The 227898-nt window shown below is 64.2% G+C and carries 208 protein-coding genes, 2 tRNA genes, 1 other RNA gene, 2 pseudogenes and 1 riboswitch (1 of these 214 cut by a window edge); of the genes and pseudogenes, 80 read left to right on the top strand and 133 right to left on the bottom strand.

What is annotated here, in order from left to right; genetic code table 11:
- The first annotated feature begins 13 nt into the window (after window positions 1-13).
- Window positions 14-2083 (top strand): ASKHA domain-containing protein, encoded by a 2070-nt coding sequence (locus LB520_RS01310; RefSeq protein WP_224636148.1) that lies wholly within the window; start codon window positions 14-16, stop codon window positions 2081-2083.
- 9 nt (window positions 2084-2092) lie between these two features.
- Here the strand turns inward: LB520_RS01310 and LB520_RS01305 are convergent, their stop codons facing one another.
- Window positions 2093-3115: an acyltransferase family protein gene (locus tag LB520_RS01305; RefSeq protein WP_224636147.1), complete on the bottom strand. Its 1023-nt coding sequence runs from the start codon at window positions 3113-3115 to the stop codon at window positions 2093-2095.
- Window positions 3116-3455: 340 nt separating this feature from the next.
- Between LB520_RS01305 and LB520_RS01300 the strand changes: the two genes are divergently transcribed.
- Together LB520_RS01300 and LB520_RS01295 are read left to right on the top strand one after the other, a co-directional pair.
- Complete coding sequence (locus LB520_RS01300) at window positions 3456-3641, top strand: hypothetical protein (RefSeq protein WP_181174730.1); 186 nt, start codon at window positions 3456-3458, stop codon at window positions 3639-3641.
- 309 nt (window positions 3642-3950) lie between these two features.
- Entirely contained in the window at window positions 3951-4913 is a 963-nt protein-coding gene (locus LB520_RS01295; RefSeq protein WP_224636145.1) for an alpha/beta hydrolase, read from the top strand.
- Between the two features lies 1 nt (window position 4914).
- On the opposite strand, the gene LB520_RS01290 is transcribed toward LB520_RS01295, so the two are convergent.
- Window positions 4915-5814 (bottom strand): LysR substrate-binding domain-containing protein, encoded by a 900-nt coding sequence (locus LB520_RS01290; protein ID WP_095764924.1) that lies wholly within the window; start codon window positions 5812-5814, stop codon window positions 4915-4917.
- 220 nt (window positions 5815-6034) lie between these two features.
- Here LB520_RS01290 and LB520_RS01285 point away from each other — a divergent pair, with 220 nt between their 5' ends.
- The 3 genes from LB520_RS01285 to LB520_RS01280 all read left to right on the top strand — a co-directional run bounded on the left by LB520_RS01285 (window position 6035) and on the right by LB520_RS01280 (window position 7951).
- Entirely contained in the window at window positions 6035-6220 is a 186-nt protein-coding gene (locus tag LB520_RS01285) for a hypothetical protein (RefSeq protein WP_140627083.1), read from the top strand.
- A gap of 350 nt (window positions 6221-6570) precedes the next feature.
- On the top strand, window positions 6571-6705 hold the full coding sequence (locus tag LB520_RS29090) for a hypothetical protein (RefSeq protein ID WP_140749884.1): 135 nt from the start codon (window positions 6571-6573) through the stop codon (window positions 6703-6705).
- A gap of 307 nt (window positions 6706-7012) precedes the next feature.
- Window positions 7013-7951, top strand: coding sequence for a GlxA family transcriptional regulator (locus LB520_RS01280; protein WP_254633786.1), 939 nt, complete (start codon window positions 7013-7015; stop codon window positions 7949-7951).
- Window positions 7952-7971: 20 nt separating this feature from the next.
- Here the strand turns inward: LB520_RS01280 and LB520_RS01275 are convergent, their stop codons facing one another.
- The 15 genes from LB520_RS01275 to LB520_RS01205 all read right to left on the bottom strand — a co-directional run bounded on the left by LB520_RS01275 (window position 7972) and on the right by LB520_RS01205 (window position 26456).
- Window positions 7972-8763 (bottom strand): ABC transporter ATP-binding protein, encoded by a 792-nt coding sequence (locus LB520_RS01275; protein WP_224636143.1) that lies wholly within the window; start codon window positions 8761-8763, stop codon window positions 7972-7974.
- Window positions 8760-9536, bottom strand: coding sequence for an ABC transporter permease (locus tag LB520_RS01270; protein ID WP_224636142.1), 777 nt, complete (start codon window positions 9534-9536; stop codon window positions 8760-8762). The genes LB520_RS01275 and LB520_RS01270 overlap by 4 nt, the downstream gene beginning before the upstream one ends.
- A gap of 61 nt (window positions 9537-9597) precedes the next feature.
- Window positions 9598-10548: an ABC transporter substrate-binding protein gene (locus LB520_RS01265; protein ID WP_224636141.1), complete on the bottom strand. Its 951-nt coding sequence runs from the start codon at window positions 10546-10548 to the stop codon at window positions 9598-9600.
- 133 nt (window positions 10549-10681) lie between these two features.
- Window positions 10682-11524, bottom strand: coding sequence for a DUF1194 domain-containing protein (locus LB520_RS01260; RefSeq protein WP_224601871.1), 843 nt, complete (start codon window positions 11522-11524; stop codon window positions 10682-10684).
- Between the two features lie 76 nt (window positions 11525-11600).
- Complete coding sequence (locus LB520_RS01255; protein WP_224636140.1) at window positions 11601-12542, bottom strand: phosphoribosylaminoimidazolesuccinocarboxamide synthase; 942 nt, start codon at window positions 12540-12542, stop codon at window positions 11601-11603.
- 129 nt (window positions 12543-12671) lie between these two features.
- Window positions 12672-15233 carry an FAD-dependent oxidoreductase gene (locus LB520_RS01250; protein WP_224636139.1) on the bottom strand — a complete coding sequence of 854 codons (2562 nt, stop codon included), beginning with the start codon at window positions 15231-15233 and terminating at the stop codon, window positions 12672-12674.
- A gap of 155 nt (window positions 15234-15388) precedes the next feature.
- Window positions 15389-16147 carry an FkbM family methyltransferase gene (locus LB520_RS01245; RefSeq protein ID WP_224636138.1) on the bottom strand — a complete coding sequence of 253 codons (759 nt, stop codon included), beginning with the start codon at window positions 16145-16147 and terminating at the stop codon, window positions 15389-15391.
- Window positions 16144-17376, bottom strand: coding sequence for a hypothetical protein (locus LB520_RS01240; RefSeq protein ID WP_224636137.1), 1233 nt, complete (start codon window positions 17374-17376; stop codon window positions 16144-16146). The genes LB520_RS01245 and LB520_RS01240 overlap by 4 nt, the downstream gene beginning before the upstream one ends.
- Window positions 17377-17388: 12 nt before the next feature.
- Complete coding sequence (locus tag LB520_RS01235) at window positions 17389-18864, bottom strand: aspartate aminotransferase family protein (RefSeq protein ID WP_224636136.1); 1476 nt, start codon at window positions 18862-18864, stop codon at window positions 17389-17391.
- Between the two features lie 23 nt (window positions 18865-18887).
- A complete protein-coding gene (locus LB520_RS01230) occupies window positions 18888-19895 on the bottom strand; it encodes an NAD-dependent epimerase/dehydratase family protein (protein WP_224545499.1) in 1008 nt (335 codons plus the stop codon).
- Complete coding sequence (locus LB520_RS01225) at window positions 19892-20341, bottom strand: EamA family transporter (RefSeq protein WP_224636135.1); 450 nt, start codon at window positions 20339-20341, stop codon at window positions 19892-19894. The genes LB520_RS01230 and LB520_RS01225 overlap by 4 nt, the downstream gene beginning before the upstream one ends.
- Window positions 20342-20467: 126 nt before the next feature.
- Window positions 20468-21817, bottom strand: a complete 1350-nt coding sequence (locus LB520_RS01220; protein ID WP_224636134.1) for an FAD-dependent oxidoreductase — start codon at window positions 21815-21817, stop codon at window positions 20468-20470.
- Complete coding sequence (locus tag LB520_RS01215) at window positions 21817-23250, bottom strand: UbiA family prenyltransferase (protein ID WP_224636132.1); 1434 nt, start codon at window positions 23248-23250, stop codon at window positions 21817-21819. The genes LB520_RS01220 and LB520_RS01215 overlap by 1 nt, the downstream gene beginning before the upstream one ends.
- A 261-nt stretch (window positions 23251-23511) precedes the next feature.
- The gene (locus tag LB520_RS01210; RefSeq protein ID WP_095764911.1) at window positions 23512-23775 is read right to left on the bottom strand and encodes a hypothetical protein; all 264 of its coding nucleotides are present in this window, start codon (window positions 23773-23775) and stop codon (window positions 23512-23514) included.
- 191 nt (window positions 23776-23966) lie between these two features.
- Window positions 23967-26456, bottom strand: a complete 2490-nt coding sequence (locus LB520_RS01205; RefSeq protein WP_224636130.1) for a mechanosensitive ion channel family protein — start codon at window positions 26454-26456, stop codon at window positions 23967-23969.
- 194 nt (window positions 26457-26650) lie between these two features.
- Here LB520_RS01205 and LB520_RS01200 point away from each other — a divergent pair, with 194 nt between their 5' ends.
- The 5 genes from LB520_RS01200 (at window position 26651) to LB520_RS01180 (ending at window position 33396) form a co-directional block, all read left to right on the top strand.
- A complete protein-coding gene (locus tag LB520_RS01200) occupies window positions 26651-27910 on the top strand; it encodes a sarcosine oxidase subunit beta (RefSeq protein WP_224636128.1) in 1260 nt (419 codons plus the stop codon).
- Window positions 27911-27924: 14 nt separating this feature from the next.
- Entirely contained in the window at window positions 27925-28203 is a 279-nt protein-coding gene (locus LB520_RS01195) for a sarcosine oxidase subunit delta (protein WP_095764908.1), read from the top strand.
- Window positions 28200-31193: a sarcosine oxidase subunit alpha gene (locus LB520_RS01190; protein ID WP_224636126.1), complete on the top strand. Its 2994-nt coding sequence runs from the start codon at window positions 28200-28202 to the stop codon at window positions 31191-31193. The genes LB520_RS01195 and LB520_RS01190 overlap by 4 nt, the downstream gene beginning before the upstream one ends.
- A 7-nt stretch (window positions 31194-31200) precedes the next feature.
- Window positions 31201-31788 carry a sarcosine oxidase subunit gamma family protein gene (soxG, locus tag LB520_RS01185; RefSeq protein WP_224636525.1) on the top strand — a complete coding sequence of 196 codons (588 nt, stop codon included), beginning with the start codon at window positions 31201-31203 and terminating at the stop codon, window positions 31786-31788.
- A 225-nt stretch (window positions 31789-32013) separates the two neighbouring features.
- Window positions 32014-33396: an MFS transporter gene (locus tag LB520_RS01180; protein WP_224636124.1), complete on the top strand. Its 1383-nt coding sequence runs from the start codon at window positions 32014-32016 to the stop codon at window positions 33394-33396.
- Between the two features lie 14 nt (window positions 33397-33410).
- Here the strand turns inward: LB520_RS01180 and LB520_RS01175 are convergent, their stop codons facing one another.
- Window positions 33411-34115 carry a nitroreductase gene (locus LB520_RS01175; protein WP_095764905.1) on the bottom strand — a complete coding sequence of 235 codons (705 nt, stop codon included), beginning with the start codon at window positions 34113-34115 and terminating at the stop codon, window positions 33411-33413.
- A 226-nt stretch (window positions 34116-34341) separates the two neighbouring features.
- On the opposite strand from LB520_RS01175, the gene LB520_RS01170 reads away from it, so the two are divergent.
- The 4 genes from LB520_RS01170 to LB520_RS01155 all read left to right on the top strand — a co-directional run bounded on the left by LB520_RS01170 (window position 34342) and on the right by LB520_RS01155 (window position 41112).
- A complete protein-coding gene (locus LB520_RS01170; RefSeq protein ID WP_224636123.1) occupies window positions 34342-34935 on the top strand; it encodes a helix-turn-helix domain-containing protein in 594 nt (197 codons plus the stop codon).
- 98 nt (window positions 34936-35033) lie between these two features.
- Window positions 35034-37487: an FAD-dependent oxidoreductase gene (locus tag LB520_RS01165; RefSeq protein WP_224636121.1), complete on the top strand. Its 2454-nt coding sequence runs from the start codon at window positions 35034-35036 to the stop codon at window positions 37485-37487.
- Entirely contained in the window at window positions 37487-38668 is a 1182-nt protein-coding gene (locus LB520_RS01160; RefSeq protein ID WP_224636119.1) for a pyridoxal phosphate-dependent aminotransferase, read from the top strand. The genes LB520_RS01165 and LB520_RS01160 overlap by 1 nt, the downstream gene beginning before the upstream one ends.
- Window positions 38665-41112 (top strand): FAD-dependent oxidoreductase, encoded by a 2448-nt coding sequence (locus LB520_RS01155; RefSeq protein WP_224636118.1) that lies wholly within the window; start codon window positions 38665-38667, stop codon window positions 41110-41112. The genes LB520_RS01160 and LB520_RS01155 overlap by 4 nt, the downstream gene beginning before the upstream one ends.
- 55 nt (window positions 41113-41167) lie before the next feature.
- On the opposite strand, the gene LB520_RS01150 is transcribed toward LB520_RS01155, so the two are convergent.
- The 9 genes from LB520_RS01150 to LB520_RS01110 all read right to left on the bottom strand — a co-directional run bounded on the left by LB520_RS01150 (window position 41168) and on the right by LB520_RS01110 (window position 48389).
- The gene (locus LB520_RS01150) at window positions 41168-41458 is read right to left on the bottom strand and encodes a type II toxin-antitoxin system RelE/ParE family toxin (protein ID WP_224601904.1); all 291 of its coding nucleotides are present in this window, start codon (window positions 41456-41458) and stop codon (window positions 41168-41170) included.
- Window positions 41455-41688 (bottom strand): hypothetical protein, encoded by a 234-nt coding sequence (locus LB520_RS01145; protein WP_095764901.1) that lies wholly within the window; start codon window positions 41686-41688, stop codon window positions 41455-41457. Before LB520_RS01145 ends, LB520_RS01150 begins: the two co-directional genes overlap by 4 nt.
- 73 nt (window positions 41689-41761) lie before the next feature.
- The gene (locus LB520_RS01140; RefSeq protein WP_224636116.1) at window positions 41762-42349 is read right to left on the bottom strand and encodes an NAD(P)H-dependent oxidoreductase; all 588 of its coding nucleotides are present in this window, start codon (window positions 42347-42349) and stop codon (window positions 41762-41764) included.
- Entirely contained in the window at window positions 42349-42930 is a 582-nt protein-coding gene (locus tag LB520_RS01135) for an NAD(P)H-dependent oxidoreductase (RefSeq protein WP_224636115.1), read from the bottom strand. Before LB520_RS01135 ends, LB520_RS01140 begins: the two co-directional genes overlap by 1 nt.
- Window positions 42930-44333: an FAD-binding oxidoreductase gene (locus LB520_RS01130; RefSeq protein WP_224636524.1), complete on the bottom strand. Its 1404-nt coding sequence runs from the start codon at window positions 44331-44333 to the stop codon at window positions 42930-42932. Before LB520_RS01130 ends, LB520_RS01135 begins: the two co-directional genes overlap by 1 nt.
- 2 nt (window positions 44334-44335) lie before the next feature.
- Entirely contained in the window at window positions 44336-45634 is a 1299-nt protein-coding gene (locus LB520_RS01125) for a cytosine deaminase (RefSeq protein WP_224636113.1), read from the bottom strand.
- A 75-nt stretch (window positions 45635-45709) separates the two neighbouring features.
- On the bottom strand, window positions 45710-46561 hold the full coding sequence (locus LB520_RS01120; protein ID WP_224636112.1) for an ABC transporter permease: 852 nt from the start codon (window positions 46559-46561) through the stop codon (window positions 45710-45712).
- Window positions 46548-47369, bottom strand: coding sequence for an ABC transporter ATP-binding protein (locus tag LB520_RS01115; protein WP_224636110.1), 822 nt, complete (start codon window positions 47367-47369; stop codon window positions 46548-46550). Before LB520_RS01115 ends, LB520_RS01120 begins: the two co-directional genes overlap by 14 nt.
- Window positions 47370-47384: 15 nt before the next feature.
- Complete coding sequence (locus LB520_RS01110; RefSeq protein WP_224636109.1) at window positions 47385-48389, bottom strand: ABC transporter substrate-binding protein; 1005 nt, start codon at window positions 48387-48389, stop codon at window positions 47385-47387.
- Between the two features lie 253 nt (window positions 48390-48642).
- Between LB520_RS01110 and LB520_RS01105 the strand changes: the two genes are divergently transcribed.
- A complete protein-coding gene (locus LB520_RS01105) occupies window positions 48643-49026 on the top strand; it encodes a RidA family protein (protein ID WP_224545481.1) in 384 nt (127 codons plus the stop codon).
- A gap of 62 nt (window positions 49027-49088) precedes the next feature.
- Window positions 49089-49886 (top strand): creatininase family protein, encoded by a 798-nt coding sequence (locus LB520_RS01100; RefSeq protein ID WP_224636107.1) that lies wholly within the window; start codon window positions 49089-49091, stop codon window positions 49884-49886.
- Between the two features lie 18 nt (window positions 49887-49904).
- On the opposite strand, the gene LB520_RS01095 is transcribed toward LB520_RS01100, so the two are convergent.
- Window positions 49905-50414 (bottom strand): tyrosine phosphatase family protein, encoded by a 510-nt coding sequence (locus LB520_RS01095; RefSeq protein ID WP_224636106.1) that lies wholly within the window; start codon window positions 50412-50414, stop codon window positions 49905-49907.
- Window positions 50411-51466 (bottom strand): threonine-phosphate decarboxylase CobD, encoded by a 1056-nt coding sequence (gene cobD, locus LB520_RS01090; RefSeq protein ID WP_224636105.1) that lies wholly within the window; start codon window positions 51464-51466, stop codon window positions 50411-50413. Before cobD ends, LB520_RS01095 begins: the two co-directional genes overlap by 4 nt.
- Here cobD and cbiB point away from each other — a divergent pair.
- Entirely contained in the window at window positions 51465-52454 is a 990-nt protein-coding gene (gene cbiB, locus LB520_RS01085) for an adenosylcobinamide-phosphate synthase CbiB (protein WP_224636103.1), read from the top strand. The two genes, cobD and cbiB, sit on opposite strands and share 2 nt — an antisense overlap.
- On the opposite strand, the gene cobO is transcribed toward cbiB, so the two are convergent.
- From cobO to LB520_RS01070, 3 genes are all read right to left on the bottom strand, one after another.
- Window positions 52451-53080, bottom strand: coding sequence for a cob(I)yrinic acid a,c-diamide adenosyltransferase (gene cobO / locus LB520_RS01080; RefSeq protein ID WP_095764889.1), 630 nt, complete (start codon window positions 53078-53080; stop codon window positions 52451-52453). The two genes, cbiB and cobO, sit on opposite strands and share 4 nt — an antisense overlap.
- Before the next feature lies 1 nt (window position 53081).
- Entirely contained in the window at window positions 53082-53627 is a 546-nt protein-coding gene (gene cobU / locus LB520_RS01075) for a bifunctional adenosylcobinamide kinase/adenosylcobinamide-phosphate guanylyltransferase (protein ID WP_224636102.1), read from the bottom strand.
- Between the two features lie 129 nt (window positions 53628-53756).
- Window positions 53757-54443, bottom strand: a complete 687-nt coding sequence (locus tag LB520_RS01070) for a gamma-glutamylcyclotransferase (RefSeq protein WP_224522743.1) — start codon at window positions 54441-54443, stop codon at window positions 53757-53759.
- Window positions 54444-54546: 103 nt separating this feature from the next.
- Between LB520_RS01070 and LB520_RS01065 the strand changes: the two genes are divergently transcribed.
- The gene (locus LB520_RS01065) at window positions 54547-55737 is read left to right on the top strand and encodes an aromatic ring-hydroxylating oxygenase subunit alpha (protein WP_224636101.1); all 1191 of its coding nucleotides are present in this window, start codon (window positions 54547-54549) and stop codon (window positions 55735-55737) included.
- On the opposite strand, the gene LB520_RS01060 is transcribed toward LB520_RS01065, so the two are convergent.
- A complete protein-coding gene (locus LB520_RS01060; protein ID WP_224636100.1) occupies window positions 55706-56905 on the bottom strand; it encodes an MFS transporter in 1200 nt (399 codons plus the stop codon). The two genes, LB520_RS01065 and LB520_RS01060, sit on opposite strands and share 32 nt — an antisense overlap.
- A gap of 227 nt (window positions 56906-57132) precedes the next feature.
- On the opposite strand from LB520_RS01060, the gene LB520_RS01055 reads away from it, so the two are divergent.
- On the top strand, window positions 57133-58134 hold the full coding sequence (locus LB520_RS01055) for a heparan-alpha-glucosaminide N-acetyltransferase (RefSeq protein ID WP_224636099.1): 1002 nt from the start codon (window positions 57133-57135) through the stop codon (window positions 58132-58134).
- Window positions 58131-58610 (top strand): methyltransferase family protein, encoded by a 480-nt coding sequence (locus tag LB520_RS01050; protein WP_224636098.1) that lies wholly within the window; start codon window positions 58131-58133, stop codon window positions 58608-58610. The genes LB520_RS01055 and LB520_RS01050 overlap by 4 nt, the downstream gene beginning before the upstream one ends.
- Window positions 58611-58858: 248 nt before the next feature.
- Here the strand turns inward: LB520_RS01050 and LB520_RS01045 are convergent, their stop codons facing one another.
- Entirely contained in the window at window positions 58859-59245 is a 387-nt protein-coding gene (locus tag LB520_RS01045) for a MerR family transcriptional regulator (RefSeq protein WP_027168973.1), read from the bottom strand.
- Between the two features lie 144 nt (window positions 59246-59389).
- Window positions 59390-60808, bottom strand: coding sequence for a magnesium transporter (gene mgtE, locus LB520_RS01040; protein WP_224636097.1), 1419 nt, complete (start codon window positions 60806-60808; stop codon window positions 59390-59392).
- 360 nt (window positions 60809-61168) lie between these two features.
- Here mgtE and LB520_RS01035 point away from each other — a divergent pair, with 360 nt between their 5' ends.
- The 6 genes from LB520_RS01035 (at window position 61169) to LB520_RS01010 (ending at window position 69125) form a co-directional block, all read left to right on the top strand.
- Window positions 61169-61840, top strand: coding sequence for a response regulator transcription factor (locus LB520_RS01035; protein ID WP_224636096.1), 672 nt, complete (start codon window positions 61169-61171; stop codon window positions 61838-61840).
- A gap of 121 nt (window positions 61841-61961) precedes the next feature.
- On the top strand, window positions 61962-63152 hold the full coding sequence (locus LB520_RS01030; protein ID WP_224636095.1) for an aminotransferase class V-fold PLP-dependent enzyme: 1191 nt from the start codon (window positions 61962-61964) through the stop codon (window positions 63150-63152).
- 10 nt (window positions 63153-63162) lie between these two features.
- Window positions 63163-64125 carry an HpcH/HpaI aldolase/citrate lyase family protein gene (locus LB520_RS01025; protein WP_095764881.1) on the top strand — a complete coding sequence of 321 codons (963 nt, stop codon included), beginning with the start codon at window positions 63163-63165 and terminating at the stop codon, window positions 64123-64125.
- A 20-nt stretch (window positions 64126-64145) separates the two neighbouring features.
- On the top strand, window positions 64146-65333 hold the full coding sequence (locus tag LB520_RS01020) for a malate--CoA ligase subunit beta (RefSeq protein ID WP_224636094.1): 1188 nt from the start codon (window positions 64146-64148) through the stop codon (window positions 65331-65333).
- 13 nt (window positions 65334-65346) lie between these two features.
- Entirely contained in the window at window positions 65347-66246 is a 900-nt protein-coding gene (gene sucD / locus LB520_RS01015; RefSeq protein WP_095764879.1) for a succinate--CoA ligase subunit alpha, read from the top strand.
- Between the two features lie 242 nt (window positions 66247-66488).
- A complete protein-coding gene (locus LB520_RS01010; protein ID WP_224636092.1) occupies window positions 66489-69125 on the top strand; it encodes a phosphoenolpyruvate carboxylase in 2637 nt (878 codons plus the stop codon).
- 150 nt (window positions 69126-69275) lie between these two features.
- Here the strand turns inward: LB520_RS01010 and LB520_RS01005 are convergent.
- A tRNA-Leu gene (locus LB520_RS01005) sits at window positions 69276-69360 on the bottom strand.
- Between the two features lie 239 nt (window positions 69361-69599).
- On the opposite strand from LB520_RS01005, the gene lipB reads away from it, so the two are divergent.
- On the top strand, window positions 69600-70343 hold the full coding sequence (gene lipB, locus LB520_RS01000) for a lipoyl(octanoyl) transferase LipB (protein ID WP_224601938.1): 744 nt from the start codon (window positions 69600-69602) through the stop codon (window positions 70341-70343).
- 32 nt (window positions 70344-70375) lie between these two features.
- Here the strand turns inward: lipB and LB520_RS00995 are convergent, their stop codons facing one another.
- The 23 genes from LB520_RS00995 to LB520_RS00885 form a co-directional block, all read right to left on the bottom strand.
- Complete coding sequence (locus LB520_RS00995) at window positions 70376-71749, bottom strand: site-2 protease family protein (RefSeq protein ID WP_224636091.1); 1374 nt, start codon at window positions 71747-71749, stop codon at window positions 70376-70378.
- Window positions 71750-72409: 660 nt separating this feature from the next.
- Complete coding sequence (locus tag LB520_RS00990; protein WP_181164814.1) at window positions 72410-73093, bottom strand: ABC transporter ATP-binding protein; 684 nt, start codon at window positions 73091-73093, stop codon at window positions 72410-72412.
- Window positions 73090-74376 (bottom strand): lipoprotein-releasing ABC transporter permease subunit, encoded by a 1287-nt coding sequence (locus tag LB520_RS00985; RefSeq protein WP_140839951.1) that lies wholly within the window; start codon window positions 74374-74376, stop codon window positions 73090-73092. The genes LB520_RS00990 and LB520_RS00985 overlap by 4 nt, the downstream gene beginning before the upstream one ends.
- Window positions 74373-75701: a proline--tRNA ligase gene (gene proS / locus LB520_RS00980; protein ID WP_224636090.1), complete on the bottom strand. Its 1329-nt coding sequence runs from the start codon at window positions 75699-75701 to the stop codon at window positions 74373-74375. Before proS ends, LB520_RS00985 begins: the two co-directional genes overlap by 4 nt.
- Before the next feature lie 574 nt (window positions 75702-76275).
- Window positions 76276-76560 carry a DUF1467 family protein gene (locus LB520_RS00975; RefSeq protein ID WP_224636088.1) on the bottom strand — a complete coding sequence of 95 codons (285 nt, stop codon included), beginning with the start codon at window positions 76558-76560 and terminating at the stop codon, window positions 76276-76278.
- Window positions 76557-76961, bottom strand: coding sequence for a methylmalonyl-CoA epimerase (mce, locus tag LB520_RS00970; protein WP_224545462.1), 405 nt, complete (start codon window positions 76959-76961; stop codon window positions 76557-76559). Before mce ends, LB520_RS00975 begins: the two co-directional genes overlap by 4 nt.
- Before the next feature lie 148 nt (window positions 76962-77109).
- Window positions 77110-78780 (bottom strand): ribonuclease J, encoded by a 1671-nt coding sequence (locus LB520_RS00965; protein WP_224636087.1) that lies wholly within the window; start codon window positions 78778-78780, stop codon window positions 77110-77112.
- A 95-nt stretch (window positions 78781-78875) separates the two neighbouring features.
- Window positions 78876-79697, bottom strand: a complete 822-nt coding sequence (locus LB520_RS00960; protein WP_224636085.1) for a biotin--[acetyl-CoA-carboxylase] ligase — start codon at window positions 79695-79697, stop codon at window positions 78876-78878.
- A gap of 4 nt (window positions 79698-79701) precedes the next feature.
- Window positions 79702-81138 (bottom strand): NADH-quinone oxidoreductase subunit NuoN, encoded by a 1437-nt coding sequence (gene nuoN, locus LB520_RS00955; RefSeq protein ID WP_224636084.1) that lies wholly within the window; start codon window positions 81136-81138, stop codon window positions 79702-79704.
- A gap of 14 nt (window positions 81139-81152) precedes the next feature.
- A complete protein-coding gene (locus LB520_RS00950; RefSeq protein ID WP_224626060.1) occupies window positions 81153-82658 on the bottom strand; it encodes an NADH-quinone oxidoreductase subunit M in 1506 nt (501 codons plus the stop codon).
- Window positions 82658-84631 (bottom strand): NADH-quinone oxidoreductase subunit L, encoded by a 1974-nt coding sequence (gene nuoL / locus LB520_RS00945; RefSeq protein WP_140839938.1) that lies wholly within the window; start codon window positions 84629-84631, stop codon window positions 82658-82660. Before nuoL ends, LB520_RS00950 begins: the two co-directional genes overlap by 1 nt.
- Window positions 84632-84642: 11 nt before the next feature.
- Window positions 84643-84951 (bottom strand): NADH-quinone oxidoreductase subunit NuoK, encoded by a 309-nt coding sequence (nuoK, locus tag LB520_RS00940; RefSeq protein ID WP_027168992.1) that lies wholly within the window; start codon window positions 84949-84951, stop codon window positions 84643-84645.
- A 1-nt stretch (window position 84952) separates the two neighbouring features.
- On the bottom strand, window positions 84953-85573 hold the full coding sequence (locus LB520_RS00935) for an NADH-quinone oxidoreductase subunit J (RefSeq protein ID WP_224636083.1): 621 nt from the start codon (window positions 85571-85573) through the stop codon (window positions 84953-84955).
- Between the two features lie 228 nt (window positions 85574-85801).
- A complete protein-coding gene (gene nuoI, locus LB520_RS00930; protein ID WP_095764866.1) occupies window positions 85802-86293 on the bottom strand; it encodes an NADH-quinone oxidoreductase subunit NuoI in 492 nt (163 codons plus the stop codon).
- Window positions 86293-87336 (bottom strand): NADH-quinone oxidoreductase subunit NuoH, encoded by a 1044-nt coding sequence (gene nuoH, locus LB520_RS00925; protein ID WP_224636082.1) that lies wholly within the window; start codon window positions 87334-87336, stop codon window positions 86293-86295. Before nuoH ends, nuoI begins: the two co-directional genes overlap by 1 nt.
- A gap of 2 nt (window positions 87337-87338) precedes the next feature.
- Complete coding sequence (gene nuoG / locus LB520_RS00920; protein WP_224636080.1) at window positions 87339-89420, bottom strand: NADH-quinone oxidoreductase subunit NuoG; 2082 nt, start codon at window positions 89418-89420, stop codon at window positions 87339-87341.
- A 74-nt stretch (window positions 89421-89494) separates the two neighbouring features.
- Window positions 89495-90178 (bottom strand): NADH-ubiquinone dehydrogenase, encoded by a 684-nt coding sequence (locus tag LB520_RS00915; RefSeq protein WP_095764863.1) that lies wholly within the window; start codon window positions 90176-90178, stop codon window positions 89495-89497.
- Window positions 90179-90253: 75 nt separating this feature from the next.
- Entirely contained in the window at window positions 90254-91558 is a 1305-nt protein-coding gene (nuoF, locus tag LB520_RS00910) for an NADH-quinone oxidoreductase subunit NuoF (RefSeq protein WP_095764862.1), read from the bottom strand.
- A 10-nt stretch (window positions 91559-91568) separates the two neighbouring features.
- Window positions 91569-92891: an NADH-quinone oxidoreductase subunit E gene (locus LB520_RS00905; RefSeq protein WP_224636079.1), complete on the bottom strand. Its 1323-nt coding sequence runs from the start codon at window positions 92889-92891 to the stop codon at window positions 91569-91571.
- The gene (locus LB520_RS00900) at window positions 92892-94082 is read right to left on the bottom strand and encodes an NADH-quinone oxidoreductase subunit D (protein WP_224522764.1); all 1191 of its coding nucleotides are present in this window, start codon (window positions 94080-94082) and stop codon (window positions 92892-92894) included.
- Between the two features lie 8 nt (window positions 94083-94090).
- Window positions 94091-94693 carry an NADH-quinone oxidoreductase subunit C gene (locus LB520_RS00895; RefSeq protein WP_224636078.1) on the bottom strand — a complete coding sequence of 201 codons (603 nt, stop codon included), beginning with the start codon at window positions 94691-94693 and terminating at the stop codon, window positions 94091-94093.
- A gap of 4 nt (window positions 94694-94697) precedes the next feature.
- A complete protein-coding gene (locus tag LB520_RS00890) occupies window positions 94698-95279 on the bottom strand; it encodes a NuoB/complex I 20 kDa subunit family protein (RefSeq protein ID WP_015317338.1) in 582 nt (193 codons plus the stop codon).
- Entirely contained in the window at window positions 95270-95635 is a 366-nt protein-coding gene (locus tag LB520_RS00885) for an NADH-quinone oxidoreductase subunit A (protein WP_042643187.1), read from the bottom strand. Before LB520_RS00885 ends, LB520_RS00890 begins: the two co-directional genes overlap by 10 nt.
- Window positions 95636-95966: 331 nt before the next feature.
- On the opposite strand from LB520_RS00885, the gene LB520_RS00880 reads away from it, so the two are divergent.
- From LB520_RS00880 to LB520_RS00845, 8 genes are all read left to right on the top strand, one after another.
- A complete protein-coding gene (locus LB520_RS00880; RefSeq protein WP_224636077.1) occupies window positions 95967-97166 on the top strand; it encodes a winged helix-turn-helix domain-containing protein in 1200 nt (399 codons plus the stop codon).
- A gap of 509 nt (window positions 97167-97675) precedes the next feature.
- Window positions 97676-97879, top strand: a riboswitch (cobalamin riboswitch).
- Window positions 97880-97918: 39 nt separating this feature from the next.
- Window positions 97919-98350, top strand: coding sequence for a DUF1636 family protein (locus LB520_RS00875; protein WP_224522892.1), 432 nt, complete (start codon window positions 97919-97921; stop codon window positions 98348-98350).
- Window positions 98347-99384 carry a cobalamin biosynthesis protein CobW gene (gene cobW / locus LB520_RS00870; RefSeq protein WP_224636076.1) on the top strand — a complete coding sequence of 346 codons (1038 nt, stop codon included), beginning with the start codon at window positions 98347-98349 and terminating at the stop codon, window positions 99382-99384. Before LB520_RS00875 ends, cobW begins: the two co-directional genes overlap by 4 nt.
- A gap of 16 nt (window positions 99385-99400) precedes the next feature.
- On the top strand, window positions 99401-102787 hold the full coding sequence (cobN, locus tag LB520_RS00865) for a cobaltochelatase subunit CobN (protein WP_224636075.1): 3387 nt from the start codon (window positions 99401-99403) through the stop codon (window positions 102785-102787).
- Window positions 102784-104259 carry a precorrin-3B synthase gene (cobG, locus tag LB520_RS00860; RefSeq protein WP_224636074.1) on the top strand — a complete coding sequence of 492 codons (1476 nt, stop codon included), beginning with the start codon at window positions 102784-102786 and terminating at the stop codon, window positions 104257-104259. Before cobN ends, cobG begins: the two co-directional genes overlap by 4 nt.
- Window positions 104260-104892, top strand: a complete 633-nt coding sequence (locus LB520_RS00855; protein ID WP_224601962.1) for a precorrin-8X methylmutase — start codon at window positions 104260-104262, stop codon at window positions 104890-104892. It begins immediately after the preceding gene.
- Entirely contained in the window at window positions 104889-105638 is a 750-nt protein-coding gene (locus LB520_RS00850) for a precorrin-2 C(20)-methyltransferase (RefSeq protein WP_224636073.1), read from the top strand. Before LB520_RS00855 ends, LB520_RS00850 begins: the two co-directional genes overlap by 4 nt.
- Window positions 105635-106396 carry a precorrin-3B C(17)-methyltransferase gene (locus LB520_RS00845; protein WP_224636072.1) on the top strand — a complete coding sequence of 254 codons (762 nt, stop codon included), beginning with the start codon at window positions 105635-105637 and terminating at the stop codon, window positions 106394-106396. The genes LB520_RS00850 and LB520_RS00845 overlap by 4 nt, the downstream gene beginning before the upstream one ends.
- Here the strand turns inward: LB520_RS00845 and LB520_RS00840 are convergent.
- The gene (locus tag LB520_RS00840; protein ID WP_224636071.1) at window positions 106363-107130 is read right to left on the bottom strand and encodes a cobalt-precorrin-6A reductase; all 768 of its coding nucleotides are present in this window, start codon (window positions 107128-107130) and stop codon (window positions 106363-106365) included. The two genes, LB520_RS00845 and LB520_RS00840, sit on opposite strands and share 34 nt — an antisense overlap.
- Window position 107131: 1 nt before the next feature.
- On the opposite strand from LB520_RS00840, the gene cbiE reads away from it, so the two are divergent.
- Genes cbiE through cobT form a run of 7 tightly spaced genes read left to right on the top strand, consistent with a single transcriptional unit; the run spans window position 107132 to window position 113441 of the window.
- Window positions 107132-108373, top strand: coding sequence for a precorrin-6y C5,15-methyltransferase (decarboxylating) subunit CbiE (gene cbiE, locus LB520_RS00835; protein ID WP_224636070.1), 1242 nt, complete (start codon window positions 107132-107134; stop codon window positions 108371-108373).
- Window positions 108370-108756 carry a cobalamin biosynthesis protein gene (locus LB520_RS00830; RefSeq protein ID WP_224626079.1) on the top strand — a complete coding sequence of 129 codons (387 nt, stop codon included), beginning with the start codon at window positions 108370-108372 and terminating at the stop codon, window positions 108754-108756. The genes cbiE and LB520_RS00830 overlap by 4 nt, the downstream gene beginning before the upstream one ends.
- Window positions 108753-109517 carry a precorrin-4 C(11)-methyltransferase gene (gene cobM, locus LB520_RS00825; protein ID WP_224636069.1) on the top strand — a complete coding sequence of 255 codons (765 nt, stop codon included), beginning with the start codon at window positions 108753-108755 and terminating at the stop codon, window positions 109515-109517. Before LB520_RS00830 ends, cobM begins: the two co-directional genes overlap by 4 nt.
- Window positions 109514-110329: a uroporphyrinogen-III C-methyltransferase gene (cobA, locus tag LB520_RS00820; RefSeq protein WP_224636068.1), complete on the top strand. Its 816-nt coding sequence runs from the start codon at window positions 109514-109516 to the stop codon at window positions 110327-110329. Before cobM ends, cobA begins: the two co-directional genes overlap by 4 nt.
- Entirely contained in the window at window positions 110326-111642 is a 1317-nt protein-coding gene (locus LB520_RS00815) for a cobyrinate a,c-diamide synthase (RefSeq protein ID WP_224636067.1), read from the top strand. The genes cobA and LB520_RS00815 overlap by 4 nt, the downstream gene beginning before the upstream one ends.
- Window positions 111639-112406, top strand: a complete 768-nt coding sequence (locus LB520_RS00810; RefSeq protein WP_224636066.1) for an adenosylcobinamide-GDP ribazoletransferase — start codon at window positions 111639-111641, stop codon at window positions 112404-112406. Before LB520_RS00815 ends, LB520_RS00810 begins: the two co-directional genes overlap by 4 nt.
- A 24-nt stretch (window positions 112407-112430) precedes the next feature.
- Complete coding sequence (gene cobT / locus LB520_RS00805) at window positions 112431-113441, top strand: nicotinate-nucleotide--dimethylbenzimidazole phosphoribosyltransferase (RefSeq protein WP_224636065.1); 1011 nt, start codon at window positions 112431-112433, stop codon at window positions 113439-113441.
- Window positions 113442-113568: 127 nt separating this feature from the next.
- On the opposite strand, the gene LB520_RS00800 is transcribed toward cobT, so the two are convergent.
- The 3 genes from LB520_RS00800 to LB520_RS00790 all read right to left on the bottom strand — a co-directional run bounded on the left by LB520_RS00800 (window position 113569) and on the right by LB520_RS00790 (window position 115666).
- A complete protein-coding gene (locus LB520_RS00800) occupies window positions 113569-114261 on the bottom strand; it encodes an outer membrane protein (protein WP_224636064.1) in 693 nt (230 codons plus the stop codon).
- A gap of 263 nt (window positions 114262-114524) precedes the next feature.
- Window positions 114525-114600 (bottom strand) — tRNA-Lys (locus LB520_RS00795).
- A gap of 163 nt (window positions 114601-114763) precedes the next feature.
- The gene (locus LB520_RS00790; protein WP_224636063.1) at window positions 114764-115666 is read right to left on the bottom strand and encodes a PhzF family phenazine biosynthesis protein; all 903 of its coding nucleotides are present in this window, start codon (window positions 115664-115666) and stop codon (window positions 114764-114766) included.
- 131 nt (window positions 115667-115797) lie between these two features.
- Between LB520_RS00790 and LB520_RS00785 the strand changes: the two genes are divergently transcribed.
- Genes LB520_RS00785 through LB520_RS00775 form a run of 3 tightly spaced genes read left to right on the top strand, consistent with a single transcriptional unit; the run spans window position 115798 to window position 119007 of the window.
- Window positions 115798-117084, top strand: coding sequence for an efflux RND transporter periplasmic adaptor subunit (locus LB520_RS00785; RefSeq protein ID WP_224636062.1), 1287 nt, complete (start codon window positions 115798-115800; stop codon window positions 117082-117084).
- 4 nt (window positions 117085-117088) lie between these two features.
- Window positions 117089-117793, top strand: a complete 705-nt coding sequence (locus LB520_RS00780; protein ID WP_224636061.1) for an ABC transporter ATP-binding protein — start codon at window positions 117089-117091, stop codon at window positions 117791-117793.
- Window positions 117790-119007 carry an ABC transporter permease gene (locus LB520_RS00775; protein ID WP_224636060.1) on the top strand — a complete coding sequence of 406 codons (1218 nt, stop codon included), beginning with the start codon at window positions 117790-117792 and terminating at the stop codon, window positions 119005-119007. Before LB520_RS00780 ends, LB520_RS00775 begins: the two co-directional genes overlap by 4 nt.
- Before the next feature lie 73 nt (window positions 119008-119080).
- On the opposite strand, the gene LB520_RS00770 is transcribed toward LB520_RS00775, so the two are convergent.
- Window positions 119081-119797: a hypothetical protein gene (locus LB520_RS00770; protein ID WP_224636523.1), complete on the bottom strand. Its 717-nt coding sequence runs from the start codon at window positions 119795-119797 to the stop codon at window positions 119081-119083.
- 5 nt (window positions 119798-119802) lie between these two features.
- Entirely contained in the window at window positions 119803-120915 is a 1113-nt protein-coding gene (locus LB520_RS00765; RefSeq protein ID WP_224601984.1) for an endonuclease/exonuclease/phosphatase family protein, read from the bottom strand.
- 167 nt (window positions 120916-121082) lie between these two features.
- On the opposite strand from LB520_RS00765, the gene LB520_RS00760 reads away from it, so the two are divergent.
- Together LB520_RS00760 and LB520_RS00755 are read left to right on the top strand one after the other, a co-directional pair.
- Complete coding sequence (locus LB520_RS00760; protein ID WP_224636059.1) at window positions 121083-121667, top strand: BA14K family protein; 585 nt, start codon at window positions 121083-121085, stop codon at window positions 121665-121667.
- A gap of 170 nt (window positions 121668-121837) precedes the next feature.
- The gene (locus LB520_RS00755; protein WP_095764807.1) at window positions 121838-122122 is read left to right on the top strand and encodes a PilZ domain-containing protein; all 285 of its coding nucleotides are present in this window, start codon (window positions 121838-121840) and stop codon (window positions 122120-122122) included.
- 379 nt (window positions 122123-122501) lie between these two features.
- On the opposite strand, the gene ilvC is transcribed toward LB520_RS00755, so the two are convergent.
- The 3 genes from ilvC to LB520_RS00740 all read right to left on the bottom strand — a co-directional run bounded on the left by ilvC (window position 122502) and on the right by LB520_RS00740 (window position 124785).
- Window positions 122502-123521 carry a ketol-acid reductoisomerase gene (ilvC, locus tag LB520_RS00750; protein WP_140724924.1) on the bottom strand — a complete coding sequence of 340 codons (1020 nt, stop codon included), beginning with the start codon at window positions 123519-123521 and terminating at the stop codon, window positions 122502-122504.
- A gap of 25 nt (window positions 123522-123546) precedes the next feature.
- Window positions 123547-124197 carry a TetR/AcrR family transcriptional regulator gene (locus LB520_RS00745; protein WP_263482313.1) on the bottom strand — a complete coding sequence of 217 codons (651 nt, stop codon included), beginning with the start codon at window positions 124195-124197 and terminating at the stop codon, window positions 123547-123549.
- A gap of 132 nt (window positions 124198-124329) precedes the next feature.
- On the bottom strand, window positions 124330-124785 hold the full coding sequence (locus tag LB520_RS00740; RefSeq protein ID WP_224600866.1) for a MarR family winged helix-turn-helix transcriptional regulator: 456 nt from the start codon (window positions 124783-124785) through the stop codon (window positions 124330-124332).
- A gap of 96 nt (window positions 124786-124881) precedes the next feature.
- On the opposite strand from LB520_RS00740, the gene LB520_RS00735 reads away from it, so the two are divergent.
- Together LB520_RS00735 and LB520_RS00730 are read left to right on the top strand one after the other, a co-directional pair.
- Entirely contained in the window at window positions 124882-125187 is a 306-nt protein-coding gene (locus LB520_RS00735; protein ID WP_224634264.1) for a Rieske (2Fe-2S) protein, read from the top strand.
- A gap of 1 nt (window position 125188) precedes the next feature.
- Window positions 125189-125908, top strand: coding sequence for a glutathione S-transferase family protein (locus LB520_RS00730; RefSeq protein ID WP_224636057.1), 720 nt, complete (start codon window positions 125189-125191; stop codon window positions 125906-125908).
- Here the strand turns inward: LB520_RS00730 and LB520_RS00725 are convergent.
- Both LB520_RS00725 and LB520_RS00720 read right to left on the bottom strand, forming a co-directional pair.
- The gene (locus tag LB520_RS00725) at window positions 125862-127091 is read right to left on the bottom strand and encodes an FAD-dependent oxidoreductase (RefSeq protein ID WP_224636056.1); all 1230 of its coding nucleotides are present in this window, start codon (window positions 127089-127091) and stop codon (window positions 125862-125864) included. The two genes, LB520_RS00730 and LB520_RS00725, sit on opposite strands and share 47 nt — an antisense overlap.
- An 83-nt stretch (window positions 127092-127174) precedes the next feature.
- Entirely contained in the window at window positions 127175-127585 is a 411-nt protein-coding gene (locus tag LB520_RS00720; protein ID WP_095764800.1) for a winged helix-turn-helix transcriptional regulator, read from the bottom strand.
- A 269-nt stretch (window positions 127586-127854) separates the two neighbouring features.
- Here LB520_RS00720 and LB520_RS00715 point away from each other — a divergent pair, with 269 nt between their 5' ends.
- Window positions 127855-128748: an SDR family oxidoreductase gene (locus tag LB520_RS00715; protein ID WP_140839876.1), complete on the top strand. Its 894-nt coding sequence runs from the start codon at window positions 127855-127857 to the stop codon at window positions 128746-128748.
- Between the two features lie 145 nt (window positions 128749-128893).
- Here the strand turns inward: LB520_RS00715 and LB520_RS00710 are convergent, their stop codons facing one another.
- From LB520_RS00710 to LB520_RS00700, 3 genes are all read right to left on the bottom strand, one after another.
- Window positions 128894-130810: a potassium transporter Kup gene (locus LB520_RS00710; RefSeq protein ID WP_140839874.1), complete on the bottom strand. Its 1917-nt coding sequence runs from the start codon at window positions 130808-130810 to the stop codon at window positions 128894-128896.
- A 147-nt stretch (window positions 130811-130957) separates the two neighbouring features.
- Window positions 130958-132871 carry a potassium transporter Kup gene (locus tag LB520_RS00705; protein WP_224636054.1) on the bottom strand — a complete coding sequence of 638 codons (1914 nt, stop codon included), beginning with the start codon at window positions 132869-132871 and terminating at the stop codon, window positions 130958-130960.
- A gap of 86 nt (window positions 132872-132957) precedes the next feature.
- A complete protein-coding gene (locus LB520_RS00700; protein ID WP_095764797.1) occupies window positions 132958-133698 on the bottom strand; it encodes a pyridoxine 5'-phosphate synthase in 741 nt (246 codons plus the stop codon).
- A 109-nt stretch (window positions 133699-133807) separates the two neighbouring features.
- Between LB520_RS00700 and LB520_RS00695 the strand changes: the two genes are divergently transcribed.
- On the top strand, window positions 133808-134206 hold the full coding sequence (locus LB520_RS00695) for an STAS/SEC14 domain-containing protein (protein WP_140626916.1): 399 nt from the start codon (window positions 133808-133810) through the stop codon (window positions 134204-134206).
- Between the two features lie 230 nt (window positions 134207-134436).
- Here the strand turns inward: LB520_RS00695 and LB520_RS00690 are convergent, their stop codons facing one another.
- From LB520_RS00690 to LB520_RS00645, 10 genes and pseudogenes are all read right to left on the bottom strand, one after another.
- The gene (locus tag LB520_RS00690; protein WP_095764795.1) at window positions 134437-135564 is read right to left on the bottom strand and encodes an ATP-dependent RecD-like DNA helicase; all 1128 of its coding nucleotides are present in this window, start codon (window positions 135562-135564) and stop codon (window positions 134437-134439) included.
- Window positions 135565-135734: 170 nt separating this feature from the next.
- A pseudogene (gene fusA, locus LB520_RS00685) lies at window positions 135735-136613 on the bottom strand (elongation factor G); the annotation flags it as partial.
- A 135-nt stretch (window positions 136614-136748) separates the two neighbouring features.
- Window positions 136749-137093 (bottom strand): nitrile hydratase accessory protein, encoded by a 345-nt coding sequence (locus tag LB520_RS00680; RefSeq protein ID WP_224636053.1) that lies wholly within the window; start codon window positions 137091-137093, stop codon window positions 136749-136751.
- Window positions 137080-137739 carry a nitrile hydratase subunit beta gene (nthB, locus tag LB520_RS00675; RefSeq protein ID WP_224636052.1) on the bottom strand — a complete coding sequence of 220 codons (660 nt, stop codon included), beginning with the start codon at window positions 137737-137739 and terminating at the stop codon, window positions 137080-137082. Before nthB ends, LB520_RS00680 begins: the two co-directional genes overlap by 14 nt.
- Window positions 137736-138353, bottom strand: a complete 618-nt coding sequence (gene nthA, locus LB520_RS00670; RefSeq protein WP_224636051.1) for a nitrile hydratase subunit alpha — start codon at window positions 138351-138353, stop codon at window positions 137736-137738. Before nthA ends, nthB begins: the two co-directional genes overlap by 4 nt.
- 64 nt (window positions 138354-138417) lie before the next feature.
- Window positions 138418-141570 (bottom strand): efflux RND transporter permease subunit, encoded by a 3153-nt coding sequence (locus LB520_RS00665; RefSeq protein WP_224636050.1) that lies wholly within the window; start codon window positions 141568-141570, stop codon window positions 138418-138420.
- Complete coding sequence (locus LB520_RS00660; RefSeq protein ID WP_224636048.1) at window positions 141567-142871, bottom strand: efflux RND transporter periplasmic adaptor subunit; 1305 nt, start codon at window positions 142869-142871, stop codon at window positions 141567-141569. The genes LB520_RS00665 and LB520_RS00660 overlap by 4 nt, the downstream gene beginning before the upstream one ends.
- Window positions 142872-143227: 356 nt before the next feature.
- Entirely contained in the window at window positions 143228-143824 is a 597-nt protein-coding gene (locus LB520_RS00655; protein WP_224545426.1) for a LysE family translocator, read from the bottom strand.
- A 106-nt stretch (window positions 143825-143930) separates the two neighbouring features.
- On the bottom strand, window positions 143931-144506 hold the full coding sequence (gene ilvN, locus LB520_RS00650) for an acetolactate synthase small subunit (RefSeq protein WP_027169049.1): 576 nt from the start codon (window positions 144504-144506) through the stop codon (window positions 143931-143933).
- A gap of 83 nt (window positions 144507-144589) precedes the next feature.
- Window positions 144590-146371: an acetolactate synthase 3 large subunit gene (locus LB520_RS00645; RefSeq protein WP_224636047.1), complete on the bottom strand. Its 1782-nt coding sequence runs from the start codon at window positions 146369-146371 to the stop codon at window positions 144590-144592.
- 583 nt (window positions 146372-146954) lie between these two features.
- Here LB520_RS00645 and LB520_RS00640 point away from each other — a divergent pair.
- Window positions 146955-148763, top strand: coding sequence for an NAD(P)/FAD-dependent oxidoreductase (locus LB520_RS00640; RefSeq protein ID WP_224636045.1), 1809 nt, complete (start codon window positions 146955-146957; stop codon window positions 148761-148763).
- A 52-nt stretch (window positions 148764-148815) separates the two neighbouring features.
- On the opposite strand, the gene LB520_RS00635 is transcribed toward LB520_RS00640, so the two are convergent.
- The 3 genes from LB520_RS00635 to LB520_RS00625 all read right to left on the bottom strand — a co-directional run bounded on the left by LB520_RS00635 (window position 148816) and on the right by LB520_RS00625 (window position 152433).
- The gene (locus tag LB520_RS00635) at window positions 148816-149976 is read right to left on the bottom strand and encodes a PcfJ domain-containing protein (protein WP_140839852.1); all 1161 of its coding nucleotides are present in this window, start codon (window positions 149974-149976) and stop codon (window positions 148816-148818) included.
- A gap of 718 nt (window positions 149977-150694) precedes the next feature.
- Entirely contained in the window at window positions 150695-151285 is a 591-nt protein-coding gene (locus LB520_RS00630) for an HD domain-containing protein (protein WP_140839850.1), read from the bottom strand.
- Window positions 151282-152433 carry a gamma-butyrobetaine dioxygenase gene (locus LB520_RS00625; RefSeq protein ID WP_140839848.1) on the bottom strand — a complete coding sequence of 384 codons (1152 nt, stop codon included), beginning with the start codon at window positions 152431-152433 and terminating at the stop codon, window positions 151282-151284. The genes LB520_RS00630 and LB520_RS00625 overlap by 4 nt, the downstream gene beginning before the upstream one ends.
- Before the next feature lie 110 nt (window positions 152434-152543).
- Here LB520_RS00625 and LB520_RS00620 point away from each other — a divergent pair, with 110 nt between their 5' ends.
- Window positions 152544-153428, top strand: a complete 885-nt coding sequence (locus tag LB520_RS00620; RefSeq protein WP_140839846.1) for a LysR family transcriptional regulator — start codon at window positions 152544-152546, stop codon at window positions 153426-153428.
- Here the strand turns inward: LB520_RS00620 and LB520_RS00615 are convergent.
- Genes LB520_RS00615 through LB520_RS00605 form a run of 3 tightly spaced genes read right to left on the bottom strand, consistent with a single transcriptional unit; the run spans window position 153420 to window position 154878 of the window.
- The gene (locus LB520_RS00615; RefSeq protein ID WP_224636044.1) at window positions 153420-153959 is read right to left on the bottom strand and encodes a GNAT family N-acetyltransferase; all 540 of its coding nucleotides are present in this window, start codon (window positions 153957-153959) and stop codon (window positions 153420-153422) included. The two genes, LB520_RS00620 and LB520_RS00615, sit on opposite strands and share 9 nt — an antisense overlap.
- A 38-nt stretch (window positions 153960-153997) precedes the next feature.
- The gene (locus tag LB520_RS00610; protein WP_224636043.1) at window positions 153998-154306 is read right to left on the bottom strand and encodes a hypothetical protein; all 309 of its coding nucleotides are present in this window, start codon (window positions 154304-154306) and stop codon (window positions 153998-154000) included.
- A gap of 5 nt (window positions 154307-154311) precedes the next feature.
- Window positions 154312-154878: a helix-turn-helix domain-containing protein gene (locus LB520_RS00605; protein WP_224636042.1), complete on the bottom strand. Its 567-nt coding sequence runs from the start codon at window positions 154876-154878 to the stop codon at window positions 154312-154314.
- A gap of 152 nt (window positions 154879-155030) precedes the next feature.
- On the opposite strand from LB520_RS00605, the gene LB520_RS00600 reads away from it, so the two are divergent.
- Window positions 155031-156863, top strand: coding sequence for an ATP-binding protein (locus tag LB520_RS00600; RefSeq protein WP_224636041.1), 1833 nt, complete (start codon window positions 155031-155033; stop codon window positions 156861-156863).
- A gap of 166 nt (window positions 156864-157029) precedes the next feature.
- On the opposite strand, the gene LB520_RS00595 is transcribed toward LB520_RS00600, so the two are convergent.
- Both LB520_RS00595 and miaA read right to left on the bottom strand, forming a co-directional pair.
- Window positions 157030-157821 carry a GGDEF domain-containing protein gene (locus tag LB520_RS00595; protein ID WP_224636040.1) on the bottom strand — a complete coding sequence of 264 codons (792 nt, stop codon included), beginning with the start codon at window positions 157819-157821 and terminating at the stop codon, window positions 157030-157032.
- 125 nt (window positions 157822-157946) lie between these two features.
- Entirely contained in the window at window positions 157947-158891 is a 945-nt protein-coding gene (gene miaA / locus LB520_RS00590) for a tRNA (adenosine(37)-N6)-dimethylallyltransferase MiaA (RefSeq protein ID WP_224636522.1), read from the bottom strand.
- Here miaA and serB point away from each other — a divergent pair.
- Both serB and LB520_RS00580 read left to right on the top strand, forming a co-directional pair.
- Window positions 158881-159768 carry a phosphoserine phosphatase SerB gene (gene serB / locus LB520_RS00585; protein ID WP_224636039.1) on the top strand — a complete coding sequence of 296 codons (888 nt, stop codon included), beginning with the start codon at window positions 158881-158883 and terminating at the stop codon, window positions 159766-159768. The genes miaA and serB overlap by 11 nt on opposite strands.
- Window positions 159765-160337: a GNAT family N-acetyltransferase gene (locus LB520_RS00580; RefSeq protein ID WP_224636038.1), complete on the top strand. Its 573-nt coding sequence runs from the start codon at window positions 159765-159767 to the stop codon at window positions 160335-160337. Before serB ends, LB520_RS00580 begins: the two co-directional genes overlap by 4 nt.
- Before the next feature lie 46 nt (window positions 160338-160383).
- Here the strand turns inward: LB520_RS00580 and LB520_RS00575 are convergent, their stop codons facing one another.
- The 6 genes from LB520_RS00575 to LB520_RS00550 form a co-directional block, all read right to left on the bottom strand.
- A complete protein-coding gene (locus LB520_RS00575; RefSeq protein WP_224626145.1) occupies window positions 160384-161901 on the bottom strand; it encodes a DegQ family serine endoprotease in 1518 nt (505 codons plus the stop codon).
- Window positions 161902-162048: 147 nt separating this feature from the next.
- Window positions 162049-162234, bottom strand: a complete 186-nt coding sequence (locus LB520_RS00570) for a DUF2065 domain-containing protein (protein ID WP_095764777.1) — start codon at window positions 162232-162234, stop codon at window positions 162049-162051.
- A 5-nt stretch (window positions 162235-162239) separates the two neighbouring features.
- Window positions 162240-163190 carry a protease modulator HflC gene (gene hflC / locus LB520_RS00565; protein WP_224522814.1) on the bottom strand — a complete coding sequence of 317 codons (951 nt, stop codon included), beginning with the start codon at window positions 163188-163190 and terminating at the stop codon, window positions 162240-162242.
- Window positions 163190-164305 carry an FtsH protease activity modulator HflK gene (gene hflK / locus LB520_RS00560; RefSeq protein WP_140839826.1) on the bottom strand — a complete coding sequence of 372 codons (1116 nt, stop codon included), beginning with the start codon at window positions 164303-164305 and terminating at the stop codon, window positions 163190-163192. The genes hflC and hflK overlap by 1 nt, the downstream gene beginning before the upstream one ends.
- 247 nt (window positions 164306-164552) lie before the next feature.
- Window positions 164553-165071 (bottom strand): dihydrofolate reductase, encoded by a 519-nt coding sequence (locus tag LB520_RS00555; protein ID WP_224636037.1) that lies wholly within the window; start codon window positions 165069-165071, stop codon window positions 164553-164555.
- A complete protein-coding gene (locus LB520_RS00550) occupies window positions 165071-166084 on the bottom strand; it encodes a DUF4424 domain-containing protein (RefSeq protein ID WP_224636035.1) in 1014 nt (337 codons plus the stop codon). Before LB520_RS00550 ends, LB520_RS00555 begins: the two co-directional genes overlap by 1 nt.
- Before the next feature lie 143 nt (window positions 166085-166227).
- Here LB520_RS00550 and cobF point away from each other — a divergent pair, with 143 nt between their 5' ends.
- A complete protein-coding gene (cobF, locus tag LB520_RS00545) occupies window positions 166228-166992 on the top strand; it encodes a precorrin-6A synthase (deacetylating) (RefSeq protein ID WP_224636034.1) in 765 nt (254 codons plus the stop codon).
- 100 nt (window positions 166993-167092) lie between these two features.
- Here the strand turns inward: cobF and LB520_RS00540 are convergent, their stop codons facing one another.
- The 6 genes from LB520_RS00540 to LB520_RS00515 form a co-directional block, all read right to left on the bottom strand.
- Window positions 167093-167434: a winged helix-turn-helix domain-containing protein gene (locus tag LB520_RS00540; RefSeq protein WP_140839820.1), complete on the bottom strand. Its 342-nt coding sequence runs from the start codon at window positions 167432-167434 to the stop codon at window positions 167093-167095.
- 88 nt (window positions 167435-167522) lie between these two features.
- A complete protein-coding gene (gene modC, locus LB520_RS00535) occupies window positions 167523-168635 on the bottom strand; it encodes a molybdenum ABC transporter ATP-binding protein (protein WP_224636033.1) in 1113 nt (370 codons plus the stop codon).
- The gene (gene modB, locus LB520_RS00530; protein WP_224636032.1) at window positions 168632-169336 is read right to left on the bottom strand and encodes a molybdate ABC transporter permease subunit; all 705 of its coding nucleotides are present in this window, start codon (window positions 169334-169336) and stop codon (window positions 168632-168634) included. Before modB ends, modC begins: the two co-directional genes overlap by 4 nt.
- Before the next feature lie 22 nt (window positions 169337-169358).
- Window positions 169359-170153, bottom strand: coding sequence for a molybdate ABC transporter substrate-binding protein (gene modA / locus LB520_RS00525; RefSeq protein WP_224636031.1), 795 nt, complete (start codon window positions 170151-170153; stop codon window positions 169359-169361).
- Window positions 170154-170538: 385 nt separating this feature from the next.
- The gene (locus LB520_RS00520) at window positions 170539-171333 is read right to left on the bottom strand and encodes a thymidylate synthase (RefSeq protein ID WP_224636030.1); all 795 of its coding nucleotides are present in this window, start codon (window positions 171331-171333) and stop codon (window positions 170539-170541) included.
- A gap of 231 nt (window positions 171334-171564) precedes the next feature.
- Complete coding sequence (locus LB520_RS00515; protein ID WP_042644091.1) at window positions 171565-171876, bottom strand: DUF2853 family protein; 312 nt, start codon at window positions 171874-171876, stop codon at window positions 171565-171567.
- Between the two features lie 166 nt (window positions 171877-172042).
- Between LB520_RS00515 and ssrA the strand changes: the two genes are divergently transcribed.
- Window positions 172043-172403: a transfer-messenger RNA gene (gene ssrA / locus LB520_RS00510) on the top strand.
- A gap of 100 nt (window positions 172404-172503) precedes the next feature.
- Window positions 172504-173061: an AAA family ATPase gene (locus LB520_RS00505; RefSeq protein WP_224636029.1), complete on the top strand. Its 558-nt coding sequence runs from the start codon at window positions 172504-172506 to the stop codon at window positions 173059-173061.
- Between the two features lie 47 nt (window positions 173062-173108).
- On the opposite strand, the gene LB520_RS00500 is transcribed toward LB520_RS00505, so the two are convergent.
- Window positions 173109-174314, bottom strand: a complete 1206-nt coding sequence (locus LB520_RS00500) for a multidrug effflux MFS transporter (protein ID WP_224522824.1) — start codon at window positions 174312-174314, stop codon at window positions 173109-173111.
- A gap of 186 nt (window positions 174315-174500) precedes the next feature.
- On the opposite strand from LB520_RS00500, the gene LB520_RS00495 reads away from it, so the two are divergent.
- The 4 genes from LB520_RS00495 (at window position 174501) to LB520_RS00480 (ending at window position 176274) form a co-directional block, all read left to right on the top strand.
- Window positions 174501-175184 carry a TetR/AcrR family transcriptional regulator gene (locus LB520_RS00495; protein ID WP_095764764.1) on the top strand — a complete coding sequence of 228 codons (684 nt, stop codon included), beginning with the start codon at window positions 174501-174503 and terminating at the stop codon, window positions 175182-175184.
- Between the two features lie 116 nt (window positions 175185-175300).
- Complete coding sequence (locus LB520_RS00490; protein ID WP_140839804.1) at window positions 175301-175831, top strand: SspB family protein; 531 nt, start codon at window positions 175301-175303, stop codon at window positions 175829-175831.
- A gap of 9 nt (window positions 175832-175840) precedes the next feature.
- The gene (locus LB520_RS00485; protein WP_224636028.1) at window positions 175841-176038 is read left to right on the top strand and encodes a DUF4169 family protein; all 198 of its coding nucleotides are present in this window, start codon (window positions 175841-175843) and stop codon (window positions 176036-176038) included.
- Between the two features lie 8 nt (window positions 176039-176046).
- Complete coding sequence (locus LB520_RS00480; RefSeq protein WP_112099919.1) at window positions 176047-176274, top strand: ribbon-helix-helix domain-containing protein; 228 nt, start codon at window positions 176047-176049, stop codon at window positions 176272-176274.
- Here the strand turns inward: LB520_RS00480 and LB520_RS00475 are convergent.
- Window positions 176271-178076, bottom strand: a complete 1806-nt coding sequence (locus LB520_RS00475; RefSeq protein WP_224636027.1) for a chloride channel protein — start codon at window positions 178074-178076, stop codon at window positions 176271-176273. The two genes, LB520_RS00480 and LB520_RS00475, sit on opposite strands and share 4 nt — an antisense overlap.
- 170 nt (window positions 178077-178246) lie before the next feature.
- Between LB520_RS00475 and LB520_RS00470 the strand changes: the two genes are divergently transcribed.
- Window positions 178247-178675, top strand: coding sequence for a MarR family winged helix-turn-helix transcriptional regulator (locus tag LB520_RS00470; RefSeq protein WP_224636026.1), 429 nt, complete (start codon window positions 178247-178249; stop codon window positions 178673-178675).
- Window positions 178676-179077: 402 nt separating this feature from the next.
- Here the strand turns inward: LB520_RS00470 and LB520_RS00465 are convergent, their stop codons facing one another.
- On the bottom strand, window positions 179078-183001 hold the full coding sequence (locus LB520_RS00465) for an AsmA-like C-terminal region-containing protein (protein WP_224636025.1): 3924 nt from the start codon (window positions 182999-183001) through the stop codon (window positions 179078-179080).
- A 196-nt stretch (window positions 183002-183197) separates the two neighbouring features.
- Between LB520_RS00465 and LB520_RS00460 the strand changes: the two genes are divergently transcribed.
- The gene (locus LB520_RS00460; RefSeq protein ID WP_224636024.1) at window positions 183198-184166 is read left to right on the top strand and encodes a Dyp-type peroxidase; all 969 of its coding nucleotides are present in this window, start codon (window positions 183198-183200) and stop codon (window positions 184164-184166) included.
- 15 nt (window positions 184167-184181) lie between these two features.
- On the opposite strand, the gene LB520_RS00455 is transcribed toward LB520_RS00460, so the two are convergent.
- Window positions 184182-185597: an FAD-binding oxidoreductase gene (locus LB520_RS00455; protein ID WP_224636023.1), complete on the bottom strand. Its 1416-nt coding sequence runs from the start codon at window positions 185595-185597 to the stop codon at window positions 184182-184184.
- Between the two features lie 149 nt (window positions 185598-185746).
- Between LB520_RS00455 and LB520_RS00450 the strand changes: the two genes are divergently transcribed.
- A complete protein-coding gene (locus LB520_RS00450) occupies window positions 185747-186232 on the top strand; it encodes a thioesterase family protein (RefSeq protein ID WP_224636022.1) in 486 nt (161 codons plus the stop codon).
- A gap of 145 nt (window positions 186233-186377) precedes the next feature.
- Complete coding sequence (locus LB520_RS00445; protein WP_140839787.1) at window positions 186378-186575, top strand: hypothetical protein; 198 nt, start codon at window positions 186378-186380, stop codon at window positions 186573-186575.
- A gap of 60 nt (window positions 186576-186635) precedes the next feature.
- On the opposite strand, the gene LB520_RS00440 is transcribed toward LB520_RS00445, so the two are convergent.
- Window positions 186636-187112 (bottom strand): Lrp/AsnC family transcriptional regulator, encoded by a 477-nt coding sequence (locus LB520_RS00440; RefSeq protein WP_224636021.1) that lies wholly within the window; start codon window positions 187110-187112, stop codon window positions 186636-186638.
- Between the two features lie 89 nt (window positions 187113-187201).
- Here LB520_RS00440 and LB520_RS00435 point away from each other — a divergent pair, with 89 nt between their 5' ends.
- Window positions 187202-188128 carry an EamA family transporter gene (locus tag LB520_RS00435; RefSeq protein ID WP_411969846.1) on the top strand — a complete coding sequence of 309 codons (927 nt, stop codon included), beginning with the start codon at window positions 187202-187204 and terminating at the stop codon, window positions 188126-188128.
- Between the two features lie 9 nt (window positions 188129-188137).
- Here LB520_RS00435 and LB520_RS00430 read toward each other — a convergent pair whose 3' ends face one another.
- Window positions 188138-189040 (bottom strand): dienelactone hydrolase family protein, encoded by a 903-nt coding sequence (locus LB520_RS00430; protein ID WP_224636020.1) that lies wholly within the window; start codon window positions 189038-189040, stop codon window positions 188138-188140.
- Window positions 189041-189280: 240 nt separating this feature from the next.
- Here LB520_RS00430 and LB520_RS00425 point away from each other — a divergent pair, with 240 nt between their 5' ends.
- On the top strand, window positions 189281-189718 hold the full coding sequence (locus tag LB520_RS00425; protein ID WP_140839779.1) for a hypothetical protein: 438 nt from the start codon (window positions 189281-189283) through the stop codon (window positions 189716-189718).
- Between the two features lie 1117 nt (window positions 189719-190835).
- Here the strand turns inward: LB520_RS00425 and LB520_RS00420 are convergent.
- Window positions 190836-193148: a glucose/quinate/shikimate family membrane-bound PQQ-dependent dehydrogenase gene (locus LB520_RS00420; protein ID WP_224636019.1), complete on the bottom strand. Its 2313-nt coding sequence runs from the start codon at window positions 193146-193148 to the stop codon at window positions 190836-190838.
- A gap of 182 nt (window positions 193149-193330) precedes the next feature.
- Here LB520_RS00420 and LB520_RS00415 point away from each other — a divergent pair, with 182 nt between their 5' ends.
- Window positions 193331-195970: an ATP-dependent helicase gene (locus tag LB520_RS00415; RefSeq protein ID WP_224636018.1), complete on the top strand. Its 2640-nt coding sequence runs from the start codon at window positions 193331-193333 to the stop codon at window positions 195968-195970.
- Between the two features lie 9 nt (window positions 195971-195979).
- On the opposite strand, the gene LB520_RS00410 is transcribed toward LB520_RS00415, so the two are convergent.
- From LB520_RS00410 to LB520_RS00390, 5 genes are all read right to left on the bottom strand, one after another.
- Entirely contained in the window at window positions 195980-197038 is a 1059-nt protein-coding gene (locus tag LB520_RS00410; RefSeq protein ID WP_224636017.1) for an ABC transporter permease, read from the bottom strand.
- Window positions 197035-197826: an ATP-binding cassette domain-containing protein gene (locus tag LB520_RS00405; RefSeq protein ID WP_140839769.1), complete on the bottom strand. Its 792-nt coding sequence runs from the start codon at window positions 197824-197826 to the stop codon at window positions 197035-197037. Before LB520_RS00405 ends, LB520_RS00410 begins: the two co-directional genes overlap by 4 nt.
- A gap of 86 nt (window positions 197827-197912) precedes the next feature.
- Window positions 197913-198920, bottom strand: a complete 1008-nt coding sequence (locus tag LB520_RS00400; RefSeq protein ID WP_224636016.1) for a substrate-binding domain-containing protein — start codon at window positions 198918-198920, stop codon at window positions 197913-197915.
- A gap of 106 nt (window positions 198921-199026) precedes the next feature.
- Window positions 199027-199935, bottom strand: coding sequence for a sugar phosphate isomerase/epimerase family protein (locus LB520_RS00395; protein ID WP_224636015.1), 909 nt, complete (start codon window positions 199933-199935; stop codon window positions 199027-199029).
- Window positions 199932-200963 carry a Gfo/Idh/MocA family protein gene (locus LB520_RS00390; protein WP_224636014.1) on the bottom strand — a complete coding sequence of 344 codons (1032 nt, stop codon included), beginning with the start codon at window positions 200961-200963 and terminating at the stop codon, window positions 199932-199934. The genes LB520_RS00395 and LB520_RS00390 overlap by 4 nt, the downstream gene beginning before the upstream one ends.
- 187 nt (window positions 200964-201150) lie before the next feature.
- Between LB520_RS00390 and LB520_RS00385 the strand changes: the two genes are divergently transcribed.
- The 3 genes from LB520_RS00385 to LB520_RS00375 all read left to right on the top strand — a co-directional run bounded on the left by LB520_RS00385 (window position 201151) and on the right by LB520_RS00375 (window position 205514).
- Entirely contained in the window at window positions 201151-202176 is a 1026-nt protein-coding gene (locus LB520_RS00385; RefSeq protein ID WP_224600810.1) for a LacI family DNA-binding transcriptional regulator, read from the top strand.
- 277 nt (window positions 202177-202453) lie between these two features.
- Window positions 202454-203923, top strand: coding sequence for an esterase-like activity of phytase family protein (locus tag LB520_RS00380; RefSeq protein WP_224636012.1), 1470 nt, complete (start codon window positions 202454-202456; stop codon window positions 203921-203923).
- A gap of 118 nt (window positions 203924-204041) precedes the next feature.
- Window positions 204042-205514, top strand: coding sequence for an MATE family efflux transporter (locus tag LB520_RS00375; protein WP_224636011.1), 1473 nt, complete (start codon window positions 204042-204044; stop codon window positions 205512-205514).
- A 31-nt stretch (window positions 205515-205545) separates the two neighbouring features.
- Here the strand turns inward: LB520_RS00375 and LB520_RS00370 are convergent, their stop codons facing one another.
- The gene (locus tag LB520_RS00370; protein WP_224636010.1) at window positions 205546-206754 is read right to left on the bottom strand and encodes an MFS transporter; all 1209 of its coding nucleotides are present in this window, start codon (window positions 206752-206754) and stop codon (window positions 205546-205548) included.
- A gap of 137 nt (window positions 206755-206891) precedes the next feature.
- On the opposite strand from LB520_RS00370, the gene LB520_RS00365 reads away from it, so the two are divergent.
- Complete coding sequence (locus LB520_RS00365; protein ID WP_224636009.1) at window positions 206892-207467, top strand: TMEM175 family protein; 576 nt, start codon at window positions 206892-206894, stop codon at window positions 207465-207467.
- A gap of 3 nt (window positions 207468-207470) precedes the next feature.
- Here the strand turns inward: LB520_RS00365 and LB520_RS00360 are convergent, their stop codons facing one another.
- On the bottom strand, window positions 207471-207752 hold the full coding sequence (locus tag LB520_RS00360; RefSeq protein ID WP_140626825.1) for a hypothetical protein: 282 nt from the start codon (window positions 207750-207752) through the stop codon (window positions 207471-207473).
- Window positions 207753-207900: 148 nt separating this feature from the next.
- On the opposite strand from LB520_RS00360, the gene LB520_RS00355 reads away from it, so the two are divergent.
- Window positions 207901-208767, top strand: a complete 867-nt coding sequence (locus tag LB520_RS00355) for an SDR family NAD(P)-dependent oxidoreductase (protein ID WP_224626217.1) — start codon at window positions 207901-207903, stop codon at window positions 208765-208767.
- A gap of 8 nt (window positions 208768-208775) precedes the next feature.
- On the opposite strand, the gene LB520_RS00350 is transcribed toward LB520_RS00355, so the two are convergent.
- The 3 genes from LB520_RS00350 to LB520_RS00340 form a co-directional block, all read right to left on the bottom strand.
- On the bottom strand, window positions 208776-209270 hold the full coding sequence (locus tag LB520_RS00350; RefSeq protein WP_224522895.1) for a low affinity iron permease family protein: 495 nt from the start codon (window positions 209268-209270) through the stop codon (window positions 208776-208778).
- A gap of 298 nt (window positions 209271-209568) precedes the next feature.
- On the bottom strand, window positions 209569-210237 hold the full coding sequence (locus tag LB520_RS00345; protein ID WP_224636008.1) for a DapH/DapD/GlmU-related protein: 669 nt from the start codon (window positions 210235-210237) through the stop codon (window positions 209569-209571).
- 64 nt (window positions 210238-210301) lie between these two features.
- Window positions 210302-210730, bottom strand: a complete 429-nt coding sequence (locus LB520_RS00340) for a CreA family protein (RefSeq protein ID WP_224600994.1) — start codon at window positions 210728-210730, stop codon at window positions 210302-210304.
- 229 nt (window positions 210731-210959) lie between these two features.
- Here LB520_RS00340 and LB520_RS00335 point away from each other — a divergent pair, with 229 nt between their 5' ends.
- The 3 genes from LB520_RS00335 to LB520_RS00325 all read left to right on the top strand — a co-directional run bounded on the left by LB520_RS00335 (window position 210960) and on the right by LB520_RS00325 (window position 214359).
- Entirely contained in the window at window positions 210960-211544 is a 585-nt protein-coding gene (locus LB520_RS00335) for an SCO family protein (RefSeq protein ID WP_224636006.1), read from the top strand.
- Window positions 211544-212416 carry a 50S ribosomal protein L11 methyltransferase gene (locus tag LB520_RS00330; protein WP_140839744.1) on the top strand — a complete coding sequence of 291 codons (873 nt, stop codon included), beginning with the start codon at window positions 211544-211546 and terminating at the stop codon, window positions 212414-212416. Before LB520_RS00335 ends, LB520_RS00330 begins: the two co-directional genes overlap by 1 nt.
- A gap of 98 nt (window positions 212417-212514) precedes the next feature.
- A complete protein-coding gene (locus tag LB520_RS00325) occupies window positions 212515-214359 on the top strand; it encodes an aminopeptidase P family protein (RefSeq protein ID WP_224636005.1) in 1845 nt (614 codons plus the stop codon).
- A gap of 124 nt (window positions 214360-214483) precedes the next feature.
- On the opposite strand, the gene LB520_RS00320 is transcribed toward LB520_RS00325, so the two are convergent.
- The 11 genes and pseudogenes from LB520_RS00320 to LB520_RS00270 all read right to left on the bottom strand — a co-directional run bounded on the left by LB520_RS00320 (window position 214484) and on the right by LB520_RS00270 (window position 224831).
- A complete protein-coding gene (locus LB520_RS00320) occupies window positions 214484-214780 on the bottom strand; it encodes an AzlD family protein (RefSeq protein WP_224636004.1) in 297 nt (98 codons plus the stop codon).
- Window positions 214777-215505, bottom strand: a complete 729-nt coding sequence (locus tag LB520_RS00315) for an AzlC family ABC transporter permease (protein WP_224636003.1) — start codon at window positions 215503-215505, stop codon at window positions 214777-214779. Before LB520_RS00315 ends, LB520_RS00320 begins: the two co-directional genes overlap by 4 nt.
- 223 nt (window positions 215506-215728) lie before the next feature.
- Complete coding sequence (locus LB520_RS00310) at window positions 215729-217123, bottom strand: glutamine synthetase family protein (RefSeq protein ID WP_224636002.1); 1395 nt, start codon at window positions 217121-217123, stop codon at window positions 215729-215731.
- A gap of 24 nt (window positions 217124-217147) precedes the next feature.
- Window positions 217148-218245 carry a branched-chain amino acid ABC transporter permease gene (locus LB520_RS00305; RefSeq protein ID WP_224636001.1) on the bottom strand — a complete coding sequence of 366 codons (1098 nt, stop codon included), beginning with the start codon at window positions 218243-218245 and terminating at the stop codon, window positions 217148-217150.
- Window positions 218246-218260: 15 nt separating this feature from the next.
- Window positions 218261-219160 (bottom strand): branched-chain amino acid ABC transporter permease, encoded by a 900-nt coding sequence (locus tag LB520_RS00300; RefSeq protein WP_224636000.1) that lies wholly within the window; start codon window positions 219158-219160, stop codon window positions 218261-218263.
- A 6-nt stretch (window positions 219161-219166) separates the two neighbouring features.
- Window positions 219167-219871 (bottom strand): ABC transporter ATP-binding protein, encoded by a 705-nt coding sequence (locus tag LB520_RS00295; protein WP_224635999.1) that lies wholly within the window; start codon window positions 219869-219871, stop codon window positions 219167-219169.
- Window positions 219872-219887: 16 nt separating this feature from the next.
- Window positions 219888-221042 (bottom strand): ABC transporter substrate-binding protein, encoded by a 1155-nt coding sequence (locus LB520_RS00290; RefSeq protein WP_224632929.1) that lies wholly within the window; start codon window positions 221040-221042, stop codon window positions 219888-219890.
- Between the two features lie 42 nt (window positions 221043-221084).
- Window positions 221085-221750, bottom strand: a pseudogene (locus tag LB520_RS00285) (ABC transporter ATP-binding protein); the annotation flags it as partial.
- 198 nt (window positions 221751-221948) lie between these two features.
- A complete protein-coding gene (locus tag LB520_RS00280) occupies window positions 221949-222533 on the bottom strand; it encodes a helix-turn-helix domain-containing protein (RefSeq protein WP_095769008.1) in 585 nt (194 codons plus the stop codon).
- A gap of 71 nt (window positions 222534-222604) precedes the next feature.
- Window positions 222605-223444: an N-formylglutamate amidohydrolase gene (locus LB520_RS00275; protein ID WP_224635998.1), complete on the bottom strand. Its 840-nt coding sequence runs from the start codon at window positions 223442-223444 to the stop codon at window positions 222605-222607.
- Window positions 223422-224831 (bottom strand): aldehyde dehydrogenase family protein, encoded by a 1410-nt coding sequence (locus tag LB520_RS00270; protein ID WP_224635997.1) that lies wholly within the window; start codon window positions 224829-224831, stop codon window positions 223422-223424. Before LB520_RS00270 ends, LB520_RS00275 begins: the two co-directional genes overlap by 23 nt.
- A gap of 178 nt (window positions 224832-225009) precedes the next feature.
- Between LB520_RS00270 and LB520_RS00265 the strand changes: the two genes are divergently transcribed.
- Window positions 225010-225768 (top strand): SDR family NAD(P)-dependent oxidoreductase, encoded by a 759-nt coding sequence (locus tag LB520_RS00265; RefSeq protein ID WP_095769006.1) that lies wholly within the window; start codon window positions 225010-225012, stop codon window positions 225766-225768.
- 24 nt (window positions 225769-225792) lie between these two features.
- On the opposite strand, the gene LB520_RS00260 is transcribed toward LB520_RS00265, so the two are convergent.
- Both LB520_RS00260 and ligA read right to left on the bottom strand, forming a co-directional pair.
- Window positions 225793-226485 carry a DUF2461 domain-containing protein gene (locus LB520_RS00260; RefSeq protein WP_140839724.1) on the bottom strand — a complete coding sequence of 231 codons (693 nt, stop codon included), beginning with the start codon at window positions 226483-226485 and terminating at the stop codon, window positions 225793-225795.
- Window positions 226485-227898, bottom strand: the 3' portion of a protein-coding gene (ligA, locus tag LB520_RS00255) for an NAD-dependent DNA ligase LigA (protein ID WP_224635996.1). Its footprint extends 794 nt past the window's final position; the window shows 1414 of its 2208 coding nt (coding positions 795-2208); the start codon falls outside the window, past its right edge; its stop codon occupies window positions 226485-226487. The genes LB520_RS00260 and ligA overlap by 1 nt, the downstream gene beginning before the upstream one ends.

Raw genomic sequence — 227898 nt, 5'->3', positions numbered from 1 at the left:
GACACGTGCCAGCATGAATCCTCCCCCCAACATCACCGATCCGCTCGTGCTGTTCATGCCGTCCGGCAAGCGCGGCCGCTTTCCGGTTGGCACGCCGGTGCTCGATGCCGCGCGCCAGCTCGGCGTCTATGTCGAAAGCGTTTGCGGCGGCCGCGCCACCTGCGGCCGCTGCCAGATCGAAGTGCAGGAAGGCAATTTCGCCAAGCACAAGATCGTCTCGTCCAATGACCACATCTCGCCCAAGGGCGCCAAGGAAGAGCGCTATGAGCGCGTGCGCGGCCTGCCCGAGCGGCGCCGCCTCTCCTGCTCGACGCAGATCCTCGGCGACCTCGTCATCGACGTGCCGCAGGACACGGTCATCAACGCCCAGACCATCCGCAAGGACGCCGATACCAGGGTGATCGCCCGCGAGACGGCGATCCGCATGTGCTATGTCGAGATCGAAGAACCCGACATGCACAAGCCCCTCGGCGACCTCGACCGATTGAAAATCGCCCTGATGAAGGACTGGGGTTTCAAGAACCTCGAATTCGACTTCTATCTCATGCCGCAGGTGCAAGGCATTCTGCGCAAGGGCAACTGGACCGCCACCGCCGCCATCCACAAGGACGCCGACAGCGATATCGCGCGCGTCATCGCGCTGTGGCCCGGCCTGAAGAACGAGGCATACGGCCTTGCCTGCGACATCGGCTCGACCACCATTGCCATGCATCTGGTGTCGCTGCTGTCGGGTCGCGTTGCTGCGTCCTCCGGCACGTCCAATCCGCAGATCCGCTTCGGCGAGGATCTGATGAGCCGCGTCTCCTACGTGATGATGAACCCGGACGGCCGCGAAGGCATGACGGTCGCCGTGCGCGAGGCGATCTCCGGCCTCGTCGACAAGGTCTGCGCCGAAGGCAATGTCCAGCGCAACGACATCCTGGATTCCGTCTTCGTCGGCAATCCGATCATGCATCATCTGTTCCTCGGCATCGATCCGACCGAGTTGGGCGGCGCGCCTTTCGCGCTTGCCGTCTCAGGCGCCGTACGCATCAAGGCCTCCGACATCGGTCTGAAGCTCAACCAGGGCGCGCGCCTTTATATGCTGCCCTGCATTGCCGGCCATGTCGGCGCCGACGCGGCCGCCGTCACCCTCTCGGAAGGCCCGCATCGCCAGGACGAGATGATGCTGATCGTCGATGTCGGCACCAACGCCGAGATCGTGCTCGGCAACTCCACGCGCGTCGTGGCGGCCTCCTCGCCTACCGGCCCGGCTTTCGAAGGCGCGGAAATCTCCGGCGGCCAGCGCGCGGCGCCTGGCGCCATCGAGCGCGTTCGCATCGACCCCGAAACGCTGGAACCGAAATATCGGGTCATCGGCTCGGAACTGTGGTCCGATCAGCCTGGCTTCGTCGATAGCGTGCAGGCCACCGGCGTCACCGGCATCTGCGGCTCCGGCATCATCGAAGTGGTGGCAGAGATGTATCTCGCCGGCATCATCTCGGAGGATGGCGTCGTCGACGGATCGCTCGGCCTGCGCTCGCCGCGCATCGTGCCCAACGGCCGCACCTTCTCCTACGTGCTGAAGGAGGGCGAGCCCAAGATCACCATCACCCAGAACGACGTGCGCGCCATCCAGCTTGCCAAGGCGGCGCTCTATGCCGGCACCAAGCTTCTGATGGAAAAGCAGCACACCGACCATGTCGACCGCATCCATTTCGCCGGTGCCTTCGGCTCCTTCATCGATCCGAAATACGCCATGGTGCTCGGCCTGATCCCGGATTGCGACTTGGACAAGGTCCAGGCCGTCGGTAACGCCGCCGGCGCCGGCGCGCGCATGGCTCTGCTCAATCGCGGCTACCGGCGCGAGATCGAGGAGACGGTGAGCAGGATCGAGAAGATCGAGACGGCGCTTGAGCCGAAATTCCAGGAGCACTTCGTCTACGCTATGGCGCTGCCGAACAAGGTCGACCCCTTCCCCAAGCTGGCGGCCGCGGTGAAGCTGCCGCCGCGCAAAACGATGAGCGAGGACGGCACCGCCGGTGACGCTACCCCACGCCGGCGTTCCCGCGAGGAGCGCGCTGCACGGCGCGGTCGGGACTAACGTTTCAGTTCATTCCGCTGCCCCTGCGGCCGCGGCATTGACTGCCTTGACGGCGCCCTTGGGACGTTGCGGATGCAGCAGCCTGATCAATGGCTTTTCGACGATCAGATATAGCATCGCCGAGAGCGCCAGCGTGGCGACCAGGATCGTCGCCGGCTGCATCGCTGCCGGCAGGCCGGTCCTCAGGACGACGCCAGTCGTCAGGACGCCGACCACGACATGCCACAAATAAATCGAATAGGACGCATCGCCGAGAAATGTGGGCAAGGCAGCCGGCTTGAACGGCCGCGACCGTTCGGCAAAAACCGCGCCCGCTACGATCAATGCGGCCGGAAGTCCCCAGCGCAAGGCACGCGGCAAATCGGCATCGAATAGCGGGCCAGCGGCAAGGAGAAGAAATCCCGCGCCAGCCATCGCCAGCCCCACCCCGAGCGGCAGCCTGGCGCCCTGCAACCACAAACGCCCCACGACGACGCCGGCCGCGAATTCGAGCACGACAGGATCGCTGAAGGCGCGTGCGTATCCGGCAGGAACCACGAAATGCAGCGCGACGATGGCAACAAGGGCGCCCACGAGGACGCCGAACCGCCAGCGTTGCCCGAGAAACAGAACCAGCGCGAAAACGAGATAGAACATCATTTCATAGCAGAGCGTCCAACCTTGTATGACGATTGGATGCAGCGCGTTCTCCTGCAGAAGCGGCAGGAAGAACAGCGAACCAACGAAATTCGGGACGCTGAAGAAATGGCCGTAGAAGAACTGCGGCTTGATCAGGATGCCGGCCGCGGTCAGCAGCGTGACGATCCAGTAGAGAGGCACGATGCGGGTGATCCGGCGCCCCATGAAGCGCCAAGGATCAGCCGGCCTGCCGGCCGTCGTCACCCACATGATGAAGCCGCTGATGACGAAGAAGACGTCGACGCCGGATGCTCCGACGTTGAACGGACCGCCGAACTGCTCGCTGACATGAAAGCAGACCACCGCGCAGGCGGCGAGGCCGCGCAGATATTGGACACTATGGATGCTCGTCACGATGCCTTGATCCGATCGCATCATGCTGCGATGCACACGCCCCACGCCGCATTGCACAATAACAATGCAGCCGCTTGCTGCTGTCAACCGCTCATGACAGCTATCCGGACAGGAACCGGCATAGCAGCCCTCTAAATTCGTTTGCATGCAAATGTTTCCGGATTCGCGCGATCCGGAAACCGAAACGCTGTTTTCGCGAAATCGATCCGATACATGCGTGACGCATTTAACGCGCATCGAACGGCGGCCGACCATGCATGTCGCCCAAAAGTGTTTTTGGGAAACGACATCCATGAAAGCAGATCCTCGGCTGCCGCTGGTTATTCAAAGGGAGATGAAAATGTCGATGTTCGGAAATCTCAGCCGCTTCGGTGTCACCATCAGGCAGGCTCATGCCAGGAACAAGGCGATCCGCGCGCTCAACGATCTGCCGGCGCATGTCCAGAAGGATATCGGCTGGCCGGCCTCGCCGCCGAGCGACCCGCAGGCAGCCCTTCATGCGCTGCTTCTGGGCACGCCGCGCTGATGACCTTCGCCGACAAATGCAAGCTGCTCGGCAAGCGCCGGGGCCGCGACGCGACCTCGGTTGCCGGCGACATCAAACTGCGCTCGGCGCTGCTGTCGAAGCGGCGCTAGAGCAATTCCAGAACAGTGCGCAGCGGTTAGGCTCGACAATTCGCCGTAGCCTTCCGCCCGAAATCGCGCAAACAAAGAACCGGCACCATCCGATCACGCCGATGTGCCAGCGTGATCCTTGACATTTTTAACTGAGGTACAATCTTCGCAGAGCGGGGGGAATTCTCTTAGTCGGCTCTGCCGAAGTGCGTGTATCTGCATGCCCAGTTTGAAAAGCCATCTCGTTTCGTTCGTTCTCAGGCACAGCCGCAAGAAGGCGTTTTCCAGTCCCGAGAACCTGCAGCGCTGGATCGCCTACGCCCGCAAAACCGAGGACTATCATCCGCCGGCCTTGCTCAGGGCACGGTTGGGCATCACCGAGACCGAGATCGACGGCTTTCCCGTCTATGAGATCGCGCCGAAGGCGGGCGAAAGCCGGCGCATCCTCTACATGCATGGCGGCGCCTATGTCTTTCAGATCACCTCCTACCATTGGGGGCTGATCGCCGAGATGGCCGAGCGTCTCGGTTTCGGCATCACCGTGCCGGTCTACCCCATCGCGCCGGAGCACAATTTCCATGACATGTTCGGCATGGTCGGCAACGTCTACCGGCGCATGCTCGAAGAGACTGAGGCGCAAGACATCGTCTTTATGGGCGATTCCGCCGGCGGCAACATGGCCGTTGTGCTGACCATGATGGCCGCCGAGGAGGGGCTGCCGGCACCGTCGCGCCATGTGCTGATCTCGCCCGGTCTCGACGTTTCGCTTGCAAATCCCGAAGTCTTCGAGGCCGAGCGGCAGGATCCGTGGCTGGGTATTGCGGGTGGGCTGGAAGCGGTGCGGCTCTACAGCGCCGGTTTCGACCGCACCGACTGGCACATCAGCCCGCTCTACGGCAACCTGTCCGTGCTGCCCAAGACGCTGCTGCTGACCGGTTCACGCGACATGCTGACGCCAGATAATCTCATCTTCGCCGAACGCGCGCGCGCTGCCGGGGTCGAGGTCGACCTGGTCTACGAGGAAGGCATGTTCCACGTCTGGCCGCTGATCGAGATGCCCGAGGCGCGCCGCGCTCGCGACAGCATCGTCGACTTTCTCAGCGTTCCGGCGCCAGCCCGAGCCCGCGCTCGACGCAGGACGAAAGCAGCTTTCGCAGCCCGCTCCGCGCCCGCGGCCGAATAGTTCAGAACTTGCCGGTTTCCCGGAACACTTCGAACGTCGCCCGGATATGGTCGGCCACGGCCTTCACCGGCGCGCTCGCATCAGGCGCCACCACCATGGCAAGATTGTAGGTACCGATCTCGGGCATGCCGTCCTTGGCGCCCAGCGAGACCATATCGTCGCCGAGGAAGGACTTCGGCAGCGGCGCCACCGCGAGGTCGGCCATGATCGCGGCGCGCTGGCCGGCCGTGTGTGCGCTCATATAGGCGATGCGGTAGTTGCGGCCCTCGCGCCCGAGCGCTTCGAGCGCTCCCGCCCGCCAGGCGCAGCCTTCTTCCCACAGCGACACCGGCAGCGGCTCGCGCAGATGCGCGCAGCCGCCCTTGGCGCCCGCCCACACGATCGGCTCGGTTAAAAGCACCTCCGCGCCGATCGCGCTGGTCTTGTAGGAATTGGTGAGCAGCGTGATGTCGAGCGCGCGGTCGTCCATGCGGCGCCGCAGATTGATGCTCTGGTCGATGGTGACGTCGACAGCGATCGACGGATGCGATTGGGCAAAACGCTTCAGCACATGCGGCAGCACGCGCTCGCCATAGTCGTCCGGGGAACCGAGCCGCACCACGCCGACAATGTCGGGAATGATGAACTTCGACACCACCTCGCGGTTGATTGACAAAAGCCGGCGCGCATAGCCGAGCAGCATCTCGCCATCCGTGGTCAGCGTCACCGAACGCGCGTCGCGCGCAAAGACGGAACGGCCGAGGATATCCTCCAGCTTCTTGATCTGCATGGAGACAGCCGATGGCGTGCGGAACACCGCATTGGCGGCGGTGGTGAAGCTGCCGGTCTCGGCAATCGCCACGAAGGTGCGCAGCACATCGAGGTCAAGCAGCGGCAAAGGATGATTGAGCGGGGCGTTCATGGCAGCCTGCCTTCAATTTTTCTGATGCAATCCATCATTCCATTTCGTTTGATTGAACATCACTCCAGGCGCATAGTCAACTCGATCGATACAGGATGCTGCCAAAAGTAGCCATGAAACGACCCTGACACAGTCCTGCAATCGACGTGAAATGAAGCTGAAACAGACCTGATTTAACGCAATGACGGGCGCCCTCCCTGCCCGCATAGAGGAGAAAGAAATGTCTATCCTGTCTTCCATCGGTCGGCTTGCGACCGAATTCAGCGCGGCCCGCGCCCGCTACCAGACCGAACGCGCCATCCATGCGCTGCCGATCGAACTGCAGAAGGATATCGGCTGGCCGGAAGCCGCCGACGCCAAGACCGGCATGCGCCTCGGCGTCGGAAGCTGGGCCGGAGCGAAGTAATCAAGTGTGTATGGAGTTCTGAAGGCCTGCCGCGTCAGCTCGGCAGGCCTTTTTGTTTGTTTAGAGTCTTTTTATTTGCATTCAAATGACTTTTCTAGCCATGCGGCCGCTGCATGACGCATATGAACAAGTCGCATAGCGGGTTAATTTTCGAATTAAGCCGCTGTAAATTATCGGAAATTTTGAGCACACCGCCTAAAAAAGTCGCAAATGATGTCGCTTTTCATAACAAGCGCTTCGCTTTTGCGATTTAGTTTTTGCTGAAGCGAGCCTATATCCACGCCAGCAAACGAGCTGCCCCACTCCATCAAGCGAAGGCGACCCGTCTGAGCAACCGAATGGAGATGATGATGAAGCTTTTTGCCCGCCTGTTCACCCGCCGCGAAATGAACCTGACGACCGCTCTCGAGCGTCAGCGTCTCGCCAAGACCATGCCCGGCCAGACCGGCGCCATGAATGCTGCCCGTCTCGGCTTCGTCGCCTGAGGCAATCGGCATCCAAAGCTGAATTCAACGCCGCCCGGTTGAACCGAGGCGGCGTTTTCATGTGCGTTGACGTTGCATTGTCCGGGCGATGGAGCTTTATGCCCAGCTGAATTGCCCATTTGCGACCCATGTCGCAAATTTAATCTTCACTTAGCCGCCTACCCGATTGACAGGAATGATTTTTCCTGTTGTCGCTATGCTGTTCGCGACATCCTGTTCGCGTCATGGCTGCGTGAGGTTTCCCGTGAATGCCGTAAAGCATCCGATCAAGAGATCGTTTGTATTCTTCCTCATTCCCGATTTCACCATGATCGCCTTTGCGACGGCGCTCGATCCGCTGCGCTCGGCCAACCGGATGCTCGGCTACGAAGCCTATCGTTGGCGGCTGGCCAGCATCGACGGCAAGCCGGTGCGCGCTTCGAACGGCGTCGAATGCGCCGTCAACACCTCGCTCGAGGAAGAGCGCAAGAAGATGGCCGGGCCGGATCGGCCGAACATGGCGATCGTCTGCAGCGGCATCAATGTCGAGCGCTACCATAACAAGTCGGCCTTCGCCTGGCTGCGCGAGGAGTATAATCGCGGCGTCGCCGTCGGCGGCCTGTGCACCGGCGCGCATATCCTGGCCGCCGCCGGCCTCTTGTCCAACAAGCGTTGCGCCATCCATTGGGAAAACCTGCCGGGCTTTTCCGAGGCATTCCCGAAGGCCAATGTCTTTGCCGACCTCTTCGAGGTCGACCAGAACGTCTATACCTGCGCCGGCGGCACCGCCGCGCTCGACATGATGCTGAAGCTGATCGGCGACGATTTCGACGAAAGCCTCGTCAACCGCGTTTGCGAGCAGGTGCTGACCGACCGTGTGCGCAGCCCGACCGATCGCCAGCGCTTGCCGCTGCGCGCCCGCCTCGGCGTGCAGAACTCGAAGGTGCTCACCATCATCGAGCTGATGGAGGCCAACCTTTCCGAGCCGCTGTCGCTGATCGAGATCGCCGACCATGTCGATCTGTCCCGCCGGCAGATCGAGCGCCTGTTCCGCACCGAAATGGGCCGCTCGCCTGCCCGCTACTATCTGGAGATCCGGCTCGACCGCGCCAGGCACCTGCTCATCCAGTCCTCGATGCCGGTGGTCGAAGTGGCGGTGGCCTGCGGCTTCGTCTCCGCCTCGCATTTCTCCAAATGCTACCGCGAGCTCTACGCACGCTCGCCGCAGCAGGAGCGCGTCGACCGCAAGCAGTTGCTGGCGGCTTAAGCAGGCAGAGGCGAAGTCGTCTAGGCGGACTGCGTCTGCGCGGTCCGCATCGCCTCGATGCGGATGTCTTCGGTGAGTTGCGCCTTCAGCGCGGAAAATTCCGGGCTGGTCTTCAGCGTGTAGAGGCGCGGATGCGGCAGGTCGACCGGCACGTCCGACTTGATGCGGCCGGGCCGGGCGCTCATCACGATCACCCGCGACGCCATGAAGATCGCCTCCTCGATGTCGTGGGTGACGAACAGCACCGTCTTCTTGCGCCGCTCCCAGATGCCGAGCAGCAGTTCCTGCATCAGTCCGCGCGTCTGGTTGTCCAGCGCGCCGAACGGCTCGTCGAGCAGCAGGATTTCGGGGTCGTTGGCCAAGGCGCGCGCGATCGCCGTGCGCTGCTGCATGCCGCCCGACAGCTGCTTCGGCCAATGGTTCTCGAAGCCCCTCAGCCCAACGAGATCGAGATAGGAAGCGACGATCTCGTTGCGCTCGCGCTCGGGCCTGCCTTGCTCGCGCAGGCCGAAACCGATGTTCTCGGCGACCGTCAGCCAGGGAAACAGCGTGTAGGACTGGAACACCATGCCGCGGTCCGGCCCCGGCCTTGTGACCGCCTTGCCGTCGAGCAGCACGCGGCCGGTGCTCGGCGCCTCCAGCCCGGCGACGATCCTCAGCAGCGTCGACTTCCCGCAGCCGGACGGCCCCAGGATGGTGATGAAATCATTCGCCGAGACAGACAGCTCAACCGGCTGCAGCGCCTGCACCGGCTCCCCGCCCCTGACCCCGGCGAAGGTCCGCGAAACGCCCTCGATCAGAAGCTTGCTCACGCCAGGCTCCATGGATAGAGCCAGCGGTTGAGCGCCTTGAAGGCGAAATCGGACAACAGCCCGATCAGCCCGATGACGATAATGCCGAAGATGATCTGCCCCGTCGCCAGCCGCGACTGGCTGTTGATGATCATGTAGCCGATGCCCGACGAGGAGCCGATCAGCTCGGCGACGATGACATAGGTCCAGGCCCAGCCGAGCACCAGCCGCAGCGTTTCGGCAATCTCCGGCGCGTTGGCCGGCATGATGACGCGCTTGACGATTCCATTGTCGGTCGCACCCAGCGTATAGGCTGCCTCAACCAGGTCCCGCCTCGTGCCGCCGACCTTGACCGCGACGATCAGGATGATCTGGAACACTGAGCCGACAAAGATAACCAGGAGCTTTTCGAGTTCCCCGATGCCGGCCCATAGGATGAGCAGCGGAATGAAGGCCGACGCCGGCAGGTAGCGCGCAAAGGACACGAACGGTTCGAGGAAGGCTTCGACCGGCTTCCAGGCGCCCATGGCGATGCCGATCGGCACGGCCACGATCGACGCCAGCACGAAGCCGCCGAAGACGCGCCAGATAGTGATCAGGATATCGAGCCAGAACCGGTCTTCGACGAGCAACCGCCAGCCATCCTTCAGCATCGACAGCGGATCGGCAAGAAAGATCCGGTTCACATGGCCGCCGAGCGTGATCCACGCCCAGAAAGCCACGAACAGGACAAAGAAGGCGACGCCGAGCACGGTTCGCGTGCCCGGCGCAACGGGATGCAAGGGGCGCAGCATCAGCAAAAGTCCTTGAGAGAAAGGATCGGCGGCGTGACACCGCCGATCGGGCGACAGGCGATCAGTCGGCGATCGCGCGGATGTCGGCAAGCGTCGACACATCCGGCGCTTCCTTGATCAGCCCCATCTGCAGCAGCAGCTCTGCCGCGGTCTTGGAAAAGTCCTGAAAATCCTTGGTGAAGAACTGCTTGTTCTCGGCCTTGTCTGCCCATTTCAGGTACTTGGCCGAGTCCTCGAACTCCTTGGCTGACTGCTTCACGTCGGCGCCCATGATCTCGTAGGATTTCTGCGGATCCTTCTTGATCATGTCGAGCGCGTCGAAATAGCTGTCGGCGAGCGCCTTGGCGGCATCGGGATTGGCCTTGAGGAAGTCCGGCGTGCAGCCGACCGTATCCATCACCATCGGATAATCGAGCGTTGTCGCCAGGATGTGGCCTTGGTCGGCCTTGTCGCGCACGGCTGAGATGAAGGGCTCGTAGGTGACGGCGGCATCGTTCTGGCCGGCGAGGAAGGCTTGCGCCGCCGCGTCCGGCTCCAGGTTGACGACTGTCACGTCCTTGGTCGACATGCCGTTCTTGTTGAGCACCCAGGCGAGCAGGAAATAGGGCGAGGTTCCAGGCGCGGACGAGGCGACGTTCTTGCCCTTGAGATCGGCGATGGTCTTGATGTCGTTGCGCACGACGATGCCGTCGGCGCCATAGGATTTGTCGAGCTGGAAGATCTGCTTGGTGGTGACGCCGCTGGCGTTCCACACCATCCAGGTCTCGACCGTGGTTGCCGCGCATTGCAGGTCGCCACTGGCGATGGCCAGCGGGCGGCTCGCCTGCGGCACTTTCTTGAGCGTGACGTCGAGCCCGTGCTTTTCGAAAAGCCCCGCCTGCTTGGCCAAGGTCAGGGGCGCGAAGCCGGTCCAGCCGCTGATGCCGATGGTGAGCGACGTCGCAGCCATCGCCGGCGCGCTGAGCACCGCGGCCGCCGTCAGCGCCGCCGCGAAAATGGTGGTTCTTACCATTGTGGTTCCCCTTTTTGTGGTGAGCGCGAATTGTCTCACAGACCCCAAAAGGCTTGTCAATGAAGCGGAAGCCGCACTCGACGATGGTCCAATCCGACGCCCGCCGGCGGACCTTGAGGGGCTTCTCGATTGCTCACGGCGTGCCCCAGCCGCGGTTGCGCCACATCTTCTCGCCCGCCAGGCAATCCGCGGCCGGCCCGTCGTCGGCGAGCACGACCGGCGGATGCGCGGCCTCTTGCGCCGCCCATTGCAGCGAAGCGGGACCGGCAAGCTCGAGCACCAGCTTGCGGCGGATCGCTTCGGGAAACTGCGTCCAGTCATTGACCGGGATCATGAAGGCGCCCGGTCCGCCGATGACGCAGTCGCTGTAATAGCGGTCGAGATTTTCGACGTCGAAGGCGCCGCTGAAACCGCCGCGCGTCATCAACGGCAGCCCGTTGATGGTGATGCCTTGCTTGACCACCTCGTCGCGCGTGAGGTCGACCGGGGCGCCCTGGTTGTTGGGCCCGTCGCCGGAGATGTCGATGACACGCTTGGTTCCCTGGAATCCGCTCTCGGCGAACAGGTCGCTGCCGAAGCTCAACGCGCCGGAGATCGAGGTCCGCCGAGCGCTGTCGGGCGGACGGGCATCGAGTTGCGCCACCACCTTCTCGGCATCGGCGCGGTTGGCGATCACCGTCCACGGCACGATGACGCGCTGCCAGGTCGTGCCTGCCCACTCGACATAGGTTACCGCGATCTTGCCGTAGGCGCCGTCGGCGATGGCCTTCAGCACATTGTCATGCGTCAGCGCCGCGGCATAACCATGACGCTGGATCTCAAGCTCGGCCGGTGACATCGACAGCGAAACATCGACCGCCAGCACCAGCTCGACATCGACAGGCTCGGCGGGAGAAGCTGCCGGTGTCAGCCAGAGCGCCAGCGCCAGCGCGGCACTGCCTGAAAAAATATGCCTTGCACGGGCATAAGCAGACATGGAGCAAGGTTAGGCGAAAATCGCCGCGCGCAAAAGCCGGGAATCCGGGCATCGGATTCCGCCGCCGCGGGACCGCTCAAAAATACCGCGCGAGATTCGAACGGACGCGTTCCAGCACGCTGTCACCGGAAAGGTCGGGCACGAATTTCGCGCCCGTGATCGCTTCATAGGCCTGGATATAGACCGCCGAGGCCTGGTTGACGATCTCGTCGGGAATTTTGGGGATCGGATCCGTGTAGGGATCGCAGCGCGCCGACACCCACGAGCGGACGAAATCCTTGTCGAAACTCTGCGGCCGCACGCCGCTTTCGAACGCCTCGTCGTAGCTCGCCGCGATCCAGTAGCGGCTGCTGTCGGGCGTGTGGATCTCGTCCGCCAGCACGATGGCGCCGTCCGGCGCGGTGCCGAATTCATATTTCGTGTCGGCCAGAATCAGGCCGCGTCCGGCGGCGCGCTGCTGGCCGCGGGCGAACAGCTGCAGCGCATAGCGCGATACCGTGTCCCACTGGGCCTGCGTAAGCAGCCCCTGTTCGATGATCTCGGCTTCCGACAGCGGCTCGTCGTGGCCGCCGCTGGCGGCCTTGCTGGTCGGGGTGATGATCGCTTGCGGCAGCTTTTCATTGTCGCGCAGCCCATCCGGGAAATTATGCCCGTAGAAGCTCCGCTCGCCCTTCCTGTACTTGGTCAGGATCGAGGTGCTGGTGGTCCCCGCCAGATAGCCGCGCACCACGATCTCGACCGGCAGCATGTCGAGCCGCCTGCCAACCACTACGTTGGGATCGGGATATTCCAGCACGTGATTGGGACAGATGCCGGCTGTTTCCTCGAACCAGTAGCGCGCCGTCTGGGTGAGGACCTGCCCCTTGAATGGGATCGAGGCCAGGATCGTGTCGAACGCGCTCAGACGATCGGTGGCGATGATGATGCGGCGCCCGTCCGGCAGATCGTAGTTCTCGCGCACTTTGCCGTTGTAGCGGTTGGGCAGTTCGGGAATGAAGGCGTCGGACAGAATGCGCATGGGGCGTGTGGCTTTCGTGGGCTGCTGATGGGCCACATAAGCTGTTGGCCCCCAGCACATCAAGCCAAGCCTGAAGCCTTCGAGGAAGGCCAAAGCTTTTCCGACCAGTTGCCGCTATTGCGCCGGTTGTCAGCTCCGCGGCTTGAGGTTCTCCGGGTCATAGAGCGGCTTGTAGCCGACTCCGGCCACTTCGACCGGATAGGTCTCGCCGAAATATTCCACGTTGAGCTTGCGACCTTCCTGCGCATAGGCCCAGGGCAGATAGGCGAGCGCGATGTTCTTGCCGATGGTCGGGCCGTAGGCGACCGAAGTGGTGAAGGAGCGGCGGCCGAGCTCGTCGACCAGCGTCTCGCCGGTCGCGGGATCCAGCACCGGCATGGTGCCGACCGGATATCGCGCGACACCCTTGGCGTCTTTGTTGTCGGTCATTACCAGCGTGCACAGCATCGCCGGCTGGTGCTCGCGGGCGCGATACTCCAGATGCTTGGCCTTGCCGCAGAAGTCGTTCTCCTTGACCTTCGGGCGGGCGAGGTCGGCCTCGAGCAGATTGTATTCGGTGAGCAGATCGGCGTTCTGCAGGCGCAGGCTCTTTTCCATGCGGCGCGTGTTGGCATAGGTCTCGACACCGAACGGCATGACGCCGGTGGAGCGCAGCGCGTCCCAGACGGCGAGCCCATCCTCGTAGCGCATATGCAATTCCCAGCCCTGCTCGCCGACATAGGAGATGCGGAAGGCGGTGACGTCCTTGCCGCCGATGCGGATCGGCTTGATTGCCGCGAACGGGAAATTCTCCGGCGTCAGCCCGTTCGGATCCTCGACCACCTTCTGCAGGGTCGTGCGCGCATTCGGTCCCCAGATGCCGATGGTGACGTATTTCTCCGTCACGTCGGTGACGGTGACGTCGAAGCCTTTGTCCTGCGCGGTGCGCTGCATGTAGCGGAAGTCGCGCGGGCCGGCGTCGGCGCCGTCGATCAGCCGGCACCGATCGGCCATGCGGATGACGGTAAAGTCGGCGCGCACCATGCCTTCCTCGTCGAGGAAGTGGGTGTAGATGCCCTTGCCGATATTGTTGTCGCCGCCGATCTTGGCCGCGCACAGCCATTCCAGCAGCGCGACATGGTCGGGCCCTTCGACGTCGTACATGGAGAAATGCGAGAGGTTGACGATGCCGCAATCCTCGCTCATCGCCAGGTGCTCGGCATTGGAGACGCGCCAGAAATGGCGGTTGTCCCATTCGTTCTCGCGCACCGGCACGCGGTTGCCGTACTTCTCCAGGAGATGCTCGTTGGCCGCGTAGCCATGGGCGCGCTCCCAGCCGCCCAACTCCATGAAATAGCCGCCGAGTTCCTTCTCGCGCTCATAGAACGGCGAGCGGCGGACATTGCGGCCCTTGGAGAAGGGCTCGCGCGGATGCACCGCCGGATTGTAGACCTTCATCGCCGTCTCGGTGCAGCGATCCCAGATGAACTGTTCCTGCATCTGGTGCGGATAGAAGCGCGAATAGTCGATCGCGTGATGGTCGATCGACGTGCGGCCGTCGGTCATCCAGTCGGCGATCAACTTACCCATGCCCGGGCCGTCCTTGACCCAGATGGCGACGGCATACCACAGCCCCCTCACCTTCTGGCTTTCGCCCATCGACGGGCCGCCATCGGTGGTAACCTGCAGCAGGCCGTTGAAGGAATGGCCTTCGTTATATCCGAGCTCACCGAGGATCGGCGTCAGCTCCATGGCGCGCTCCAGCGGCGCCATGATCTGCTCCATGTCGAGGTCGCGCTGCGACGGCGAGAGCCGCGCCTCGTTTTTTTCAAGGAGATCGCGCGGGTGGCAGAGACGCGGATTGGTCTCCTCGTAATAGCCCCATTCGATCTGCCCGCCCTCGGCGGTTTTCGGATCGCCGGTGTCGCGCATATAGGCCGAGTTGCCCTGGTCGCGCAGCAGCGGCCAGCCGATCTCCTTGCCGGTTCCGGCGAACTCGTTGTAGGGGCCGAAGAATGTCAGCGGATGGTCGATCGGCATGACCGGCAGGTCCTCGCCGACCAGCGCCGCGGTGAGCCGGCCCCAGATGCCTGTGCAGACCACGACATAATCGGCCTCGATCGTACCGCGCTCGGTCACCACGCCTTTGATGCGCCCATTCTCGACGATCAGTTCCTTGGCCGAAGTGTTGGCGAAAGCCTGAAGCTTGCCGGCGGCGACGCCCTGGTCGACCAGCTTGCCCGCCACCGTCTGCGAGCGCGGGATGACGAGGCCGGCATCCGGATCCCACAGGCCGCCTTGCACCAGATGCTCCTCGATCAGCGGGAATTTTTGCTTGATCTCGGCCGGCTCGATCAGCCGCGCGCGGGTACCGAAGGATTTTGCCGAGGCGATCTTGCGCTTGATCTCGTCCATGCGGGCGTCGTCGCCGACACGCGCCACTTCGAGGCCGCCGACGCGAGCGTAGTGGCCCATCTTCTCGTAGAAATCGATCGAGTAGAGCGTCGTCCAGCAGGACAGGAAGTCGTGGCTGGTCGTGTAGCAGAAGTCCGAGGCGTGCGCCGTCGAGCCGATGTCGGTCGGGATACCCGACTTGTCGATGCCGACGATGTCGTCCCAGCCGCGCTCGATCAGGTGGTGGGCGACGGACGCGCCGACGATACCGCCCAGGCCGACGATGACGACCTTCGCCTTTTTCGGAAACTCTGCCATTGCCCGCGACTCCGGAATGATGGACGGGCGCGTTTGCGCGCCCTTCGAATGGCGCACAATATGCAGAGGACGCGGATTGAGCTACCGCCTGTTTGCGACACGCCGCAGGTACGGCGCGACCCGGCGCGCAAGCGCAACACCGGATGCGGTTACGCTCAGGCGAATGCCCAGATGTCCTCGGCCTGGAAGCCGACCTGGTAGCCGGCGGTCTTCAGCTTCACCACGACCTGGCCGATCTCGGCGGCCGGCAGCGCGCCGACCTCGATCTTGATCATGCCGGGGCGGTAGCGCTTGAGGTCGAGCTGCTCGAACACCATCCAGTCGGCGCCCTCGCAGTCGACCAGGAAGGCGTCGATATGGGCAATGCCGTTGCGGTCGAGCAGCGCCTGCAAGGTCTCCGACGGCACCTCGATATCCTTCAGATGCGGCGCGAACTTGTTGAAGTTGGCATCGGCCTCGCCCCAGGCGTTCTTCCCCGACATCAGATTGGTTTCGGTGACCGATGAGCAGCCGATGAACTCGATCGGCAGTGTGCCGGCTTCGAGCGCCGCGGCATCGAATGTATGGACCGTGATCGTGCCCTTGGTCCTGGTCACCGCCACCGGCTCTATGACGAAGCGGCTGGCATCCGGGTAATTGGCGCGCAGCCGCTTCTGATTGTACGGGATCGGCTCGACCAGCATCGCGCACGCTCCGGGGATCCGGTGCAGCCAGGGTGTTACGTCGTCGAACAGCGCGCCGTCGCAGGCGCCGACATTGACCATCTGGAACGGCCGGCCGTTGCCGCCGAACCGTGCCTTAAGCGCCGCCTTGGCGAGGAATTTCGTGCCGTGCAGGGAGGGGCCGCGATCGAGCAGGCCGGCCGGAAGGCCGAGCGACAGAAGAACGCGCGCGAGACTGGAAAGCGAGTTCATGACTTGTCTCCGGGAATGACCTGCAGCGCGGCGCGGTGCCTGCCCTGGCTTGCCGATGCCCACAGCGCCATCAGCGGCGCGGCAAGCAGCAGGAAGGGCGGCAGAAGATTGGGGAAGTAGATGCGGCTGTCGTGGATCGGGAAGACGGCGAATTTCGCCAGCACGCCGAGCACAAGCGCCGCCAGCAGGATGCCGGCACGGCGGTCGAGCCGGAAACCGGCGCGGCTCAAGCCGTACCATCCGGCCAGTGCCAGAACCGACACGCCGACCCAGCTGTTGACGTTGATGGCACGCACCACCGAGGCGGCGAAGGCCTTGAGATAGGCCGTCACCGAGAACGGCGGTTCGAACCCGTCCATGTTGTAATGCTGCTCGATGCTGGAGAACCAAAGATGCGGCCACCAGCCGGGATGCTGGGCCCAATGCGAAATGACGAAATAAGCAATGAAGGAGGCCGCGAAGCCTGCCAGCGCGCCCCATGCCTTCTCACGGAAAGCGACGAGCAGCGCCGCAAAAATGGCGAGGAAGACGATGTTGTCGGGTCTGGCTAGGAAAGCAAGGAACAGCAGGACCGCCGTCGCCGCCTCGCGCTTGCGCACATAGGCGAAGACACCGCCGAGGAATAGTGCCGAGCACAGAAGGTCCGGCGTCGAGGCCCGCGCCGCATCGCCGAAATCGGCCATGATCAGCAAGGCGCCGACGACAGGCGCCAGCGCCAGCGCGTCCTCGGCGCGCAGCCAAGCGAGCGTAATGGCGCCGAACAGAAGCACGGAAACCACCTGCACCAGCCGCATCGCCTCGACCGGCGAGACGACATGGCTGAGGCCGGAAAGAATTTCGGCATAGAGGAACTTGATCCGGTACATGCCGAGCAGCGAATGGAAATCGGCGGCATTCTGCGCCGTATGGCTGCGGAAGCCGGCGCCGTCGTCGGTCAGCGCCTTGTAATCGCCGGCCACCACGCCGGCCTTGACCGTGCCGTAGGCATAGTCATGCAGCGCCTGGGGGTCCGGGTAGGCGCTTTCCTCGGCGATCGCGAGATAGGGCAGCATGTCCCAGTTGGCGTCGGGCATAAGCCAGGCGGTCGCGGCGGTGAGCAGGATATAGAGCGAGAAGGTGATCGCCCCGATCGATGCCGCCCATTTCGCGTAAGCCCCCTCGCCCCACGCCAGGCCGGCGCCGGTCAATCGTTCCAGCGGATTGGTCGGAGCGGACGGCCTGGTCAGCATCCTCGGCGGCCTCTATTTACCGACCTGGCTTTTCACGAAGTCCTTCACGATCGCCACGATGCCGCGCGACAACAGGCTGTCGAAGGCGTCGACGAAGCGGTCGACATGCTCGGGTTGGCAGATCAGCGGCGGCTCGAGCCGGATGACGTTGCGGTTGTATTCGGTGAAGGCGACGAGCACGTCATAGTCACGCAACAGCAGCGAGCCGACGAAGCCCGACAGCGAGCCCTTAAGCTTGTCGTCGAGCACGCTCACCACCGGTCTGAGCACCATCGGCAAGGTCTGCGAGAAGTCGTGGAACTCAAGCCCGATCATAAAACCCTTGCCGCGCACGTCCTTGATGATCTTCGGGTATTTTTCCTTCAGCGCCTTCAGCCGCTGCAGAAGGTAGTCGCCCGTCGAGGCGGCGTTGTCGATCAGCCCCTCGTCATAGAGCACGTTGACGCCCTCGATCGCGGTGACGCAGGCCTCGCCCATGCCGCCGAAAGTCGCCATGGCGTGAATCATCGCCGTCTTCGGCGTGCCATAGGCCTTCATGTAGACGTCGCGCCTGGCGATCATCGCCCCGACCGCCGCCTTGCCGGCGCCCAGCGATTTCGCCAGCGCCGTCACATCCGGCACCACGCCGTAATGCTCGAAAGCATAGAAGCGGCCCGAGCGGCCATAGCCGCACTGCACTTCGTCGGCGACCCACAGAACGCCATATTGGTCGCAAAGCGCGCGCAGCTTCTGCCAGTACTCCGTGGGCGCCTGGATGATGCCGCCGCCGCCCTGGATGGTTTCCAGCACGATGACGCCGATCTCCGGATTGCTCTTGAACAGCCGCTCGACCGCGTCGATGTCGGCGAAAGGAACGCGCACGACATTGTCTGCGACCTTGAAATCGGCGCGGTAGAGCTGGCCGTCGGTGATCGCCAGCACGCCCTTGGTCTTGCCGTGGAAGGAATTCTCGGCATAGACGATTTTCGGCCGCTTCGGGCCCGCAGCGCGCTCGGCGAGCTTCACCGCCGCTTCCATGGCCTCAGAACCCGACGAGCCCAGGAACACCATGTCGAGATCGCCGGGCGAGCACTTGGCGATGTTGTGCGCAAGCGCTGCCGCATATTGCGACATGAAGGCGATGGCGATCTCCTGGCGCTTCTCCTCCTGGAATTTCTTCCGGGCTTCCAAAATGCGCGGGTGGTTGTGGCCGAAGGCCAGCGAGCCGAAGCCGCCGAAGAAATCGAGGATCCTGCGGCCGTTCTGGTCGATATAGAACATGCCCTCGGCGTGCTCGATCTTGACCTTGTGAAAGCCGAGCAGCTTCATGAAATGCAGCTGTCCAGGGTTGAGATGAGCCTTGAACAGGTCGGTGATGCGGGCGACGTCCATCGCCTTGGCCTGCTCGACGCTGATCAGATCGGGCTTGGCGATTGCTGTGGGCGAAAGCGCCGGCGCGTCGACCAGCGTGCGTGTTCCGGTATGTTCCGGCTTGGCCATGACGGTCATCTGAAAAATCTCCCCTTCGCGCTCTATTCGGCGGGAACCTGTCTGGTGGCGACGGCGTGGCCGTCCATCTTGGCGCGATATTCGTTGTAGGCGGCGATCAGCATGTCCTCGTCGCGATATTGCGGCACCCAGCCAAGCTGACGCTCGGCCTTGGAAACATCGAGCACGCATTCCTCGTCCGCGATCAGATACTGTTCCGGATCCATGATCGGCATGTTCAACCAGTCGAGCAGGTCGAGCGTGCGCTTGACCGCCCAGCCGGGCGTCGGCAGCAGGATCGATTTGGAGCCGGCATGGCGGATCAGATCGCCGAGCAGTTTTTTGACCGGCGGCGGATTGAGCGAGCCGAGATTGTAAGCCTCGTTCGGCACGCCGGCTTTCCAGGCCGCGCGGGCGGCTTCGGCGCAGTCGAATACCGAGATGAACTGGTAAGGGTTCCTGCCCGAGCCGATCATCGGCACCGGAAAATTCCAGTCGATCAGCTTGAACAGCTTTTCCAGGATGCCGAGACGGCCGGGCCCGATGATCAGGCGCGGCCTGAACAGCGAGATCGACATGCCGCGCTTGCGCCATTCAGCGGCGAGCTCCTCGGTCTTGAGCTTCGACAGCCCGTACTCGCCGAGCGGCGCGACCGGATGGTCCTCGGTCATCGGCAGCACGACCGTGTGGCCGTAGATCATGTCGGTCGTGTAGTGGACCAGCTTCGAAGCGCCGGCCTTGTCCATCGCCTGGATAATATTCTCGGTGCCGTGGAAATTCACCGGGAAGAAGAAATCGTGCCGCTTGGCGCGCACCTGGATCGGCGACAGCATCTTCGCCGACAGGTTGTAGACCATGTCGTCGGTCCTGAGGCCGACCGCCGCGACTGAGACCGGATCGGTGACGTCACAGGTGACGAAACGCATGGAGCGGTAATGCGGCAGGTCGCTCTTGACGATATCGGCGACGACGACGGTCTCGCCATCGGCGGCGAGCTTGGGGGCAAGGTGGCGGCCGACGAAGCCGTCGCCGCCGAAAATCACATGTCTCATCGAACGATCTCGCTTATCCCGATCTTGTCGGGATTGATGGATGCTGTCTGGTCCTCATGCCCGCGCCTACCCATTTCCCGACCACTTTGCGCGATCAGCACCGTGCCGACGCAGATGCACGCGATGCCGGCGATGCGCCAGCCATTGAGGTCCTCGCGGAAGACGAAATAGGCGAAAATCGCCACGGCGACATAAGCGAGGCTGAGGAACGGATAGGCGAAGCTGAGCTCGACCTTGGACAGCACGTAGAGATGCGATGCCATCGAGATGACGAAGGTGCACAGGCCGAGGAACACCCAGGGGCTGAACACGATCTGCAAGAGCTTGACGAGCGGATTGACGCCCTCGAAGGAGACCGGCCCCATCGACATCATGCCCTGCTTCAGCATCAGCTGCGCTGCGGCATTGGTCATGACCGTGAAGAGAATGAAGATTATGTATTTCATTGTTGCCACCCCGCCTCTTGGGCGGTCCTATTACAAACCCACAAAGATTTCGTGAAGCTTCGACGATGCTTTGAGTGAATCACGGTATAACCTTTCATTTACCATGATTTATCTGACCTTTATCTATTATGCGGCTTCAAAAACACCTTTCGTTGCATCCAGTCTTTTTGCCGTCCGTATCCAGAAGCTCGACAGAAAAGCAGGGTCGCGAAGCGCCTCCAGCTGCTGCCATTGCGGGAACGACGCGGCGAATGTCTCAGGTCCCATCCGGGCGTCCTTGTAGGGGTTCACCGCGCCACCCGCCTCGACTGCGATGCGGTCGAGTCCGGCGAGCAGCCGCAACGTTCTTTCACCCCGGTTGGGGAAATCGAGCGTCAGCGTGTAGCCGGGCCGCGGGAACGACAGCAGCGCCGGCGAGCGGACATCGCCGAAGCGCTTGAGCACGGTCAGGAACGATCCCTGCCCTGCCCGCTGTGCCGCGTCGAGCAGCACAGGCACGATGCGGCGCGCATTCGCCTCCGGCACCACGCTTTGGTGCTGGAAAAGCCCGCGCGGCCCGTAGAGCCGGTTCCAGTCGCGGACCCCGTCGAGCGGAAAGAAAAAGCCTTGATAGCCTGCTTGGTGCGGAGCCTGGGACCTGCCCTTCTTCCAGCGGTAGGCCGCGTTGAAGACGGTGAGGAAGGGCCGATTGAGGATATTGAATGGTGGCTGCACCGGCACGGAAAACCGGCTGCCGGCGCGCGCCGCCGCGTGCGAGCCGTGTTCGGCATGGTTGCCCGTGAACAACAGCCCGCGACCGTGCCCATGTCCGCTGGCAAGCTGGTCGATCCAGGCGACGGCATATTCGTTGGCCTGGTCGGCAGCCTCGGCAAAATCGAAGAATTCGCCAAGATCGCGAAACCGCGTCGCCCTTTCCACTATGTCGAGCGAGGGCACCCGCATCAGCTTGATCGATGCCGACAGGATAAGCCCGGTCAGCCCCATGCCGCCGATCGTCGCCCCGAACAGTCGGATATTGTCGGTCTGCGAGCAGCGATAGGTTCGGCCGTCGGACCGAAGCAGCGACAAAGCTTCGACATGGCAGCCGAAGGTGCCGCGCCGATGATGGTTCTTGCCATGGACGTCGTTGGCGATCGCGCCGCCCAGCGTTACGAACTGGGTACCTGGAACCACGGCCGGAAAGAAGCCGTAGGGCGCGGCATGAGCGATGATATCGCAAAGCAGCGTGCCGGCATCGGCCTCGATCACGCCGGTCTCGGCGTTGAAGGAACGGATGCGGTTGAGCGGCCGCATGTCGACCACCATGCCCGTATCGTTCTGGCAACTGTCGCCATAGGAGCGGCCATTGCCGTATCCGAGCAGCGATCCGGTCTTCGCCTCGCCGCGTTTAAGCAAGGCGATCGCCTCGTCCGCCGAAATCGCCTTGCGCGCCGGCGGAGTCGCCAGTCCGAAGCTGCCGAAGCGCTCGTGCCTCATCACCAGCCTCCGGCGACGAGGAAGACCGCGCCGATGGCGACCACGATCTGGCTGCGCCAATCGCGGATGATGAAGACGACCGGGTCGTCATGCATTTCGTCGCGCCGGGCAAGGATCCAGACACGCATCGTCAGGTAAAGCACGATCGGCGCCAGCGGCCATATCAGCCATGGATGCGGATAGAGCTCGCGCACCGCCGGGCTGTCCATATAGAGCGCCAGAACCAGTGCCGAGGAGAAGGCCGACGCCATGCCGGCCTGGGCGACGATCTCCTGGTCCTCGGTGCGATAGCCGCGGCCTGCGATGCGCTCGCCGGGCGGGATGGCCGTGGTGCGCAACTCGACGAAGCGCTTCACCAGCGCCAGCGACAGGAAGAAGAAGATCGAGAAGGCAAGCAGCCAGAAGGACACGTCGACGCCGGTGGCGGCCGCGCCCGCCAGCACGCGGATCGTGTAGAGGCCCGCGAGCGTCAGCACATCGATCAGAAGCATGCGCTTGAACGACAGCGAATAGGCGGTGGTGACGACCAGATAGCCGGCAAGCACGCCAAGGAATTCGATCGGAAGGAAGAGGCCGGCGGCGATGCCGATCGCAAGCAGCGCGGCGATCGCGCCGAGACCGAATGGGATCGACAATGCGCCGCTGGCGAAAGGCCGGTTGCGCTTGGTCGGATGCTTGCGGTCGAGCGCCAAGTCGAAGAAGTCGTTGAGGATATAGATGGCGGACGCCGCGGCGCTGAAGGAGGCGAACGCCAGCAGGCATTCCCAGATCATGTTCGGGTTGAAATATTCGTGCGACAGCACCATCGGCACAGCGATCAGCGCGTTCTTCAGCCACTGATGCATCCGCAGCATCTTGATGTAGATCCTCAGCGCCGGCTTCGGCGCGGGTATGGCCTCGGCTTGATGCGCCGCCTGCCAGCGCCGGGCGCTGCGGTCGGGCGCCACCACGAGCGCGTTGCGCGCTGCATCGAACACTTTGAGGTCGTGCCGGCTGTTGCCGGCATAGTCGAAGCCTGCATCGCCATAGGCGGCGACAAGTGCCGCGCCTTTCCTGCCGGAGGTCATGTTGTGCGGACCGTCGGTCGCCAGCACATGATCGAAAATGCCGAGATGCGCCGCGATGGCTTCCGCGAACTTACGCGGCGTTCCCGTCGCCAGCACGATCTTGCGACCCTCCCGGTGCTCGGCGCGCAGCCGGTCAAGCAGATCCTGGCGGTAAGGCAGCGAGGCTGGGTCAATGTCGACGCGGCCGGCGATTTCCTGCTTCAGCCGGGCCGGCCCGCCGATTAGCCAGAGTGGCAGGAGAAAGACATAGAGCGGGTTCTTCTTGAGGAGGATGAACAGGCCTTCCCACAGAAGGTCCGTTGCGATCAGCGTACCATCGAGATCGACCGCAAGCGGAATTGCGTTCCTGTCCGACCTCGCGTCCATGGTCCTGCCCCGATAGAGCGCAGGATCCCGAAACTCCGATCACGGAAAGATCACGCGCCAACTCAACCCACGCCGTATGCCGGCGTCCTCGGGTCGGATATAGCGGGTCATGACGCAGCGAACGTTAAAACGTCCGGTTGCAGAGCATTGTCCTACCGGTTTTTCGCCATCGTCGTTAAGTGTCGGCTACCGGAAACGATAAAAGGCCGGACATCGGTCCGGCCTTTGCCAATCCTGCGGCGCCACTCTCTGTGGCGAGAATTACTTGATGCGGGCCGCGCCGCCCGAGATTTCGACCGTTTCCGAGCCGGTCAGGGCTTCGAGGTCACCATTGGGCAGAGTGACGAAGCAGCCGCTCGAGCAGAACTCCACCGTCTCGCCGGCGGCAAGCGTCAGCTCGCTCTTGGCGCCGCCTTCGGTCACGACCAGAGTCCGCGTCTGAGCGTCCCTGTTGATCGCGCTGGCGGCGAAAGCCGAACCGCCCAGGGCCAGCAAAGCGATGGCGGCAACGACAGACTTCCACATTGCAATTCCGGTGTTCGCACACCGCCTCTGTTCAAATTTGCAAGGCATTCTCGCCCTTTGCATCGAAGCTTATATGAGATGTTACCTGAACCGCAACTGAATGCCGCATTCATGCCACAATCGGTTTCGGCGCCGGATGAGCGCAGCGTGTGGCCATTTGCAGGCCGGCCTCATCCGAATGTCGACACACCTCAGCCGGGGTCCGGCTTGCGGCCCCTGCGCTTCATCTTGGCCAGCCGTTCCCGCTCGGCCGCGGCTTCCGCCTCCAGCCTTTCGCGCTCGGCGAATTCGGCTTCGATCTTGTCGTCGTCGATCGGCCAGGCTTCGTGCTTCTTGCTCTCGACCACGGCGCGCGGCGTCGATGGTATCTCGATCTGCTCCTGCTCGAAGATATCGAAGATGGCGAAGCGGATATCGTTCTGGACGACGCTGCCATTCATGATGTCGGCGACGAACACGCGGATCTCGAATTCGAGCGCGGCCGCCCCGAAATTGGCGAAGAGAACGAATGGTTCGGGATTCTTCAGCACCATCGGATGGGCGCGCGCAATATCCATCAGGACGGCATGGACGCGTTTGACGTCGCTGCCATAGGCAACGCCGACCTTGATGTCGATGCGCCCGAGCTTGTTGCGATGCGTCCAGTTGCCGACCGCATTGTTGATGAGGTTCGAGTTGGGCAGGATCACCGCCTGCCGCTGGAAGGTCTCTATCTCGGTGGCACGCACGCTGATCTTCCGCACCGTGCCGCTGACGTCGCCCGCCACGATCCAGTCGCCGACCTTGAACGGCCGCTCGGCAAGCAGGATCAGGCCCGAAACGAAATTCGAGACGACGTTCTGCAGGCCGAAGCCGATACCCAGCGAAAGCGCGCCGGCAACCAGCGCCAGATTGGAAAGATCGATGCCCGCCGCCGAGATGCCGACCAGGCCCGCGACCGCCACGCCGGCATAGCCGACGCCGAGCCGGATCGAGTTGCGCACGCCGGCATCGACCTTGCCGCGCGCCATCACCGAGCCGTCCAGCCAACCCTGGAACCAGCGCGTCAGGAAATAGCCGATAGCGAAGACGACGATGCCGCTGAGGATGCCGAGGACGGAGATGGTCACCGAACCGATCGTGACGCCGGTCGCCAGCTTGTAGGCCCAGGCCTCGATATCGCCGGGCTGGAAGCCCCACATCAACAGGATCAGCGGCAGGAACACCACCACGATCATCAGGTTGATGGCGATGCTGACGACCAGGCCGAGCTGGTCGAGGGCGGTATCCTCGTAGCTGGAGTTTTCCGAGAGCCATCGCCCGACCGAAGTGTCGGCGAAGCCGCCTTCCTCTCCGATTGCGCGTGCCGACAGGAAGCCGATATAGGCCGTCACCAGCACCGTGCCGGTCACCACGACCTGGAACGACACAAAAAGCGCCAGGCCGATATAGCCAAGCAGCGCCGCCGCGATGGTGAACAGGCCGAGCCCGATGGCGATGAAACGAAGCCAGGCCGGCCAGGGACGCCATGAACCGTCGGCCGCCCTGAACGGCCGCAGCAGTCCCATCAGGATCAGGATGACGCCGACGATGGTGGCGGCGACAAAGCCCCTGGCGATCGTCAGCGAAAGTGGCGATCCCATCTTCTCGTTGACGACCGACAGGAAGTAGTTGAACCCGAGCACCAGCGCCATGGCGGTCGTCAGTCCGACCAGCCAACGCGCCCGGCCGGTCGCGACCGGGATCAGGCGCCAATTGGGCAGGCGCGGCTCTAGCGCAGCGTTGGTCAGCCGGTTGACGCAGAACACCATGGCGATCACCGTCAGCAAGGCATTGAGGAACGTGCCGATATCGCCGCGCAGCACATTGTAATAGTTGAAGAAGAACACGGCCGAGGCGAAGAAGACGCCGAGCGCCAGGGTCGGCAGCAGCGTCGACCAGAACGCCACCGACAGCCGGCTGAGATAGGAAGGATCCTCCACGGTCGGGTCGGCCTCGAATATCCGGCCGAACAGGCGCCGGCCGCCGATCAAAAGCACCGCCGCCAGCGCCAGCGCCATAAGCGTCGCCGCGAGGATCGCCTGGAACTTGAACCTGACGGCGAAGCTCGCCCACGACGACACCGCCTTGTAAAGGCCCGTGAACTGGTCGTGCGCGTCGGAAAAGGCCTGCGGGCTCAGTGCGTCCGTCAGGTCGTAGTGCTTGGTGATGACGCTGCGGAAAAGCTCGCTGCGCATGACGGCGATCTTGTCGACCAAGCCGTTGACGCGAATCGACAGGTTTTGCGCGCTGGCGACGACTGCGTTGATCTGAGCTTTTTCCGTGGCGAGCGCGCCGCGCTCGTTGCTCACGATCACCGGCTCCGGGGGTTGCCCCTGCGCTGGCGGCTGGCCGAGAACCTCCGCGCGATTGTTGATGTCGGTGAGGCGCTGCCGGAATGCCAGGGCGCTGTTCAGCGCCGCGCGCGAAATATCCTCGAGCTGCAACCGGATGTCGACGAGCCCCGCATCGTCCTGGTCGGGATCGCTCAGCTTCTTCTCGAGACCGTCGGTTCTGGCTGTCAGGTCCTGGATGGCCTTGGTCTGGTCGGCGATGAGTTGTGACGAGCCATGGCCGATCGCCTGCGCCGACGCGTCCAGCGCCGGCTGCCCGAAAGCAGCGACGATGACAACCAGAACCAGGCGCAGCAGGCGGAAGAACATGATTTTGTTGGCGACTCGCGGCCGAAAAGTTCTCGAAATTTCCGCCCTTGATAAAGACCGGCATATCGGGCGGCAAGCCGTCCCGATCGTGCCGACGATAGTCGGCCTGTCGAAAAGCGATGGCGCAATCTTGGCTTTGCGCTTCCCGCCTGCTCTATAGTCTGCCGCCTCGCACCATAAGGACGATAGGAAGAATGGCGGAATATTCAGCCTTCTCGCTGCTCAAGAACGCGCTGACCGGCAACAAGGATTGGAAGCCCGCCTGGCGTAAGCCGGACCCCAAGGCTTCTTATGACGTGATCGTCATCGGCGGCGGCGGCCATGGTCTTTCGACCGCCTATTATCTCGCCAAGGAACACGGCATCACCAACGTCGCGGTGCTGGAAAAGGGCTGGCTCGGCTCCGGCAATGTCGGCCGCAACACCACGGCGGTGCGCTCCAACTATCTCCTGCCGCAGAACACCCGCTTCTACGAACATTCGATGAAGCTGTGGGAGAATCTCTCGCACGACCTCAACTACAACGTTATGTTCTCGCAGCGCGGCTGCCTGAACCTCGCGCACACGCCAGCCCAGCTCGATGACTATGCCAGGCGCGGCAATGCCATGCGCCATCTCGGCGTCGACGCCGAGCTGATGAGCGTCGACCGTATCAAGCGGCTTGTCCCGGCGCTGGATCTCTCCGGGTCAGCGCGCTTTCCCGTCCTTGGCGGGCTGATGCAGCCGCGCGCCGGCACGGCCCGGCACGACGCGGTCGCCTGGGGCTATGCGCGCGGCGCCGACCGGCGCGGCGTCGATATTATCGAGAATTGCGAGGTCACCGGCTTCCTGCGCGACGGCGACCGCATCACCGGCGTCACGACGACGCGCGGCGAAATCCGCGCCAAGAAGGTCGCGCTTGCGGTTGCCGGCAGCACCGGCCGCGTCATGCAGCTTGCCGGCATCTCGCACATGCCGATCGAAAGCCACGTGCTGCAGGCCTTCGTCTCGGAATCGCTGAAGCCCGTCGTCGACACCGTTCTCACCTTCGGCATGGGCCATTTCTACATCTCGCAGTCCGACAAGGGCGGCCTCGTCTATGGCGGCGACCTCGACGGCTACAACAGCTACGCCCAGCGCGGCAGCCTGCCGATCGTCGACGAGGTGATGAGCGAGATGGTGGCGCTGTTTCCCGGCCTGGCGCGCGTGCGCATGCTGCGCTCCTGGGGCGGGCTGTGCGACATGACGATGGACGGCTCGCCGATCATAGCCGCCGGTCCGCTGCCGGGCATGTATCTCAATTGCGGCTGGTGTTATGGCGGTTTCAAGGCGACGCCAGCTTCCGGCTGGTGCTTTGCCTATACCATTGCCAAGGACGAGCCGCATGAGTTCAACGCGCCCTTCACGCTCGACCGTTTCTACCGCGGCCTGGTCATCGACGACAAAGGCCAGGGCGCGACGCCCAGATTGCACTAGGGGTTGGATTGAAAATGCTGATCACCTGTCCCTATTGCGGCCCGCGCGACGTCATCGAATTCACTTACCAGGGCGACGGCAACCGCGAGCGGCCGCAGCCCGCCTCGCAGGACCTCGACGCCTGGAACGCCTATGTCTACGACCGGCTGAATCCGGCCGGTGACCACAACGAGATCTGGCAGCATTCCGGCGGTTGCCGCGCGCATCTCAGGGTCGTGCGCAACACAATCACGCACGAAATCCTCAGCACCGCATTCGCCCGTGGCGGCCACAAGACGGAGAGCCGCTCGTGAGCCCGCGCCGCACTGAGACCGGCGGCCGGATCGACCGACTGCGCACCATCCGCTTCACCTTCGACGGTGCGCCCTATACGGGCCATGCCGGCGATACGCTGGCCTCGGCGCTGCTCGCCAATGGCGTGACGCTGTTCGGTCGTTCCTTCAAATATCACCGCCCGCGCGGCCTGCTCGCCGCCGGCGTCGAGGAGCCGAACGCGCTGGTGACGGTGCTGCGCGGCGAGGTGCGCGAGCCCAACATCGCGGCCACCATGGTCGAGATCTATGACGGGCTCGTCGCCGTCAGCCAGAACCGTACCCCCTCGCTCGCCTGGGATATCGGCGCCCTCAACCAGCTCGGCGGCAAGCTCCTGTCGGCCGGCTTCTACTACAAGACCTTCATGGGGCCGGTGATCGGCCCGCTGAAGGGCACGCGCTTCTGGATGTTCTGCGAGCATTTCATCCGTCGCGCCGCCGGCCTTGGCAAAGCTGGCACCGCTCCCGATCCGTCTCGCTACGAGCGTATGAACGCATTTTGCGACGTGCTGGTCGTCGGCTCCGGTCCGGCCGGCCTGATGGCGGCGAAAGCCGCCACCGACCAGGGTGCCCGCGTCATCCTCGCCGATCTCGAAGCCCATTTTGGCGGCTCCGCCAACTGGTCGGGCGAAACCATCGACGGCATGACTGCCGCCGAATGGGCCCAGCGCACGGTCGCGCAGCTCGGAGGCAACGACAATGTGCGGCTTTTGCCGCGCACGACGGTGTGGGGCTATTACGACGGCAACACGCTGGCCGCCCTCGAACGGGTGACCGATCATAAGGAGGCGCCAGCCAAGGGCGAGCCGCGCCAGCGCTACTGGGCGATCCGCGCCGGCACGGTGGTGCTCGCCACCGGTTCCTTCGAGCGGCCGCTGGTGTTTCCGGGCAACGACCGTCCCGGCGTCATGCTGGCGCATGCGGCGGAACGTTACGTCAATGAATATGGCGTGCTGCCGGGACAGCGCATCGCGCTCTTCACCAACAACGACAGCGCCTACCGCTCGGCCGTTGCGTTAAAGAAGGCCGGCGCGACCATTGTTGCCATCGTCGATGTCCGCGCCGACGTCTCGAACGACATGCGCCGGCTCGCCGGCGAGGCCGAGGCCGAGCTGCTGGACGGCCACGCCGTGGTTGCGACCGAGGGCGGCAAAGCCCTCACCGGTCTCAAGGTGCAGCGCTTCGACGCCATAAGCGGTGCGCTCAGTGGCGATGCCCGCAGCATCCATGCCGACAGCCTTTTGATGTCGGGCGGCTGGTCGCCGACCATTCATCTCGCCAGCCAGGCGGGCGCCAAGGCTGAATGGGACCCGGCCAGGCAGGCCTTCCTGCCGCCCAAGCCGACGCAGCGCTGGATCGGCGCAGGCGCCTTCACCGGCAACTTCTCCACCGCCGAAGCCATCGCCGAGGGCCGCGCAGCCGGCGTTTCGGCCGCCGGCGGAACGGCGGCTCCCGCAGCCCTGCCGATCGTCGAAGCCGCCCCCGGCGATCCAGATCCGGCGCCGGTCTTCGAGATCAAGGCCAAGGGCAAGAGCTTCGTCGATTTCCAGCATGATGTCACCGCCGAGGACGTGCGGCTGGCGCATCGCGAAGGTTTCGTGTCGGTCGAGCACCTGAAGCGCTACACCACACTCGGCATGGCGACCGACCAGGGCAAGAACTCCAATGTGCCTGGCCTTGCGATCATGGCCGAGGCGCTCGGCAAGCCGATCCCGGAAGTCGGCACGACGCGCTTTCGCCCGCCTTACACGGCGGTCTCGATCGGCTCTCTTGCTGCCGAGCGTTTCGGCGACCTCAAGCCCGAGCGGCTGACGCCGATGCATGACTGGCACATGGCCAACGGCGCGACGATGTATTCGGCCGGCCTATGGTACCGGCCGATGATCTACGGCCTTCCCGGCGAGACGGTCGAGCAGGCCTATGTCCGCGAGGCCAGGGCGACGCGTGAAAGCGCCGGCATCGTCGATGTCTCGACGCTGGGCAAGATCGCCGTGCAGGGGCCGGACGCGGCCGAGTTCCTCGACCGCGTCTACACCAACATGTTCTCCACTTTGGCCGTCGGCAAGGCCCGCTACGGCTTGATGCTGCGCGAGGACGGGCTTGCCTTCGACGACGGCACCACCTGGCGGCTCGGCGAGCAGGAATTCCTGATGACCACCACCACCGCCAATGCTGGCAAGGTGATGCAGCATCTGGAATATTTCCTTGACGTCATCTGGTCGGAGCTGAAGGTCACCGTCACCTCGGTCACCGACGAATGGGCGGGCGCGGCGATCGGCGGACCGAACGCGCGGGCAATCCTTGCTTCCTGCGTCACCGGCACCGCAGTTGACAACGCTACCCTGCCCTTCATGGGCATCGTCCACGGCCGGATCGCCGGCGTGCCGGTGATGATCTGCCGGCTGTCCTTCTCCGGCGAAATGGCGTTCGAGGTCTATTCCGGCGCCGGCTACGGCACCCATGTCTGGGAAGCCCTGATCGAGGCCGGCAAGCCGTTCGGCCTGGTCACCTACGGGCTCGAGGCGCTGGGCACGATGCGTACCGAGAAGGGCCATGTCACCGGCGCCGAGATCGACGGCCGCACCACGGCGCGCGACCTCCATCTCGACTGGATGCTGTCGAAGAAGAAGCCCTTCATCGGCTCGGCCATGATGGACCGCGAAGGCCTCATCGCGCCTGATCGGCTCGAACTGGTCGGACTGATCGCCCTCGACAACCGGCCGCTCAACGGCGGCGGCCATATCGTCGAGGAACTGGACGAGGACAATCCGCACGACTCGCTCGGTCACATCACCGCCTGCTGCTATTCACCGGCGCTCGGCAAATATATCGCGCTGGCTTTGGTCAAGGGCGGCAAGGCAAGGCATGGGACCCGCGCCTTCGTCTCCGACCCGCTGCGCAACCGGTTCGGGCCGATCGAGATCGTCTCCAACCATTTCTACGATCCGGACGGGAGCCGCATGCATGGCTGAGCAGCATTTGCCCGAATGCCAATCGCCGCTCGAGCCGGAGTATCATCCGGGTTCGCACGGCAATTTCGAACATGGCGTCGATGTCATCCTGTCCGAGACGCGGCCGGGCTCGATCCTGCAGCTCGCCGCCTGGCCGGGTGAAGAGAAGCAGCTGATCGAAATTATCGGCAAGGTCACCGGTCTCGCTCTGCCCGATGGCGCCGGCGGGGGTGTGAGCAGCGGTGCGCGTGCCGCCTTCGGCTTCGCGCCGGGAAAATTCACCGTGGTGGACGAGGCCGAAGGCCTGGCTGCGGCTTTCGCCGGCGCCATCACGCCGGCCATCGGTACGCTGACCGATCTCTCGCATGGCCGTACCGCGATCCGCATCGCCGGTCCGAAGGCTGAATGGGTGATGGCGAAGTTCTTCGCTATCGATTTCGCCTTGCCGGCCTTTCCACTCGGCGCCGGACGTTCGACCAACCATCACGACATCTTCGCCCAGATCCAGCGCAGCGGCCCAGACCAGTTCGACATCTACGTCTTCCGCTCCTTCGCGCGCTCCTTCTGGAAGGACTTGTGCCATGCCTCGGAGGAAGTCGGTTACGAAGTGCAATAGCCCGCTCGGGCATTGCTGGCTTAGCATTGGTCAGGCGGCATCTGGCATTATCGACGGCTACAACTGCTGCTTGAGCGCTGGGCCAGCAGGCGCGATAGGTAAGGAATCACGGGCGTTTGCCAGGGCAAACGTCCGCTCAGGCAACCCGTTCGACCATACCCTTCCATGACTGTTGAGACTTCGGCGACGGCCACGACCCGCTTTGCTCCGGCGGAGGGTCCGTCGATGCTGTTGCCGGCAACCGTCGCTTGCGGCGTGTTCATGACCAGTCTCGACCAGAACGTCGTAGTCACCGCGCTGCCCGGCATCGGCGAGAGCCTCGACCGGCCGCCAAGCCAGCTTGGCCTTTTGATCACCGTCTATGTCGCCAGCCTCATCGTCACCATGCCGCTTGGCGGCTGGCTGGCCGACCGTTTTGGGCTGCGCAACGTCTATTGCTTCGCGCTGCTCGTCTTCGCCGGCGCCTCGGCCTTGTGCGGCCTTTCGGAAAACATCTGGATGCTGGTCGGCTCGCGCGCCCTGCAAGGCTGCGGCGGCGCGCTGATGGGCACGCTTGGTCAGGTCGTGATCCTGTCGAGCTTCCCGCGCGACCGCACGCTGAAGATCAACATGTACATTTCGCTCGCCGGCCAATCCGGGCCGCTGGTCGGGCCGCTCGTCGGTGGCGCGCTCACCACTTACGTCTCTTGGCGCTGGATCTTCTACATCAACATCCCGATCGCGCTGACCGCGGCGCTGCTGGCCGCCTCCCTGTTTCCGACGACGACCAAGCCGGTGCGCACGCCGTTCGATTTGCCAGGCTTCCTGCTCGTCGGCTGCGGCATGACGCTGCTGGTCTTCGGCATGGATTCGGTCGCTGCGAAAGATGTGGCCGCAAGCAGCATGGCGCTTGAGCTCGGCCTGGCGATCGTCATCCTGACGGTTGCCGCCTTCTACTGCCTGCGCGCGCGCAATCCGCTGCTCGACCTCAATCTCTTGCGCATCCGCACCTTCCGCATCTCCTTCCTGACGGGCGGCGGCCTCGACACCATCGGGCTGAGCTCGGTGGTCTTCCTCTTGCCGCTGATGTTCCAGCTCGGCTTCGGCATGAGCGCCGTGCAGGCGGGATCGCTGACCTTCGTGGCCGCGATCGGGTCGTTGATCATGCGCTTCTTTATGCCGCGCCTTTTGAACCGTTTCGGCTTCAAGCGCGTGCTGGTCACCAATACGCCGATCGTCGCTTTGCTGGTCGCGGGCTTCGCCTTGATGCAGGAGAGCCTGCCGGCATGGATCGTGCTTGCCTATATTTTCGCCTTCGGCGTCTTCCGCTCGGTGCAATGGGCCTCGACCGGCAATCTCTCCTATTCGGACATCGCGCCGGAGCAGCTCGCGCGCTTCAGCGCGCTCTATTACATCCTGTGGCAGCTGGCGGTGGCGATCAGCGTCGGCCTCGCGGCCGCGCTGCTGGCGCTGCTTGCCGGCGGCGGCAAGGCCGGCATCAACGACTACCGCATCCTGTTCGTCATAGAAGGATTGATCACCCTTTGCGCGCTGTCGGCCTATTTGAGGCTGACGCCGCAGGATGGCGCCCGTGTCAGCGGCCATGGCGCGCATATGAGCACCGACTGACGCCTCAGCCGACGCTACTTCGCGAACGTCACCCAGTCCTCGAGCGGCGCGCGGTCGGTGCGAAACTCGTTCTCCGGCTTGGATGTGTCCTCATAGCCCAGCGCCATGCCGCAGACGACGATCTCTTCGTCGGGAATATCGAGCACCGGCCTGATCTGGCGATGATAGGGCGCGAAGGCCGCCTGCGGACAGGTATGCAGTCCCCTGCCCCGTGCCGCGACCATGATGTTCTGCAGGAACATGCCGTAGTCGATCCACGACCCTTGGTTCAGCCTCCGGTCGATCGTGAAGATCATACCGACCGGAGCATCGAAGAAGATGAAATTGCGGTCGTGCTGGGCGCGCATTCTGTCGACCTCGCGGCGGCCGATGCCCAGCACGCCATAGAGCCCGAAGCCGTTGGCGCGGCGGCGGGTGAGATATGGTTCGAAGAACTGGTCGGGATAGTAGCGGTACTCGTCCCACTCCGCCTTTTCGGCCCGGATGCCGGAATTGAGGATAGCGTCGCTGATGCGCTGCTTGACCTCGCCCTTGGTCACATAGACGCGCCAGGGCTGCATGTTGGTGCCCGACGGCGCGCGCGCGGCGACCGCCAGGATCGCGCGGATCGTGTCGTCATCGACCATATCGGGCAGAAACGCGCGCACCGACCGGCGCGACAGGATCGCATCGTCGACGATCGCCGCGTCCATGGCGATTCGGCTATTCTTCTCCAGCATGGGCCGTCCCTTCGCGCATGGCCGGAACTGCAACCGGTTCCATGGCGACCATCCGCAGACACTAAACTGTATTGGTCCCCGACCGGACGTCCCCACTCGCCGTTCGTGATCGTGGCTTTGCCTCAACCTCAAAAATCGCGCAAGTAAATCTTGCGGCGTATGAAAATCCCCTTGATTTTTTCATGACTTTACCGCTTCATGAAATTTACATAGATTTTTTCACGAGATGCGCTTGAGCTCGACTACTGCCAGATCGGAGCAGGACAATGGCGACCGGCTGCTGGCCGGCGACATCCGTGCGCTTCGCAAGGCGCGCGGCCTCACACTGGCCGAGATCGCCCTCAAGCTCGGTCGGTCGGTCGGCTGGGTCAGCCAGGTCGAGCGCGGCCTCTCGGTTCCCTCGCTGGGTGACTTGCGGGCATTCGCCAGCCTCTTCGATGTTCCGATCAGCCTGTTCTTCAGCCATGACGCGCCTGTCGAGCAGGAACGCGGCGTGGTCGTGCGCGCCGGCAGCCGCCGTTCGCTTGGCACAAGCGAATCCGGCCTGGTGGAGGAGCTTCTGTCGCCCGATCTCGGCGGTAGCTTCGAGATGCTGCGCTCGGTGTTCGCGCCGGGCGCGGAGCTGGAAACAGAAACGCGCCGCCCGACGGAAGAAGCGGGCTATGTCGCGTCGGGCACATTCGAGATCGAGATCGACGGCGTCTGGCATCGTCTCGGCGAAGGCGACTCGTTCCGCTTCGAGGGCAAGCCGTTCCGCTGGCGCAATCCCGGCGCCGAGCCGGCAGTGGTCATCTGGGTGGTTTCGCCACCGGTATACTGACAATGCATGTCAACCAAAAGTGCGAAGCGGTTTTGGGATAACGACATGCATCAAAAACAAAAATCGAAGCGCGAAGCGCTGAGACTCTGGAGGAAGAAATGGCCGGTTTGCCGACCACGGCACGCGTGGTGATCATCGGAGGCGGCGTCGTCGGCACCTCCTCGCTCTATCACCTCTGCAAGGCGGGCTGGACCGATTGCGTGCTTCTGGAAAAAAACGAGCTGACCTCAGGCTCGACCTGGCATGCCGCCGGCAACGTGCCGACCTTCTCCTCGTCCTGGTCGCTGATGAACATGCAGCGCTACTCGACCGAGCTTTACCGGGGTCTGGCCGAAGCGGTCGATTATCCGATGAACTACCATGTAACCGGCTCGCTCCGGCTCGCCCATACCAAGGAGCGCATGCAGGAATTCCAGCGCGCCAAGGGCATGGGCCGCTACCAGGGAATGGATATCGACGTCGTCGGCCTCGACGAGATCAAGCGCCGCTACCCCTTCATCGAGACGCATGAGTTGAAGGGCGCGCTCTATGACCCGAGCGACGGCGACATCGACCCGGCTCAGCTGACCCAGGCGCTGGCCAAAGGCGCGCGTGACATGGGCGCCAAGATCATCCGCTTCTGCCCGGTCACCGGCGTGCGCCGCGAGAACGGCGAATGGGTGATCGCCACCCCGCAAGGCGAGATCCGCTGCGAGATCGTCATCAATGCGGCCGGCTACCGCGCCGCCGAAGTCGGCAGGATGTTCGGGCGCGACGTGCCGATGATGGTGATGAGTCATCAGTACATATTGTTCGAGGAAATCCCCGAGCTTGCCGCGTGGACGAAGGAACAGGGCCGCAAGCTGCCGCTGCTGCGCGACGTCGACACGTCTTATTACTTGCGCCAGGAAAAGAGCGGCATGAATCTCGGCCCCTATGAGCGCAATTGCCGCGCGCATTGGGCGACCCACAACGATCCGATGCCGGAGGATTTTTCCTTCCAGCTCTTCCCCGACGATCTCGACCGCCTCGAACATTACCTCGCCGACGCTGTCGCCCGCGTACCGATCCTCGGCACCGCCGGCCTCTCCAAGGTGATCAACGGACCGATCCCTTACGCGCCGGACGGCAACCCGCTGATCGGGCCGATGCCCGGCGTGCCGAACGCGTATGAGGCCTGCGTCTTCACCTTCGGCATCGCGCAAGGCGGCGGCGCCGGCAAGGTGCTGGCCGAATGGGTCACCGAAGGCCAGACCGAATGGGATATGTGGTCCTGCGATCCGCGCCGTTTCACCAGCTTCGCCTCGGCGCCCGACTATTGCGTCGCCAAGGGCATGGAGATCTACGGCAACGAATACGCCATCCAGTTCCCGCGCCATGCCTGGCCGGAGGGGCGCAACCGTAAGCTGTCGCCGCTGCATGATCGCATCAAGGCGCTGGGCGGCCAGTTCGACGCCTATAATGGCTGGGAGCGCGCGACTTGGTACGCACAACCCGGCGATGATACTTCCGAAGAGTCTACCCTCACCTTCCGCCGCGACGGCCCGTGGCAGCAGCGCGTGCGCGAGGAATGCCTTGCCGTGCGCGACGCCGCCGGTATCCTCGACCTGCCCGGCTTCTCGCGCTTCAACCTCGAAGGTCCGGGCGCGGCCGATTGGCTGGCCTTGCAGGTCACCGGCCTTGTGCCGAAGCCTGGCCGCATCGGCCTCGTCTATTTCGCTGACGACAAGGGCCGCATCGTCACCGAAATGTCTGTGGTGCGCCATGGCGAAGACCGGATGACGCTGATCACTGCGGCTGTCGCGCAGTGGCACGATTTCGAATGGCTGCAGTCGCGCATGCCCGCCGATGCGGCCTTCACGCTGACCGACCGTACGGAGGAATTTTCGACGCAGATTCTGACCGGCCCGAATTCGCGAAAAATCCTGGCCGAAGTCTGCGACGCCGACCTGACGCTGCCCTGGCTGACGCATCAGGAAACAACCATTGCCGGGCGCTGGGCGAAGCTGGTGCGCGTCTCCTTCGCCGGCGAGCTCGGCTGGGAAATCCACACCAAGGTCGCGGACACGGCGACCGTCTTCGACGCCGTCTGGGCCGCCGGCCGGAAGCACGGGCTAAAACCCTTCGGCATGTATGCGCTGGATTCGCTGCGGTTGGAAAAAGGCTACCGCGCCTGGAAGGGCGATCTGTCGACCGACTATTCGATCCTGCAGGGCGGCCTGGAGCGCTTCGTCAAATGGGACAAGCCGGAATTCCGCGGCAAGGCGGCTCTCCTCAACGAGAAGCAGCAGGGCGTGAAGAAGCGCTTCGTTACTTTGGTTGTCGAGAACCCCGGCGACTGCGACGCGCCCTATATGTCGACGCTCTGGCACGACGGCACGATCGTCGGCGAGACGACTTCGGGCGGCTGGGGCCACCGCGTCGGCAAGTCGATCGCGCTCGGCATGCTGCGCACGGATCTCACGGAGCCGGGCACGGCGGTCGAGGTCGAGATTTTTGGCGATCGCTTCGTAGCCGTCGTCCAGAAGGACGAGCCCCTGTGGGATCCGAAGAATGAGAGGTTGAGAGCCTGATGCCGAAGCCATCAAAGCGCATTACCGGTATCGTGCCTTCCGGCAAGGACGGCTGGGAGGTCCATTTCGCCGCCTGGAATCGCAAGCAGGCCGGCGAAGACATCATCGTGCTCTCGGTCGGCGACCACGACTTCGACACGCCGTCGGAAACCATCGAAGCCTGCGTGACTGCCGTGCGCGGCAGCAACCATCACTACACGCCGCTGCCCGGCCTGCCGCGCCTGCGCAAGGCGATGGCCGCCGCCGCGACCGTTTGCGCCGGCATCCTCACGGAACCCGATGAGGTCATTGCCACGCCTGGCGGCCAGGCAGCGCTGTACGCGGCCGTGCAGGGCGTGCTCGATCCTGGCGACCACGCCATTGTAGTCGCGCCTTACTACGCCACCTACCCCAACACCTTCAGCGCCGCGGGCGCCAGCTTCACGGTGGTCGAGACGCCGGCCGAAGATGGGTTTCAACCCCGCGCGGAGATGATCCGCGCCGCGCTTCAACCCAACACCCGCGCCATACTGATCAACACGCCGAACAATCCGACCGGTGCCGTCTATTCGCGCGAACGGCTCGAACAGCTGGCCGAAATCTGCAAGGAGCACGATCTCTGGCTGCTGTCGGACGAGGTCTACTGGACGCTCGGCGGCGGCGAGCACATCTCGCCGCGCTCGCTGCCCGGTATGGCCGAGCGCACCCTGGTCATCAACTCCATGTCGAAGAGCCACGGCATGACCGGCTGGCGCATGGGCTGGCTGACCGGGCCGAAAGCGATGATCGCGCTGATGACCGACCTCAATCTGGTCACGACCTACGGCCTGCCGGCCTTCATCTCCATCGCTTGCGCCGAGGCGCTTGAAAACCACTATGGCGTGAAGGATATCGCCGAGCGTTACGCCGCGCGGCGCACGATCTTCCTCGATGCCATACGCGGAGCCAACGAAGTCACCGTGCGCGGCTCCGAAGGCGGCATGTACATCATGCTCGATGTCTCCGCGGTCGAACCCGACGACGAGAAATTCGCCTGGGCGCTGCTCGACAAGGAAAAGGTCGGCGTGATGCCCGGATCGAGCTTCGGCGAGGCCGCCGCCGGCCACATCCGCATCAGCCTCTGCCAGCCCGAACCCGTCCTCAAGGAAGCAGCGCTTCGCGTTCGCCGCTTCGCTTCCAACTATCGCCGCGAGGCCGCATGACCAAGACCATCCCGGCCAAAGCCCGCGCGGTAATCATCGGCGGCGGCGTCTCCGGCTGCTCGGTCGCCTATCATCTGGCCAAGCTCGGCTGGACCGACATCGTGCTCTTGGAGCGCAAGCAGCTCACCTCAGGCACCACCTGGCATGCGGCCGGGCTGATCGGCCAGTTGCGCGGCTCCCAGAACATGACGCGGCTGGCGAAATATTCGGCCGATCTCTACGTCAAGCTCGAGGCTGAGACCGATGTCGGCACCGGCATGCGCCAGGTCGGCTCGATCACTGTCGCGCTGACCGAGGAGCGCAAGCACGAGATTTATAGGCAGGCTTCGCTCGCCCGCGCCTTCGATGTCGACGTGCGCGAGATTTCGCCGCGCGAGGTCAAGGAGATGTACCCGCATCTCAACGTCTCGGATGTGGTCGGCGCCGTGCATCTGCCGCTCGACGGCCAGTGCGATCCCGCCAACATCGCCATGGCGCTGGCCAAGGGCGCGCGCCAGCGCGGTGCTTCCATCATCGAGAACGTCAAGGTCACAAAGGTTCATACGAAGAACGGCCGCGTCTCCGGCGTCTCCTGGGCGCAGGGTGAGGAGCAAGGCACGATCGAGACCGACATCGTGGTCAACTGCGCCGGCATGTGGGCGCGCGAGTTGGGTCGGCAGAACGGCGTTACGATCCCGCTGCATGCCTGCGAGCATTTCTATCTCGTCACCGAGCCGATCCCCGGCCTCTCCCGCCTGCCGGTGCTGCGCGTGCCGGACGAGTGCGCCTACTACAAGGAGGACGCCGGCAAGATGATGCTCGGCGCCTTCGAGCCGGTGGCAAAGCCCTGGGGCATGGACGGCATCCGCGAGGATTTCTGCTTCGACCAGTTGCCCGAGGACATGGACCATTTCGAGCCCATCCTCGAAATGGGCGTCAACCGCATGCCGATGCTGGGCACCGCCGGCATCCATACCTTCTTCAACGGCCCGGAGAGTTTCACGCCGGACAACCGCTATTATCTCGGCGAGGCGCCGGAGCTTTCCGGCTACTGGATGGCGACGGGCTATAACTCGATCGGCATCGTCTCCTCCGGCGGCGCCGGCATGGCGCTGGCGCAATGGATCAATGACGGCGAGGCGCCCTTCGACCTGTGGGAGGTCGATATCCGCCGCGCCCAGCCTTTCCAGAAGAACCGCCGCTACCTCAAGGAGCGCGTCTCCGAAACGCTCGGCCTGCTCTATGCCGACCATTTCCCCTATCGCCAGATGGCGACCTCGCGCGGCGTGCGCCGCTCGCCCTTGCACGAGCACCTGAAGGCGCGCGGCGCCGTCTTCGGCGAGGTGGCGGGCTGGGAGCGCGCCAACTGGTTCGCGCGCGAAGGCCAGGAGCGCGAATACCGCTATTCCTGGAAGCGGCAGAACTGGTTCGACAACCAGCGCGACGAGCACCTTGCCGTCCGCAACGGCGTCGGCCTGTTCGACATGACTTCCTTCGGCAAGATCCGCGTCGAGGGTCGCGATGCCTGCGCCTTCCTGCAGCGGCTCTGCGCCAACGACATGGACGTTGCGCCGGGCAAGATCGTCTACACGCAGATGCTCAACCAGCGCGGCGGCATCGAGAGCGACCTCACCGTGACGCGGCTGTCGGAGACGGCCTATTTCCTGGTCGTGCCTGGCGCCACGCTGCAGCGTGATCTCGCCTGGCTGAGAAAGCACGTCGCCGACGAGTTCGTCGTCATCACCGACGTCACCGCCGCCGAAGCCGTGATCTGCGTCATGGGTCCGGAGGCGCGAAAACTGATCCAGAAGGTCAGCCCGAACGACTTCTCCAACCAAGCCAATCCGTTCGGCACTTTCCAGGAGATCGAGATCGGCATGGGTCTGGCCCGCGCCCACCGCGTCACCTATGTCGGCGAGCTCGGCTGGGAACTCTATGTATCGACCGAGCAGGCGGCCCATGTCTTCGAGGCGATCACCGAAGCCGGCGCCGATGTCGGCCTGAAACTCTGCGGCCTGCACACGCTTGATTCCTGCCGCATCGAAAAGGCCTTCCGGCATTTCGGCCACGACATCACCGACGAGGACAATGTGCTGGAGGCGGGCCTCGGCTTTGCGGTGAAGACGAGCAAATCCGGCTTCATCGGCCGCGACGCTGTGCTCAGGAAGAAGGAAGCCGGTCTGTCACGCCGGCTGGTGCAGTTTCGTCTGAAGGACCCGCAGCCGCTCCTCTTCCACAACGAGGCCATCCTGCGCGACGGCAAGATCGTCGGCCCGATCACATCAGGCAATTACGGCCACCATCTCGGCGGCGCGATCGGGCTTGGCTATGTGCCTTGCCAAGGCGAGAGCGAGGCGGATGTGCTGGGCTCATCCTATGAGGTGGAGATCGCCGGCGAGCGTTTCACGGCGGAAGCCTCGCTGAAGCCGATGTACGATCCGAAGGCGGAACGAGTGAGGATGTAGCTTTCCTCTCGCGGCTTCGGGCAGGATTGCCCGCAGGCGTGACCAAGAGTCGCTATTACTTGTCCGGCATGGTTGACGGATCGCGAGCACCGTGTCGGATACCGACAATCACAATTTCGGCGGCGGAAGGCTCATAGTAGATCAGGTAGGGATAAGGCCGCACGACAATCCGGCGCATCGGCCTTTCGTCTGTAGCAACGCCGGCCAAAGGATGTTCAAGCAATAGATTGATGACTGCGTGGAGTCTGGCTTGGATCCGCTTCGCCCCTTTGGGTGACTGCAACGCGATATTGCCGAGAACCTCGTCTAACTCGGCTAACGCCGCCGGCGTGTAACGAAGCTTCACAGGCCGTGCTTCGCCCAAACAGCGCGGACTTCCTCGTCGGTTGCAAATTCACCACGCGCAGCCTGCGCTCGGGACATTGCGAGCGAGGCTTTTTCCTCTCGGCTCAGTTGGTGAATAGGTTCGTCCCCCACTTCACCCGCGAGGCGCAAGAGGACACGTGCGTACTCGTCCTGCAATTCAGGAGGCAAGGTGCGAACACGTTGGACTGCATGCTCGAAAAGCTTGGTCATGCCCTTATTATGCACTTCATTTCCGCATAAAAAAAGGCGTTCGCCACAATCCCGCAGGATAGCTGAAGGCCCCCTAAAACCGCTCAAGCGTCCTGCGGACTTTGACCAGAAACCCCGCCCTGCTCTTCGGTGTCGAGGCATCCATCAAATAGTGCGCCAGGAAAAACGTCTTGCAGCGCGTGGCGCATAGCGCCCGCATGCCGCGTAAAATCGTCTTGCGTCCCGGCTGGCCGACGACCACGCTCCACCAGGTCGGCGCGCCGCAGGTGGTGATGACGCCGACCTTGGTGACGTGCCGCATCAGCGACGTGATCCGCCCCTTGCCGGCCGGCAGCTTGAAGGCGATGTCGGTCGCCCACACGCGGTCGAACCAGCCCTTCAGCATCGCCGGCAACCCGTACCACCAGGTCGGATAGATGAAGAGGATCGCCTGCGCCCATTGCAGATGTTCGAAATGCGGCGTCAGCGCAGGGTCTTGCGGCGCCCGGTCGTTGTAGAGGCGCCGCTCCTCGCAGCTCATCACCGGATCGAAATTCTCAGCATAGAGGTCGAGCAGCCGCACGTCCCAGCCTCGCCCTTTCAGCACCTCCACCGCCATGTCGCGGATCGCCGCGCAATAGCTTTCCGGCACCGGATGGCAATAGACCACCAGCACGCGCATCAGAAGGCGTCCATCGTCGCCGCGACCTTCGCCATGAAGACTTTGCGCGTCTCCTCGGTGGAGAGGTTCATCGAATAATGCGCGAGATAGGAGACAGGAGCGCCTGGCTTGATGGTCGCCCGCAGCATGCGCTTGACGATCTTGCGCGGCGGATCGCCCACCAGCATGGCGCGAAAGCGGCTGCCGCCATAGGTGGTGATGGCCGCGAGCTTGCGGATGTTGTGCAATGTCGGCTGCACTTTGCCGTCGACCAGCTTGAACGACACGCCGGGCAGGAAGACGCGGTCGAAAAAACCTTTCAGGATCGCCGGATAGCCATAGTTCCAGACCGGAAACGACAGCACCAGCGCTTCGGCATTCTTCAGCCTTTCGACATAGCCGGCGACCGCGTCGTCCGGCCCGCGCGGGTCGTGGTAGCCGAGCCGCTCGGCGCGCGTCAGCCTTGGATCGAAATCCTCGGCGTAGAGATCGCAATCGTCGACCGCATGCCCGGCTGCGGCGAGCCGTTCGACGATCGTCTTGTGCAGGCCGGCGTTGAAGCTGGTCTCCACCGGATGAGCGTAAAGCACGAGGATTTTCATCACCCCGCCTTCTGCAATCCCTTGAACAGGAACGTGCGGCCGGAGCGATAATCATAGTCCGGGTTTTCCCAGGCGATCATCTTGCCGGGATTGAGCAGCCCTTGCGGATCGGTCTGGCGCTTGAAGGCAAGCTGGATCTCGTCGGTCTGCTTCATGCCGCCTTCTTCCAGCGTGTAGCGGTGCGGGTTGAAGATCGGGCAGCCATTCTCCTCATGCAGGCGGATGATTTCGTTGAGCCGCGCCTCGGTGGTGAACTTGACCAGCGGCAGGCCGAAGCAGGTGATGTTGCCGTCGAGCCGCACGAATTCCAGATGCGAGAACACCTCGCCCGGGAACATCGCGTCCATCTTCTCGACCAGCGCCAGCTGGTTGGGGAACGGATAGAGTGACTGCAGATAGGTGATCGACGGATCGACGCGCAGTGCCCTCAGCGTCGTGTGGTTCCAGGCAAGCTCATAGGCCGGCGGCAGGCCCTTCTTGTCCTCGTCCGTCGCGGTCGCCGCATTGAAGATGACCTCGCCTCCGGCGCGCCGGGTGAAGGCCAGGAAGGCGTCGAGCCCGTGCTTCGCGACCATGACGACGCAGATGCTTTGCCCCTCGCACAGGAATTTCTGGTGCCGCTTGAAATAGAGCTGCGGCACGGGTGCGGCGATCGGCGTGATCAGCTTGGTCAGGATGCCGTCCTGGCAGGCCAGCGCGTTGCCGTAGCGGGCTGCACCCATGAGTTTGTCGAAGCCGACGATAACGTCGATCCAATCATAGGCGGCGGTCAGCGGCATCTCGACCTCGGTGATGATGCCGTTGGTGCCGTAGGCATGGGTCACCTTGTGCAGATCCTCGCCGGTGAGCTCGAGCGCCTTGGGCTCGGCCTCCATGGTGACGACGCGCAGCCGCAGCACATTGCCGAAATCGCGCAAGCCGCCGAAATTGATCGAGCCGACGCCGCCCGAGCCGCCAGCGATGAAGCCGCCGATCGAGGCGGTGTTGTAGGTCGAGGGCGAGAGCCTCAGCTCCTGTCCGGAATGCGCCCGCGTCGCCTTGTCGATGTCGGCCAGCACCGCGCCCGGCCCGGTCACCACCCGCCCCGGCGCGATCGTCTTGATCTCGTTCATCTCGGCGAGGTTCAGCACCACGCCGCCCGACAACGGCATCGCCTGCCCGTAATTGCCGGTGCCGCTGCCGCGCGGCGTCACCGGGACGCCATGCCGGTGGCATGCGGCAAGCACGCGGATCACCTCATCCTCGCTCTTCGGGGTAACGATCAGGTCGCCTTTGATGTGATCGAGTTGCGCCTTCAGCACCGGGCTGTACCAGTAGAAGTCGCGGCTCTTCTGCTGGACGATGGCCGGATGGTCGTCGAGCTTGATCCCTTCGAGATCGCGCTTCAGCGCTGCGATATCCATCATCACACCATCAGTTCGTCGAGTTCGGCATAGTCGGGCAGTTGGCGTTCGATCGCCCTGCCGTCGCGCACCACGATGCGATCCGATTCGGGCCGCGACAGCAATTCGGTCCAGCTCCGCCCCTTGAAGACAACGAAGTCGGCGCTGCCGCCGGCGGCCAGCGTGCCGGCGCCGTCGAGCCGCATCACTTCGGCCGGCGTCGCCGCTACAGCCTTCGGCCAGTCGCCGACCGGGTGGTCGAAATGCAGGATGCGCGTCGCCATCCGGTAGACCTCGAGCATATCGAGATCGCCATAGGCGTAGAAGGGATCGCGCGTGTTGTCGGAAGCAACCGCCACCTTGATGCCGCGCGCCTTCATCTCGTGCAGCAGCGTCACGCCGCGCCAGCGCGGGGTGGTGTGATCGCTGCGGCGGTCCTGCAGATAGAGATTGCACATCGGCAGCGACACCACGGCAAGCCGCGCCTTCGCCATCTTGTCCAGCGTGTCGAGCACCTCGAGGTCCGGCTGGCGCGCCAACGAGCAGCAATGGCCGACCAGGATATTGCCCTCGAAACCGTTCCACAGCGACGCCTCGGCGATCTTCTTCAGCGAGATGGCCGCGACATCGTCGGTCTCGTCGGCATGGAAATCGAGATCGAGCCCATGCTCGATCGCCTGGGCGAACACCTGGTCAAGCAGTTCCTCGAGGTCGGGCACCATATAGGTGACGACGCCGAGCACGCCCTTGGCCGCGGCGACGCGCTTCGCCAACCGTTCGAACCAGGCCTTGTCGCGCACGCCTTCGATGCCGAGCAGGCAGGCCGCCTGCAGCTCGATGCGCCCGCGCCACTTCTCGCGCATCGCCTCGAACACCGGCCAGGAGATCTCCTCCTGCGGCGGCACGCTGTCGAGATGCGTGCGCACGGCCTTGGTGCCATGCGCGTAGGCCGAGCGCAGCGAGAAGTCCATGCGGCGCGCGACATCCTCGGCGCTCCAGCGCGTGGTGCGGTCGGCGCCGGTGGCATTGAGTGCGCCCATGAAAGTGCCGTCCGGATTGGGCTTTCGCGGCCAGACATGGCCCTTGTCGATATGGGTATGGCAGTCGACGAAGCACGGCATCACGATGCGGCCGGCAAGGTCGATCGCGCCGGGGTGCGCCTCTGCCTGGTCGTGCGCGGCAAGATCGGCGATCTTGCCGTTGGTGATGGTAATGTTGGCAAGCGCAAACCCGTCCGAGTCGAAAGCGGCGGCAAGACCCGGCGTGAGCGATCGATGAAGCCGAACGTTAGCCAGACAATAAGAACCAGAGGTTGGTATCAAGGCCTGGCCCCCGCTGTCTTATGCAGAACTGGTGCCCAAATGGGCGCCTCACTATTCTCAACCGCGTCGCGCACCTTACCGCTCCTGTTTCAGCGCGCTCTCGTGCCAGCGGCGCAGGATGAGATGCGACACCAGCGACAGCACCAGGAAGATCAATATGCCGGTGAGCGAGATCAGGATCAGCGCCGCGAACAGGCGCGGCGCGTTGAGCCGGTAGCCGGCCTCGATTATTCGCGATGCAAGCCCGGACGACTGCCCCTGCGCGCCGGCGACGAATTCCGCCACCACAGCGCCGATCAGCGACAGGCCGCCGGCGATCTTCAGCCCGCCGAGGAAATAGGGCATCGCCGCCGGCAGCCGCAGATAGCGCAATTGCTGCCAGCGCGTCGCGCCGTTGAGCTTGAACAGGTCCCGCAGGTTCCGATCGACCGAGTTCAGGCCGAGCGTGGTGTTGGAGAGGATCGGAAAGAAGGCGACGATCCAGGCGCACAGCAGCAGTTTGACGGTCTGGTTGTCCACATAGATGTTGATCAAGGGGAAGATGGCGACGATCGGCGTCACCTGCAGCACGATGGCGAAGGGGAAGAACGACATTTCCACCCATTTCGACTGCGCAAACAGCACCGCCAGTCCGACGCCGCCGATGACGGCGAGAGCCAAGCTGAGGAAGGTGATCCTGAGCGTCACCAGCAGCGAGGAGAAGAGCAGCCCCGCATCGTTGTGCAGCGTCTGCAGCACCACGGCCGGCCGCGGCAGGATATATTGCGGGATCTCGTTCCAGACGCAGATGCGGTCCCACAGCACGATCGCCAGCACCATGATCGCCAGCGGCAGCACCCATTTGCCGATGCGCTCCAGCCGCTCCTGGCGGGCGCGGCGCGCCTCTTCCGGATCGAGCGTCAGGACATTGTCTTCAATGGCCGTCATTTTGCGATCCGGCGGTTGAGTTGATTGCGTCGACCAGCACGCCCGAGGCCTGCCGGCAAAGCGCAGCATAGCCCGGCGAGGTGCGGAACGCCTCGTCGCGCGGATAGGGCGCGTTGATGGGGAGTTCGCCATGGACGCGGCCCGGCCGCGCGGCCATGACGACGACGCGGCTGGATAGGAACACGCTCTCGAAGACGCTGTGGGTGACGAAGACGACGGTGAAGCGCTCGTCCTGCCACAGCTCCAGAAGATCGTTGTTGAGCTTGAAGCGGGTGATCTCGTCGAGCGCGGCGAAAGGCTCGTCCATCAGAAGGATGCGCGGCTTCGTCACCATGGCCCGCGCGATCGAGACGCGCATCTTCATGCCGCCGGAAAGCTCGCGCGGCACGGCGTTCTCGAAGCCGGTGAGATGGACGCGCGACAGCATCTCCATCACGGCGGGTTCCGCCCTGGCGCGTGACACGTTCTTTAGCCTCAGCGGCAGCCAGACATTGTCGAAGACGCTGGCCCAGGGCAGCAGCGTCGGCTCCTGGAAGACGAAGCCGATATTCGAGCGGTCGATCGAGCCGCGCCAGTCGAGCTGGCCGGAAGTCGGCGTCGAGAGGCCGGCGATCAGCCGGAGCGCCGTCGACTTGCCGCAACCGGAGGGGCCGAGCAGGCTCAGGAAATCGCCTTCACGGATCGCCAGGTCGACCTTGCTCAGCGCCGTCACGCCGTTGGAAAAAACCTTGCCGACATTGCGTAATGCCAGCAGCATCGGAGCCTCGCCCGATGCCGCCGGCGTCTCAGCCACTTTCTCCTGGATCATCTCAGGCCGGCCGCCTTACTTCTTCAGCTCCAGCCCGACACCTTTGTTGATGAAGGCCAGCGTATAGGCCTTCTTGATGTCGAGACCCGGCTGCGCGACCTTGGCCTTGACCATCTTGTCGTAGAAACTCTGGATGCGGGCTTCGTTCATCGTGCCGATGCCGAGCTTTTCCGAATCGCCCGAATCGACAATGCCGAACTTCTTCAACTGCTCGATCGAGAAGGCGATCTGCTCATCCGTCATGTCGGGATTGTCCTTCTTGATCATGTCGTTGGCGGCCTTGTTGTCGCCATAGAGGTACTTGTACCAGCCCTTGGCCGAGCCATCGACGAAGCACTGGACCACCTCCGGCCGCTTGTCGATCGTATCCTGCATCACCTCGATGGTCGTCGCATAGGTGTCCCAGCCATTGTCCGCAAGCAGGAACTGGTTCGGCGTGAAGCCTCCCTGCTTCTGCACCGCGAACGGCTCGGAGGTCACATAGCCTTGCTGAATCGACTTCTTGTTGGCGATGAAGGGCGCCGGATTGAACGTGTAGGGCACGCGCTTGGCGGCGTCGAAGCCTAGATCGGTGACCATCCACTGGAAGAAGGTCTGCGCGCCTTCGTCACCCATGATGTACTGGTCGGCGTTCTTCAGGTCTTCCCACTTGTCCAGCCCCTCTCCCGGATGGGACATGATGACCTGCGGATCCTTCTGGAAATCGGCGGCAACGACGCGCATCGGAATACCCTGCTGCACGGCATCGAAGGCCGACAGCAGGTTGCCGCCCATGTAGAAATCGATCTTGCCGGCAAGCAGCATCGGCCGGCCGCTGACCTGCGGGCCGCCCTGCATGATGGTGACATCAAGGCCGCAGGCGGCATAGGTGCCGTCGGCGATCGCCTGGTAGTAGCCGCCATGCTCCGGCTCGGCCAGCCAGTTGGTGCCGAACGTCACCTTCTCGTTCGCGGCAGCAGTCAGCGTGCCCGCAGCCAGCAGGACGACGGCGCCCGCCAGGATCTTTCCTTGTCCGATCATAAACTCACCCTCTCTTGGCTCCGGCGCGCAACGCGCTGGGCTCGACACCATTGATTCAAGAAGCAAGACACATGCCACCGCCAGGGCCGCCTGCTCGTGCGGCAGTCGTTGCCGAGACCGGACGGGTCATGCCGTACGCGAGGCATCGTGCCTATTTTTTGGACGCCTGTCCATAATCGCTCCTGGCGGCGTCCACGGCATCTTGAATGTTTCATGAATCCGCCACTAGGCTGTCGGCCGACAGGAGAATGCCATGCTCAAATACCTCGCCCCCAAGTCGATCAAGCCGCCTTTCGCCCGCTACAGCCACGGCGTCGAAATACCGGCCGGAAAGCGCCTGGTGCTCTGCTCGGGTCAATTGGGAATCGGCCCCGACGATGCCGTGCCGGAGGATGCCGGCGCGCAGACGGAGCTCTGCTTCAAGAACATCGCCGCGATTCTGAGCGAGGCCGGGCTGACCTTGAACGACATCGTGCGCATCAACGCCTTCGTTATCGGCCGCGAGCACCTGCAGGCCTATATGGATGTCCGCAACCGGCTCTTTTCCGATCCGGCGCCGGCCTCCACGCTGATGATCGTCTCCGGCTTCGCCCGCCCGGAATTCAAGGTCGAGGTCGAAGTTCTGGCAGCGGGCTAGCTGTTTCAGGGGATAGGCTCTAGACCTTCAGGCCGGACAGCAGACCAATCGGGAGACGAAACGTGACGACAAGACGCGTGTGGTGGGGCGATTACCGGACGACCGAATACGCCTCGATCGACGCCGAAGCGACCATCGCCGTGCTGCCGGTGGCGGCGATCGAGCAGCATGGCCCTCACCTTCCGGTCTCGACCGACACCTCGATCATGATGGGCATGCTGGAGACGGTGATCGCGCGCCTGCCCGACGATCTCGACATCCGCATCCTACCGGTGCAGGCGGTCGGCAAGTCGAACGAGCATCTGCATGCGCCGGGAACGCTCACCTTGCCCGCCACCACCTTGGTCGACGCCTGGACCGAACTCGGCCTGTCGGTCGCCCGCGCCGGAGTAAGAAAGCTGATCGTCGTTAACTCGCATGGCGGTAATGAAGAGATCATGGGCATCATTTCGCGCGAATTGCGCGTGCGCGCCAAAATGCTGTCGGTGAAGACGAGCTGGCAGCGCTTCGGCCGCCCGGCCGGCATGTACACCGAGCTCGAGGACCGTCACGGCATCCATGGCGGCGATGTCGAGACCTCGCTGATGCTGCACTTCCGGCCCGACCTCGTCGACATCAGCAAGGCGGAGAATTTCGTCTCCAATGTCGGGCACGCCGAAAAGGAATTCGCCCTGCTGCGCCACACCGGCACGCATGCCTTCGCCTGGATCGCCAGCGACCTCAATCCGAACGGCGTGGTCGGCGACGCCTCCATCGCCACGGCCGAGAAGGGCCGGCTGACGGCGGAAATGCAGGCCGACGGTTTTATCAACCTGGTCAGGGATGTGCGCAAGGCGAAGCTTGCCAAGTGGCTGTCGTAGCGGCTGGTCCGCTTTGACTTAGGCGTCGATCCCCAGTTCGAAGGGTATCCCTTCGAACGCGTCGGCGCCGCGCCCGATGGCCTCGATCGCCGCGATCATGCGGCCGTCGCGCTCAAGCAGCGTGTCGGCGACGGCGATCAGCCGCGGATTGGGCGTAGCCGTCGGCGAGAGAAAGCGCAGCGTTCGGGCGAGCTCCATCTCGTCACGCTTGGGCGCCAGCGCTGCGGCGATGATGTAGGCCGACGCCGTCGAGCGGCTGACGCCGGCATAGCAATGCACCACCAGCGGCTTTACCCGGTCCCAGCGATAGGCGAAATCGAGCAAGGCCCGCACATGCTCCTCGCCGGGCATCGTCATGCCTTCCTGCGCGACAGCGATGTCGTGCATGACCAGATGCAGGTGGTTTTCCGCCAGGATCGAGGCCGGGCGGACCACTTCGGTGCCTGCGGCGAGCAGCGACAACAACCGCTGCGCACCGGTCCTTGCCACGGCCTCGTCGACCTTCGACAGCGAACAGACGTGGATCATTGCCCGAACTCCTTTGGCGCATCCTTGCGCCGCGCGGCCCACGTGGCAAGGGCGCCTTCGAGGCGTTGCCATTGCGCTTCATCGCCCGGCAAACCGACACGCAGCACTTGAGGCCGCTCGGCAAAATGGCGGACCAGCACGCCGCTCGAGCCAAGTGCCGAAAAAAGGCCTGCGGCCCCGGGAAACGACAGATAGCGGAACAGGCTGGTGCCGCCGGCGACCGGAACATCGAATCGGCCAAGCAGCGCGTCGAGCCGCCCGGCATCCTGCGCCAGGCGTTGCCGCATATCGGCCTGCCACGCCGCATCCGACAAGGCGCGGATGCCATATTCGAGCGCCGGGCCGGCGACCGCCCAGGGCCCCAGCTGCGCATCCAGCCGCTCGGCCGTCAGCGGATCCGCCAATGCAAAGCCGAGTCTCACACCGGCGAGGCCGAAAAACTTGCCGAACGAGCGCAGCACGACGATGCCGCCCTGCCCGACATCGCCGGCCAGGCTTTGCTCAGTCGGGCCGACATCCATGAAGGCCTCGTCGACGACCAGCAGCCCGCCCTTGGCGCGAAGTCGCGCCGCGAGCTTGAGCAGGCGCGCCTTTTCGATCACCCGCCCGTCCGGATTGTTGGGATTGACCAGCACCGCAAGGTCCGCCTCGGCCAGCGCGTCGAAATCGCTGACCTCCGCGACCGCATGGCCGGCGATAGCCGCGGCCCGGGCATGTTCGGCATAGGTTGGGCCGAGCACCAGCGCCTTGCCGGGCCGCAGCAGCGAAGCGACGCGCGGCAGGAGAATCTGCGTGCCGGGCGCCGCCGCCACATGCGCCGCCGACGGCGCGCCATAGGCCCTGGCCGCAATTTCGGCCAATTCGCACAGTTGTCCTGCCTCCGGCAATCGGGACAGCGCTGTGGCGGGCAGGTCGAAAAGCGGATAGGAGTGCGGATTGATACCTGTCGAGAGGTCCACGAAAGGTTTTGGCGCATGAGGAAAAAGCGCGTTTGCCCGGCCAAGGCTGCCGCCATGATCAACCGCTGCAATCGCTCCGCTTAGAAGTTTCATGTCCGTCCTGATCGCTTTCCTATCACTCGCCATCGAACGCTCCCTCGGCTACCCGGACTGGCTGTTCGCCGCCATCGGCCATCCGGTCACCTGGATCGGCAGGCTGATATCCTTTCTCGATCGCCGGCTCAACCACGCTACGGATTCCGACGAATTGCGTCGCCGACGCGGCGTCCAGGCCCTGCTCGTCATTCTGCTGGTGCCCGGCCTGATCGGCTTGGCGCTGCATGTCCTGCTCTGGATGATGTTCCCTACGGGCCTCGTCATCGCCGCCATCCTCGGTTCCTCGCTGCTGTCGCAGAAGAGCCTCGCGGAGCATGTCGAGGACGTCGCCGATGCGTTGGAGACCGGCGGCCTGACCCTCGGCCGCATCGCAGTATCGCGCATTGTCGGCCGCGATCCGGAAAAGCTCGACAAGGGCGGTGTCGCGCGTGCCGCGATCGAAAGCCTGGCCGAGAATTTTTCGGACGGCATTGTTGCGCCCGCCTTCTGGACCGGCATCGGCGGACTGGGCGGAGGTGCTGCCTACAAAGCCGCCAACACCGCCGATTCGATGATCGGCCACCGCACGCCGAAATACGAAGCCTTCGGCCGTGCTGCCGCCCGTTTCGACGATCTGGTCAACCTGCCCGCATCGCGGCTGACCGGCCTGCTCATCGTGCTGGCGGCCTTTCTCGTCCCGGGCGCCGATCCGCACTCCGCCTGGCATGTCATGCGCCGCGACGCGAGGAAGCACCGTTCGCCCAATGCCGGCTGGCCGGAGGCGGCGATGGCCGGCGCGCTGGGGCTGTCCCTCGCCGGACCGCGCAGCTATGGCGGCGAAGTCGTCGAGGATGCCTTCATGGGCGAAGGCGGCCGCCGCGAGGCCGAAAGCACCGACATCCGCCAGGCGCTCAAGCTCTATCGCGTAGCCGACTGGCTGCTGCTCGGCCTATTCGCGGTCGTCTCGGCGATCGTGATCTACCTGACCATCTTGATCGGCGGCTAAAACTCAATTCCCTGCTGCGCCTTCACGCCGGCGGCGAAATGGTGCTTGGTCAGCCCCATCTCGGTGACGAGATCGGCCGCCTCGACAAGCAGCGGCTTGGCGTTGCGGCCGGTGACGATCACATGCAGGTCGCCCCGGCGCGCCTTCAGCGCCGCGACCACCTTTTCCAGGTCGAGATAGTCGTAGCGCAGCGCGATGTTGAGCTCGTCGAGCACCACGAGGCTCATCGAGGGATCGGCCATCAGCTCCAATGCCTTGGCCCAGGCGGCTTCGGCGGCGGCGATGTCGCGTTTCAGGTCCTGCGTCTCCCAGGTAAAACCCTCGCCCATCGCATGCCACACGACTCGGTCGCCGAAGGCCGCGAAAGCATCCTTCTCGCCGGTATGCCATTTGCCCTTGATGAACTGCACGACGCCGACGCGCTTGCCATAGCCCAGCATTCTCAGCGCCAAGCCGAAGGCGGCCGTGGTCTTGCCCTTGCCCGGCCCGGTGTTGACGATCAGCAGCCCCTTTTCAACCGTCTTGCCGGCCACTTCGGCATCCTGCACCGCCTTGCGCTTGGCCATCTTGGCGCGGTGGCGCTCGGCGTCCTTGTCGTCAATGGTCTTGTCTTCGATTTCGGCCATGTCACTTCACCTTGAGTGGCAATCCCGCCACCATCATGAGAACGCTGTCGGCAGCGGCCGCCACCTGCTGGTTGAGCCGGCCCGCGGCGTCGCGGAACCGGCGCGCCAGCGCGTTGTCGGGCACGATGCCCAATCCGACTTCGTTGGAGACCACGAACCACTGCCCGCGCGGCCGCGACAGCGCATCCTTGAGCCCCCGGCATTCGGCCTGGACGTCATGTTCGGCCAGCATGTGGTTGGTGAGCCACAATGTCAGGCAATCGATCAGCACAGGTTGGTGGGTCGGCAAAGCCTCGATGGCGCCCACCAAATCGAGCGGCGCATCGACGGTGACCCAGCCTTCGCCGCGCCGCGACCGATGCAGCGCGATGCGCTCGCGCATTTCGTCGTCATAGGCCTGCGCCGTGGCAATGTAGGTCCAGGGCGATGGATGGGCGGTTGTCAGCGCCTCGGCATGCATGCTCTTGCCCGAACGGGCACCGCCCAGGATGAAGGTCAGCTTCCCATCGGAAGCTCTATTGCCGCTCGCGGCTGTCGCGCCGGTCATTCTTGCCTTCCAGGTTGGAATCGTGTCGCGGCCCAGAGGCCGACGGTGCGCGAACCTTAGGCAGAAGCGCAACCACCGGCAAACCCAATTCCGCCACCGCCCGGCGCGATTGCGGCACGACTTGCGGTGCTACGAGCCGGCAATCCGCGCCGCGACCAGCTGCTGCAGCCGCCACAAATGCGTATCGTGGATGCCGCGCTGCTCGAGATTCTTCACAGTGTTGTAGAGATAGTCGGCGCCCGAGCCCCAATGGCCGCAGGAGGTCGCCAGCCTTTCGACAACCGCTTCCTCGCTTAATGGACCGGCATAGGTGGTGCCCTGGCGGTTGATGACGAAGGCCAGCGCCCGCAGCGGGCCGCCATCGCTCGTCATATCGAGCAGGCGCGGATGATAGCTGGTCGGCTTCAGTGTCACCTCTCGCCGCAGGATCTTGTCGAGTTGCTCGCGCCTGTCGCCGTCGCCGAGCCGAAAGGCGACGCCCTTGCATTGTCCGCCACGGTCAAGCGCCATCATCAGGCCCGGACTTTCCTTGGTGCCGCGCCAACGCGTCATGTTCATGCAAAAGGATCTGTGCCAGCCGCGCAGCAGCGCCACACGCTCCTCGACATGCTCGATCTCGGGCTTCCAGATCAGAGAGCCGTAGCCAAACAGCCAGAGCGGTTCGTTGGCCAGGAGTTGAGCCTCCAGCTCACGCGTCATCGCCGCATAGTCGCTGTCATCCAGATGCGCCGCATCGGGATCCGGTCCCGCATCCTCGACCGCGCGGAAGCAGCGAGCGACCAGTTCCTCGGTAAGCGACATGGTTCTTGGCAGCATGCGCGCGACCTTAAGGTTCCTGCGCGAACGAAACTATGCGGCCGCCTCGCGGTTGACAACTCCTTGGCCCGGGTGTCGGCTGCTGGCAGCCACGGAGTAGCCGATGCAGCCCGATCCGAGCGAGCGCGCCCCCTACAACGGCCTGACCACCCTCCAGCCGACCTTGCCGTCCGCCGCCTATTGGGACGCCGACGAGTATCGGCACGATCTGGAGGCGATCTGGTATCGAAACTGGCTGATGGTCTGCCGCGAGGCCGATATCGCCGAGCCCCTCTCCTTCCGAACGTTCCGCATCGGCAGCCAGGAGATGGTCGTGCTGCGCGACGAGACCGGCGCCTTGCGCGCCTTCCACAACACCTGCAGGCATCGCGGCTCGCAGCTTTGTCAGGAGAGCGCCGGGCGGCTGAAAGCCAGGCTGCTGACCTGCCCCTATCACGCCTGGTCCTATTCGCTGCGCGGCGATCTCGTGCGTGTGCCGTCGAAATCGCTGCCCGAGGGCTTCGACAAGGCCGATTATCCGCTCTATCGCGTGGCGCTCTCGGTTTGGCGCGGTTTCGTCTTCGTCAATCTCGCCGAGCATCCCGACGGCTCGGCGGAAAGCGCCTTTGACCGCGCCTCCGGCGATCTTTCCAACTGGCCGCTGGAAGGCCTCGTCACCGGCCACCGGCTCACCAAGGTGATGAACTGCAACTGGAAGATTTTCTGGGAGAACTTCAACGAATGCCTGCACTGCCCGGGCGTGCATAAGGACTTGTCGCGACTGGTGCCGATCTATGGCCGCGGCTTGATGGCCAGGCATGACGATCCCGAATGGGCGCGCCACGCCGACAATGACGCGCCGGAATTCTCCGGCCGGTTGCGCCCCGGCGCCGAAACCTGGTCCAAGGACGGCCATGTCCATGGCCCGGTCTTTTCCGGCCTGACGCCGGCCGAACGCGCCGCCGGCCAGACCTACGCCACCTCGCTGCCGTCGATGTTCATCGTCGGCCATGTCGATTACATGCGCACCGTGCGGCTCGCACCGCTCGGTCCCGAGCAGACCGAGCTCACCGCCGAATGGCTGTTCGCCCCGGAAGCGTTGGCTGAGACCGATGTCGAAAACATCGTCGCCTTCTTCACCCAGGTGCTCGAAGAAGACGCCGTGATCTGCGAGATCAACCAGAAGGGGCTGCGCTCGATGCGCCACGAGGCCGGAGTGCTGATGCCGGAGGAATACGATCTGCACCGCTTCCACGATTGGGTGCGCGGTCGTCACGCGGCGTTCAAAACGCCTTCGGCAGGTAGCGCCAGATGACGAAGCCGCAGAAGGCGGCCAGGATGCCGAGCGTGACGAACACCGAGCCGAGGCCGAAGAAGGCGAGCACCACCGAATAGACGAGCGGCGGCGTCAGCTCGGAGAAATCGAGATAGGTGCGGTAGACCGCTGCCATCTGCGCCTTCTCGTAAGCGCGCACCGAGCGCATGAAGGCGGTCGAGCCGAGCGCGTCGAGCGCGATGGTGAAGAGCGCGCCGCAAAGCAGCAGCGCGCCGGTGAGCAACGGCGCCGCCTCGCCGATTGCGCCCGCGGCAAACAACATGGCCGACATGGCGAAATAGGCGAAAGTCATGACCTTGCGCCCGCCGAAGCGCTTGCCGGCCCTGCCCCAGAAGATCGCCGCGAACAGGAGCGCGTTGCCGGCCGAAACCAGCAAGCCGCCGGCGAGCTCACCCTGGCCGGTGATCACCATGAACAGCGGGCCGTAGACGAAGAACGTCGTCCAGAAACAGGAGCGGCCGAAGGCGATCAGCCAGGCAAGCCTGAGCCTTGGCTGTTTCACGAAGCGGCCGATATTGGCAAGTGGATTGGCGGGCCGCGACTTGCCGGGCCGGATCGACTGGTTGTCGCTCAACCGGTAGAACCAGAACAGGCAAAGCAGCGCCAACGCAAACACGACGACCGCGCCATGCGCGGCATAGATGCCGAAATGGGTGTAGAGGAAGATGCCGAGTGTCGGCCCGCCGGTCCAGGCGAACATCGACCACGCCATGCGCAGCGATTCTGCCTGCATGAAGTCGGTCTTGCGTATGTGATCCATGATGTAGAGGTTGAGCGTGATCGACAGCGCGCTCGCCCCCATGACGCGGCACAGCATACCGGCAATCTGGCCGGGCAGCGAGTGGGTGATGAAGAAGGCGGAGCCGAGCGCCAGCAGCACGCAGCCTGCCGTGTAGACCCAGCGCCGCGCGAAGCGGCGAATGAGCACCGGCATGAACAGCGTGACCGAGAGGCCCATCAGGGACACGATCGTGTAGAGGACCGAGACGATCCGCTCATTGTGCAGGATCTCGTAGGCCTGGATCGGGATCACGCTGGAGATCGTGGCGCGGGCGAAGGATTCAACCGCATAGAGTGAGGCGAAGGTGCGCGCGTCCGCCGGCCGCAGGGCCGGAAGCCAGATCGGATGGCGCACATGGGTGGACATCGGCCCTCCGAAACGTGAATCCCGCGCCCGAATCTGGCCGGGCCAGCTGCCGGCCAGTAGCAGGAAACCGACTCCGAGAGGCCGAAAAGCGAAGCCTGCCAAAGGCTTTCCAGCTCTGGCCTAAAGCGAAATTTCATGGCTGCCATGAACCGCATTGATGGCCGCCTGCTTCTGTCGTCCACTTGAACCGTGATAGTCGTTTGGCAGGACTGAATCGGATCGAGATGATGAGCCTTCAAACGACGAGCGCCCCTGTTCAGGACGCGCCAAAGCACGGCCGCATCCAGGCCATCGACATCCTGCGCGGCATCGCGCTGATCGCGATGGCGAGCTACCACTTCACCTGGGACCTCGAAAACTTCGGCTACACCGCGCCCGCCCTCACCGCCTTCGGCTGGTGGAAATTCTACGCGCGCTGCATTGCCTCGACTTTCCTGTTTCTGGTCGGCGTCAGCCTCTTCCTCGCCCACGGCCGTCAGATCCGTTGGCCAGGCTTCTGGAAGCGCTTTGCCATGGTGGCCATCGCAGCGGCCGCCATCTCGGCAGTCACCTACATCGTCACCCCGGACGGGTTCATCTTCTTCGGCATCCTGCATGAGATCGCGCTGGCGAGCCTGCTCGGCCTCGCCTTTCTAACGCTGCCCTGGCTGGTGACGGCGATCATCGCCGCGGCGGTCATTGCCGCCCCTTACTATCTGCGGTCGGAGTTCTTCGACCATCCGGCGCTGTGGTGGGTGGGCCTTTCCGCCACCAACCCGCGTTCCAACGACTACGTGCCGCTCTTCCCGTGGTTCGGCGCGGTGCTTGCGGGCATCGCCACGGTGAAGCTCGCTTCCGCATCGGGCTTGCTCGCCCGTCTGGGAAGGTGGCTGCCCGGCCGCTGGTCTAAGCCGCTGACCTTCATCGGCCGGCACAGCCTCGCCTTCTACCTCATCCACCAGCCGCTTTTGTTCGGCTCGGTGTGGCTGTTCTCGCAGGTCATGCCGGCAGTCCCTCAGGATCGGGAAGCCGGCTTCCTGCCGGCTTGCCAGGCGCAGTGCGAACAACAGCGGGACAGCAAGTTCTGTACGAGCTATTGTGGCTGCATGCTGGACACGCTGAAGGGCGAAGGGTCACTCGACAAGCTCTACGCCAACGATCAGTCCAGCGTCTGGAAATCGCATCTGGCCGACATGGCGGAGACCTGCACCGCCGCGACGCAGGACCAGATGGAGGGAGGGCAGCAATGACGGGCATCACAAAGCCCAGACACGGGATCATTCCCTGGCCGCCGGTGATCTATGTCGCGGCGATTGCGGCGAGCATCGTCCTCGGCATGCTCTACCCGCTGCCCTGGATCGGCGACATTCTCGGCGATCTCCTGTTCGGCGTCGGCTGGGTGGCGCTGTTCGGCGTCGCCATGCTCTGGGTCACGGCCATCCGCGTCATGATGCGGGCCAAGACGACATTCGACCCCAATGCCGAGCCCGATCACCTGGTGACGTCGGGCCCCTTCGGCATCACCCGCAATCCGATGTATCTCGCCAACACGCTGCTGCTGATCGGCGTCGCCTTCATCACCGGCATCGCCTGGTTCCTGCTCTTCGCCTTCCTGGCCGCCTTCGCGACGCAGAAACTGGCGATCGAGAAGGAAGAAAAGATCCTGACGGCGAAATTCGGCAAGAAATACCGCGATTATGCAAAAAGGGTGCGGCGCTGGATTTGAGGGCTGCTTCCTGAGTGGCCTGCGATTAGCCTAAGCGTTCCGGACGTCGTCATCCTCGGGCTTGACCCGAGGATCCATTCCGTGACCTATGACGTAAGGTGCAACGGTGCAGAATTCTGTAATCGTTGCAACGCCTTTAGCGCCACGGCATGGATCCTAGGGTCTGCGCGCGTCGCTACGCTCCTTGCTCCGCCCTAGGATGACGAAATTCAGAGGCTCAGGCCAATCGCCAATATTCGTTCGACTCCCTACGTATTCACGCCCAACTCGGCCAGCCGCTCCACGCAGGACTCTTCGGCCTGGTCCAACTCGGCCAGCGTCTCTTCCAGGTCGCGCCGCTTCTGGCGCAGGTCCTCGCGCTTCTCCTCGATGCGCTTGATCATCAGCTTGAGCTGGCCGACCTCGCCGGGCGGCTCCTTGTACATCTGAATGATCTCGCGGATCTCGTTGATCGAGAAGCCGAGCCTTTTTCCCCGCATGATCTGGCGGATGAGATGCCGGTCCGACGGCCGAAACAGCCGCGTGCGGCCGCGCCTTACCGGCTGCACCAGCCCCTCGTCCTCGTAAAAACGCAATGTTCGCGTCGACACGTCGAACTCGCGCGTCAGCTCGGTGATCGTGTAATATTCCCGCATTCCCGCTCCCAAGCCCGGGCATCGCCGCTTGAAGCGTCGCCCTTCCCTCCGATGATACCCATCCAGCGCCGGAATCGGCACGTGACCCCGCGGCAACCCTCGCACGGCACTTACGTAAAAGTCAATTAACGGCGCTTTGTTGCTTTAGCGAATGCTGAACCACCAGGTAGCCAAGCCAAGGAAAGCAAAGAAGCCGACGACGTCGGTGACGGTGGTGACGAAGACGGCGGAGGCCACGGCCGGATCGATCTTGAAACGGTCAAGCAGCAGCGGGATGAGAATCCCGGCCAAGGCGGCCGCGAACATGTTGATGATCATCGCCGCCGCGATGATGCCGCCCAGATTGGGATCGCGGAACCAGAAACCGGCGACCATGCCGATAAGCACGGCAAACACCACACCGTTGATGAAACCGACACCGACCTCGCGGCGGATGATGCGGGCGGCGTTATAGATATCGAGGTCCCTGGTCGCCAGCGCGCGCACGGTGACGGTCATGGTCTGCGAGCCGGCATTGCCGCCCATGCCGGCGACGATCGGCATCAGCACCGCCAGCGCCACCACATGCTCGATGGTGCGGTCGAACAGGCCGATGACCGAAGCCGCGAGGAAGGCGGTCACAAGATTGACCAGCAGCCAGGGCACGCGCGAGCGCGACGTGGCGAGCACCGTGTCGGACAATTCCTCGTCGCCGACGCCGCCCATGCGCAAAAGGTCCTCTTCCGCCTCTTCCTGGATGACGTCGACCACGTCGTCGATGGTCAGCACGCCGACCAGCCGCCCGTTCTCGTCGACCACTGCGGCGGAGAGCAAATTGTACTGCTCGAACTCGCGTGCCGCCTCTTCCTGGTCCATGGTGGCCGAGATCGCATGCAGGGTCTCATGCATGACGTCCTCGACCTTGACCGCGCGCTTGTTGCGCAGGATCTGGTCGAGATCGATGGCGCCGAGCAGCTTGAAGCTCGGGTCGATGACGAAGATCTGGCTGAAGCGCTCGGGCAGGTTCTTGTCCTCGCGCATGTAGTCGATGGTCTGGCCGATCGTCCAGAACGGAGGCACGGCGACAAACTCGGTCTGCATGCGCCGGCCGGCGGTCTCTTCCGGATAGTCAAGCGCGCGCCTGAGCCTGATGCGCTCGGTGAAAGGCAGTTGCGACAGGATCTCGTCCTGGTCTTCCTTCTCAAGGTCCTCGAGGATGTAGACGGCGTCGTCGGAATCGAGCTCCTGCACCGCCTGCGCGATCTGCGCGTTGGGCAGATTGTCGACGATGTCGAGGCGGATCGCTTCATCGACTTCGGTCAGCGCGGAGAAGTCGAAATCGGAGCCGAGCAGTTCGACCAAAGCCCGGCGCTGTTCGGGATGAAGCGCCTCCAGCACGTCGCCGAGCTCCGACTGGTGCAGGTCATCGACCTCGCGCTTGAGGGTGATCGTATCGCGGTCGGCGATCGCCGCGCCGATCTGGGCAAGGAAGGAGGCGCGAACAACGCCGTCCTCGCCATAGATGTCGGCGTGGCGCCCCTCGGCGGGCGCGGCGCCGGTCGTCTGTGTGTCCTGGCCTTCCACCAGCGCCTCCCGCAACGAGGAATCCCCAAACGAGGTCTAGTGCATGATCCCGAAAAGGGGAAACCGCTTTTCGGAAAATCCAAACCCTGTTCGGCAGATAGCGCGGCAACAGGATTCGTCTTGGAACGATGTCGCTCTAGCGCGTGGAATAGCCAAGGAAATGGGACGGTCGCCTTCGCCTCGCAACCTCCCGGAAGCAGCGCGCGGCGCCCGCGTCGCGGGTGCGACAATCGCTTCAGCCGGCGCGACAGCGCATGTCGCTGGGGAAAGAGCACCCCTTCCCTATTGAGGCAGAATTGTCATGATGCATGATCCAGCAGGATCAGCGCATCGCCAATCGCTCCGAGGACAACGCTGGCCTTGAACATCAAGTCCGCAAAGACGAACGAGGGCAATGCCGAGCGGCGCGTTCGCGTGGTCGTCGCCGAACGCAATCCTTTCGTCGTTTCGGCGCTGCGCGAGATGCTGGAATGCGACAGCCGCTTCGATCTACTCGGTGTCGTGCACAGCGGCGCGCAATTCCTGGAACTGGCCGCCGCCACGCAATTCGATGTCGCCGTCGTCGGCTGGAAGCTGGCCGACATGGACGGCGCCGATGTGCTTACGGAAGTCCAGAGCCGCGAGCTTGGCGTGCGCATCGCGATCTTCTCCAACGACCACGACATCGGCATCCTGAAGCAATGCGTGCGCCTGGGCGCTCAAGGCTACTGCTTCCAGTTCGACGATCCGCCGGTGATCTTCGAGACGATCCTGGCGGTCGCCCACGGGCGTATCTGCATTCCCTATATCGACATCAACAAGGTCAACGACACGCCGTTGTCCAGGCTCACCGTGCGCGAGCGCGAGTTGCTGGCGGTGCTTTCCGACGGCTGGACCAATTTGCAGATCGCAACGCGGACCGGGATTTCCGAGAACACGGTGAAGTATCACCTGAAGAATCTCTACGACAAGCTGGACGTCCGCAACCGCGCCATGGCCGTCGCGCTCTATTCGAGCGAGAAACGCCGCACCTCCAAATCACCTATGGGGTAGGCCGACCGGGTAGGATCATCCCACCCGCAAGGGCCAACAACTTACCCGGCAAGGTGTTGTTGCAAGGCCTCATCGAAACGAAACTGCCTCCACTATCCCAACGATCGGAGGAGTTTCGCGCATGGCTGGGTTCACGCATCTTTTCATCCCGGGGCCCACCAACATTCCCGAACAGGTCCGGCAAGCCATGAACCTCCCAATGGAGGATATGCGCGCCTCCTCCTTCCCCAACCTGACGCTACCGCTGTTCGAGGACATCAAAAAGGTCTTCAAGAACGAGACCGGCCGCGTCTTCATCTACCCCTCCTCGGGCACCGGCGCCTGGGAGGCGGCGATGACCAATGTGCTCAGCCCCGGCGACAGGGTGTTGATGTCGCGCTTCGGCCAATTCTCGCATCTGTGGGTCGACATGGCCGAGCGGCTCGGCTTCGATGTCGATGTCATCGATTGCGAATGGGGCACTGGCGTCCCGCTCGAGCTCTATGCCGAGAAGCTTCGGGCCGACAAGGCGCACCGCATCAAGGCTGTCTTTTGCACCCAGAACGAGACCGCGACCGGCGTCACCAGCGACGTCGCCGGCTGCCGCGCCGCGCTCGACGCGGCGAACCATCCTGCCCTTCTCTTCGTCGACGGCGTTTCCTCGATCGGCTCGATCGACTTCCGCCAGGAGGAATGGGGCGTCGATTGCGCCGTCAGCGGTTCGCAGAAAGGCTTCATGCTGCCGGCCGGCCTCGGCTTCCTGTCGGTCAGCAAGAAGGCGCTTGCCGCTTCGCGGGTAGCGACACACCGGCACTGCTACTTTTCCTTCGAGGACATGATCCGCGCCAATGACGCGGGCTATTTCCCCTATACGCCGGCCACCCAGTTGCTGCGCGGCCTGCGCGCTTCGCTCGACCTGATTGCCGAGGAAGGGTTGGAGAACATCTTCGCCCGCCACCATCGCCTAGCCGAGGGCGTGCGCAAGGCCGTCGACGCCTGGGGCCTGAAGCTCTGCGCCAAGACACCGCAATGGCACTCCGACACGGTCAGCGCCATCCTGGTGCCGGAAGGCATCGACAGCGCCAATGTCGTCAAGCGCGCCTACCAGCAATACAATACCTCCCTCGGCGGCGGCCTCAACAAGGTGGCCGGCAAAGTCTTCCGCATCGGCCATCTCGGCTGGCTGAACGAGGTGATGGTGCTGGCCTCGCTGTCGGCGGCCGAAATGGCGCTGCTCGATTGCGGCGTGCGCCTGGCGCCCGGCTCGGGCATGGCGGCGGCAATCGAGCACTTCCGCCGCACGGCCGACGTGCCTGTCGCCAGAGCGGCGTGAGGAGCGCATCATGAGCCACACCATCAACCATCTGAAGAAGCTGAGGCTGCAGCGCAGCGAGCTCGCGGTTCCGGGCTCCAGCCCGGAGATGATCGACAAGGCGGCCAACAGCGCCGCCGACTTCGTCTTCCTCGACATCGAGGATGCGGTGGCGCCGCCCGACAAGGAGCGCGCCCGCAAGAACATCATCCAGGCGCTGAACGACATCGACTGGCGCGCCAAGGGCAAGACCGTCTCGGTGCGCATCAACGGGCTCGACACGCATTACATGTACCGCGACGTCGTCGACGTCATGGAGCAGGCCGGCGACCGGCTGGACACGATCCTGGTGCCGAAGGTCGGCGTGCCGGCCGACCTCTATATGGTCGAGGCCATGGTCAATCAGATCGAGATGGCCAAGGGTTTCAAGACCCGTGTCGGCCTCGAGGCGTTGATCGAGACGGCGCTGGGCATGGCCAATGTCGAGGCGATCGCCGCCACGCCGGGCCGGCTGGAAGCCATGCATTTCGGCGTCGCCGATTATGCCGCGTCCAACAAGGCGCGCACCGTCAACATCGGCGGCCTCAATCCCGATTATCCCGGCGACCAGTGGCATTTCGCCCTGTCGCGCATGACGGTCGCATGCCGTGCCTACGGCCTGCGCGCGATCGACGGTCCATTCGGCGATTTCTCCGATCCGGAGGGCTACAACGCGGCCGCCAGGCGTGCCGCGGCGCTCGGCATCGAAGGCAAATGGGCGATCCATCCTTCGCAGATCGCCCTGGCCAACGATGTGTTCTCGCCGCCGGAGAAAGAAGTCACGCGGGCCAGGCGTATCCTCGAGGTGCTGAAGGAGGCCGAGGCGCTCGGCAAAGGCGCGGCGGCGCTCGACGGCAAGATGATCGACGCGGCGTCGGAGCGCATGGCGCGCAACGTGCTGGTGGTGAGCGAGGCGATCGAGCGCGCTGGCCAGGCGCATAGCGCGGCGCACTAAAAAATTACCGGGAGGACATGATGGACATCCACGAATACCAGGCCAAGGAACTGCTTGCCCGCCACGGCGTGCACGTGCCGCGCGGCGGCCTCGCCTACAGCCCCGAACAGGCGACCTATCGTGCCAGGGAGATCGGCGGCGCCAAATGGGTGCTGAAGGCGCAGGTCCATTCCGGCGCGCGCGGCAAGGCCGGCGGCATCAAGCTCTGCTCGAACGACGATGAGATCTCCAACGCGGCAGAAGCCATGCTCGGGCGCAAGCTGGTGACCCAGCAGACCGGCCCCCGCGGCAAGCTGATCTCGCGCCTTTATCTCGAGGAGGCCGTCGACATCGCGCAGGAGCTCTATCTCGGCTTCGTCCTCGACCGCAAGGAAGAGCGGGTCATGATCGTGGCGTCGGCCGCCGGCGGCATGGAGATCGAAGAAATCTCCGAGAGAAAACCTGATTCCATCATCCGCGCCACCGTCGATCCGGGCGTCGGCATGCAGGGCTTCCAGGCGCGCGAAATCGCCTTCGGCCTCGGGCTCGAGAGCAACCTGATCGGCAAGGCGACCGAAACCATCCTCGGCTGCTACCAGGTGTTCCGCGACTACGACGCCTCGATGCTGGAGATCAATCCGCTGGTGGTGACGCGCGACGGTAGCCTGGTCGCGCTCGACGCCAAGATGTCGTTCGACGAAAACGCGCTGTTTCGCCGCCCGGAAATTTCCGAGCTGCGCGACAAGAGCCAGGAAGATCCGCGCGAGACTTTCGCCAGCGACCGCGGCCTCTCCTATGTCGGGCTCGAAGGCAATATCGGCTGCATCATTAACGGCGCCGGCCTGGCCATGGCGACGATGGACATGATCAAGATCGCTGGCGGCGAGCCGGCCAACTTCCTTGACATCGGCGGCGGCGCCTCACCGGAGCGGGTAGCAAAGTCCTTCCGCGCGGTGCTCGGCGACAAGAATGTCGAGACCATCCTGGTCAACATCTTCGCCGGCATCAACCGCTGCGACTGGGTGGCGGAAGGCGTCATCAAGGCGATCCGCGAGGTCGGCGTCGACGTCCCTCTGGTGGTGCGCCTTTCCGGCACCAAGGTCGAGGAAGGCCGCAAGATCCTGGCCGATTCCGGTGAGGCGGTGATCGTCGCCGACACGCTGGCCGAAGCCGCCGAAAAGGCCGTCGCCGCCTGGCGCGAAGCCGCCAAGAACAAAAAAGCAGCCTGAGGGAGGTCGAGAAATGGCAATCCTGCTCAACCGCAGCACGCGCGTCATCGTGCAAGGTTTCACCGGCAAGATCGGCAGCTTCCATGCCGACGACATGAAGCGCTACGGCACCAAGCTGGTCGGCGGCGTCACCCCCGGCAAGGGAGGCCAGACGCATCTCGGCCTGCCCGTCTTCAACACTGTCAAGGGCGCCGTGCGCGAGACCCGCGCCGAGGCGAGCATCGTCTTCGTGCCGCCTCCCTTCGCCGCCGATTCGATCATGGAAGCCGCCGATGCCGGCATCAAGCTTTGCGTCTGCATCACCGACGGCATCCCCTCGCAGGACATGATGCAGGTCAAGCGCTACATGCGCCGCTACCGCTTCGAGGACCGCATGCGCCTCGTCGGACCGAACTGCGCCGGCGTCATCACGCCCGGACAGGCGCTGATGGGCATCATGCCGGGCAGCATCTATCTGCCGGGACGCGTTGGCATCGTCGGCCGTTCCGGCACGCTGGGCTACGAGGCGGCCTCGCAGATGAAGGCGCTGGGCATCGGCGTGTCGACCAGCGTCGGCATCGGCGGCGATCCGATCAACGGCTCGTCCTTCAAGGACATCCTGCAGCTCTTCGAGCGCGACGACGACACCGACGCCGTGGTGATGATCGGCGAGATCGGCGGCCCGCAGGAAGCCGAAGCCGCGATCTGGGCGCGCGATAATATGAGGAAGCCGCTGATCGCCTATATCGCCGGCCTCTCCGCGCCGAAGGGCCGCCGCATGGGCCATGCCGGCGCGATCATCTCCGCCTTCGGCGAGTCGGCGCAGGAAAAGGTCGAGATCCTGAAGGAAGCCGGCGTCGTCATCGTGCCGACCCCCGCCTCCTTCGGCGAGGTGGTGGCCGATACGCTGGCGCGGACGAAGAAGGCTGCTTGACGGCAGACCAGGCGAGAATCGCGACAGGATGTGAAGCCTGTTTCGGGCCGGCCTCCCCGATGGTCGTCGGCCCGTGCGCTCGGCGCTGCCCTATGAAGGGCAATCCCAGGAAACGTACGCCGCGGCCGTCCGGGATTGCCTGAAAACAACTGCTTAGCAGCGCAGCGGCAAATCGGCTGACGATCGGGAAAGCGGCTTTGGAACAGAGCAAACCCATCAAGTTTCGTGAGGACGAGCGCAGCTTGCTGTTACGCCTGCTGCTTCAGGTCGCAAGCGCGCGCGAGCCCGAGATCGCCGCAGTCCTGAACGGACGCAGGTCACTCGTCTCGCTGGCTCCCGAGCAGCGCATCCCGGCGCTCCAGGCGAGCGGCGTGTGGTTCCAGTTGCTGACCATTGTCGACGAGTTGCTTGCCATGCGGGCCCGGCGCGAGCTCGAGCAAGGCGCAGGCGCCGACGAAGTGCCTGGCTCCTTCGCCAGCGTGATTGCCGAGATGGCGGCCAGCGGCCACTCGGCGGACGATGTCCAGGCAATTCTCGACGAACTTTGCGTCGGCCCGACCATGACCGCGCATCCGACGGAGGCCAAACGCGTCACGGTGCTGGAAATCCACCGCCGCATCTATCGCAAGCTGACCGAGCTCGACCAGCCGCGCTGGGCGCCGCGCGAGCGCGATCTTTTGGTCGCCGATCTGGAAAGCGAGATAGAGCTTCTGTGGATGACAGGCGAGCTGCGGCTGGAGCGACCGACGGTCGAGCGCGAGATCGCCTGGGGACTGCATTTCTTCCGCGAAGTCATCTTTGAGGCAACGCCACAGCTCTATGGCAAGCTTCAGAGCGCCTGCGAGCGCCACTATCCGGGCGAGCCGATCCGAATTCCTTCCTTCATGCGCTATGCCTCCTGGATCGGTGGCGACCGCGACGGCAATCCGAATGTGACAGCCGAAGTCACCGCCTACGCCATGGCCGAATACCGCAACACCGCCATAGGCTGGTATCTGGCGCAGTTGCAGCGGCTGGTGTCGGTGCTCAGCGCCAGCACGAACGTCATCGAGCTGCCGGCCGGCTTCAGGCCGGTGCTGCAGACAGCGCTGGATAAGAGTGGAGAGGCGCAAGAGATAGCCGCCCGCAACCCTGACGAACCGCTGCGCCAGTTCGCTTCGGCCCTGCTGGCCCGGCTGGTCGCCACGCGTGACGGCGGCAAGGCGGCCTACCCCTCGGCGGAGGCGTTTCGCGCCGATCTCAACGCCCTCTCTTCAGTCCTCGAAGCGATCGGCGTCCGCGCGGTCGCCAGGCGTTTCATACAGCCGCTCGTTTGGCAGGTCGGAAGCTTTGGCTTCCACACCGTCTCGCTCGATATCCGGCAGAACTCCACAGTCGTCAATCGGGTGCTGGCCGAGCTGTTTGCGCTGATAGACGCCGCCGATCCGATCGCCGCCGGCACGCCGCAATGGTCGGCGCGCATCCGCGCGGCGCTCAGCCAGGGCGAGCGGCTGGAGATCGAGGCAAGCCAAATCTCGCCGGAGGCAGGTGAACTGCTGTCGACATTCGCTGTCATCCGCGAACAAATATCCAGCGCGGATGCCGATGCGGTCGGCCCTTTCGTGCTCAGCATGACCCGCTCGGCCGACGATCTGCTCGCGGTCTATCTGCTGGCTCAATATTGCGGGCTCTCTACCGCGCCCGGCGGCGACGGCTCGATCAGGCTGCGGGTCGTGCCGTTGTTCGAGACCATCGCCGACCTGCAGGCAGCCCCTGCCATCCTGAACGAACTGCTCGGCGTCTCGCTGGTGCGGCGCACGGTGCGCGATTTCGGCGCGCGTCAGGAAATCATGCTTGGCTATTCGGACTCCAACAAGGATGGCGGATTCCTCGCTTCCAATTGGGAACTGGCAAAGGCGCAGAAGCGCCTCGCCGCCATCGGCCGCAAGCACAAGGTCAGGATCGGTTTCTTTCACGGCCGCGGGGGCTCCGTCAGCCGGGGCGGCGCGCCGACCGGCCGCGCCATCGCGGCGCAGCCGCAGGGCACCGTCGCCGGATCCATGCGGGTGACCGAGCAGGGCGAGGTCGTTTCGTCGAAATTTGCCAATCGCGGCACCGGCCTCAACCAGCTTGAGGTTCTCGCCGCCGCCGTGTTGGCGCACGGGATCCGATCGCCCGGCGATGCCGGGCCGAAGGAATCGCCGGAGTTCGACGAGGCGCTGGAAGCGCTGGCGGGCATGTCGCAGGCGTCCTACGCCGGATTGATGGCCGAGCCGGGCTTCCTGGGTTATTTCAACCAGGCGAGCCCGGTCGCCGAACTGGCGCTCTTGAAAATGGGCTCACGGCCGGATCGCCGTTTCGGCGCCAGCGGCATTGCCGACCTGCGCGCCATTCCATGGGTGTTCGCCTGGAGCCAGAACCGACATCTCTTGACCGGCTGGTACGGCATCGGCAGCGCGCTGAGCGCGTTCGTCACGGTGCGCGGCGAGGCCGGGCGCGAGCTTCTGACCCGCATGTTCGAGCACTCGCGCTTTTTCCGCCTGATCGTCGACGAGGCCGAAAAGACGCTCTACCAGTCCGACATGGAGATTGCACGGCTCTATGCCGACCTGGTGTCCGACAGCGATGCGGCGGCAAGAATCCACGCCCGCATCGCCGCCGAATACGAGCTGACGCGACGCCTGATCGGCGACCTTACGGGAGGCGACCTTTCCGCGCGCTTTCCGATGTTCAAAAGGCGTTTCGACAATCTGCGCCGGCAGATGCACGACATCCACCGGCTGCAGGTCAATCTGCTGCGCGAAGTTCGGGCAGGCACAGGCGCAGACCAAAGGCGGGCGACCGACGCCCTGCTCGTCTCGATCAACTGCATCTCGGCCGGTCTGGGGTGGACGGGATAGGCTCGGTTTGCCCGTTGCCGGAATTGCCTCGCGTCAAGCATCAGCGGCGGTGCGGTCTCATGGCCCGCCGCCGCTTCACTTTGGTCTACCGCCGGCAGCGACGAGAACGATCGCTCGCCGATGCCAAATTCGACAGGCTTTTGGGGAGAATGGTGCGGTCGAGAAGACTCGAACTTCCACGGGTTGCCCCACAGCGACCTCAACGCTGCGCGTCTACCAATTCCGCCACGACCGCACGTGGTAGGAGCCGGAACCGTCCGGCCCGGGGCCTGTAGCAAATCGTTTCCGGCGAAACAAGTGCGCCGAGCGGAATATTCGCGAATGCGTATCGCCCACAAGTGCGCAGAGATTTTGGGAGGACGAGGTGCATCAGGCAAAGCGGCTGGCACAAGCCTCCGCGGCTCGGCTTCACACTGGCGGAACTGGACGTTTTGGCCGATTGCCGCCATATGAGAGGAGCATCGAGAAAGTTCCATGACAGAACGCAGCCAGATCGCCACGTCGTTCCTTCCTTTGCCTGGTTCGGCGCCGGTGGAATGGGTGATCGAACCCGGCCTCACGTCTTATCCGGATGCGCTCGCCTTCATGGAGGCGCGCGCCGAGGCGATCCGCAGCGGGGCCGCCGGCGAGATGGTCTGGCTGGTCGAGCATCCGCCGCTCTACACCGCCGGAACCAGCGCGCGAATCGATGACCTGATCGATCCCAACCGGTTTCCAGTTTTTGCCGCCGGGCGCGGCGGCGAATATACCTATCACGGTCCTGGCCAGCGCGTGGCCTATGTGATGCTCGACCTGAAACGCCGGCGCGAGGATGTGCGCGCCTTCGTCGCGGCGCTCGAGCAATGGATCATCGCCACGCTCGCCGCCTTCAACGTGCGCGGCGAGCGGCGCGAGGACCGCGTCGGCGTCTGGGTGGTGCGGCCGGACCGGCCCGCCCTGCCGGACGGCACGCCCGCCGAAGACAAGATCGCGGCCATCGGCATCCGGCTGCGGCGCTGGGTGAGCTTTCACGGCATCGCCATCAATGTCGAGCCGGATCTCGGCCATTTCAGCGGCATCGTGCCCTGCGGCGTCTCGGACCATGGCGTGACCAGCCTTGTCGATCTCGGGCTGCCCGTCACCATGGCCGATCTCGACCTCGCGCTGAAAGCTGCGTTCGAGGATGTGTTCGGACCTGCCGCCGTTCCGGTCGCTGAGCCCGCTCGCAAGGCTAGCTAAGCCGCTCCGCCTAGGGTGTGTTGAGATTCAGGTCAGGCCGAGTCGAAAATGGCGGGGTCCGAGAACCGGAGCGGAGCGTACTTTTCGTACGTGAGCACCGGAAGCGCAGGAAGCCGCCATTTGCAGACCGGCCTCACCTGAATGTCGACACACCCTACATGAGCTGCGCCGAGGCCCACAGCATGCCGTAGCCATGGATGGCAAAGACGGCGAGCAGCGCGCCGGCCATGGCCAGCCGGTCGAAGGTTTTGATCGGCTTCAACTCGTGACGCGGCTTCACGCCGCTGCCCATGGTGATCAGGCTCAGCATCGCGAACACCGCGCCGGCGATCAGCAGGAAGCCCGGCGAAAAACCAGCCCGCCAGCCGAGCGCCAGAAGCGCCGACAAAAGCAGAAAGGACGCCAGCGCAAGTGCGGCCGGCCCCGGGCAGATCTGGCGCAGCACCTGGCCGCCGTCGAATTTCCACACCGGCACCCAGATTGGCGATGTTGAACAGCGACGCGCAGCCGGCAAGCGTGGCCAAAAGCATGGCGGCCAGCCGATTTCCTTCGCCATTGGCGAAGCCGCTGGCGGCGATCAGCACCGGCACCAGGAAGGCGGAGAAGCCGGCGCCCATAAGCGCCACGAAGGCGACTTCGAAGCGGCTGTCATAGGGCCTGCCGCCGATGGCGATGCCGCCCAGCAGCGGAATGAAGATCATCCGCGCGCGGCGATGCCCCGTCAGGCGGAAGGCGGCCATATGGCCAAGCTCGTGCAGCGCGACCACCGAGGTGAGGATCGCCGCCAGCGCCAGGCCGCCAAGATTGAGCCCGAAGAACGGCCACAGGATCAGAGCCGAAAGCACGGCGAAGCCGACCTGGCTCAGCGGATGCTCGAACCAGCCGCCCCTGCGATAAGTGCCCGTCGCCGCCCAGACGTCGAGCTTGCGCAATTCGCGACGCATGGCGAAGAAGCGGAAGATCAGGAACGCGACACCGCGATAGCGGTCGGTCTGGGTGAGCGTCACTCGCACGGCCTCGCCTTCCGGCACAAGCTCGGCGGTCTCGCGATAGTTCGCCCAGAACGAGGGATCGAGCGCCGTGTCCTCGATGACGGTCATCGAGAAGTAGCTTCCCTCCCTTACATCCTCGAGCCGCGCCTTGCGGTCGATCGGCCGGCCGTCCCGTCCTTCCCAGGAGAGCCGGATCAGCGCCGTCCCTTCGCTATCCAGGGGTTCGGCGGCAAGGATTTCGCCCGACCAGCCGGCGTCGCCGCCGAACGGCCACAGCGCCTGCCAAAGGCAATTGCGGTCGGCCTTGATCACGCGGCTGACCGTCACCGTGCGCAGTCCGAGCGGCACGGTCATCAAAAGAAAGATCAGTCCGAGATTGCCGGCCACGAGCGTGACCGTGACGATGACCGACACTTGCCTTGGCTCCCCGTCTTGAAGGAACAGCCTAGCGGCAGCGCGGCCAAGAAAGACTTAACAACGGGCGGGCTCTTGTCCGTTCCAGGCGGGTCTCCCCACCCGACCTGGGCGGGCTCCTGCCCGCCCCAACGACGGGCGGGCATCTGCCCGTCCCGTACGGCGGCGAAACCTCCTGATCACATGGCGCCGATCCAGATCGCCATGGAAACGAGAAAGGTGCTCATGCAAACCAGTGAAACGACGTCCTGAACAAGATCGCTCATAACTCTCTCCTGTTGTTGCTATGTTCGTAATTTGTTCTAATTTTGTTCGAATGTCAACGACCATCGGAGGCGTGCCAGATTGATTTCGGGCGATCCGTTTGGGCAGGGTTAAGGAAAGGTTGAGGGCCTTGCTCCGCGGGCACACCGCAGCCGTTTGCGATTAGTCAACACGCCGATGGCTTCGTCATTCTAGAGCGGAGCAAGGAGCGAAGCGACGCGCGCAGACCCTAGAATCCATTCCGTGAGATTGATGCTTCGCTACGGTGCGGAACAAGGCTTCTAAAAGCCCCTCTGCCCCCTCTGCGGCGTCGCATTCTTCGGCAGAGGTAACGGAATGGATCCTAGGGTCTTCGCTCCGCTTCGCGAAGCTTCGCCCTAGGATGACGACATTGGCCTATAGCGGCACGACCTTCCCCTCGGCCAACGTCACGCGCCGGTCCATACGTCCAGCGAGCTCATGGTTGTGGGTGGCGATCAGCGCCGCGAGGCCCGATTGCCTGACCAGCGCCTCCAGCGCATCGAACACATAGGAGGCGGTGACCGGATCGAGATTGCCGGTTGGCTCGTCGGCCAGCAGCACCAGCGGCGCGTTGGCGACCGCGCGGGCAATGGCGACGCGCTGCTGCTCGCCGCCGGAAAGCTCGGCCGGCCGGTGCTGCGCTCGCTTGCCGATCTGCATATAGTCGAGGAGCTGCGCCGCCCGCTCGGAGGCTTCCTTGCGGCCGAGCCCCTTGATCAGCTGCGGCATCATGATGTTCTCGAGCGCCGAGAACTCCGGCAGCAAATGATGGAACTGATAGACGAAGCCGACGTCGTTGCGGCGGATCGCGGTGCGCTCCTCGTCCGACAGCCGTCCGCACGCACGGCCGGCGAGGATCACGTCGCCCGCATCGGGCCGCTCCAATAGCCCCGCCGTGTGCAAAAGGGTGGATTTGCCGGTGCCCGACGGCGCCACCAGCGCCACCATCTCGCCGCGCCTGAGCGAAAAGTCGGCGCCGTTCAGAATGGTGAGCTTGCGCGGCCCTTGGACGTAGTGCCGCTCGACGCCCTTCAACTCGATAATGGCCTCGGCCATCATTCGTACCTCAAGGCTTCGACGGGATCGAGCCGGGCGGCCCGCCAGGCCGGGAACACCGTCGCGAGGAACGACAGGCCAAGCGCCATGATGACGACATAGGTGGTCTCGCGCGGATCCATCTTCGCCGGCAACTGGCTGAGGAAATAGAGCTCGGGATTGAACAGGATCCTGCCGGTCATCCAGGAGAAGAACTGGCGGATCGATTCGATGTTGAGGCAGATGACCACGCCGAGCAGCACGCCGGCGATCGTCCCGGTGACGCCGATCGCCGCGCCCGTCATCAGAAAGATGCGCAGGATCGCGCCGCGCGAGGCGCCCATCGTGCGCAGGATGGCGATGTCGTGGCCCTTGTCCTTCACCAGCATGATGAGGCCGGAAATGATGTTGAGCGCCGCCACCAGCACGATCAGCGTCAGGATCATGAACATGACGTTGCGCTCGACCTGCAGCGCCGAGAAGAAGGTCTCGTTGCGCTGTCGCCAGTCGACGAGGTCGACCGGCCGCTGCGCCGCCTGCTCGACCAGGGGCTTCAGCGCGTCGACATTGTCGGGATTGTCGACATAGATCTCGATGGTCTGGGCTCGCCCGTCCATGTTGAAATAGAGCTGCGCTTCCGAGAACGGCATATAGACGATCGAGCTGTCATATTCCGACATGCCGACCTCGAAGATTGCCGCCACCTTGTAGCCCTTCATGCGCGGCGTGGTGCCGAGCGGCGTCACGTCGCCGTCCGGCGAGATCAGCGTGATCGTGTCGCCGAGCACCAGCCCGAGACTTTCGGCCATGCGCTTGCCGATCGCCACGCCGTCGCCGGTGTCGAAACCGTCGAGCGTGCCCTGCTTGATGTTGCTGGCGACGATCGAAATCTTGCCGAGGTCCTCGCCGCGGATGCCGCGCACCAAGGCGCCCGTGCCGCCGCCGACATTGCCTTGCGCCAGGACCTGGCCGTCGATCAGCGGGATGGCGTATTTGACGCCCGAAACACCGTTGATGCGACTCGCCACCTGGGCGTAATCCTCCAGCGGCGAATCGAGCGGCTGCACGATGAGATGGCCGTTGACGCCGAGGATGCGGGTCAGCAACTCGGCGCGGAAACCGTTCATCACGGCCATGACGACGATCAACGTCGCGACGCCGAGCATGATGCCGAGAAAGGAGATCGAGGCGATGACCGAGATCACCGTCTCCTTGCGGCGCGAGCGCAGATAGCGCCACGCCACCATGCGCTCGAAGCCGGAGAAAGCGCCCGCCGCTGACCTGGCCGCTGCCGCCGCCTCGTTCATGCGGCGATACCCAGGCGTTGCTTGGCCTCGGCGATCGGCAGCGTCTCGCGCTCGCCCGACCTGCGGTTCTTGATCTCGATCTCGCCCGCGGCCACGCCACGCGGACCGACGATCACCTGCCACGGCAGGCCGATCAGGTCGGCGGTGGCGAACTTGCCGCCGGGACGCTGGTCGGTGTCGTCATAAAGCACGTCCTTGCCGGCTGCGTTAAGCGCCGTATAGAGCTCGTCGCAGACGCGGTCGCATTCGCCGTCGCCGACCTTCATGTTGATCAGGCCGATGTCGAAGGGCGCCACCGCTTCCGGCCAGATGATGCCGTTCTCGTCATGGCTGGCCTCGATGATCGCCGCGACCAGGCGCGACGGACCGATGCCGTAGGAGCCGCCCGAGGCGTAATGGTCTTTGCCGTCGGGGCCGGTCACCTTGGCGTTCATCGGCTTGGAGTATTTCTCGCCGAAGTGGAAGATGTGGCCGACCTCTATGCCGCGCGCCGAGACCTGCTCGCTTGGCGGAACGTTCGCCCAGGCCGCCTCGTCATGCATCTCGTCGGTGGCGGCATAAGGCGTCGTCCACTTCTTCACGATGTCGCCGATCTCGGCGTCGTCGGAGAAGTTGGTGCCGGCGCCCGGCACGTCGAGGGTGAGATAGGCGCGGTCGCAGAACACCTGGCTCTCACCGGTCTCGGCCAGGATGATGAACTCATGGCTGAGATCGCCGCCGATCGGACCGGTGTCGGCGCGCATTGGAATGGCCTGCAGGCCCATACGTGTAAACGTCCTGAGGTAGGAGACGAACATACGGTTGTAGGCGGCCTTGGCGCCCTCGAAATCGAGGTCGAAGGAATAGGCGTCCTTCATCAGGAACTCTCTGCTGCGCATGACGCCGAAGCGAGGGCGCACCTCGTCGCGGAACTTCCATTGGATGTGGTAGAGGTTGAGCGGCAGGTCCTTGTAGGACTTCACATAGGCGCGAAAAATCTCGGTGACCATCTCTTCGTTGGTCGGCCCGTAGAGCATGTCGCGGTCCTGGCGGTCCTTGATGCGCAGCATCTCCTTGCCGTAGTCGTTGTAACGGCCGCTTTCGCGCCACAGATCCGCCGACTGGATGGTCGGCATCAGGATTTCCAGCGCGCCGGCGCGGTTCTGTTCCTCGCGGATGATCTGGCAGACCTTGTCCAGCACGCGCTTGCCCAATGGCAGCCACGAAAAGCTGCCCTGCCCCTGCTGGCGGATCATGCCGGCGCGCAGCATCAGCCGGTGCGAGACGATCTCGGCCTCGCGGGGATTTTCTTTGAGGATGGGCAGGAAATAGCGCGACAAACGCATGGACTGGTCCGTGAGTGAAAATGGCGGCGCGGGGAATCGGCGCAACCGAGGCTGCTTGCCCGGGCTTCATAGCCATTTCATGGCCGAATGGAAACCCGAGTGCCCCAAAGTATCGGGCCTTCTGCACCTTACCAAAAAGGCGATTTTGGCTGCAAAGTGCCGCAAATGGCTTTTTGATCGATTCACAAGCAAGCCCTGCCGCACTATTGTGCAGTGCAGCACGATATTGCCTGTTTCGAGGCAAAATTCTTCGTGACATTTTCACCTGCCTTGGTCTAGTGTGCGCCGATAACCGAGAGGGCGGAGAAAAATCTGCTCTCCTACGCGGTCAAAGTCTTGGGAGGATGCGATCTAGGCGCGGTAACTCGCTGCCGCCGGACACCGGAAACGGATCGGACGCGTTTAAATTGCAAGGCCTTGTGCCTTGCATTTTTTTTGTGCAATCATCTGCTTAGCGCGATCATCTGCCAAACGGCGTCAGCCACGGTTAGCCGTTGAATTCGGAAGCCGGCTTCCGAATTCAACCTTGGCGCGCGTATGCTGCTTAATACTTGGGGAGACTGTATCGTCAGCGTCAGTGATGGGCATTCGGACTAAAGTCCGGCATGATCCGCATGATATCGTCGAAGCTGAATCCCAGGCCCATCGTCAGGCCGTAGAGAATGCCCATCACGACCACCGTTACGATCGTCGCGCGGACGAAGGCGCGCAGCATGTGCGGGCCGCGCGGTGCGCTGGAAACGGTGCCGAGCGTGACATCCTGGTCGTCGTCCTGGGTGCGCAGGCTGAACGGAAGGACGACGAACAGCACCAGCCACCAGGTGACGAAGAACAGCGCGGCGAACAGGATCCAGTTCATGCCTGCTCCAGTTCGACCAGCGTGCCGAAGAAATCCTTGGGATGCAGGAACAGCACCGGCTTGCCATGCGCGCCGATCTTTGGATTGCCGTCGCCAAGCACACGCGCGCCGCTTTGCTTCAAATGATCGCGAGCGGCCAGGATATCGTCGACCTCATAGCAGACGTGATGCATGCCGCCCGAAGGGTTCTTCTCGAGGAACGCGGCGATGGGCGATGCCTCGCCCAGTGGCTCCAGCAACTCGATCTTGGTGTTGCCGACATCGATGAACGCCACGCTCACACCATGCTCCGGCAGCGCCTGCGGCTCGCTCAGCCGCGCGCCCAGCGTATCGCGATAGGCGGCCATTGCCGCGGCCAGATCCGGCACGGCAAGCGCGACATGGTTCAGGCGTCCAAGCATCGGCGGTTTCCTCAGGCAGTAGGCAGTAGGCAGTAGGCAGTAGGCAGTAGGCAGTAGGCAGTAGGCAGTAGAGAAGAAGCAAATTTGGCGAGCTAAAAAGCAATCGCCTTTCCTATTGTCTACTGCCTAGTCCCTACTGCCTACTCCCTCATCTCGTAACAAACACCGTCACCAGCGGCTTCTTGCCCCAGGCTTCGTTGGCGGCGCCGCGCACTGCGCGGCGCACCGCCTCCTGCACCAGGTCGAGGTCTTTTCGGCGCTGACGCGGAATGGAGTCCACCGCGCCGATTGCCGCATCGAGCATCAGATCCTCCAGCGTCTCGCCGCGGGCATCCGCCTCGGCGACGCCGATCGCCACCAGGTCGGGGTCGCCGGCAAGCTCATATTTGTCGTCGAGCACGACGTTGACCGCGACATGCCCGGCGAAGGAAAGCTTGCGGCGGTCGCGTATGCCCATCGCCTGGTCGGTGCCGATCAGCGAGCCATCCTTGTAGAGCCGCCCGAACGGCACCTGATCGATGATCGTCGCCGGCCCTGGCCAGAGCCTCAGCATGTCGCCGTCGCGCACCTGCGCCACCTGGCCGATGCCCGACGTCGACATCAGCGAGCCCTGCGCCACCAGATGCGCCGCCTCGCCATGCACGGGAACGCCGATCTGTGGCCGCACCCATTCATACATCTTGCGCAATTCGCTGCGGCGCGGGTGGCCGGAGACATGCACCAGCGCGTCGCCGTCCTCGATGATCTTCATGCCGAGATCGATCAGCCGGTTCTTGATCTCGAGGATTCCCTTCTCGTTGCCGGGAATGGTGCGCGAGGAAAACACCACCGTGTCGCCGGCCGTCAGCGCCACCGACTTCATCTCGTCGCGTGAAAGCTTTGCCAGCGCCGCCAGCGGCTCGCCCTGGCTGCCGGTGCAGATGATCACCAGGTTCTCGCGCGGGATATAGCCATAGTCCTCCTCGGCGATGAACTCCGGCAGCCCGTCCATGTAGCCGAGCTCGCCCGCCACATCGATAACACGCTTCAGCGATCGGCCGAGCACGAGGCATTGCCGGCCGGCATCGCGTGCCGCCTTGGCGATCGAGACGATACGCCCGACATTGGAGGAGAAGGTCGTGACCGCGACGCGCCCCTTCGCGCTCTCAATGACACCCTTGAGGCCTTCGCCGACAGCGACTTCCGACGGCGACTCCCCTTCCCTCAGCGCGTTGGTGGAATCGCAGATCAGCGCCAGCACGCCCTTGTCGCCATAGGCGCGGAAACGCGCCTCGTCGGTCTTCGGGCCGATCGTCGGCGCCGGGTCTATCTTCCAGTCGCCGGTGTGGATCACGGTGCCGGCGGGCGTGGTGATCGCCAGCGACATCGGCTCGGGAATCGAATGCGCCACTGGAATGGCCTCGATCTCGAAAGGTCCGATGGTGAATTTCTCGCCGGCCCGGTAGATCGACGCCGGGATCTTCGGCGCGCCCTGCTCGCCCTGTCGCTTGGCTTCGAGCAGGCCGGCGGTGAACGGCGTCATCCAGACCGGGACCTTAAGCTTCGGCCAGATATCGAGCAGCGCCCCGTAATGATCCTCATGCGCATGGGTGATGACGATGCCGCGCAGGCCGTCGATATTCTCCTCGATGAAACGCGTATCGGGCAGGATGAGATCAACGCCGGGATGTGCCGAGTCCGGAAAGGTGACGCCGACATCGACGATGATCCATTCGCGCGCGTCTGCAGGCCCATAGCCGTAAAGGGCGAAGTTCATGCCGATCTCGCCGACGCCGCCCAGCGGCGCGAAGACGAGCTCGGCGTTTTCTCTATTCGCCATCAATTCTTTCCTTCCTGGCCGCTTTGGCCAAGCCGTTGGCACAAACCCGGGAAAAGCGTGTCACCGCTTTCCGTCCGGAATTGCACAGAACAAAATTATGCCCGGGCCGAGGCGACCGCGCCGAAATGCACGTCGCCGGCCGCGATCGTCAAAACCGATCCCTCATCGTCGCGGATCACAAAACGGCAGTCCTCGTCAATGGTTTCGAAGACGCCGCGCACCACATTGCCGTCAATTCTGACAGCAACCTCGCCGCCGAGCCCTGCCGCGCGGGCAAGCCAGCGCTTCCTGATAGCATCGAGCCCGCGCCCGTCATCCCACAGCCTGGCATACTCGCTCCAGGCATCCGAAAGCGCCAGGAACAGCGTTTCGGCATCGCAAGTCGCGCCCAGCGCCTGCAGCGACATCGCCGGATAAGGCAAATCCTCAGGGTAAGCCACGACATTGACGCCGATACCGATGGCGACGGCAAAGCGGCCGCCATCGAGCATCGCCGATTCCAACAGGATGCCAGCAAGCTTGGCGCCCGACGCCAGCACGTCGTTCGGCCATTTCAATTCGAAGCGGTTGCGGCCCTGGCTCGCGCCGTCGACGGCGACGGCGATCCGGCCCTTCGGCACTACGGCGTCGAGCGCGTCGGCCAGCGCAAGCCCGGCGACAAAGCCGAGCGTCGCGGCAAGCCGGAGCTCGCCACCCGGAACCAGAAGCAGCGTCGCCGCGAGATTGCCCTCCGGCGTTGCCCAGGCGCGGCCACGCCGGCCGCGGCCGCTCTCCTGCTTCTTCGAAACGACCCAGAGCTTGCCGGGATCGCCGGCGCGCGCGTGTTCCAGCGCCAGCGCGTTGGTCGAGCCGACGCTGTCATGCGCCTCGAGCCGGAACCCCTCCGACGCCGCGGTTGGAGCCAGCCGAAATGCCATCCCGTCAGAAGAAGGTCTTCGCAGCGGCTTCGGCATAGCTGCCGATCGGCCCGCCGATCAGCACATAGAACAGCACGAAGGCGCCGCTGACGCCGAGGACGAGGCGCAGCTCGCTGGCCATCGGCACGAAACCGCCGACCGGCTCGTCGAACCACATGATCTTGATGATGCGCAGGTAATAATAGGCGCCCACCACCGAGGCCAGCACGCCGATGATCGCCAGCGCGTAGAGATGCGCGTTGATGGCGGCGAGGAACACGTACCACTTCCCCCAGAAGCCGGCGAGCGGCGGAATGCCGGCCAGCGAGAACATCAGGACGGTGAGGATGGTGGCCATGATCGGATTGGTCGAGGCGAGACCGGAAAGATCGCTGATCTGCTCGACATTGCCTTCCTTGCGCCGCATGGCCAGGATGAAGGCAAAGGTGCCGAGCGTCATCACCAGATAGATCAGCATGTAGATGGCGACGCCGCGCACGCCGGCCTGGCTGTTTGCGGCAAGGCCGACCAGCGCATAGCCCATATGGCCGATCGAGGAATAGGCCATCAGGCGCTTGATGTTGGTCTGGCCGATAGCCGCGAAGGCGCCAAGCGCCATCGAGGCGATCGAGATGAAGACGACGATCTGCTGCCAGTCCGAGGCAATCGGCTTGAAGGCGCCCATGGTGACGCGCACGATCAGCGCCATCGCCGCCATTTTCGGGGCGGCTGCCAGGAAGGCGGTGATCGGCGTCGGCGCGCCCTCATAGACGTCCGGCGTCCACATGTGGAACGGCACGGCCGAGATCTTGAAGGCGAGGCCTGCCAGCACGAACACCAGGCCGAAGACGAGGCCGAGCTGGCGCTCGCCGCTGCCAAGCGCCGCCGCGATTTCCTGGAAGCCGGTATTGCCGGTGTAGCCGTAAACGAGGCTGATGCCGTAGAGCAGCATGCCCGACGACAGCGCGCCGAGGACGAAGTATTTCAGGCCGGCTTCGGTCGAGCGCAGATTGTCGCGGTTGATCGCCGCCAGCACATAGATCGCCAGCGACTGCAGCTCGAGCCCGAGATAAAGCCCGATCATGCCGTTGGCCGAAATCATCAGCATCATGCCGAGCGTGCAGAGCAACACCAGAACCGGGAATTCGAACTTGTCGAAATGCTCCCGGCGCGCAAAGCGCATCGACATGACGAGCGTCACCGCCGATCCGATCAGCGCCAGCATCTTCATGAAGGCGCTGAAGGAATCCTGCACGAAGGCGCCGCCATAAGCAGCGCCTTGCGTGCCGGAGAAGCCAAGCCAGAGGCCGGTCACCACCAGCACGAGGACGGCCAGGCCGGTCACGGTCATGGTGCTGTTGGAGCGCGAATAGGCCCCGATCATCAGGAGCGCCAGCGCACCGACGGCGAGGATCAGCTCCGGCGTCGAGAGCGAAAGGCTGGAGAGAAGGTCCGGCGTCATGGTCTATTCCCCAGTCAGTTCGCCGCCGCGGTCTGCGCGGAATTGATGGATGCGGTGACGTTGGTTACGAGCGTCTTGACCGACTGGGCCGTCGCGTCGAACACCGGCGCCGGGTAGACGCCGAAGAAGATGACCAGCACCACCAGCGGGTAGACGATCGCCTTCTCGCGCGGCGAAAGGTCGAGCAGGTTCTTCAGGCTATCCTTGGTCAGTGCGCCGAAGATCACCCGGCGATAGAGCCACAGCGCGTAGGCCGCCGACAGGATGACGCCGGTGGCGGCGAAGAACGCCACCCAGGTGTTGACCTTGAACACGCCGAGCATGGTCAGGAACTCGCCGATGAAGCCGCTGGTGCCGGGAAGGCCGACATTGGCCATGGTGAAGATCATGAACACGGTGGCGTATTTCGGCATGTTGTTGACGAGACCGCCATAGGCGTCGATTTCGCGCGTATGCATACGGTCGTAGATGACGCCGACGCACAGGAACAGCGCGCCCGAGACGAGGCCGTGGCTGAGCATCTGGAAGATCGCGCCCTGCACGCCTTCCTGGTTCATCGCGAAGATGCCCATGGTGACGAAGCCCATATGGGCGACCGACGAATAGGCGATCAGCTTCTTCATGTCCTCCTGCATCAGCGCCACCAGCGAGGTGTAGATGATGGCGACGACCGAGAGCGTGAACACCAGCGGCGCGAACATCGCCGACGCCTCCGGGAACATCGGCAGCGAGAAGCGCAGGAAGCCGTACCCGCCCATCTTCAGCAGGATGCCGGCCAGGATCACCGAACCGGCGGTCGGCGCCTCAACGTGGGCGTCCGGCAGCCAGGTATGCACCGGCCACATCGGCATCTTCACCGCGAAGGAGGCGAAGAAGGCGAGCCACAGCCAAGTCTGCATGTTGGCCGGGAAATTATGCGTCAGAAGCGTCGGAATGTCGGTAGTGCCCGACTGGAAGAACATCGCCATGATGGCGAGCAGCATCAGTACCGAGCCGGCGAGCGTGTAGAGGAAGAACTTGAACGAGGCATAGACGCGCCGCTTGCCGCCCCAGACGCCGATGATGATGAACATCGGAATCAGGCCAGCCTCGAAGAAGACGTAGAACAGCACGATGTCGAGCGCGCAGAACACGCCGATCATCAGCGTCTCGAGGATCAGGAAGGCGATCATATAGGCCTTGACCCGCTTCTCGATCGCATCCCAGGAGGCCAGTATGCAAAGCGGCATCAGGAAGGTGGTCAGGATGACGAACAGCATCGAGATGCCGTCGACGCCCATGTGGTAGGAAATGCCTGAATCCAGCCAGGCGCGCTTCTCGACGAACTGGAAGCCGGCCTGCGAATTGTCGAAGCCCGTCCAGATGAACAGCGAGATGACGAAGGTGAACGCCGTCGTGATGAAGGCGATCGCGCGGATGTTGCGGCGCGCGTTTTCGCTGTCGTCGCTGATGAACAGGATGAGCAGAACACCAACCAGCGGCAGGAAGGTGACCAGCGAGAGGATTGGCCAGTCGGTCATCAGAGCATCATCCAGGTGACGAGAGCGGCCACGCCGATCAGCATGGCGAAGGCATAGTGGTAGAGATAGCCGGTCTGCAGCTTGACGACCCTGTTGGTGACGTCGACGACGCGCGCCGAGATGCCGTCGGGGCCGAGGCCGTCGATGACGGCGCCGTCTCCGGTCTTCCACAGGAACCTGCCGAGGCGCTTCGCCGGCCGCACGAACAGGAAGTCGTAGAGCTCGTCGAAATACCACTTGTTGAGCAGGAACGCATAAAGCAGGCGATGATTGGCGGCGACGCTTCGGGGAAGTTCCGGCGAGCGAATATAGAATTTCCAGGCCACCGCGAGGCCAATCAGCATGGCGACGAACGGGGCGAGCTCTACCCAGAGCGGCAATTCGTGGATCTCATGCAGGATGTGGTTTTCCGGCAGCGTGAACAGCGAAGCCTTCCAGAATTCGGCGTAACCCTCGCCGATGAAGGCGCCGTGGAAGATGATACCGGCAAACAGCGCGCCGGCGGCCAGCACATAGAGCGGCACCAGCATCACCGGCGGCGATTCGTGGACATGGTGCATGACCTCGTGGCTGGCGCGCGGCTCGCCGTGGAAGGTCATGAAGATCAGCCGCCAGGAATAGAAGCTGGTGAAGCAGGCGGCGACCACCAGCAGGATAAAGGCGAAGCCGGCGACCGCATTGTGGCTGGCGAAGGAGGTCGCGATGATGGCGTCCTTGGAGAAGAAGCCGGCAGTGCCGATCACCGTTGCCGGAATGCCGACGCCGGTCAGCGCCAGCGTGCCGACGATCATCATCCAGTAGGTCGCCGGGATGAGCCTGCGCAGGCCGCCCATCTTGCGCATGTCCTGCTCGTCGGACACGGCATGGATGACCGAGCCGGAGCCGAGGAACAGCAGCGCCTTAAAGAAGGCGTGCGTGAAAAGGTGAAAGATCGCCGCGCCATAGGCGCCGACCCCGAGCGCCACGAACATGTAGCCGAGCTGCGAGCAGGTCGAATAGGCGATGACGCGCTTGATGTCGTTCTGGACGAGGCCGACGGTCGCCGCAAAGAAGGCGGTGAATGCGCCGATAAAAGTGACGACGGTCAGCGCCGAATGCGACAGCTCGAACAGCGGCGAAAGCCTCGCCAGCATGAACACGCCGGCGGTCACCATGGTCGCCGCGTGGATGAGCGCGGAGACCGGCGTCGGGCCTTCCATCGCGTCCGGCAGCCAAGTGTGCAGCGGCACCTGCGCCGACTTGCCCATGGCGCCCATGAAGAGCAGCAGGCAGACCACCGTCAGCGCCGTCTGTTTGTCGAGCGCTTGGCCAAGGAAAGTGAGCACGGCAGCACCCGCCGGCGCGCCTTCGGCCGGCAGGAAGGATGCGGCATTGGCGAACACGGTGCTCAGATTGACCGAGCCGAACAGCACGAACACGCCGAAGATGCCGAGCGCGAAGCCGAAGTCGCCGACGCGGTTGACGACGAAAGCCTTGATGGCGGCGGCATTGGCCGACGGCTTCTTGTACCAGAAGCCGATCAAGAGATACGAGGCGAGACCGACGCCCTCCCAGCCGAAGAACATCTGGATGAGATTGTCGGCGGTCACCAGCATCAGCATCGCGAAGGTGAACAGCGACAGATAGGCGAAGAAACGCGGCCGGTTCGGATCGTAGTGCATGTAGCCGATCGAGTAGATATGGACCAGCGCCGACACGGTGTTGACGACGACCAGCATAACCACCGTCAGCGTATCGATCCTGAGCGCCCAGGAAGCATCGATACCGCCCGACTGGATCCAGCGCAGCACCGGCACGGTGAACACCTCGCCATGGCCGAAGCCGACGGTGAAGAAGGCAACCCACGACAGCACCGCCGCGATCACCAGGAAGCCGGAGGTGATGTATTCGGAAGCCTTGGCGCCGAGCGAATTGCCGAACAGGCCGACAATCAGGAAGCCGAGCAGCGGAAGGAAGACGATAGCCTGATACATGATGGTTCCCGTCAACCCTTCATCGCGCTCACGTCTTCGACCGCGATCGAGCCGCGGTTGCGGAAGAAGACGACAAGAATGGCAAGACCGATCGCGGCTTCAGCGGCTGCGACCGTCAGCACGAACAGGGCAAAGACCTGTCCGACGAGGTCATGCAGCGCCGCCGAGAAAGCGACGAAGTTGATGTTGACCGCAAGCAGGATGAGCTCGATCGACATCAGGATGACGATGATGTTGCGACGGTTCAGGAAGATGCCGAACACGCCGAGCGTGAACAGGATCGCCGATACGGTCAGGTAATGTGCAATGCCGACGACCATCTCAGATACCCTCGCCCGATTTGACCTTGCGGATTTCCATGCCCGTCGCCGGCGTGCGGGCGACCTGCGCGGCGATCGACTGCCGCTTGACGCCTTCCTTATGGCGCAGTGTCAAGACAATGGCGCCGATCATGGCGACCAGCAGCACAAGGCCGGAAATCTGGAAATAATAGAGGTAGTCCGTGTAGAGGATGTCGCCGAGCGCCGCCGTGTTGGAGCGCGTGGCGAGATCCGGCGTTGCCTTGGCGACCGTCGAGGCGAGCTGCGGTGCGAATGTGTAGCCGCCGAGCACGACGATCAGCTCGGCCGCCAAGATCAGCCCGACCAGCGCGCCGATCGGCGCGTATTGCAGCGCGCCCTCTTTCATCTCGGCGAAGTCGACGTCGAGCATCATGACGACGAACAGGAACAGCACCATAACCGCGCCGACATAGACGACCAGCAGGATCATCGCCAGGAACTCGGCGCCGGTCAGCATGAAAAGGCCAGCGGAGTTGAAGAAGGTGAGGATCAGGAAGAGCACCGAATGCACGGGATTGCGCGACGAAATGACCATGAAGGCCGACGCCACGGCGATAAAGGCGAAGAGGTAGAAAAAGGCCGCCTCTAGTCCACTCAGCATGGGTTCCCCCGGGTTCCAAATTCCGACTCCGACCCGCCTCCGGTTCGAAACCGCGTGTTCCTTAGACGGACGACGTTGCGCCGTCCACTTTCTTGTTCTTTCTCCCCGTTTACGGGGAGAAGGTGGCCCAAAGGGCCGGATGAGGGGTACGCCAAGTTTCCAGAAGCTGGCGCCGCCCCTCATCTGCCTGCCGGCATCTTCTCCCGTAAACGGGGAGAAGCACGCTAATCACCTATACGGCGCATCCAGCGCGATGTTGCGCGCCAGCTCACGCTCCCAGCGATCGCCGTTCGCGAGCAGCTTTTCCTTATTGTAGTAGAGCTCCTCGCGCGTCTCGGTCGCGAATTCGAAATTCGGCCCTTCGACGATGGCGTCGACCGGGCAGGCTTCCTGGCAGAAGCCGCAATAGATGCACTTCACCATGTCGATGTCGTAGCGCACGGTGCGGCGCGTGCCGTCATTGCGGCGCGGGCCGGCCTCGATGGTGATCGCCTGCGCCGGGCAGATCGCCTCGCAGAGCTTGCAGGCGATGCAGCGTTCCTCGCCGTTCGGATAGCGGCGCAGCGCATGCTCGCCGCGGAAACGCGGGCTGATCGGCCCCTTCTCATGCGGATAGTTGATCGTTTCCTTCGGTGCGAAGAATTGGCGCATCGACAGGAAGAAGGCGCTGACGAAATCCTTCAGCAGCAGCGATTTTGCGGCCTGGGCCAGAGCGGACATCACGCAAACCCCGTGATCTTGAGGAAGGCCGCGGTGGCGACGACCATGAACAGCGAAATCGGCAGGAACACCTTCCAGCCCAGCCGCATCAGCTGGTCGTAGCGGTAGCGCGGCACAAAAGCCTTCACCATGGAGAACATGAAGAACATCAGGCAGATCTTCAGCACGAACCAGATCACCCCAGGTATCCAGGTGAAGGGCGCGAAGTTGAACGGCGGCAGCCAGCCGCCGAGGAACAGGACGGTCGCCAGCGCGCACATCAGGACGACGGCGACATACTCGCCGAGGAAGAAGAGCAGGAACGGCGTCGACGAATATTCGACCATATGACCGGCGACGAGTTCCGATTCCGCTTCCACTAGGTCGAAGGGCGGCCGGTTCGTCTCGGCAAGCGCGGAAATGAAGAACACCACGAACATCGGCAACAGCGACAGCCAGTGCCAGTCGAGGAAGGTGTTGGGCAGGCCGAGCCGCGTGCCGAGACCGTCCTGCTGCGACATGACGATGTCGGAGAGGTTGAGCGAGCCGACGGTGAGCAGCACGGTGACGATGACGAAGCCGATCGAGACTTCGTAGGACACCATCTGCGCGGCCGAGCGCAACGCGCCGAGGAACGGGTATTTCGAGTTCGATGCCCAGCCGCCCATGATCACGCCATAGACCTCGAGCGAGGAGATGGCGAAGACATAGAGGATGCCGACATTGATGTTGGCGATCGCCCATCCCTCGTTGACCGGGATGACAGCCCAGGCCGAAATCGCCAGCACCGCTGACACCAGCGGCGCCAGAAGGAACACGCCCTTGTTGGCGCCCGACGGGATCACCGGCTCCTTGAAGACGAATTTCAGAAGGTCGGCAAAGGCCTGCAGCGTTCCCCACGGACCGACGACGTTCGGCCCACGCCGCAATTGCACCGCCGCCCAGATCTTGCGGTCGGCATAAAGCAGATAGGCGACGCCGATCAGAAGCACGACGATCAGCACGACCGACTTCAACAGGATCAGCAGCGTCGGCAGCACATAGAAGGAGAGGAAGGTGTCCATGCTTATTCCGCCGCCTGCTTGAAGCCGCTCTTGGCCAGCGCCGAGCATTCGGCCATCACGGCCGACGCCCGCGCGATCGGGTTGGTGAGATAAAAATCCTTCACCGGCGAGGTGAACGTGCCCTTGTTAAGCCGGCCGCCGAGCTTCGCCACCTTGGCGATGTCGTCGCCGCTGCCCGCCTGCACCTGATCGATGCGGGCGAGATGCGGAAATTCGCCATAGAGCTTGGCACGCAGCTGCGCCAGCGAATCGAAGGGCAGCTTCTTGCCGAGCACGTCGGAGAGCGCCCGCAGGATCGCCCAGTCCTCGCGCGCCTCGCCAGGGGCGAAGCCGGCGCGGTTGGTCTGCTGCACGCGGCCTTCCGTGTTGACATAGGTGCCCGACTTCTCGGTATAGGCCGCGGCCGGCAGGATGACATTGGCGCGGTGCGCGCCGGCATCGCCATGCGTGCCGATATAGACGACGAAGGCGCCGCCGGTCTTGGCCATGTCGATCTCGTCGGCGCCGAGCAGGAAGAGCACATCGGTCTCGCCCAACATGCCGGCGACGTTCTTGCCGCCCTCGCCCGGCACGAAGCCGACATCGAGGCCGCCGACTCTTGCCGCTGCGTTGTGCAGCACCGCAAAGCCGTTCCACTCGGCTGTGACCGCGTTGACGGCAGCCGCGAGCCTGGCTGCCTGGCCGAGCACCGCTGCGCCGTCGGTGCGCGCCAGCGCGCCCTGGCCCACGATGATCAGCGGATGCGTGGCCTTGCTCAGCACCTCGAAGAACTTGCCGTTGCCGTCGGCAAGGTCTTTGAGCGATTCCGGGCCGGCGCCGATCAGCTCATAGTCGTAGCGTGTATCGCCGATCTCGCCGATGACGCCGACCGGCAGATTGCCGACGCGCCAGCGCTTGCGGATGCGGGCGTTGAGCACCGAGGCCTCGAAGCGCGGATTGGCGCCGATGATCAGCACCGCATCGGCCTGCTCGATGCCTTCGATGGTCGGGTTGAAGATATAGCTGGCGCGGCCGAGCGACGGGTCGAGCGCTGCGCCATCCTGGCGGCAGTCGATGTTCTTCGAGCCGAGCGCGGCCATCAGCAGCTTGAGCGCGTAGATTTCCTCGACCGCGGCGAGATCGCCGGCGATGGCGCCGATCCGCTCGGGCGCGGTCTTTGCAACCTCGTCCTTGATCGCCGCGAAGGCTTCCGCCCAGCTTGCCGAAACGAGCCTGCCGTTCTTGCGCACGTAAGGGCGGTCTAGGCGCTGCGTGCGCAGGCCGTCCCAGATGAAGCGGGTCTTGTCGGAGATCCACTCCTCGTTCACCGCCTCGTTGACGCGCGGCAGGATGCGCATCACCTCGCGACCGCGGCTGTCGACGCGGATCGCCGAGCCGACTGCGTCCATGACGTCGATCGATTCCGTCTTGGTCAGTTCCCACGGCCGCGCCTGGAAGGCGAACGGCTTCGAGGTCAGCGCGCCGACCGGGCACAGATCGATGACGTTGCCCTGCAGCTCCGACGTCATCGCCTGTTCGAGGTAGGTGGTGATCTCGGCATCCTCGCCGCGGCCGATCAGGCCGAGCTCGGAAATGCCGGCAACCTCGGTGGTGAAGCGGACGCAGCGCGTGCAATGGATGCAGCGGTTCATCACCGTCTTGACCAGCGGGCCTATATACTTGTCCTCGACCGCGCGCTTGTTCTCATGATAGCGCGAGGAATCGACGCCAAAGGCCATCGCCTGGTCCTGCAGGTCGCATTCGCCGCCCTGGTCGCAGATCGGGCAATCGAGCGGATGATTGATCAACAGGAATTCCATCACGCCTTCGCGGGCCTTCTTGACCATCGGCGTGTTGGTGAAGATTTCCGGCGGCTCGCCGTTCGGGCCGGGACGCAGGTCGCGCACGCCCATGGCGCAGGAGGCCTGCGGCTTGGGCGGACCGCCCTTCACCTCGATCAGGCACATGCGGCAATTGCCGGCGATCGACAGCCGCTCGTGGAAGCAGAAGCGCGGCACTTCCGCGCCGGCGTCCTCGGCCGCCTGCAGCAGCGTGTAATGGTCGGGTACCGTGATCTCTTTCCCGTCGACCTTTAGCTTTGCCATTCGCCTCAAACCTCTGCGGATGTCCCGCAATCTATCCTTCCGGGCGCGACTGAAGCCGCGCCCGGCATTTCAATTCACTTCTTCGCGGCGAGCGCCGCGGCCTGGGCAGTCCAGTTGTCGCGGCCGATACGGCCGGCGAGCGACAGGTAATCTTCCACCCAGGCGATCTCTTCCGATGTCCAGGCGGCGATCTGGCCATAGGTCCAGATGCCGAGACCGTTGAGCACCTTTTCCAGCTTCGGTCCGATACCCGAAATCGCCTTCAGGTCCGACGGCTTCGCCGGCTTGTCGACGGCCTTAGGCTGCCTGAAATCCTCGGGCATCAGCCCCGTTGCGGCCGGTTGGGCGACAATATCGGCCCCGGTCGCATCGAGCGCCTTCTCGGTCGCGTTCGCCGCTATATCGGTCACATCCTGGGCGAAGGTCTGAGCCCTGGCGATCAACGTCTCGGTCGCCTTGCGCGCCTTGGAGGCGTTGGCGGCCGCTTCGTGCTGCGCCTCGAGATCGTCGAGGAAAGGCTGGAACATGCGCTGCGAAGCCTCCAGGGCGCCGGTGAACGCGCCCATCCACATGCCGACGGCGTGGTTGGCCAGACCGATGCTGAGCGCCGACATCGCGGCGGCACCCGCGACCGGATGCGCCAGAAGGTTGACGGCGCTGGCCATCTCCTTCGGCATCATCTTGGTCAGGTCCTGGTTCATCTTCTCGAGTTGGTCCAAATCAGGCACGAACGGATAGGGTATCGAATACGGCGCCATAGAGATCTCCTGGTCGTTTCTTCGTATGCCCGCCCCAGTTTTTCAGTCTTCGGGCCAAGCCCGTATTTCGTAGTCTTATTCCGCCGCCACCATCACCGGCTCGACCCGGTGCGCGTTGCGCGAAAACTCGTCGATGCGGCGTTCCACCTCGCCGCGGAAATGCCGCATCAGGCCCTGGATCGGCCAGGCAGCCGCGTCGCCCAGCGCGCAGATTGTGTGGCCCTCGACCTGCTTGGTGACGTCGAGCAGCATGTCGATCTCGCGCTTCTGCGCCTCGCCGCGCACCAGCCGCTCCATCACCCGCCACATCCAGCCGGTGCCTTCGCGGCACGGCGTGCACTGGCCGCAGCTCTCATGCTTGTAGAAGTAGGACAGCCTGGCGATCGCCTTCACGATATCCGTCGACTTGTCCATGACGATGACGGCCGCCGTGCCGAGCCCGGATTTCAGGTCGCGCAGCGCGTCGAAATCCATCGGCGCATCGATGATCTGCTCGGCCGGCACCAGCGGCACTGAAGCGCCGCCCGGAATGACCGCGAGCAGATTGTCCCAGCCGCCGCGGATGCCGCCGCAATGCGTCTCGATCAGCTCGCGGAACGGGATCGACATCGCTTCTTCGAAAGTGCACGGATTGTTGACGTGGCCGGACACGCAGAACAGCTTGGTGCCGGCATTGTTCGGGCGACCGAAGGACGAGAACCAGGCGGCGCCCCGGCGCAGGATGGTCGGCGCCACCGCGATCGATTCGACGTTGTTGACGGTGGTCGGGCAGCCATAGAGGCCGACATTGGCCGGGAATGGCGGCTTCAGCCGCGGCTGGCCCTTCTTACCTTCCAGGCTTTCGAGCAGCGCCGTCTCCTCGCCGCAGATATAGGCGCCGGCGCCATGATGCATGTAGATGTCAAAGTCGTAGCCGGACGTGTTGTTCTTGCCGATCAGCTTGGCCGCGTAAGCCTCGTCGATGGCGCGCTGCAGCGCCTCACGCTCGCGGATGAACTCGCCGCGCACATAGATGTAGGCGGCGATCGCGCCCATGGCGAAGCCAGCGACCAGCGCGCCTTCGACCAGCGTGTGCGGATCGTTGCGCAGGATATCGCGGTCTTTGCAGGTGCCGGGCTCGGATTCGTCGGCGTTGATGACCAGATAGCTCGGCCGTCCGTCGCTCTGCTTGGGCATGAACGACCACTTCAACCCGGTCGGGAAGCCGGCGCCGCCGCGCCCGCGCAGGCCCGACGCCTTCATTTCGTTGATGATCCAGTCGCGGCCCTTGGCGACGAGGCCTGGCGTGTCGTCCCAGATGCCGCGCGACTGCGCGCCGGCCAGCGACTTGTCGAACAGGCCGTAGATGTTGGTGAAGATGCGGTCTTTGTCCTGAAGCATTTGTCGTCCCTCAGACCGGCTTCTTGCCGAAGACGCGGATGTATTCGGCGACGCCGCCCTTGGCGAGCGCCTTGGCCTGCTTCACCCAGTCGTCGCGCTCGATGCGGCCGCGGAAATTGAGATAGCCGTCGACCCATTCGCACTCGGCTTTCTTCCAGGCGGCGACCTGCGCGAAGGTGTAGATGCCCAGCGAATGCAGGGTGCCTTCGATCTTCGGGCCGACGCCTGAGATCAGCTTGAGATCGTCGACCGTTGCCGGGCGCTCGATGCCGGCCGGCCGGTTCTTGTCGTCGAGCGAAGGTTTCGTCGTCTTGGCGACAGGCTGCTTGGTTTCCGGCGCCTTGAAAGCGGTGACCGGCTCGGCCTTGGTCTTCGGCCCGCTGCGCGGCTTTGAAACCGCCTCGACTTCCGGAGAAGCCTGATTGGCGTTGGCGGCCGAATGGCGCGGCGCCCTGACGCTGGCGCCATTCTCGGTGGCCGGGGCGACCTTGACCGGCGACGGCGTGTTGAGCGCCGGGCTGGTTTCAGCCGCATGGGTCTTCGGCTTGCTGGATTTTGACGGTCCAACCGGGCCAGAGGCGGCCGGAGCTGGCGCCGAGCTTGCCGGCGCAGCGGGTGCCGGGGCTGCGGCGGAAGCTGCAGGCGGCGCCGATGCGAGAGCTTCCTTGGCGGCTTTCGCCGCCGTCCTGGCTTCCTTGTCGCGCGTCGACTTCAGGATCGCCTTTTCGCTGGTCAGCGTCGTCAGCCCGGTAGCCGGCTCGGATCCGTGGCGGCCGTTCTGCGGACCAGGCTTCACCTCGGCGCCCTTGCCGGCGTCGTAGAGATCGATAATCTCGGCCAGCCGCTCGGGCGTCAGGTCCTCGAAAGTGTCCTTGAAGATCATGACCATCGGCGCGTTGACGCAGGCGCCGAGGCATTCGACCTCCTCCCACGACAGCGTGCCCTTGTCGTTGGTATGGAACTGGTCGTGATGGATTTTCGACCTGCATACATCCATCAGCGCTTCCGAGCCGCGCAGCATGCAGGGCGTGGTGCCGCAGACTTGGATATGGGCGCGCGTGCCGACCGGGTTGAGCTGGTACTGCGTGTAGAAGGTCGCGACTTCGAGGCCACGGATGCGCGGCATGCCGAGCATGTCCGAGATCGTCTCGATCGCCGCCTTGGTGACCCAGCCTTCCTGCTCCTGCGCGATCATCAGCAACGGGATGATCGCCGACTGCTCGCGCCCCTTCGGGTATTTGGCGATCCACTGCTGGGCGGCCGCCGCGTTCGCCTCGTTGAAGGCGAACGCGGCTGGCTGGAGGCTGGCTTCTGCAAGACGGCGGACTGACATTTAGCGATCGACCTCACCAAACACGATGTCGAGGGAGCCAAGCACGGCGGTGACGTCGGCCAGCATGTGGCCGCGGCACAGGAAATCCATGGCTTGCAGATGCGCAAAACCGGGCGCGCGCAGCTTGCAGCGATAGGGCTTGTTGGTGCCGTCGGAGACCAGGTAGACGCCAAATTCGCCTTTCGGCGCCTCGACGGCCGCATAGACCTCGCCGGCCGGCACGCGGTAGCCCTCGGTATAGAGCTTGAAGTGATGGATCAGCGCTTCCATCGAGCGCTTCATCGCGGCGCGCTTCGGCGGCACGACCTTGCCGTCGAGGTTCGACACCGGGCCGGCGCTTTCCTTGCCGAGCAAGAGATCGACGCATTGGCGCATGATCCTGGCCGACTGGCGCATCTCTTCCATGCGCACCAGGTAACGGTCGTAGCAGTCGCCGTTCTTGCCGATCGGAATGTCGAAATCCATCTCGGAATAGCATTCATAGGGCTGCGATTTGCGCAGGTCCCAGGCGGCGCCCGAGCCGCGCACCATCACGCCCGAAAACCCCCAGGCCCAGGCGTCGGCCAGCGACACCGTGCCGATATCGACATTGCGCTGCTTGAAGATGCGGTTGCCGGTCAAGAGCGCGTCGAGATCGTCGATCGACTTCAGGAACGGGTCGATCCACTTGCCGATGTCCTCGACCAACTTCTGCGGCAGGTCCTGGTGCACGCCGCCCGGCCGGAAATAGGCCGCATGCATGCGCGAGCCCGAGGCGCGCTCGTAAAACACCATTAGCTTTTCGCGTTCGACGAAGCCCCACAGCGGCGGCGTCAGCGCACCGACGTCCATGGCCTGCGTCGTCACATTCAAGATGTGCGACATGATGCGGCCCATCTCGGAATAGAGCACCCGGATCAGTTGGCCGCGCTTCGGCACCTCGATGCCGAGCAGGCGCTCGGCCGCGAGAGCGAAGGCATGCTCCTGGTTCATCGGCGCGCAATAGTCGAGCCGGTCGAGATAGGGCACGGCCTGCAGATAAGTCTTGGCCTCGATCAGCTTCTCGGTGCCGCGATGCAGCAGACCGATATGCGGATCGACGCGGTCGACCACCTCGCCGTCCAGCTCCAGCACCAGGCGCAAAACGCCATGCGCCGCAGGATGCTGCGGACCGAAGTTGATGTTGAAGTTGCGGACGGAGGTTTCAGCCATGGGTCGCCCTACTGCTTCGCCTTCTCATCCCCGGGAAGCACGTAATCCGTTCCTTCCCACGGGCTCAAGAAGTCGAAATTTCTGAATTCCTGCTTCAATTCCACCGGCTCGTAGATCACCCGCTTGGCCTCGTCGTCGTAGCGCACCTCGACGAAACCGGTCAGCGGGAAATCCTTGCGCAGCGGATGCCCCTCGAAACCATAGTCGGTGAGAATGCGGCGCAGGTCCGGATGGCCCGAGAACAGCACGCCGTAAAGGTCGTAGGTCTCGCGCTCGAACCAGTCGGCACCCGGATAGACGCCGGTCAGCGACGGCACCAGCGTCTCCTCGTCGGCCTGGACCTTGAGCCTGATGCGGACATTCTGCTTCGGCGACAATAGGTGATAGACGACGTCGAAGCGCCTGGCGCGCGACGGGTAGTCCGCTCCGCAGACATCGATGATCGAGATGAACTGGCAGCGCGGATCGTCGCGCAGGAAGGTCGCGACCTCGATCAGGTTGCCCGGTTCAACCGCAACCGTCAGCTCACCATAGGCAAGCACGGCTTCGCCGATGCGGCCGGAGAGCTTCTCGCCGAGATAGGTGGAGAGTTCGTTCAACGCCAGGGTCATCGGCTCACCGTTCGATCGTGCCGGTGCGGCGGATCTTCTTCTGCAGAAGGAGAATGCCGTAGAGCAGCGCCTCCGCGCTCGGCGGGCAGCCGGGCACATAAATGTCGACCGGCACGACGCGGTCGCAGCCGCGCACCACCGAATAGGAATAGTGGTAGTAGCCGCCGCCATTGGCGCAGGAGCCCATCGAGATGACGTAGCGCGGCTCCGGCATCTGGTCGTAGACCTTGCGCAGCGCCGGCGCCATCTTGTTGGTCAGCGTGCCGGCGACGATCATGATGTCGGATTGGCGCGGGGATGCGCGCGGCGCGACGCCGAAACGCTCCGAGTCATAGCGCGGCATCGAGGTGTGGATCATTTCGACCGCGCAGCAGGCGAGGCCGAAGGTCATGAACATCAGCGAGCCGCTGCGCGCCCAGGTGATCAGCGCCTCGGTCGAGGTGACGAGAAAACCCTTGTCGGCCAGCTCATTGTTGATTTCGAGAAAGAAGGGATCGTCCTCCCCCACCGGCCTGCCGGTGTTGGGGTCGATGATGCCCTTGGGCTTCGGCGCGACAAGGGTGCCTGAACTGTCGTTCAATCCCATTCCAGCGCTCCTTTTTTCCATTCATAGGCAAAACCGATGGTCAGCACCGCCAGGAACACCATCATCGACCAGAAGCCGAGCATGCCGAGCTTCGAGAAGGACACCGCCCACGGGAACAGGAAGGCGACCTCGAGATCGAAGATGATGAACAGGATCGACACCAGGTAGAAGCGGATGTCGAACTTCATGCGGGCGTCGTCGAACGAGTTGAACCCGCATTCATAGGCGGAAAGCTTTTCCGGGTCGGGATTGCGGTAGGCCACAAGGAACGGAGCGATGATGAGCGCCAGACCGACGATCATCGCCACGGCGATGAACAGCACGATAGGCAGGTACGAACTTAGGAGTGCGCTCATGCGGCGACTTTCCTTCGGCGGGGGCAGTTCATTTTGATTACAGCAACGAACTCTAATGCGGAAGCGTGACAGATTAACCGCTGAACCGTTTTAAGGGGCCCATGCTGCAACGCGGCGAGGGTTAGCGCAGCGGTTTCGGTGACGCAAGTCAAACGTTGTTCAAATCGCGGCTCTGGACGCCTTATCGGAAGAAACTGGTCCGATCCGCTCCTGTTTGATTTCCTTCAGATTTTACTCCAGTTTCTCTCCTGACATATCTCCCGCCATTTGCCTGCTAGCATGACAGGAATCACCGGCTAAAAAATCCAACGGACGATCGGGGCGACACCTGATGAAGGACAAGATTTCGCTGGCCATGGCGAGGCGCGTCGCGCTCGGCGCGCAAGGGTTCAACGACCCTCGCCCCGCAGGAGTTCCGGATCGTCGGCACCTCGCCCGGGTGCTTTCGCGAACCGGCCTTCTGCAGATCGATTCCGTGAGCGCGGTGGTGCGGGCGCATTATATGCCGCTCTATTCGCGCCTCGGCCCCTACCCGCTTACGCTGCTCGACAATGCCGCAGTCACCCGCAAGCGCGCCGTGTTCGAATACTGGGCGCATGAGGCGTCGTTCCTGCCCGTGGAGACGTACCCGCTGATGCGCTGGCGCATGCAGCGCGCCGAGCAGGGCGACGAGATGTATCTCGGCCTGGCGAAATGGGGCCGTGAACGCAAGGAAATGATCGACGAGATATATAGAGAGGTCGCCGATCGCGGTCCGATCGCCGCGTCCGACATCGAAGGCCACAAGGGCAATGGCGGCTGGTGGGGCTGGAGCGAGGCCAAGCACGCTTTCGAATGGCTGTTCTGGGCCGGGCGCATCACCACCGCCTACCGCCGCGGCTTCGAACGCTATTACGACCTGCCCGAGCGCGTTTTGCCGCAGGCGGTCCTCGACCTGCCCGTACCCTCGGTCGAGGACGCGCATCGCGAATTGCTGCGCATTTCCGCCCGCGCCCATGGCATCGCCACCTATGGCGACCTGCGCGACTATTTTCGTCTCGCGCCGGGCGACACTAAGGATCGCATCGAGGAACTGGTCGATGCCGGCGAATTGCTGCCGGTGAAGGTCGAAGGTTGGGACAAGACCGCCTATCTCCACAAGGACGCCCGTTTCCCGCGCCGGATAGAGGCGCGCGCCCTGCTCGCCCCTTTCGATCCCGTCGTCTTCGAACGCACCAGGACGAAGAAACTCTTCGATTTCCGCTACCGCATCGAGATCTACACGCCGGCCGAGAAACGCCAATATGGCTACTACGTGCTGCCCTTCCTGCTCGGCGATCGGATCGTCGCCCGCGTCGATCTGAAAGCTGACCGCCCGGCCAGCATCTTGCGCGTCCACGCCGCCTACGCCGAGGCCGGCGCCCCACCCGAAACGGCCGCCCAGCTCTTCGACGAGTTGAAGCAGATGCAGGGCTGGCTCGGCCTGGAGGCGATCGAAGTGACGCCGGCCGGCGACCTCGGGCCGGCGCTGGCCGACATCGCGGTGTCGTAGCTGCGCGTTGACAGGGAGAGTGAACAAAAATAGAACATCCCAACTGTGGTTAGGATCGGTTGCGATGGTTTTCAGGCGCTCGATATGTCTGGTCTTGGCCTACCTGACCTTAGCGTCGCCATCATATGCGACAGGTGCTTACCGAGAGGAATGGGTAGAGGTCACGCGTCCAGTCATTTTCTGTGGCGGCCACATTGCACCCGGTATGCAGCCAAAAGAAGTGACGGCGCTTCTTCTGCGGTGGTTGGAGTTTGGAACGATCGACAAGCAGATCGCAGGCGCCTGTGGCTTATTGCCGGTAGGGCAGCGCTATATAATAGTTCATGAGCCGAAGTTCGACGCCAATCGCTTCGTCTTGATGTGGGAACCGGTTTGCCAGCACGGCTGTTCGTTAAGTATGGCGCCCGTGGCCTCACCGCCTCGCAAACTTGTGGGTCCATACCTCAAACCCATAAAGCCGCCAAAAGGCTGGTACTAAGCCAGTCGTTGACTCCAGCCCCCTGAACCCTCTAAATCCTGACCCAGACGGTCTTCTCCCGGCAAAGGGAGGAGCCAAGAGGGAATGCGGTGCGGGCCAACACCCAAATCCGCGGCTGTCCCCGCAACTGTAAGCGACGAGCCTCTGCCGAAAACCACTGGGATGTTCCCGGGAAGGCGGCATTCAGGGTGACGACCCGCGAGCCAGGAGACCTGCCGTCTGAGACTTTAAGTATCCGAATGCCCGGCGGGTTTTCCGGGCAAGGAGCATGGTTTTGGATCGCAACGGCAGTTTCCCGGCAAACAGTGCGGACATTCCGTCCGAGCCCGATGCTTTGGCTGGCGTCACCGTCATCGTCTGCTCATCCTGCCGCGACGAGACCGGGTCGGATGCGCATCCGCGCGCCGGCGCGCTGCTTGCCGAAGACACGCGTCGGGCTGCTTGCGGCGAAAAGATCGACATCCGTACCGTCGAATGCCTCGGCAACTGCAAGCGCCGGCTAAGCGCCGCGCTGCTGCGCGACGGCTGCTGGAGCTACGTCTTCGGCGATCTGAACACGACCAGCGGCGCCGATCTCGTCGCCGGCGCAAAGCTCTTCGCCACCTCGACCGATGGCCTCATCCCCTGGCGCGGCCGGCCCGATTCTCTCAAGCGCGGCCTGGTTGCCCGCATCCCTCCCCTCGACATGCTGAAGGACCGACCATGAACGCATCCGTTTCCCGCGTGCCCTGCACCGTCGTCACCGGCTTTCTCGGCGCCGGCAAGACGACGCTGATCCGCAACCTGCTCGAAAACGCCAAGGGCAAGCGGCTGGCGATCATCGTCAACGAGTTCGGCGATGTCGGCATCGATGGCGAGATCCTGAAGGGCTGCGGCGTCGACACCTGCCCGGAGGAAAACATCGTCGAGCTCGCCAATGGCTGCATCTGCTGCACCGTCGCCGACGATTTCGTGCCGGCGCTCGACCAGATCCTGTCCCGCACGCCGAAGGTCGACCACATCCTGATCGAGACCTCCGGTCTCGCTCTGCCGAAGCCCTTGGTGCAAGCCTTCCAGTGGCCGACCGTGAAGAGCCGCGTCACCGTCGACGGCGTCATCGCCGTGGTCGACGGCCCGGCGCTGGCCGACGGCCGCGTCGCTTCCGACATGGACGCGCTGAAGGCGCAGCGTGCCGCGGACGATTCGCTCGACCATGACGATCCGGTCGAGGAGGTGTTCGAGGACCAGATCGCCTGCGCCGACCTGATCATCCTGTCGAAGAGCGATTTGATGGATGCGGCGGGCTCTGAGCGCGCCAACGCCGTCATCGGCGAGCATGTGGCGCGCGCCGTGAAAGTCGTGCCGACGTCGCAGGGCAAGGTCGATCCCTCGGTGCTGCTCGGCCTCGGTCTCGCCGTCGAGGACGACATCGAGAACCGCAAGACCCATCACGACGACGAGCTCGACCACGAGCACGACGATTTCGATTCCTTCGTCCTCGACATCCCGTCGATCGCCAATCCCGACGAGCTGGCCAAGCGCGTCGCCCTTGCCGCCGAGCAGGAAAACGTGCTGCGCGTCAAAGGCTTCGTCGAGGTCGGCGGCAAGCCGATGCGGCTCCTGCTGCAGGCCGTCGGCCCGCGCGTCAACCACTATTACGACCGCGCCTGGACGGCTGAGGACGACCGCCGCTCGCGGCTCGTTGTCATCGGCCTCAAGGGGCTGAACCGCCCGGCGATCGAGCGTATCCTCGCCGGCTGAGGCAATCCGGACCGCGATGCACATCCTCGCCACCACATCCGCATCGCTCGACGATCTCGCCGAGCCGATCGACCTCAGGCAGACGCCTGCGGATGTGGTGGCGCTGTCCTTCACCGACAGCGACCTCGCCGGCCTGGCCGCCGCCTGGAAGGCGGATGCGGAGCGGCTGCCGTCGATGCGGCTTGCGGCGCTGCGCGACCTTCGCCACCCGATGTCGGTGGACCTGTGGATCGACAGCGTCGCCCGCCACGCCAGGGTCATCCTCGTCCGCATCCTCGGCGGCTATGACTGGTGGCGCTACGGCTGTGACCAGCTCGCCGCGGTGGCGCGCGAACGCGGCATCAAGCTGGCATTGCTGCCCGGCGAAAGCCATGACGAAGACCTGCGGCTGGTCGAAGGCTCGACCCTGCCGCGCGCCGAATTGGACGCCCTGCTCGGCTATTTCCGCGAAGGCGGCCCGGCCAATATGAGCGCGCTGGTGCAAAGGCTGGCGAGGCTTGCCGGGTCGGATGCGGCCGTAGCCGAACCGGTCAGCGTGCCAAAGGCGGGGTATTATCAGCCGGGAGTTGGTGTCGTCGAGAAGCTGAACCTTTTAGAGGCGGAACTCGACGTCGACAATTTCGCCGTCATCCCCATCCTCTTCTACCGCTCGATGCTGCTTGCCGCCGACGTGGCACCGATCGACGCACTCGTTGACGCCCTGTGTTCGCAAGGCCTAGCGCCTGTACCGATCTTCGTCTCCAGCCTCAAAGACCCGACATCCCTGGCCTTCGTCGAAAACGCCCTCACTTCCCTGAAACCCTCAGCCATTGTCACCGCCACCGCCTTCGCCTCCGGCGCGGAACCCGGCGCCGAAACCCTGTTCGACCGCGCCGGCGTGCCCGTCTTCCAGGTCATCGTCGCCACGACGAGGCGCGAGGTCTGGGAAAAGAACCAGCGCGGCCTGGCGCCCGCCGACCTTGCCATGCATGTGGTGCTGCCCGAGCTCGACGGCCGCATCCTGGCCGGCGCGGTCTCGTTCAAGGGCGAGGTCGAGACCGATCCGGCGCTCGCCTTCCGCGCCTTCGCCAACCGGCCCGAGCCGGACCGCATCGCGCAGGTGGCCAAGCGGATCGCGGCGTTTATACGCCTGCAGCGGACCGAGCGGGCCAAGCGCAAGCTCGCGATCCTGATCCCTGATTATCCGAGCGCGCCCGGACGTACAGGTTATGCAGTCGGGCTGGATGTGCCCTTCAGTGTGCTTGCGATGCTGCATGACCTGAAGGAACAGGGCTATGCGGTTGAGGGGATTCCGCAATCGCCGCGGGAATTGCTGGATGCGTTGGAGGTGGGCGGGCTTGGCCTCTCCTTAGGGGACTACTCTGCCTTTTCGGTCGAACTCCCGAGGGAAGCGCGCAATGCAGTAGAGGCCGCGTGGGGCAAGGCAGAAGGGATAGGTTCGCGCGAGGGGGGTGTTCAAGCGCCGACCTCGGCAACCTTCCCCTTCCGCGCCGCGACATTCGGCAACGTCACCGTGGCGCTGGCCCCCGACCGCGGCCGCTCGGCCGACCGCCGCGCCGACTATCACGACCCGACGCTGCCCCCGCGCCACGAGCTGATCGCTTTCGGCCTCTGGCTGCAGAAATCGCTCGGCGTGCATGCCATCATCCATGTCGGCGCGCATGGCACGCTCGAATGGCTGCCGGGCAAGACGGTGGCCCTCTCCGAAACCTGCTTCCCCGAGATCGTCACCGGCTCGCTGCCCATCATTTATCCCTTCATTGTCTCCAATCCGGGCGAGGCGGCGCAGGCCAAGCGCCGCATTTCGGCCGTGACCCTCGGCCATCTGCCGCCGCCGCTGACCGGCGCCGGCCTGGACGAGGCGCAACAGAAACTCGAGCGGTTAGTCGACGAATACGCGCAGGCCGACGGCCTCGACCGCCGCCGCCGCGACCGTCTGGCCAAATTGATTGTCGAGACGGCGCAAAAGACTGGCCTTGCTTCCGAAGCCGGCGTTGCCGGCACAGACGCTCCGGACGAAGCGCTGCGCCGCATCGACGCCTGGCTCTGCGACCTCAAGGATTTCGCCGTCAAGGACGGGCTGCATGTCTATGGCCGCGCACCGGAAGACGAAGCCGACCCGCTGCGCCGGCAAAGCGCGGCGGCCGAAATAGCCAACCTGCTCGCCGCGCTCGATGGCCGCCACATCAAGGCCGGCCCTGCCGGCGCCCCGGCGCGCGGTCGCTCCGATGTGCTCCCCACCGGCCGCAACCTCTTCACCTCCGATCCGCGCACCATGCCGACGCCGACCGCCTATGACCTCGGCCAGGCGGCGGCGGAAGAAGTGGTGCGCAGCTATATGCAGAGCCATGGCGACTGGCCGCGCTCGCTGGTCATCGACCTCTGGGGTTCCGCCTCGTTGCGCACCGGCGGCGAGGAGATCGCGCAAGGTCTGGCGCTGATGGGCTGCCGGCCGCAATGGGGTGCCGCCACCGGCCGCGTCACCGGCATCGAGGTGCTGCCGCCGGCCACGCTCGGCCGCCCGCGCGTCGACGTCACCTGGCGCATCTCCGGCCTGTTCCGCGACATGTTCCCGACCCAGATCGCGTTGATCGACGCCGCTGCCAACGCGGTCGCCAGCCGGGACGAGGACGATACCGAGAACCCGCTCGCCGCAGCGACGCGCGCTCAGGGGAAGATCAGCCCGCGCATTTTCGGCACCTCGCCGGGAACTTATGGCGCCGGCGTCGAGGACCTGCTGTCGCGCGGCGAATGGGGCGCGCGCGAAGAGATCGGCCGTGCCTATCTCGACGCCACCTCGCACGCCTATGGCGGCGCCGAAGGCAAAGCGATCTCGGCGCCCGGCGCTTTCGAAGGCCGGATCGCCGAAGCTGATCTCCTCGTCCACACCGGCGACGATCCGGGCCGCGACATCCTTGAGGGCTCGGCCGACGTCGCCTTCATCGGCGGCTTTTCGGCCGCCCTTGCAGCACTTGGCAGGAATGCCGACGTCATCGTGCTTGACACGACTGATCCGAAGAAGCCGAAGCCGCGTTCGGTCGGCGAAGCGGTATCGCGCGTGGTTCGCGCCCGCGCGGTCAACCCGCGCTTCATCGCCGGCCAGATGCGCCATGGCCCGCGCGGCGCCTCCGAATTCGCCGAAACGGTCGACCGTCTGGTCGGCTTCGCCGAAACCACGCATGCCATTTCGGGGGCGCTGATCGAGGCCGTTCACGACGCCTATGTTGGCGACCCGGACGTCCGTGCCTTCCTGCTGCGCGAGAATCCGGCGGCGGCGAAGGTCATCGCCGAGCGGCTTCTCTCCGCGCGACGTCGCGGCCTGTGGCACCCGCTGCGCAATTCCATCGACGACGATCTCGCGGCCTTGATCGCCGAGGCCCAGGCAGGTGGAGTGGCGGCATGAACGCGTTTTCGCGCCGTGGCGCTTGCCCTGCTCTAAGCGCGCCGATGCAGACCGGCGACGGGCTGCTGGTGCGGCTCAACCCGGTCGCAGGAGGGCTCGCACCCAAGTCGCTCATCGAACTCGGTGAATCCGCCTTGCGCCACGGCAACGGCATCATGGAAGTGACCGCGCGCGGCAGCCTGCAGATCCGCGGTTTGACGGCCGAAAGCGCCCGGCTGCTGGCGGACGAAGTAGATGCGCTAGGCATCGCGGTGCGCAGTGGCGTTCCGGTCGAGACCGGACCGCTGGCGGGAATCGATCCGGAAGAGATCGTCGATCCGCGCCCGTTGGCAGAGCGAATCAGCGCGGCGATCGAGGAAGCCGGGCTGACGACAAGGCTGGGGCCGAAGGTGTCGGTGGTTGTCGACGGCGGCGGACAGCTGACGATGGATGCGGTGACGGGCGATGTGCGGCTGAAGGCGGTGCAGGCTGCGGCGGGCATCTGGTGGAGCGTGTCGATTGCCGGCGACGGGCGGAGCGCGAAGCCGCTCGCGGCGGTCGATGCGGATGCTGGGCGTGATATTACAGTTGCTGCACTCCGGATGGTCTCGGAAAAGGGCCGAGAGGCGCATACCCGCGATTTGTCGGAGCGGCAGTTGGCCTCTCTCGCCAGCTGGCATTCCTTCGCGCCCCCCTCTGTCCTGCCGGACATCTCCCCCTCTAGGGGGGAGATTGGCAGTTCCCGCGCCGGCTCTCCACTTTCAGCGTTGGATATTGGCGAAAGCCGCGGTGACAAGGCAATCTCCCCCCTTGAGGGGGAGATGTCCGGCAGGACAGAGAGGGGGGCGCAGGAACGCCAGCCCGCGAGAAGTCCCATTGGCCTATTCAATCTAGGCAACAACACCGCCCTAGGCATCGCCCTGCCCTACGGCAGCATGCCGGCGCAAAACCTCATCGATCTCGCCACCCAAGCCGCGAACCTCGGGGCCTCCGCAATCCGCCTCGCCCCAGGCCGAGCCCTGCTCTTCCTCGGTCTCTCCGCCCCCTGCACGCTCCAATCCTCCGCCGCCGCGCTCGGCTTTGTCACCGACCCCGCCGATCCGCGCACCCGCATCGCCGCCTGCCCCGGCACGCCGGCCTGCGCGTCCGGCCGCATCGCCACCCGTGCCATCGCCGAAACGATCGCAAAAGAAAGCGCGGACCTTCTCGACGCCTCGCTGTCTCTCCACATCTCCGGCTGCGCCAAGGGCTGCGCGCATCCCGGCACCGCTGCGCTCACCCTGGTCGGCGACGAAAACGGAGCCGGACTTGTCGTGGACGGGACTGCGAAGGCTCTTCCTGCCGCGTACAGGCCGGGCTATGACGCCGCGAGCGGGGTCGCCGGCATCCTTGCCGCGATCCGCGACGGAAGACATCAGGGCGAAACCGCCGCCGCCTGCCTGAAAAGACTTGGCGCGGCCGGCATCGCCGAACTCTATCGACGGAACCAGTGAATGGCCGCCTACGACTATATCCATGACGGAACGGCGATCTACGAGCGGTCTTTCGCCATCATCCGCGCCGAGGCGGATCTGTCGCGCTTCTCGGAGGCGGAAGCCGATGTCGCGATTCGCATGATCCATGCCTGCGGCCAGGTTGAAGCCGCCAGCCATTTCGTCTTCTCGAATAATTTCGTTGCCGCCGCCCGGACCGCGCTCGCCGCCGGCGCGCCGATCTTCTGCGATGCCGAGATGGTGGCGCATGGCGTCACCCGCGCCCGTCTGCCGGCCGGCAACGATGTGATATGCACGCTGCGCGACCCGCGCACGCACGACATCGCCAGGCAAATCGGCAACACCCGCTCGGCCGCGGCGATCGACCTCTGGGGCGAGCGCATGGCCGGCTCTGTCGTCGCCATCGGCAACGCGCCGACCGCGCTCTTCTATCTGCTTGAGAAGCTGCGCGACGGCGCGCCGAGGCCGGCCGCGATCATCGGCATGCCTGTGGGCTTCGTGGGTGCTGCCGAATCCAAGGATGCGCTGGCCGAAAATTCCTACGGCGTGCCTTATGCCATCGTGCGCGGCAGGCTGGGCGGCAGCGCCATGACCGCCGCCGCGCTCAACTCTCTGGCGAGGCCCGGCCTGTGAACGCGATCGTGAAAGGCCATCTGGTCGGCGTCGGCACCGGCCCTGGAGATCCGGAGCTTCTGACACTGAAGGCGGCGCGCGCGTTGGCAGAGGCGGACGTCGTCGCCTATTTCGCCAAGCGCGGCAACAACAGCAATGCGCGTGCCATCGTCGAGGCGCGCTTCCGGCCGGACATGATCGAGCTGCCGCTGCTCTATCCGGTGACGACGGAGATCGATAAGGATCACGACGACTATCGCGCGCAGATCGCCGATTTCTACGAGCAATCGGCCGAACAGGTGGCCGACCATCTCGACGCCGGCAGGATGGTGGCGGTGCTGTCGGAGGGCGATCCGCTCTTCTACGGCTCCTACATGCATCTGCATGTGCGGCTTGCGCACCGCTTCCCGACGGAAGTCATCCCCGGCATCACCGCCATGTCCGGCTGCTGGTCCGCCACTGGCCTGCCGATCGTGCAGGGCGACGACGTGCTGAGTGTGCTGCCGGGCACGATGAGCGAGTTCGAGCTGACCCGCCGCCTCGCCGACACAGATGCCGCCGTCATCATGAAGGTCGGCCGCAACCTGCCAAAAATCCGCCGCGCGCTGGAAGCGACCGGCAAGCTGGCGAAAGCCGTCTATGTCGAGCGCGGCACCATGCCGGGCAGCGTCTCGATGCGGCTTGCCGAAAAGCCGGACGACAAGGCGCCCTATTTCGCCATCGTGCTGGTTGCCGGCTGGTCGGCTCGCCCAGGGACCAAGGCATGAGCGGCCGTCTTACCGTCATCGGTCTCGGGCCCGGCAATGCCGACCAGGTCACGCCGCAGGCTGCCAATGCCGTCGCCGAGGCTTCCTTCTTCTATGGCTACAAGCCCTATCTCGACCGGCTGGAACTGCGGCCGGACCAGACCCGCATCGCCTCCGACAACCGCGAGGAACTCGCCCGCTCCAACGAAGCGCTGGCCAAGGCCGCAGAAGGCCACAATGTCGCCGTCGTTTCCGGCGGCGATCCCGGCGTTTTCGCCATGGCCGCGGCCGTTTGCGAGGCGATCGAAGCCGGCCCTGAAGAATGGCGTGCCATCGACATCTCGGTTGTCCCGGGCGTGACTGCAATGCTCGCCGTCGCCGCCCGCATCGGCGCACCGCTCGGCCATGATTTCTGCGCCATCTCGCTCTCCGACAATTTGAAGCCGTGGGAACTGATCGAATTGCGCCTGCTGGCAGCGGCCGGCGCCGGCTTCGTCGTCGCGCTCTACAATCCCATCAGCAAGGCTCGCCCCTGGCAGCTTGGCCGCGCCTTCGAATGCCTGAAGGCGGTGCTGCCCGGCACCACGCCGGTGATCTTCGGCCGCGCCGCCGGCCGGCCCGACGAGCGAATCGAAATCTCTCTGCTGGCGGACGCCAACGCGTCAAAGGCCGACATGGCGACCTGCATCATCATCGGCTCGCCGGAAACCCGCATCATCAAGCGCGGCGAAAAACCAGCGCTGGTCTACACCCCGCGTTCTGCAACGGGGTCGAAATGATGATCGATCTTTGCCGCCAGCGCATCGACGGTCTCAGTCGAAGGAACGTCCGGCAAACGCGGTCGGCGGATCATGATCACTTCGATACCAAGCGCCCGCGCAGCAGCGATCTTGCCATAGGTCGCCTCGCCGCCGCTGTTCTTCGAAACGACGGCATCGATACCGTATTTTTCGAGCAACGCCCGTTCATCCGCTTCCGGAAACGGTCCGCGCGCCAAAAGGTAAAGTGCATCGGGCACGCCAAGCTTCGGCTCGACTGGGTCGACGCTGCGGATCAGGTAGCGGTGCTGCGGAGCGACTTCGAAGGCGCCGGCCTCCTGACGGCCGATCGCCAGGAAGACGCGGCGCGGCGCCTCGCCAAGCGCCTTCGCCGCCTCAGTGACGCTGTCGACCAGCGTCCAGCGATCACCGGCCACGGGCTCCCATCCAGGACGCCGCAGCGCAAGGACCGGCACGCCAGCCTGCGCAGCCGCTTCTGCGGCGTTGGCCGAGATACGCGCGGCGTATGGATGCGTGGCGTCGATCAGCAGATCGACGTGTTCTTCCCGAAGATAGGCAGCCAGCCCATCTGCGCCGCCAAAGCCACCGACACGCACCGGCACGCCTTGCGCGACCGGGCTTTCAGTGCGGCCGGCCAGCGACAGCGTGACCGAAAAATCGTCGCGACGGGCGAGCTTCCCGGCCAATTGCCGGGCTTCCGTCGTTCCGCCGAGGATCAGGATATGGTGGGTCATCATGCCTGCTAAGGGTCCGCGCGCCGCCAAGCCAGCCTCAAAATGGCTCACCATCGTCGGCATCGGCGAGGACGGTCTAGCGGGTCTCGGCGACGAGGCCAAGCAGCGGATTGCCGAGGCCGAGATCGTCTTCGGCGGGAAGCGGCATCTCGGCCTTGTCGCGTCGCTGGCCAAGGGCGAAGCGCGCCCGTGGCCGACGCCCTTCGATGCCGAAATGCGCGACGTGCTGGCGGTCGCGGGCAAAAAAATCTGCGTGCTCGCGTCCGGCGACCCGTTTTTCCATGGTGTCGGCGCCACGCTGGCCCGCAAGGTCAAGCCGGAGCAAATGCTCGTCCTGCCGGCGCCCTCGTCTCTGTCGCTGGCCGCCTCCCGTCTCGGCTGGGCTTTGCAGGACGTGGAGACAATCTCGCTGCACGGCTATTCGATCGACCTGATCCGGCCCCTGCTCCTTCCTGGCGCGCGCATCCTGGCGCTCACCTCCGACGCCGAAGCGCCGGCGGCTATCGCTGCACTGCTCGACGAGCTCGGTTTTGGCCCTTCGCACTTGACTGTCCTCGAAGCGCTCGGCGGCCCCGATGAGATGCGTCGCACCGTTCGAGCCGATGCCTTCGATCTCGAAAACATCAACCCGCTCAACGTGCTGGCGCTCGAAATTGAATCGACACCGGACGCGCGCATCCTGCCCTTGACCTGTGGCCTTGCCGATCACCTGTTCGAACATGACGGCCAGATCACCAAGCGCGAGATCCGCGCCATCACGCTGTCGGCACTGGCACCACGGCGCGGCGAGCTGCTGTGGGACATCGGCGCCGGTTCCGGCTCGATCGGCATCGAATGGATGCTGGCTCATTCCTCGCTGCGCGCCATCGCCATCGAAGCGAACAGCGAGCGGGCCACTCGCATCCACCGCAACGCCGTGCATTGCGGCGTGCCCGGTCTTGTCGTGATCGAGGGCGCCGCGCCTAAGGCGCTGGCAAAATTGGAGACGCCCGATGCCATCTTTATCGGTGGCGGCGGCAGCGATGCCGGCGTGCTGGAGAAGGCGATCAACGCACTGCGTCCCGGCGGCCGGCTGGTCGCCAATGCGGTGACGCTGGAGATGGAGGCGCTGCTGCTCGACCAGCACAACAGGCGTGGCGGCGATCTCACCCGCATCGCCCTGTCGCGCGCGGCGCCTGTCGGCTCGATGCAGGCGTGGCGACCGGCCATGCCGGTCACGCAGTGGAGCTGGGTCAAGCCATGATGGTCGCAGGTATCGGCAGCCGCAAAGGTGTGACGGCGGGCGACGTTCGCGCCGCGATCGAGACCGCACTTGAGGCGCATGGGCTTACGATGACGGCGCTTTCTGCATTGGCGACGGGTGAAATCAAGCGCGATGAGCCGGCGATCTTCCTTGCCGCCCGAGACCTCGACCTCCCCGTGCTCGTCATCTCCGACGCCGCACTGCAATCCGTCTCGTCCGGCACGGTCAGTCGCTCCGACGCGTCGCAGGCCCAGGCCGGCACGCCTTCGGTTTCGGAAGCCTCGGCCCTGGCCGCGGCCGGAAAAGGTGCGAAACTGTTTGGACCGCGCATCGTGCTCGGTCCGGTCACCTGCGCCATCGCCATCAGCGGAGATGCGCCATGACCGTCCATTTCATCGGCGCTGGCCCGGGCGCCGCCGATCTCATCACCTTGCGCGGCGCCCGGCTGCTGGCCAGTTGCCCGGTCTGCCTCTATGCCGGCTCGATCGTCGCGCCGGAACTGCTCGAGCATTGCGCGCCAAGCACCAAACTGATCGACACGGCGCCGATGTCGCTCGACGAGATCGAGGCCGAATATGTCGCCGCGCACAAGGCTGGGCAGGACGTCTCGCGCCTGCATTCCGGCGATCTTTCGGTGTGGAGCGCGGTGGCTGAACAGATCAGGCGGCTGGAAAAGCACGGCATACCCTACACGCTGACCCCAGGCGTGCCCTCTTTCGCGGCGGCGGCGGCGGCACTTCGCCGCGAGCTCACCATTCCGGAACTCGCGCAAAGCCTGGTGCTGACCCGTGTCTCCGGCCGCGCCTCGAAAATGCCGCCGGGCGAGACGCTGGCCGGCTTCGGCCGCACCGGCGCCACGCTTGCCATTCATCTCGCCATCCATGCCATCGAGCGCATCGTCGCGGATCTGACGCCGCTTTACGGCGCCGAATGTCCGGTCGCGGTCGTCTTCCGCGCCTCCTGGCCGGACGAGCGCATCCTGACCGGCACGCTGGGCACCATCGAAGCGCAATTGGCGGAGAGCCCGATGGAACGCACCGCGATCATCTTCGTCGGCAGCGCTCTCGCCGCGCAGGATTTCGGCGAAAGCTCACTGTACGACGCCCACTACCAGCGGCGTTTTCGCGGACGGGACGGATTGTGAACGGCAGCGCCAATACGAACGGACGGGCTAATGTGGAGCAGGCGCTGGCGCGGCTGAACTTCAAGCCGCGCGAGCTTGAGCCAGGCCATGTCTGGCTGGCAGGCGCCGGCCCCGGCGACCCCGGCTGCCTGACGCTGGAGGTGCTGGCGGCACTTGGGCAATGCGATGCGCTGGTCTATGACGCGCTGGTCTCGCCCGACGTCGTGGCGGTCGCTCAAGGCGCCGAGCTCTTCTACGCCGGAAAACGCGGCGGCCAGCCCTCGATGAAGCAGGACGACATCAACGCGCTTCTCGTGCGGCTGGCGCGCGAAGGCCGCCGAGTCGTGCGCCTGAAGGGCGGCGACCCCTATATTTTCGGCCGCGGCGGCGAAGAAGCTCTGGCGCTCGCCGGCGAAGAAATTCCGTTCCGGGTGCTCTCCGGCCTCACCTCCGGCCTCAGCGCGCTGGCTGCCACCGGCATTCCCGCCACCATGCGCGGCATCAACAAGGCCGTGATCCTCGCCACCGGCCACGCCGCCGGCACCGATGACGACATCGACTGGATGGCGATCGCCCGCACCGGACAGCCGGTCGTCGTCTATATGGGCATGGCCAATTTGCCGGTGATCGCGGCAAAGCTGCTCGAGGGCGGCCTCGCGCCATCGACCCCGGCCGCCGTGATCGTGGCGGCAACCACTCCGCAGGAGCGCATCGTGGTCGCCACGCTCGCCAACATCGCTGACGAGGCCGCGGCCGCCGGGCTCGCTTCGCCGGCGCTGATCGTTGTCGGCGGCATCGTCGCCATGCGCGCGGCACTGACGGGCGGCGCATGACGGCGCGCGCAATCATCATCGGCGCGCCGCGCTCCGGCTCGGGCAAGACCAGCGTCACCATCGGCCTGTTGCGTGCGCTTGCGCGGCGCGGGCTGAAAGTGCGCGGCGCAAAGTCGGGGCCGGACTATATCGACCCGGGTTTCCACGCCGCCGCGACCGGACTCTCGGGCGTCAACCTCGACAGCTGGGCCATGTCGCCTGCCCTGCTCAACGCGCTGGCCACGCAGGCTGCGGACGACGCCGAATACATTATCCTTGAAAGCGCGATGGGCCTGTTCGACGGCATCCCCGCGCCGCAAGGCCGCTCCGGCTCGGCCGCCGATCTCGCCCGGCTCTACAGCCTGCCTGTGCTCCTGGTGCTCGACGTCTCCGGGCAGTCGACCACGGCCGCCGCCGTCGCCAAGGGGTTTGCCACTTACGACCCGGATGTCCGCATGGCCGGCGTCATTCTCAACCGGCTCGGCAGCGAACGCCACCGGCGTCTATCGGGAGACGCCATAGAGGCGATCGGCCTGCCCGTGGTCGGCGCCATCCTGCGCGATCCAAAGCTCAACCTGCCGGAGCGGCATCTCGGCCTCGTCCAAGCCGGCGAATACGAGAACCTGATGGCGCATCTCGACCGGCTGGCCGACATGGTCGAGAAGTCGCTCGACATCGACGCCATCCTGGCGCTGGCCACCCCGCTGGAACCGGCGACCGGCGACTTCGGCGATGCCTTGCAGCCGCCCGGACAGCGCATCGCGCTGGCGGAAGACGCCGCCTTCACCTTCCTCTATCCGCATGTCGCCACGCATTGGCGCAAGGCAGGCGCCGAGATCGTGCCTTTCTCGCCGCTTGCCGACGAGGCGCCCTCGCCGGACTGCGATATCTGCTGGCTGCCCGGCGGCTATCCCGAGCTGCATGCCGGCAAGCTCGCGGCCGCGATCAACTTCCAGGCAGGAATGGCGCGCTTTGCGGCGGCAAAGCCGGTTCACGGCGAGTGCGGCGGCTTCATGGTGCTGGGCGAAGTGCTGGAAGACGCGGAGGGCGAGAGCCACAAGATGCTTAGCCTGCTTGGCCATTCGACCAGCTTCGCCAAACGCAAGATGAATCTCGGCTATCGCGAGGCGCGGCTGCGCGCCGCCTGTCCGTTGGGGCCGGAGGGCACGCGGATCCGCGGTCACGAATTCCACTACGCGCAGATGCTTGCTGCCGGCAATGACGAGCCCTTGGCCGATCTCGCCGACGGCCAGGGCAATCCGCTCGGCGCCTCCGGCTACCGGCGCGGCCATGTCAGCGGCACCTTCTTCCATGCCATTGCGAGGAGCGCATGAGCGGCTCTTCCGCACCCCGGCAAGTGCTTGACGATATCGGCCTCAGCCTCGTCTTCTTCACCCGGCTGAGGTTGCCCTCGGGCGATTTCGGCGGCCGCAGCCTGGCGGATGCGATCTGGGCCGCGCCCTTCGCCGGCCTCGCGGTGGCGATCATCGGCGCGCTCGTCTACGCGATCGCCGCCGTCTTCGGCCTCGCCACAGCACCGGCCGCGGCGCTCACGCTCGCCGCGACGATGCTCGTTACCGGCTGCCTGCACGAGGACGGGCTTTCCGATATCGCCGACGGCTTTTGGGGCGGCAGGACGCGCGACAGGAAACTGGAGATCATGCGCGACAGCCGCATCGGCGCCTATGGCGCTGCGGCGCTTGGGCTGTCGCTGCTCATCCGCTGGAGCGCGCTTTCCGAGCTCGCCGGTCCAGGCCACGTGTTCCTGGCGCTGCTTGCCGCGCATGCCGGCTCGCGCGGCCTGTTCGGCGCCTTCATGCATCTTCTGCCGCCGGCCCGCAGCGACGGCCTGTCTGCCAACGCCGGGACCGTAACAGTCGAGACCGCCATCATCGGCGCCGCGCTCGGCGCGGTGGCGCTGCTGGCGCTCGGCCTTGGCGGCGCGATAGCGGCGCTCATTCTGCTCGGCCTGGTCTTCATGACGTTCCGCGCGCTTTGCCTAAGCCAGATCGGCGGCCAGACCGGCGACACGATCGGCGCGCTGCAGCAGCTCGGCGAGATCGCCGTGCTGCTCGTCGCTTCCGCCTGCCTTTCCTGATTCACTTTCGGAGACCTTGCCCCCATGAGCTTCAAATCCCTCGAAGACCTTCGCGCCGCCTGCCTCGACCTCCCGTCCGGCAGCGATGCGGCCGCCAGCGCCGTCGCGAGGCGCCAGGACACGCTGACCAAACCGCAGGGCAGTCTCGGCCGGCTGGAAGCGATCGCCGCTTGGCTCGGCCGCTGGCAGGGCCGCGACATGCCGAAGCTCGATTCAGTGAAGGTCTTCGTCTTCGCCGGCAATCACGGCGTCACCGCGCAGGGCGTGTCGGCCTATCCGTCGGAAGTGACGGTGCAGATGGTGGCAAATTTCGCCGGCGGGGGTGCCGCCATCAACCAGTTGGCCCGCATTGCCGGCGCCACGCTCGACGTCATCCCGCTCGATCTCGATCATCCGACCGGCGATTTCACGATAGCGCCGGCGATGGACGAAAAGGCTTTCCTCGCCGCCGTCTCGACCGGCTACGACACGGTAACCAAGGATCTCGACCTTGTCTGCTTCGGCGAGATGGGCATCGGCAACACCACGCCGGCGGCCGCGATCTCGACGGCGCTTTTCGGCGGCGGCGCCGAAAAATGGACCGGGCGCGGCACCGGCGTCGACGACGCCGGCATGAAGCGCAAGGTCGTGGCCATCGAGGCGGGCCTCAAGCGTCACGCCGATTCGCTCTCCGACCCGCTGAAGATCGCTGCTGCCCTGGGCGGACGGGAACTGGCGGCCATCCTCGGCGCCACGCTCGCCGCGCGCAAGAACAACGTGCCGGTGCTGCTCGACGGCTTCGTCTGCACCGCAGCCGCAGCACCTCTGGCGAGGCTGCATCCGACCGGGCTGGCCCACACCATCGCCGCCCATGTCTCGGCCGAAGCCGGCCACCGCCGCCTGCTCGAGGCGCTCGGCCTACCGCCGCTGCTCGATCTCGGCATGCGGCTCGGCGAAGGCTCCGGCGCCTGCCTTGCCGTCAACATCGTTCGTTCGGCACTGGAATGCCACGCGAAGATGGCGAGCTTTGCCGAGGCCGGCGTTTCTGAAAAGTGAATGCTCACAAATGTCTTCAAGGGCCGCTGAGTTGAATATGGCCGCCATTACGGCGGCCACAATTCCCCAGAGCCGTCGCACAATAAAAAACCCCGCGCAGGCGGGGTTTGAAAGAGGTAATCGGAAATCAGAATTTGTAGCTAAGCCCAACGCGGACATCGTTGGTGTTCAGATCAAGCCTGGCAGCCTGTGTCGGGAAAGAGAACGGCGGAGATACCGATTCGCGGCCATAGTCGGAATAGCGGTATTCGACGCGCCCGATCAAATTGTCGGTCATGGCGTATTCAAGTCCAGCGCCTATCGTCCAGCCCGCCCTGGTGCCGCTGATCTCGCTTGAACCGCCCGGAAAATTGGATGCGCCGGAATATCTGGCGAATGCGACACCGCCAGTTACAAATGGCAAGAAACGATCGAACGCGTAGCCGGCGCGCAGGCGTGTCGATCCGAACCATTTCAAATCACTGCTTCCGGAGACACCAGGGAACCCAGGAAACGCATTGTTGTCCGACTTTGCGTCGGCGAAATTCACGTCCGCTTCAACGCCAACGACATAATTACCACCGAACTGGTAGTTATAACCGACGTATGCACCGCCAAAACCGCCGTTGGGATCGACGGACGTGCTAATGAAGGGCGGGCCTGCAGGGGACCCCGCGCCGTCGTAAGTTGAATTTCCCCAAACGTACCCGGCCTGCGCACCTACATAGATGCCAGACCAATCATAAGCCACAGGCTGGATCGGTTGGGGGGACAGGTCCGCCGCCAATGCGGGAGTAGCAATCGCAAGCGAAGAAAGCAGGGTAAACTTGAGCGCGCGCATCGGGCATTCCTGTGAGAAAATCGGTGCGTCTATTTTTAGCTCAGTTCTTTGACAAACTATGTAACCTTTCTGCCACAATTCGGATATTCCTTGATCAACCGTGGCGGCGGCGCTGTTGCGGTGGCTATCGGCGATCTCATCATTAGAAAATCGGCATATACGGACAGACCGGGCTTGCTATGCCAGCCAAGCTAAGACAGTATCCGATAGCCCAAGCAGCCGGTCGACTGGGCAGCGGGGCTTCCATCTAATCAAAGGAAAATTGGTGGGTGTGCACAGGATCGAACTGTGGACCCGCTGATTAAGAGTCAGCTGCTCTACCAACTGAGCTACACACCCACACCGCCGGAAAACTCAGCGTCGGCGGCGCATATAGCCGCCGCTTTCGGCTGTGTCTAGGCCCTGCCGGATCATTTCCCGACAAATCGACACGGCATGATCCCGAAAAGTGGATTCCGGTTTTTTCGAAAAAGATCATGCCTGCCAATAAAGCCCGCAGGTGTCACACGAATAGCTTGCCTTCAGCCACCTTGACCGCGTGGCCGCCAATGCGCGCGGAGGCCAGTTTCCCGCCATCGACATTGAGCTCGAGCCGGATGCGCGACGGCCGGCCCATTTCCAGCCCCTGCTCGATCCAGAGCTGCGAGATGCCGTCGGTCGGGGCGTCGAAATGCATGATAGCGCCGGCAAAGGCGGCCGCGGCCGAACCGGTCGCCGGGTCCTCATAGGAAGGCGTGCCGGGCACGATCATGCGCACGTGGAAGGCGCTGTCGTGATGGACCCGCTCGCGGCAATAGACATAGGGGCTGGCGAAGGCCCATTCGCTCTTGCGCGGCGCCAATTCCGACCAGGCTTGGTTGTCGAGCCGGATCTTGGCCGCCTCCTCCAGGCCGGCAACGGGAATCGTCACATAAGGCACGCCGGCCGACCAGAAGGCGACGCGGTGATTCTCGAAGCCGATCTCGTGCGGGGCAAGGCCGAGCGCGGCGCCGATCGCTTCCGGGTCAGCCTTGAGCTCCAGCGGTTCAGGCAGTTTCGCCAGGTCGAACTCGGCGAAGGTCGAGCCGTCATGCTTGCTCACCGCGCAACGCACCGGTCCGATATTCTCCTCCAGCACGAAGATGCCGGCGGCCTCCCCGGCGAGTTCGGCCAGCGCGATCGCCGAGCCGACCGTCGGATGCCCCGCGAAAGGCATCTCATAGTCCGGCGTGAAGATGCGTATGCGGTTGCGATGCTTCGGATTGTCGGGAGGCAGCACGAACACTGTCTCAGACAGATTGAATTCGCGCGCGACCGCCTGCATGCCGGCAATGTCGAGCCCATCGCTGTCCAGCACCACCGCGAGCGGATTTCCGGCCAGCCTTTCGGTGGTAAACACATCGTAAAGCAAGTAACTGCGCGCCATGGAGAAAACCTTTCGCCTCGCCCGAATTTCTGCCTCACTCCCAACATGAGGGAAATTTAATTTGAAATTCGAACCTTAAGGCCTGATTTGTGGACGGATAGGGACATCCATTTTCAGCATAGGGGTCCGGCGTGGACCAGCTTGTCAATCCGCCAAACGCGGAATCCGGTACTTCCATAGAGGCAGCGCTCGGGCTCGACCGCAAGGGAGTAAGCCGCAAGCGTCGCCGCTTCTGGTTCTACGCGCTGCTGACGATAGCGATCATCGCCGCCGGCATTGCCTTCTATCGATGGTATGCCGCAGCACCTCCCAGGATCGAATACACCACAGTGCCCGCGGCAATCGCCGACCTCACCGTCGCGGTATCGGCCACCGGCACGCTGCAGCCGCTGACCCAGGTCGATATCTCCAGCGAGCTTTCCGGCATCGTCCGCTCGGTCGCGGTCAATGAAAACCAGCAGGTCAAGAAGGGCGACGTGCTGGCGAGGCTCGACACCGCCAAGCTCGAAGTCCAGATCGAACGCGCCACCGCCTCCGCCAAGGCGGCGGCAGCAAGCGTCGAGAACGCCAAGGTTACCTTGCAGGAGAACGAGAACGCGGTTGTGCGCGCAAGCGCGCTGACCAAGCGCGGCATGGCGACGGACCAATCGCTCGAAGCGGCGACCGCGACGCGCGATCGTTCGAAGGCGGCGCTCGACAGCGCCGAAGCCAATTTCGCCATCGCCCGGGCAGATCTCAAGGCACAGCAGACCGATCTCGCCAAGAGCACCATCTATGCGCCGATCGACGGCATCGTGCTGACGCGCTCGGTCGATCCCGGCCAGACGGTCGCGTCCTCCCTGCAGGCGCCGGTGCTCTTCGTCATCGCCGCCGACCTTCGCAACATGGAATTGCAGGCCGCGGTCGACGAGGCCGATATCGGCCAGGTCAAGCCAGGCCAGCATGCCCGATTCACCGTCGACGCATTCGCGGACCGACCCTTCGACGCCGAGATCCGCGACATCTCCTATGCCTCGGTCACCACCGACGGCGTTGTCACCTACAATGCCCGCCTCGAAGTCGACAATGGCGAGCTTCTCTTGCGGCCCGGTATGACGGCCACGGTCTCGGTTGTGACCCGGCAGGCCAAGGGCGTGCTTACCGTTCCCTCTACCGCCTTCCGCTATCGCCCGATGCAACAGGCGACGCGCGGCTGGAGCCTTAGCGACCTCTTCACCGGCCGCATGGGCCGCCCCAACCGACAGCGCGACGCAACGAAGGCGCCGACCGACGGCTCGCGCACGCTCTATGTGCTGGAGAACGGCCGGCCGCGTCCGGTCAACGTCAGGATCGGCTCGACCGACGGCGAGCTGACCGAGATCACCTCCGGCCTCGACGAAGGCGCGCAAGTCATCACCGGCGCGCAGCAGCGGAGCTGACGAAATGTCGGCTCCCCTGCTCATCACCTTCGACAAGGTCTGGAAGAGCTATGGCGAGGGCGAGGCTCGCGTGCACGCGCTGGCCGGCGTCGATCTCGCCATCCGGCGCGGCGAATTCGTCGCCATCATGGGTCCTTCCGGCTCGGGCAAGTCGACGGCGATGAACATCATCGGCTGCCTCGATACGCCGACGACCGGAACCTACTGTTTCATGGGCGTCGATGCGGGTCGTCTGGATCGCAACCGCCGCGCGCTTTTGCGCAACCTCTATGTCGGCTTCGTCTTCCAGGGCTACAATCTGCTGCCGCGCACCACCGCCGCGGAAAATGTCGAGCTGCCGCTGATCTATCGCGGCGTTGCCGCGCGCGAGCGCCGCGATCTCGCCATGCAGGCGCTGGCCGAGGTCGGGCTGGTCGGGCGCGAGCACCACACGCCGGCCGAGCTTTCCGGCGGCCAGCAGCAGCGCGTGGCGATCGCCCGCGCCATCGTCACCAGACCGACGCTACTGGTCGCCGACGAGCCCACCGGCAATCTCGACACGGCGCGCACGCACGAGATCATGGAGCTGCTGACCAGGCTCAATGCCGAGCTCGGGCTCTCCATCGTCATGGTCACGCATGAGGCCGAGGTCGCGAACTATGCCGGCCGCACCGTCCGTTTCCTCGACGGCCATGTCGCCTCCGACACCTTAGCGGAGCAAGCGGCATGATCTGGGAGACCGTCCGCCTCTCGCTGCGCTCGATCCGCCGCAACGTATTGCGCTCGTTCCTGACGCTGCTTGGCATCGTCATCGGCGTCGCCGCCGTCATCGCCATGCTCACCATCGGCTCCGGCACGACGGAGAAGGTCAAGGCCGATATTTCCAAGCTCGGCAGCAACCTGCTCGTCGTCCGCGCCGGCCGGCCGGCAGGCCCCGGTGGACCGGGAGGGCTCGACCAGACGGTGCGGCCGCTGGCCGAAAAGGATGTCGCCGCGCTCGTCGCGCATCTGAGCGGCGCCCGCGCGATTTCGCCGGCCTCGCAAAAGCAGGTCCGCGTCATCTTCGGCACCGAAAGCCTGACCTCTGGCGTGACCGGCACCGACAGCGCCTATCTCGACGCCCGCGACTGGAAACTGGTGTCCGGACGATCTTTCAGCGATTCCGAAACGCGCGCGGGCGCCGGTGTGTGCCTGATCGGCGAAACCGTGCGCCAGCAATTCTTCGGCGCCGGCGATCCGGAGGGCGAGATCATCCGCGTCAACCGCACCTCCTGCAAGATCATCGGCCTGCTCGAGGCCAAGGGCTATACCGGCTTCGGCCAGGACCAGGACAATGTCGTGCTGATGCCGCTGCACGCCTATCAACGGCGCATCGCCGGCAACCGCGACATCGACAACATTTATGTCGCCGCCGACGACCGCACCCCGACCACCGAGCTGCAGCCGCGCGTCGAGGACATTTTGCGCGACACACGCCGTATCACGCCCGACCGCGATCCCGATTTCGCCATCCGCGACATGACCCAGATCGCCGATGCGATGACCAGCGCCACCACGACCATGACCGGCATGCTCGGCGCCGTCGCCGGCGTCAGCCTGCTGGTCGGCGGCATCGGCATCATGAATATCATGCTGGTCTCGGTCACCGAACGCACGCGCGAGATCGGCATCAGGCTGGCCATCGGCGCGCATGAAAAACACATCCTCATCCAGTTCCTGGTCGAGGCGACGGTGCTGTCGCTCTTTGGCGGCATCATCGGCATCCTGATCGGGCTTTCGCTGGCCGGCCTCGCCTCGATGACGCTGACGATACCCTTCGCGCCAAGCCCCGCCGTCATCCTGCTCGCCGTCGGCTTCTCGGCGCTGATCGGCATGGTGTTCGGCTTCTTCCCGGCGCTGCGCGGCGCAAGGCTCGACCCGATCGACGCGCTGAGGCATGAATAGTCAGAAAACAACGTTCCGCGCCTGTGCCCCCTGATCTTGCGGTGAGGCGGCGCTGAAAGAGCGGAGGGTGCTGCTAACGATCGCCGGCGAAATGCCACTCGACCAGCGGCTTCATGTGCGGCATCAAGCCGTCGGGCAGATCGTCGGCGCTACGGATGATCACCGGCCCTTCGATCTCGGGCTCGGCCTCGGCCGCGACGAAGGCGCTGATGCGCCGCGCCAGCTCGTCGGCTGGCTCAGCCACCCGGTAGCGGCGGAAGATCACCGTGCCGCTTGCCATCGATAGCGCGTGATAGCGCTGTCCGCGCTCGGCCGCAGAAAGATCGAGCCCGGTCTCCTCTCTCACTTCGCGGATCATGTTGAAGTCGACATCGACCAGCCCGTCGCGGAAATCGATCGGCTCGAAGGAACCGGCGGCGAAATAGACGCGGCCGGCATTGACCGTATGCGGCCCCATGCGGATCGCCACCAGCGCATTGTCGCCGGCGACCAGCACGGCATGCGCATAGGCGTGCTCGGCGCCGGAATTCTCGCGCCGCTTGCGCCACAGCATGAAGGTCGAATAGTTGACCGCATGGCAGCGGCCGACGAGGCGGCCGTCGCGGTAGGCAAGCTCGGCAAGCAGCACCACGGCGCCGTCGAACAATGCCGGGTTGGTGGCGATCTCCTGCCGCCAGTTCTCGGCGATGGCTGCCGCATTGCTCAGCGCGAAGGGATGCGGGCCGGGATCGAGGCGGACATCGACCGCATCGACCGGAAGGATGACGTTGCGTGGCAGGTCGAAACTCAACAGCGTCATGCCATGTCCAGTGTGATCGCCACCGGGCAATGGTCCGACGCTTTCGGCCTGTCCCAGCCCGCGCGCGGGAAACGTTCGACCTCCTGTCCGGGCGGAAAGATGGTGCGCCAAGGCTGGCCGTTGCGGATGATGTCGGGAACGGCGGTGGCGTTCTTCGCGGCCAGCGCCTTCGACAGCAGGATATAGTCGAGCTGGCAAAGGTGCCGCTCCTCCGGGCCGCGCGTATGGTAGAAGCTCCAGCGGTCCATCTCCGGACGCCGCTCGACAACATTCTCGCAAAAGCCGCCGGCGGTGAGCACATCGATCGAGGACCGGGCTTCGTCTATGACCTCGAAACGGTAGCCGTCGATGGCGTCGCCATCGATCTTCACGCGCTGCCGGTAATCGTTCATGTCGCCGCAGATAGCCCAGCGTTTGTCGGCGGCATGGTCCTTGCCGAAACGCTCCTCGACGATGCGGCGCACCGCTTGCGCTTCCGCGATGCGCAGCGGCATCGACGCCTGGCGGCCATCCAGCCCGTTGCGCGGCGGCCCCATCGATTTGAAATGCACCAGATAGAGCGTCAACGGCACGCCGCCGACCCTCAGGTCGATCTCCAGGCAGTCGCGGCGAAAGACACGCTCATTGGCGAGATAGCCGAGCGCGGCGAGCTCCGGCGTGAACAGGCCGAACTGTTCGAAGGTGACATAGGCATGGCTGGTCATGCGCACGAAGTCGATCGGCTGCCCTTGCGCGGTTTCGTTGCGCATCATCACCGCGACATCGATGCCGCGCGTATCGTTGCCGGCGGTGGTGTATTTCTGCCGATAGCCCTGGCCGATCATCTTGAACAGATAGCCATATTCGAAAGCCTTCAGCGCCTCGATGTTGTCGACCTCCTGCATGCAGATGATGTCGGCGCGGGTGGCTGCTATGGCGAGCGCCGTCAGCTGGCGCGTGTCGTCGGACTGGGCGATGGCACGAGCCTGCTCGAGAAACCGGTATTCGGCCTCGCTCTGGATATCGAACAGCGCCAGCGTGCGGTCTTCATTGAGCTGGTTGCGATAGCCCGAGAAATCGAACCTGCTCATCAGGTTCTCGACGTTGAAGGTGGCAAGCCGAAGCGACATGGCCGTGACCTTTGCCCGCAAGCGGGGACGAAAACAAGAGCCAGGCGCGGTACTCGTTATGGTTGATGGAACCTTTCCGTTCATCCTCCGTTCAGACGGAAAGTTCCAACAATGGGCCTCTTCCCGGGGTGTGCTGGGCGTGGGGCCTTTGCTCCTTGGAGAGTGAAATGAAACCGCTTTTCTCTTCCCTTCGATCCGGGCTCCTGGCCCTCGGTTTCGTTGCCGGCGTGACGGCACCGTCGGTGGCCGGCCCGATCCTGCAACCCGATCTGTCGACGGCAACCAGCACGGCGGCAACCATCATACCCATCCGCGACAGCTGGGCCGGCGGCAACGACCGGCGTGGGATGTATGACTGGCGCTGGCGGCGCGGTGGCGACTGGCGGAGCCGGGATTTCAGATGGCGCGGCGACGACTTCCGCTCTCGTCATTTCTCCCGCAATTGGGATGGCGGCGACTGGCGCTGGCGGCATCATCGCCATCATCGGCGCTTCGACAATGGTGACGCCGCCCTTCTGGGGCTTGGGCTAGGCCTGGGCCTGGGTAGCCTCGCCTACAACAACTACTACGATCCATATTATTACGACCCCTACCCGCGCTACGTTCAGCCGCGGCGCATCTACCGGACCGAGCGGCTTTCCAGGGCCCATGTCCAATGGTGCTACGACCGCTACCGGTCCTATCGGGCCTGGGACAACACGTTCCAGCCCAATTACGGCCCGCGCCGGCAGTGCATCTCGCCTTATATCTGAGCCCTTCGGCAGGAAGGATGAGACGGCGCCCTTCGCGGCGCCGTTTTATTTTGCCGGACCTGTGTTCGCCATCGGCCGATAACCCTAAATTCATCGGCGGCGGCTATTCATCCATGCCGTTGTCCCTCAATATGACGATTCGCGCGAACGGGGTGCGAGACGTGCACGCCATGGCCGAAAACGAACACAGAAACCAACACAGGCAACGCGTGCTCAAAGGCGCGGCGATCCTAACCGGCATCAACAACTCCGAGGTCAGATGCACGGTGCGCAACATGCATGCTAACGGCGCAGAGTTGAAAGTGCCGATCGATGCACGCGTGCCGGACGAATTCCTTCTCTATGTGCCGATCGACGGCATCGGCTACAGGGCGGTGGTCCGTTGGCGCCGCGAGGACCGCATCGGCGTCGAGTTCACCGGCACCGAGCCCAAGCCGCACTGGCACTACGGCTAGATCCCGGACCGACCAGCTTGCTTGGCAAAGAAAGGGCCGGCGGATCGCTCCGCCGGCCTTTGGGATGCAACGTTGAAATCGAAGATCAGTTCTTCGCCTTGTCGACCAGCTTGTTCTTGGCGATCGCCCGCGCGACCGCAGGGCGAAGCCCGGGGACGCGCAGGCAAAAAGATGTGGATCGCCTTAGTTCTTCGCCTTGTCGACCAGCTTGTTCTTGGCGATCACCCGTGCGACCGCAGGGCGAAGCCCGAGGACGCGCAGGCAAAAAGATGTGGATCGCCTTAGTTCTTCGCCTTGTCGACCAGCTTGTTCTTGGCGATCACCCGCGCGACCGCAGGGCGAAGCCCGAGGACGCGCAGGCAAAAAGACGTGGATCGCCTTAGTTCTTCGCCTTGTCGACCAGCTTGTTCTTGGCGATCCACGGCATCATCGCGCGCAGCTTGGCGCCGACTTCCTCGATCTGGTGGCTGTCGTTGCCACGGCGGATGCCCTTGAAGCGCGACAGGCCGGCGCGATATTCCTGCATCCATTCCGAGGTGAACTTGCCGGTCTGGATGTCCTTCAGGATGCGCTTCATCTCGGCCTTGGTTTCCGCGGTGATGATGCGCGGACCCGAGACATATTCGCCCCATTCGGCGGTGTTCGAGATCGAGTAGTTCATGTTGGCGATGCCGCCTTCGTAGATCAGGTCGACGATCAGCTTCACCTCGTGCAGGCACTCGAAATAGGCCATTTCCGGCGCGTAGCCGGCTTCCACCAGCGTCTCGAAACCAGCGCGGATCAACTCGACCAGACCGCCGCACAGCACCACCTGCTCGCCGAACAGGTCGGTCTCGCATTCCTCGCGGAAATTGGTTTCGATGATGCCCGAGCGGCCGCCGCCGACGCCGCAGGCGTAGGAGAGCGCGAGGTCGAGCGCGTTGCCCGAAGCGTCCTGGTTCACGGCCACCAGGCACGGCACGCCGCCGCCCTTCTGGTATTCGCCGCGCACCGTGTGGCCCGGGCCCTTCGGTGCGATCATGACGACGTCGACCGAAGCCTTCGGCTCGATCAGGCCGAAATGCACGTTGAGACCGTGCGCGAAGGCGATCGCGGCGCCGTCGCGGATGTTCGGCGCGATCTCGTTTTTGTAGATGTCGGCCTGCAATTCGTCGGGCGTCGCCATCATCATCAGGTCGGCCCATTTGGCAGCGTCGGCCACGCTCATCACCTTGAGCCCGTCGGCCTCGACCTTCTTGGCGGTCGCCGAGCCGGCCTTCAGGCCGATGGCGATTTCCTTGACGCCGGAATCCTTGAGGTTGAGCGCGTGCGCCCGGCCCTGGCTGCCATAGCCGATGATGGCGACCTTCTTGCCCTTGATGAGGTTCAGATCGGCGTCACGATCGTAATAGACACGCATTGTGGTCTTCCTTCCCGTTTGAAGATCAGAGGGCCTGCGGCCCGGTTTTTGCTCCGAAAAGAGCGAGAAACTGTTGCGTCGCGCGGCGGGCATCGCCGCCGATCGTCGCCCCAGTCAATTCCACCCGATCGCCGAGCAGCAGACGTATCTGCACGTCCCGGCCGACCAGGCCGAAAAAGGTCCGGAACGCCGTCTCGGCGTCCTCGAAATCGAGCAGTCCTGCCTGGCGTCCGGCTTCGAGCACAGGCTTCAGGCGCTTCGCCAAGGCAAAGCGGCCGTTCTGCAGCACGACGCCGCCGAGATCGTCCTTGCCCGAGCCGGCATGGCTGATCGCGACACGGTTGAGCGCGATCGAGGTGTCGCTGGAAATTACCTTGAGCCAGTCGGATGCGAAGCGTTCGAGGCTCGCGGTCAGCGAAGCAAGGTCGAGCCCTTCGCGATCGACCGGCGCCACTCGCACTTTGGATGCCTGCCACTGCACTGTCGCCGTCAGCAGCCCGTCGCGGTCGCCGAACCATTTGTAGAGCGTTTCCTTGGAGCAGCTTGCCCGCCGCGCCACCGCGGTCATCGTCAGGTTGTCGCCCTCCTCGACCAGCAGGCGAAGCGCCGCATCCAGAACGGCCTGCTGGCGCTCGGTGAGCGTCTCGCTGTTGTCGATGTCGGCGCCTGCCTGCAGCACGTTCTGTCCTGTTTTTCGGGTCGCTCGGATGCGTACCGTACGTTACGGTTCGGCTTATTGCGCATTCCGGTTTCGGATGCAAGGGGCGCGGCGAAAAATGACAGGCGGAAACAGCGAAAAGCTCGGCAGCTAATCGCTCGTCGGTGGATCGCGAAGCCGTCCGAGCAGGCTGGCCAATGTCTTCAGGTCCTGGGCCGGAAGCCTGTCGCCCATCAGTTGCGCGATCGAAGCGCCATAGACGGCCCAGATGCGGCGGCGCATGTCCCGACCGCTTGGCGTGATGCGCACGGTCTGGCCCCGGCCGTCATCGGAGACCGGCAGCTTTTCGACCAGGCCATTCGCTTCCAGCCGGGCCAGCAGCCTTGAAACGCCGTACTGTGCCAACAGAACGCGATCGATCAGCTCGAACGGCCGCAGCCCTCCCTCGCCCGCTTCCGCCAGCTCGTGCAGCACGTCATACCAACCTAGCGGCGGCAGCCCGCTGGCCTTCAGCGCGTCCTCGGTCTTTTCGACCAGTTGGCGCGAGACGCGCATGAGGCGCGCCCAGGCGGTGACGGCTTCGGGCGATGGGGATTTCTTCGTCATCGGCGCAGCCTAGCGGATAGATGCAAATGCATCAAGCTTGACGATCGATGCAAATGCATCTATATAGATGCAAACGCATCGATATGGAGTTCTCCGATGAAACATGAAATCTGCAAGATCGCCGATATCCCGCAAACCGGCAGCCTGATCGCGCCCTTCTTCGGCCGCGAGGTCCATGTCTGGCGCAGTGGCGAGCGCATCCGCGCCGCGGCCAATGCCTGCCTGCATTTCGGCGGGCCGCTGGAATGCAAGGACGGCTCACTTGTCTGCCAATGGCACGGCGCGAAATTCGACATGGCAAGCGGCGAGCGCCTGGAAGGCCCGGCGCCGAAGGGCTCCCGCCTGATGTTCCTGTCGACCCGCGTCGAAGACGGCGCGCTGAACTATGTCTGGGGGGAATGAGATGACCGCCAGGCTCACCCTCGTCAGCCATCACCTCTGCCCCTACGTCCAGCGCGCCGCGATCTCGCTTGCCGAGAAAGGCGTGCCGTTCGAACGGGTCGATGTCGACCTTGCCAACAAGCCCGACTGGTTCAAGGCGGTCTCGCCGCTCGGCAAGGTGCCGCTGCTGCGCGTCCGGCATGGCGACGCGCAGGAAGTCATTTTCGAATCCGCCGTCATCCTCGAATTTCTCGAGGAGACGGAGGCCAATCCCTTGCACCCTGCCGATCCGCTGCTCCGGGCCAAGCATCGCGCCTGGATCGAATTCGGCTCGGCGATCCTCAATGCCATCGGCCGCTTCTATTCCGCTGCCGACGAAGCCGCTTTCCTCCGTGAAAGCAGAGGCTTGTCCGGGATGTTCGCGCGTGTGGAGGCAGAACTTGCGGCAAGGCAAAGCGGTCCGTGGTTCGCCGGAGATCGTTTCTCGCTGGTCGACGCCGTCTACGGACCGGTCTTCCGCTATTTCGACACGTTCGACCGCATCGGCGACTTCGGCATTCTGGACGGCAAGCCGCTCGTCCAGGCATGGCGTGCGGCCTTGACCAAACGGAAATCGGTGAAGGAAGCCGTCGGTCTGGACTATCCGCAGCGGCTGCATGCCTTTCTGCGGGCAAAGGGGTCTTACCTGTCCGAGATCATCCGGCTGCAGGCCATTGCAACTCCGCAAGCCCGATCCGCCTGAACGGGTCGACTACCGTACCAGCAACCATGGCCGCAAGGAATTGCGGCCCTGGCGGAACTCTCGCCAGCGCCGCAACCATACGGTCGCGGACAAAGGGCAAGGCCGCGGAGTCCGACTGGTAGAATGGCGTCAGCGACCGCGACAGCGCCTGGAAGACGCGCACATGCCAACGGCGCGCACTTACATAGGTCGCCAGCGCTTCATCTATGCCGTTCGCGTGCGCCAGCGTATGGCTGAGCGCCGCGGCGTCAAGCAGCGCCATGTTCGCGCCTTGCCCGAGCTGCGGGCTGGTCGAATGCGCGGCATCGCCGATGACGGCAAGCCGCCGGCTGGCGGGCAGCGTCATCGTGTGGTGGCCATAGCGGGCGAGCGAGAGCTGCTCGAAACTGTCGATCTGGCTGGTGAAAGCCTCGCACTCTGGCCATACAGAGACCACCCTCGCTTTCCAGGCATCGAGTCCCTTCGCCTTTATCTGTTCGGCATCGGCCGGCTTGAGGCTCCAGAAGAAGGCCGCCATCTCTTGCGCGCCGGGCTCCGGCCGGCCGATCGGCAGCACGCCGACCATGACGCTCGCCTTGTCATAGCGCTGCAGCAGCGCGCTTCTGTCAAAGCCGTCCCGCCATCCAAGCGACGCCCAGAATGCGCCATAGGCGAGCGGCCGTGGCATGGCGTTATCGCCGAGATATGACCGCAGTTTCGAGTGCGCGCCGCTGGCATCGACAATGAGGTCGAACGGTCCTAGCCGCCTGCCGTTGCCGCAGACCAGCGTCGCGCGCTCGCCGACTTCCAGCGTTTCGACCTCGACATCGGTTTCGATAGCAATCGCTTCGCGCAAGGCGGCGCGGTAGAGCACCCCGAACAGCGCCGCCCGATGCACGGCGAGGCCGAAGCGGCGGCCGCGCCGCGCGTCATAGCGGACTTCGAGCACCGTGCGCCCGCTGCCGGCGTCAGTGCCGTGCAGCCGCTCGATGCGGCTGCCAAGTGAAAGGATCTCATCGAGCAGGCTGAGATCGGCGAGCACGGTCAGCCCGGTCGGCTGCAGGATGAGGCCTGAGCCGACAGGCCTCGGCGCGTCGAAACGCTCGAAAATGGTGACCTTGTGTCCGGCCCGCTTGAGGTAAAGCGATGCCGCCAGCCCGGCCGGACCAGCGCCGGCAATCGCGATCTCGTAAGACTTGCCCATCGTCCCCCAACCCGACCCTGCGGGGACAATCCCGCTTGGAACGCGCCGGATCAATCGGGCGCTTTGACGCTTGTGTCGAGCGATCAGCCCTGGGCGGTGTCGAAGGCGGCGCGCGCATCGCGCACCGCGTCATGATTGAGTTCGGCCCATTGAACGAGTTGTTGCAGAGGCAGGAACATCGAACGTCCAAGATCGGTCAGGCTGTATTCGACGCTCGGCGGCTTGGTCGGGAACACCTCGCGGTGCACGTAGCCGTCCCGCTGCAGATCATGGAGCGTCTGCGTCAGCATGCGCTGCGAGATGTCGGGAACCAGCCGGCGCAGCTCGCCAAAGCGATAGGGCTTCTCGGCCAGTGCCATCACCAGCAGCGAGCTCCATTTGCCGCTGATGCCCTGGATCACGTCGCGGACCGGACAATCGGCGAAATTGGCGCCGTTCGTCATAGCCTTGTAGACCTCGAGCTTGGCTTTCAGATTGAAGATCTTGCTGTCCATCGCGACACCCGCTGATCGAAACTAAAGCATCTCCCGAAAGTGGGAACCGGTTTCGGGATAAAGACATGCGTAAAACCAAAAACATAAAGCGAATGGAGCGAATCTGAAAGATCGCGACGCGCTTTAGGCCGGCCGGGGTGGTTCCCTGGCAGTGCCTACCTCCCGAAAAACTGCCTTCTTTACAGCCTGCGGTCAATTCCTATTTTAGCGCTGGTCTCTTTTTGAGACCATCAATCAGACCCGCCATTGGCATTTTCAAGGGATACCCGATGACCGAAACCCTTCTCGTAACCGGTGCTTCCGGCCATCTTGGCCGCGCCGTCATCAATCATCTGCTTGGCGAACGGAAAGTCGCGCCAGCCAATATCATCGCCACCACACGCAACCCGGAAAATCTCGCCGATCTGGCTGCGCGGGGCGTCGCTGTGAGAGCCGCCGACTTCGACGATAAGGCTTCGCTGGAAGCAGCGTTCACGGGCGCCGACCGGGTGCTTGTCATCTCGACGGGCGAGCTCGACCTGAAAAGCGACCGGCGCCTGAAACAACATCAGACAGCGGTGGCGGCGGCCAAGGCGGCCAAGGTCTCGCACCTGCTCTACACCTCGATGCCCAATCCGGAGCCCGGCTCGCCGGTGCTGTTTGCTGGCGACCATTACGGCACCGAAGAGGCGATCAAGGCGAGCGGCATCCCCTACACCATCTTCCGCAACGGCTGGTATCAGGAGAACCTGTTCAGGTCGCTGCCGCATGCCATTTCGTCGGGCAAGTGGTACAGTTCGGCCGCCGACGGGCGCATCGCTCACGGCGCGCGCGACGATATGGCGGCCGCCATCGCCGCCGGCCTCGCATCCGACTCCAAGGAAAGCCACATCTACACGCTGACCGGCCCGCAGGCCTATACCACGAATGAAATTGCGGCGCTGGTAAGCGAAGTGACCGGCAAGCCGCTGGAGGTCATCCAACTGCCGGACGAGGCGCTGACCGAAGGGGTGAAAGCGGCGGGCGTTCCCGAGGACTTCGCCCGCATCATCGTCTCCTTCGATGCCAACACCCGCGCCGGCCGCATAGGCGAGGTGACCGATGCGGTCGAGAAGCTCTCAGGCCGCAAGCCGCGCACGCTGAAACAGTTCCTCGAAGCGAACAAGGCCGCATTGCTCGGCTGAAGTCTGGCGCTCCTGGGAGGTCGTCCCCCCGGCGCGCTTCACTTCGATTTCTTGGGGATCCGAGCCGGATCAGGCTCTCAGCGGTCGCGACAAGCGCGCCTTTCCGAGATGCGGTGTCCAGCCGCGACCGGCACGGCGCAGCCTCTCAGATCGCGACCTGCGTGCCAATCTCCACCACGCGTCCGGTGGGAATCTGGAAATACTCGGTCGCGTCCGACGCCGTCTTCGCCAGGCCGATGAACAGCCGGTCCTGCCAGATCGGCATGCCGGAATTCGGCGAGGCTTTCAGCGAACGGCGCGACAGGAAGAACGACGTCGTCATGATGTCGAACTTCCAGCCCTGCTTGCGGCAGATGGCCAAGGCGCGCGGAATGTTCGGCTGCTCCATGTAGCCGAAGGTCAGCGTCACGCGCATGAAAAGCTCGTTGACCGTCTCCAGCTTCACGCGTTCGCTGTCCGGCACGACGGGCTGCGGCGCCGTCACCACCGACAGGATGACGTTCTTTTCGTGCAGCACCTTGTAGTGCTTCAGGCTGTGCATCAGCGCCGTGGGGGCGCTCAGCGGGTCGCTGGTCAGGAACACGGCGGTGCCCGAGACCAACTGCGGCTTCTTCTTCAACAGGTTTCCCGCCAGGAAATCGAGCGGGATCTCGTTACGGCGCGTCTTGTCGAACAAATAGCGGCTGCCGCGCACCCAAGTCCACATGCCGAGGATAATGGCGAAGGCGACCGCGAGAGAGGCCCAGCCCCCCTCGAACACCTTGACGATGTTGGAGGCGAAGAAGCCTATGTCGATCAGGGCGAACACCGCCGTCAGGCCGATTGCCGGCCAGATATTCCACTTCCAGATGCGTGTCATGACGATGAACAGCAGCGTCGTCGTCACCAGCATGTTGCCGGTGACGGAAATGCCGTAGGCCGAGGCGAGCCTACTGGATTCGCCGAAGCCAACCACCAGCAGCATCACCACCAGCGCCAGGAGCATGTTGACGCGCGGCATATAAACCTGGCCGGACTGCTTCTCCGACGTATGCAGGATTTCAAGCCGCGGCAGCATGTTGAGCTGCACCGCCTGTCTGGTCAGCGAATAGGCGCCTGAGATGACGGCCTGGCTGGCAATCACGGTCGCTGCGGTCGCAAGGACCACCATGGGGATGAGTGCCCAGCCCTCATTCATCTCGAAAAACGGGTGGCCGACCGTGCCCCCCTTGGCAAGCACATAGGCGCCCTGCCCGGCATAGTTCAAAAGCAGGCAGGGAAACACGATCGCAAGCCAGGCCAGCACGATCGGCTTGCGGCCGAAATGGCCGAGGTCGGCATAGAGCGCCTCGGCGCCGGTGACGGCCAGGAAGACGGCGCCGACCGTGACGAAGGACACGTCGGGCGAATTGATGAAGAAGGCCACGATGTAGTGCGGGCTTATGGCCCACAGGATTTCCGGGTCCGAGATGATGTGCTTCAGCCCGGAAACGCCGATGGCAAGGAACCATATGGCGGTGACCGGCCCGAACACCAGGCCCACACCGCCCGTGCCGAAACGCTGCACCGCAAACACGGCTGCGAGAATGAGCAATGTCAGCGGCACCACATAGGGCTGGAAGGCGGGTGTGACGACGTTCATGCCCTCGACCGCCGACAGCACCGAGATGGCTGGCGTGATGACGGCATCGCCGAAGAACAGCGACGCGCCGACGATGCCGATGCCGAGCACGATCGCCGAGCGTGTCGGAAAAGTGCCGCGCGCCAGCGCCATTAGCGACAGCACGCCGCCCTCGCCGCGGTTGTCGGCGCGCAGCACGAACATGATGTACTTCACCGTGACCGTGATGGTGAGCGACCAGATAATCAGCGACAGCACGCCGAGAATGTCGGCGCGGTTGGCCACGTCGCCGCCCGACGAGGCGTGCAGCGCCTCGCGGAAGGCGTAGATCGGGCTCGTGCCGATATCGCCATAGACGACGCCGAGCGCCCCCAGCATCAACACCTTGGCGCTGTGCTGTTCGATCTCTGGATGGCTCGATTGGTCGACGGGTTCTGCCTCAGCACCATTGGCAAGGGCCATGGACCATACTCCGATAAAACGCGCGGTGCTCTACGCTTGCTGCAGTGCAATATCAAGTGCCCTAGCGTGAGGGCTCCCATGCCGCCGACGCACGGCTTCACTGTGCACGGAGCGCGCCTGCATCGTCATCCGATAGAAACGGCCTCGTCAGATAGCGACCTGCGTGCCGATCTCGACCACGCGTCCGGTGGGAATCTGGAAATACTCCGTCGCATCCGCTGCCGTCCGCGCAAGGCCGATGAACAGGCGATCCTGCCAGACCGGCATGCCGGAATTGGGCGAGGCTTTCAGCGAACGGCGCGACAGGAAGAACGACGTCGTCATGATGTCGAACTTCCAGCCCTGCTTGCGGCAGATGGCCAAGGCGCGCGGAATGTTCGGCTGCTCCATGTAGCCGAAGGTCAGCGTCACGCGCATGAAAAGCTCGTTGACCGTCTCCAGCTTGACGCGCTCGCTGTCCGGCACGACTGGCTGCGGCGCCGTCACCACCGACAGGATGACATTCTTTTCGTGCAGCACCTTGTAGTGCTTCAGGCTGTGCATCAGCGCCGTGGGGGCGCTCAGCGGATCGCTGGTCAGGAACACGGCGGTGCCCGAAACGAGCTGCGGCTTCTTCTTCAGGAGATTTGCCGCCAGGAAGTCGAGCGGGATCTCGTTGCGACGCGTCTTGTCGAAGAGGTAGCGGGTTCCGCGGATCCAGGTCCACATGATCAGGCCCATGAGGCAGGCGACGGTGATCGACACCCAGCCCCCTTCGACGATCTTGACGACGTTGGCCGAGAAGAAGCCGAGATCGATGACGCCGAACAGCAATGCCAGCGCCAGTGCGGCCGCAACCTGCCATCTCCAGAGCCAGCGCATGACGACGAACAAAAGGATCGTTGTCATCAGCATCTCGCCGGTCACCGAAATGCCATAGGCCGAGGCGAGCGCGCTCGAGCTGCCGAAACCGACGACCAGAAGCATGACGCCGAGTGCCACCAGGAGATTGACCCTCGGCATATAGATCTGGCCGCTCTGCATCTCGGAAGTATGCTGCACCTCGATACGGGGCAGAAGGTTGAGCTGCACCGCCTGCCTTGTCAGCGAGAAGGCGCCGGAAATGACGGCCTGGCTGGCGATGACGGTGGCCGCGGTCGCCAGGCCCACCATCGGCATCAGCGCCCATTCGGGCAGCATCTGGAAGAACGGGTTGGTGGGCTTGCCGCCATGCGAGAGCACGAAGGCGCCCTGCCCGAAATAATTCAGGAGCAGGCAAGGGAAAACGATTGCGAACCAGGCCATCACGATCGGCTTGCGGCCGAAATGGCCGAGGTCGACATAGAGCGCCTCGGCGCCGGTGACGGCCAGGAACACAGCACCCACGGTGACGAAGGCGCCCGTCGGCGTGGTGGCGAGATAATAGATCGCGTAATATGGATTGATCGCCAGGAAGACGGACGGGTCGTCGACGATATGATAGACCCCAGCCGCTCCGATGGCCACGAACCATGTCGCCGTCACCGGTCCGAACACCGCCGCCACCTTGCCCGTGCCGAAGCGTTGCACGGCGAAAAGCACGGCCAGGATGACCAGCGTGATCGGGACCACATAGGCATCGAGCGCCGGGGTGACGACTTTCAGGCCCTCAACCGCCGAAAGCACCGAGATCGCCGGCGTGATGATCGAATCGCCGAAGAACAATGCCGCGCCGCAAAGGCCGATAACCAGGATGAAACGCGAGCCCGGGGGGTAGGCGCTGCGCGCCAGCGACATCAGCGACAGCGTGCCGCCTTCGCCCTTGTTGTCGGCCCTGAGCACGAAGGCGACATATTTGATCGTGACAATGATGGTGAGCGCCCAGACGATCAGTGACAGCACGCCGAGCACGTCATGGCGGGCGACCGAGCTCGACGAGGCATGCAGCGCCTCGCGGAAGGCGTAGATCGGGCTCGTGCCGATATCGCCGTAGACGACGCCCAGCGCGCCAAGCATGAGAACCTTGGTGCTGTGCTGCCGCTCGGTTTCGGCCTGGCCCGAGCGTTCGAGGGATTCCGTCTCGCTGGCGTTGGCTAGCACCATGAACCCCATTTCATCAGATTCGCCACGCTTCGAGGTCGCCGCAACGCGCGGGACGCACCGAAACTGCCGGAGTTACGCAAGGCGCCCTACCATCCGCAGGCCTTCAAGAACCGCCCGACAGTGCCGGCCATGCCATACTCCAGCGCATCCGCTGTCAACCCATGTCCGATCGATACTTCGGCTAATGCCGGAATGCGTTTGGCCAGCGGCGGCAGGTTCTTCACGGTCAGATCGTGGCCGGCATTGACACCGAGCCCGGCCGCGAACGCCGCATCAGCGGTTTTTCCCAACCTTTCCAGTTCTTTCGCCGCCTTTGCGGAATCAGAATGGTAACCTCCATATGGCCCGGTATAGAGCTCGATGCGGTCGGCGCCGGTGTCGCGAGCCGCACTGACTGCGTCCGGATCCGCGTCGGAAAACAAAGACACGCGAAACCCGCCCTTCTTCAACCGCTTGACGATCGGAGTGAGGAACGCCGCCTGGGCGACGAAGTTCCAGCCATGGTCAGAAGTCGCCTGCGCAGGGTCGTCCGGCACCAGCGTCACTTGCTCGGGCTGGTTCTTTTCGACAAGCGCCAGGAAATCCTCGGTCGGATAGCCCTCGATGTTGAACTCCGCGCCCGGAAACTCATCATCGATCAGCGCCCTGATCTCCGGCAGGTCGGAATGCCTGGTGTGCCGCTCGTCAGGGCGCGGATGCACCGTCAGCCCGTGCGCGCCGGCGGCAAGCGCTATGCGGCCAAGTCCGGTCACGCTCGGCCATGGCAGGTCGCGACGGTTGCGCAGCATGGCGACGGCGTTGAGATTGACCGAAAGCTTGGCGGGCATGAGCTGGGGTCCAGTGGATCGGCGCGCATCTATAGCGCCTTTGACGGGAACAGATAGAGGGTTTCGCGTGTTCCAGGGGATAGATGGAGGCTAAGATAAGGATTTGCCAGTGAATTTCCTCGAAGCCGTGCCGGCGATCCGCCGCATCGAGACCAATCGCGATGCGCTTTTCGCCATCGACGTCGTCGGCGATGTCTCGCCGGCCGATGCGGAAAACCTGTTCGGCCTGCTGGAGGCCGCCTACGCGCTGCATCCCAGGATCGACGTGCTGGTGAGGTTGACCGACGAGGAAAGCGTCGACTGGGCCAATATCAAGCAAGACACGCTCAAGCAGGGCGTGGCCGACGCGATGCAACATGTCGTGCGCTGCGCGGCCATCGGCGAGCCGAGCTGGGCCCCCCTCGTCGCCGGCCTTTTCCCCAAGACGCTGCCTTTCGAATTCAGGCGCTTTGGCGTCGACGACGAGGAAGCCGCCTGGCAATGGCTTGGCGCAAGACCAACGGACTAGGGTTGTTGAGATTCAGGTCAGGCCGAGCCGGAGTCGAAGACGGGCGCGAAGCGACCAAACTGGATGGTTTCCGGGAACCGGCCTACGCCGGCCGTAGCCTTCATAGAGCGGAGACGCTTATGAGAGCTTCGGCCGGCGAAGGCCGGAGCGGAGCGTGCTTGACGTATGTGAGCACCGGAAGCGCAGGAAGCCGCCATTTGCAGGCCGGCCTCACCTGAATCCCAACAACCCTAGCGCACGACCGTCAGCCGCTCGGCGGCGCGGGTGATGGCGGTGTAGAGCCAGCGCTGCCTGGTCTCCTTGAACGCCCAGCTCTCGTCGAACAGCACCACGTCGTTCCACTGCGAGCCCTGCGCCTTGTGCACGGTCAGCGCATAGCCGTAATCGAAATCGTCGAAGCGCTTCTTCTGCTGCCAGGGGATCTCGGCATCCGGATCCTCGAATGCCGCCTTGAGCAGCTTGATCTTGGCGACGCCGCGGTCGGGGTCGTCCTCTTCCGGCGAGACCAAAAGGTTGATGCCGGGCTTCACCGTCTCGCGCGACGAGGTCATCACCTTCCACAGCGAACCGTTGAGCAGCCCCTTGGCCGGGTCGTTGCGCAGGCAGACCAGCTTGTCGCCGGCTTGCGGGAAGTCGGCGTTGAACCCCTTCAGCTCGCGCAGCCTTTGATTGTAGCGCCGGCGCGTGCGGTTGGTGCCGACCAGCACCTGATCGGCCTTGAGAACCAGCTCCTGGTTGACTGCTTCCCTGCCGATCACCTGCGCCGTGCCGTAGTCGCCATGCATGAATTCGCGGCCCTCGCGCACGTCGAGCGCCAGCCGGATGATCGGATTGTCGCGCGCCTGGCGATGGATCTCGGTCAACAGAACGTCCGGCTCATGCTCGGTGAAGAAGCCGCCGCCCGAGATCGGCGGCAGCTGCGCCGGGTCGCCGAGCACCAGGATCGGCGTGCCGAAACTTTGCAGGTCGCGACCGAGCTGCTCGTCGACCATCGAGCATTCGTCGATGACGACAAGCTTGGCGCGCGAAATCGGGCTTTGCCGGTTGAGCGAGAAGGTCGGCGACATCGAGGTCTTGCCGGTCACCTCGTCCTCAACCGATTCCTCGCCCTTCGGCCTATAGATCAGCGAATGGATGGTGCGGGCGTTGGTCGCCCCCTTCGAGCGCAGCACCTGCGCCGCCTTGCCGGTGAAGGCGGCGAACTGCACCTGGCCGTCGACATGCTCGGCGAAATAGCGCGCCAGCGTCGTCTTGCCGGTGCCGGCATAGCCGAACAGCCGAAAGACCTGCGGCCGGCCCTCCTTGAGCCAGCGCCCGACCGCTTTCAGAGCCTCATCCTGCTGGGGAGAAAATTCCATCAGTGCGACAGACCGGATTCGCTGACGAAAGACAAGATTGGCCGCCATATCGACCGTTGTCGGCTGCGGGCGCAAACGCCTCCGACAACTCAGGCTATCAGCCACAAATAGGAACGTAAAGAGAACAAAAAGCCAATGCCGTGGGCGCAACCCAGTCCAGCGAGTGCAAGTCAGCCGTAGGCAGCCACTGCCGGGGGCGGGGGTGGATCACGGTCAGCCGTCGGAACGGGCGCGTAGTGGTCGAACTGCATCGTGTAGGTCGCATGGTCCCGGCTCATCGAGCGCAGGTTGTCGAAGTACTTGAACATGGTGGCCAGCGGCACCATCGCGTTGACGACGATGGCCTCGCCGCGGCCTATCCGACTCTTGACCAGACCGCGGCGGCCGTGCAGGTCGCCGATAATGCTGATGACGTAGATTTCCGGCGTCACCACCTCGATCTTCATGATCGGTTCGAGCAATTGTACACCAAGCTTGGGTGCGGCTTCACGGAAACAGGCGCGGCCGGCGATCTCGAATGCGAGCGCCGAAGAGTCGGTATGATGGTAGGCGCCGTCCATCAGTGTCGCCTTTACGCCGATCATCGGGAAGCCCGCAAACGGGCCGGACGTCATGACGCTGCCGATGCCCTTCTCGACACCCGGGATGTATTCCTTCGGAACCGCGCCACCGACGATCTTCGATTCGAACTCGAACTCGATGCCTTCCGGGTTTGGTTCGAACAATATCTTGACGCGAGCAAACTGACCCGTACCGCCAGTCTGCTTCTTGTGCGTGTAGTCCTGCTCCTGCTTGCGGGTGATCGTCTCGCGATAAGCCACCTGCGGCGCGCCGACATTGACCTGGACCTTGAACTCGCGGCGGATGCGATCGACGATGATGTCGAGGTGAAGCTCGCCTGTGACGAAAATTATGGTCTGGCCACTTTCCGCGTCGGTCTTGACGCGGAAGGACGGATCCTCATCGGCCAGTGTCGACAGGGCGACACGTAACTTCTCCTCATCGGCTCTCGACTTCGCCTCGATCGCGATTTGCAGCAAAGGCCATGGGGCGCCGGATATTTTCATCATGATTGCATGGTCGCAGGCAGCCTTAATATTTGCAACCGAGTGCCCATACGAACCCGAACTGGGGTAACGGAAATATAAACTGACCTTTTTGGTCCGGCAGCAAATAGTTTGCCGTCAGGACCCTGGATCGTTCTCCAGCAGGATCGGCTTGCCGTGTGGCGTCGCATGCGCGGCGCGTTCCCAGGCGGCGGCGAGTTCATCCACCTCGCCCTTGCGGGCGACACCCTTCCTGGATAAAAGCTTCTCCAGCGCCGCCAGCCAATGCTCGTAATAATCGTGACCGTCCGTTGCCGCGCCTGGCTGCTTCACCTCGGCGGATAAGGCCTCCGCCCATTCGCTCCACGAAAACAGGCCCTTGCCGTGCAGCGCAACGGTCAGGGCGAAGGCTTCGGCCTGCCACGGCTCGGCAAAGATCGGCTCGCCGAAACCAGCCGGCAACGCACCTTCATGCCGGCTCAAGATAGCTCTCCCAGGCGTCGATCGAGACGCTGAGCGTCGGATCGGCGCCCTCGCCCCAGATCTCGGCCCCGTCGAACACCACGGTGTAGACCCATTGCGGGTTCTCGCCCTTGCCGTGCGCATTGCTGTCGGGGAAGACGAAGCCGTCGCGCACCGCCTCGATCCTGCCGTTCTTGCCGCGCGCATAACGCGGCAGGCGCGTATGGCCGGTCGGGTTGAAATTCTTCGTCCGCACGCGATCGCCCGCGCGGAAACGCGCCGGCGCGGCGACCGGCCGGTTGCACGGCCCGCCCTTAGCGAGCACTGCGGGTACATCCGACGCCTTCAGCACTCTTTTCGGCACCGTGGCCGCATCCACGGCCTTGCCGGCGGCAAGGTCGCGCTCGGTGATGAAGCCGTGGCGTTTCAGGAGCGTTTCCAGCGCCTTGATCCAGATCTGGTAGTAGCTCGATGAGTAATAGTCGGCGGGATGCAGCGATTCCCGCGCATGCCGGCTCTCGTCGATATTCCAGGCGCCCATGCCGCCGGCGGTGAGCGTCACGCCCAGCGCCCGCCGCTCCCACGCCGCGTGGAAATAGGGCTCGTCCTTCTCGGGCGCGACCGGCCCGAAACCCATTTGACCGCCGAGATCCTGCGGTCCGTTCATGCCGGTTCCCCTTCCGGCTCTTTGGCAAGCGCGGTGCCGATCATCGCATCGCGGCTGACCAGTCCGGCGAGCTGCTCTTCGCTCCAACCCTCGGTCCCCTTGGGACGCATCGGCACCACCAGGTAGCGAAGCTCTGCCGTCGAATCCCAGACGCGGATTTTCTTCTCCGCCGGCAGTATCAGTCCGAACTCCTCCAGCACCCCGCGCGGATCGATGACCGCCCGCGAGCGGTAAGGCGGCGCCTTGTACCAGACCGGCGGCAGGCCGAGCACCGACCACGGATAGCAGGAGCAGAGCGTGCAGACGACAAGATTGTGCGTCTCCTCGGTGTTGAACACGGCCTGGATGTGCTCGCCCTGCCGGCCGGTGTAGCCCAGCGACGCGATCGCCGCGGTCGCGTCGCGCTTGAGCCATCCGGCATAGTCAGGATCGTTCCAGGCCTTCGCCACCACCCGCGCGCCGTTGCGCGGGCCGATCTTCGTTTCATAGGTGTCGACGATGACGTCGATGGCCGCAGGGTCGATCAGGCCCTTTTGGGTCAGGATCGTCTCCAGCGCGCGCACGCGCGCCGCGAACGGATCGAGCTCGTTGTCGTGGTCATGATCATGGGACATGGTCACAGACTAGGATCGGCTGCGGCCGGCCGCAAGCGCCACGGCTTGGGCCAGTCGGAGCGATCTACTCGGCTGCCGTCTTCTGCGGCTCGGGTTCGCCGTCGAACAGCGAGGCTTGCTCGCCGCTTTCCACCACATGCAGCGCCGGCCGGCTCTTCTTCGACGAGAAGCTGAGCAGCCAGCCCGAGAAATTCTCGAAATAGACGTAGATCACCGGCGTGACGAACAGCGTCAGCGCCTGCGAGGCGAGCAGGCCGCCGACCACGGCAACGCCGAGCGGCTGGCGCAATTCGGCGCTGGCGCCGGTGCCGAGCGCTATCGGGAACGTGCCCATCAACGCCGCAAGCGTCGTCATCATGATCGGCCGGAAGCGCATCAGGCAGGCTTTGTGGATGGAGTCCCTCGCCGACATGCCCTGCCGCCTGAGCTCCAGCGCGACGTCGACCATCATGATGCCGTTCTTCTTGACGATGCCGATCAGCATCAGGATGCCGATCACCGCGATCACCGACAGATCCATGCCGGCGAAGCGCAGCGCCACCACGGCGCCCAGCACCGCCGACGGCAGGCCGGTGAGGATGGTGAGCGGGTGGATGAAGCTCTCATAGAGCATGCCAAGCACGATATAGATCGTCAGGATCGCGCCGCCGATCAGCAGCCCCTGATTGGCAAGCGAATCCTGGAAGGTCTTGGCCGTGCCGGCAAAGCTCGTCGAGATCTCCTTCGGCATGCCGATCTGTTCCTTGAGCTGGTCGATGCGGGTCACCGTGTCGCCGAGCGATACGCCTTGCGGCAGGTTGTAGGAGATCGTCACCGCCGGAAGCTGACCGAGCTGATTGATCGTCAGCGCGCCGGCCGTGCGGTCGACATGGGCGAAGGCGCCGAGAGGCACCAGGCTGCCGCTCGCCGTCCGCATCTGGATGGCGAGCATCCGCTCGGGCGACCATTCGATCTTGGGATCAAGCTCGGTGATGACCTCATAGCTGTCGGCCGAACCGAAGATCGTCGAAACCTGGTCGGTGCCGAAGCCGCCATAGAGGGCGGAACGCAGCGTGTCGGTGTCGATGCCGAGTTGGGCGGCCTTGTCGCGGTCGATTACCAGCGAGGCCTGCAATGCGTTGTTTTGCAGGTCGCTGGTGACGTCGGTGAATTTCGTATGGTCCGCGGCCATCGCGTCGTTCAGCTTCTGCGCCCAGATGTCGGTCTGGCCGGTGTCGAGCCCCTGCACCACGAGCTGATAGGCGCTGGCCGACGACCGCGAGCCGAGCCGCAGGTTCTGCACGGGCTGCATATAGGTCTCGATGCCCGCCACGCCGGCCAGCTGGCGTCTCAGATCCGAAAGCACCTTCTCGATATTGGGCCGCTGATCCTTGCCCTTGAGCTGGACGAAGAGCTGGCCCTGGTTGAGCGCGTTGTTGCCGCTGCCCGCCGACCAGGCCACATGGTCGACATAGGGCGACTTCGAAAACACGCTGGCCACCTGCCCTTGCAGCTTCGCCATGGCGTCGAACGAGATGTCCTGGCGCGCGATCGTGGTCACCGATATCTGGCCGATATCCTCCTGCGGAAAGAAGCCCTTCGGGGAGACCTGGATCACCCACACCGACGCCGCGGCGGTCGCGATGAAGACGAGGAACACCAGGAAAGTGTTTCGCAGGCAGAAGCCCAAGATCCGGTCATAGCCGCGCGTGATGAGGTCCGGCTTATGACCGGGGGCGTGCTTTTCGCGATCGGCCTTGGTCACCGACAACAGACGCGAGCAGAGCATCGGCGTCAGCGTCAGCGACACGAACATCGAGGCCAGGATGGCGACGGTCACCACGACGGCGAATTCGTTGAAGATGCGGCCGATGACGCCGCCCATCAGAAGCACCGGAATGAACACCGCCACCAGCGAAATCGAGATCGAGATGATGGTAAAGCCGATTTCGCGCGCCCCCTTCAACGAAGCGTCGAAGGCGGACAGCCCGTCCTCTTCCATATGGCGGAAGATGTTTTCCAGCATGACGATGGCGTCGTCGACGACAAGGCCGACGGCCAAAGTCAATCCCATCAGCGAGATGTTGTCGATCGAGAAGCCGAACAGGAACATAGCGCCAAGCGTGGCGATCAGCGAGATCGGCACCGCCACCGCCGGGATGATCGTCGCCGTCACTCGCCGCAGGAATACGAAGATCACCAGCACCACCAACGCGATGGTCAAGAGCAGCGTGAACTGAACGTCGTCGACGGCCTGGCGGATCGATGTCGAGCGGTCGTTGAGCAGCTTGATCTGGGCGGCGCCTGGCATCTGGTCCTGGAAGGACGGCAGCATCGCCTTGACCTTGTCGACGACGTCGACGGTATTGGCGTCGGGCTGGCGCTGCACGGCCATGATGATCGCGCGCGTGCCGTCATACCAGCTCGCCGTCGTCGTGGTCTGCACGGAATCGACGACGCGCGTCACGTCGCCCAGCCGCACCGGGCGGCCGTTCTTGGTGGCGATGATGAGGTTGGAGAAGGCTGCGGCGTCGGTAAGCTGCGTGTTGGCAGTGATCGTCAGCTGCTGCTTGTTGTTCTGCAGCACGCCGAGCGGAGTGTTGCTGTTGGCCGAGGTGATGGCGGCCTGCAGCTGATCGATCGAGATGCCGCGCGCGGCCAGCGCGGTCGGATCGATCTGGATGCGCACGGCGTATTTCTGCTGGCCGAAGATCGAGACCTGGGCCACGCCGTCGATGGTCGACAGCGACGGTGACATGACGTTTTCCGCGAAGGCGTCGAGGTCGGTCAGCGGGACCGTGTCGCTGACCAGCGACATCAGGAGGATCGGCGCGTCGGCCGGATTGACCTTGCGATAGCTTGGCGGCGAGGTCATTTCCGGCGGCAGCGATCTTTGCGTGCGCGCGATCGCCGCCTGGACGTCCGCGGCCGCGGCATCGATGTCGCGGTTGAGCACGAACTGGATGGCGATCGAGGTCTGGCCGAGCGAATTGGTGGTCGAGATCGAATCGATGCCGGCGATCGTCGCGAATTGCTTGATCAGCGGCGTCGCCACCGATGTCGCCATCGTCTCCGGCGAAGCACCGGGAAGGCTGGCCGAAACGTTGACCACCGGGAATTCGGCGCTGGGCAGCGCCGCCACCGGCAGGAACTTGTAGGCAAAAATACCGCCCAGAATGAGGGCGAACGACATCAGAAGGGTGGCGACAGGCTTGCGGATGCAGAATTCGGAGATCATTGGCTCGCCCCGCCGGCCTTGTCGGCCTCCGCGACCTTGGGCGATGCCTGTTCACCGGATCCCGCGGCGGCTTTGCCTTCATGCACCGCCGCGCCGTTTTTCAACCGTGTCTGGCCTTCGACGACGACCTTCTCGCCGCTCTTGAGCCCGTCGCTGATGGCGCTGTTTTGGCCTTCCGTCAGCGCCACCTGCACCGGCCGCATCTCGACGGTGTTGTCCGGCTTGACGACATAGACGAACGGCCCCTTCTGGCTGGGCTGCACCGCGACCGTCGGAACGGAGGTCATCTGCGGCATCATGCCGGCCTCGAGCACCACGTTCACATATTGCCCAGGCCACAGCGAAAGATCCGGATTCGGTATGCTCGCCCGCGTGGCGATGGTGCCGGAGGCCGTATCGACGCTGGAATCGACGAAATCGAGTGTGCCCTTGCCGATCGGCGTGGGATCACCGGTCTTGGTCAGCGTCACGTCGCCTTGCTGTGGATCGGAGAGCGCCTTGTGCAACAGGGCAAGGTTGCTCTCGGGCAGCGTGAAGTTCACCTGCAGCGGATCCATCTGCGTGATGGTGACCAGCGGCGTCGAGCTGCTCGAGTTGCCGTTGCTGGTGGTGACGAGATCGCCGACCGACACGTTGACCGCGCCGAGCCGGCCCGAGATCGGCGCCGTAATCGTTGCATAGCTCAACTGCACGGTGTCGGCATCTATGGTCGCCTTGTCGGCGTCGATGGTGGCGGCAGCGGCCTTCTGCGCCGCCAGCGCCTGATCGTAGGTCTGCTGCGTGCCGGCCTGCTTGGCGACGAGGTCCTTGGCGCGCTGCAGATCGGCCTGGGCGCTTACCAGCATCGCCTGGTCCTTGGCGAGCTGCGCCTGATCCTTGGCGAGCTGCGCCTTCAGCGCGCGGTCATCGAGCGAAATGAGCAGATCGCCGGCCTTGACCATCTGCCCGTCCCTGACCGCGATCGACACGATCTGGCTGGAAACACGGGCATTGATATTGACCACCTCCGGTGACGAGACGAAGCCGATGGCATAGCGGCGGATCGGAAAATCGGCTGTCGTCGCGGTGGCGGAGACGATCGAGGCCGAACGCGGACCACCGCCTTTCGCATTGTCGCCTTTCGCATTGTCCGGGGCACCGGCCGCCTTATCGCCGCTCGCCGTCTTGTCCGTGGCGGCCACGCTGGCCTGCTTGCCCGAAATCAGCTGCTGGACCTTGGCCGACGTCGTGGGCGAAAGATAGAGCCCGGCGCCCGCCAGACCGGCGACCGCAACAACTGCAAAGGCGATTTTTCCGCGCATCGACAATAAGCCTTCTACCCGACACGCCGATCCCGGTGGTCCATTCTAGCTCGCTTCACGGCCTCGTGCCGCGATTTTCGTGGAGTAGATAGGACAAGGCTTTGGCCGAAAAGGGCCAAAACGGGGCATTACGAAGATTTAATGTGCACTGCACAATGGCTAGGCAGCCGGCAAACGAACCCAACTAACGCCTCTGCGACCAGTCCGAAAACTGTCAGATGTGTTGAGATTCAGGTCAGGCCGAGTCGAAAACGATAGTTTTCGAGAACCGGAGCGGAGCGTACTTTTCCTACGTGAGCACCGGAAGCGCAGAAAGCCAGCGTTTGCAGGCCGGCCTCACCTGAATATCGGCATATCTAACGGAGCATCGGCCATAGCGTCGCCGCCAGCAGCACGCCCATCGCGATGTTGAACCATTTCAGCCGCACCGGATCCGACAGGAAGCCGCGCAGCGCCGTGCCGAAGCCGGCCCATACCGAAACGCTGGGCAGGTTGACGATGGTGAAGGCGATCGAGATGAGCGCCACCGAGACGAACGGGTGATCGGCATTGGTGTAGACGGCCATCGCGGTGATCGCCATCACCCATGCCTTGGGATTGACCCACTGGAATGCGGCGGCGTCGATGAAGCGCATCGGCCGGCCCTGCGCCCCTTTTCCGTCGCTTATCGAGCGCGACATGGCGATCTTCCAGGCGAGGTAGAGCAGGTAGGCGGCGCCGGCGATCTTCAGCGCCGTATGCAGCGCCGGCACCGCCGTCAGCACCGCGCCGAGCCCGAAGCCGACGGCCAGCAACAGGACCAGGAAGCCGATGCTGATGCCCAGCATATGCGGAACCGTCCTGGCGATGCCGAAATTGACGCCGGAAGCGAGCAGCATGAGGTTGTTCGGCCCCGGCGTGATCGAAGTCACGAAGGCATAGACCAACAGGGCAAGGAATGCGTCGAGCGACATGTTATCCTCCCGGATATGTCAGCCTTACTGTCCTTTTAGCAAATGCGCAAAAGCCAGAAACGGGCAACCGCCGGGCCAAAGTTTTGAAACAGGACGGTCGTCCTGTTCACATTCCCTGCGGACCGCGGTTCATCGCGGCGACGCCGGTGCGGCAGATCTCGACCAGGCCGAGTGGCTTCATGATGGCGATGAACTGGTCGAGCTTGGAGCCCTTGCCGGTGATCTCGAAGATGAAATGCTCGGTGTTGGCGTCGATGACCGAGGCGCGGAAAGCATCCGCGAGCCTCAGCGCCTCGACCCGGGCGTCGCCGGTGCCGGCGACCTTCACCAACGCGAGCTCGCGTTCCAGCGGCCGCTCCTGCCCAAGCTCATGCGAGCGCACGGTCAGGTCGACCACCCGGTGCACCGGCACGATGCGCTCGAGCTGATGCTTGATCTGCTCCATCACATGCGGCGTGCCGCGCGTCACGATGGTGATGCGCGACAGATGTTTCTCATGCTCGGTCTCGGAAACGGTAAGGCTTTCGATGTTGTAGCCACGACCGGAAAACAGGCCGATGACGCGGGCAAGCACGCCCGGCTCGTTGTCGACCAGCACTGAAAGCGTGTGCGTTTCCGGCTTTTCGGTTTCCTTGGCGATAAAATAGGCGGAGCCGGTCGGTTGAAGGTGCTGTGCGTTCATAAGGTGAATCTCGATTTCAAACTTTTGAGCTAATTCTCTGTTTGCGCACGGCTTTCTCGCGACAGCCCCGCCTTGATGGCCGCCTACACCAATTCCCTGCCCTTGGCGTCGATGGCGTTGGCCACCGCCTCGTCGGTCGCCTCGTCAGGTAGCAGCATCTCGTTATGCGCCTTGCCCGACGGGATCATCGGGAAGCAGTTGGCCAAGGTCGCCACGCGGCAGTCGAACAGCACCGGCTTCTTCACCGTGATCATCTCGCGGATCGCGTCGTCGAGCTCGTCCGGCTTGTCGCAGCGAATGCCGTGACCGCCATAGGCTTCCGCCAGCTTGACGAAATCCGGCATCGCCTCGGTGTAGGAATGCGACAGCCGGTTGCCGTGCAGCAGCTGCTGCCATTGGCGCACCATGCCCATATACTGGTTGTTGAGGATGAATATCTTGATCGGCGCCTCGTATTGCACCGCCGAGCTCATCTCCTGCATGGTCATCTGCACCGAAGCGTCGCCGGCAATGTCGATGACCAGCGCGTCGGGATGCGCGATCTGCACGCCGAGCGCGGCCGGCAGGCCATAGCCCATGGTGCCGAGGCCGCCCGACGTCATCCAGCGGTTCGGCTTGTCGAAATGATAGTGCTGCGCCGCCCACATCTGGTGCTGGCCGACCTCGGTGGTGATGTAGGTGTCCTTATCTTTGGTCAGTTCGTAGAGCCGCTGGATCGCGTATTGCGGCATGATGACGTCGTTGTTCATCTTGTAGGCGAGCGAATCCCGCGCCCGCCATTTCGCGATCTGCTCCCACCAGGGATAGAGCGCCTTCTTGTCGACCTTGGCGGTCGCCCGCCACAGCCGCACCATATCTTCGAGCACCCTGCCGACATCGCCGATGATCGGCACCTCTGTATGAACGTTTTTATTGATCGACGATGGGTCGATATCGATGTGGATCTTCTTCGAGTTCGGCGAGAAGGCGTTGAGCCGGCCGGTGATGCGGTCGTCGAAGCGCGCGCCGATGCAGACCATCACGTCGCAATCATGCATGGCCATATTGGCTTCGTAGGTACCGTGCATGCCGAGCATGCCGACCCAGTTCTTGCCGGAGGCCGGATAGGCGCCGAGGCCCATCAGCGTCGAGGTGATCGGAAAACCGGTGAGATCGACCAGCTCGCGCAGCAGATGGCTGGCTTCCGGACCGGAATTGATGACGCCGCCGCCCGAATAGATGATCGGCCTCTTCGCGCCGGCCATCAGCTCGACCGCGGCCTTCACCTTTTCCAGGTCACCCTGGACCTTCGGCTGATAGCTGGTGCGCGGCGCCGTTTGCGGCGGCACGTAGGTGCCCTTGGCGAACTGCACGTCCTTCGGAATATCGACCACGACCGGGCCGGGTCGGCCGGTCGTCGCGACATGGAACGCCTCATGGATGGTGGCGGCGAGCTCGTTGACGTCCTTCACCAGCCAGTTGTGCTTGGTGCAGGGTCGCGTGATGCCAACCGTGTCGCATTCCTGGAAGGCGTCGGAGCCGATCAGCGAGGTCGGCACCTGGCCGGTGAGGCAGACCAGTGGGATCGAATCCATCAGCGCGTCCTGCAGCGGCGTCACCGCATTGGTGGCCCCGGGACCGGACGTCACCAAAAGCACGCCGGCCTTGCCGGTCGAGCGCGCATAGCCTTCGGCCGCGTGGCCGGCGCCCTGCTCGTGCCGCACCAGAATGTGCTCGACCTCGTCCTGCTGGAAAATCTCGTCGTAGATCGGAAGCACGGCGCCGCCCGGATAGCCGAAGACATGCTTGACGCCGTTGTCCTTCAGCGCCTGCACCACCATCTCCGCGCCCGTCATTTCGCGCCGCTCGTTCTGTCCGTTGCTCATCGGTCTGGTCCCGTAATGTTCGCCGCCTGGCGATTTGCTGGTCGTTTAGTCGTGTTCAAGGCAATAAAAAAGGCCCCCGAGGGAGCCTGTGTGATGCGCATGGGAGGTTTTCGCCCGGCGGTTACACCGCCTTGCCCACGCGCCAGCCTACGAGAATGAGTGCCGTTTTCATGGGCGCGGACAATAAGGGCCAAAACGCGGGCTCGTCAATGGGGTCCAGCGCGAATTCACTCGCCTGTGAGAGACGGCGCCTGCGCACAACCACCCACAGCTACCATAGTACAGTTGAGCGTCGCTCTCCGACGCACCACTATACGCGGGCAAAAGACGTGCGAGGAGGACGCATGGCTGGCGAGCACATACGCGAGATCGAGCAGGTCCTGTCCGGCGTGCGATCGTCTCGCGACGATGTCATAGTTCAATCCTGGCTGCGCTGCATCGATACCCGTCGACCCGACCCGGCACGGCCGATCCAAGCCCATATCGTCCTAACAGATTGATTTCATTGCAATCGCTCATGAGCATCGCGGTTGGCAGGCTGCTTACTGCTCATGCCGGACTCTAGCAAAGTGGAGGAGAACAAATGCTCGAGAGAACACCCACCACCAAGGCGCAAGCGCTGCTCGACAAGTTCGGCAAGGCGCTGGAAGCCGGCGACATCGACAGCGCCGTCAACTGCTTCCAGGCCGATTGCTACTGGCGCGACCTCGTCACCTTCACCTGGAATCTGAAGACGATGGAGGGCCAGGACCAGATCCGCGACATGCTGCAGGCGACGCTGGCCAGCACCAAGCCGGCCGGATGGGCGGTGGCCAAGGGCGAGGAAGCGAGCGAAGACGGCGGCGTCATCACCGCCTGGATCACCTTCGAGACGAGCGTGGCGCGCGGCTTTGGCCTCGTGCGGTTCAAGGGCGACCTGATCTGGACCCTGCTCACCACCATGGCGGAGCTGAAAGGCCATGAGGAGAAGGCCGGCTTCACGCGTCCTCTCGGCGCCAAGCACGGCCACGGCAAGGGCCGCAAGACGTGGCGTGAGGAGCGCGACGACGAGATCGCCGAGCTCGGCCACACCAAGCAACCCTATGTCGTGATCATCGGCGGAGGCCAGGGCGGTATCGCGCTCGGCGCCCGGCTGAAACAGCTCGGCGTGCCTACCATCATCGTCGAGAAGAACGAGCGTCCGGGCGACTCTTGGCGCAAGCGCTACAAGTCGCTCTGCCTGCACGACCCGGTCTGGTACGATCACCTGCCCTATATCGACTTCCCGAAGAACTGGCCGGTCTTCGCGCCCAAGGACAAGATCGGCGACTGGCTGGAAATGTACACCAAGGTGATGGAGCTGAACTATTGGTCTTCCACCACCGCCAAATCCGCCAAATACGACGAGAAGGCCAAGGAATGGACGATCGTCGTCGAGCGCGGCGGCAAGGAGATCGTGCTCAAGCCGAAGCAACTGGTGCTGGCGACCGGCATGTCGGGCAAGGCGAACTGGCCGAAATACAAAGGCCAGGACATCTTCAAGGGCGAGCAACAGCACTCCTCGACCCATCCCGGACCGGACAAATACCGCGGAAAGAAGGTGGTGGTCATCGGCTCCAACAACTCGGCCCACGACATCTGCGCGGCGCTGTGGGAAGGCGGCGCCGACGTGACCATGGTGCAGCGCTCGTCGACCCACATCGTCAAGTCGGACACGCTGATGGATATCGGGCTTGGCGCGCTCTACTCCGAGCAGGCGGTGGAGAGCGGCATGACGACGGGCAAGGCCGACATGATCTTCGCTTCATTGCCCTACCGCATCTTGCATGAGTTCCAGATCCCGCTTTACCGGCAGATGAAGGAACGCGACGCGAAATTCTACGACGACCTGGAAAGGACCGGCTTCATGCTCGACTGGGGCGACGACGGCTCGGGCCTGTTCATGAAATATCTGCGCCGCGGCTCCGGCTACTACATTGACGTCGGCGCCTGCGACCTCGTCATCGACGGCTCGATCAAGCTGAAGAGCGGACCGGGCGCCGCGGTGCAGGAACTCACCGAAACCGGCGTCAAGTTCGTTGACGGCACCGAATTGCCGGCTGACTTGGTGATCTATGCCACCGGCTACGGCTCGATGAACGGCTGGGCCGCCGACCTCATCTCGCAAGAGGTGGCGGACAAGGTCGGCAAGGTCTGGGGCCTCGGCTCCGCCACCACCAAGGATCCGGGTCCCTGGGAGGGCGAGCAGCGCAACATGTGGAAGCCGACGCAGCAGGAAGCGCTCTGGTTCCACGGCGGCAACCTGCACCAGTCGCGCCACTATTCGCAGTATCTGTCGCTGCAGCTCAAAGCCAGGCAGGTCGGCCTGCCGACGCCCGTCTATGGGCTGCAGGAGGTGTACCACAAGGCATAGTTGCTGTTGTGCAAAAGACCCGCGCGGCGTCTCCGTCACGCGGGTCTTCAGTTTAGGCCCTGAGCATCACACCTCTTGCCTTGGCCCAGCGCTCGATGATCTTGCGCTCCTCCGGCAAGGCCAGGCGGTTGCCGAAACCGCGCACCTGGACCGCGCGGTTCTGCGGATCGACCTCAATCGTCAGGAGTCGCTCGATCTTGCCTAGGGCCGTACGCCGCAGCACCCAGATCGAGGCGTTTCCAGCGATGCATTTGGCCGCGTATGTCGACACGCAGTGATGCATCGCGCGGCTCTCGGCGACCAGATCCTCAGCCGTCTTCAACTGCCGAACGAAGAAGCGCTCGCCGCGCACCTTCGCCTCCTTGGCCGAGGGTTGCCATTCCCAGTCCTCGAGGCGCGACCCGTCCCAGGCACCGCGCTCGGCCTGCGTTCCAGCGCCTCGTTGGGGACGTCCAGCGGCGCGCCGGCGCATGGCCTCGATGCGCTCGATCGCGGCGATGTCGCGATGCCAGTCCAACATCTGGCGGCGCAGCGATGGGAGCGTGCGCCCCTTCAGGCTGTAGGCCGTATCACGCTGATGCATGGCGCCGATGTAATCGCACAGATCGTCGATCTCCTCCTTCGAAGCGGGATGTCCGCAGAAGAAGCGCACCACCTCGCGCCAGAAGGCCAGTTCGCGGCGCGGCGTGCGCGCGATCTTCGTTCGCGCAAGCCGGGCCGCCAACCCCTTGTCATCCGTGTAGGACCGGGCGATCGCCAGCCAGAATGCCTCGGCGAAGCCGACGTCGCCGGACGCGTTGAGGAAGCAATGCACCTCCTTGCGCGACAGCCATGCGTTGGCGCCGGCCTTGTAGAGCGAATCGCCACGCGCGACCGTCACATACCAGCTCTTGCGGAGCGCAATCTCGTCGGCGTCCAGGCCCGTGCTGTCCAGCCAGACACTCTCTAGCGCGGCGGAAACCGGATAACGCGCATAGAGATAGCGTGCCGCAGCCAGCCGCAGGCGCGCACGGTCGCGCGTCTTCAGCTTCGGACACCACAGCGCGCCGTCGCGGATCGCCACGCCGGCAAAGCCCGAGCGTGCATCGTCCAGTGCCCGCTCGAAATCCGGAACGGGACGCGTGGCGGCGAAAACCTGCCGCAGCCTTGCATCATAAGCTTCGATACGTTCGCGCTCGGCGTCTTGCCTGCGCTGGAGCATGGACCTTGCCATGACCGTTCTTCCCTGTTGGAACCCTGTCAGCCGCGCGCATTTCCAGCGTCGGCACGGATCGTGACGATCTGGATTGCGGGATCATTGACAGGTCTCCTCTCGGGAATGACGGGTTATAGATGGCGGGCTCTCTAGGCTCGACACAAACATGACGCAAGCGCCATTCTCTTAATGTTTACAACAGCCTGCTTAAGTGTTGCAAAGGCGCATCTGAGTTCTTCGGACGGCCGTCAGCGTTCGCGGAAAGCGCTCGCTCGCCGTCGTTGTGCTCCGCGCGTATCAACCGCGCAGAGAATATAACTGCCCGCCGCAGGTCGCGGACGGCGCTCGCATCATCAGGAAGTTTGATATCCGCGGTAGCGGCTCAACTGGTCCGTCCGCCGCGAAGGCGCGAAATGCCTGAACAATATCTCATCGTCGCCTCCATCAAAAAGCGTTGTCGGTACCGGCACGGCCCGTTGAAAACGAACTGGCCACATGCAGGGCGCGGCTAATACCTCCGTTTGCCCACGACAGCAAGGAGCCCGCTAAGCTCGGCATCGTCGGGTTCCAATGAGGCCTGGCCATTCCGCCCCTTGGGCCTGGAAGCAATTGGATCCGGCGCGCGAGCACTTGCGGCCGGCAGGAGGCCGCGGCAGCCGTCCGGCAGGTATGCAACCAGCGCGCTTTCGCCATCGAAGCAAAAACACATGGCCGCCTCCTTCCCGGTTATGTTCGGCTAGGCCGCGTTTTCAGCCGCGAACTTCTTCACCACCCGCTCGAGCAACGGCACGTAGTCGCGAAAGGCCCGCGTCTTCATGTCGGCGATTTTGCCGCCTTCGTCCCAGATGCGCACGCGCACCGCTTCGTCGTGGAAGGGATTGCTGCGGAACTCAGCCACCTCCTCCGCGTTCATCGGCCCGCCCTGCAGCGACAGCGTATGCACCGAAGCTGGCGACAGCTTGCCGAAATAGGTCGGATCGGTGGCGCAGAGATAGCGCTTGGCCGAGACATGCAGCCTGACGCATTCGACGATGACCGGCGGGAAGAAGGGCGCCAGCACCTCACCGCCCGCCTCGTCATGGTGCTTGTCCTCGACGTCGTCGGGCGAATAGGTGCCGAACTCGCTGGTGTAGTGGCCGATGTCGTGCAGCAGCGCCGCCGCTACAAGCTCCTCCGGCGCGCCGTCCTGCTCGGCCAGCCACGCGCCCTGCAGCATATGCTCCGACATGGTGACCGGCTCGCCGAGATAGGATTCGGCGCCGCGGCGCTCGAAAATATCGGCGATGAATTCGACGATGTTGCCTGCGTTCAATTCGTTGGGCTTCATTCCGCCGCCTCCTTGCAACCATGCTCGATCGCCGCAAGCGTCGACAGCAGGCCGTCCTTGTCGGCGTAGCAGCCCTGCAGCCAGCGCTTGCCGCTGCCGGAAAACGCCTTGCGCGCATGCATGACGCGGGTGTTGTCGACGATGAAGGATTGTCCCGCCTCGAGCTTGAACGTCACCTCGAAAGCAGGATCCTCGATCAGCTCGGCAAACCGGCGGTAGGCCGCATAGTATTTCTCCATCGCGGCGAAGGGCACGTCGACCGCCGGCGCCAGCGAGCGGTTGTTGAAGCGGATGCAGATGAGCTCCCCATCGGGCCCGAGCTCGATCATCGGCCGCTTGGACTGGAGCCGCACGCCCGACGAGCCGGCATATTCGAAACGCGCCGGATAGGAAGAGAGCAGCCGGAAGCCGTCCGGGTTTTCCGACTGAAGTGCGGCAGCCACCGCGAACCCGTCGATGACGCTGGACTCGCCGCCTTCGACCGTGTTCTCGATGCAGGCGAGGATCTGCAGCGTCGGCACCGGATCGCGATAGGGATTGTCGGTATGCGCCTGCAGGCCGAGATTGGTGTAGGCCAGATTGTTCGGATTGACCTCGGCCCGCACCTCGAACCAGCGCCCGTAATTGGTCTCCCTGATATAGCCGAACAGGTCCGCCACCTTGCACAGCGCGCCGGATTCGGCAGGCAGGCCATCCATCACGGCAAAGCCGAAGCTGCGGACCGCGGCCAGCCAATGCCGCAGCACATCGCTGTCGCGGCTGGCCTCCGCATAGGTCGCGCGCGGCACGGAATTCTGCATCGTGGCTTTCGTCCAGCGCTCTATGTCGCCTCCCGTCCAGCCGGGTTCGCGCGCCTGCTGGCGATCATAGGCATGACTGCGCAGCCAGCCGGCGGGAAAGCCGACGGTCTTGCCTTCAGGAGCGAATGTGACTTCGAGCAACTCGCCCTTGATCGTAGCCGCGCCGATCCGCGTCTCGGCCGGAATGTCGAGGATGGTGATCAGCCGCTGGCCGTTGCCGGCGCTGCGCGTCTTGTCGTCCAGCGCGTTGTCGCGCAGCCATATGGCATGGAAGCGGCTGCGCGCTCCGTCCTTCCAGCCAAGCTCGATGGTTCGTCCCTCGTCGCCCAGCGTCACTGTCATCAACATGCCCAATAGCTCCCATCCTATATCCGCGGCTGCGGGTGCGGATTGCATGGTGGCTTCATCAAAGGCATAATTCAAATTATCGTTTTTCGGGTGATGGCGCTAAATTTCTGATGGCTGGAAGAACTTTCGATGCGATACCTCCGCTCGACTGGCTGCGCAGTTTCGAGGCGGCCGCCCGCCTGTCGAACTTCACCGCCGCGGCCGCCGAGCTCGGACTCACGCAAGCCGCCGTCAGCCAGCACATCCGTTTTCTGGAGGAGCGGCTCAAAACGCGATTGTTCGCGCGTCTGGCGCGCGGCGTGGCTCTGTCGCCGGAAGGTGCGGCCTATCTCCCGCACATCCAGTCGGCATTCGCGACGATCGGCAACAGCACGAACGAGCTGTTCGAGCCGCGTGCGGTGCAGATCGTCAGCATCCGCGTCCCCATCTCTTTCGCGATGCTGGTGCTGGTCCCGGCTCTTCCGGACCTGGCAAAGGTGCTGCCGCAGATCCGGCTCGATCTGGTGACCATCCATCGGCCGGCCGACTACGACCAGCCGGGCTCGGCGCTCGACATACGTTTCGGCAACGGATCCTTTCCCGGGCGCGAGGCCGACCGGCTGACCGTCGAGCGGCTTGTCCCGGTCGCGGCTCCGCCGCTCGCCCAAGGTGGCGAGTGGACGTCGTTGCCGCTTCTCCTGGTGGCGGGCGCGCGCGAGATGTGGGCGGAATGGTTCGCCGCCGCGGGGCTTGCCGGCCATCCCCGGCGCTCGCACCGCTTCGACAGTTTCGTCGCCGCCATGGAAGCCGCGAAGGCCGGCGCCGGGGCGCTGCTTGGCTCGCGGCCGCTGATCGACGCGGCCCTCAAGGACAAGGTTCTCGTCAGGCTTTCGGATTTCGAGCTTTCGAGCCCGTCGGGCCATTTCCTGACGAGACCCTCATCGTCGCGGCTCTCCGGCGCCGAGCAGGATTTCCGCCGCTGGCTTCTGTCGCGCATCGCCAGGATTTCAGGATAGCGTGTCGGCCGCTGCTCCGATCCGTTTCCAGTAGATGAGGGTGCCGGTGAGCCCGCCGTGTGGCTTGAACGCGAAATCGGGGATCTCACCGGCCAAGGTGAAACCAAGTTTCTCATAAAGCCCGGCCGCGCCCTCTTCGCTGGCCGTGTCCAGCACCAGCAGCGTACGGCCTTTCTCGACGGCCAGTTTCTCCGCTGCCCGCATCAGGGCGGTCGCGATGCCTTTGCCGCGATAGTCGCGGCCGGTCATCAGCTTGGCGATCTCGGCGCGGTGCGGTTGGTTGGGCGGGAAGTCGAGCAACAGCGTGACGGTGCCGGCAAGCACCTCGCCCTGCCATAGGCCCAGCACCGCCCTTTCTCCGCGCGCCGCCGCGGCAAGCGACTTGCGCCAGAATTCCCGCGCGGCCTCCGCCGACAATGGATGCATGAAGCTCACCGATCCGCCGGCGGCGACCGTCGCGATCAACAGATCGGTGAGCATCGCGATGGTCGCCGCATCGTCGCTCAGCGCCCGGATTTCAAGGGAGTTCATGCTGGTGCTCTCCAGGTGATGATATGTCGTTGACGAGGTCATTCGAAATGGCTGATGCGTTTCCGCCGTCGCGCCCGCCTGATTTCGGCGATACGGTCGGCGTCCTCCTCGCCGAGATGGCGGCCACGCTCCAGGATCTCGAGCGTATATTCCTCGTAGGTCAAACCGAGCCGTTCGGCTCTCTCCAGCCGCATCAGCATGACGGTGTGGCTTGGCGCCTTCCAAGCCTTGTCGTGGGCGGCGCGCCAGGCGAGGAAAATGTAGGCATCGCCCTTGCCCCAGGGCGGGCCGTCATAGTCGTCGAGCGGCGGCCCGCCATTGTGCGAGCGTTTTGGCCGGCGAGACATCGGAGTCAGTCCCTGACCAGCGCCACGAGATACTCCGCCGCATCCGGTCCGGGAGCATGAAAGACGCAATCCGAGGGCGCGCCCAGCGCCAGGCAGTCGCCAGGCTCGAGCCGGTGCACCACATCGCCCTCGGTGAAATCCAGCCTTCCGCCGATCAGCCATATCTGCTGTTTGATGAAGGCGTAGGACGCCGCCGGCAAACTGACCCTGGCACCTGCCGGAAGGCTGACCCTGACCAGTTCCAGCGGCATCTGCGATGCCGGCGATAGATGCCGCCTGATGTACCCGGTTGCCGGATCCTGCCAGATCGGCTGCTCATCCCGGCGCGAAATACCGCCGCCTTGCATCTCGGCCCGCGCGATCAGCGTCGACAGCGTCATGCCGAAGGCCGCCGCGATGCGCACCAGAAGCGCCGCGGTCGGACTGGTCGTACCGCGTTCGATGGCGCTCAGCATCGCCTTCGAAACGTCCGAGCGCTCTGCCAATTCGGCAAGCGACCAGCCCCTCAACGTTCTTTCGGAGCGTATCCGCCTGCCGATCGTGGCGGTAATGCTATTCGATATATCATCCATACGTCCAATATATCGGATTTTCTCGGCCTGGAAAGAGGCCAGTCGATCGAATTGTCGCGCTAGGCTTAACGCCGCCTACACCATCCGACCTCACCTGACTTTAACCCCGATTGGGTAGGGTCGAGGCTCCAGGGAATGGGATCAGGTCAGCCATGTTTGTCGAACGCGAAGGCTCCGTTGGCGAACCGACTTCGCAGGAGCGCCGCAACATCCAGCAGAACGACAAGCGGATTCTGGGCAATGTCGTGCAATGCGATGGCGCGCGCGCCACCATCAGTGCCCATGCCGAAGATACCGAAGGCGCGATCAGCGGCCTTTGGACGGTCGGTAAGATGATCTCCATCAATCTCGGTTCGACACGAACGGTCGGCCTTGTCTATGCGATTGGTAAATCGGATCGCGCCTGGAACCACGAAGGGCAGAATCCGATCGAAGTCAGCGTCGAACTGGTCGGCGAGGTTCGCGACGGCGTCGAGCCCGGCGCCAAGCCGGTGTTCGACCGTGGCATCACCACCTACCCGCATATCGGTGCCATTGCTCACCGCATCCGAACCCGCGACCTGCAGGCGGTCTACGATCTGGCCGGGCGCCATTCAGTGACCATCGGTACCCTGTCGCAGGATGAATCGATCGATGCCAATATCGCCATCGACGACACGCTGGCGCGTCATTTCGCCATCGTGGGCACCACCGGTGTCGGCAAGTCGACAGCTGTCTCGCTGCTGTTGCGCAAGACGATCGAAGCGCGTCCGGATCTGCGCGTGCTCATCCTCGACCCGCATAACGAGTTCGCCGCCTCGCTGCCGGAATATTGCGTGAAGGTCGATTCCAAGACGCTCGACCTGCCGTTCTGGATGTTCAGGCTGGAGGAGTTCGCCGAAGTGCTGTTTCGCGGCCGCGAGACGGTGCCCGAGGAAGTGGATGTCCTGCGCGACCTGATCCCCGCCGCCAAGAACCTTTACCGCAACCCGAATTCCGGCACCTATGTCAGGCGCGGCAGCGACGCGCTGACGGCGGACACGCCGGTGCCCTACCGCGTCGCTGATCTCATCAAGCAGATCGACGAGCGCATGGGCATGCTCGAAAGCAAGAACGATCGCCCGACCTTGAAGTCGCTGAAAACGCGCATCGAATCGGCGGCAGCCGATCCGCGCTACCGCTTCATGTTCAATTCGCGGCTGATCGAGGACACCATCCACGAAACGATCGGCAACATTTTCCGCGTCCCCAACCATGGTCGACCGGTCACCTGCTTCGAGATGGCGGGCATGCCTTCGGAAGTCGTCAACTCGGTCTGCTCGGTGCTGGCACGCCTGGCCTTCGACCTGGCGCTGTGGAGCGAGGGCCGGCTGAAGCTGCTGCTGCTTTGCGAGGAAGCCCATCGCTACATGCCGGCCGATCCGCGTCTCGGCTTCGCGCCGACAAGACATGCGCTGTCGCGCATCGCCAAGGAAGGCCGCAAATATGGCTGCTATCTCGGCGTCGTCACTCAGCGTCCGGGCGAGCTCGACCCGACCATCCTGTCGCAGTGCTCGACCTTCTTCGCCATGCGGCTTGCCAACGAGCAGGACCAGGCCATCATCCGCTCGGCGATCGCCGATTCCTCGGCCTCGACCCTGGCGTTCCTGTCCTCGATGGGGCAGCGCGAAGCCATCGCCTTCGGCGAAGGCGTGGCGACCACCATGCGGCTGAAGTTCGAGAAGCTGCCGCAGGAGTTCATCCCGGGCACCGCGAAGGGCGAGAAGATCGATCCCTCCGTGGACGGCAACGACGTTGATCTCGCCATGATCGTCGAGCGGCTGCGCAACGTGCCGAAGCCGCAGCAGGCCATGGCCTTCGCCGAGGCTGTGGATTCCTCCCGCCAGGCCGGCGACCCGGACTACAAAAAGCCGGCCACCGCCGCGCGCGTGCAGCCGGACGACGACTTCGACACGCGCTACGGCCTGAGGCCCTCGACCTTCGGCATGCGCCAGCTCAACGATTGAACGACCAACTTCGCAAGCACAGCCAAATTCCGAACAGGAATTCATCAGGCCGGATCGAATGACGTGGCTTTCGAGAAGCCGGAGCGGAGCGGACATGTAGTCCGTGAGCACCGGAAGTCGAGAAAGGCGCGTCAGTTGACCGGCCTCATGAATTCATGTCGGAATTTTAGGCGCAGACGCGGTTGCGGCCCTGCTTCTTCGCCTCATAGAGCTGGCGGTCGGCGCGGCGGTAGAAGTCCTCCGCGCTCTCCTTGTGGTCCCAGACGGCAAGGCCGACGCTGGTGGTGACCTTCAGCCGCACATTGCCCGACATGATCGACATGTTGGCGACCGCCTTGCGGATGCGCTCGGCGAACCTGGCCAGCAATTCGACATCCATGTTGGGGGTGACGACGGCAAACTCCTCGCCGCCCAGCCGCGCCACCACGTCGTGATAGCGCGTCATGCCCCGCAGGCAGGTGGCGACGGCCCTCAGCACCTCGTCGCCGACGTCATGGCCATGCGTATCGTTGACCTGCTTGAAATGGTCGAGATCGAGGATCATCAGCCCGACCGGCCTGTCGATGCGGCGAAACTCGTGGAGATATTCGCGCAGCGCATCATCGAAATAGCGGCGGTTCTGCATTCCGGTGAGACTGTCGGTGAGCGCCGCCTGCTCGAGCGTCTGCGAGCGGGCGCTGAGCGAAACTGTCATGGCCCTGAGCTTGCCCTCTTCCCGCACCTGGCCGCGGATCAGCGGGTAGATGAAGAAGGTGCCGAAGAACAGCGCGGTTGCCAGCAGCGCCCCGGTGACGAACAGAAGTTTGTTGAGATAGACGATTCTGTCGACGCGCGATGCGGCATCGAGGTCGGCGGCGATGTCCTGCAACTGGCCAGAGGCATGGAAGGTCACCAGGCCCGCGGCCAGGATCACAAAAATAAAGACGAAAAATGCGGATTCCGCCTTATGGAAACGCATCAACTCCCCGCGGCGCTGTAGCCCCAAAGGTTATGGCATGGCCGACCTTACGGACCGTTAATCCGAACAACCCTGGCGAGAATTGGACCCGGCGATTTTAAGGCGCTGATTGAAAAAGCTTTTAGTCAGCCCTGAACAGCCGGTTCGTCGCCCGGCCGCAGCCTGCGCCACTCCGCGCCCAGCTGATGCCTGAACCATGTCGACTGGCGCTTGGCATATTGCCGGGTCGCGATCTTGGCGCGCTCAATGGCTTCGGGAAAACCCGATTGTCCGGCCATCGCCGCCTGCAGCTCCCGCACGCCGATCGCTTTCATCGCCGGCAGGTCCGGGTCGAGGCCGAGCGCGGTGAGTCGACGCACTTCGTCGAGAGCGCCCTTGTCGAGCATCTGGTCGAATCGCGCGTCGATGCGCCGAACCAGTTGCTCGCGGTCCGGCTCGATGACCAGGAAGCGCGCGCTCTCGCGATCGATCAGCGGCCGGCCGCGCACCGCCTGCCATTCGAGGATCGAGCGCCCGGAGGCGTCGAGCACTTCGAGCGCCCGCACGATACGCTGGCCGTCGGTCGGCCTGAGTTGCATGGCCATAGCCGAATCCTCGTGCATCAGCAGGCGATGCAGCCTTTCGGCCCCTTGCTCCTTGAGCTCGTAGCGCCAGCGCTCGCGGACGGACGCCGGAATGTCCGGCATATCCGAGATGCCTTCGGCCAGCGCACGGAAATAGAGCCCGGTGCCGCCGGCGAAAACGACCGGACGGCCAGACAGCACGCCGTCGTCGATCAGCCTTGTCACGTCGCGCAGCCAGGCGCCGGTGGAATAGGCGGTGGCGGGATGGACATGGCCGTAAAGGAAATGCGGAACACGTGCCATTTCGGCGGCGCTCGGCCGCGCCGTCAGGACATCGAGCACCGAATAGCCCTGCATGGAATCGGTGTTGACGATGACCCCGCCATTGCGTTCGGCGAGATCGAGCGCCAGCGCCGACTTGCCGCTGGCTGTCGGCCCGGCTATCAGGATCGCGTTCTTGATGCGGCCTTCGCCCGCCTGCCTGCCGGAATCTTCGATGCCGCTGATCGCCACTTTAGTGTCCCGTCCAGAAGCCCGCGCCGTGCCGGCCTCGCTTGCGAATATGGCCTTGCGGGCCGCCGGCGCAAGCGCCGTTCATTGGCTGGCCGAGGACGTCGCCTGCGATCTCGTTTTGCCACAGACGCCGGATATCGGCGAAATGACCGCCAATCTGCGCGCGGCGCTGGCTTCCGAGCCGGTCGACGTCATCGTCCAACCGGCCGAAGGCAGGCGCAAGAAGATCCTGCTCGCCGATATGGATTCGACCATGATCGACCAGGAATGCATCGACGAGCTTGCCGACGAGATCGGCGTCAAGGATCATGTGGCGGCGATCACCGCGCGCTCGATGAATGGCGAGATCGCCTTCGAGCCCGCCTTGCGCGAGCGCGTCGCCTTGCTGAAAGGCCTCGACACAGCCGTGGTCGACCGCATTATCGCCAATCGGCTGACGCTCGCCGCCGGCGGCCGCGCGCTGGTGCAAACGATGCGCGCCAATGGCGCCTGGACGGCGCTGGTCTCCGGCGGCTTCGACGTCTTCACCAGCCGCATCGCCGCCATGCTGGGCTTCCAGGAAAACCGCGCCAACCGCCTGATCGAGAAAGACGGCACGTTCACCGGCATGGTGGCCGAGCCGATCCTCGGCCGCGCCGCCAAGGCCGAAGCGCTGCTCGATATCGCGAAGAGGCTCGGACTGACCACCGAGGACGCGATTGCGGTTGGGGACGGCGCCAACGACCTCGATATGATCCGTCTTGCCGGCACTGGCATCGCGCTTCACGCCAAGCCGGTTGTGGCCGAGCAGGCCCGCATCCGCATCGATCACGGCGATCTGACCGCGCTGCTCTATCTCCAGGGCTATCGCCGGGATGAGTTTTCAGAATGAAGCCGATCCGCACCGAGCGCCTGATCCTGCGCAACTGGGAAGAGCGCGACCGCGCGCTTTTCCACCGCATCAACTCCGACGAGCGCGTGATGGAATTCTTCCCGTTCCGCCGCGACCGTGCGACCGCCGACGCCATGATGGACGAATTCCGCGGCTGGATCGAGGAGGACGGCTACGGCTTCGCCGCCGCCGAGATAGCGGCCACCGGCGAATGCATCGGCTTCGTCGGTCTCCTGGATACGAATGATGTGCCATCGCTACCCGACGGCACGATCGAGATCGGCTGGCGGCTGGCGCCGGAATTCTGGGGCAAGGGCTATGTCACCGAAGCGGCTGAAGCCTGGCTCGCCTATGGCTTCGAAACACTGAGGCTGGAGGAGATCGTCTCCTTCGCCGTCGCCAAAAACTATCGCTCCATCGCCGTGATGAAGCGCCTCGGCATGCGAGCCGATCCTGGTGCCGATTTCGACCACCCCGCCGTGCCGGACACCCACCCGCATCTCAAGCGGCATGTCCTCTACAGGCTGTCGCGCCGCGACTGGCAGGCACGAAAAAGGGCGGCTCGCTAGCCGCCCTGTTCATTGAAACATCAATCGGTTACCGGACGTTCCGGACTCAATCCATCCGGATCGTTACGAAGCGCAGTTCGCCGGTCTTCGACGCCAGCATCAAGAGCGCGTTCTTGCGGCCCTGCTCCTTCAGCGCGCCGATCCGGTCCATCACGTCCTTCGGCGTGCCGACCGATTCCTGCGCGATCTCGGTGATCACCTCGCCGGGCTGGATGCCGCGCTCGGCCGCCGCCGAATTCTTGGCGACGTCGGTGATGACCACGCCGGACACATCGGCCGCGATGCCGAACTTCTGCCGTGTCTGGTCGTTGAGCTCGCCGACCGTCATGCCAAGCACCGAGGCCGTCGACACCGGAGGCGTCGCCTTGTCGCCCTTGTCCTGGTCGGTGTTGCCGTTCTCGCCGCTGGCCAGCTTCTCGCCGTCCTCCAGCCGTCCGAGCGTCACCTTGACGGTCTGCTCGACGCCCTTGCGCACGATGACGACGTCGACCGCCTTGCCGACCGGGCTTTCGGCGACGACACGCGGCAGGTCGCGCATTTCATGGATATCCTTGCCGTCGAACTTGATGATGACATCGCCGGCCTGCACCGACCCGTTGTCGACCGGCCCGCCCTTGATGACGCCGGCCACCAGCGCGCCCTTGGCGGTCGCCATGCCGAGGCTTTCGGCGATGTCCGCCGTCACCGGCTGGATGCGCACGCCAAGCCAGCCGCGCCGCGTCTCGCCATATTGGCGAAGCTGATCGACGACGCCGGCGGCAAGCTGCGAAGGGATGGAAAAACCGATGCCGATCGAGCCACCCGACGGCGAGATGATTGCCGTATTGATGCCGATGACCTCGCCCTCGGCATTGAACAGCGGGCCGCCGGAATTGCCGCGGTTGATGGCGGCGTCGGTCTGGATGAAGTCGTCATAGGGGCCGGAATTGATGTCGCGGTTGCGCGCCGAGACGATGCCGACCGTCACCGTGCCGCCCAGGCCGAACGGATTGCCAATCGCCATCACCCAGTCGCCGACGCGCATCTTGGTGGAATCGCCGAATTTCACCGCCGTCAGCTTGTGCCCCTTGGGGTCGACCTTCAGCACCGCGACATCGGTCTTGGTGTCGGTGCCGACGAGCGTCGCCTTCAGCGTGACGCCGTCGGAGAAATTGACCTCGATATCGTCGGCATCGGCGATGACGTGGTTGTTGGTCACCACAATACCCTGCTCGGCGTCGACGACGAAGCCGGAGCCGAGCGACTGCACCTTCTGCCCGGCGCCGCCCTTGTCGCCGCCACGGTTCTTGAAGAAATCGTCGAAGAAGTCCTGGAACGGCGAGCCCTCGGGCAGCTGCGGCATCGGCACCGCGCCCGGCCCTTCCGTGCCTTTCACCGTCTGTGAGGTCGAGATGTTGACCACCGCGCCAAGCAGGCGCTCGGCGAGATCGGCGACCGAGGGCGGCCCGTCGGAGGCGATCGTCGGCGTGACGAAGGACGGGACGGCAACAATGCCGACCGCGAATGCGGTGGCGCCGGCGAAGACCATGCGCCGCGCCGCGCGCAACAGGGTGTCGGATATCATCGTGGCCTCCCGGTGTGTCTGAAAAGGGCAGGCGTTTTCCGCAAAGACGCCCTGTTCGGCTCATGTTGGCAAGAAATACGGCACGTTTGCGGCTATGCCAGTCTTCTCAGGATAAATCGTCCGTCGCCGCGGCACCAATGAATTTCATCAGCCGCGAACCAGCCACACAATGGCGACGCCAACCGCGATTGCCGCCAATCCTCCGAACCGCAGCGCGTTCTCGGGCATCGACTGCATTTCGCTCGCCAGTTTCCGGGCAAGGCCCGGAAACCCGCCATAGACCAGGCCCTCTATCACCAGGACCAGCCCGATCGCCGCGACAAAGTCCTGCACCGCCGCTACTGGGCGGTGCTGGGTTGCGCGGCCGGTGCGGCAGGCGTCGCGGGCGCGGCCGGCTGCCCGGGCTGAGGCTTGCTGCCCGGATCGCGGAAGTAGCGGAAGAACTCGGATTCGGGCGAGAGCACCATCGTCGTTCCGGTGCTGTCCAGCGCCGTGCCGTAGGCATTCATCGAGCGATAGAAATCGAAGAAGGCCGGATCGCGCTTATAGGCGTCCGCGAAGGTCGCGCTGCGCTGCGCCTCGCCTTCACCGCGCAGGATTTCCGATTCCTTCTGCGCCTCGGCGACGATCTCGACAACCTCGCGGTCGGCCCGCGCCCTGATGCGTTGCGCGGCCTCGTTGCCGCGCGCCCTCAGACGCTCGGCTTCCGCCAGGCGCTCGGCCTTCATGCGGTCATAGGTCTGCTGCGAGACCTCCGCCGTCAGGTCGGTCCGGCGGATGCGCACATCCTCGATGTCGAGGCCGAGCGAGGTCGCGTCGGGGCGAAGCTGATCGCGCACCTCGCGCATCATGACGCCGCGTTCCTCCGAAAGCGCGGCCTCGAAGTCGCGCAGGCCGTAGACACGGCGAAGCGCCGCATCGAGACGTGTCCGCAGCCGTGCCTCGGCCAGTTCAACCTGACCGGACACCGCCGCGCGGAACGTGCGCGGATCCGAGATGCGATAGGCGATGAAGGCGTCGACCTCGTAGAACTTGCCGCCCGAGACCTGGACGCGGATGTTGTCGAGGTCGAAGCGCATCACCCGCTTCTCGACCATCTGCACGCTGTCGGCATCGAAGAAGGCGAACGGCGCCTTGAAGTAGATGCCGGGCTCGTTCTTGACGTCGATGATCTCGCCGAACCTGAGCACGATCGCCTGCTGGCCGGCATTGACGACGAACACCGCGGAGTAGAGCAGGAACAGAAGGACAGCCGCGATGACGGCGATGATGGGAAGACGGTTGGCCATCACTGGTTGCCTCCCGTCGTGACGCCGCTCAGCGGGGCCGGCGCCGGCTGCGCTTTCGGCTGCAAAGCCGGCAGCGGCAGGTAAGGCAGCACGCCCTGACCGTTCCCCTGCTCGACGACGACCTTGTTGGAGTCCTTCAGGATCTTCTCCATGGTTTCGAGGTAGAGGCGCTTGCGCGTGACGTCGGGCGCCTTGGCATATTCGTTGTAGACGGAGATGAAGCGCTGCGCCTCGCCTTCCGCCTCCTGGACCACGCGGTTCTTGTAGGCGGCGGCGTCCTCGCGGACCTGAGCCGCCTGGCCGCGCGCCTGGCCGAGCTTCTGGTTGGAATACTGGTTGGCCTGCTCGACGAACTTGTCCTCGTCCTGCTCGGCGCGCTGCACCTCGTCGAACGCATCGGCCACCTCGCGCGGGGGCGCTGCGTCCTCGATCGAGACTGCGTTGACCTGGAGACCGGTCTTGTAGCCGTCGAGCGTGCCCTGGATGATCTCGCGCACCCCGGTTGCGATACCCTGGCGGTCATCGCGGAAGATGTCCTGCGCCGGCCGCCGGCCGACGACTTCGCGCATGGCGCTCTCGGCGACCTGGGTCAGCATGCCGTCGGGATCTGAAACATCGAACAGATAGGCTTTGGGATCGGAGACCTGGTAGGCGACCGAGAACTGCACGTTGACGATGTTCTGATCGCCGGAGAGCATCAGCCCGGAACCGCTGCTCGACCCGCCGCCGATGCTGACGAGCTGCTCGGAGATCTTGGCGGTCTCGACCGTTTCGATCGGCCACCAGTGGAAATGCAGGCCCGGCTGCGAAAGCTCGGACTTCGGCTGGCCGAAGCGCAGTTCGACCGCAACCTCGTCGGGCTGCACGGTGTAGATCGCCTTGAAGGCCCACAGGACGATGAGCGCCACCGCGATCAACCCGAGCACGGCCGGGCTCGCGCCGCCGCCGCCCGGAAGCGCGCGTCGCAGCCTGTCCTGGCCGCGGCGGATGATGTCCTCAAGATCGGGGGGCGAACCCTGCGGGCCGCTTGGCCCTTTCGGTCCCTGCCCCCAGGGCCCCTGATTGCCGCCGCCGCCCCATGGGCCGCCGCCACCGCTCTTGTCGTTCCAGGGCATGAATGTCCTTTCGCTTCGGTTCCCTCAGGCCTTGCGGCGCAATCCTAGCGCATGACCACGAAAACCCATATCGGTTTTCGAAAAGGAATCATGCCCCAAAATCAAAGTATTACGGCGGCCTGTTGCGCGTCCGGTTGGACGCGCGCCGCTGCAACACCGTTCTTCTATAGGGACGCCTTGACCCGCTTTCAACGCGATGTGCCATCGTCCCCGTGCGATTTGGACGGGTAGCGACCCTTTGTCGTCGTCAACGATCGTCGCGCCGGCGCTCGTAAACGGTGTAACGCGTGGCGTGGCTGTCTTTCTCGCCGGCAGGAAAATCCTCGGCGCTGACGACCTGCCAGATGCTTGGATCGATCGGCGGGAAATGCGCATCGCCATCGACGCTGGCCAGCACATGGGTCACATGCAGCCGGTCGGCAAGCGGTAAGGCCTGGGCATAGATCTCGCCACCACCGACCACGCAGATCTCCTCCGCTCCCGCCATGCAGCGGCCGCGCACCCTGGCCAGCGCGATCGCGTCATCCAGCGAATGGGCCACCTCGATGCCCTCGGCACGCCAGGCCTTGTCGCGCGTCACCACGATATTGAGCCGGCCGGGCAGCGGCCGGCCGATGCCTTCATAGGTCTTGCGGCCCATGATGATCGGCTTGCCCATCGTGTCGGCCTTGAAGCGCTTGAGATCGGTGGAAAGCCGCCACGGCAGGCCGCCTTCGCGGCCGATCACGCCGTTTTCGGCGATGGCGACATAGATCGCGATGTCCATCAGCCGCCGTTCCCGCCATTGTCCGACGGCTCAAGCAGAAGGATGTCGATATCGTGCTCGGGATAAAAATCCTTCGCGGTGACCTCGAACGTCGTCGGCCCGACCTTTTTGACATTGTCGCCGCAAAAGGAGACGAGGTTTTTTGGGCTGCCCTTGTCGATAGTGAGCTTGAAATTGCCAATCGTCCCGGCCGCCCAGTTGCCGCCGGTGGTCAGGATATAGGCGATGCGGCTCTCGTAATATTTCGGATAACCGTCCGGATTTGCCTTGGCCGCCTTGCGCACCGCGTTCTCGAACGTCTGATCCATGCAATAGCGGGTCTTGTAGGCCGCATACTGGCCCTGGAACTGCCCATCATAGAAAAAGCTGACCGAGGAGGTGCCCCCGACGCTGGGCTTGTAGCGGTGCGAGACATGAACCTCCTTGTTGGCTGGGAAGGTCGAGCGCCACCAGTAAGTCGAGCGCAGCTGCCAGAACGGCGCAAAGGTGGTTTGCATGCCCGAGCCGTCATCGGCGGTATCTTCGATGATGATGCCGCGATCTTCCCAGTCCTTGGCGATATCCTTGGGCAGCTTCGCCAGCGCCGCCTTGGCGGCGCCGCCGAATGGATAGAGCGGCACGTTCTGCGCCTTGAGGTCAGCGGTGATGTCGATGCCGAGCGCCAGCGCCTTTTGCTCCAGCTGCGGCTTCGCATCGACGCCGTCGATCGTCACCTCGAAGCCGAGGAAATTATCGCTCTGAGCCTCCGGGATTGCCGGCATCTCGTTCGGATCGCCCTCGATGTCGGGCATCGGGAACGCGACGATGGAGCTGACATCCTTGTCGGTGTTGTTGCGGAAGACATAGTCGACCGTCACCTTCTCCGGCGAGATGAAAAGGTCCTCGCTCTGCATGGCGACGGCGTCGCTGCGCGACAGGATCAGCCCGCCTGTGCCGAGCTCGGCGACGGAATCATTGGCGAAGGCCGGAGCGGCCGTTATTACAAGCGCTGCGGTCGTTACGGTGCGTAACATGGACCCCCTCCTCTGTGCCGCGATACCCGGATCAGCCGGATGCGCTCTTCCATCTACCCGTTTCAAGATAGCGTTTCAAAGCCCTTCGTCACCGGATACGGGTACTTCTGGACACCGCGTCGCCGATCGGGCAGGAGATCGCCATGCGCAAGCTTCTCGTCATCGGCATCGGCGCCGGCAATCCCGACCACATGACGGTACAGGCCATCGACGGCCTGAACCGCGCCGACGCGCTGTTCATTCCCGACAAGGGAGCGAAGAAGAACGATCTTGCCGATCTGCGCCGGCAGATCTGCGACCGCTTCGTCACCAATCCGAAATCGCGCCGGGTCGCGTTCGATGTGCCGGTTCGGGCCGAACCGACATCGTCCTATCGTGTGACAGTCGACGACTGGCACGAAGCGATCGCCGAGATCTATGAGGCTCTGATCCGCGACGAGCTTGCCGAAGATGGCTGCGGCGCGTTCCTGATCTGGGGCGATCCGTCGCTCTATGACAGCGCGCTGCGCATCCTCGAGCGCGTGCGCCTGAGAGGCAATGTCGGTTTCGAGCTCGAGGTCATCCCCGGCATCACCGCGATCCAGGCGCTGGCCGCCGCCCACGCGACCGCGCTCAACCGCATCGGCGATTCGATCCTGGTGACGACCGGTCGCCGGTTAACCGAAGAAGGACTGCCAGCCAATGCCGGCTCCACCGTCGTCATGCTCGACGGCAAATGCGCCTTCAACACGCTTGCCGACAAGGACGTCCTTATCCAGTGGGGCGCCTATCTCGGCACGCCCGACGAGATCGTCATCTCCGGACGCCTGGGCGACGTCGGTGCCGAAATCGAAAGGGTTCGTGAAGACGCCAGACGAAAGAAGGGCTGGATCATGGACATTTATCTGCTGAGGAAATCAGGGAATTAGGCAGTAGGGAATAGCAGTAGAATAATGGGCAATTGGAGGCCTCGGTTTTCAAGCATCCAAGACATCTTGTCCTACTGCCTACTGCCTACTGCCTACTGCCTCATCCAGCATCGATCTCCGCCTGCAGAGCCTGCATATGGACGGCGGCGGCCGATGAAGCGGCGCGCTCTATGGCGCGAAACCGGCTGACGACCGCCAAACCCGCCGATGTCAATTGCGCGCCGCCGCCCTTGCGGCCGCCGGTCTGCGCCGCGACCAGCGGCTTGCCGAACACGCGGTTCATGTCCTCGACCAGATCCCAGGCATGCTTGTAGGACATCTCCATGCCGCGCGCCGCAGCCGAGATCGAGCCGAAGGCGGCGATCTGCTCCAGCAATTCGATCTTGCCCGGGCCGATCCGGCCATCGGGGTCGAGATTTATCCGCAGGCTGAGCGACGGCATTTCATCTCCTCGGATTCCACCGCACGACAATAGTCCCTATGGGAAGGACGCGCTATTCCAAATATACATAGCGACATGATCGAGATCCTCAAACGCCGACTTCGGCAGGCAGGCCGGCGCCGGTGTTTGCGCGATCGAAGCTCACCGTCTTGATGACCGCGAAGACCTGGCTTCCCAGCTTGAGGCCAAGCGCCTGCCGCGATTGCTCGGTGATCCGCGCGATCACAACCGCGCCATGGCAATCGATGCCGATCTCGACCTCGGGCCCCTCGCCCGGCTTCATGCCGAGGATCGTTCCCGACAGGATATTGAGCGCGCTGAGGCCGGCGGGTTTCTCGGTGGCGACCATCACGTCGCGGGCCCGGATGCGAATGCGCACCGGAGCGCCCGCCGCCCGTTCCAGTTTCGGCACGCGGATTTCGCCGGCCTGCGAGGCAAGCACCGTCATGCCGAAGACCTCGTCGTGACGCAGCACCTTGGTGTCGAGCACCGCACCGCCCTCGCCGCGCTCCTCCGCCGGCAACAGGTCGAGCCGCCGCATGATCGCCTCGGTCGGCCCCGCGGCCGCAACCTTGCCCTGCGAAAGCACCACCACGTCGCTCGCGAGCCGCGCCACCTCGGCGACGGAATGGCTGACATAGACGATCGGGATCTTCGTCTCGTCGCGCAGCCGTTCGATATAGGGCAGGATCTCGGCCTTGCGCGCTTCGTCGAGCGATGCGAGCGGCTCGTCCATCAGAAGCAGTTTCGGGCTGGCAAGCAGCGCGCGGCCGATCGCGACACGCTGCTTTTCGCCGCCCGACAGTTTCGCCGGCCGACGGTCGAGCAGGTGACCGATGCCGAGCAGGTCGACCACCGCATCCATCTTGGCGTAGCGTTCGGACGCCGGCGTGAACCAGCGACCGTAGCGCAGATTGCCGGCGACGCTCATATGCGGGAACAGCCGCGCATCCTGGAACACCATGCCGATGCGCCGCTTGTGCATGGGCACGAAGATCCGCGCGGCGGTGTCGACCAGCACATTGCCGTCGACCGAGATACGCCCCTTGTCCGGACGGATCAGGCCGGCGATCAGGTTGATCAGCGTCGACTTGCCCGAACCCGACGGCCCGAACAGCGCCGTCAGCCGGCCGGCGCACTCGAAACGGACTTCCACGGCGAAATCGCCGAGGCGATGGCTGATGTCGACCGAGAGCGTCATTCGATGTCCATCCGCCGGCCGACGCGCCGCGCCAGCACTTCCGAGGCGATGAGCGCGACCATCGAGATGACGATCGAGATCAGCGTCAGCCTGAGCGCGCCTTCATCGCCACCCGGCACCTGTGTGAAGGTGTAGATCGCCGAGGGCAGCGTCTGCGTTTCGTTGGGGATGTTGGAGACGAAGGTGATGGTGGCGCCGAATTCGCCCATCGCCTTGGCGAAGGAAAGGATCGCGCCTGCGATCAGGCCGGGCAGGATCAGCGGCAGCGTGATGGTGGCGAACACCCAGAGCGGATTGGCGCCAAGCGTGCCGGCCGCCGCTTCGATTCTGCGGTCGACAGCCTCGATCGAGAGCCGGATAGCCCGCACCATCAGCGGAAAGCCCATGACCCCGCAGGCCAGTGCCGCGCCTGTCCAGCGGAACGAGAAGATGATGCCGAAATGCTCGGCAAGGAAGGCGCCGGCCGGGCCGCGCCGGCCGAAGGTGAGCAAGAGCAGATAGCCGGTCACCACCGGCGGCAGGATCAGAGGCAGATGCACTAGCCCGTTGAGCAGCGTCTTGCCCCAGAAACGCCCCCGCGCGAGCAGGAGCGCGATCAGGATGCCCGGCGGCAAGCTGGCGATCATCGCCACCGTCGCCACCTTGATCGACAGCCGCACCGCATTCCATTCGTCGGGAGTGAGGTCCAGCAGCCAGTTCATGATTGTGTTTGCGCGGTCTTTCTCAGTTGCTCGGTGCGAGCACCGTGAAGCCCTGCTCCTTGAACAGGTCGGCGGCCTTGGCCGACTCGACGCACTTTAGGAAGGCCGCCGCATCCTTGTCCTTCGAATCGGCGGTCTGGGCAATCGGATAGATGATCGGCGGATGCGAATCTTCCGGGAAGGTGCCGACGATCTTGACGCCCTTTTCGGCATGCGCGTCGGTGGCATAGACGATGCCCAGAGCCGCCTCGCCCGTCGACACCAGCTTGAGAGCTGCACGCACATTCTCGGCCTGCGCGATCTTGCCCTCGACGGACGACCAGACGCCCAGCGATTCCAGCGCCGCCTTGCCGTATTTGCCGGCCGGCACGGCCTTGAAATCGCCCATGGCAAGCCTGCCGTCGCCGATCAGCCTGGCGAGGTCGAAGCCCTTCTCGACCCTGGTCTCGACCGCGGAATCCTTCGGCGCCACCAGCACGATCTGGTTGCCGAGCAGCTTCACTTCGGTATCAGGCTTGGTCAGCTTCTTGTCGGAGAGATATTTCATCCAGTCGAGGTCGGCCGAGACGAAGATGTCGGCCGGCGCGCCGCCTTCGATCTGCTTGGCGAGCGCCGAGCTCGCCGCGTAGGAAATGGTCGCTGCTTCGCCGACTTCCGGCTCGCAGGCCTTGTTGACCGCGTCGAGCGCTTCTTTGAGGCTGGCCGCGGCAAACACGACGACCTTGTCGTCGGCATGGGCCGCCGGCACCGCCGTCATCAGCATTGCCGCCAGACCGCCAATGGCGATCGTCTTCAACCCGAAACCCTTGCCCGTCATGAAGTCTCTCCCTGGTTTCAAATCCGTGCCGCCAAAGGCCTTGGACCGATATATCCGTATGAACATAACAAGGGAAGGCTTTTCACCTGTCGCGGCATTGTGCGCCGGCGCGATCTCAGCCTACGGTGAATGCAAAACGGAAGGGCGAAGCTCAAGGAGAGACGCATGAAGATCAGCGCCTGCAACACCTCAAGGGTAAGGTGACCGAGATCGGCAACGGAAGCCACCGCTTCGCATGTCAGATCGACATCGGCGGCGACGCGTCAGTCACCGTGTCAATCACCAAGCGGTCGCCGACCTCGCGCTCGAGAAGGGCAAGCAGGGGGCTATGCGGTGATCAAGGCCTCGGACGTCATGGTCGGCATCGACCAGGCCGAAAACTGGCTCATACCGCGATAGGCGCCTTGATATTCGCGTCCGCGAAATAGTTCTCGAGGCGGAAATCCTCGAAGCGGAAGGCGAAGAGGTCCTTCACTTCCGGATTGATCCACATCGTCGGCAGAGCCTTGGGCGTGCGCCGCAGTTGCTCCCGCGCCTGCTCGAAATGGTTCGAATAAAGATGCGCATCGCCCAGCGTGTGAACGAAGTCGCCGGGCTTCAGCCCGGTGACCTGCGCCACCATGAGGGTGAGCAAGGCATAGGAGGCGATGTTGAACGGCACGCCGAGGAAAATATCGCCCGAGCGCTGGTAAAGCTGGCACGAGAGCCGGCCTTCCGAAACATAGAACTGGAACAGGCAGTGGCAGGGCGGCAGCGCCATCGCCTCGACTTCGGCCGGGTTCCAGGCCGATACGATCAGCCGGCGCGAGTTGGGATTCCGGCGTATCTCCTTCAAAAGGCCCGCAATCTGGTCGATCTCGCCGCCACGCCCGTCCGGCCATGAGCGCCATTGCTTGCCGTAGACCGGTCCGAGGTCGCCGTTCTCGTCCGCCCATTCGTCCCAGATGGTAACGCCATTGTCGTTGAGATACTTGATATTGGTATCGCCGGCCAGAAACCACAGAAGCTCGTGGATGATCGACTTCAGATGCAGCTTCTTGGTGGTCGTGACCGGAAAGCCGCGCGAAAGGTCGAAGCGCATCTGGTAGCCGAACACCGAGCGCGTGCCTGTCCCGGTACGGTCGCCACGGTCGATGCCATTCTCCAGCACATGCTTCAACAGGTCGAGATATTGGCGCATCGGCTCTGCCTCGATTCGAGTGACATATAATCATAGCGAATGTGCGCGCCGACGCCACGTCTGTCTGAAATCCTTCCCTACGCGAGGCGGCAGGACCTTTTCAGAATTCGCTCTGGCGAGTCGAATAGCGTGGTTTTCGAGAACCGGAGCGGAGCGTACTTAAAGTACGTGAGCACCGGAAGCGCAGAAAACCGCGCTAGTCGGCCGCCAGAGTAGAATTATCAAAAGGTCCTACAGAGAGCCGAGTTTGCCGAGATCCTTCGCAACCAGATAATAGAAGGTCACGCGGCTCTTGGTGTTGTCGGCCTGCATCGCCTTGCAGGTCTTCTCGATCGAGGCATTCGCCTTTGCGGCATCGGCGATGCCGAGCTTCTTGCCGATCCAGTTCTCCCGCACGCGATCGAGTTCCTTCGGGTCGGTGCAGGACACCAGCGAGGAATCGCGGTTCCTGAGCGCAATGCCCAGATGCTTGACGATCTTATCGACCGCGTCGGCGCTGGCGCCGGCATCATATTTCTTCACATCCGCAAGATAGTCGGCCATCAAACTTCCCCTCGTCGGCGCCACGGATCCGATCGATGAGGCTTGTGGCGCGCCGCGCAACCTGTGCGCTAGGTCAGAGACTCCTCACCGGCAGCGAGATTTGATTGAGTAGGCGCGCAAGTCAACCCTGGCTGCCGTTTGGCACAACCGGTTAAGCGCCGGTTTTGGCCTTTATTTTTCCTTCGCCGCTCCCTATATACGGTTCGTCGGCTTGACCGACTATGGCGATAAACAGGCGATGAAATAAGCCGTTCGGACCCGGGGGCGGTACCCGGCGCCTCCACCAAAAACCGCTCTGGCTGACGGAGCGGCTTTTGCTGGGGGCGAAATAGGATCGACGAAGGTGTAAAGATCGTACTTTTGCCCGGCATTGTACCACCGTTATCGGGCTAAACTTATAGTTGCCAACGACAACTATGCGGAAGCTCGTCTCGCTGCTTAATGCGGCGCGAACGCTTCAAATCAAGCCCTAGGGGTTCGCACTTCTAGGCGGGGTTCGGAGGTACCTGGCAACAGAAACCTCCACCTTCCCCCTCCTTGCTTCTCCCCAATCAACCGAACGGCCAAGGCTCGTCCGGCGCCTGATGCGCGGGCACAGCCTTGCCGCCCATCATCCATGGATAGGCGATGCAAGACGATACCGATCGATTTTTCGTGCTGACCGGCGGCCCCGGCTCCGGCAAGACCACGCTGATCGAGGCGCTGCGGGCCCAAGGCTTCGCGACCGCGCCCGAAGCCGGGCGCGGCATCATCCGCGACCAGATGGCCATCGGCGGCCCTGCCCTTCCCTGGCAGGAGCGCTCGCTCTTTGCCGAGCTGATGCTGTCTTGGGAGCTGCGCTCCTGGCATGCCGCGCATAACGAACCTGGCCGGGTGTTCTTCGACCGCGGCGCGCCCGACATGATCGGCTACCTCAGGCTCTGCGGCCTGCCGGTGCCGGACCACATCACGAGCGCGGCTGAAAAATTCCGCTACGCGCGCCACGTCTTCGTCGCCCCGCCATGGCCGGAGATTTTCACTCAGGACGAGGAGCGCCGGCAAACGCTCGACGAACCCGAGCGCACATTCCGTTCGGTGACGGGCGTGTATGCGGAGCTCGGCTACGATCTGGTGCCGTTGCCTCCCGCTGCGGTCGATGAACGGGTGCGCTTCGTCCTCGATCAAACAGCTTCGCCAGGAACATGAAAAAGGCCGGGATCGACCCGGCCTTTTCTATCTTCTCAACGGCTGTCCTACTCCGCCGGCGCTTCGACCGCTTCGCGCGCGCGGCCGAGCGTCAGCTTGGCCAGAGTGAAGGAGATCACGGCGCACAGCGCGATGCCGGCCACCATCGGCAACGGCGTGCCGTCGAAGAAGATGCCGGCGACGCCCATCGCCAGCGCGCCGATGGCGAAGTGCAGCGTGCCCATCAGCGCCGAGGCCGTGCCGGCGATCTCGCCATGCTCTTCCATCGCCAGCACCGAGGTGGTGGGGATGACGAGGCCGAGGAAACCGTAGCCGACAAAAAGCAGCGCGGCCATCACGTCGAGCCGGTCGACGCCGGAGGCCATGATCGCGAACAGCGCCACCATCACCGTGGCATAGCCGGTGACCGCCACCCAGACGACGCGCTTCAACCCGAAGCGGTCAGCCAGCAACCCGGTCAGCTGCGACATGCCGATGAAGGCGACCGCGTTGATCGAGAAGAAGACGCTGTAGACCGACGGCGACAGGCCGTAATGGTCGATCAGGATGAAGGACGAGCTCGACAGATAGACGAAGAAGCTCGCAATGCCGAAGCCCGCAATCGCCACGAGGCCAAGGAAGTTGCGGTCGCCCATCAGGTAGCGGTAGCCGGCAAGCGCCGTGCCGAAGGATGAGCCGGCGCGCTCTTCGACGGGCCGCGTCTCCTTGAGCGAGGTGGCAAGCAGGATGGTGGCCAAAGCGGCCGCGCCCGTCACCGTCCAGAACACGGCGCGCCAGCCGAAGCTCTCGATGATCTGGCTGCCGGTCAGCGGCGCCAGGATCGGCGACACCGAGAACACCAGCATCAAGAGCGACATCAGCTTGGCGGCCTCGTTGCCGGTGTGCAGGTCGCGCACGATGGCGCGCGGCACCGCCATGCCGGCGCTGGCGCCGAGACCTTGCAGAAAGCGGAAGGCGATCAGCCACTCGATGCTCGGCGCCATCGCCGAGCCGACGCCGCCGACCATGAACAGCGCGAGGCCAGCGTAAAGCGGCGCCTTGCGGCCGACCATGTCGGAGATCGGGCCGACGACGATCTGCCCAAAACCCATCGACAGGAAGAAGATCAGAAGGCTCATCTGCACAGCGGCGGTGCCGGCATGCAGGTCCTGGCCGATCGAAGGCAGCGCGGGAAGATACATATCGATCGCAAATGGGCCGATCGCGGACAACAAGCCGAGCACGACCGCGATGCGGAGGAATTTGGGACTCATGATAAGGCTCTTTCGGATCTGGTTGCCGCCGCAAAATGCCGGCGTCTGAACCCAGGACGTTCCATCCCGCGGAAATCCTACGTCCAAGGGCGAATTTCTTCGCCCCTTCCGCGCGGGCTTCCTTTATTGTGTCCACAAATTTAGACAGGCTTGTCCATTCGTCAATCACCGCTATATAGATTTTTCATGAAGCACGGCGTTTCTCCTGACACTTTCCCGCCACGCAGCCACGAGGCCAAGCGCGTGTCGGTGGTTGACGCCGCCGCTTCCGTTTTCTGCCGCGAAGGCTATGCCGGCGCCAATATCGACCTGATCGCGGCCGAGGCCGGTGTTTCACGGCAGACCGTCTACAACCACCATGGCGACAAGGAAAAGCTGTTCGTCGCGGTCGTACGCGACCTGACGGAGCGCTGCAATGCCGGCATCTTCGCCACCATCGCCAGCTTTCCCGATCAGCCCACGGACCTGGAAGCCGACCTGATCGCCTTCGCCGTGCGCATGAATCGCAACTGCATCTGCAACCGCGACGGCCGTTTCCTGCGCAAGCTGATCCAGGCCGAAGGCGAGCGTTATCCGGAACTGTTTGCCGAATGGCGCGAGCAAGGCCCGGGCCGTACCTGGTCGGCGCTTGCCGCGCGCTTTGCCCGGCTTGCCTTCGCCGGCCACCTGTCGATCGGCGACCCCGACGTCGCGGCGCGTCAGTTCTTCGCCCTCGTCAACGCCGAGCTTCAGATCACTTTCATGCTGGGCGGCGTGCCCACCGAGGAAGAGGTGCTGCGCTCGGCCACGAACGGCGTGCGGACCTTTCTCGGCGCCTTCGCCAGAAGGAAATCGCCAGCCGCCAAGCAGGCTGCGCTCGCTCACGCCTGAGCCATCAAATCGCCGGCACCCCTCTTGGCCTCACGGCTTTGCGCCTATATGCGGTTTACGCCGCGCTCAAGCTTGATTACAGCTATGCGGACGATTCAACGGAACCCGACCATCAGATGGCCGACGACCACATCCGCTACGACATTCTGGCCCAGGAGGCTCTGCGCGGTGTCATGCGCAAGGTCCTGGCCGAGGTCGCGCGCACCGGCCTCCCGGGAAATCATCATTTCTTCATCACCTTCCTGACCGGCGCGCCGGGCGTGCGCATTTCGTCCAGGCTGCGCGAGCGCTATCCGGAGCAGATGACCATCGTCATCCAGTTCCAGTACTGGGACCTCAAGGTGACGGATGCCGGCTTCGAGGTCGGGCTTTCCTTCTCCGACGTGCCGGAAAAGCTCGAAATCCCCTTCTCCGCCGTGCGCGGCTTCTACGATCCGTCGGTCAATTTCGAGCTCGAATTCGACGTCAAGACGGAAAGCGCCGAAGACGAGGCCGCGGCTCCGGCCCCCGAACCGGTCGCCGTCGTTCCCGAGAAGAAGGCGGAAACCAAGAAGAAGGCCGCCGAGGCCGAAAAGAAGCAGGCGGTCGCCGAGACCGGCGCCAAGGGCGCCGACGTCGTTTCGCTCGACGCCTTCCGCAAGAAGTAGCCCGGCGCCATGGGCGAGGTCATCAATCTCCGCCAGGCCCGCAAGCAGAAAGCGCGCACCGAGAAGGAACGCCGAGCCGGCGAGAACCGGGCGCTGAACGGCCGCTCGAAGACAGAGCGCGAGCGTGACAGGCTGACATCGCAGAAGGCCGAGAAATTCGTAGCCGGCCATCGCCGGGAAAAACCCGGCGACCCTGGCGAGCGCTGAGTCCTGCAATGGCAGCGGTCGAGAAACGTTCGGTAACGATCCGCGGTCACCGCACCAGCTTTTCCCTGGAACAGCCCTTCTATGACGACCTCATCGCCATCGCCGCCGAGCGCTCGCTGTCGCTCGCGGCCTTGGTCGCGGAGATCGACGAGACTCGGACCCGCGACGCGAACCTGTCATCCGCGCTGAGGCTCTACGTGCTGGCCTGGGCAAAACGCGGCGGCGCCACGTCCTAGACCGCGCTATCGCTGATGCTTTGTTGCGTCTTGCGCTTTGCGCCGAAGCTCAGCAATGCCGTGCGGTCGCGCTCCTCCGCCTGCTTTTTCGACCTTACCCGCATCATATCTTTCCAGCCGATATAGCCGACGAGCCGTTCATCCTCGCGTGAGACGACCGGCAGATGCGAGACATTGGCGAGCAAAAGCTTGTCGGAAAGCGCTTCGAGATATTCGTCCGGATAGGCCAGCGTGATCTTGTTGCCGGCCAGCAATTCGCCCAGCGTCGCCTTGCGGTGCTTGCCGTTACGGCGCCAGCGCAGGATCGCCGGCGGATCGATGACGCCGAGCACATGCCCCGCTTCATCGATGACCGGGAAGCTCGGATGCCGCGTGTCCGGAGCGGTCAGGAAGGCTGCCGCGCCATGTAGCGTCATCGTTCCCGGCACGCTCTCGACCTTGGTGGTCATCACTTCCTTGACCCTGGTCAGGGCGAAAGGATCGACGCGGTATTCTCGCACGAGGTGATGCCCGCGCCGCGCCACTTTCTCGGTCAGGATCGAGCGCTTCATCAACAGCACGGTGACCGCATGCGCGGTGGCGCAAGCGGCAATCAGCGGCACCAGCACATGCGTGTTGCCGGTAAGCTCGGTGGCAAAGAAGGTCGCGGTCAGCGGCGCGCGCATGGTGCCGCCCATCGTCGCCGCCATCGCCAGCAGCGGCCAGAAGCCGGGGCTTGCCTCGGGCAGGATACCCGAAAGCACCGCGCCCATCGCGCCGCCCATGATGAGCAGTGGCGCCAGCACGCCTCCCGAGGTCCCAGACCCCAGCGCAACCGACCAGATGACGGCCTTCACCACCAGCAGCAGCAGCGCGGCGGTGGCGACGGTGCGGCCGTCGAGCATGTTGGCGATGTTGTCGTAGCCGACGCCAAGCGCGTGCGGTTCGATAAGTCCGCCGATGCCGACCACCAGGCCGCCGATCATCGGCCACCACATCCAGTGTATCGGCAGCTTCAGGAAGGCGTCCTCGCAGGCATAGACCAATTGCGTCAGCAGTCCTGAAAGAAGTCCGGCGGCAATGCCGATCAGCACCCAGCCGCCCAGCCCGGCGATCGATGAATCCATGCTGCCCGAGAACGGAAAGATCGGGCTCGGCAGGTGAAGCAGGCTGCGCTCGACTTCCGCGACGATTGCCGCGACGGCGACGGGGATGAAGCTGCGCGGCGTCCATTCGAACAGGAGCAGTTCGACGGCAAGCATGATAGCGGCGATCGGCGTGCCGAACACCGTCGTCATGCCGGCCGCTGCACCCGCCACCAGCAGCGTCTTGCGCTCATTGTCGCTGACCGGCAGCATCTGCGCGATCAGCGAGCCGATGGCGCCGCCGGTCATGATGATCGGGCCTTCGGCGCCGAATGGTCCGCCCGAGCCGATCGAGATCGCCGACGATAGCGGCTTCAGCACCGCGACCTTGGCGTCGAGCCGCGAGCGTCCGAGCAGGATTGCCTCGATGGCTTCGGGAATGCCGTGGCCGCGGATCTTCTCGCTGCCGAAGCGCGCCATCAGGCCGATGATCAGCGCGCCGATCACCGGCACGATCACCGCGGCGAGCCCGAGCGGCGTGTCCTCGAGCCTTAGTTCGGCCAGCGAGAACTGGCCGAAATAGGCGATGTTGGTGGCAAGACGGATGAGCTGCAGGAGCACGATGCCGGCAAAAAGCCCGGCGGTCGCCACCACTACGGCGATGGCTGCAATAATCAGCACGCGCGGATCGGTCGTGAAGTCGCGAAGATGGCCGTTGCCGGCACGAGCGGATTTCATTTTGGGAGCCTGAACTTTCTGACGGCACGTAGACCGCCCGATTTTAGGTGGCTTCATATCGTAACACGATATAAATCTGCAAGGCTGTTTTCAATCGCTGCGCCGCGTCATTTTGGACGGGGATTGCGACCGCCAGTTGAGCTTTTGCACGAAAAGACCATAAGTCGGGAATGACGCCGCCGAAACAACGCCCCTCCATCAGCCAGGCCGACTACCAGCGGCTGTCGCAGTTCCGTTATCTGATCCGCCGCTTTCTCGAATTCAGCCAGGTCCAGGCCAACGAGGCGGGCCTCACGCCGCGCCAGCACCAGGCGCTGCTAGCGATCAAAGGATTTCCAGGCGGCGGACCGGTGGCGGTGGGCGACCTTGCCGAGCGGCTGCGCATTCGCCACCACAGCGCGGTGGAACTGGTGAACCGCCTCGCCGAGGCCGGCCTGGTCATACGCGATCAGGACAAGAGCGATCACCGGCGCGTGCTGCTGCAGCTCACCCCTTTGGCCGACGATCGCCTGGCCGACTTGTCGGCCGCGCATCTCGACGAGCTTTCGCGCATCGAGCCGATGCTGCGGCGCCTGCTCTCGCGCCAGGAAGAGTCCTAGGCGTGATAATATTCAACCGGTGCCCTGACATAGGGTGCAAGATTTTCCATTCATTTCCGTGAAATCTGCGCAAACGCAGGGGATTGTCGAAGCTGCCCCAACCTCGTCATTCTATGGCGGAGCAAGGAGCGAAGCGACGCAGCGCAGACCATAGAATCCATTCCGTGACTTCGAAGCGCCGCCACGGTGCGGAATTCTGCTCCGTTGCACGCCTTGGCGAAGGTAACGGCATGGATTCCAGGGTCTCCGCGACGCCGCTTCGCGGCTGCTCCGCCCTGGAATGACGACCGCGATGGGCGTTTCGGCCAATCTCCAAGGCATGCGACCTGCCAACGCAAACAGAGCCGACCGGCCAAATCCCGGTGCTGGGAAACTAGCCCCGCTCCGCGCGCTGCGAAAAGCTCAGCCGCCGTCGAGCGATTTCAACAGATTGTCGATAGTGAACGGGTTGGACTTCGGCTTTGCCGGCGCCGGCGCCGAACCGTCATTGACACCGGGCAGCGACCGATCGGTCTTCGGCTCGGCCGCCTTGCGCTCCGCCTCCAGCTTCTCCTGCTCCGCCTTCTTGCGATCGGCTTCGGCCTGCGCCTTGGCCGCCTCATCCACGGCCCGCTGCTCGGTCTCGGCCTTCGCCTGTGCGTCGGCCTTCGCCTTGGCGTCGGCTTCGGCCTGAGCCCTGGCGTCGGCTTCCGCCTTGGCCCTGGCCTCTTCATCCGCCTTGGCTTTTGCCTCGGCCTCCGCTTGTGCCTGCGCTTCAGCCTCGGCTTTTGCCTTGGCTTCCGCCTCGGCCTTCTGCCGCGCCTCTTCCTCTTGCCGGCGCAACTCCTCGGCCGCCCTGTCGCGCTCCGTTTGCAGCGCCGCGTAATAGCGTACCTCGCGCCGCAGGCGCTGCTTCTCCAACAGCGCCGCCTGCATCGCCTCGACCCGCTGCTGCTCCTTCTCCAGAGCGCGCTGCGTCAGGAACTGTGCTAGAGGGCCGCTGTCGAATTGGGGCGCGGTCGCCCCAAGCGGGCCGGCCAGGCTGAAATTGACGGCCGGCTCGGAACCGACCAGTGCCTCCTCGCCGGGACGATAGGTCAGCGTCCCCTTTGCCGTGACGGTGCTTGTGTTGAGATCGGCGGTCACGTCGGCGGACAAGGTCGCGCCGGGATTATCGAGGCTGACCGGCGGCACGCGCAGTGTCCCATTGGCGATGGTGAAGGCCACATCGGTGTCACCAGCGGCGAAGCTGCCTTCGCCTGCGATCTGCGGCGCGAACTCCGCGGTCTTGGCCGTGTCGATATCGCGTCCGATCGCATCGGCCTTGGCGATTATGGCGCCGAAGCCGTCCGGATTGATGCCGTCCACCTTCAATCCCTTCAGCGCCGCGGTGCCGGACCCGGACAGGGCCGCAATCATGGCATCGACGGATTTGCCGCTGGTCGACAACGCCGCCGAAAGATCGCCCCTGCCGCCGATGCCGGCGCCTGGCAGGACTGCGGAAAGATCGCTGCCGGCAAGCCTCATTTGGCCGGAGAACAGGCCGGTGCCCTCCGTGTTCTTCAGGTCGAACAGGCCGGTCAAATCGCCGCCGTAAAGCTTCGCCTTGAGGTCCGAGACGTGGATGCCTTCGCGATCGAGCTTCAGCGAGAATGAAGCGTCATGCGCCGTGGCGAAGGACCCGACGGCGAGCGCCGATGTGTTGAGATCGAGGTCTGCGTTAAGCGGCAAGGTCGACTTCTGGCTGAACGGCGTCGTCGGCCAGCCGCCCTTGGCGGGCGCGAAGGACTGGTCGCCGAACAGCGAGACCGCCAGCGGATCGAGGTCGAGTTCGTCGAGCGCCAGCGCTCCCGCAAGATGCGGCAGCCCGTCCTTGGCGTCGATGTTGACGTCGCCGGACACCGCCGCCTTGTTGATCGAACCGGTGAGGCCGCTCAGCACCAGCAGCCCATTGCCGAAATCGGCATCGGCCGCCAGCGACGTCGATGTTCCCGTTCCCATGCCGGGCAAGCCTACCCCCGTCGTCATCAGCCACGGCTCGATATCGGCGGCACTAAGATTGACCTTGCCTTTTGCAGTGGGGCCTTGCGCCGTCTCGGCGACGGTTCCGTCGAAGCTTGCCCTGAAGTCGTCGGCCGTCAGGTTGAAGCTGGTCGCGAGACCGCCGGCGACCGAGCCCTTCGCCGAGACCTCGGTGTTGGCATGGCCGAGCATCCCGAGCGGCAGCGCCGGCAGGCCGTAAAGCGCAAGCAGCGTGGCGGCATTGTCGTTGCGGGCGTTGAAGGTGATCGATACCGGCGCCTCGGAGAGCTTGTCCGCGGTTCCCTTGCCGGAAAGCGAAGCCGAAAAGGCCGAACCGCCGGCCTTGCCTTGGGCCGAGAGCGCCAGGCCCGTGGTGCCGTCGCCATTGTCGGCGGCGCTGGTCAAGAGATCGATGCGCGCGTCCTGGAACAGTTCGGGATAGGCCGCCGCACGGCTGGCCAGGCCTTTGAGCATGGGATTGTCGGGATAATGCTGGGCCGCGACGTCGATCAGCGGCTTGAGATCCACCGCCACCACGGAAGCGTTGAGCTTGCCGGTCGGGCTCTGCGGGAAATCCTTGATCCGGCCCGTGGCGCTGATCGAGGCGCCGGCCAGGCCGCCGATCGAGAGCCGGTCGATCTCGAGCAGGCCCTCGCGCAGCCGCAGCGCCGTGTCGACACTATCGGCGCTGAACCCGCCGGCGCTGACCGGACCCGCCTTGATCTGGAAATCGAGATCGCGATCCGAAAAGCGGTTGGCGCCCTTGTCGCTGATGAAGATCGAGGCGAAGGCCGCGAGCCCGTCCAGATCCATCTCGCCGCCCGTCAGCCGCATCAGCACCGATGGCCTGGCGCCGTCCGGCTGGCTGGAATCGATGCTGCCCGAAAATTTCGCCTTGCCGAGGATGAGTTCGAGATCGCTGAACGACTGCCGGTTCTCGCTGAGATCGACCTTGGCCTTGAAGCCTGCCGCCGGCAGCCGGCGGATCGCCTCGTCGACATCCTTCGACAGCCAGGCGGCAAAGCCGGAAGGCTGTCCGACGGCCAGCAGCAACGAGCCGGTGAAGCCGAAATGATCTTCGACGCTCAACATGCCGTCGGCTTCGAGCGTTGTGCGGCCCGGTAGCGTCGCGGCAAGCGACTTGACCGACCAGCCCCCTTCGGCCGGCTCGGCCGACAGCCGCACGTCGCGCACCGTCGTGTCGCCCGCCACCACAGCCGGCAGCCTGACCTCGACCTTGCCCGGTATGGTCGGCTTCGGCATGTGCTGCAGCGTCCGCTCGAACGCCGCAATGCGCTGGTCGAGCGTGAAGCCGGCGCCGGTGGCCCCGCCGACGGCCTCGTCGAACTGCACCTGCGCCCCGCTGGCCTCGACCGAGAAATGGGGCTTCAGGCCGAGATCGACCGATGCCTTGCCGTCGGCGGTATAGGGATTGTCGAGCGGCCCGGTCTCGAAGCGGAACTCATCGACATCGAGCTTCTGGTGGTCGAGCGCGAACTTGCCGTTCAGCCGGAAGCCCGGGTCGGGTTTGCCGGTGCTGACCTTGACCGGCTCGCCCTCGTTGCCGCGCAGCTCGGCCGAATTCCTGTCGTCACCCGAAATCTTGAACTGGCCGGAATAGACCGCGGCGCCCTTGACGATGCCGGCATTGCCGTCTGCTTCGATGATCAGCGGATAGGCATCGGGATCCGCTTTCAGCCGGAGCCGCATCTGGCCGTCCGGCTCCACCTTGCCGGTGGAAGCCGAGACGTCGGCCCGCAGGCCGTCGAAGCGCAGCGTTCCGTCCATCCGCCACGGGCCGGTGAGCGCCTTGGCCGAAATCGTCGAGTTGATCTCCGAGATCAGGTGGCTGCGCCCGCCGGCGGCATGGCGCAGTTCGATTTGCCCTTCGCTCACCGACAGCTTCTCGATCGCGATCTGGCCCGGATCGAAGGGAGCCGAGGGCCGGAGCGTCCAGTCGACGGTGCCGTCACCGGCGATATTGATGACGGCTTTCGGGTGCACCAGCCGCATGTCGAAGATCAGCACCTCGCCGCGCAGGAACGGCGCGAGCTCCGCATCCATGGAGAAGGTCTCGACCGTCATCGCCGGCTGGCCTTCCGGCCCGCCCGCGACCTCGACATTCGAGAAGGTCACCGACGGAAACGGCAACAGCCGCGCTGTCGCGTCGCCCTTCACAGTCACCTTGCGGCCGAGGACGGCGCTCGCCTCCCGCTCGAAATCGCCCCGGTAACCCGTCCAGTCGATGAAATACGGCACCACCAGCGCCGCGCACAGCACCAGCACGAACAGGCCACCGAAGATCACGAACAGGCGGGCGAGCATCTGTTTCCCGGGTTGAAAGTCAGCCGCACTCTACCCGCATCCGCGTGTCGATAAAGAGGCAATTCAACGCGCGGCAACGGCCAACGTCTCCAGTTGCGCGAAGGCTCGCGCTCGCGATATCTCTTTTGCAAATCCCCTGCCCTTCCGGTCACGTTCGTGACCACCCAAAATCCGAACCCAATACGGAGCGTTCCCGATGTCAGGCAAGAACTGGGACAGAGTGCCGATCGACGCGCAGAGCGTTGACGCCCCGCTCTCGACGGCTGCGATTTTCCTTGTTGTGACCGTCGGCAGCGACGAGGCCGCGCTTTCGAATGTCGCTTCGGTGCTGGGCGAGCTCGACGATCTCGTCAAGAATGTCGGCTTCCGCGACTTGTCGGGCCGCCTGTCCTGCATCGCCGGCATCGGCGCCGCGCTCTGGAACCGTCTGTCGCCCGGCCGCCGGCCGCGCGAGCTGAAACCCTTCGCGCCGATCGAGGGCTCGGCGCATTCGGCGCCCTCGACGCCGGGCGATCTGCTCTTCCACATCCGCGCCGAGCGGCCCGACATGTGCTTCGAGCTCGAGCGCATCCTGTTGGATCGCCTGGCCGGCAGCGTGACCGTCGCCGACGAGGTGTCCGGCTTCCGCTATTTCGACGCGCGCGACCTCCTGGGCTTTGTCGACGGCACCGCAAATCCGACCGGCCTCGACCTGCCCGCCTCTGCTTTGATCGGCGACGAGGACGGCGACTTTGCCGGCGGCAGCTATGTCGTCGTGCAGAAATACCTGCACAACATGGCAGCCTGGAAAGAGACGCCGACGCATGTCCAGGAAGAGATCATCGGCCGCACCAAGATCGACAACATCGAGATCGATGACGACGACAAGCCGCGAAAGTCTCACAAATCGCTGGCCACCATCGAGGACGATGCCGGCAACGAATACGACATCCTGCGCGACAACATGCCGTTCGGCCGTCCGGGGCAGAACGAGTTCGGCACCTATTTCATCGGCTATACGCGCTATCTGTGGGTGATCGAGAAGATGCTGCAGCGCATGTATGTCGGCGAGCCCCCCGGCGCCTATGACCGGCTGCTCGATTTCTCGACCCCGCATACCGGCACGACCTTCTTCGCGCCGACGCGGCCGATGCTGCAGAAGCTGGCCGAAGGGGTGGGAGGATAGCCGCCGGCCGGCGGATCAGCCCGCCGCCGGCAGGATCTTGCCCGGGTTCATGATGTTCAGCGGATCGAGCGCCTGCTTGATCGTGCGCATGACATCGACGCCATGGCCGAGCTCGTGGCGCAGGAAGCCGACCTTGCCCTGGCCGATGCCGTGCTCGCCGGTGCAGGTGCCTTCCATGGCGATCGCGCGCATGTTGAGCCGGGCGACGAATTTCTCCGCGAGCGCGATCTCTCCAGGATTGTCGACATCCATCAGCACCAGCACGTGGAAATTGCCGTCGCCGGCGTGGCCGACGATCGGCGCGACAAGCCCCATCTCGGCAATGTCGGCTTCGGTCTCCGTGACGCATTCGGCAAGCCGCGAGATCGGCACGCAGACGTCGGTCGACAGCCCCTTGGCGCCGGGGCGCAGCGTCAGTGACGACCAGTAGGCGTCGTGCCGCGCCTTCCAGAGCTTTGTCCGCTCTTCCGCGACGCTGGTCCATAGGAACGGCCCGCCACCCTGCTCCTCGGCGATCATGCCGAACGTTTCGGCCTGCTCGGTGACGCCGGCGTCGCTGCCATGGAACTCGACGAACAGGCACGGGCTCTCCGGATAGTCGAGCTTGGAATAGTTCTTCATCGCCCGCATCTGCAGCGCGTTCACCAGTTCGATGCGCGCCACCGGGATGCCCATCTGGATGGTCGCGATCACCGTGTTGCAGGCTGCCTCCAGGCTCGGAAACGGGCAGACGCCGCCGGAGATCGCCTGCGGAATGCCCTGCAGCCTCAGCGTCAGCGACGTGATGACGCCAAGCGTGCCTTCCGACCCGACCAGAAGCCGCGTCAGGTCGTAGCCGGCCGAGCTTTTCTTCGCCCGCTTGCCTGTCGTCACCGTCTCGCCGTCGGCCATGACGGCGGTCAGCGACAGCACGTTTTCGCGCATCGTGCCGTAGCGCACCGCGTTCGTGCCGGACGCCCTGGTCGCCGCCATGCCGCCCAGCGACGCATTGGCGCCAGGATCGATCGGGAAGAACAGACCGGTGTCGCGCAGGTGCCGGTTGAGGTCCTCGCGCGTCACGCCGGGCTCGACCGTGCAGTCAAGGTCCTGCGGGTTGACGGCGAGGATCCGGTTCATGCGCGACGTGTCGATGGAAATGCCGCCGCCCGGCGCATTGGTGTGGCCCTCGAGCGACGAGCCGACGCCGAAGGCGATCACCGGCACGCGGTGGGCGGCGCAGGTGCGCACGATCTCCTGCACGTCCGCGCTCCTCTCGACGAACGCGACGCCGTCCGGCGCCTGGGTCGGAATATAGGTGGTGGTGTGCGCGTGCTGGCCGCGTATCGCCTCGCCGGTCTGGAAGCGCTCGCCGAAGCGCTGCTTGAGGATGCCGAGTACCGCGGCGATGCCTTCCTCATTGCGTTCGACGGGGTTGAGGTCGCTCAAAGCCATGATTTCCTCCGCGAATGGACCAGCGGCCGCGCTTGTAGTGCAGCTATGAATGATGCCTAAAGCAATCCTAGGAAAAGCCAAGCGATTAGCTCGGCGACTTCACCGTAGCCGTCCGTCCGCCCTGTGCAGCGACCATCGAGGAAACCAAAATGACGATCCCCGCACCGATCATTTCCAGCCCAATGGCGATCGAGAAGGAATGGATCGACTATAACGGCCATCTCAACATGGCCTACTACAACGTGCTGTTCGACCGCTGCTCGGACCAGGCGTTCGAGCTGATGGGCATGGGGCCGAACTACGCCAAGGAGCGACGCCTCACCATCTACACGGCCGAAGTTCACGTCTGCTACATGCAGGAGTTGCACCTCGACCACAAGGTCAACGTCTCGTTCCAGCTGATCGATCATGACGAGAAGCGGCTGCGTGCCTATCAGGAAATCCGCCACGTCGACGGCTGGCTGGCGGCGACGTCCGAATCGCTATCGCTGCATGTCGACATGGAAGGACCGAAGGTCGCTCCCTTCCCCGCCGACGTGATGGCCCAGGTCGAGGCCATGCGCACCGCCCATGCCGGACTGCCGATGCCGGAGCGCGCCGGCCGCTCGATCGGCATCAAGCGCAAGGGCGCTTGAAAACCCGCACGCCCGCGTTAACCTTACCAAGGTTTTAACGTGAACAAGTCGGTTGAGTCCGTTGAACGACTCACTGGCGCGTTCGAAAACCGCCGTACCGGGTTTGCGCGGGGGCGGCTGGCGGAATGCGGTGCGAGGACAGTGCATGAAAACCGACATCAAGGTCGAAGTGGAACGGTTGGCGGCCGATCCACGCATCACCGACTATGATTTCTGGCGATCGCTGAAGAACGTCAACAATGAGATCTTCCACATCGCCAACAACAACGAACCCATCCCGTTCGACATGATCCGCTGGCGCATGATTCTGAAGCAGGCGCGCATGAAGCGCGGCCACGCTTGATCCATCGTCGCTGCCTCATCCTCCCTGACCAGCCATAGCTGCCGAGTCACAACCGCCGAATCATGGCTGCTTGAACCCGCACAGCGGCGAGCGTGGCTCGACCGGTGACGACTGGATGATGGCGGTGTTGGTCATCGCATAGGGAATGATCCGGTCGATCACCCGCTCGAGCTCGCTCACCGAGCCGACATGGGCGAGCGCGATGAAGCAGTCCTCGCCGGTTACCCGGTCGCATTGCGCGATTTCCGGCAGCTCGCGGATGATGTCCGCCACCACAGAAAGCTGTCCCGGCACCGGCCGGATTCTGAGCCATGCCGACAGCCTCATGCCGAGGGCAGCCGGATTGATCCTGACCGTATAGGCTTCGATCACGCCGTTATCCTGCAGCTTGCGGATGCGCTCCGCCACGCTCGGCGCCGACAGCCCGACCGCGCGCGCCAGTTCCGCCGTGCTGATGCGCGCATCCTTTTCCAGGAACCGCAGGAGCTTCAGATCGATCGAATCCAGATCGGCATTTTCACTTCGAAGGTTTTTCAAGCCAAACCTCTTCCATCAGAAAGCAAAGGCGTCAATCAAGCCATTCATCACACATGTAATCCGCGAGTTTCGCCTGCGATAATGCTCGCATGAAAACGCAAACGCAAATTCCAGCTGCAAACCGGACCGCCGCCGATGCGCACCCCGCTCTCGCCGGCCCCACCATGCTTGCTGGAATGGCCAACGCGTTGCCGCCGCATGTCTGGTTCTGCGTCAGCGCCGTGTTCCATTATCTCGGGCCGGCCTTCGCCGTGCTGCTTTTCGCTCAGGTCGGCGTGCTCGGCATGGCCTGGCTGCGCATCGCCACCGCCGCTCTCATCTTCGCCCCATTGACCAGGCCCTGGCGCGTTTTCGCCGGCGCCGATCGCGCTCAACGACTTCTGCTGCTCGCATTCGGCATCTGCCTGGCGGGGATGAATTGCTCGTTCTATCTGGCGCTCGACCGGCTGCCGATCTCGCTGGTTGCGGCGATCGAATTCGTCGGCACGATCGCGGTCGCGCTGGTCGGCCTGCGCAGCCGGCGCAACTTTGCCGCGCTCGCTGTTGCCGTGGTCGGCACCTTGCTTCTCATCGACGTGAAATGGTCCAGCGATCCGGTCGGCTTGTCCTGGGCCTTTTTGAACGGCGCCCTCTTCGTCGGCTACATCGTGATCGGTCACCGCGTCGCCCAAGCAGGCATCGGCATCGCCGGCCTCGGCGCCGCTATGGCGGTCGCTTTCCTCGCCGTGTTGCCCATTGGCTTTCGCGAGGCGCTGCCCGCCTTCGCGTCGCCGCAGCTGCTCGGCGCCGCGATCGGCGTCGGCATCTGCTCTTCGGTCATCCCCTACATCTGCGACCAGCTCGCCATGGCGAGGTTGCCGCGCGCGAGCTTCGCATTGATGCTCTCGCTCCTGCCGCTCACCGCAACGCTGATCGGCGTCATCGTGCTGCGCCAGGTGCCAAGCCTCACCGATTGCTTTGGCATTGCGCTGGTGATCGCCGGGGTGGCCATGCATAAGCCGGTGGCAAATACATGAATTGTTCGACTAGGCGAGCTTCTCTTTGAGAAACGCCACCGTCCGGCCCCAGGCGAGATCGGCGGCTTTCTTGTCATAGCGCGCGGCCGAGGTGTCGTTGTTGAAGGCGTGGTTGGCACCCTCATAGACATAGACCTTGTATTCGACATGGGCGGCGTCGAGCGCCTTCTTGTAGGTGTCGATGCCGGCGTTGGTGCGTTCGTCCAACCCGGCATAGTGGAGCAGCAGCGGCGCCTTGATCTTTTGAGCGTCCTCGGCCTTGGGCTGCATGCCGTAATAGGCGACGCCGGCGCTGAGGTCGGGCGCATGGACGGCGAGTTGGTTCACCGCGCCGCCGCCCCAGCAGAAGCCGACCGCGCCGACCTTGCCGTTGCCGTCCTTGAGGCCCTTGAGATAGGCGATCGTCGCCACGCCGTCGGCGGCGACTCTGGCCACGTCGAGCTTGGTGAACATGTCGCGCGCCTTGTCCTCGTCGGAGGGCGTTCCGCCAAGCGGCGACAGGAAGTCCGGCGCCAACGCGATGAACCCCTCCAGCGCCACGCGCCGGGTGACATCGCGGATATGCGGGTTCAGCCCCCTGTTCTCGTGGATGACGATGACGCAGCCGAGCTTGCCTGACTGGTTCGCGGGCTTGACCAGATAGCCCTTCATCTCGCCGCTTGAGCCGGGATAGGTGATGTCCCCTCCCTTAACGCGGCTGTCGTCTTCGGCGACGATCGCCGCTTGAGCGGAATTGGCCGCCAGCATCGGCGCGATCGCCGCCGCCGCGGCACCCGAGCCCGCCAGCTTGGTCAACTGCTCCATGAAGCGGCGGCGGTCGAGCGTCAGATGCGTGTATTCGTCATAGGCATCGATCATCGCCTGCGTGATGACAGGCTGCGTGACGACGGGCTTGGCAACGGGGCTGGTCATGATTTTCCTCGACGGTTGGCGGTGGACCGCAAGATAGGGTCGAGTATCGCATGGTCCAGTCACGCCCCGGTGACGACCCATCTGGGCGGAACCCTGGTGGAGCCAACCCGCCGTCGCGCCGACAAGCCAGCGCGATTCATCACATTTTGGTCATTTCCGAAAGGCTTGATGGTGCTGTCACATTAGGACGTGAAGTTGCCTGAGCGCCCTACCGAAACGAATGACGAAAAGGGGAATGCCATGAACATCCAGGATATCATCAACACCGTTTCCTCGAAGGCCGGCCTCGACGAGCCGACCACCGAGAAGGTTGTCGGCACCATTTTTTCCGTGCTCGAGCATGAGGCTGAAGGCACCAGCATTTCGTCCTTCTTCGACCAGATCCCCGGCGCCGGTGAGTTGGCCCAGAAATATGACGTGATGGCCGCCGGCGCGACGGCCAATTCGGGCGGCGGACTTCTGTCGTCGCTGCAGGGCGCGCTGGGCGGCGTTCTGGGCGAAAAGGCCGGCGCGCTGATCAACGGCATCGCCGCGCTCAAGGCGTCCGGCCTCGACATGGCGCAGATCCGTCAGGCCGGCGAGACCTTGATCAAGCAGGCCGAGGTTGCCGCCGGCCCTGATCTGACCAACCAGGTGCTGGATCAGGTGCCCAGCTTGCGGGGTCATCTCGGGCTTTGAAGCATTCCGAACCGGTCTTGAACGGCTCGGCCTTTCGACGGCAAAGCTGATCCGCTTTCTGGCGACCGAAGGCCTCCCACCGGCGAAATCGATTAGTCCACCTTATGGGGAACAAGATAGTTCGTAGTTTTTGTGCCTCGGGTGACTGTTAGGGCGGAATATCCAGGCGGCGGCGAATCGGTAACCGTGGCGTCAACCTCCCTGCATCGGCCAATAACTTCGCCGACAGGGGACTTAGCCAAACGATCCGCCAAGGCCGCTCTGCATTCATCGGCGGAGTAGATTTGAGGCGCGATTTCGAGCGGCCGACAAGCCCACCCCGGACTGCACGAAAGCAAAATCATTATCGCTGACGCCTCCGGTCCCATTTCGTATTTTCCTTAACGCTCATCCGACGTGACAAAGGACAGTGCGATCAGGTCATCAACGTCGATGCCGCCGCGACCATTGTCCAAAATGTCGGCGAGAGCTCCCGACCTACGCCGACTGGCAGTGCCTTTGGAAAGGGCCAGCTTAGCCGAGTAGCCAAGGCGCAATTTGGTCTTGCAGTCATCGTACCTGAAGATGCTTACCGCCTTGAACCATGAACCGGTTTTGATGGATCGGCGAGTGGCAGTTACGGCACTCGTAACGGATGCTGACGTCCCGCAACTCATTGGAAATCGACACCGTCCACCTCCTGCCCGCCCCTAACGGATGCCCGCCATCCTGGGGGTGACGGGCATCCATAAACTGGCGATGAAGGGACTCATGTCCGCCAGTCGGGGACACAATGAGATAGTGGGCTATATGTTTCGTCCTTGGGACCAATGCTTGTGATGTGCGACTTCAGTCGGAACCGATAGCCCGACTGGGGACTTGCGCCAGGAACGAACCAACCGACCCTCCGTTGACCCACTGCCGGAAGCTCCCGCTACAGCGGTTGAGCACAAAGCAGAGGCTCCAGCGCTGGCGGGTTACGCGCTGGAGCCGTCTTAAAAGGTTGGAGCGAGAAAATGAAAGACTATCGGAACAGTGTCCTGGAGGCTCGTTGGCTTCTCGCCGTACCCGCGTCGCTTCTCCTGACCGTCCTGCTGGCCGGCTTCTTGCTTTCGTAGCAGGCCGGCCTCGCCCTGTCCTATTTCGGCAGCGTGTAGGCCATCACATAATCGCCCGGCTTGGTGCCGACCGAGCCGTGGCCACCGGCGACGATGACGACGAACTGGCGGCCGTCGGCCACCGTATAGGTCATCGGCGTCGACTGGCCGCCCGCCGGCAGCCTCGCCCGCCAGAGCTGCCTGCCGGTGGTGAGGTCGTAGGCGCGCAGATAGTCGTCCACCGCGGCGCCTAGGAAAGCGACGCCGCCCGCCGTGATCATCGGCCCGCCGATGCCGGGAACGCCGACCTTGAGCGGCAAAGGCAGCGGCGTCATGTCGTAGACAGTGCCGTTGCGGTGCTTGTAGGCGATGTTTCCCGTCTTGAGGTCGACGCCGGCGACATAGCCCCAGGGCGGCGCCTGGCAGGGAATGCCGAGCGGCGACAGGAACGGTCCCATCACCACCGCGTAAGGCGCGCCTTCATTGCGGTTCAGCCCCTGCTCGCTGCCCTTGGTGTCGCCCGGCGGCGGCACATCCGCGCGCGGGATGAGCTTCGAGGTGAAGGCGAGGTAGGTCGGCATGCCGAACATCACCTGCCGCACCGGATCGACCGCGACGCCGCCCCAGTTGAAGACGCCGAAATTGCCGGGATAGATCAGCGAGCCCTGCAGCGAAGGCGGCGTGTAGCGTCCCTCATAGCGCAGCTTCTTCAATTCGATCCGGCACGCCAGCTGGTCGAACATGGTGATGCCCCACATATCGGCACCGGTCAGCGGCTTGGGATTGAAGGACAGGTCCGAGGCCGGCTGCGTCGGCGAGGCATGATCGCCCTCGACCGCGCCGCCGGGCGCCGGCACGTCTTTCACCGGAATGATCGGCTCGCCGGTGCGCCGGTCGAGCACGTAGAGATCGCCCTGCTTGGTCGGCCCGACCAGCGCCGGCACGACGCCGCTCGCCGTGGTGATGTCGACCAGCGACGGCTGCGCCGGCACGTCCATGTCCCACAGATCGTGATGCACGGTCTGCCGGACCCAGCGCAATTGCCCGGTGTTGAGATCGAGCGCGGTGATCGAGGAGGAGAATTTCTCGACATTGGCGCTGCGGCCCATGCCGAGCTGGTCCGGCGTCTGATTGCCGAGCGGAACGTAGAGCAGTCCCAGCTTCTCGTCGGCGCTCGCCGTCGACCACATGTTGGGCGAGTTGTGGGTGTAGGTTTGCCCGGCGGGCAGCGGCGTCGTCACGTCCGGATTGCCGGAATCCCAATTCCATAGGAGCGCGCCGGTGCCGGCGTCGAAGGCGCGGATGACGCCGGACGGTTCCTCGGTCGAATAATTGTCGTTGACCGCGCCGCCGACGATGATCTTGCCGGCGACGATCAGTGGCGCCGACGTCGAATAATAATAGCCCGACTTCGGATAGGGCATGTTGGCCATGAGGTTCAGCGTGCCGGCCTCGGCGAAGGACGGACACACCTGCCCGTTCGCGGCATCGAGCGCGATCAGCCGGGCGTCGGAGGTCGGCAGATAGATGCGCGCGGCGCAAGGCTGGCCGGCGGCGATCTTGGCATCGGCATAATAGGACACGCCGCGGCAGGTCTGGTGCTGGCGGTTGGGGTCGAGCTTGATCTTCGGATCGTAGCGCCACTTCTCCTTGCCGCTCGCGGCATCGATGGCGATGGCGAAATTATGCGGCGTGCAAATGAACAGCGCATCGCCGATCTTCAGCGGCGTCACCTGATAGGTCGTCTCGCCGATATCGTCGGGGCCTTTCACGTCGCCGGTGCGATAGGTCCAGGCCGGCTGCAGCTTGGCGACGTTGTCCGGCGTGATCTGGTCGAGCGGCGAATAGCGCTGGCCGAAGGGCGTGCGGCCGTAGAACTGCCACTCGCCGGCCGGCATGTCGCCGCCGAGATTGGCGGCCGTCGCCGCCTTTTCGGTGCCCAGCGTACCGCCGATATCCATGGGATCGGCGGTCATCGAATAACCGGCGACCGCGAGCGAGGCGAGCACGGCCAGGATCAGCGGCGCGCGTCCGTCCGGCCCCCGCAGCCCCCGCCTTGCCCACGGCGTCAAAAGCCACAAGGCGATCAGCACGATGACGCCGCCGCGCGGGCCGAGCTGCCACCAGTCGAAGCCGATTTCCCACACCGCCCAGCATAAAGTGGCAAGCACGAACAGCGCGTAGAGCCAGAGCGAGGTCGACCGGCGCCTGAACAACAGCCAGGCGGTGATCAGGAAGATCAGGCCGGCGATCAGGTAGTACCAACTGCCGCCCAGCGCGATGAGCCAGATGCCGCCGCCGCCGAGAATGAGACCGATGAGGAAGAGGACGAGGGAGGTGATGGTGACAGCCAAGACGGTGCTCCTTCGACTGTTGCGCCTTTGCGGCCGCTCTGAGGCGACGGCGCGCCGTCCCTGCCCTGCCGGCAGCTTTCCCTCGCTCGCTCCGGCTGTCAAGTTGGGGGCAGACACGCGAAACTAGAACAAAACGTAGACAGTTCTGGTCTTTCGCTGCCGAATCACTACATTCGGGAGCGATGTCGGGCTTTTCCGAAGACATGCCTTTTTTCGATGAACCGAATGCGCGGCCGGCAGCGGCTCCATCCGGCATAGCCGCGCGCGCCATGGCCGCCCGCAGCGGCCAGAACGGCGTGCCCGATTATCTCAAGGGCCTGAACCCGGAGCAGCGCCTCGCCGTCGAAACGACCGAGGGCCCGGTTCTGGTGCTGGCCGGCGCGGGCACCGGCAAGACGCGGGTGCTCACCACGCGCATCGCTCACATCCTTGCCACCGGCAGGGCCTTCCCCTCGCAGATCCTGGCCGTCACCTTCACCAACAAGGCCGCGCGCGAGATGAAGCAGCGCATCGGCATCCTGATCGGCGAAGGCAATGTCGAGGGCATGCCTTGGCTCGGCACCTTCCACTCGATCGGCGTGAAGCTGCTTCGCCGCCACGCCGAGCTGGCCGGGCTGAAATCGGATTTCACCATTCTCGACACCGACGACGTGGTGCGGCTGATCAAGCAGTTGATCCAGGCCGAAGGGCTGGACGACAAGCGCTGGCCGGCCAAGACCTTCGCCCAGATGCTCGACAACTGGAAGAACAAGGGCCTTGGCCCGGACGAAATAGCGGAAGGCGATGCGCGCAGCTTCGGCAATGGCAAGGGCCGCCAGCTCTACAAGGCCTACCAGGAACGGCTGCAGACGCTGAATTCCTGCGACTTCGGCGACCTGCTCTATCACCCGATCCGCATCTTCCGCGCCTATCCGGACGTGCTGAAGGACTACCACCGCAAGTTCAAATACATCCTCGTCGACGAGTACCAGGACACCAACACCGCGCAATACATGTGGCTGCGGCTCCTGGCGCAGAGGCCCAATTCTGGGCGCAGCCCATCGGCCGAAGGCCGCAAGCCCGACCGGGCGTCGGCCGGCCAGGCCGCCCCCGCGGAGGCCAGCGAGCGAAGCGAGCGCTCGGCCGTGAGCGAGAACAAAGTCAACATCTGCTGCGTCGGCGACGACGATCAGTCGATCTATGGCTGGCGCGGCGCCGAGGTCGACAACATCCTGCGCTTCGACAAGGATTTTCCGGGCGCCACCATCATCCGGCTGGAGCGCAACTACCGGTCCACCGCGCATATTCTGGGCGCGGCCTCGCACCTCATCGCCCACAATGAGGGCCGCTTCGGCAAGACGCTGTTCACCGACCGCGACGACCCCGAGGACGACAAGGTTCACGTCCACGCCGCCTGGGACTCGGAGGAAGAGGCCCGCGCCATCGGCGACGCCATCGAGGCCTACCAGCGCCAGAAGCATAATCTCAACGACATGGCGATCCTGGTGCGCGCCTCCTTCCAGATGCGCGCCTTCGAAGACCGTTTCATCACGCTCGGCTTGAACTACCGCGTCATCGGCGGCCCGCGCTTCTACGAGCGCCTGGAAATCCGCGATGCATTGGCCTTCTTCCGGGTCGTCGCCAATAGCGGCGACGACCTCGCCTTCGAGCGCATCGTCAACGTGCCGAAGCGCGGGCTCGGCGAAGCCACCATCCGTCAGATCCACGACACGGCCCGCGCCATGCGCATCCCGATGCTGGAGGCCGCCGCGACGCTTGCCGAAAGCGACGAGCTGAAGCCGAAGCCGCGTGCGGCGCTGCGCGAGGTCGCAGCCAATTTCGAGCGCTGGCAGAAGGCGCTGGAAACCACCCCGCACACCGAGCTCGCCGAGACCATCCTGGAGGAGAGCGGCTACACCGACATGTGGAAGAACGACCGTTCGGCGGATTCGCCCGGGCGGCTGGAAAACCTCAAAGAGCTGATCCGCTCCATGGAGGAGTATGAATCGCTGCGTTCCTTCCTCGAGCATGTCGCGCTGGTGATGGAGGCCGAGCAGGGCGAGTCGCAAGATGCGGTCTCGATCATGACGCTGCATTCTGCCAAGGGCCTCGAATTCGAGACCGTGTTCCTGCCTGGTTGGGAGGAAGGCCTGTTCCCGCACCAGCGCGCGCTGGACGAAGGCGGACGCTCCGGCCTCGAGGAAGAGCGCCGGCTCGCCTATGTCGGCCTGACGCGGGCGAAAAAGAACCTGCATATCTGGTTCGTCTCCAACCGCCAGATTCACGGCCTGTGGCAATCGACGATCCCGTCGCGCTTCGTCGACGAATTGCCCGAAACCCATATCGATATCGCCGACAGCGGCAACAGCTACGGCGGCTACGGCAACCCCTATGGCGGCGGCTCGTTTGCTTCCGGCCGCGGCGGCGGACGACAGAACCCCTACGGCGCCTCGCGCTTCGACAATATCGGCGCCAAGGACCAGGGCAGCTTCTCCAACACCTATGCGACGCCCGGCTGGCAGCGCGCGCAGGCGAACCGCACCGAGGCGACCGACCGCAACTGGGGCACGCGCTCCGGCCACCAGGTCGAGCGTATCGGCTATGGCGAGACCGATTCAGGCTATGGCGCCGGCCGCACCAGCGTGAAAGGCCGCACCATCGAGGGCGAGCTGGTCGCCAAATCCGTCGCCGACACGCCATCCGCCTTCAATGTCGGCGACCGCGTCTTCCACCAGAAATTCGGCAATGGCAACATCGCCGCGATCGACGGCAACAAGCTCACCATCGACTTCGACAAGGCCGGCCAGAAACGCGTGCTGGACGGGTTTGTCGCACCGGTGTGACCGGCCTCCTCACCTATACCTTGCTTGGTTCCACTTATGGCCGAGCAGCGACAGGATGATGATCAGCCCGTTGAAGAACTGCACGTAAAAGCCGCTCAGGCCCGCCGCCACCACGCCGGTCTGGATGAACGACACCGTAACTGCGCCGATCGCGCCGCCGACCACGGTGCCGATGCCGCCCCAGGTCGGCGTGCCGCCGACGAACACCGAAGCCAGCACGGGCAGCAGATAGCCGTCGCCTGCCGTCGGCCACCAGGTGAAATTGATCATCACCGAGAAGGTGCCGGCGATCGCCGCGCCGATGCCGACGAAGACAAACACCTTCACCCGGACCCATTTGACGTCGATGCCCATCTGTCTTGCGCTGTCGGGATTGTCGCCGACCACTTTCACCTGCGCGCCGAAACGATGCCGGTTGTAGAGCAGCGCCGAGAACACCACGAAGGCGATCGCCCAGAATATCTGCACCGGGATGCCCCAGACCTGGCTGGAGAAGATCTTGTAGGCCGAGCTGTCGGCAAGGCCGGTCAGCGCCGTCGACCTGCCTTCGTTGATGATCTGGATCAGGCCGCGCAGCAGGAAGTTCATGCCGAGCGTGGCGATCAGCGACGACAGGCCGCCATAGACGACCAGCGAGCCGACCAGGAAGCCGAGCAGCGTGCCGGTGACGAGCGCCGCCGCGATGCCGATAAACGGATCGTAGCCGGCCTGCACCACCAGCGCGAAGACCCAGGAGGCAAAGCCCATTGTCGCCGGAAATGACAGGTCGATCTCGCCGCAGGTGACGACGAAGACCAGCGGCACCACCACGAATAGCGCCACGGGAAGCGTCGTCAGCACCGAGCTGTAGAGATACCAGGTGGTGAAGACGGTCGGGTTGGCGATGATGAACACCGCCATCATGACGATGAACACGGCAAGTGTGCCCAGCGATGCGCGATTGTCGATGACGAAGCCGCGCAGCCAGTGATTGGACGGATGGCTCCATTCCTTGGCTGGCTTCCTGGCTACCTGGCCGCCTGTTCTTCCCAGAGGAGTTTGCAGATCGGGTTCCATCGCGTTACTCATTGCGCTCCCTGCTCCGCGCCTTCGTGCAGTCCCGGCAATCCGCCGGGGTGTGCTACGTCTTCCATGAAGTTGATGAGGTCTTCTGCCGACTTGACCTCGTTGCGGTCGGCCGCGAGCGCCACCTTGCCGCGGTCGAGCACGACGAAGCGGTCGGCGATGTCGAAGACATGGTGGATGTTGTGCCCGATGAACAGGATCGAGCGGCCGCTCGCCCGCACCTGGCGCACGAAATGGAAGACCTTGGCGGTCTCGGTCAGCGACAGGGCCGTGGTCGGCTCGTCGAGGATGATCAGTTCCGCCTGCTTGTAGATGGCGCGTGCGATCGCCACGCCCTGGCGTTCGCCGCCGGAAAGCTGGCCGACGATCGAGTGCGGCGTGAACACCTTCGAGGTGAAGCCGATCTCGCGCATCAGCCTGCTCGCCTCCTCGATCTCCTTGTCGACCTTCAGCCAGCCCATGAAGCTGGTCAGTTCGCGGCCCATGAAGATGTTGCGCACGATCGTCTGCTGCACGGCCAGCGCGCGGTCCTGGAACACCGTCTCGATGCCGGCGTCGCGCGAGCGCGCCGCGCTCCACCCGGTGACCGGCTTGTCGCGCACCAGGATCTCGCCGCTGGTCGGCTTGACCACGCCGGACAGGATCTTGATCAGCGTCGACTTACCGGCGCCGTTGTCACCAATCAGGCCGACCACCTCGCCGCGGTCGACGCTGAGGTTGACCCCGCCCAGCGCATAGACCTGGCCGTAGGATTTCTTGATGTCGCGTAGTTCGATGATGCGTTCGCCCATGCGATCCTCGCTTGCAATGTCTGTTCGGCGGCCTCGTCGCCCGCGGTCCAGCCGGCCGGGGCAAGCCCGGCCGGCTGCCTGGGAGGTCAGCGCAACGCCTGCTTGGCGAGCTCTGAGACGATCTCATAGTTCTGCGGCGTGACGAAGCCGGCGCCGGTGTCGACATTCATCGGCGCCAGCCCCAGCACCACCTGCTGGCAGAGGCTGAGAATCGGCAGGTAGCCCTGGAGGAACGGCTGCTGGTCGGCCGTCAGTTGCACCCAGCCACCCTTGAAGCCTTCGACGATCTGCGGACTGGTGTCGAAGCCGAAGTTGAAGATGTCGCCGGGCTTGCGGCCCGCCGCCTGCATATAGGTGGCGACATTGCCGAGCATCTGGCCGCCGGGGTAGCCGACCGCCTTGACGTCGGGGTGGTTGAGCAGAGCCGCGGTGATCACCGGAATGGCGAGGTTGGGATCCGACGCCCATTCACCGCTCGGCGGCGACGAAAGCTGGATCACCTCGACGCCTGCCTCCTTCAGCGCCGCCACCGTGCCGCGCTCGCGTGCGCCGCGGCTTTCATTCTCGAACGGGCCGATCATGATCGCCTTGTCGCCGGCCTTGAGCTTGCCGAGCTTGAACGCCTCGACACCGAGCGCGCGGCCCTGCTGCTCCTGCTGCGCGCCGACATAGCCGCCACCGAACGCCGCCACCACCTTCGGCACCGGAACGTTCTGGTACATCATCTTGATGCCGTCCTTATGCGCCTGCTCGGCCAAAGGCATGATCGCCGCGTCGCCCGGATGGCCCATCATGGCGATGCCCTGCGGCTTGACCGCGACCGCCTCGCGCAATTGCTGCACCATCTTCTCGACGTCCCACTGCGAGAAGATGTAGTCGACCTTCGGCCCGAGATCGGCCGCCGCCTGCTTGGCGCCATTATAGACGATGGTGCCGAAGGCGTCGCCCTCGGCGCCGCCGACGAAGAAGCGGATGTGTACGTCCTTGCACCATTGCGCGTCGAGCGCGTGCGCCGGCAAGGCAGAGATCGAGGCGCAGAGCGCCGTGGCAGCCGCCACGACGGTCGAGCGCAGAGCAGTCCTTCTGGTCGTCATGCACGTTCCTCCCTTTTAGACCCCTCCCGATGGAGGGTTTCGAATTGATCTGCGTCCTCGGTCGGCCGGCTCCTCCCGCCGGCCAATCCTCACATCGAATCTGGCCTCAAGCCGGATTGGGCACGTAGCTGTTCCCTCCCCGGCATTGCTTCAGATAGTCGAGCGCGCGCGCCTGTCCGGTGATCTCGAGGTCGCCGCGATAGACCGGATCGTGCCAGCCTTCGATGTCGATGGCGCCCTTGTAGCCGGCCAGCCGCAACTCGCTGATCACCCGCGTCCAGTCGCTGTCGCCGAAACCCGGCGTGCGCATCTGCACGAAAGGCAGGCGGCCGAACACGCCATGTTCGCGGATGACATCCCAGCGCACCGTCGCGTCCTTGCCGTGGACGTGGAAGATGCGCGGCGCCCATTTGCGGATCTGCGGGATCGGATCGATCAGGTAGACAAGCTGATGGCAGGGCTCCCATTCAAGCCCGAGATTGTCGTTTGGCAATTCGTTGAACATCAGCTCCCAGGCATCGGGATTGTGGGCAATATTCCAATCGCCGCTCGCCCAGTTGCCGTCCATCGCGCAATTCTCGAACGCGATGCGCACGCCCTTATCGGCGGCACGCTTGGCCAGCTGCCCCCACACCTCGCGGAAGCGCGGCAGGCTGTCGGTCAGCTTCTTGCCGCGGATGCGGCCGGTGAAGCCGCTCACCGTCTCCGCGCCGAACAGATGCGCATTATCGATCACCGTCTCCCAGGCCGCCAGCACACCGCGATCGACCTCTCCATTCTCGAGCGGGTTGCCGAACACCCCGATCGAGGACACGGTCACATCGGCATCGCCGATCGCCTCGCGGATCTCGCCCGCCAGGCGCTTCAGGTCCTTGCCGCCGAGCGTCTGCCAGAAGAAGGGCTGGATGCTCTCGAAGCCGAGCGGCAGGATTTGCCTGACATAGGCGGCCGGATCTTCGAGATTGGCCCGCACCATGGTGCCGATCCTGATATCGAGAAGCGGGTTTGCCGTCATTGTGCTTCCTTGGCGATTGTCACGCGCCGCCCGCTCTCCGCGCTCTCGATGGCGCCGAAGACCATGGCCAGGCTTTTGATGTTGTCGGCGCCGCGCGTCTCCGGCTCGGCGCCGGTCTCGATCGCGTGCATGAAATCCCGGATGATGCCGAGATGGCCGTCGACGCGGTCGGCGAGATCGAGCGGCGGCACTTCGATGGGCTGGGTCTTGTCGATGATCCCGTCGCGGCCGGACGCAATCACCTCCGCCTTCAGCCCGTCGTGGCCATCCCACAAGAGGCTGCCGCGCTCGGCGACGATACGCCAGCTTCCCTCCCAACTCGTGCGGAAACCGTCGGCGCACCAGGAGCCGGCATAGGTGAAGATCTTGCCGCCGCCGAGGTCGAAGACGGCGCTGGCCGACGACCCCTGCCGATACCAGGAATTCACGGGTTCCCATTCCTGGCAATAGACGCTGGCCGGCTCGCCGGCGACCATGTAACGCGCGGCATCGAACGTGTGGATCGCCATGTCGAGCAAGAGCACATGGGCCATCTCCTCGCGAAAACCGCCGAAATGCGGCGCGACGAAGAAGTCGGCGTGGATGCTGGTCGGTTTACCGATGACGCCGGAGTCCAGGAAGCGCCTGATGCGCCTGACATTGGCGACATAGCGGCGGTTCTGGACGACAGCGTGGATGCGCCTCGCCTTGCGCGCTGCCTCGACGATGGCGCGCGCATTCTCGGGGCTGTCGGCCAGTGGCTTCTCGGTGAGCAGATGGCAGTCGTGCGCGAAGGCCGAAAGCGCGACTGCGCGGCGTGCGACGGGAACCACGACGTCGAACACGGCATCGGGCTTGGTCTGGTCGAGGACGGCGTCGAGGTTGGTGCCGATGACGGCGTCGGACAGCGCGTATTCGCGCGCCCTCGCCTGGGCCCGCTCGGCATCGAGGTCGACGAGGCCGACAATGGCGAGCCCGTCGATCTGCTTCGCGGCATCGAGCCAGTGCTTGCTCATCGCTCCGCACCCGGCCAGGACGACCCTCATCATCCAGCGCTCCTCCTCCGCCGGTCCCTCCAGACCGGACGTCACGGCGTCACCGTAAACGTTTTTCCGTAAACGTTTACGAGAACACACCCGATGGCGTAGAATGTCAACCGGCTGCCTGCAAAAATCGCCCCGAAGCCTTGGCCTGAGCGGCAGCCGGTGCTAGCCAAGGCAAGGGGAGAATCCGTCCTTGGCGTCCAGCATCCACGATCTCGCGCGTCACCTGAACATCTCGATCGGCACCGTGTCGCGCGCGCTGAACGGCCGTGCCGACGTCAATGCCGACACACGCCAGCGTGTGCTCGAAGCAGCCAGGAAGCTGAACTATTCGCCCAATCAGTCAGGCCGCAGCCTGCGCCAGGGCGCCACCCGCTCGATCGCCTTCATGCTGCAGCCGCATCCCGGCGACCAGCAATATGGCGAGCCGTTCTTCATCCCGTTCCTGACGGGCCTGCAGGCGCGGCTCGCCGAGCATGACCTGGATCTGATGGTCGTCATGGGTGAGCCGGGCCAATATCAGCAGGAGCGGTTGCGCCGCGTGGTCGAGACGCGCCGGGCCGACGCGGTCGTGTTGGCCAATACGCGAAGGGAAGACGATCGGATCGAGTATCTCAGCAAGGCCGGCTTTCCCTTCGCCACGCTTGGCCGAAGTCAGTCCGGCGGCGACACGTATCCTTCACTCGATATCGATTTCGAGAGGGCGGGTGATGAAGCCGTCGACCGGCTGGTCGCGCGCGGCCACCGCCGCATTGCCGCCATCCGGCCTTCGCTTGATCTCAACTTCGGCTACCTGTTCCTCGACGGCTACCGCAAGGCGCTGAAGCGGCACGGTATCGAGGTCGACCCCGACCTGATCGCCGACGGCTTCATCAACGAGACCGGCGGCTACCAGGTGACGCCGCAAGTAATGCGCTCCAAAAACCCGCCGACGGCGATCATCTTCAACAATGACGCGATGGCGCTCGGCGGCTGCAAGGCGCTGGCCGAGATGGGTATCAAGCCGGGCCATGACATGGCCGTGATCGTCATCGTCGACACGCCGCTCTGCCGCTACTTTTCGCCGACGCTGACCGCCTTCCGTCCGTCGCTGGAGCCCATGGGCCGGCGGCTGGCCGAGATGCTGCTCGCTTCGCTTCCCGCATTCGCCGGCCCTGAGGGCACACGCATCATCCGCGAAGTCTGGCCGCTGGAGCTGATCGCAAGAGAGAGCGATTGAGCGGAGGCGCTTTCCCTTCTCCCCTTGTGGGAGAAGGTGGATCGGCGCGTCAGCGCCGAGACGGTTGAGGGGTGATCCAGCGGAGTGAGCCGTTAGCATTCCCTGGAACACCCCTCATCCGACCGAGCTTCGCTCGGCCACCTTCTCCCACAAGGGGAGAAGGAAACTGTCATGCAACCATCACGTTCACGTCCTAGACCGCTCGACGGGACCGGCTCGCCGCATCGCCGATGCGCGTTCCTTCCAGGCCGCTCTGCTCGTCAAGAAGGGGATATCGATGAAACATCTCAACCGGACCGTCGCGCTCGGCGCGGCACTCGCCTTGTTCACTTCCCTGACCCCGGCGCTCGCCGACGGCGTCGCTTACGTCAACAAGGGGCTCGTCGGCATCGGCCGCATCCCGGCCAACCAGAAGGACAAGTTCGGCGAGACCTTCGGTTCAGGTTCCGGCATGGCGATCGATACCAAATCCTGGACGCGTGAAGGGGCCACCTACAGGGGTTCGCTCTGGCTGCTGCCGGACCGCGGCTACAATGTCGTCGGAACCACCGATTATCGCCCGCGCCTCAACACCATCTCGATCGAGCTGGCGCCGACAGCACCCGGCGCGGCGCCCGCTGCCGGACAGGAACAGTCGGGCGTTAAGGCGACGCTCGCCGACACGATGCTTCTGACCGACGACAAGGGCGCCGACGCCACCGGCCTCGATCCGTTGAACGGCGTGCGCGCCGCCGGCGACATGCCGATGCTGCCTGAGGCCAATGGCAAGCTGGCGCTCGATGACGAAGCGATCGTGCGGCTGCCGGACGGCACGATGTTCATCTCCGACGAATATGGTCCCAACATCTACCGCTTCTCGGCCGAAGGCCGTCTGATGTCGGCGACCCAACCGCCCGCGGCGCTGGTGCCGATGCGCCACGGCAAGCCGAACTTCGCGTCCGACAACCCGGGCCCGGGCGCTGCCGAGCCCGATCCGAAGGATCCCGAAACCGGCCGCCAGAACAACCAGGGCCTCGAAGGCATGTCGATGACGCCAGACGGCAGGTTCCTGATCGCCGTGCTGCAGTCGGCGCCCCGCCAGGACGGCGGCGATTCAGGCTCGACCCGCCAGAACACCCGCGCGCTGGTTTACGACGCTTCCGATCTCGCCCACCTCAAGCTGGCGCATGAATATGTCGTGCCGTTGCCGATGTTCAAGGATGCCAAGGGCAAGACCAAGGTGGCCGCTCAGAGCGAGATCGTCGCACTCTCCGACAAGAGCTTTCTGATGCTGGCGCGCGACTCAGGCAACGGCCAGGGCGTTAAGGGCGACGAGTCGCTCTATCGCAAGATCGAGATCGTCGACCTCTCCGCCGCCACCGATATCGCCAACGGACCGTTCGACGCCGCCGACAAGCCGGTCGCGCCGAAGGGCATGCTCGACCCGTCGGTGACGCCGGCCAAGCTCACCTCGTTCATCGACATCAACGACAAGGGCGAGCTCGGCCGTTTCGGCCTGCACAATGGCGCGCCGAACGACAAGGACAACCTGTCGGAGAAGTGGGAGGCTATGTCGCTGGCGCCGGTGCTCGATCCGAAGCTGCCCGACGACTATTTCCTGTTCGTCGCCAACGACAACGACTTCCTCACCCAGGACGGCTTCCAGGTCGGCGCTGCGTACAAGGCCGAGGACGGCGCCGATGTCGACACCACCTTCCTGGTCTATCAGGTCACCCTGCCCGGCCTTTCTGGAAACACCACTCAGTAATGGGATGCGGTCGGCTGCCGCGGCAGCCGACCCCTTTCTGAAGGGATGCATGAGCATCAGGCCTGCGATAGCATCGCGGGCCTGATTCAGTTTCGGCCCCACCACCATGGATAACAACATGGATGACAAACAGCCCACCCGCCGGCGGACTCACGACCTGACCAGCGGCCCAATTCCGCGCACGCTGCTTTTGTTCGCCCTGCCGGTTCTGGGCTCCAACGTGCTGCAGTCGCTCAACGGCTCGATCAACGCGGTCTGGGTCGGCCGCTTCCTCGGCGAGGCGGCGCTGACGGCGACCTCCAACGCCAATCTGGTGCTGTTCCTCATCCTCGGCACCGTCTTCGGCATCGGCATGGCGGCAACCATCCTGGTAGCGCAATCGGTCGGCGCCCGGGACCTGCCCGAGGCGAAGCGCATCGTCGGCACCAGCGCCACCTTCTTCTTCCTCGTCTCGGTCGTGTTCGCCGTCTGCGGCTGGATTTGGATCGACGCCATCCTGACCGGGCTCGGCACGCCGGCCGATGCCTTGCCTTTGGCGCGCGCCTATTTGCGCATCATCTTCGTCGCCGTGCCGATGATGAACCTTTTATCCTTCGTCATGACCGTGCTGCGCGGCGCCGGCGACTCGCGAACCCCGTTCGTCTTCATGGCGCTGGCGGTCGTGCTCGACGTCGTGCTCAATCCGCTGCTGATCCGCGGCATCGGCCCCTTCCCCGAGCTCGGCATTGCCGGTTCGGCAACGTCGACGCTCATAGGCCAGACGGTGAGCGTGATCGCCATCCTGATCGTGCTTTATGTGCGCAAACACCCGCTGCGGCTGGCGGGCAGCGATCTCTCGCTGCTGCGGCCCGACCCGAAATTGCTGCGCATCGTCGTTTTCAAGGGCATTCCGATGGGGCTGCAGATGATCGTCATCTCGGCGGCGGCATTGACCGTGATGGGCATCGTCAATTCCTACGGCTCCCAGGTAGCCGCCGCTTACGGCATCGCCGCGCAGCTCTGGACCTACATCCAGATGCCGGCTCTGGCGATCGGCGCCGCCGTCTCCTCGATGGCGGCGCAGAATGTCGGCGCCGGGCGCTGGGACCGCATCGGCAGGGTCGCGGCGTCGGGCGTCGGCTTTAACCTGGTGCTGACCGGCGCGCTGGTGGCGCTGCTTTTCGTCTTCGACCGCGCAGTGCTCAGCCTCTTCCTCAGCACCGACAGCGCCGCGATCGACATCGCCGCCCACATCAACAAGGTGGCATCCTGGTCGTTCATCCTGTTCGGCGTCACGATCGTGCTGTTCGCCACGGTGCGCGCCACCGGCGCTGTCATGCCGCCGCTGATCATCCTGATCATCTCGGTGTTGATCATTCGCACCGGCTTTGCCTATTCCATGCGCAGCGTCATCGGCCAGGAGGCTCTGTGGTGGAGCTTTCCGGCAGGTTCGATCGCCTCGCTGGCGCTCGCCGCCGCCTATTACCGCTTCGGCCACTGGCGCACGATGCACATGATTGAGGACCGGCCGGCCGCGGGCGAGCCGCCCGACACGGGCCTCGGCGTGCCGCGCCAGCGCGCGCAGCTCCTGCCGGAGACGCCGAACGGCTAAAATCCGCGACGACAGGAAACGTGAAAATCCGCTACCGCGCGTATTTGGCGCCGAAGCCAAGCGCCACCAGCGAGAAGACGACAATCATGCCGGCAAAGGCCAGGCTTGCGATGGTTGCGTTCGCCAGGCTCGACAGGATGCCGATGCCGATCACCGGCAGCGCGTTGCCGCAGAAGCAACAGATGAAGAAGGCCGACACCACCTCGGCGCGGCGGTCGGCCGGCGCGATCTGATTCACCACTTGCAGGCCGCCGCGATAGCCGAGCGCCGCCGCCACGCCGCAGACCGCCGTCGCAACGATCATCAGGACCATCGAGGCATAGACCTGCGCCGCCACGATCAGCGCCACGGTCGGGATCATCAGCACCAGCGCGGCAAGCATGGTGGAGCGGCTGGAGAGCCATGTGGTGGCGACGATGGTGATGGCCGCCACAATCGACAGCTCGAAGAAAAGCCCGCCAGCCTCGGCATGATTGGTCACATGCAGCTGCTGCGCCAGGATGCTCGGCGCCAGCGCCGCGTAGAAGCCGACCAGCGCCATGGCGCCGAAACCGGTCACCGCCGGCGCCACGAATTGCGCGCGGATATTGTCCGGCACCGAAAGCCGCGGCCGCAGCGAGACCTCGGAAAACCGTCCGGGCCTGGAGACGGTTTCCCGCGTGCGCCAGATCAGCAGGGTGACGAAGGCAAGCAGGACGAGATAGACGGCGAATGTCAGCCTGAGCGGCCAGGGCGCATATTGGGCGAGCAGCCCCGACATGAGCGCGCCGGCCCCGAGACCGACAAAGTTGGTGCTGGTGGCGATGACGGCGGCGCGTGACTTGTCCTTGCCCTCGATCAGCTCGGCCAGCCAGGCGGTGCCCGCCCCCGCGCCGACACCGATGCCGAGCCCGCTGAGAATACGGGCGATGTCGAGCCAGGCGAGGTTTTCGGCGAAGAGGAAAAACAACGCACTGACCACGGCAACGCCCATCGCCGCTAGCGCGGCGGGGCGGCGGCCGACGACATCCGACAGGCGGCCGAAAAACAGCAACGCCGCCAGATTGCCGACCACATAGACGGCGTAAACCAGCGTCAGCGTGACCTGCGAGAAGCCGAAGGCCTGCTTGTAGATCACATAAAGCGGCGTCAGCGCGGTGCTGCCGGCAAAAAGCGCTGCGATCATGGCGGCGACGACGGCCATTGCGGCGCCGCCGCCAAGCTCATTGTCACGCGTCATGGTTTGAGCGTAGCTGGTCATGGCAACCTCCGGGGGTTGCAAGCCCAACGCCTATATAATGGCGCTGTTCCAGCCACCGAATGTCCTCCTGACAATCCTGACAGGATGGTCTTGTGCGAAATCCTCGCGTAGCTTTTGTCGGCCGACGAGGAGGAACCATGGGCAAGGGACGGGTCGAGGCATTCACCGATGGTGTCGTCGCCATCATCATCACCATCATGGTGCTGGAGCTGAAAGTGCCGCATGGCGAAGATTTCTCAGCGCTTCTGCCGCTGTGGCCGATCTTCTTCTGCTATGTGCTGTCCTTCATCAATGTCGGCATCTACTGGAACAACCTGCACAACATGTTCCACACCGTGCAGCGGGTCGATGGACGCGTGCTGTGGGCCAACCTGAACCTTTTGTTCTGGCTGTCGCTGATGCCGGTGACCACCGCGTTCATGGGAGAGAACCACTTCGCGCCCGTACCGGTCGCCGTCTATGGCATCGACCTCGCGCTTTGCGCCGTCGCCTACACCGTCCTGGTCCTGAAGCTGCGCCATCTGCACGGCGCCGACACGACCTTCGCCAAGGCCGTCGGCCGTGACAACAAAGGCAAGATCTCGCTGGCGCTCTATATCGCCGCAGTCCTGCTCAGCTTCCTCAACCAGTGGATCAGCGTGGCGATCTATGTGCTTGTAGCGACCATCTGGTTTGTGCCGGACAAGCGCTTCGAACGGTTGGTCGAGAAATAACGCTTACTTCCGCATGGTTTTCAGCTTTTCCGCCGCCGAGGCGGCAAGGTCGGCATAGCGCTCCTCCAGCCTCTCGGCTGCCTTGATGATCGGAAAGTCATGGCCGAATTTCTCCAGCGCCAGCCTTAGCTTCTCGGCGAAATCCGCCTGCTTCTCCAACGCCGCAAACAGCGTCTTCACCTGCGTCTCGCTGATGTCGGGATTGGCGAGCATCTTCGGCACCTCGCGGCTCATCTGGTCGCCGTTGACGGTTTGCTCCTTCAGGATTCCGATCCAGTCGGTCAAATGCCGAACTCCTTTTTGGGACAACATGCGCGGCGTGCGCTGCGATGGTCAACCCGTTGCGGCTTTCGCCGTAATCACCGGACGAACCGGCCTTGCCTCGGCGGCGCCTGGCGTTAAGTTCGGCCCGACCCGAACAAGGATGGAACTCATGACCAGCGACGCCCAGATCCAGACCGCCCTGCCCGCCTTCGCCTCCGGCAATGTCGCCGTCATCACCGGCGGCGCCAGCGGCATCGGCCTTGCCGCCGCAAAACGGTTCGTGGCAATGGGCATGAAGGTGGTGCTTGCCGACATCGGCGGCATGCGCCTCGACCAGGCGAAGCAGGCGGTCGCCGCGATCGGCGGCGAGGATGCCGTCCTCCCAATCCCGACCGATGTCTCCAGGGCGGAAGAGGTCGACCGGCTCGCGGAGCTCGCTTACGGTGCCTTCGGTGCGGTGTCGGTGCTGATGAACAATGCCGGCGTCGGCAACAATCCGGGCAAGCCGTGGGAGAACCGCGACGCCTGGAAGCGGCTGCTGGACATCAATTTCTGGGGCGTCGTGCATGGCGTCGAAGCCTTCGCGCCGCGCATGCTCGCCGCCGGAAAGCCGGGCCTGATCATCAACACCGGGTCCAAGCAGGGCATCACCACGCCGCCCGGCAATCTCGCCTACAACGTCTCCAAGGCCGGCGTGAAGACCTTTACCGAAGGACTGGCGCATGCGCTGCGCAACGAGCCGGGAGCCAAGGTGTCGGCGCATCTGCTGATCCCGGGCTTCACCTATACCGGCCTGACCGAAGGCGCGACGGAAAAGCCCGCCGGCGCCTGGACCGGCGAACAGGTGATCGACTTCATGCTGACATCGCTGATGGAGGACGACTTCTACATACTCTGCCCGGACAACGAAGTGACGCGGCCGATCGACGAAAAGCGAATGGCCTGGGCGATGGGAGACATCATCGAGAACCGCCCTGCCCTGTCGCGTTGGCATCCCGATCACAAGGATGCCTTCGCGGCCTTCATGAACCGCTGACGGCCCTGTCAAGCCGCGGCTTTCTTCTTGGATGCGTTCTTCCCGGCCGCGGTCTTCTTTGTGGCCGCGCCGGCGGTCTTCGGCGCATGCCTGGTGCCGTTCTTTCCGGCGACGGCCTTCTTGGCCGCCTTTTCGGCGATCTCGCTGTCATGCCGTTTTGCCGCCGCCTCGCATTTCGAGCGGATCTCCTCCACCTCTGACTCCGTCAGGTGTTCGATTCCGATGAAATGGTTATGGGCGCGGCTCACCCTGATCAGTTCGTCCAGCTTGGCCTGGATCGCCGCGCCATCGCGATTTTGCGTGTTCTGGATCAGGAACACCATCAGAAAGGTGATGATGGTGGTGCCGGTGTTGATGACCAATTGCCAGGTGTCCGAGAACCCGAAGAGCGGTCCACTCAACGCCCATACAACCACGATCGCCACACAGATGGCGAAGGTGGGCGGCAGGCCCGCCAGATGTGCCACCTGGTTAGCTATCCGCGTGAAAACCTTCTCGATCATGCAAGTCCCTCGAACCGTGGATGTGCTGGCATTTGCGAAGAAACTAGCTGCCGCCCGCTCCGGTTCCGCGGGATCGAATTTGTGCCGACACGTGCACGCAATCGGCTACACGCAGAAAGCGCAGTTTCGCGAAAAAACACCTTATCCGTTTATTTGCAATAGTGCCGGTGCAGGCCGAAAGCCTGTTCCTTCCGCTTCACGGCGGTTTACCTCCAGCCCCTTCCGCCGCGCCACCCCCGCATGGCGGAAGGGGCATTTGATTCCCGGGAGTGGAAGGGGACCGGTCAGACAGCGCCGGTCATGTGCTTGACGGCGTTCCGCCCGTGTCAGTGAGCGTTTCTTCCCAACGATCGAGAAAGGCTTCGATCGGCATGATTTGCATGTCCGGAATTGCGCTCGCCAGTTTCTCGGGCGGCCAGTCCCACCAGGCGAGGGCTTCGATGCGCGCCGCGACAGTGGCCGAGAACCGCCGGCGCAGCGGCTTTGCCGGAACGCCTGCGACGATCGTGTAGGGCGCGACGTCATGTGTCACCACCGCATTGGCGCCGATGACCGCGCCGTTGCCGATCGCGACACCCGGCATGATCACCGCGCCGTGTCCGATCCAGACATCATGGCCGATGCTGACCGATTTCGCTTGCCGTCGCGCGCGAAAAGCCGCGTCGACGCCCAGCCAGCGAAAATACTCGTTCGGCCGATAGCTGACCTTGTGCTGTGTCAGCCGCTCGATCGGATGCTCTAGCGCGTTGATGCGGCTGTTCGCAGCGATCGAGCAGAACTTGCCGATCGTCGTGTAGATCGCCTCGCAATGGCGTTCGAAATAGGAAAAGTCGCCGACGCTCACCTCGCGCAGGATCACCCGCTCGCCGATCGAGGCATAGCGGCCGAGCTTGCATGCCTTCAGCTCCGCGGTCGGATGGATGCGCGGCTCGGGATCCTTGAGGACGAGGGTTTCAGGACGATCCATGAGAGGCCTTTACGCCGGCGGTGACGGCCCCGCAAGCGCGGCCTGCCCCCGCCAAGCCTATCGCCTATTGCGGCTTGCCCTTGGTCCACACCACGTTCTGGCCGTAAAGCGGCACGGTCGTGACCGACATCTTCGCCGAGCCGTTCTGCACCTGGCGCGAATGCGACAGATAGATCAGCGTCTCGTTCTTCTTGTCGTAGATGCGGTTCACCACCTGCTTTTTCCAGATCAGGCTGAGGCCCTGCTTGAACACCTCCTCGCCGCCCTCGCCCATGTCGATGTCGCCGATGGTGATCGGCCCGGTCTGGCGGCAGGAGATCGAGGAATCGGAAGGATCCTCGAACCAGTTGCCCTTATGCAGCCGGTCGATGATGCTGCGGTCGAAATAGGCGACATGGCAGGTGACGCCGTCGACCTTCGGGTCCTTGATCGCATCGACCATGATGTCGTTGCCGACCCAGTCGACACCCACTTTACCCACTTCGTCAGCCATGGCCGCGCCGGCGCTCAGGGCAAGACAGGCGGCGAACAAGCCGATCAGTTTTCGCAAGGAAGCCTCCTCGGTTCAGTTTGCCGACGTCAGGTGGGACAGGATCGTGGCGTTTGCAAGCCGATCGGCCCGCCCGGCGGCTTGCGGCAACGCGACATCTTTGCGCGCCCGGCGCCGACCCGCTAAGACTGTCGCCGAACTGGCTTCCAGCCAAAGCAACGGACATTCACTGATGATGCGCTCAATCCTGGTCGGCATTCTCGTCCTGATGGCGGCGGGCATCGGCTGGCTGACATTCGACTGGTACCGGGGCCACTATGGCGGCGAGCCCTTCGGCGCGCCCTTCACGCTGGTCGACCAGAAAGGCGCGCCGATCACCGAAGCCGCCTTCAGGGGACACCCCAGCGTCGTGTTCTTCGGCTTCACCCATTGCCCTGAAGTCTGCCCGACGACACTGTTTGAGCTCGCCGGCTGGCTGAAGACGATGGGCGACAGCGGCAAGGACCTCAACGCCTATTTCGTCACCGTCGATCCGGAACGCGACACGCCGGAGACGATGAACACCTATGTCAGCAACTTCTCCGACCGGATCACCGGCATCACCGGCGAGCCGGACAAGGTGCATGCCATGGCCAAGGCCTTCGGCATCTATTGGAAGAAGGTCGACACTGGCGACGGCGACTACACGATGGACCACACGGCCTCGGTGCTGCTGCTCAACGCCAAGGGCGATTTCGCCGGCACCATCGCCTATGGGGAGAGCGCCGACACTGCGATAGCCAAGCTGAAGCGGCTGGCTGCGGGTGGGCAAACCTGATGGGCCAGACTAGGCTCCACTTCACCGCCAACAAGCTCGAGGCCGACCGCATCTTTGCCGCACTGGACGCCGCCTTCGAGGAGGACGGCCTGCCGATCGCCGTGCTGGAGCTCGACGAGGAAAAAGATATCCACGAAGTGTCGCTCTATGCCGATGGCGACGTCGATCCCGTCGAGGTCCGGGTCAGGGATGTCCTCGCCGGTCTCGGCCTGCCGAAGCCTGTCGAGCGTGAGGTCCTTCCCGACGTCGACTGGGTGTCGCGCTCGCTGGAAGGCTTAAAGCCGGTCCGCGCCGGACGCTTCTTCGTCCATGGCTCGCACGATCGGGCCAAGCGTCGCAGTGGCGACCTCGCCATCGAGATCGAGGCGGGCCTTGCCTTCGGCACCGGGCACCACGGCACCACCGCCGGCTGCCTCGAAGTTCTGGAGCAGGTGGTGCTGCGGGAACGGCCGCGCAACGCGCTCGACCTCGGCACCGGCAGCGCCGTGCTCGCCATCGCGCTGGCCAAGCTCGCGCATATCCCGGTGCTGGCGACCGACATCGATCCGGTCGCCGTCCGCGTCGCCGCCGCCAATGCCCGCCTCAACCACGTCAAGGCGCTGGTCGAGACGGTGACGGCGCCCGGCTTCCATCATCCGATCTTCGCCAGGCGCGCGCCTTTCGACCTCATCGTCGCCAACATCCTGGCCCGGCCGCTGATGCGGCTCGCGCCCGAAATGGCCAAGCACATCAGTCTCGGCGGCTCGCTGGTGCTCTCCGGCATCCTCGACCGGCAGCGCGACGCGGTGATCTCGGCCTATGTCGGCCAAGCCTTCCGCCACGTGCGCACCTTGCATCGCGAGGGCTGGGTGACCATCCACCTCAAGCGCTGAGGCCGGGTTGCATCCAGCCGATCTGGCCCTGCCGAAATCGATTCCGATTTCCGGGGTCATGCGCTACGCTCGCAACAAGCATCGAAGAGAGGCCAGAAATGTTCCAGACCTTTGATTCCGCTGGTGATCCTGCCGTCGGTAAGCCGCGTGTGGCGCAGCTGCGGCAATGGCTGGCTGAGAATGGTTTGGATGGCTTCCTTGTTCCCCGCGCGGACGAGCACCAGGGCGAATATGTCGCCGACCGCTCGGCGCGGCTGAAGTGGCTGACCGGCTTTTCCGGTTCGGCCGGCGTCGCGATCGTGCTGCGCGACCGCGCCTTCATCTTCGTCGACGGCCGCTACACGCTGCAGGTGCGGAGCGAGGTGGACCTGTCGATCTTCACCGTCGAAAGCCTTGTCGACAATCCGCCGGCCAGCTGGATCAAGGACAATCTCGGCAAGGGCGCAAGGCTCGGCTTCGACCCCTGGCTGCACACGATCGGCGAGATCAAGGCGCTGAAGGCATCGGCCGAGCAATCCGGCGCGACATTGGTGCCGCTCGACAGGAATCCCATCGACATCATCTGGACGGATCAGCCGGACCCGCCGCGCGCGCCTGTCGAGATCCATCCGCAAAACCTTGCCGGCGAGCTCGCCAAGGACAAGCTCAAGCGGCTGGCGGGCGCGATCGAAAAGGACGGCGCCACCCATGCGGTGCTGACCGATCCTTCCTCGATAGCCTGGGCCTTCAACATCCGTGGCGGCGACGTGCCGCATACGCCCCTGGCGCTCGGCTTCGCCATCCTCGCCGCCGATAGCAAGCATCAGCTGTTCATGGACCAGCGTAAATTCCCGCGCCAGGTCGTAGCCTATCTCACCCAGCTTGCCGATCCGCATGATCCGGGCGAGTTCGAAGCCGCCATCGTCGCGCTAGCCAAGGACGGCGCCAAGATCGCGCTCGATCCGGTGCTGGCGGCGGAGAAGCTCCGCATGCTGGTCGAGGACAATGGCGGCACGGTCGTCTTGGCGGCCGACCCGGCGCGTATCCCCCGCGCGACCAAGAACCAGGCCGAGATCGCCGGCAGCCGCGCCGCGCATCGCCGCGACGGCGCCGCGGTCGCCAAGTTGCTGTGCTGGCTCGACCGCCAGAAGCCCGGCACGCTGGACGAAATCGCCGTCGTCACCAAGCTTGAGGAGGTGCGCCGGCAGACCGGCGAGGAAACGCAGATGCCGCTGCGCGACGTCTCCTTCGACACGATTTCCGGCGCCGGCCCGAACGGCGCCATCATGCACTACCGCGTCTCGCGCGCCACCAGCCGCAAGCTTGAGAGCGGCGAGCTGTTCCTGCTCGATTCCGGCGGTCAGTATCAGGACGGCACCACCGACATCACCCGCACCGTGCCGATCGGCCAGCCGAGCGAGGAGATGCGCGAGCGCTTCACCCTCGTGCTGAAGGGCATGATCGGCATCTCGACGCTGCGTTTCCCCGCCGGCACGCGCGGTTCGGAAATCGACGCCGTTGCCCGCGTGGCCCTATGGAAGCATGGCTGCGACTTCGCCCACGGCACCGGCCACGGCGTCGGCTCCTACCTCGCCGTGCATGAAGGGCCGCAGCGCATCGCCCGCACCGGCACAGAAAAGCTGCTGGCCGGCATGATGCTGTCCAACGAACCGGGCTACTACAAGGAAGGCGCCTACGGCATCCGCATCGAGAACCTGATCCTGGTCACGCCGGCGGAGCAGATCGAGGGCGGCGACATCGCCATGCATGGCTTCGAGACGCTGACGCTGGCGCCGATCGACAAGCGGCTCATCCGCACCGATCTGTTGCACCGGGACGAGTTGCAGTGGCTCGACCGCTATCATGCCCGGGTGCTCTCCGAGATCGGCCCGATGGTCGACGGCGAGACGCTGGCCTGGCTGGAGAAAGCCACCGCGCCGCTGCCTCACGACGCCAAGATCTGAGATAAGCTTCTTTCTGCCGTTTACGCGGAGAATGCCCGGTCCACCCTCCGCAGCTGCGGCGGAGGATGGGCAGGGCAATGAGGGGCGGCGCCGACGATCCGAAACGGTCACGCTGGCAGAGTTCCTACCCCACAAACTGTCGCGCGATTATCAGCACCGCCGCGCCGGCCAAGAACATCGCCATCAGGCCGCCGCGCAGCGACACCAGCACGGTGACGATCAGCGCCGCCCACTCAGCGGGCCCGGCATGCAATAGCTCGGGCGCGACCAAGGTCGTCAGCACCGCGGCCGGCACGGCGTTGAGCCCAGCTTCGATGCGCGGATGGATGGTCTCAAAGCGCGAGATGACGAGGTGGCCGCCGACGCGGGTCAGATAGGTGGCAACGGCGCCGGCCAGGATGATCCAGAAGGTCGCGCTCATGGCCGCTTGCCCACGCCGCTGTGATGCGGCGGCAGGATCACCGCCAGGAGGATGCCGGCGACTGCGCCGATCGAGATATGCCAGGGTGAGCCGACAGTTCTGTAGGCGATGATCGAGGCGAGGGCGCTGGCGGCGACGACCGGCGCCCAGAGCGGCCGCTTGCGGAAGCCGAGCACCAGGCCCAGGAAATAGATCGGCAAAAGGAAATCGATGCCCAGCGCATGCGTGTCCGGGATCAGCTTGCCGAACACCGCGCCCAATCCGCTTTCGACCACCCAGAACACATAGACCGGCAGGCCGAGCCCCAGATACCAGACGAAGCCGACGGGACGGCCGGACTCCGCCCTCGCCTCGGCGATGGCGAATTGCGGATCCGTCAGGATGAAATAGCCGAGCGCCTGCTGCAGCACCGGCCAATGCGCGATGCGCCTGCCGATGCCAGCCGAATAGAGCACGTGGCGAAAGTTCACCGCGAAGATCGACAGCACAATCAGCCATGGCGCGACATGCTGGCCGAACAGCTCGATGCCGACCATCTGGCTGGCGCCGCCATAGATCATGGCGCTCATCAGGAAGGCTTCGAGGACGGAAAACCCGTTGTCGACGGCGATCGTGCCGAACAGGATCGCGAATGGCGCGGAGGCGACGACCACCGGCATTGAAAGCCGCACGCCGTCCCAGAAATCGCCGCTCGTTCTGCCTTCAGAGATTGCTTCCGCTGCCATGCGCCGCTCCTCGTGCATGTCGCCCAGAGTGCGCAGCGGTTCTGGGACAACGACATGCATCAACAAAAGACTTAAAGCGCGTCGCCTGGATTCGTTCAGCGCGACGCGCTTTAAGAGCGGCTTGATTTAGAGAGCGTCGCCTCCAATGTCACACCAATTCGCTTGACCCAGCGATCAGCGGAACTGATCGCCGGGTTGCGAAACGTTGGAATCTTCAGGCAGCTCAGCTGACGAAATAGCGCTGCCACTCGAAGTCCGTGATGTGCGAGGCCTGCCAGGCATCGAAGGCCGCCTGCTCGGCGCGGCGGCTTTCGGCGTAGTTGTCGCGGAACGCTTCGCCGAACGCCTCGGCGCAGAAATCGGATGCGGCGAAGGTTTCAATAGAAGCATTGAGCGTGCGCGGCAGCTTCGGCTTGTCGAGGTTGGCGAGGTTGCTCGTCACCGGCGCCTCGAGGGGCAAATCCTTCTCGATGCCTTCGCAGCCGGCCGCCAGGATCGCGGCGATCGAGAGATAAGGATTGACGTCGGCGCCAGGCGCCCGGTGCTCGAACCGGCACGCGGCATCGTTCGGCGTGGTGATGGCGCGGATCGGCGCGGTGCGGTTCTCGAAGCCCCAGGCGACGTCTTCCGGCGACCACGCGCCGCGATCGAAGCGGCGGTAGGAGTTGACCGTCGGCCGGAAGAAAATATGGGTCTCCTGCATGCGGTTGAGCACGCCGGCGAGGAATTTCTCGGCGACCGGCGTCAGCCGGTTCGGTCCAGCCGCGAAGGCCGGCTTGCCGTCCCGCCACAGGCTGACATGATGGTGCGCGCCGCAGGCGCTTTCCTTGCCCGGCGGCTGGAAGCGCGCCATGAAGGTCGCCACCAAGCCACGCTCGGCGCACAGCTCGCGCAGATGCAGCTTGGCGCGCATCGCGGCATCCGCCGCCGCCAACGCGCTCTTCGGCGTTAGCGCGTATTCATACATGCCGTAGCCATATTCGGTCACCAGCGAGGCGATGCCGATGTCGATGCTCTTCATGCGCGTAATGAACTCGGCGGCGAAATCCTGGTATTCGCCACTGCGCACGAGGTCGTAGTTGATCAGCGAATGGCCCCATGGCTTCAGCTCGCGATAACGGCCGGCGCGCATCAGATCATGGTCGGCGTGGAAAATGCCGAACTCGTATTCCAGCGCGAATTTCGGCTCATAGCCAAGCGCCCTTGCGCGCTCCTCGACGCGCGCCAGCACGCCGCGCGGGTCATACGGACAGACGGCGCCGTCCAGCATGTAGGAGCGCGTGATGGCGGAGGCGAATTTCGGCTTCCAGCCATGCTGCATCACTGTGTCCGGATCGATTATACCCTTGATGTTGGGAAAGCCGTTCTCCTCATTGGCGCTCGGCGAGGCGAAGGCGACGTCGCCCATCGGCTGGCCGTCGCCATGCGTGACGCAATAAAGGATGGCATTGATCGATTCGCCATAGGTGGAAAGCTTCAGCGGCGCGATCTTGGAGCGCACGACGCCTGACGTGTCGACCGTATGCACCTCGATGAACTCGACGCCGCGCGATGCGAGCTCGGCCTGCAACGCCTCGAGCTTCGGCGCATACTCCGCCACCCTGTCCTCAAATTCCACGTTCAACCTCCAAACCAGGAAAAGCTATTTGGCCCTGCGCCGCAAAAGAAGCGACAGCAGCTCGTCGAGCTCGTGCCGTCCGCTGATGCCGCTCGGCCGGAACGCCATGCAAAGCACGATGACAACGCCGAGCGCCACGCCCGACAGGCCGAGCAGCTGCGGCATCTGGATACCCGCGACCGTCACGCCGGACTCGATGCTGCGGATGAATTCCAGCCCGATCGAAAGCACGATGACGCCGGTGACCGCCCCAGTCACCGTTGCCATGCCGCCGAGGATCAGCATCGCCAGCGTGTTGAAGATCATCTGGAAATAGAACAGTTTTGGGCTGATCGTGCCGGCGAAATAGGCGTAGAGCACGCCGGCGAGCCCGCAGATCAGCGCCGACAGCACCCATGACATGAGCCGCAGTTTCTTCGCATCGATGCCGAGCGCAGCCGCAGCCTGAGGGCTCTGCGCGCTGGCCCGCAGCTGCAAGCCCCAGCGGCTGTCCTTGAACAGTCGCGCCGCCACGATCGCCATCACCGCGAAGACCAGCATCCACGGCAGGCCGACCACTTTCGGAATGCCGAAGAAAGCCTGGTTGCCCTTGAACAGATTGGTCCAGTTGAGGAAAACCGAATGGACGATGATGAGCAGCGCCAGGCTGACGATGGTCGCAGCGACCCCCGACAGCCGGCTGATCACCTTGCCGCTGACCAGCGCCACGATGCCGACCACCAAGAGCGCAATGAGCGCCGACGAAACCGGATCGAGCTCCAGCGTCGCAAAGCCGAACGGCGCGTTGGGGATCGACAGCTTCTTCATGGCAAGCGGCGTCGACAGGATGGCGACGCTATAGGCGCCGAGCCCGACAAAGGCGCTGTGGCCGAGATTGGCGATGTTGGAATTGCCCATGAACACTTGCAGGCCGACCACGACGATCAGGTTTACGAAGGCGCCGAGTGCGAGGAAGGTGTAGTAGGTCGGCGCGAAGTTCAGCACCAGGAGCCCGATCGCCAGCACCGGCAGCGCTGTCACCAGCCCGCCGATCAGCGAGCGGAGGATCGCGTTGCCGGGCTGCGCGGTGGCGGCCGGCGCCGCCATCTGTTCGACCGCTTGCGAGAGTTCGGAGCCTGCCACGTCAGATCTCCCGCCCTAAATCTCTTTGTCGCCGAGTTCGATGCGCTGGCCGAGCAGGCCTTCCGGCCGGTAGACGAGCAGCGCGACGATGATGGCGTAGGTGAGCGCGTCCCGGAAGCCCGCATATTCCTGCGGCAGCGCGACGAGCAGGCCGACTTCGATGAAGCCGAGCAGCATGCCGCCGACCGCAGCACCCGGCAGCGAGCCGAAGCCGCCGATGACGCAGGCGACAAAGGCCTTCAGCACCAGGCTGAAGCCGAGATCGGGTGAGACGCTGCCGCGCCGCGCCAGGATGAAGACGGCGGCGATGCCCGCCAGCGCGCCCGAAATCGCAAACGCCGTGGCAATCACCCGGTTTGCCTTGATCCCCATCAGCCGCACGGTGGCGAAGTCGCGCGCGGCAGCGCGAATGGCGAGCCCGAGCGTCGAGCGGTTGAGGAAGAGCACGAGCGCAAGGATGGTCAGGCCCGACACGATCAGTTCCATCACTTGCAGCGAGGAGACGGCGAAGGGGCCGAAGAACCACATCTGGTTCAAGCCGTTGAGGATCGAGACCGACTGCGGCTTTGGCGAGATCAAAAGCATGAAAAGGTTCTGCACCACGATCGACACGCCGAAGGCGGTGAGCAGCCCGGTGGTGGTAGGCGCATAGCGCACCGGCCGGAAGGCGACGCGTTCGAACACCACCGCCGCCAGCGCCGCCATGCCGACGGCAAGCAGCACCGCGACGAAGGGCGAGGTCAGCCCGAGCGCGGCAGCCAGGAACACGCTGTAGACCGAGACCCCGATGATCTCGCCATGGGCGAAATTCACCAGCCCCATGATCGAGAAGACGACGGCGAGCCCGAGCGCCACCAGGGAATATTCCGCACCGAAGGCGAGCGCGTTGAGGAGTTGCTGCAAGGCGTAATCCATCGCCGCCTACCCGCCGATATAAAGGTTGAACAGGCCGTGCTCGTCGGCGAGCCTGGCCGGCGGTCCGGCATAGCGCAGCGTGCCCGAGCTCACGACATAGACGCGGTCGGCGAAGCGCAGCGCCTGCTTGGCGTTCTGCTCGACCACCAGCAGCGTCAGCCCTTGCGCCTTGAGTTCGCCGATGAAATCGAAGATGCGCGCTACGATCTTGGGCGCGAGCCCGAGCGACGGCTCGTCGAGCAGCAGCAGCTTCGGCCGCGACATCAGCGAACGGGCGATCGCCAGCATCTGCTGCTCGCCCCCCGAAAGCGTGCCGGCCGCCTGGCCGAAGCGTTCGGACAGCACCGGGAACAGCGACAGGAACCGCTCGATGTCCTGGCGCACGCCGGCGGGGTCGCGCCTTGTCGCGGCTCCTAGCCGCAGGTTTTCGCTGACGCTCAGGTTGGAGAAGATGTGCCGGCCTTCCGGCGTCGCGGTCAGTCCGCCGCGGATGCGGTCCTCGGTGCGGACATGCGAGATGTCCTTGCCGTCGAGCACGATGCGGCCCGAAGCCGGCGTCACCAGACCGGTCAGCGTGTTAATGGTCGAGCTCTTGCCGGCGCCGTTGGGCCCGAGCAGGGCGACAAGCTCGCCCTGCCCGACCTCGAGCGACAACTCACGCACCGCCGTGACGGCGCCATAGCGCACGACAAGCTTCTCGACCTTCAGCACGTGTTCCCGGCCCCGCTTAGTTCAGCGCCGGAACGAAGGTCGGCGGCGTGTCGGTGATCAGCACTCGCTTGCCGTCGGCAAAGCCCATCACCGGCACAGCTTTGACCGGATAGCCCTTCTTCTCGGCGAAGGAGATCGTCGGCGCCGTGGTGCCCGGATAGCCGCCAGGCGCGCGGATCGCCTCGCGTAAGGCGGCGGGGTCGACGGTGTCGGCCTTTTTCGCCGCTTCGTAGCTGATCTGCACCATGTCGGCGCCGAGCGCGTCGAAGATGCCGTTGATCTTGTAGCCATCGGCCTTGCACTGGGCGAGGAACTTGTCGATCGGGCCGTCGACGCCGGTCGCGCCATGGGTCGCGAACATCACCTTTTCCAGCGACTTCGGATCGCCGACCGTGCCTTCCAGCGACTTGTCGTCGAAGGCATCGCAGCCCGCCACCCACCCCTCGTAGCCGTTGGCGCGCAATTGCCGGATCAGGATGCCGACATCGGGCAGCACTGCGCAGATATGGATCGCGTCCGGCTTCTGTGGCAACGCCTTGATCGAGGCGATCTGCGGGGACCAGTCGGTGGTGCCGTAGGAATAGTTGAATTTGCCGACCACCTTGCCACCGAGATGCTCGAACACCTCGCCGAACCACTCCGGCAGCTTCTCCGAGTAGGACCCGGCATCGGGTGACACCATCAGCGCGACGGTCCGCGCGCCCTTGCCGTAAAGCGCGTTGGCGGTGGCCGAGGCATTGATCGGATCGGGCACGGCGCCGGCGATGAAGTTGTCGAGCCCAGCCTGCTGCATCTCGAGCTGCGTGTTCGGAGCCGAGAACACGGTTGCGCCATAAGGCTGCGCGGTCTGCGCCATCGGGATCAGCGCATCGGGAAACGGCACGCCGGTGATCACCTGCGCGCCGGCATCGAGGAATTTCTGGCCGAGCGAGACCGAAAGCTGCGGATCGGAGCGGTTGTCCTCGATCATCAGCTCGACCTTGGGATCGTTCGCGCTTGCGGCCTTGTTCAGCCTGTCGGCCATGCAGCGCGCGCCCTCGGCCTCGCTATAGGGCGCGTAGGCGCCGGTCATGGCGACCGCAAGCCCGATCTTCAGATCGGCGGCGCCTGCATGCCCGGCCTGCAGCAGTCCCGCGGTCAGCACCGCGGCTCCCAGCAAAATCTTTTCCATTCTACCCCTCCTTCCTCTCATTGCGGTTGTTCTTCCGGGCCTTCAGGCCGTCTCTGACTGCCCGACATAGACCTCAATGACGCGCGGATCGCGCCACACGTCTTCCGTCTCGCCCGAAGCGATCACCTGGCCCTGGTCCATCACGCAAAGCCGGTCGCAGAGCCGGTTGATGAAGCGCAGGTCGTGATCGATGACGATGGTCGCGCAGCCGACGTCGCGGCGAATGCCTTCGATGGCGATGGCCAGCGTCTCCGACTCGGCCTCGTTGAGACCGGCGGCCGGTTCGTCGAGCAACAACAGCGACGGCCCAAGCGCCAGCGCGCGTGCGATCTCGAGCCGGCGCTGGCTGCCATAGGGCAGCGTTCCGGCCGGGCTGTCGGCGAAGCCTGCGAGCTCATATTGCTGCAGAAGCTGATCGACGCCGATGCGCATGGCGGCATCGGGGCGCACGGCCCGACAAGTGATATGCGCGACCTCGACATTCTGCCGTACAGTCAGGTCCTTGAATAATCTGATGGTCTGGAAGGTGCGGCCGACCCCTGCCCGCGCGCAATGCTCTGGGCTGCGGCCCGTGATCTCTTCGCCCGCGAGGCGCACGCTGCCGCTGTCCGGCTTGAGCACGCCCGAAATGGCGTTGACGAGGGTGGATTTGCCGGCGCCGTTCGGACCGATGAGACCGAGGATCTCGCCGGCCTCGCAGGTCAGCGAGGCGCTGCGCAACGCCTGCACGCCGCCGAATGTCTTGCTGACTGCCCCAACCGACAGCATCGGTCATCTCTCCCATTCCCGGCCGCTGGCTGTTCTCCTGTCGGCCGGTCAAAGGATGCTAGTCCTCCGACTTTTCCATAACAAGTATTTTTTTCCATTCTAGAAAAATTCTTGAGTGGAAGGGCTGAGGCCCATCGGTCAGACGCCTGCTCCCGGCGGCAGCCCGTCGCGCGGTACCGTGTTCGACATCAGCATGATGACGGGCTCGTCGCCGAGCGCCACATAGGCGTGCTGCATTTCGCCGTCGAACAGGATGCTGTCGCCGGGCTGCAGGACGCTCGGGTCGTAGTGGAGCGTGTGGAGCTGCAGGCTGCCGCTCAACACATGGATGAACTCCTCACCCGAATGGCTGCGCCAGCCGCCGTTTTCCTCGAAGGTTCTGGCGCGCAGCGTCACGCGCCAGAAAATATTGGTCTTGTCGCGGAAATCGCTGCACAAGACCTCGAATTCCATGGCGTTGCCTTCGTGCAGGATGCCGCTGCCGGCGCGCGTGATCGAGCGGCGCGCCTGCGGCCCGGGCTTGGGACTGAACAGGAAAGAGGCCACCGGCACGTGCAGCACGCCGGCAATCATCAGCGCGATATCGACGGTCAGCCTGGCCTTGCCGTTCTCCAGCTTCGAGAGCTGGGACACGGAAAGGCCGGAGCGCTCACTGAGATCGCGCAAGGTGATGTTCTGCTGCTTGCGCGCGTCGCGGATCTTGCTGCCCACATTGCCTTGCATCGTCCACGCCCTTGGCTGCCGTGTTTCCAATTCGACAAGCTCTAGCGTTCCGATATTTGAGCGTCCAGCCTTCAGACGGCTACGGCTGATTGCGGCCATAGGGATATCGCGACGGTGGCAAAGGCAGCCTCCAGGAGGCGGCTGACGCGTTCGAAAGTTCCCGGATCGGCAAGCAAGTCGTTGCGCAGCTCGAGGTAGAGGCAGGGCCGGCCCTGCTGTAGCCCGTGCCGGTTCAAGGTGTAGCCGACAGCCTGGCGCCAGTCGTAAGGTTCGTTATCGCCGATCCTGAAGCCTGCTTCCGGGCCTTGGGCCCTGAGTGTTTTCAGCACCGAGGCGACGAAGGGCGACTGTTCCCGCCACAGCACGCCGATATCGACTGCACGCTTCACCCCGGCCATCACCGGCGTGAAGGAATGCACCGAGATCAGCGCCCGTCTGCCGGCAGCGGCTTCGATGATCGCCCGTTCGACCGGCGCCCAGGCGACGAGCTTGCGCAGCCTCGCATCCGCCGCGTCCACAGCGAGATTGCCCGGCACCGGGATGCCGCCGAGGTCGGGGCGCATGAAGTCCCACTCCTCGGCGGGGCGGTTATAGTCGAGGAACAGCCGTGAATAGCGCGCGATCACCGCCGGCGCCCGCAGCGTTCGCGAGAGCCGGCGCGTCAGCGCGTCGACGCCGATGTCCACCGCGAAATGCGTGCCGAGATAAGGCTCCGGCAGGCCAAGGTCGCGCCACGGCGCCGGCACGACGTTGCCGGCATGCTCGGCAATCAGAAGATAGGGGCTGGCCGCATCCGGCAGCAATCGTTCCACCCCGGCCGCGGCAAGCGTCGCGACGGCCGCGTCGCCAAGCTTTTCAAGGGCCCGCACGACCGGATGCCGCTGGCGGTCAGGCGATGACGGAGCGGACATGATAAGCCTTCGCCGCCGTCGCCTCGATGAGGCCGGCGCGCCCGTTGGCGCGGCCAAGACCGGAATTCTTGATGCCGCCCCAGGGCAGATAAAGGTCGGCGTGATCGCATCGGTTGAGATAGACGGTGCCTGCCTCGACCTCGTCGAGCAAGGCCACGCCGCGTTCGACATCGCGCGTCCAGATCGAGGCGCTGAGGCCGTAGTCGCTGTCGTTCATCAGGCGGATCGCCTCGTCGTCGCCGCCGACGGCCTGGACGCAGGCCACCGGCCCGAACAGCTCGTCGCGCATGATCGGCATGCTGTGGTCGACGCCGGTCAGCACCTCCGGCGCGACATAGGCGATCCCGAGGCTTGCCGCCTTGCGCGCGCCATCCTGCGGCATCAGGCGCTTCGCCCCTGCCCGCACCGCGCTTTCGGTGAGGCCGCGGATGGTGTCGGCCGCGACCGCGCGCACCACCGAGCCGACCATCGGCTTTTCAGCGATCGGATGGCCGATCGACCACTTCGCCGTCTCGGCGACCAGCGCCTCGACAAAACGGTCGTGAATCAGGCCGTCGACATAGATTCGCTCCACCGAGCAGCAGGACTGGCCGGCGTTGGAATAGGTACCCTCTGCGATCAGCGGAACCGCCGCCTCGAGGTCGGCGTCGGAGCGCACATAGGTCGGATCCTTGCCGCCAAGCTCGAGATGGACCTGGGTGAAGGTGCCGGCCGCCGCCGCATGCACGCGCCGGCCGCCATTGACCGAGCCGATGAAATTGACGGCGTTGAAGACGCCGGAAGCGATCAGCCGCTCCGCATCCGGATGATCGAGATGCAGGCACTGGAAGACCCCTTCCGGCCCGCCGGCCGCGCGAAAAGCCTCCTCGGCGAGCTCCGCGATCAGCGGCGTCTGCGGCGAATGCTTGAAGATCACCACATTGCCCGCGGCAAGCGGCGACGTGACCAGATAGCCGAGCATAGCGGTCGGGTAATTCCAGGCGCAGATTGACAGATGCAGGCCGCCGGCCACCGGCTTGGCGTAGCGGCGGATGTTCACGTCCGACGGATAGGGCATGTCGGCCAGCGTGTCCGGTGCAGCGCCTGCAAGCAGCTCGCCGATCAGCGCCAGGCGCGGCGTCTCGTCGGCTTGCCACAAGGGCCTGCCGATCTGCCACGCCACCGCCTCGGCCAGCGGAGCGGCGCGCGCCTTCATCTCCTCGCCGAAGTGCAGAAGGATCGCCAGGCGCTCGGCCAGCGGCGTGCGCCGCCAGCCCGGCAGCGCCGCGCGAGCGCGGGCGACGGCCGCCTCGATCGCGGCCCCGTCCGCATAGTTGCGCTGGGCATAGATTGAGCCGTCGACAGGAGAGGTCACCGAGAAGGTCCGCGCGCCGGAATGCAGGGTCATGGTCTTGGAATCCACCCAAAAGGAAGCTGTCAGCCACGGCACGATATCGTGATTTTCTATTTTGGCAAATTTTTTCGAATACGGCTTGATGGATTTTTTGTCGGCCCCTATTGTCCCGCCATCGCGCCTTGGCGCAGAGATAGCGCCGCGCCTTGCAGCAAGAACCGAGGGGGGATGAATGGTCGTCTATGATTTCACGGGCCGGCATGCGGTCGTCACCGGAGCTGGCGGCGGGATGGGCGAAGCGATTGCGCTGGCGCTGCTCGATGCCGGCGCCTCCGTCACCGCCATCGACATCAAGCCGCGTCCGGCCTCCCTCGCCTCGTATGACGACCGGCTCACCTTCGCCCAGGGCGATTTGACCGACGCGGCCTTCGTGGAACGGACCATCGGTGCGGCGGGCCGCGAGCGTGGCGGCATCGACTATCTCGCCAATGTCGCCGGCGTATTGTGGTTCGGTCGCGACAAATCGGCCCTCGAAATGGATCTCGATGTCTGGGATCAGGTCTTCAACATCAACCTGAAATCCTTCGTGCACACCGCACGCGCGGTCGTTCCGCAGATGCGCGCCGGCGGTCGCGGCGGCGCCATGGTGCATTTCTCGACCATTCAGTGGTATCGCGGCGACCCGAAGCCTCAGGATGCCTATCAGGCCTCGAAGGCAGGCGTCTGCGCGCTGTCGAAGTCGCTTGCCATGCAGCTTGCCGGCGACGGCATCCGCTCCAACGCGATCTGCCCCGGCATGGCGCTAACGCCGCTGCAGGCGCGCTGGGACACCGAAGAAAAGCGCGCCGCTGTGGCGAATTATACGCCGCTCGGCCGCATCGGCACGCCGCAGGACATGGCAAACGCCGCGCTCTTCCTGCTCTCGGACGCCGCGAGCTATATCACCGGCATAGAGCTTGCCGTCGACGGCGGCCTGCTGATGCGGATGTAAGCCCGGCGACAGCCGGAGGCGGCGTCAGGCCGCGACAGCCGTCCCCTGGATCGCCCGGCCCCAGTCGAGCAGCGGCTTGGCGCCAAGCGTGAAGCCGACGAGATCGTCGACCAGCGCCGGCGAATGGATCGTCGCCGGATCGATGTCGTGCCGGACCACGAAATGCCGGTTGCGCACCGCCTGGGCGAGATCCTCGTCACCGACATCCTCGAAACCGCGCGGCACCCGCTTCAGGCGGTCTTCCGCATCGAGCTCCAGGCCGGCCTTCTTGAGCGATGCGACCATGCCGCGGAACGCGGCCGGCTTGGTCACGATCGCCTTGCGCATCGCCTGCAGCAGTTCCGGCGCCGGCTGCCACCAGGCCACACCGGCAAAGCAGCGCTCCAGACCGATATGCACATAGAAGACGCCCTGCTCCATCTTGGTGCCGTCGGGCGACAGAATCGCCGAGAGATGCCGGTTGTAGGGCCGCTTGTCCTTGGAAAAGCGCACGTCGCGATTGATGCGGAACAGCGATTTCTTGCGGTCACCGCGCAAGCCGAGCTTGGCCGCCTCGAAACGCTCTGTGAGCGTCTCGACCAGATCGCAGAACGGCCCATGCAGCTCGCTGTCATAAAGGTCGCGGTTTTCCTGGAACCACTCACGGCTCTGGTGGAAGTCGAGCGCCTTCAGGAACGGAATGGCCTTCGGCCCAAAACCCTTGAACGCTCCAGTCATTAGCCGCCCCTGCCGATGCGCTGCAGCCATGTGTCCTCGTCGATCACCTCGATGCCGAGATCGCTCGCAACTTTCAGCTTCGAGCCGGCGCCGGGACCCGCCACCACCAGGTCGGTTTTGGCCGAAACCGAGCCCGCGACCTTGGCGCCGAGCCGCTCCGCCATCGCCTTGGCTTCCGAACGCGTCATCTTTTCCAGCGAGCCGGTGAACACCACCGTCTTGCCCGAGACTTCGCTGCCGGCCGAGATTTCCATGACGTAGGGTTTCGGATGAACCTGCGTCAGCAAGGCGTCCAGCACATCGTCATTGCGCTCATTGCCGAAGAAGTCGCGCAACGCGTTGATCACCGTGTCACCGATGCCGTTGATCGACGGGAAGACGCTGTGCGGATCCTCGGCCTTCGCCGTCTCCTTGCCGATACGGATCAGCTCCTCGATGGTCGAGAATTGGCGGGCAAGCACGGCCGCCGTGGTCTCGCCGATATGGCGGATGCCGAGCGCGAAGATGAAACGGTCGAGCTCCGGCTCGCGGCGCGCGTCGATGGCCGAAAACAACTTGTCGAGACCTTCATAATTACGCTCCTCGACGCTGCGAACATTCTTGCGCGCCTTGCCCGAGGCTTCCTCGCGCAGTCTCGCCTGCTCCTCCCGTCGCTCGGCCAGCGCCCTGGTGACGGCGGGCCGTCGATCCTTCAGCGTGAAGATATCGGCGGCGGTCTTCACCAGCCCCGAATTGAAGAACAGGTCGATGTTTTCGGCACCGAGGCCTTCGATGTCGAGCGCACCGCGCGACACGAAGTGACGCAGCCTTTCGACCGCCTGCGCGGCGCAGATCATCTCGCCGGTGCAGCGCCGGCGCGAATCCTCCTTGCCTGTCTTCTCGTTGATCTCGCGCGTCGCCGGCGAGCCGCAGACCGGGCAGGTATGCGGGAATTCATAGGGCACCGCGCCAGCGGGCCGCTTATCGATGACGACGCTGACGATCTGCGGGATGACATCCCCTGCCCGCTGGATGACCACCGTGTCGCCGATACGCACGTCGATGCCGTCGCGGATCGGCTGGCCGTTGCTGTCGAAGCCCTTGATATAGTCTTCGTTGTGCAGCGTGACATTCTCGACCACCACGCCGCCAACCGTGACCGGCGCAAGCCGCGCCACCGGCGCCAGCGTGCCGGTACGGCCGACCTGGATGTCGATCCTCTCGACGGTCGTCATCGCCTGCTCGGCCGGAAATTTGTGGGCGACCGCCCAGCGCGGCTCGCCGGTGACGAAACCCCAGCGGCGCTGCAGCTCGAGCTGGTCGACCTTGTAGACGACGCCGTCTATGTCGTAGCCGAGCGAGGAGCGCTGCTCCTCGATGCGGTGGTAATGCGCAATCAGGTCCTCGATCGACTTCGCCCGCACCATCAGCGGG

It is taken from the genome of Mesorhizobium sp. CA12, from assembly GCF_020165255.1.
Taxonomy (GTDB): Bacteria; Pseudomonadota; Alphaproteobacteria; order Rhizobiales; family Rhizobiaceae; genus Mesorhizobium.
Note: the sequence above shows the minus strand (reverse complement) of the source record. Positions and strands in the feature narration are given on the sequence as shown.

Excerpts from the sequence above, each read along its gene's own strand:
- LB520_RS01160 (WP_224636119.1), top strand. The coding sequence starts at position 37,487 with ATGCCGAAGCCATCAAAGCGCATTACCGGTATCGTGCCTTCCGGCAAG.
- LB520_RS00375 (WP_224636011.1), top strand. The coding sequence starts at position 204,042 with ATGGATGACAAACAGCCCACCCGCCGGCGGACTCACGACCTGACCAGC.
- LB520_RS00760 (WP_224636059.1), top strand. The coding sequence starts at position 121,083 with ATGAAACCGCTTTTCTCTTCCCTTCGATCCGGGCTCCTGGCCCTCGGT.
- LB520_RS00315 (WP_224636003.1), bottom strand. The coding sequence starts at position 215,505 with ATGGCAGCGGAAGCAATCTCTGAAGGCAGAACGAGCGGCGATTTCTGG.
- LB520_RS00800 (WP_224636064.1), bottom strand. The coding sequence starts at position 114,261 with ATGCGCGCGCTCAAGTTTACCCTGCTTTCTTCGCTTGCGATTGCTACT.
- LB520_RS00790 (WP_224636063.1), bottom strand. The coding sequence starts at position 115,666 with ATGGCGCGCAGTTACTTGCTTTACGATGTGTTTACCACCGAAAGGCTG.
- LB520_RS00815 (WP_224636067.1), top strand. The coding sequence starts at position 110,326 with ATGACGGCGCGCGCAATCATCATCGGCGCGCCGCGCTCCGGCTCGGGC.
- LB520_RS00450 (WP_224636022.1), top strand. The coding sequence starts at position 185,747 with ATGACGATCCCCGCACCGATCATTTCCAGCCCAATGGCGATCGAGAAG.
- LB520_RS00290 (WP_224632929.1), bottom strand. The coding sequence starts at position 221,042 with ATGGAAAAGATTTTGCTGGGAGCCGCGGTGCTGACCGCGGGACTGCTG.
- LB520_RS00620 (WP_140839846.1), top strand. The coding sequence starts at position 152,544 with ATGGCTGGAAGAACTTTCGATGCGATACCTCCGCTCGACTGGCTGCGC.
- LB520_RS00325 (WP_224636005.1), top strand. The coding sequence starts at position 212,515 with ATGTTCCAGACCTTTGATTCCGCTGGTGATCCTGCCGTCGGTAAGCCG.
- LB520_RS00705 (WP_224636054.1), bottom strand. The coding sequence starts at position 132,871 with ATGGTGCTAGCCAACGCCAGCGAGACGGAATCCCTCGAACGCTCGGGC.
- LB520_RS01255 (WP_224636140.1), bottom strand. The coding sequence starts at position 12,542 with ATGCGCATTCTGTCCGACGCCTTCATTCCCGAACTGCCCAACCGCTAC.
- LB520_RS00720 (WP_095764800.1), bottom strand. The coding sequence starts at position 127,585 with ATGGACAGCAAGATCTTCAATCTGAAAGCCAAGCTCGAGGTCTACAAG.
- nthA (WP_224636051.1), bottom strand. The coding sequence starts at position 138,353 with ATGTCCCATGATCATGACCACGACAACGAGCTCGATCCGTTCGCGGCG.
- nthB (WP_224636052.1), bottom strand. The coding sequence starts at position 137,739 with ATGAACGGACCGCAGGATCTCGGCGGTCAAATGGGTTTCGGGCCGGTC.
- LB520_RS01270 (WP_224636142.1), bottom strand. The coding sequence starts at position 9,536 with ATGCTGCGCCCCTTGCATCCCGTTGCGCCGGGCACGCGAACCGTGCTC.
- LB520_RS01280 (WP_254633786.1), top strand. The coding sequence starts at position 7,013 with ATGATCGCCTTTGCGACGGCGCTCGATCCGCTGCGCTCGGCCAACCGG.
- LB520_RS01180 (WP_224636124.1), top strand. The coding sequence starts at position 32,014 with ATGCTGTTGCCGGCAACCGTCGCTTGCGGCGTGTTCATGACCAGTCTC.
- LB520_RS01210 (WP_095764911.1), bottom strand. The coding sequence starts at position 23,775 with ATGTGGAAGTCTGTCGTTGCCGCCATCGCTTTGCTGGCCCTGGGCGGT.
- LB520_RS01145 (WP_095764901.1), bottom strand. The coding sequence starts at position 41,688 with ATGACCAAGCTTTTCGAGCATGCAGTCCAACGTGTTCGCACCTTGCCT.
- LB520_RS00755 (WP_095764807.1), top strand. The coding sequence starts at position 121,838 with ATGGCCGAAAACGAACACAGAAACCAACACAGGCAACGCGTGCTCAAA.
- LB520_RS01250 (WP_224636139.1), bottom strand. The coding sequence starts at position 15,233 with ATGGCAGAGTTTCCGAAAAAGGCGAAGGTCGTCATCGTCGGCCTGGGC.
- LB520_RS00580 (WP_224636038.1), top strand. The coding sequence starts at position 159,765 with ATGAAGCCGATCCGCACCGAGCGCCTGATCCTGCGCAACTGGGAAGAG.
- LB520_RS00700 (WP_095764797.1), bottom strand. The coding sequence starts at position 133,698 with ATGCCCGCCAAGCTTTCGGTCAATCTCAACGCCGTCGCCATGCTGCGC.
- LB520_RS00340 (WP_224600994.1), bottom strand. The coding sequence starts at position 210,730 with ATGGCTGACGAAGTGGGTAAAGTGGGTGTCGACTGGGTCGGCAACGAC.
- mce (WP_224545462.1), bottom strand. The coding sequence starts at position 76,961 with ATGCTTGGACGCCTGAACCATGTCGCGCTTGCCGTGCCGGATCTGGCC.
- LB520_RS00775 (WP_224636060.1), top strand. The coding sequence starts at position 117,790 with ATGATCTGGGAGACCGTCCGCCTCTCGCTGCGCTCGATCCGCCGCAAC.
- LB520_RS00270 (WP_224635997.1), bottom strand. The coding sequence starts at position 224,831 with ATGACCCTGCATTCCGGCGCGCGGACCTTCTCGGTGACCTCTCCTGTC.
- LB520_RS01230 (WP_224545499.1), bottom strand. The coding sequence starts at position 19,895 with ATGAGACATGTGATTTTCGGCGGCGACGGCTTCGTCGGCCGCCACCTT.
- hflC (WP_224522814.1), bottom strand. The coding sequence starts at position 163,190 with ATGGCCAACCGTCTTCCCATCATCGCCGTCATCGCGGCTGTCCTTCTG.
- nuoL (WP_140839938.1), bottom strand. The coding sequence starts at position 84,631 with ATGTATCAGGCTATCGTCTTCCTTCCGCTGCTCGGCTTCCTGATTGTC.
- lipB (WP_224601938.1), top strand. The coding sequence starts at position 69,600 with ATGACAGAACGCAGCCAGATCGCCACGTCGTTCCTTCCTTTGCCTGGT.
- LB520_RS00715 (WP_140839876.1), top strand. The coding sequence starts at position 127,855 with ATGACCGAAACCCTTCTCGTAACCGGTGCTTCCGGCCATCTTGGCCGC.
- LB520_RS00730 (WP_224636057.1), top strand. The coding sequence starts at position 125,189 with ATGACCGCCAGGCTCACCCTCGTCAGCCATCACCTCTGCCCCTACGTC.
- LB520_RS00975 (WP_224636088.1), bottom strand. The coding sequence starts at position 76,560 with ATGAACTGGATCCTGTTCGCCGCGCTGTTCTTCGTCACCTGGTGGCTG.
- LB520_RS00690 (WP_095764795.1), bottom strand. The coding sequence starts at position 135,564 with ATGGAATTTTCTCCCCAGCAGGATGAGGCTCTGAAAGCGGTCGGGCGC.
- LB520_RS00415 (WP_224636018.1), top strand. The coding sequence starts at position 193,331 with ATGTCGGGCTTTTCCGAAGACATGCCTTTTTTCGATGAACCGAATGCG.
- LB520_RS01050 (WP_224636098.1), top strand. The coding sequence starts at position 58,131 with ATGACGGGCATCACAAAGCCCAGACACGGGATCATTCCCTGGCCGCCG.
- nuoN (WP_224636084.1), bottom strand. The coding sequence starts at position 81,138 with ATGACGCCGGACCTTCTCTCCAGCCTTTCGCTCTCGACGCCGGAGCTG.
- cobN (WP_224636075.1), top strand. The coding sequence starts at position 99,401 with ATGCACATCCTCGCCACCACATCCGCATCGCTCGACGATCTCGCCGAG.
- LB520_RS00885 (WP_042643187.1), bottom strand. The coding sequence starts at position 95,635 with ATGAGCGCACTCCTAAGTTCGTACCTGCCTATCGTGCTGTTCATCGCC.
- LB520_RS01290 (WP_095764924.1), bottom strand. The coding sequence starts at position 5,814 with ATGAACGCCCCGCTCAATCATCCTTTGCCGCTGCTTGACCTCGATGTG.
- LB520_RS29090 (WP_140749884.1), top strand. The coding sequence starts at position 6,571 with ATGAAGCTTTTTGCCCGCCTGTTCACCCGCCGCGAAATGAACCTGACG.
- LB520_RS01215 (WP_224636132.1), bottom strand. The coding sequence starts at position 23,250 with ATGGACGCGAGGTCGGACAGGAACGCAATTCCGCTTGCGGTCGATCTC.
- LB520_RS00260 (WP_140839724.1), bottom strand. The coding sequence starts at position 226,485 with ATGACTGGAGCGTTCAAGGGTTTTGGGCCGAAGGCCATTCCGTTCCTG.
- LB520_RS01205 (WP_224636130.1), bottom strand. The coding sequence starts at position 26,456 with ATGTTCTTCCGCCTGCTGCGCCTGGTTCTGGTTGTCATCGTCGCTGCT.
- LB520_RS01025 (WP_095764881.1), top strand. The coding sequence starts at position 63,163 with ATGAGCCACACCATCAACCATCTGAAGAAGCTGAGGCTGCAGCGCAGC.
- LB520_RS01285 (WP_140627083.1), top strand. The coding sequence starts at position 6,035 with ATGTCTATCCTGTCTTCCATCGGTCGGCTTGCGACCGAATTCAGCGCG.
- LB520_RS01055 (WP_224636099.1), top strand. The coding sequence starts at position 57,133 with ATGAGCCTTCAAACGACGAGCGCCCCTGTTCAGGACGCGCCAAAGCAC.
- LB520_RS00350 (WP_224522895.1), bottom strand. The coding sequence starts at position 209,270 with ATGATCGAGAAGGTTTTCACGCGGATAGCTAACCAGGTGGCACATCTG.
- cobT (WP_224636065.1), top strand. The coding sequence starts at position 112,431 with ATGAGCTTCAAATCCCTCGAAGACCTTCGCGCCGCCTGCCTCGACCTC.
- LB520_RS01225 (WP_224636135.1), bottom strand. The coding sequence starts at position 20,341 with ATGAAATACATAATCTTCATTCTCTTCACGGTCATGACCAATGCCGCA.
- LB520_RS00410 (WP_224636017.1), bottom strand. The coding sequence starts at position 197,038 with ATGAGTAACGCGATGGAACCCGATCTGCAAACTCCTCTGGGAAGAACA.
- LB520_RS00515 (WP_042644091.1), bottom strand. The coding sequence starts at position 171,876 with ATGGCCGACTATCTTGCGGATGTGAAGAAATATGATGCCGGCGCCAGC.
- cobW (WP_224636076.1), top strand. The coding sequence starts at position 98,347 with ATGAACGCATCCGTTTCCCGCGTGCCCTGCACCGTCGTCACCGGCTTT.
- LB520_RS00990 (WP_181164814.1), bottom strand. The coding sequence starts at position 73,093 with ATGATGGCCGAGGCCATTATCGAGTTGAAGGGCGTCGAGCGGCACTAC.
- LB520_RS00625 (WP_140839848.1), bottom strand. The coding sequence starts at position 152,433 with ATGTTGATGACAGTGACGCTGGGCGACGAGGGACGAACCATCGAGCTT.
- LB520_RS00740 (WP_224600866.1), bottom strand. The coding sequence starts at position 124,785 with ATGACGAAGAAATCCCCATCGCCCGAAGCCGTCACCGCCTGGGCGCGC.
- LB520_RS00430 (WP_224636020.1), bottom strand. The coding sequence starts at position 189,040 with ATGACCAGCCCCGTTGCCAAGCCCGTCGTCACGCAGCCTGTCATCACG.
- LB520_RS00900 (WP_224522764.1), bottom strand. The coding sequence starts at position 94,082 with ATGGCTGAAACCTCCGTCCGCAACTTCAACATCAACTTCGGTCCGCAG.
- LB520_RS01130 (WP_224636524.1), bottom strand. The coding sequence starts at position 44,333 with ATGGATATCGCAGCGCTGAAGCGCGATCTCGAAGGGATCAAGCTCGAC.
- LB520_RS01045 (WP_027168973.1), bottom strand. The coding sequence starts at position 59,245 with ATGCGGGAATATTACACGATCACCGAGCTGACGCGCGAGTTCGACGTG.
- LB520_RS01310 (WP_224636148.1), top strand. The coding sequence starts at position 14 with ATGAATCCTCCCCCCAACATCACCGATCCGCTCGTGCTGTTCATGCCG.
- LB520_RS00275 (WP_224635998.1), bottom strand. The coding sequence starts at position 223,444 with ATGTCCGCTCCGTCATCGCCTGACCGCCAGCGGCATCCGGTCGTGCGG.
- LB520_RS01120 (WP_224636112.1), bottom strand. The coding sequence starts at position 46,561 with ATGACGGCCATTGAAGACAATGTCCTGACGCTCGATCCGGAAGAGGCG.
- cobG (WP_224636074.1), top strand. The coding sequence starts at position 102,784 with ATGAACGCGTTTTCGCGCCGTGGCGCTTGCCCTGCTCTAAGCGCGCCG.
- LB520_RS00950 (WP_224626060.1), bottom strand. The coding sequence starts at position 82,658 with ATGACCGACTGGCCAATCCTCTCGCTGGTCACCTTCCTGCCGCTGGTT.
- LB520_RS00915 (WP_095764863.1), bottom strand. The coding sequence starts at position 90,178 with ATGGCGCCGTATTCGATACCCTATCCGTTCGTGCCTGATTTGGACCAA.
- LB520_RS00985 (WP_140839951.1), bottom strand. The coding sequence starts at position 74,376 with ATGAACGAGGCGGCGGCAGCGGCCAGGTCAGCGGCGGGCGCTTTCTCC.
- nuoI (WP_095764866.1), bottom strand. The coding sequence starts at position 86,293 with ATGTCCGCTCTGGCCCAGGCCGCAAAATCGCTGCTGCTGAAGGATTTC.
- LB520_RS01265 (WP_224636141.1), bottom strand. The coding sequence starts at position 10,548 with ATGGTAAGAACCACCATTTTCGCGGCGGCGCTGACGGCGGCCGCGGTG.
- LB520_RS01175 (WP_095764905.1), bottom strand. The coding sequence starts at position 34,115 with ATGCTGGAGAAGAATAGCCGAATCGCCATGGACGCGGCGATCGTCGAC.
- LB520_RS00445 (WP_140839787.1), top strand. The coding sequence starts at position 186,378 with ATGAAAACCGACATCAAGGTCGAAGTGGAACGGTTGGCGGCCGATCCA.
- LB520_RS00935 (WP_224636083.1), bottom strand. The coding sequence starts at position 85,573 with ATGCTGAGTGGACTAGAGGCGGCCTTTTTCTACCTCTTCGCCTTTATC.
- LB520_RS01155 (WP_224636118.1), top strand. The coding sequence starts at position 38,665 with ATGACCAAGACCATCCCGGCCAAAGCCCGCGCGGTAATCATCGGCGGC.
- LB520_RS00455 (WP_224636023.1), bottom strand. The coding sequence starts at position 185,597 with ATGGCTTTGAGCGACCTCAACCCCGTCGAACGCAATGAGGAAGGCATC.
- LB520_RS00640 (WP_224636045.1), top strand. The coding sequence starts at position 146,955 with ATGCTCGAGAGAACACCCACCACCAAGGCGCAAGCGCTGCTCGACAAG.
- LB520_RS01110 (WP_224636109.1), bottom strand. The coding sequence starts at position 48,389 with ATGATCGGACAAGGAAAGATCCTGGCGGGCGCCGTCGTCCTGCTGGCT.
- LB520_RS00595 (WP_224636040.1), bottom strand. The coding sequence starts at position 157,821 with ATGCGTTTCCATAAGGCGGAATCCGCATTTTTCGTCTTTATTTTTGTG.
- LB520_RS00330 (WP_140839744.1), top strand. The coding sequence starts at position 211,544 with ATGGGCCAGACTAGGCTCCACTTCACCGCCAACAAGCTCGAGGCCGAC.
- LB520_RS00280 (WP_095769008.1), bottom strand. The coding sequence starts at position 222,533 with ATGCAAGGCAATGTGGGCAGCAAGATCCGCGACGCGCGCAAGCAGCAG.
- nuoH (WP_224636082.1), bottom strand. The coding sequence starts at position 87,336 with ATGGACACCTTCCTCTCCTTCTATGTGCTGCCGACGCTGCTGATCCTG.
- LB520_RS00405 (WP_140839769.1), bottom strand. The coding sequence starts at position 197,826 with ATGGGCGAACGCATCATCGAACTACGCGACATCAAGAAATCCTACGGC.
- LB520_RS00780 (WP_224636061.1), top strand. The coding sequence starts at position 117,089 with ATGTCGGCTCCCCTGCTCATCACCTTCGACAAGGTCTGGAAGAGCTAT.
- cobU (WP_224636102.1), bottom strand. The coding sequence starts at position 53,627 with ATGACCGGCGCGACAGCCGCGAGCGGCAATAGAGCTTCCGATGGGAAG.
- LB520_RS00960 (WP_224636085.1), bottom strand. The coding sequence starts at position 79,697 with ATGGCATTTCGGCTGGCTCCAACCGCGGCGTCGGAGGGGTTCCGGCTC.
- LB520_RS01195 (WP_095764908.1), top strand. The coding sequence starts at position 27,925 with ATGCTGATCACCTGTCCCTATTGCGGCCCGCGCGACGTCATCGAATTC.
- LB520_RS00840 (WP_224636071.1), bottom strand. The coding sequence starts at position 107,130 with ATGACCCACCATATCCTGATCCTCGGCGGAACGACGGAAGCCCGGCAA.
- LB520_RS00735 (WP_224634264.1), top strand. The coding sequence starts at position 124,882 with ATGAAACATGAAATCTGCAAGATCGCCGATATCCCGCAAACCGGCAGC.
- modC (WP_224636033.1), bottom strand. The coding sequence starts at position 168,635 with ATGACGCTCTCGGTCGACATCAGCCATCGCCTCGGCGATTTCGCCGTG.
- LB520_RS01070 (WP_224522743.1), bottom strand. The coding sequence starts at position 54,443 with ATGCTGCCAAGAACCATGTCGCTTACCGAGGAACTGGTCGCTCGCTGC.
- LB520_RS00550 (WP_224636035.1), bottom strand. The coding sequence starts at position 166,084 with ATGTTACGCACCGTAACGACCGCAGCGCTTGTAATAACGGCCGCTCCG.
- LB520_RS01020 (WP_224636094.1), top strand. The coding sequence starts at position 64,146 with ATGGACATCCACGAATACCAGGCCAAGGAACTGCTTGCCCGCCACGGC.
- LB520_RS00485 (WP_224636028.1), top strand. The coding sequence starts at position 175,841 with ATGGGCGAGGTCATCAATCTCCGCCAGGCCCGCAAGCAGAAAGCGCGC.
- LB520_RS01065 (WP_224636101.1), top strand. The coding sequence starts at position 54,547 with ATGCAGCCCGATCCGAGCGAGCGCGCCCCCTACAACGGCCTGACCACC.
- sucD (WP_095764879.1), top strand. The coding sequence starts at position 65,347 with ATGGCAATCCTGCTCAACCGCAGCACGCGCGTCATCGTGCAAGGTTTC.
- LB520_RS01170 (WP_224636123.1), top strand. The coding sequence starts at position 34,342 with ATGCGCTTGAGCTCGACTACTGCCAGATCGGAGCAGGACAATGGCGAC.
- LB520_RS01030 (WP_224636095.1), top strand. The coding sequence starts at position 61,962 with ATGGCTGGGTTCACGCATCTTTTCATCCCGGGGCCCACCAACATTCCC.
- LB520_RS00635 (WP_140839852.1), bottom strand. The coding sequence starts at position 149,976 with ATGGCAAGGTCCATGCTCCAGCGCAGGCAAGACGCCGAGCGCGAACGT.
- LB520_RS00610 (WP_224636043.1), bottom strand. The coding sequence starts at position 154,306 with ATGTCTCGCCGGCCAAAACGCTCGCACAATGGCGGGCCGCCGCTCGAC.
- LB520_RS00665 (WP_224636050.1), bottom strand. The coding sequence starts at position 141,570 with ATGATCTCCGAATTCTGCATCCGCAAGCCTGTCGCCACCCTTCTGATG.
- LB520_RS01220 (WP_224636134.1), bottom strand. The coding sequence starts at position 21,817 with ATGAGGCACGAGCGCTTCGGCAGCTTCGGACTGGCGACTCCGCCGGCG.
- LB520_RS00475 (WP_224636027.1), bottom strand. The coding sequence starts at position 178,076 with ATGAAATCCGCTCGTGCCGGCAACGGCCATCTTCGCGACTTCACGACC.
- LB520_RS00615 (WP_224636044.1), bottom strand. The coding sequence starts at position 153,959 with ATGAACTCCCTTGAAATCCGGGCGCTGAGCGACGATGCGGCGACCATC.
- cbiE (WP_224636070.1), top strand. The coding sequence starts at position 107,132 with ATGCCTGCTAAGGGTCCGCGCGCCGCCAAGCCAGCCTCAAAATGGCTC.
- LB520_RS00810 (WP_224636066.1), top strand. The coding sequence starts at position 111,639 with ATGAGCGGCTCTTCCGCACCCCGGCAAGTGCTTGACGATATCGGCCTC.
- LB520_RS00505 (WP_224636029.1), top strand. The coding sequence starts at position 172,504 with ATGCAAGACGATACCGATCGATTTTTCGTGCTGACCGGCGGCCCCGGC.
- LB520_RS00575 (WP_224626145.1), bottom strand. The coding sequence starts at position 161,901 with ATGATATCCGACACCCTGTTGCGCGCGGCGCGGCGCATGGTCTTCGCC.
- ilvC (WP_140724924.1), bottom strand. The coding sequence starts at position 123,521 with ATGCGTGTCTATTACGATCGTGACGCCGATCTGAACCTCATCAAGGGC.
- LB520_RS01260 (WP_224601871.1), bottom strand. The coding sequence starts at position 11,524 with ATGTCTGCTTATGCCCGTGCAAGGCATATTTTTTCAGGCAGTGCCGCG.
- LB520_RS00335 (WP_224636006.1), top strand. The coding sequence starts at position 210,960 with ATGATGCGCTCAATCCTGGTCGGCATTCTCGTCCTGATGGCGGCGGGC.
- LB520_RS01095 (WP_224636106.1), bottom strand. The coding sequence starts at position 50,414 with ATGATCCACGTCTGTTCGCTGTCGAAGGTCGACGAGGCCGTGGCAAGG.
- LB520_RS00480 (WP_112099919.1), top strand. The coding sequence starts at position 176,047 with ATGGCAGCGGTCGAGAAACGTTCGGTAACGATCCGCGGTCACCGCACC.
- LB520_RS00345 (WP_224636008.1), bottom strand. The coding sequence starts at position 210,237 with ATGGATCGTCCTGAAACCCTCGTCCTCAAGGATCCCGAGCCGCGCATC.
- LB520_RS00320 (WP_224636004.1), bottom strand. The coding sequence starts at position 214,780 with ATGAGCGCGACCTTCTGGATCATCCTGGCCGGCGCCGTTGCCACCTAT.
- LB520_RS00890 (WP_015317338.1), bottom strand. The coding sequence starts at position 95,279 with ATGGGATTGAACGACAGTTCAGGCACCCTTGTCGCGCCGAAGCCCAAG.
- LB520_RS00370 (WP_224636010.1), bottom strand. The coding sequence starts at position 206,754 with ATGACCAGCTACGCTCAAACCATGACGCGTGACAATGAGCTTGGCGGC.
- LB520_RS01140 (WP_224636116.1), bottom strand. The coding sequence starts at position 42,349 with ATGCGCGTGCTGGTGGTCTATTGCCATCCGGTGCCGGAAAGCTATTGC.
- nuoK (WP_027168992.1), bottom strand. The coding sequence starts at position 84,951 with ATGGTCGTCGGCATTGCACATTACCTGACCGTATCGGCGATCCTGTTC.
- cobD (WP_224636105.1), bottom strand. The coding sequence starts at position 51,466 with ATGAAACTTCTAAGCGGAGCGATTGCAGCGGTTGATCATGGCGGCAGC.
- LB520_RS00465 (WP_224636025.1), bottom strand. The coding sequence starts at position 183,001 with ATGCTCGCCCGCCTGTTCGTGATCTTCGGTGGCCTGTTCGTGCTGGTG.
- LB520_RS01165 (WP_224636121.1), top strand. The coding sequence starts at position 35,034 with ATGGCCGGTTTGCCGACCACGGCACGCGTGGTGATCATCGGAGGCGGC.
- LB520_RS00390 (WP_224636014.1), bottom strand. The coding sequence starts at position 200,963 with ATGATGAGGGTCGTCCTGGCCGGGTGCGGAGCGATGAGCAAGCACTGG.
- LB520_RS00555 (WP_224636037.1), bottom strand. The coding sequence starts at position 165,071 with ATGGACATCGCGATCTATGTCGCCATCGCCGAAAACGGCGTGATCGGC.
- LB520_RS00845 (WP_224636072.1), top strand. The coding sequence starts at position 105,635 with ATGAGCGGCCGTCTTACCGTCATCGGTCTCGGGCCCGGCAATGCCGAC.
- LB520_RS01295 (WP_224636145.1), top strand. The coding sequence starts at position 3,951 with ATGCCCAGTTTGAAAAGCCATCTCGTTTCGTTCGTTCTCAGGCACAGC.
- LB520_RS00710 (WP_140839874.1), bottom strand. The coding sequence starts at position 130,810 with ATGGCCCTTGCCAATGGTGCTGAGGCAGAACCCGTCGACCAATCGAGC.
- proS (WP_224636090.1), bottom strand. The coding sequence starts at position 75,701 with ATGCGTTTGTCGCGCTATTTCCTGCCCATCCTCAAAGAAAATCCCCGC.
- LB520_RS00725 (WP_224636056.1), bottom strand. The coding sequence starts at position 127,091 with ATGGGCAAGTCTTACGAGATCGCGATTGCCGGCGCTGGTCCGGCCGGG.
- LB520_RS00425 (WP_140839779.1), top strand. The coding sequence starts at position 189,281 with ATGAACATCCAGGATATCATCAACACCGTTTCCTCGAAGGCCGGCCTC.
- LB520_RS01060 (WP_224636100.1), bottom strand. The coding sequence starts at position 56,905 with ATGTCCACCCATGTGCGCCATCCGATCTGGCTTCCGGCCCTGCGGCCG.
- cobO (WP_095764889.1), bottom strand. The coding sequence starts at position 53,080 with ATGGCCGAAATCGAAGACAAGACCATTGACGACAAGGACGCCGAGCGC.
- LB520_RS00855 (WP_224601962.1), top strand. The coding sequence starts at position 104,260 with ATGGCCGCCTACGACTATATCCATGACGGAACGGCGATCTACGAGCGG.
- modB (WP_224636032.1), bottom strand. The coding sequence starts at position 169,336 with ATGAACTGGCTGCTGGACCTCACTCCCGACGAATGGAATGCGGTGCGG.
- nuoF (WP_095764862.1), bottom strand. The coding sequence starts at position 91,558 with ATGCTTCAGGACAAAGACCGCATCTTCACCAACATCTACGGCCTGTTC.
- LB520_RS00830 (WP_224626079.1), top strand. The coding sequence starts at position 108,370 with ATGATGGTCGCAGGTATCGGCAGCCGCAAAGGTGTGACGGCGGGCGAC.
- LB520_RS00520 (WP_224636030.1), bottom strand. The coding sequence starts at position 171,333 with ATGCGCCAATATCTCGACCTGTTGAAGCATGTGCTGGAGAATGGCATC.
- LB520_RS01245 (WP_224636138.1), bottom strand. The coding sequence starts at position 16,147 with ATGAACTCGCTTTCCAGTCTCGCGCGCGTTCTTCTGTCGCTCGGCCTT.
- LB520_RS00355 (WP_224626217.1), top strand. The coding sequence starts at position 207,901 with ATGACCAGCGACGCCCAGATCCAGACCGCCCTGCCCGCCTTCGCCTCC.
- LB520_RS00400 (WP_224636016.1), bottom strand. The coding sequence starts at position 198,920 with ATGACGACCAGAAGGACTGCTCTGCGCTCGACCGTCGTGGCGGCTGCC.
- LB520_RS00500 (WP_224522824.1), bottom strand. The coding sequence starts at position 174,314 with ATGAGTCCCAAATTCCTCCGCATCGCGGTCGTGCTCGGCTTGTTGTCC.
- modA (WP_224636031.1), bottom strand. The coding sequence starts at position 170,153 with ATGACGGGCAAGGGTTTCGGGTTGAAGACGATCGCCATTGGCGGTCTG.
- LB520_RS00895 (WP_224636078.1), bottom strand. The coding sequence starts at position 94,693 with ATGACCCTGGCGTTGAACGAACTCTCCACCTATCTCGGCGAGAAGCTC.
- LB520_RS00380 (WP_224636012.1), top strand. The coding sequence starts at position 202,454 with ATGAAACATCTCAACCGGACCGTCGCGCTCGGCGCGGCACTCGCCTTG.
- LB520_RS00265 (WP_095769006.1), top strand. The coding sequence starts at position 225,010 with ATGGTCGTCTATGATTTCACGGGCCGGCATGCGGTCGTCACCGGAGCT.
- nuoG (WP_224636080.1), bottom strand. The coding sequence starts at position 89,420 with ATGGCAAAGCTAAAGGTCGACGGGAAAGAGATCACGGTACCCGACCAT.
- LB520_RS01300 (WP_181174730.1), top strand. The coding sequence starts at position 3,456 with ATGTCGATGTTCGGAAATCTCAGCCGCTTCGGTGTCACCATCAGGCAG.
- LB520_RS01105 (WP_224545481.1), top strand. The coding sequence starts at position 48,643 with ATGCTCAAATACCTCGCCCCCAAGTCGATCAAGCCGCCTTTCGCCCGC.
- LB520_RS00540 (WP_140839820.1), bottom strand. The coding sequence starts at position 167,434 with ATGCCGTCGCTCAGCCTGCGGATAAATCTCGACCCCGATGGCCGGATC.
- LB520_RS01115 (WP_224636110.1), bottom strand. The coding sequence starts at position 47,369 with ATGATCCAGGAGAAAGTGGCTGAGACGCCGGCGGCATCGGGCGAGGCT.
- LB520_RS00765 (WP_224601984.1), bottom strand. The coding sequence starts at position 120,915 with ATGTCGCTTCGGCTTGCCACCTTCAACGTCGAGAACCTGATGAGCAGG.
- LB520_RS00660 (WP_224636048.1), bottom strand. The coding sequence starts at position 142,871 with ATGCGCGGAAAAATCGCCTTTGCAGTTGTTGCGGTCGCCGGTCTGGCG.
- LB520_RS00470 (WP_224636026.1), top strand. The coding sequence starts at position 178,247 with ATGACGCCGCCGAAACAACGCCCCTCCATCAGCCAGGCCGACTACCAG.
- serB (WP_224636039.1), top strand. The coding sequence starts at position 158,881 with ATGCCGCTGATCGCCACTTTAGTGTCCCGTCCAGAAGCCCGCGCCGTG.
- LB520_RS00645 (WP_224636047.1), bottom strand. The coding sequence starts at position 146,371 with ATGAGCAACGGACAGAACGAGCGGCGCGAAATGACGGGCGCGGAGATG.
- cbiB (WP_224636103.1), top strand. The coding sequence starts at position 51,465 with ATGTCCGTCCTGATCGCTTTCCTATCACTCGCCATCGAACGCTCCCTC.
- LB520_RS00495 (WP_095764764.1), top strand. The coding sequence starts at position 174,501 with ATGAAGCACGGCGTTTCTCCTGACACTTTCCCGCCACGCAGCCACGAG.
- LB520_RS01240 (WP_224636137.1), bottom strand. The coding sequence starts at position 17,376 with ATGCTGACCAGGCCGTCCGCTCCGACCAATCCGCTGGAACGATTGACC.
- hflK (WP_140839826.1), bottom strand. The coding sequence starts at position 164,305 with ATGCCCTGGAACGACAAGAGCGGTGGCGGCGGCCCATGGGGCGGCGGC.
- LB520_RS01135 (WP_224636115.1), bottom strand. The coding sequence starts at position 42,930 with ATGAAAATCCTCGTGCTTTACGCTCATCCGGTGGAGACCAGCTTCAAC.
- LB520_RS00365 (WP_224636009.1), top strand. The coding sequence starts at position 206,892 with ATGGGCAAGGGACGGGTCGAGGCATTCACCGATGGTGTCGTCGCCATC.
- LB520_RS00630 (WP_140839850.1), bottom strand. The coding sequence starts at position 151,285 with ATGAAGCCCAACGAATTGAACGCAGGCAACATCGTCGAATTCATCGCC.
- ilvN (WP_027169049.1), bottom strand. The coding sequence starts at position 144,506 with ATGAACGCACAGCACCTTCAACCGACCGGCTCCGCCTATTTTATCGCC.
- LB520_RS00300 (WP_224636000.1), bottom strand. The coding sequence starts at position 219,160 with ATGGATTACGCCTTGCAGCAACTCCTCAACGCGCTCGCCTTCGGTGCG.
- LB520_RS00880 (WP_224636077.1), top strand. The coding sequence starts at position 95,967 with ATGAAGGACAAGATTTCGCTGGCCATGGCGAGGCGCGTCGCGCTCGGC.
- LB520_RS00905 (WP_224636079.1), bottom strand. The coding sequence starts at position 92,891 with ATGTCAGTCCGCCGTCTTGCAGAAGCCAGCCTCCAGCCAGCCGCGTTC.
- LB520_RS00490 (WP_140839804.1), top strand. The coding sequence starts at position 175,301 with ATGGCCGACGACCACATCCGCTACGACATTCTGGCCCAGGAGGCTCTG.
- cobM (WP_224636069.1), top strand. The coding sequence starts at position 108,753 with ATGACCGTCCATTTCATCGGCGCTGGCCCGGGCGCCGCCGATCTCATC.
- LB520_RS00395 (WP_224636015.1), bottom strand. The coding sequence starts at position 199,935 with ATGACGGCAAACCCGCTTCTCGATATCAGGATCGGCACCATGGTGCGG.
- LB520_RS00965 (WP_224636087.1), bottom strand. The coding sequence starts at position 78,780 with ATGGCGAATAGAGAAAACGCCGAGCTCGTCTTCGCGCCGCTGGGCGGC.
- LB520_RS01200 (WP_224636128.1), top strand. The coding sequence starts at position 26,651 with ATGGCGGAATATTCAGCCTTCTCGCTGCTCAAGAACGCGCTGACCGGC.
- LB520_RS00435 (WP_411969846.1), top strand. The coding sequence starts at position 187,202 with ATGAAAACGCAAACGCAAATTCCAGCTGCAAACCGGACCGCCGCCGAT.
- cobF (WP_224636034.1), top strand. The coding sequence starts at position 166,228 with ATGCGCAAGCTTCTCGTCATCGGCATCGGCGCCGGCAATCCCGACCAC.
- LB520_RS00600 (WP_224636041.1), top strand. The coding sequence starts at position 155,031 with ATGTTTGTCGAACGCGAAGGCTCCGTTGGCGAACCGACTTCGCAGGAG.
- LB520_RS00655 (WP_224545426.1), bottom strand. The coding sequence starts at position 143,824 with ATGTCGCTCGACGCATTCCTTGCCCTGTTGGTCTATGCCTTCGTGACT.
- LB520_RS01235 (WP_224636136.1), bottom strand. The coding sequence starts at position 18,864 with ATGACCGTCATGGCCAAGCCGGAACATACCGGAACACGCACGCTGGTC.
- LB520_RS00460 (WP_224636024.1), top strand. The coding sequence starts at position 183,198 with ATGTCAGGCAAGAACTGGGACAGAGTGCCGATCGACGCGCAGAGCGTT.
- LB520_RS00605 (WP_224636042.1), bottom strand. The coding sequence starts at position 154,878 with ATGGATGATATATCGAATAGCATTACCGCCACGATCGGCAGGCGGATA.